Annotated in this window: 176 protein-coding genes (1 of these 176 cut by a window edge); 56 read left to right on the forward strand and 120 right to left on the reverse strand. The window is 41.4% G+C overall.

The window, feature by feature from the left end; translation table 11 throughout:
• Positions 1-137 precede the first annotated feature (137 nt).
• The 6 genes from AC1D0K_RS02585 to AC1D0K_RS02610 form a co-directional block, all read right to left on the reverse strand.
• Positions 138-1226: a SusE domain-containing protein gene (locus tag AC1D0K_RS02585; RefSeq protein ID WP_295720114.1), complete on the reverse strand. Its 1089-nt coding sequence runs from the start codon at positions 1224-1226 to the stop codon at positions 138-140.
• Between the two features lie 10 nt (positions 1227-1236).
• Complete coding sequence (locus tag AC1D0K_RS02590) at positions 1237-2718, reverse strand: RagB/SusD family nutrient uptake outer membrane protein (protein ID WP_477393069.1); 1482 nt, start codon at positions 2716-2718, stop codon at positions 1237-1239.
• 7 nt (positions 2719-2725) lie between these two features.
• Positions 2726-5686: a SusC/RagA family TonB-linked outer membrane protein gene (locus AC1D0K_RS02595; RefSeq protein WP_477393071.1), complete on the reverse strand. Its 2961-nt coding sequence runs from the start codon at positions 5684-5686 to the stop codon at positions 2726-2728.
• Between the two features lie 534 nt (positions 5687-6220).
• Entirely contained in the window at positions 6221-7849 is a 1629-nt protein-coding gene (locus AC1D0K_RS02600) for a DUF6377 domain-containing protein (RefSeq protein WP_477393073.1), read from the reverse strand.
• A gap of 212 nt (positions 7850-8061) precedes the next feature.
• Complete coding sequence (locus AC1D0K_RS02605; RefSeq protein ID WP_477393081.1) at positions 8062-8346, reverse strand: carbamoyltransferase N-terminal domain-containing protein; 285 nt, start codon at positions 8344-8346, stop codon at positions 8062-8064.
• A 2-nt stretch (positions 8347-8348) separates the two neighbouring features.
• Positions 8349-10742, reverse strand: a complete 2394-nt coding sequence (locus AC1D0K_RS02610; protein ID WP_477393075.1) for a PAS domain S-box protein — start codon at positions 10740-10742, stop codon at positions 8349-8351.
• Positions 10743-11222: 480 nt separating this feature from the next.
• Here AC1D0K_RS02610 and AC1D0K_RS02615 point away from each other — a divergent pair, with 480 nt between their 5' ends.
• A complete protein-coding gene (locus AC1D0K_RS02615) occupies positions 11223-12428 on the forward strand; it encodes a GAF domain-containing sensor histidine kinase (RefSeq protein ID WP_477393077.1) in 1206 nt (401 codons plus the stop codon).
• 223 nt (positions 12429-12651) lie between these two features.
• Here AC1D0K_RS02615 and AC1D0K_RS02620 read toward each other — a convergent pair whose 3' ends face one another.
• The 8 genes from AC1D0K_RS02620 to AC1D0K_RS02655 form a co-directional block, all read right to left on the reverse strand.
• Positions 12652-12951, reverse strand: coding sequence for a hypothetical protein (locus AC1D0K_RS02620; RefSeq protein ID WP_477393079.1), 300 nt, complete (start codon positions 12949-12951; stop codon positions 12652-12654).
• Between the two features lie 123 nt (positions 12952-13074).
• Entirely contained in the window at positions 13075-15651 is a 2577-nt protein-coding gene (locus AC1D0K_RS02625; protein WP_477442438.1) for a M1 family metallopeptidase, read from the reverse strand.
• Positions 15652-15657: 6 nt separating this feature from the next.
• On the reverse strand, positions 15658-16839 hold the full coding sequence (locus AC1D0K_RS02630) for an NRAMP family divalent metal transporter (RefSeq protein WP_477399603.1): 1182 nt from the start codon (positions 16837-16839) through the stop codon (positions 15658-15660).
• Complete coding sequence (locus tag AC1D0K_RS02635; protein WP_477399602.1) at positions 16840-17601, reverse strand: LamB/YcsF family protein; 762 nt, start codon at positions 17599-17601, stop codon at positions 16840-16842.
• Between the two features lie 9 nt (positions 17602-17610).
• A complete protein-coding gene (locus AC1D0K_RS02640) occupies positions 17611-18603 on the reverse strand; it encodes a 5-oxoprolinase subunit C family protein (RefSeq protein ID WP_477399600.1) in 993 nt (330 codons plus the stop codon).
• A 1-nt stretch (position 18604) separates the two neighbouring features.
• Positions 18605-19321: a 5-oxoprolinase subunit PxpB gene (gene pxpB / locus AC1D0K_RS02645; RefSeq protein ID WP_477442440.1), complete on the reverse strand. Its 717-nt coding sequence runs from the start codon at positions 19319-19321 to the stop codon at positions 18605-18607.
• Between the two features lie 344 nt (positions 19322-19665).
• A complete protein-coding gene (locus AC1D0K_RS02650) occupies positions 19666-22386 on the reverse strand; it encodes a TonB-dependent receptor (RefSeq protein WP_477398343.1) in 2721 nt (906 codons plus the stop codon).
• A gap of 40 nt (positions 22387-22426) precedes the next feature.
• Positions 22427-23338 carry an SAM hydrolase/SAM-dependent halogenase family protein gene (locus AC1D0K_RS02655; protein WP_477398345.1) on the reverse strand — a complete coding sequence of 304 codons (912 nt, stop codon included), beginning with the start codon at positions 23336-23338 and terminating at the stop codon, positions 22427-22429.
• A gap of 608 nt (positions 23339-23946) precedes the next feature.
• Here AC1D0K_RS02655 and AC1D0K_RS02660 point away from each other — a divergent pair.
• From AC1D0K_RS02660 to AC1D0K_RS02690, 7 genes are all read left to right on the forward strand, one after another.
• Positions 23947-24549, forward strand: coding sequence for an RNA polymerase sigma factor (locus AC1D0K_RS02660; protein ID WP_477398347.1), 603 nt, complete (start codon positions 23947-23949; stop codon positions 24547-24549).
• 78 nt (positions 24550-24627) lie between these two features.
• Entirely contained in the window at positions 24628-25587 is a 960-nt protein-coding gene (locus tag AC1D0K_RS02665; protein ID WP_477442442.1) for a FecR family protein, read from the forward strand.
• Positions 25588-25719: 132 nt separating this feature from the next.
• The gene (locus AC1D0K_RS02670) at positions 25720-29223 is read left to right on the forward strand and encodes a TonB-dependent receptor (RefSeq protein WP_477442445.1); all 3504 of its coding nucleotides are present in this window, start codon (positions 25720-25722) and stop codon (positions 29221-29223) included.
• 13 nt (positions 29224-29236) lie between these two features.
• On the forward strand, positions 29237-30907 hold the full coding sequence (locus AC1D0K_RS02675; protein WP_477398353.1) for a RagB/SusD family nutrient uptake outer membrane protein: 1671 nt from the start codon (positions 29237-29239) through the stop codon (positions 30905-30907).
• 34 nt (positions 30908-30941) lie between these two features.
• A complete protein-coding gene (locus AC1D0K_RS02680; protein ID WP_477398359.1) occupies positions 30942-30998 on the forward strand; it encodes a hypothetical protein in 57 nt (18 codons plus the stop codon).
• Positions 30999-31427: 429 nt separating this feature from the next.
• Positions 31428-31928, forward strand: a complete 501-nt coding sequence (locus AC1D0K_RS02685; protein ID WP_477398355.1) for a class I SAM-dependent methyltransferase — start codon at positions 31428-31430, stop codon at positions 31926-31928.
• A gap of 143 nt (positions 31929-32071) precedes the next feature.
• The gene (locus tag AC1D0K_RS02690) at positions 32072-33871 is read left to right on the forward strand and encodes an alpha-L-fucosidase (protein ID WP_477442447.1); all 1800 of its coding nucleotides are present in this window, start codon (positions 32072-32074) and stop codon (positions 33869-33871) included.
• Between the two features lie 117 nt (positions 33872-33988).
• Here the strand turns inward: AC1D0K_RS02690 and AC1D0K_RS02695 are convergent, their stop codons facing one another.
• Positions 33989-35185 carry a PQQ-dependent sugar dehydrogenase gene (locus AC1D0K_RS02695; protein WP_477397574.1) on the reverse strand — a complete coding sequence of 399 codons (1197 nt, stop codon included), beginning with the start codon at positions 35183-35185 and terminating at the stop codon, positions 33989-33991.
• A 205-nt stretch (positions 35186-35390) separates the two neighbouring features.
• Between AC1D0K_RS02695 and AC1D0K_RS02700 the strand changes: the two genes are divergently transcribed.
• Positions 35391-35525, forward strand: a complete 135-nt coding sequence (locus AC1D0K_RS02700) for a hypothetical protein (RefSeq protein ID WP_477397576.1) — start codon at positions 35391-35393, stop codon at positions 35523-35525.
• 120 nt (positions 35526-35645) lie between these two features.
• Here AC1D0K_RS02700 and AC1D0K_RS02705 read toward each other — a convergent pair whose 3' ends face one another.
• The 11 genes from AC1D0K_RS02705 to AC1D0K_RS02755 form a co-directional block, all read right to left on the reverse strand.
• Complete coding sequence (locus tag AC1D0K_RS02705; protein WP_477397578.1) at positions 35646-36254, reverse strand: hypothetical protein; 609 nt, start codon at positions 36252-36254, stop codon at positions 35646-35648.
• Positions 36251-38407 (reverse strand): xanthine dehydrogenase family protein molybdopterin-binding subunit, encoded by a 2157-nt coding sequence (locus AC1D0K_RS02710; protein WP_477397580.1) that lies wholly within the window; start codon positions 38405-38407, stop codon positions 36251-36253. Before AC1D0K_RS02710 ends, AC1D0K_RS02705 begins: the two co-directional genes overlap by 4 nt.
• Positions 38404-38874 (reverse strand): (2Fe-2S)-binding protein, encoded by a 471-nt coding sequence (locus AC1D0K_RS02715; protein WP_477397582.1) that lies wholly within the window; start codon positions 38872-38874, stop codon positions 38404-38406. Before AC1D0K_RS02715 ends, AC1D0K_RS02710 begins: the two co-directional genes overlap by 4 nt.
• Before the next feature lie 211 nt (positions 38875-39085).
• Entirely contained in the window at positions 39086-40249 is a 1164-nt protein-coding gene (locus AC1D0K_RS02720; protein ID WP_477397584.1) for a sialidase family protein, read from the reverse strand.
• A gap of 3 nt (positions 40250-40252) precedes the next feature.
• On the reverse strand, positions 40253-41431 hold the full coding sequence (locus tag AC1D0K_RS02725) for an AGE family epimerase/isomerase (protein WP_477397586.1): 1179 nt from the start codon (positions 41429-41431) through the stop codon (positions 40253-40255).
• 10 nt (positions 41432-41441) lie between these two features.
• Positions 41442-43550: a GDSL-type esterase/lipase family protein gene (locus tag AC1D0K_RS02730; protein WP_477397588.1), complete on the reverse strand. Its 2109-nt coding sequence runs from the start codon at positions 43548-43550 to the stop codon at positions 41442-41444.
• 27 nt (positions 43551-43577) lie between these two features.
• Positions 43578-44819, reverse strand: coding sequence for an MFS transporter (locus AC1D0K_RS02735; RefSeq protein ID WP_477442453.1), 1242 nt, complete (start codon positions 44817-44819; stop codon positions 43578-43580).
• A complete protein-coding gene (locus AC1D0K_RS02740; RefSeq protein ID WP_477442455.1) occupies positions 44816-46009 on the reverse strand; it encodes a galactose oxidase in 1194 nt (397 codons plus the stop codon). The genes AC1D0K_RS02735 and AC1D0K_RS02740 overlap by 4 nt, the downstream gene beginning before the upstream one ends.
• A 2-nt stretch (positions 46010-46011) precedes the next feature.
• Entirely contained in the window at positions 46012-46950 is a 939-nt protein-coding gene (locus AC1D0K_RS02745) for a dihydrodipicolinate synthase family protein (RefSeq protein ID WP_477397594.1), read from the reverse strand.
• A 63-nt stretch (positions 46951-47013) separates the two neighbouring features.
• Positions 47014-48558, reverse strand: coding sequence for a SusD family outer membrane lipoprotein NanU (gene nanU / locus AC1D0K_RS02750; RefSeq protein WP_477397596.1), 1545 nt, complete (start codon positions 48556-48558; stop codon positions 47014-47016).
• An 18-nt stretch (positions 48559-48576) separates the two neighbouring features.
• Entirely contained in the window at positions 48577-51876 is a 3300-nt protein-coding gene (locus AC1D0K_RS02755) for a SusC/RagA family TonB-linked outer membrane protein (RefSeq protein ID WP_477442457.1), read from the reverse strand.
• 176 nt (positions 51877-52052) lie between these two features.
• Between AC1D0K_RS02755 and AC1D0K_RS02760 the strand changes: the two genes are divergently transcribed.
• Together AC1D0K_RS02760 and AC1D0K_RS02765 are read left to right on the forward strand one after the other, a co-directional pair.
• On the forward strand, positions 52053-52760 hold the full coding sequence (locus AC1D0K_RS02760) for a FadR/GntR family transcriptional regulator (protein WP_477398067.1): 708 nt from the start codon (positions 52053-52055) through the stop codon (positions 52758-52760).
• Between the two features lie 458 nt (positions 52761-53218).
• Positions 53219-54085 (forward strand): hypothetical protein, encoded by an 867-nt coding sequence (locus AC1D0K_RS02765; protein WP_477398069.1) that lies wholly within the window; start codon positions 53219-53221, stop codon positions 54083-54085.
• Between the two features lies 1 nt (position 54086).
• Here the strand turns inward: AC1D0K_RS02765 and AC1D0K_RS02770 are convergent, their stop codons facing one another.
• The 4 genes from AC1D0K_RS02770 to AC1D0K_RS02785 form a co-directional block, all read right to left on the reverse strand.
• Positions 54087-54947, reverse strand: coding sequence for a polysaccharide deacetylase family protein (locus AC1D0K_RS02770; protein ID WP_477398071.1), 861 nt, complete (start codon positions 54945-54947; stop codon positions 54087-54089).
• A gap of 234 nt (positions 54948-55181) precedes the next feature.
• Positions 55182-55988 carry a phytanoyl-CoA dioxygenase family protein gene (locus AC1D0K_RS02775; RefSeq protein ID WP_477398073.1) on the reverse strand — a complete coding sequence of 269 codons (807 nt, stop codon included), beginning with the start codon at positions 55986-55988 and terminating at the stop codon, positions 55182-55184.
• A 24-nt stretch (positions 55989-56012) separates the two neighbouring features.
• On the reverse strand, positions 56013-57089 hold the full coding sequence (locus tag AC1D0K_RS02780; protein ID WP_477398075.1) for a GNAT family N-acetyltransferase: 1077 nt from the start codon (positions 57087-57089) through the stop codon (positions 56013-56015).
• Between the two features lie 225 nt (positions 57090-57314).
• Positions 57315-58172, reverse strand: a complete 858-nt coding sequence (locus tag AC1D0K_RS02785) for a glycosyltransferase (protein ID WP_477443307.1) — start codon at positions 58170-58172, stop codon at positions 57315-57317.
• A gap of 373 nt (positions 58173-58545) precedes the next feature.
• Here AC1D0K_RS02785 and AC1D0K_RS02790 point away from each other — a divergent pair, with 373 nt between their 5' ends.
• The gene (locus tag AC1D0K_RS02790; protein ID WP_477443309.1) at positions 58546-59670 is read left to right on the forward strand and encodes a zinc-dependent alcohol dehydrogenase family protein; all 1125 of its coding nucleotides are present in this window, start codon (positions 58546-58548) and stop codon (positions 59668-59670) included.
• Between the two features lie 101 nt (positions 59671-59771).
• Here the strand turns inward: AC1D0K_RS02790 and AC1D0K_RS02795 are convergent, their stop codons facing one another.
• The 14 genes from AC1D0K_RS02795 to AC1D0K_RS02860 form a co-directional block, all read right to left on the reverse strand.
• The gene (locus AC1D0K_RS02795) at positions 59772-60821 is read right to left on the reverse strand and encodes a response regulator (protein WP_477398081.1); all 1050 of its coding nucleotides are present in this window, start codon (positions 60819-60821) and stop codon (positions 59772-59774) included.
• A 235-nt stretch (positions 60822-61056) separates the two neighbouring features.
• Complete coding sequence (locus tag AC1D0K_RS02800; RefSeq protein WP_477398083.1) at positions 61057-62031, reverse strand: hypothetical protein; 975 nt, start codon at positions 62029-62031, stop codon at positions 61057-61059.
• A gap of 3 nt (positions 62032-62034) precedes the next feature.
• Positions 62035-63288, reverse strand: a complete 1254-nt coding sequence (locus AC1D0K_RS02805) for an MBOAT family O-acyltransferase (RefSeq protein ID WP_477398085.1) — start codon at positions 63286-63288, stop codon at positions 62035-62037.
• 521 nt (positions 63289-63809) lie between these two features.
• Positions 63810-64247 carry a helix-turn-helix domain-containing protein gene (locus tag AC1D0K_RS02810; RefSeq protein ID WP_295713882.1) on the reverse strand — a complete coding sequence of 146 codons (438 nt, stop codon included), beginning with the start codon at positions 64245-64247 and terminating at the stop codon, positions 63810-63812.
• 375 nt (positions 64248-64622) lie between these two features.
• A complete protein-coding gene (locus AC1D0K_RS02815) occupies positions 64623-65006 on the reverse strand; it encodes a response regulator (protein WP_295713880.1) in 384 nt (127 codons plus the stop codon).
• A gap of 57 nt (positions 65007-65063) precedes the next feature.
• A complete protein-coding gene (locus AC1D0K_RS02820; RefSeq protein WP_477398088.1) occupies positions 65064-66572 on the reverse strand; it encodes a PAS domain-containing protein in 1509 nt (502 codons plus the stop codon).
• A gap of 168 nt (positions 66573-66740) precedes the next feature.
• Positions 66741-68459 (reverse strand): polysaccharide biosynthesis protein, encoded by a 1719-nt coding sequence (locus AC1D0K_RS02825; protein ID WP_295713875.1) that lies wholly within the window; start codon positions 68457-68459, stop codon positions 66741-66743.
• A 265-nt stretch (positions 68460-68724) separates the two neighbouring features.
• The gene (locus AC1D0K_RS02830) at positions 68725-69750 is read right to left on the reverse strand and encodes a GNAT family N-acetyltransferase (RefSeq protein ID WP_477398025.1); all 1026 of its coding nucleotides are present in this window, start codon (positions 69748-69750) and stop codon (positions 68725-68727) included.
• 26 nt (positions 69751-69776) lie between these two features.
• Positions 69777-70283 (reverse strand): GNAT family N-acetyltransferase, encoded by a 507-nt coding sequence (locus tag AC1D0K_RS02835; protein WP_295713868.1) that lies wholly within the window; start codon positions 70281-70283, stop codon positions 69777-69779.
• Positions 70280-71251, reverse strand: coding sequence for a hypothetical protein (locus tag AC1D0K_RS02840; RefSeq protein ID WP_477398023.1), 972 nt, complete (start codon positions 71249-71251; stop codon positions 70280-70282). Before AC1D0K_RS02840 ends, AC1D0K_RS02835 begins: the two co-directional genes overlap by 4 nt.
• A 37-nt stretch (positions 71252-71288) precedes the next feature.
• Positions 71289-72092, reverse strand: coding sequence for a phytanoyl-CoA dioxygenase family protein (locus AC1D0K_RS02845; protein ID WP_295713863.1), 804 nt, complete (start codon positions 72090-72092; stop codon positions 71289-71291).
• Between the two features lie 32 nt (positions 72093-72124).
• Positions 72125-73264, reverse strand: coding sequence for a glycosyltransferase family 4 protein (locus AC1D0K_RS02850; protein WP_477398021.1), 1140 nt, complete (start codon positions 73262-73264; stop codon positions 72125-72127).
• 267 nt (positions 73265-73531) lie between these two features.
• A complete protein-coding gene (locus AC1D0K_RS02855) occupies positions 73532-74986 on the reverse strand; it encodes a pectate lyase family protein (RefSeq protein WP_477443034.1) in 1455 nt (484 codons plus the stop codon).
• Between the two features lie 205 nt (positions 74987-75191).
• On the reverse strand, positions 75192-76277 hold the full coding sequence (locus AC1D0K_RS02860; RefSeq protein ID WP_477398017.1) for an NAD-dependent epimerase: 1086 nt from the start codon (positions 76275-76277) through the stop codon (positions 75192-75194).
• A gap of 4 nt (positions 76278-76281) precedes the next feature.
• On the opposite strand from AC1D0K_RS02860, the gene AC1D0K_RS02865 reads away from it, so the two are divergent.
• Positions 76282-76479: a hypothetical protein gene (locus AC1D0K_RS02865; protein WP_477398015.1), complete on the forward strand. Its 198-nt coding sequence runs from the start codon at positions 76282-76284 to the stop codon at positions 76477-76479.
• 25 nt (positions 76480-76504) lie between these two features.
• Here AC1D0K_RS02865 and AC1D0K_RS02870 read toward each other — a convergent pair whose 3' ends face one another.
• From AC1D0K_RS02870 to glmS, 19 genes are all read right to left on the reverse strand, one after another.
• Positions 76505-76987, reverse strand: a complete 483-nt coding sequence (locus AC1D0K_RS02870) for a hypothetical protein (protein ID WP_295713847.1) — start codon at positions 76985-76987, stop codon at positions 76505-76507.
• A 60-nt stretch (positions 76988-77047) separates the two neighbouring features.
• Positions 77048-78118 (reverse strand): glycosyltransferase, encoded by a 1071-nt coding sequence (locus AC1D0K_RS02875; protein ID WP_477398013.1) that lies wholly within the window; start codon positions 78116-78118, stop codon positions 77048-77050.
• Positions 78119-79033, reverse strand: a complete 915-nt coding sequence (locus AC1D0K_RS02880; RefSeq protein WP_295713841.1) for a glucosamine inositolphosphorylceramide transferase family protein — start codon at positions 79031-79033, stop codon at positions 78119-78121. It lies immediately after the preceding gene.
• Positions 79030-79737, reverse strand: coding sequence for a hypothetical protein (locus tag AC1D0K_RS02885; RefSeq protein ID WP_477398011.1), 708 nt, complete (start codon positions 79735-79737; stop codon positions 79030-79032). The genes AC1D0K_RS02880 and AC1D0K_RS02885 overlap by 4 nt, the downstream gene beginning before the upstream one ends.
• A gap of 30 nt (positions 79738-79767) precedes the next feature.
• A complete protein-coding gene (gene asnB, locus AC1D0K_RS02890) occupies positions 79768-81609 on the reverse strand; it encodes an asparagine synthase (glutamine-hydrolyzing) (protein ID WP_477398009.1) in 1842 nt (613 codons plus the stop codon).
• Positions 81610-81642: 33 nt separating this feature from the next.
• Positions 81643-82704 (reverse strand): glycosyltransferase, encoded by a 1062-nt coding sequence (locus tag AC1D0K_RS02895; protein WP_477443038.1) that lies wholly within the window; start codon positions 82702-82704, stop codon positions 81643-81645.
• A 29-nt stretch (positions 82705-82733) separates the two neighbouring features.
• On the reverse strand, positions 82734-83744 hold the full coding sequence (locus tag AC1D0K_RS02900) for an O-antigen ligase family protein (protein ID WP_477398899.1): 1011 nt from the start codon (positions 83742-83744) through the stop codon (positions 82734-82736).
• 230 nt (positions 83745-83974) lie between these two features.
• Positions 83975-84568: a sugar transferase gene (locus tag AC1D0K_RS02905; protein WP_477398901.1), complete on the reverse strand. Its 594-nt coding sequence runs from the start codon at positions 84566-84568 to the stop codon at positions 83975-83977.
• A gap of 31 nt (positions 84569-84599) precedes the next feature.
• Positions 84600-85844, reverse strand: coding sequence for a DegT/DnrJ/EryC1/StrS family aminotransferase (locus AC1D0K_RS02910; RefSeq protein WP_295713825.1), 1245 nt, complete (start codon positions 85842-85844; stop codon positions 84600-84602).
• Positions 85845-85924: 80 nt separating this feature from the next.
• Entirely contained in the window at positions 85925-86686 is a 762-nt protein-coding gene (locus AC1D0K_RS02915) for a DUF2334 domain-containing protein (RefSeq protein ID WP_477443042.1), read from the reverse strand.
• Positions 86687-86696: 10 nt separating this feature from the next.
• The gene (locus tag AC1D0K_RS02920; RefSeq protein WP_477398905.1) at positions 86697-87869 is read right to left on the reverse strand and encodes a glycosyltransferase; all 1173 of its coding nucleotides are present in this window, start codon (positions 87867-87869) and stop codon (positions 86697-86699) included.
• A gap of 28 nt (positions 87870-87897) precedes the next feature.
• Positions 87898-88755 carry a glycosyltransferase family 2 protein gene (locus AC1D0K_RS02925; protein ID WP_477398907.1) on the reverse strand — a complete coding sequence of 286 codons (858 nt, stop codon included), beginning with the start codon at positions 88753-88755 and terminating at the stop codon, positions 87898-87900.
• On the reverse strand, positions 88752-89921 hold the full coding sequence (locus AC1D0K_RS02930; RefSeq protein WP_295713817.1) for a DegT/DnrJ/EryC1/StrS family aminotransferase: 1170 nt from the start codon (positions 89919-89921) through the stop codon (positions 88752-88754). The genes AC1D0K_RS02925 and AC1D0K_RS02930 overlap by 4 nt, the downstream gene beginning before the upstream one ends.
• Complete coding sequence (locus tag AC1D0K_RS02935; RefSeq protein ID WP_477398910.1) at positions 89918-91357, reverse strand: lipopolysaccharide biosynthesis protein; 1440 nt, start codon at positions 91355-91357, stop codon at positions 89918-89920. Before AC1D0K_RS02935 ends, AC1D0K_RS02930 begins: the two co-directional genes overlap by 4 nt.
• 7 nt (positions 91358-91364) lie before the next feature.
• On the reverse strand, positions 91365-92663 hold the full coding sequence (locus AC1D0K_RS02940) for a nucleotide sugar dehydrogenase (RefSeq protein WP_477436898.1): 1299 nt from the start codon (positions 92661-92663) through the stop codon (positions 91365-91367).
• Entirely contained in the window at positions 92653-93216 is a 564-nt protein-coding gene (locus tag AC1D0K_RS02945) for a UpxY family transcription antiterminator (RefSeq protein ID WP_477399472.1), read from the reverse strand. Before AC1D0K_RS02945 ends, AC1D0K_RS02940 begins: the two co-directional genes overlap by 11 nt.
• 400 nt (positions 93217-93616) lie before the next feature.
• Positions 93617-95950 (reverse strand): GumC family protein, encoded by a 2334-nt coding sequence (locus tag AC1D0K_RS02950; RefSeq protein ID WP_477462991.1) that lies wholly within the window; start codon positions 95948-95950, stop codon positions 93617-93619.
• 18 nt (positions 95951-95968) lie between these two features.
• A complete protein-coding gene (locus AC1D0K_RS02955; protein ID WP_295713801.1) occupies positions 95969-96715 on the reverse strand; it encodes a polysaccharide biosynthesis/export family protein in 747 nt (248 codons plus the stop codon).
• Positions 96716-97344: 629 nt separating this feature from the next.
• Positions 97345-99183: a glutamine--fructose-6-phosphate transaminase (isomerizing) gene (glmS, locus tag AC1D0K_RS02960; RefSeq protein ID WP_477443563.1), complete on the reverse strand. Its 1839-nt coding sequence runs from the start codon at positions 99181-99183 to the stop codon at positions 97345-97347.
• A 407-nt stretch (positions 99184-99590) separates the two neighbouring features.
• Here glmS and AC1D0K_RS02965 point away from each other — a divergent pair, with 407 nt between their 5' ends.
• Positions 99591-102983 (forward strand): DEAD/DEAH box helicase, encoded by a 3393-nt coding sequence (locus AC1D0K_RS02965; protein WP_477462992.1) that lies wholly within the window; start codon positions 99591-99593, stop codon positions 102981-102983.
• Positions 102984-103008: 25 nt separating this feature from the next.
• Here the strand turns inward: AC1D0K_RS02965 and AC1D0K_RS02970 are convergent, their stop codons facing one another.
• The 3 genes from AC1D0K_RS02970 to AC1D0K_RS02980 form a co-directional block, all read right to left on the reverse strand.
• Positions 103009-108342: an Ig-like domain-containing protein gene (locus AC1D0K_RS02970; RefSeq protein ID WP_477442382.1), complete on the reverse strand. Its 5334-nt coding sequence runs from the start codon at positions 108340-108342 to the stop codon at positions 103009-103011.
• Between the two features lie 290 nt (positions 108343-108632).
• Positions 108633-109526, reverse strand: a complete 894-nt coding sequence (locus AC1D0K_RS02975; protein ID WP_477442380.1) for a glycoside hydrolase family 16 protein — start codon at positions 109524-109526, stop codon at positions 108633-108635.
• Between the two features lie 110 nt (positions 109527-109636).
• A complete protein-coding gene (locus AC1D0K_RS02980) occupies positions 109637-110500 on the reverse strand; it encodes a LysR family transcriptional regulator (protein ID WP_477397484.1) in 864 nt (287 codons plus the stop codon).
• 88 nt (positions 110501-110588) lie between these two features.
• Between AC1D0K_RS02980 and AC1D0K_RS02985 the strand changes: the two genes are divergently transcribed.
• A complete protein-coding gene (locus tag AC1D0K_RS02985; RefSeq protein WP_477397486.1) occupies positions 110589-111557 on the forward strand; it encodes an alpha/beta fold hydrolase in 969 nt (322 codons plus the stop codon).
• 73 nt (positions 111558-111630) lie between these two features.
• On the opposite strand, the gene AC1D0K_RS02990 is transcribed toward AC1D0K_RS02985, so the two are convergent.
• From AC1D0K_RS02990 to AC1D0K_RS03020, 7 genes are all read right to left on the reverse strand, one after another.
• Entirely contained in the window at positions 111631-112962 is a 1332-nt protein-coding gene (locus tag AC1D0K_RS02990) for a TldD/PmbA family protein (RefSeq protein WP_477397488.1), read from the reverse strand.
• Positions 112963-112969: 7 nt separating this feature from the next.
• A complete protein-coding gene (locus AC1D0K_RS02995; protein ID WP_477397490.1) occupies positions 112970-114607 on the reverse strand; it encodes a TldD/PmbA family protein in 1638 nt (545 codons plus the stop codon).
• Positions 114608-114636: 29 nt separating this feature from the next.
• Complete coding sequence (locus tag AC1D0K_RS03000) at positions 114637-116427, reverse strand: hypothetical protein (protein WP_477397492.1); 1791 nt, start codon at positions 116425-116427, stop codon at positions 114637-114639.
• A gap of 6 nt (positions 116428-116433) precedes the next feature.
• Positions 116434-118560, reverse strand: coding sequence for a hypothetical protein (locus tag AC1D0K_RS03005; protein ID WP_477397494.1), 2127 nt, complete (start codon positions 118558-118560; stop codon positions 116434-116436).
• Positions 118553-120073 (reverse strand): BatA domain-containing protein, encoded by a 1521-nt coding sequence (locus tag AC1D0K_RS03010; RefSeq protein WP_477397496.1) that lies wholly within the window; start codon positions 120071-120073, stop codon positions 118553-118555. The genes AC1D0K_RS03005 and AC1D0K_RS03010 overlap by 8 nt, the downstream gene beginning before the upstream one ends.
• 45 nt (positions 120074-120118) lie before the next feature.
• Positions 120119-120994 carry a DUF58 domain-containing protein gene (locus AC1D0K_RS03015; protein WP_477442378.1) on the reverse strand — a complete coding sequence of 292 codons (876 nt, stop codon included), beginning with the start codon at positions 120992-120994 and terminating at the stop codon, positions 120119-120121.
• 203 nt (positions 120995-121197) lie between these two features.
• Entirely contained in the window at positions 121198-122193 is a 996-nt protein-coding gene (locus AC1D0K_RS03020) for an AAA family ATPase (protein ID WP_477436913.1), read from the reverse strand.
• A gap of 163 nt (positions 122194-122356) precedes the next feature.
• Here AC1D0K_RS03020 and AC1D0K_RS03025 point away from each other — a divergent pair, with 163 nt between their 5' ends.
• From AC1D0K_RS03025 to AC1D0K_RS03040, 4 genes are all read left to right on the forward strand, one after another.
• The gene (locus AC1D0K_RS03025; RefSeq protein WP_477442376.1) at positions 122357-122983 is read left to right on the forward strand and encodes a DUF4159 domain-containing protein; all 627 of its coding nucleotides are present in this window, start codon (positions 122357-122359) and stop codon (positions 122981-122983) included.
• Positions 122984-123046: 63 nt separating this feature from the next.
• Positions 123047-123673, forward strand: a complete 627-nt coding sequence (locus AC1D0K_RS03030; RefSeq protein ID WP_477397657.1) for an RDD family protein — start codon at positions 123047-123049, stop codon at positions 123671-123673.
• A 110-nt stretch (positions 123674-123783) separates the two neighbouring features.
• Complete coding sequence (locus AC1D0K_RS03035) at positions 123784-125418, forward strand: TldD/PmbA family protein (RefSeq protein WP_477397655.1); 1635 nt, start codon at positions 123784-123786, stop codon at positions 125416-125418.
• A 5-nt stretch (positions 125419-125423) separates the two neighbouring features.
• Complete coding sequence (locus AC1D0K_RS03040; protein ID WP_477397652.1) at positions 125424-126761, forward strand: TldD/PmbA family protein; 1338 nt, start codon at positions 125424-125426, stop codon at positions 126759-126761.
• Between the two features lie 70 nt (positions 126762-126831).
• On the opposite strand, the gene AC1D0K_RS03045 is transcribed toward AC1D0K_RS03040, so the two are convergent.
• Positions 126832-128523, reverse strand: a complete 1692-nt coding sequence (locus AC1D0K_RS03045; RefSeq protein WP_477397650.1) for a sodium:solute symporter family transporter — start codon at positions 128521-128523, stop codon at positions 126832-126834.
• Between the two features lie 274 nt (positions 128524-128797).
• Positions 128798-129679, reverse strand: coding sequence for an inositol oxygenase family protein (locus AC1D0K_RS03050; RefSeq protein WP_477397648.1), 882 nt, complete (start codon positions 129677-129679; stop codon positions 128798-128800).
• Between the two features lie 171 nt (positions 129680-129850).
• On the opposite strand from AC1D0K_RS03050, the gene AC1D0K_RS03055 reads away from it, so the two are divergent.
• Complete coding sequence (locus AC1D0K_RS03055; RefSeq protein ID WP_477397646.1) at positions 129851-130882, forward strand: LacI family DNA-binding transcriptional regulator; 1032 nt, start codon at positions 129851-129853, stop codon at positions 130880-130882.
• Positions 130883-130979: 97 nt separating this feature from the next.
• Here AC1D0K_RS03055 and AC1D0K_RS03060 read toward each other — a convergent pair whose 3' ends face one another.
• Together AC1D0K_RS03060 and AC1D0K_RS03065 are read right to left on the reverse strand one after the other, a co-directional pair.
• Positions 130980-133274, reverse strand: a complete 2295-nt coding sequence (locus tag AC1D0K_RS03060; protein ID WP_477397643.1) for a GH92 family glycosyl hydrolase — start codon at positions 133272-133274, stop codon at positions 130980-130982.
• Positions 133275-133496: 222 nt separating this feature from the next.
• On the reverse strand, positions 133497-134555 hold the full coding sequence (locus tag AC1D0K_RS03065; protein ID WP_477397641.1) for a proline iminopeptidase-family hydrolase: 1059 nt from the start codon (positions 134553-134555) through the stop codon (positions 133497-133499).
• Positions 134556-134716: 161 nt separating this feature from the next.
• Between AC1D0K_RS03065 and AC1D0K_RS03070 the strand changes: the two genes are divergently transcribed.
• From AC1D0K_RS03070 to AC1D0K_RS03105, 8 genes are all read left to right on the forward strand, one after another.
• Positions 134717-135199: a VOC family protein gene (locus AC1D0K_RS03070; RefSeq protein WP_477442372.1), complete on the forward strand. Its 483-nt coding sequence runs from the start codon at positions 134717-134719 to the stop codon at positions 135197-135199.
• 152 nt (positions 135200-135351) lie between these two features.
• On the forward strand, positions 135352-137226 hold the full coding sequence (locus AC1D0K_RS03075) for a CocE/NonD family hydrolase (protein ID WP_477397636.1): 1875 nt from the start codon (positions 135352-135354) through the stop codon (positions 137224-137226).
• A gap of 262 nt (positions 137227-137488) precedes the next feature.
• Positions 137489-138277 carry an ABC transporter ATP-binding protein gene (locus AC1D0K_RS03080; RefSeq protein WP_477397634.1) on the forward strand — a complete coding sequence of 263 codons (789 nt, stop codon included), beginning with the start codon at positions 137489-137491 and terminating at the stop codon, positions 138275-138277.
• A gap of 7 nt (positions 138278-138284) precedes the next feature.
• Positions 138285-139181 (forward strand): hypothetical protein, encoded by an 897-nt coding sequence (locus tag AC1D0K_RS03085; RefSeq protein ID WP_477397632.1) that lies wholly within the window; start codon positions 138285-138287, stop codon positions 139179-139181.
• A gap of 23 nt (positions 139182-139204) precedes the next feature.
• Entirely contained in the window at positions 139205-139576 is a 372-nt protein-coding gene (locus tag AC1D0K_RS03090; RefSeq protein WP_477397630.1) for a GntR family transcriptional regulator, read from the forward strand.
• 13 nt (positions 139577-139589) lie between these two features.
• Positions 139590-140366 (forward strand): hypothetical protein, encoded by a 777-nt coding sequence (locus tag AC1D0K_RS03095; protein WP_477397628.1) that lies wholly within the window; start codon positions 139590-139592, stop codon positions 140364-140366.
• 1001 nt (positions 140367-141367) lie between these two features.
• The gene (locus tag AC1D0K_RS03100; RefSeq protein WP_477399663.1) at positions 141368-141874 is read left to right on the forward strand and encodes an RICIN domain-containing protein; all 507 of its coding nucleotides are present in this window, start codon (positions 141368-141370) and stop codon (positions 141872-141874) included.
• A 251-nt stretch (positions 141875-142125) separates the two neighbouring features.
• Positions 142126-143103, forward strand: a complete 978-nt coding sequence (locus AC1D0K_RS03105; RefSeq protein ID WP_295713700.1) for a GlxA family transcriptional regulator — start codon at positions 142126-142128, stop codon at positions 143101-143103.
• 129 nt (positions 143104-143232) lie between these two features.
• On the opposite strand, the gene AC1D0K_RS03110 is transcribed toward AC1D0K_RS03105, so the two are convergent.
• The 11 genes from AC1D0K_RS03110 to AC1D0K_RS03160 all read right to left on the reverse strand — a co-directional run bounded on the left by AC1D0K_RS03110 (position 143233) and on the right by AC1D0K_RS03160 (position 161581).
• Positions 143233-144831, reverse strand: a complete 1599-nt coding sequence (locus AC1D0K_RS03110; RefSeq protein ID WP_477399659.1) for a glycoside hydrolase family 43 protein — start codon at positions 144829-144831, stop codon at positions 143233-143235.
• 14 nt (positions 144832-144845) lie between these two features.
• Complete coding sequence (locus AC1D0K_RS03115) at positions 144846-145667, reverse strand: glycoside hydrolase family 3 C-terminal domain-containing protein (protein WP_477463001.1); 822 nt, start codon at positions 145665-145667, stop codon at positions 144846-144848.
• On the reverse strand, positions 145550-147115 hold the full coding sequence (locus AC1D0K_RS03120; protein ID WP_477462993.1) for a glycoside hydrolase family 3 protein: 1566 nt from the start codon (positions 147113-147115) through the stop codon (positions 145550-145552). The genes AC1D0K_RS03115 and AC1D0K_RS03120 overlap by 118 nt, the downstream gene beginning before the upstream one ends.
• 81 nt (positions 147116-147196) lie before the next feature.
• Entirely contained in the window at positions 147197-150175 is a 2979-nt protein-coding gene (locus tag AC1D0K_RS03125) for a discoidin domain-containing protein (RefSeq protein ID WP_477462994.1), read from the reverse strand.
• Positions 150176-150266: 91 nt separating this feature from the next.
• Positions 150267-151496 carry a DUF4998 domain-containing protein gene (locus AC1D0K_RS03130; RefSeq protein WP_477399361.1) on the reverse strand — a complete coding sequence of 410 codons (1230 nt, stop codon included), beginning with the start codon at positions 151494-151496 and terminating at the stop codon, positions 150267-150269.
• Between the two features lie 19 nt (positions 151497-151515).
• Entirely contained in the window at positions 151516-152751 is a 1236-nt protein-coding gene (locus AC1D0K_RS03135) for a DUF4959 domain-containing protein (RefSeq protein ID WP_477399359.1), read from the reverse strand.
• 47 nt (positions 152752-152798) lie between these two features.
• Positions 152799-154715 (reverse strand): RagB/SusD family nutrient uptake outer membrane protein, encoded by a 1917-nt coding sequence (locus AC1D0K_RS03140; RefSeq protein ID WP_477441767.1) that lies wholly within the window; start codon positions 154713-154715, stop codon positions 152799-152801.
• A 13-nt stretch (positions 154716-154728) separates the two neighbouring features.
• Entirely contained in the window at positions 154729-158229 is a 3501-nt protein-coding gene (locus tag AC1D0K_RS03145) for a TonB-dependent receptor (RefSeq protein ID WP_477462995.1), read from the reverse strand.
• Between the two features lie 162 nt (positions 158230-158391).
• Entirely contained in the window at positions 158392-159585 is a 1194-nt protein-coding gene (locus tag AC1D0K_RS03150) for a FecR family protein (protein ID WP_477441771.1), read from the reverse strand.
• A gap of 97 nt (positions 159586-159682) precedes the next feature.
• Positions 159683-160273 (reverse strand): sigma-70 family RNA polymerase sigma factor, encoded by a 591-nt coding sequence (locus tag AC1D0K_RS03155; RefSeq protein ID WP_477399377.1) that lies wholly within the window; start codon positions 160271-160273, stop codon positions 159683-159685.
• Positions 160274-160588: 315 nt separating this feature from the next.
• A complete protein-coding gene (locus AC1D0K_RS03160) occupies positions 160589-161581 on the reverse strand; it encodes a helix-turn-helix transcriptional regulator (RefSeq protein ID WP_477399375.1) in 993 nt (330 codons plus the stop codon).
• Between the two features lie 95 nt (positions 161582-161676).
• Between AC1D0K_RS03160 and AC1D0K_RS03165 the strand changes: the two genes are divergently transcribed.
• The 13 genes from AC1D0K_RS03165 to AC1D0K_RS03225 all read left to right on the forward strand — a co-directional run bounded on the left by AC1D0K_RS03165 (position 161677) and on the right by AC1D0K_RS03225 (position 178664).
• On the forward strand, positions 161677-163776 hold the full coding sequence (locus AC1D0K_RS03165) for a TonB-dependent receptor plug domain-containing protein (protein ID WP_477399373.1): 2100 nt from the start codon (positions 161677-161679) through the stop codon (positions 163774-163776).
• 36 nt (positions 163777-163812) lie between these two features.
• Complete coding sequence (locus tag AC1D0K_RS03170) at positions 163813-164421, forward strand: HmuY family protein (RefSeq protein ID WP_477399371.1); 609 nt, start codon at positions 163813-163815, stop codon at positions 164419-164421.
• 59 nt (positions 164422-164480) lie between these two features.
• Complete coding sequence (locus AC1D0K_RS03175) at positions 164481-165320, forward strand: heme/hemin ABC transporter substrate-binding protein (RefSeq protein WP_477441773.1); 840 nt, start codon at positions 164481-164483, stop codon at positions 165318-165320.
• A 2-nt stretch (positions 165321-165322) separates the two neighbouring features.
• On the forward strand, positions 165323-166369 hold the full coding sequence (locus tag AC1D0K_RS03180; protein WP_477395091.1) for a FecCD family ABC transporter permease: 1047 nt from the start codon (positions 165323-165325) through the stop codon (positions 166367-166369).
• Entirely contained in the window at positions 166366-167148 is a 783-nt protein-coding gene (locus AC1D0K_RS03185; protein ID WP_477395093.1) for a heme ABC transporter ATP-binding protein, read from the forward strand. Before AC1D0K_RS03180 ends, AC1D0K_RS03185 begins: the two co-directional genes overlap by 4 nt.
• A gap of 18 nt (positions 167149-167166) precedes the next feature.
• On the forward strand, positions 167167-168198 hold the full coding sequence (locus AC1D0K_RS03190) for a hemin-degrading factor (RefSeq protein ID WP_477395095.1): 1032 nt from the start codon (positions 167167-167169) through the stop codon (positions 168196-168198).
• Between the two features lie 75 nt (positions 168199-168273).
• Positions 168274-168594 (forward strand): DUF6686 family protein, encoded by a 321-nt coding sequence (locus AC1D0K_RS03195; protein ID WP_477395097.1) that lies wholly within the window; start codon positions 168274-168276, stop codon positions 168592-168594.
• Between the two features lie 141 nt (positions 168595-168735).
• Entirely contained in the window at positions 168736-170229 is a 1494-nt protein-coding gene (locus AC1D0K_RS03200; protein WP_477441777.1) for a hypothetical protein, read from the forward strand.
• Positions 170230-170272: 43 nt separating this feature from the next.
• Complete coding sequence (locus AC1D0K_RS03205) at positions 170273-171559, forward strand: aminotransferase class V-fold PLP-dependent enzyme (RefSeq protein ID WP_477395101.1); 1287 nt, start codon at positions 170273-170275, stop codon at positions 171557-171559.
• Between the two features lie 411 nt (positions 171560-171970).
• Complete coding sequence (locus AC1D0K_RS03210; protein WP_477462996.1) at positions 171971-174904, forward strand: TonB-dependent receptor; 2934 nt, start codon at positions 171971-171973, stop codon at positions 174902-174904.
• A 41-nt stretch (positions 174905-174945) separates the two neighbouring features.
• On the forward strand, positions 174946-176388 hold the full coding sequence (locus AC1D0K_RS03215; protein ID WP_477441781.1) for a hypothetical protein: 1443 nt from the start codon (positions 174946-174948) through the stop codon (positions 176386-176388).
• A 23-nt stretch (positions 176389-176411) separates the two neighbouring features.
• Entirely contained in the window at positions 176412-177437 is a 1026-nt protein-coding gene (locus AC1D0K_RS03220; RefSeq protein WP_477395105.1) for a hypothetical protein, read from the forward strand.
• Positions 177438-177449: 12 nt separating this feature from the next.
• On the forward strand, positions 177450-178664 hold the full coding sequence (locus AC1D0K_RS03225; RefSeq protein ID WP_477395107.1) for a metallophosphoesterase family protein: 1215 nt from the start codon (positions 177450-177452) through the stop codon (positions 178662-178664).
• Between the two features lie 30 nt (positions 178665-178694).
• Here the strand turns inward: AC1D0K_RS03225 and AC1D0K_RS03230 are convergent, their stop codons facing one another.
• Entirely contained in the window at positions 178695-178880 is a 186-nt protein-coding gene (locus tag AC1D0K_RS03230) for a hypothetical protein (protein ID WP_477462997.1), read from the reverse strand.
• Positions 178881-179086: 206 nt separating this feature from the next.
• Between AC1D0K_RS03230 and AC1D0K_RS03235 the strand changes: the two genes are divergently transcribed.
• The gene (locus AC1D0K_RS03235) at positions 179087-181762 is read left to right on the forward strand and encodes a DUF7133 domain-containing protein (protein ID WP_477395111.1); all 2676 of its coding nucleotides are present in this window, start codon (positions 179087-179089) and stop codon (positions 181760-181762) included.
• A gap of 138 nt (positions 181763-181900) precedes the next feature.
• Here AC1D0K_RS03235 and AC1D0K_RS03240 read toward each other — a convergent pair whose 3' ends face one another.
• The 15 genes from AC1D0K_RS03240 to AC1D0K_RS03310 all read right to left on the reverse strand — a co-directional run bounded on the left by AC1D0K_RS03240 (position 181901) and on the right by AC1D0K_RS03310 (position 199297).
• The gene (locus AC1D0K_RS03240; RefSeq protein ID WP_477395113.1) at positions 181901-182695 is read right to left on the reverse strand and encodes a DJ-1/PfpI family protein; all 795 of its coding nucleotides are present in this window, start codon (positions 182693-182695) and stop codon (positions 181901-181903) included.
• An 81-nt stretch (positions 182696-182776) separates the two neighbouring features.
• A complete protein-coding gene (locus AC1D0K_RS03245) occupies positions 182777-183712 on the reverse strand; it encodes a GlxA family transcriptional regulator (RefSeq protein ID WP_477395115.1) in 936 nt (311 codons plus the stop codon).
• 175 nt (positions 183713-183887) lie between these two features.
• Positions 183888-185297, reverse strand: coding sequence for a serine hydrolase (locus AC1D0K_RS03250; protein ID WP_477395117.1), 1410 nt, complete (start codon positions 185295-185297; stop codon positions 183888-183890).
• Positions 185298-185481: 184 nt separating this feature from the next.
• Positions 185482-186726 carry a sulfite dehydrogenase gene (soxC, locus tag AC1D0K_RS03255; protein ID WP_477395119.1) on the reverse strand — a complete coding sequence of 415 codons (1245 nt, stop codon included), beginning with the start codon at positions 186724-186726 and terminating at the stop codon, positions 185482-185484.
• Between the two features lie 8 nt (positions 186727-186734).
• Positions 186735-187352, reverse strand: coding sequence for a c-type cytochrome (locus tag AC1D0K_RS03260; protein WP_477395121.1), 618 nt, complete (start codon positions 187350-187352; stop codon positions 186735-186737).
• A 12-nt stretch (positions 187353-187364) separates the two neighbouring features.
• A complete protein-coding gene (locus AC1D0K_RS03265) occupies positions 187365-188621 on the reverse strand; it encodes a YeiH family protein (protein WP_477395123.1) in 1257 nt (418 codons plus the stop codon).
• Positions 188622-188738: 117 nt separating this feature from the next.
• Positions 188739-190352: a hypothetical protein gene (locus AC1D0K_RS03270; protein WP_477395125.1), complete on the reverse strand. Its 1614-nt coding sequence runs from the start codon at positions 190350-190352 to the stop codon at positions 188739-188741.
• Between the two features lie 27 nt (positions 190353-190379).
• Complete coding sequence (locus AC1D0K_RS03275; RefSeq protein ID WP_477395127.1) at positions 190380-191741, reverse strand: DoxX family protein; 1362 nt, start codon at positions 191739-191741, stop codon at positions 190380-190382.
• Positions 191742-191873: 132 nt separating this feature from the next.
• Positions 191874-193229 carry a RagB/SusD family nutrient uptake outer membrane protein gene (locus AC1D0K_RS03280; RefSeq protein ID WP_477441785.1) on the reverse strand — a complete coding sequence of 452 codons (1356 nt, stop codon included), beginning with the start codon at positions 193227-193229 and terminating at the stop codon, positions 191874-191876.
• Positions 193230-193243: 14 nt separating this feature from the next.
• Positions 193244-196378 carry a SusC/RagA family TonB-linked outer membrane protein gene (locus AC1D0K_RS03285; RefSeq protein WP_477395131.1) on the reverse strand — a complete coding sequence of 1045 codons (3135 nt, stop codon included), beginning with the start codon at positions 196376-196378 and terminating at the stop codon, positions 193244-193246.
• Between the two features lie 535 nt (positions 196379-196913).
• A complete protein-coding gene (locus tag AC1D0K_RS03290; RefSeq protein ID WP_477395133.1) occupies positions 196914-197492 on the reverse strand; it encodes a YdeI/OmpD-associated family protein in 579 nt (192 codons plus the stop codon).
• Positions 197493-197532: 40 nt separating this feature from the next.
• On the reverse strand, positions 197533-198090 hold the full coding sequence (locus AC1D0K_RS03295; RefSeq protein ID WP_477395135.1) for a DUF4256 domain-containing protein: 558 nt from the start codon (positions 198088-198090) through the stop codon (positions 197533-197535).
• 13 nt (positions 198091-198103) lie between these two features.
• Positions 198104-198493, reverse strand: a complete 390-nt coding sequence (locus AC1D0K_RS03300; RefSeq protein ID WP_477395137.1) for a DoxX family protein — start codon at positions 198491-198493, stop codon at positions 198104-198106.
• A gap of 6 nt (positions 198494-198499) precedes the next feature.
• On the reverse strand, positions 198500-198967 hold the full coding sequence (locus AC1D0K_RS03305; protein WP_477395139.1) for an SRPBCC domain-containing protein: 468 nt from the start codon (positions 198965-198967) through the stop codon (positions 198500-198502).
• Positions 198968-198973: 6 nt separating this feature from the next.
• Positions 198974-199297, reverse strand: coding sequence for an ArsR/SmtB family transcription factor (locus tag AC1D0K_RS03310; protein WP_477441787.1), 324 nt, complete (start codon positions 199295-199297; stop codon positions 198974-198976).
• Between the two features lie 283 nt (positions 199298-199580).
• Between AC1D0K_RS03310 and AC1D0K_RS03315 the strand changes: the two genes are divergently transcribed.
• Positions 199581-200270 (forward strand): ABC transporter ATP-binding protein, encoded by a 690-nt coding sequence (locus tag AC1D0K_RS03315; protein ID WP_477441789.1) that lies wholly within the window; start codon positions 199581-199583, stop codon positions 200268-200270.
• A 120-nt stretch (positions 200271-200390) separates the two neighbouring features.
• Here the strand turns inward: AC1D0K_RS03315 and AC1D0K_RS03320 are convergent, their stop codons facing one another.
• Both AC1D0K_RS03320 and AC1D0K_RS03325 read right to left on the reverse strand, forming a co-directional pair.
• Entirely contained in the window at positions 200391-200783 is a 393-nt protein-coding gene (locus AC1D0K_RS03320; RefSeq protein WP_477395326.1) for a DUF1801 domain-containing protein, read from the reverse strand.
• A gap of 50 nt (positions 200784-200833) precedes the next feature.
• Positions 200834-201235: a DUF5655 domain-containing protein gene (locus tag AC1D0K_RS03325; protein ID WP_477395328.1), complete on the reverse strand. Its 402-nt coding sequence runs from the start codon at positions 201233-201235 to the stop codon at positions 200834-200836.
• 82 nt (positions 201236-201317) lie between these two features.
• Between AC1D0K_RS03325 and AC1D0K_RS03330 the strand changes: the two genes are divergently transcribed.
• Positions 201318-201818 (forward strand): VOC family protein, encoded by a 501-nt coding sequence (locus tag AC1D0K_RS03330; protein WP_477395330.1) that lies wholly within the window; start codon positions 201318-201320, stop codon positions 201816-201818.
• Positions 201819-202182: 364 nt separating this feature from the next.
• Here the strand turns inward: AC1D0K_RS03330 and AC1D0K_RS03335 are convergent, their stop codons facing one another.
• Genes AC1D0K_RS03335 through AC1D0K_RS03345 form a run of 3 tightly spaced genes read right to left on the reverse strand, consistent with a single transcriptional unit; the run spans position 202183 to position 204512 of the window.
• Positions 202183-203610: a HesA/MoeB/ThiF family protein gene (locus AC1D0K_RS03335; protein ID WP_477395332.1), complete on the reverse strand. Its 1428-nt coding sequence runs from the start codon at positions 203608-203610 to the stop codon at positions 202183-202185.
• On the reverse strand, positions 203607-203957 hold the full coding sequence (locus AC1D0K_RS03340; RefSeq protein ID WP_477395334.1) for a hypothetical protein: 351 nt from the start codon (positions 203955-203957) through the stop codon (positions 203607-203609). The genes AC1D0K_RS03335 and AC1D0K_RS03340 overlap by 4 nt, the downstream gene beginning before the upstream one ends.
• A gap of 3 nt (positions 203958-203960) precedes the next feature.
• Positions 203961-204512, reverse strand: coding sequence for a multiubiquitin domain-containing protein (locus AC1D0K_RS03345; RefSeq protein ID WP_477395336.1), 552 nt, complete (start codon positions 204510-204512; stop codon positions 203961-203963).
• Positions 204513-204666: 154 nt separating this feature from the next.
• Here AC1D0K_RS03345 and istA point away from each other — a divergent pair, with 154 nt between their 5' ends.
• Entirely contained in the window at positions 204667-206199 is a 1533-nt protein-coding gene (istA, locus tag AC1D0K_RS03350; RefSeq protein ID WP_477395338.1) for an IS21 family transposase, read from the forward strand.
• A gap of 20 nt (positions 206200-206219) precedes the next feature.
• Positions 206220-206966 (forward strand): IS21-like element helper ATPase IstB, encoded by a 747-nt coding sequence (gene istB, locus AC1D0K_RS03355; RefSeq protein ID WP_008507945.1) that lies wholly within the window; start codon positions 206220-206222, stop codon positions 206964-206966.
• Between the two features lie 574 nt (positions 206967-207540).
• Here the strand turns inward: istB and AC1D0K_RS03360 are convergent.
• Both AC1D0K_RS03360 and AC1D0K_RS03365 read right to left on the reverse strand, forming a co-directional pair.
• Positions 207541-208860 carry a site-specific integrase gene (locus AC1D0K_RS03360; RefSeq protein ID WP_477395340.1) on the reverse strand — a complete coding sequence of 440 codons (1320 nt, stop codon included), beginning with the start codon at positions 208858-208860 and terminating at the stop codon, positions 207541-207543.
• Between the two features lie 757 nt (positions 208861-209617).
• A complete protein-coding gene (locus tag AC1D0K_RS03365; RefSeq protein ID WP_477395342.1) occupies positions 209618-210022 on the reverse strand; it encodes a nuclear transport factor 2 family protein in 405 nt (134 codons plus the stop codon).
• A gap of 531 nt (positions 210023-210553) precedes the next feature.
• On the opposite strand from AC1D0K_RS03365, the gene AC1D0K_RS03370 reads away from it, so the two are divergent.
• Positions 210554-210871 (forward strand): hypothetical protein, encoded by a 318-nt coding sequence (locus AC1D0K_RS03370; protein WP_477395344.1) that lies wholly within the window; start codon positions 210554-210556, stop codon positions 210869-210871.
• A gap of 7 nt (positions 210872-210878) precedes the next feature.
• On the opposite strand, the gene AC1D0K_RS03375 is transcribed toward AC1D0K_RS03370, so the two are convergent.
• Entirely contained in the window at positions 210879-211571 is a 693-nt protein-coding gene (locus tag AC1D0K_RS03375) for an alpha/beta fold hydrolase (protein WP_477395346.1), read from the reverse strand.
• Between the two features lie 240 nt (positions 211572-211811).
• Here AC1D0K_RS03375 and AC1D0K_RS03380 point away from each other — a divergent pair, with 240 nt between their 5' ends.
• The 3 genes from AC1D0K_RS03380 to AC1D0K_RS03390 are packed head-to-tail and all read left to right on the forward strand — an operon-like array spanning position 211812 to position 214476.
• Positions 211812-212951: an alkene reductase gene (locus tag AC1D0K_RS03380; RefSeq protein ID WP_477395348.1), complete on the forward strand. Its 1140-nt coding sequence runs from the start codon at positions 211812-211814 to the stop codon at positions 212949-212951.
• Between the two features lie 13 nt (positions 212952-212964).
• Positions 212965-213345 (forward strand): hypothetical protein, encoded by a 381-nt coding sequence (locus tag AC1D0K_RS03385; RefSeq protein WP_477395350.1) that lies wholly within the window; start codon positions 212965-212967, stop codon positions 213343-213345.
• A 9-nt stretch (positions 213346-213354) separates the two neighbouring features.
• Positions 213355-214476, forward strand: coding sequence for an alkene reductase (locus AC1D0K_RS03390; protein ID WP_477395352.1), 1122 nt, complete (start codon positions 213355-213357; stop codon positions 214474-214476).
• A gap of 74 nt (positions 214477-214550) precedes the next feature.
• Here AC1D0K_RS03390 and AC1D0K_RS03395 read toward each other — a convergent pair whose 3' ends face one another.
• Positions 214551-215981 carry an aminotransferase-like domain-containing protein gene (locus AC1D0K_RS03395; RefSeq protein WP_477395354.1) on the reverse strand — a complete coding sequence of 477 codons (1431 nt, stop codon included), beginning with the start codon at positions 215979-215981 and terminating at the stop codon, positions 214551-214553.
• Between the two features lie 245 nt (positions 215982-216226).
• Here AC1D0K_RS03395 and AC1D0K_RS03400 point away from each other — a divergent pair, with 245 nt between their 5' ends.
• On the forward strand, positions 216227-217369 hold the full coding sequence (locus AC1D0K_RS03400; protein WP_477395356.1) for an alkene reductase: 1143 nt from the start codon (positions 216227-216229) through the stop codon (positions 217367-217369).
• A gap of 78 nt (positions 217370-217447) precedes the next feature.
• On the opposite strand, the gene AC1D0K_RS03405 is transcribed toward AC1D0K_RS03400, so the two are convergent.
• From AC1D0K_RS03405 to AC1D0K_RS03435, 7 genes are all read right to left on the reverse strand, one after another.
• On the reverse strand, positions 217448-217867 hold the full coding sequence (locus AC1D0K_RS03405; protein ID WP_477395358.1) for a hypothetical protein: 420 nt from the start codon (positions 217865-217867) through the stop codon (positions 217448-217450).
• A gap of 6 nt (positions 217868-217873) precedes the next feature.
• Positions 217874-218233 (reverse strand): EthD domain-containing protein, encoded by a 360-nt coding sequence (locus tag AC1D0K_RS03410; protein ID WP_477395360.1) that lies wholly within the window; start codon positions 218231-218233, stop codon positions 217874-217876.
• Between the two features lie 10 nt (positions 218234-218243).
• On the reverse strand, positions 218244-219029 hold the full coding sequence (locus AC1D0K_RS03415) for an alpha/beta hydrolase (protein WP_477395362.1): 786 nt from the start codon (positions 219027-219029) through the stop codon (positions 218244-218246).
• A gap of 232 nt (positions 219030-219261) precedes the next feature.
• Positions 219262-220458 (reverse strand): MFS transporter, encoded by a 1197-nt coding sequence (locus AC1D0K_RS03420; RefSeq protein ID WP_477395364.1) that lies wholly within the window; start codon positions 220456-220458, stop codon positions 219262-219264.
• Positions 220459-220468: 10 nt separating this feature from the next.
• Entirely contained in the window at positions 220469-221209 is a 741-nt protein-coding gene (locus AC1D0K_RS03425; RefSeq protein ID WP_477441795.1) for an SDR family oxidoreductase, read from the reverse strand.
• A gap of 108 nt (positions 221210-221317) precedes the next feature.
• Positions 221318-222088, reverse strand: coding sequence for an MBL fold metallo-hydrolase (locus tag AC1D0K_RS03430; protein ID WP_477395368.1), 771 nt, complete (start codon positions 222086-222088; stop codon positions 221318-221320).
• Between the two features lie 5 nt (positions 222089-222093).
• Positions 222094-222813, reverse strand: coding sequence for a hypothetical protein (locus AC1D0K_RS03435; protein ID WP_477395370.1), 720 nt, complete (start codon positions 222811-222813; stop codon positions 222094-222096).
• 445 nt (positions 222814-223258) lie between these two features.
• Here AC1D0K_RS03435 and AC1D0K_RS03440 point away from each other — a divergent pair, with 445 nt between their 5' ends.
• The 5 genes from AC1D0K_RS03440 to AC1D0K_RS03460 form a co-directional block, all read left to right on the forward strand.
• Positions 223259-223783 (forward strand): YceI family protein, encoded by a 525-nt coding sequence (locus AC1D0K_RS03440; RefSeq protein WP_477395372.1) that lies wholly within the window; start codon positions 223259-223261, stop codon positions 223781-223783.
• A 33-nt stretch (positions 223784-223816) separates the two neighbouring features.
• Entirely contained in the window at positions 223817-225943 is a 2127-nt protein-coding gene (locus AC1D0K_RS03445) for a sigma-54 interaction domain-containing protein (protein WP_477395374.1), read from the forward strand.
• A gap of 226 nt (positions 225944-226169) precedes the next feature.
• Entirely contained in the window at positions 226170-228419 is a 2250-nt protein-coding gene (locus AC1D0K_RS03450) for a tetratricopeptide repeat-containing sensor histidine kinase (protein ID WP_477395376.1), read from the forward strand.
• 11 nt (positions 228420-228430) lie between these two features.
• On the forward strand, positions 228431-230395 hold the full coding sequence (locus AC1D0K_RS03455) for a sigma 54-interacting transcriptional regulator (RefSeq protein WP_477395378.1): 1965 nt from the start codon (positions 228431-228433) through the stop codon (positions 230393-230395).
• Between the two features lie 151 nt (positions 230396-230546).
• Positions 230547-230686: the 5' portion of a histidine kinase dimerization/phosphoacceptor domain -containing protein gene (locus tag AC1D0K_RS03460; protein ID WP_477441799.1), read on the forward strand. 2428 nt of this gene lie beyond the right edge of the window; only the first 140 of its 2568 coding nucleotides appear in the window; its start codon is at positions 230547-230549; the stop codon falls past the right edge of the window.

Genomic DNA, 230686 nt, shown 5'->3' on the forward strand with positions numbered 1-230686 from the left:
TTGCAGGTAAAAAACAGGAGTGCCAACCATGTATGGCACCCTGTAATCAACTAAGCACCTATGTAATTCTCAATAACATAGTCAAATTATTAAAAATGGATATTCATAAGGCGGCGCTTTCGTGCCGCCTTATTTGATTAGTTTTTCTTTAACTTAAAATTGTAGTTGTTAGGATCATGCAGATCTAACGTAATGGTATAATTACCGTTTGACGGCACTGTTAAGTTATTTAATGATCCGTTGTAGGGTAGTGCAGGATTATCAGCATATTGTAGTTTGCCATCTGCGGTTACACCAAAATCAATTGCCCACTGATTATTAGCCCTGAATTTGAATGAACCACTGGCAAGCATATCTGCTGTTACTGTCCAAACTTTTTTGGTGGCATCGTAGGTCATTTGGGTATCCTTATCCCAGCTACCAGGTGTAGCATCGCCAATAATGCCCCAGGTAACCAGGGTATATGACCATTTTAAGGCGGATGGGTTGGCAACCAGTTCATAAACACCCGGACCTGGCAATACCAAATCGCCCTTGGTTCCATCGGTACTTAGTAAACCTGTACCGCCATCGCCATAGTTAATGTGGTCCCAGTCTGGTGCGCTGGTAAACTTAAAGTGATAGCTGCCACCGGCGGGTTCATAAATGTAACCTTCATAAATGTTGGGTACCGATGCCGCAACCGTGCCCGCTGTACCCGGCGACCAGCCCTGATAATCGCCAGGCAGGTATAATACCGGGTAATTATTGCTTGGCGGCAGGATTATTTTATACGGACTTACGGTAAGCGTTATAGCTTTGGTGTAAGCGTTCCTGTCCTGGTAAGCCTGTATCCTGAAAACCATTTTACCTACCTCATTTGGAGTGACACCCAGGGCAAGGGCCAAGGTGTTTAACTCGCTGCCTTTATAGGTTTTGGTTAATACATCATTACCAATTAATACCGATGTGGCATTTTGCCAGGCGTTAGCACCCACGGTGTCGGTTGGCAAATCAGCCTGCAGCGTATAGGTTACATGCGATTTGTACGGATACACCACCGCCGGCCAGGTAAATGTGATCACCGATTGATCATCTGTAGCCGGTGTAAGCGTAGCCGTTGTGGTTGACGCGGTTACAGTACCCGTAAAAGCAACAGGCTTTAGCGTGGTAAGCTCGGCCTGCTTATGGCAGGCAACGGCCATAAAGGCCATTGCTACTAATGTTAAATTGATTATTTTTTTCATAACTCAATAATTAATAACCTGTGTTTTGTTTCAAACTGGTGTTTGCGTTAAGCGCGGCAGTTGGGATAGGAAATAATTTCCTATAGGCAGGTGTTGTTTGTACAAAACCATGTGCCAGTAAAAACTTATCAAACCTGATCATATCCTGCCTGCGGTGGCCTTCCATGTTCAATTCAAATCCTCTTTCATCGTAAATATTATCGAGGGTGGGCGAGCCGATATCGCTAAGGCCGGCTCTTTCCCTAACCTGGTTAAGGAAGGGGGCGGCTGCAGCCGCGTTTCCTAACCGAAGGTTACACTCGGCCTGCATTAGCAATACATCCGCGTACCTGTACACCGGGAAATCATTTGATTCGCCGCTGCCGTCTGATGGTTTTACCGGGAAGAATTTAACGTCCCTGATACCTTCATTAGGCCCTGCCCCCGGATCAATTAATGATGATACCTCTTTGGTATAAGTAGTACCACCGGCCTGTGCGCCAACCAGGAATTGTTTCTTCCTTATATCGGTATTATCAAACTTATCGTAATACTCTGATGGGATGATGGTACCATTCCAGCCGGCAAAACCAATCAGCGCGGTACCATTCGGACTATTTAAACTCCTGATGGCGTAGATATTACCGCTGATCACATTTTGCGTAATAAACAAAGCGAAAATGGTTTCATCGTTAGGGCATACATCGCCAAAAAGGTCATAGTAAGTATTGCCCAGCGCGCTGCCTGTACTTGCGCTTGCCGGGTGTAAGGTAAAACCGCCGGATGCTACTTTGTTACAAGCTGCAAGCGCATCTGCCCAATGGGCGGTACCGGTATACACTTCGGCATTTAAGTAAACTTTGGCCAATACCGTGTATCCGGCCCATTTATTAAACCTGCCATAGTAAGCGCCGCCTCTTGTTTCAGATAAAAGGTCTACATTGGCTTTAAGCTCACTTACTATAAAATTGTAAATGGTGGCTCTTTTTTCCTGCGGAATCTTGGAGATATCGGTGTTGTTATCTGTGTAAAAAGGCACATCACCAAAATCATCTATCAGCAGATAATAAAGCCAGGCGCGGGTAACTTTAGCCTCAGCTATTTTTGCCGGATCTGCTTTTGCCGCGGTAAGCTCAGATATTGCTAAGTTGGCGGTGTAAATGGTGGAGTAGGCCCAGTTCCAGGTATTGTTAATGATACCAAGACTTGGCAATGCGGTGCGGGTATATAACTGTGCAAAATCAAGCTGCCAGTCGCCGGTATTACGGTGAGGTATTACCTGCTCATCAGATGAGAAGCAGTTAAGGTCATACCAGCAGTTATCCCTGCCGGCATAATTAGAACCCCATGAGCCGGTAACTTTTGCATATACGCTTGCCAACGCCACATCTGCACCAGCCGGTGTTGAGTAAAATTGGTTAGCAGCATATTTGTCATATACGTTTTCATTAACCTTGGTGCAGCTTTGAGCAGCAAGGCCAATAATAAAAATACTGAATAATATTTTTTTCATGATCTGATTATTTTAAAACAACGTTTAAGCCTATTGAAAAGGTCCTGGTACGGGGGTAAGTTCCGTAGTCGGCACCTGATGAGCTTCCGCCGCTTGTATCCAACTCGGGGTCAATACCTTTGTATTTGGTAATGATGGCCAGATTTTGGCCGGTTAAGGATAAACGCAGCGCGCTGATGTATTTAACTTTGGTGAGGTTAAACCTGTATCCTAAAGAGAGGTTTTCCCATCTTAAGTATGATCCGCTCTCCAACCAAAGGTCAGATCCGTATTGGGATGATTGTATGCCCAGTGGCACGGCGCTTGAAAGCACATTTGATTTCCCCAGGTTTTCTAATAAACTTAGCTCCTGGCGCAGGCCATTGTAAATTTTATTACCGCCAGATCCGCGCCAAACCATCGATGCATCAAAGTTTTTGTAGGTAAAGCTTGAGGTAAAAGCATAAGTGTATTTTGGTAATGCCTGGCCTTCTTCAATCCTGTCTTTACTTTGTGATCCCTGGTCAATAGTGCCGTTTTTATCCTGGTCAACAACGGTTTCGGCGCTGTTGGCATCTTTGCCCAGGTGTTTTAAAATAAGGAAGGTACCTACCGGTTTGCCTACAACAAGGTACGCGTTACCGCCGCCGCCCCATCCAACATAATTGGTTGGTATATCATAGCCTTCAATTTTGCCGCCAAGTTTGGTAACCTTGCTTTGCATTAGTGAGCCATTAGCTGCAAGTGTTAAAGTGGTGTTTTGATTTTTAATAACCATGTAGCTTAAAGAAAGCTCCAGACCGCGCGAGCGTAAAGTACCCACGTTGGCCAGTATATTGGTGGTTAAAAACGGACCTTCAAGTGGTACGGTGTAGTTAAACAACAGGTTTTCTGTATTGGCGTTGTACACATCAACAGTACCGTTAAAACGGGTATCATGTGATGAAAAATCTAAACCGATATCTGTTTGCTTTCGTGTTTCCCACCTTAAGTTTGGATTTGAATTTTGGGTAGCAGCGTAATTTGGTATGGTTGAACCGCCAAAGAATACAGAGCCAGCCTGGCCAACCAAAGCGATAGAGTTTTGAGGCCCTATCCCCTGCTGGTTACCGGTAACACCGTAGCCTACACGTAATTTTAAGCTGCTTAAAACGTTTTGATCCTTCATGAAACCTTCCTGGTCAATGCGCCATGCTATTGCTGCAGATGGAAAATTTGCCCATTTGTTGTTAGCCCCAAATACAGTTGAACCATCGCGCCTGAAACTGGCGGTTAACAGGTATTTATTATCGTAGGAGTAGTGGATCTGGCCGATGTAGGATACCAGCCTCCTGTCGTTTTTGTAGGACGAAATATCGCCCTGCAAAACTTTTGAAATATCACCCAGTTGTAAAGCATTGTAGCTGGCTAGGTCATTGATAAAGCCCCTGCCCTGCGCAAAGCTGCCATTATAGGTTTGTGCCTGCCACTCATAAATAGCCAACGCGTCGAAATGACTTAAACCAAATTCATGTTTGTAGTTTAAGCTGATATCCATAAGTTTTTCATCAACGTGACTATTGCTGATATTGCCGATACCTTTGTTATCAATTGCCGTTGCAATGGTTGACGCCGCCGGTGCGTAATAGCCGGTGTTGGTATCAGATTTGCGCCAGCTGCCAAACCATCCCGCCGATAAACCTTTGTAAATATCCAGGTCGGCCCTTAAGCTGCCAAACAGGTTATTAGTGTTCACATTGTTTTTAACAGTTTGTGAAACGGCATAAGGATTAATGTATTGAAATACGTTGGGGTCGGCATAGTACGATCCATTGGTATTAAATACCGGATCCGTTGGCCTTGATACATAGGTATTGCTGATGAGGTTTGAATTGAATGCCGCACGACCAATACCTATTGGACTATAAACAGCGTCATTAATGCCGCTATTTACATTCATGGTAAGGGTAAGCTTATCATCCAAAGCCTTTTGGGTTGCCGTTATCCTGCCTATATATTTTTTATAGTTTGAGTTGATAACAATACCTGTTTGGTTAATAGCACTTACAGAGGCACGGTAATTAAAACCATTGGCGCCACCGCCAAAAGCCAGGGAATGGTTTTGTGTAACCCCGTTCCTGGTAAGTAAGTTAAACCAATCGGTGTTTGAGCCATGATTGGCCGATACGTCAACACCCTGCTTTTCGGCTTGTGCTGTCCACTCGGCGGCATTTAATTCAGAGAGTTTTTTGGCGATCACATCCATCGAGGTGTTATCCGTGTACTCTACACTGCTTTTGCCTGAGCTTCCTTTTTTGGTGGTAATAACAATTACACCCGGTGCACCACGTGAACCGTAAATGGCTGTCGCCGATGCATCTTTCAATATATCCACTGCAGCAATTTCACTTGGCGGCACCTGGTTTAACAGGTCCATATTACCCTGTATACCATCAACTACCACCAGTGGATCGTTACCGCCCTGTAATGACGTTATGCCACGGATACGCACGGTCGGTGCAACACCAGGCTCGCTGCCTATCTGCGTAACGCTTACACCTGCAGCTTTACCTGTAAGTTGCTGTAAAGGATTGGTTACAGATCCCGGATTAAGATCTTTACTGCCGATGTTTGATACAGAACCTGTAAGATCGGATTTCCTGACCGTTCCGTAGCCCACTACAACCACCTCTGTTAATGATTTCGAATTAGGAATTAACTTAATAACAGGGTTTTCATTGGCCTTCATCACGCGTTCCAGCAGGTCGTATCCCACAAATGAGATTTGAACGGTTACTGTGACCTGGCTGCCCGACAGGGTAAAGGAACCGTTTATATCGGTAACGGTAGCCTCATCTGTTCCTTTAACATGAACAGTAGCGCCTGGTAACGGCTGATTAAGCTCATCAACCACCTTACCTTTGAAAGTGCTTTTTTGAGCAAATACAGCTATTGCAGAAATTAAAAGCAGCACGGTCAGGCCGTACTTGAATAAGTAAACTTTTTTCATTTAATTATTGGTTTTAAATTGGTTTGTTAGCACTTGCCTTGGTTGGCAAATCAGGATCAAATAAAAGGAGGCAATTTTGGCAAAACAATAGCGCGATAGTTCAATATAGAAAATACAAAAGAAATACCCTTTATATATAATTGATTATCAGACATTTAATTACAAACCAATATAGAGCCAATATAGATTTAAAAAGAGTCGATATTGGGCTAAAACAAGGCACGGGCGCACTTTACCAACTTTGTGATCACATGTAAATATGCTTTGGGCGCTGAAGTATGGAAAATGTTGTACAATATAAAATAGGTCGCCGGAGCAATCGGCTCTCTATGCTGGCAAATACTCACCAGCCTATCCCCACTTTGCAGGTGTAATATCTCATTCCAGCTTCGCTGTAAAGAAGGATTGAAAAGTTTTTAGTTTTGATTAGCTATAGTTGAAACATCTCTTTTCAACTAAGTTAAAGAGTGGATAAGCGAAGCGTAGAACGGGCGAGCCTTTATCTTGGTTAGTCTGCGTTATTTCCTACCCAAATTACACCGCCTCTATCGCCATAATATGATCTTCAAATTCATCATTGGCGATGAACGATTTGTTTTTGATGCGATTTTTGTAGGAGTAAATGGTATTCACCGAGTAGCCCAGCAGCTTGGCTATTCTGTCGGTATCGTGGATGCCCATCCTGATGAGGGCAAAAATACGGTGCTCGGTACTGAGCAACTGTCCCTCGGCCACTGCAATTTTTTCGCCTGTATGAAACAGGACATCAAACCGGCTAATAAAATCAGGGAAAAGCGAAATGAAAACTTTATCGAAAGTATGAAACAATTGGTGGCGCTCGTTTTCCAGATTCAGGCTTTTAATGGCAGCCTGCGCGTCTTCATAACGTTTGCTGCTTAGCTTTTTATCCAGCGATTTCTGGAAGCTTTCAAGTTTATCAATATAAATGGAGTTGATGTTGAAGTAATAGCCTATGTATTCGTTCTTGATCTTGTTGGCGGTACTTAAATTGCGATTCAGAGCCTCCAGCGCTACATTGCTTTCCTGCAAGGATACATTGGCTTCCTTGATCAGATCATCGGCAATGCGTAATTTTTTGAGCTGACGAAAAATGATCACCGCAAATACCACCACAAAAAGCACCAGTACGGTAATGATGGACGAGTATATAAACAACGACCGTTTTTGCTGCTCTACCGTACTAATGCGCTGCGCCTCAATAATGGGCAAAATACTACTAATGGCTACCTGCCTGTGCCTGGCCCCGTAAAAGGTTGCATCGTCCATGGCCTGCTTAATGTAGATGAAAGCATTGTTGAGATCGCCCTTTTTGTACAGGAAATCGGCGAGTTTATATATGGCTACGGTTTCTTTAGTGGCCGATTGAATATCAGCAATAGCTGCCTGGATGAGTAATTGGGTTGATTGATCCTGCTTGCCCTGCACCTCGCAGATATAGCTGAGCGAGCACGCGCTGACAGCAAATTGGTTAGGTGTTAAATTTTTAAGCTGCAATAAGGCGTTGTAGTACTTTACGCCAGCATCATTGTTGGATGTTCGCAGCGCCTGCAATCCTTTTAAAGCCAAATAATTGTAAGTGTCCGGAACAGCGTATGAAAGCGCCGAATCAATACAGGCGATTCCTTTTGGATTGTAGGTTGCAGAGTAATCAACGTTCCGGTCAAAATCCGACAGATCGAAATAGCTTCGGGCCATAAGAAAATAGCATTCCACCTTGTCATTTGCAGAAAGGTATTGCAGGTTGATATTGTTAAGCGTTTCCAGAGTTTCTTTAAACATGCCCGATGAAATGAGCGTAAAACCCAGTTCCATTTTAGCAGAGGCCATTCGGCCCGGATCGTTAAGCAGGGCGGCGGTTGCCTGGAGTTTTTTAGCGTAGTTATAGGCCGAATCGTAGCTGAAGTTTTTGTATTCGTTATACAACTGCTGGTAAATATTATACTTTTTATTGATGTTGCCGGCCTGGCCTACCTGTTTTTTAAGTTCATCAATGCGGTCCGTTTTTTGCTTTACATACCGGTCTTTATCAGCCAGTACGGTATTGAGTTTATTTAACAACGAATCGGTAGCCGCCGTTTGCGCATACCCATCCAGGTTTATCAACAGTAGCCATGAAAATAAAAGATATAACCTGAGCCTCATTTAAGTTTAAGGGAATAATTGGACACGTAGGTCCAAAGATATATAAACATATCAAAATATGGTGTAAACCAACCAAGGTTAAAACTCGCCCGCCGGTTCCAGTTTATCGGAGCGGGGCCCTTCCCTTCACCCCTATTTCGTCGGGCCTGAAAGAAGGGTTAAGAGGGGGAGATTACAACCATTGAAGTTGTATTGCTGAAAGCAACCTGACATTAATTGAGGTAGTTATACGAGACTATAGAAGCCAAAAGAAAAAGAATATAACCCCGGCTATAGCGCATGTTGAGGCTAAAGGAGCGGTCATCTTTCAAATCCACGAGGTGTTTGAAAATCACATCGGAATACAATGGTTCGCCAGATGGCGCCAGGCCCATCACTTTATATTCACCACAATTGACTTTGAAGTCAAGATAGTAGGTAAAGGCATAATGTAGCAAGCCTATAGAATGCGGAAAATTAATCTCCTTTACCTGTCCGATCCGGTTGTTGGTGCCGATAGCTACCGAAGTGCCAGAGGCAGGCTAAAATAAAATGTGGAACCTTTGCCGGGCTCGCTTTCCGCCCAGATCTTGCCCTGGTGCCGTTCGATGATTTCCGCGCTCAAGTATAAACCTATTCCAAAACCTGAGATATTATTATTGTTGTTAACCCTGTAATAACGTTCAAAAAGCCGGGGCATGTCCCGTTTATCAATGCCCATACCTTCATCGCTTACGCTTACCCGGAAAAAACCATCCACCTGTACGCCGGCAATCTGAATAGAGGTACCATTCCTGGAATATTTAACAGCATTACTGATAAAGTTATTGATCACCTGCCCGATTTTATCACGGTCGGCATTAACCATCGTTGATTCCACCGGGTAAAATATAAATTCATGACCTATATAAAGAGGCTTCGTTTCTTCGGCCATTTCTTTAATTAAATCCGCCATATCAAACTGTTGCTTTTCGATATAGATCTTGCCTGATTCTAGCCTGGATACATTTAAAAAGCCATTGATCATAGTCGTCATTCGCTTAACCTGTTTTAAAGACTGTTCCAGTGCGCCGTTGGCAAGGCTATCTTCTGCCTTTTTGGCCTTGAGCTGCAGCATCTGAAGATAACCGTTAAGTGAAGTAAGCGGTGTTTTTAACTCGTGGCTAACCATCCCAATGAAATCACTTTTGCGCTGATCTTCTTCTTTAATGCGCTGAATATCTATAGTTGAGCCAACCCACATCGTAATCTCGCCATTTTCGTTCAATATCGGTGAAGCGATATTCAGGTGCCAGCGGTAATTTCCGTTCATATCTTTGAAGCGCATTTCGCTTTCCAGCGCCACACCTTTAGCGGCGGCCTCACCCAGCTGTGCCTGAAAACCTGGTATCTCGTCAGGGTGCATCATTGCTTGATACCCAAAATCGCGCAGGTCCTCGAAACTCATACCGGCATAGTCAAGCCATTGTTTATTAAAAAAGGTAACTTCTCCACTGGGAAGCGCGTTGCTGATCTTGGCAGGCACTAAGTCGGCCAGGTAACGAAAATGTTTTTCGCTTGCTTCAATCTTTTGCGCCGCCAGCTGTTGTTCTGTAATATCCATGACCACTCCCGTAAACGCGGAAAAGGTTCCGGACAGATCAACTTTAAGGTTACCGACGGCGCGAAGCCATCGCAGCCGATTGTCATGTAGACCTACCACGGGGTAGGTAACATCATAGTCGCCATTATTATAGATTGCATTCTCCAATTTTGAGGCGACAACACTGCGGTATTCATCGGTGATTTGCGCCAAGGCCTGTTCTATAGTAAGGTTTTCATCCGGATAATAACCAAACAGTTCTTTAAGCCGGGCATCGGTGACGAACTGCCGCGTTTCGGAATGGATAAACCAGGTGCCGAAATTCGCTGCGTCGAGCGCTAAGCGCAGCGCCACCTGGCTTTCTTCGAACTTTTGCCTGGCTTCCTGTAACTGCTCGTTCACCAGCGCCAATTCATTGTTAGTGGCAGTTAGCTCTTCGTTGGAAGCAGCTTGTTCTTCATTAACCGCTACTATTTCTTCGTTAATGGCTTGTAACTCTTCGGAGGCCTGTCCAAGCATTTCTTCTGATCGCTTACGTTCCGTAACATCCCGCGTTGTCCCGGCTACGGCTTCTACCTCGCCCTGCGCATTAAGTACCGGGGTTAATATATAATCGTAAACACGGCGGCCAAGTACCGCGTGAGGGAACGACACCTCACCACGAACAGATTTTTTGGTAGCCCGGACCTGGTCTATTTCCCGTTCGTGCATTTGGGCATGCCAGGGCTCATAACCATTTTCCAGCAGGCTTTTACCAATTGAGTTTTCCCAGGATTTACCCCACATATCTAATAAAGCACTATTCGCATAAGTAAAGCGGTAATCCAAACCGAATACATACATAAGGTCAGGTGTATTGGAAGTAATAGTCTCAAAGGTCCTTCTTTGTTGTTCAGACCGCTCCCGTGTTACCGCTAATGCCTCCTCCGCCTTTTTGCGCTCCGTGATGTCGCTGGCTACACCAAACCATTCGATGATCTCACCTTTTTTGTCAAGGATGGGTACGGCACGCGAAAAAGTCCAACCTGGTGTGCCGTCTGCCCTAATAACCCGGTGTTCCAGTTCGAATATTTTTTTGCCTGCTATTGAAGCGTTAATAGCAGCGTTGACCATGCCCAGATCGTCCGGGTAGATATTCCGGGATTTCCAATCCGTTACCGGCTCATGGGCGTCTTTTAGAAAGCCTCTACCATCCAACTCATGCATCACGGCCCAATCCGGGCTTAGGGTGTAAATGACATCGGAAGTTGCGGTAACCAATGCCCGCAGGCGCTCTTCACTAGCGGCAACGGCCTGTTCTCTTTGTTTATTTTTATCTGATGGTTCGGGCATAATCTAGTTCAAAATGGAAAATAAATTTAAGAACGGAAAAAAACAACAATTTGTTTTGAGCGGCCAGAAATGGAACTGACGTTAAATTATAGCAAAAAATTAAATTTATTTAGAAATCAGATTTGTGATTAAAATAATTAATTAAACCAGATTAATAGAGAAGCAACTAAAACTGCCCTTTAAATCGGGCTGTTGTAACTAAATCATGTGTTCCGGAAACAATAATCACCGGGATGTATCGGCTTTTAACGTTTTTATTTACCTCACTGAAAATCAACCATCCATACATACCAACCAGTTTAACATCAATAAGAATGAGATGAGGTTTAAAATTATTTATGATTAGTATTTCTTTGTCCGTAGATATAATGCCTTTATTATTACATAGTTTAATACGATGCCGGCTATTAGCAGCCTTGTTACCTGATGGTGACTGTTAAGGATTTATTAAAGCATATATTTGTTTTGTTTACACCAACGATGGCTATAAAAACATTACCTCTTCCCGAGAATGAAACTGAAAGGTTAATTGCTTTACAATCCTATCACATCATGGATAGTGGTGAAGAAAAAGATTTTGATGCCATTGCTTCCATAGCGTCAGCGATTTGCCACACACCTATTTCCCTTATTACCTTTATTGATGAAAAACGGCAGTGGTTTAAATCGCATATCGGTACTGACCTTTCAGAAAATTTCAGAGATTTATCTTTTTGTACCTACACCATCGCCTCCCAGGAAGATATACTGATTGTTCCCGACGCCTCGTTTGATGAGCGTTTTGCTACCAATCCTGTAGTATCTGAAGCCAAAGTTACCTTCTACGCAGGCGTTCCTTTAATAAATGAGGATGGATTTGCGTTAGGCACCCTTTGTGTGCTGGATCAAGAAACGCATAATTTCAGTGAGGCGCAAATTGATGCGTTAAAAGCGCTGGCTAAACAGGTTGTGGATAAAATTGAGCTGCGCAGAAAAGTTACGACGCTTGAAAAAATGAACCAGGAATTAATGAATGCAAATGTGTTGATACAAAAGTTTGCGTCAATGGCTGCCCACGACATTAAAAATCCGTTGAGCAGTATCAAACTAACTTCACAAGCTTTACGAGGTCGCCAGGAAATAATACAAAATGATGGCTGCCTGCGATTAGTGAATATGAATATCTCGGCTACAGATAACCTGCTTACTTTGGTTGATGAGATGATGGCCTATTCTAAAAACCCGGCTTTACTATTGAAAAAAAAGCGGGAGTTTGAGTTAAAAGCTTTGGTGAACAGGTTGTTAAGCCTATTGGTTGTTCCGGATAATGTACAGATCGATTTGCCTATAGCTACGCATAAGGTATACTTTTCTATTATCGCCTTTGAGCAAATCCTGATCAACTTATTAAGTAATGCTATTCGCTATAATGACAAAAATAAATGTGTGATCAAAGTCCGATTCGCTGAAACTGATGAATTTTACCAGTTGGAAGTAGAAGACAATGGATCGGGTATTCCCGAAGAATATTTGGAAAAAATATTTACCAATAATTTCACATTAAAAACTAAGGATCGTTTTAATAATTCTGGTTCAGGTATTGGATTATCAACCGTTAAAGACCTGCTTTATCTTTTAAATAGTACAATTACCGTTAGTTCTACTTACCGTGAAGGCTCAACGTTTACCGTTCGCTTAAAAAAATAGTACCGTCGTCTCAAATTTAAATCCATAATTACAGCATCCCGATAAAACCTGGTAACAAAAACCTTTATCTATGTTTTCCTGATTGTCTCCACTTTACGTTTTCCCTTTCTGAAGCAGTGGGTATCATTTTGGCTTGCAGCACAAAGGCCTGCCTGTTTGCTTTCTTGCAGGCTGTACCATCCGCCATCGCTTTTTTCAGCATCTACCCGGTAAACGCCCCCTGTCAAAGAAATTGTAACACTAATTGCTCCCATTCCGCTTTCAAAGACAGGTCTGGGCGAATTTTCCCTGCTCTGCGATACCAGTAATCAGCGTTTCCTATGTCACCTTCTTTCCGGTGCAGGTAAGCATGAACCCACGCCGATGCCGGATCATTCAACTGATCAACCAGTTCATGCGCTTTACGCCAATCACCTTTACCATCATACCAGAGACTTTTCAACTGCGCAGACAACTCACCAATAGGATGTTCTAAATTTAATGACGCGTTAAATTCCGTTAAAGTTTTCGCTGTTTCTTCCATTTGATTAAAGATAAATAGTAAAACAGTATACATGTATTAAGCTATAAAAATATTTTTACCCCATCCCGGTGTTCCTGAAATTTGCGATTTGATGTCGCCCAGCCTCAAATTCTTTAAATTCGATCAGCGTTTTAGCATTTGTTGCGCCCGCTGCAGGTTATCAATAGCCTGCAGTATTTTAGCTTTTAACTTAGGGTTATAATTGGGATGCTGTTTCAGAAAATCGCCGACAATCTGATAAGCCTCATTAGTTTGGTAGCTGCCAAAGACCGCGCCCAGCCACGATTGCGGAAAAAACACGTCGCCAGTCCGCTGAATTTCTTCAACCAGTTCCAGGCTTTTGCGGAGGTATTTTATAGATGTTTTTTGCCTTAACGGGTGATTTAGATAGCTCAGCGCGGTTGTTACCCAGGCTTCTTTTGCCCTATTTTTACGATCCGCAAGGCTGTTAAAAAAACCGTCGCGCTCCTGCTCACTAAGGGACAGGGCGGACATCAGGAAAGTAAGCCTGTTTTTGCGTTCAGCGTTACTTACCCTGGCTTGCTGCTGTTTCAATACCGAAGTAACTGTATCGCTTTTCAGGGCAATGGAAAGCGCCATAGCGGTATAATCATCTTCGGCCAGTTTAATGCCGGCCGGAGGCTTTTGGGTTAACCATATCTGGTAGATTCGGCTTTTAGCTTCAGAACTTAAATAAACGTTTTGGTAAGCGCCAAACAGTATCTTTTTATTGTTTGGCGCTTTCTGTTGCTCCATAGAGGTCCATAAAGCTTGTTCAACAGTCATGCTTAAAGCTGTCCGCTTCTCGGGCAAAGTAAACGTCCAGTAAACGCTGGTAACATAGCCGGTAAGCAGGCGCAGGTTCATCTCATTTTTTTCGATGCCGATGCCGTGCAGGTAAAGTTTTAATAATTCAACCGGTTTAAAAACACGACCGGCCAGCATATTCTCATACGCGTTAATATAAGCCGATGCCCGCTGCAAGGGGCTTTCCAAATTAAAACAGCTACTGGTCATGGCCCTGTCTGTTGGGAACAGACCATAGCCCACCCCATCGGAATTAAATAAGATGAACGAGGGCTTTGCCAAACCTGCAGCTGCGTTCAGTACAATTTGCCGCGCATTCATGTTTACCGGGATGGTTTTGCTATGATCAGGATAAACCAGTGTGATATTAAAAACCTGTGGCCATATGCGTTGCGCCCCTACTTCAGGATGTTGGCTGATGATTAAACTCCTGATTTTATTCCCGCTATAATTCACTTTAAAATCAAACACCGGCCGGCCTGGCTGGTTTACCCAAACGTTGTTCCAGGTATACAGGTTAGTAGTGCTGTATTTGCTCAGGATGGCGATCAGTTCAGGCCAGGTAGCATTACCATAGGCGTATTTTTTCAGGTATTCGCGTATACCTTTCTGGAAATTATCTTTCCCCATCAGGCTTTCCAGCTGGCGCATCATAATGGGTGCTTTATGATAGATAATATTGCCATAAAGCGAACCCGCGTCCTGTAAATTATCCAGTTGCTGCCGTATTGGATTAGCCCCCGGGGTCCGGTCAACCCCATAGGCTGCCGGATAATGATCCTGCAAAAATTTTAGATTAAACGTTTCGGTCCCCATAAGTTTTTCGGTCACCTTATCGGCCATAAAGTTGGCAAACACTTCCTTCATCCAAACATCGTTGAACCATTCCATGGTCACCAGATCGCCAAACCACATATGCGCTGTTTCGTGCGAGATCAAATTAGACCGCGCGATGAGTTGATCTTTGGTAGCGCCTTCATCTAAAAACAAGCTGGATGCCTTATATTGTACCTCGCCCGGATGTTCCATTCCGCCAAACTGAAAATCGGGTATGGCCACAAAGCCTATCTTTTGAAATGGATAAGGTATCCCCGTCCAGTTTTCCAAAAAGCTAATGGCATCCTGATGAGCTGTGAATATGGAATCAGAATTTAATTTAATTTTGGCGGAATCAGTTTCACGATGCAGGAATTCGGCTTCACAGTTCCCTATCATCTGCCTGACGTCGGCGTATTTTCCGGCAGTGAAAGAGAACAGATAGGTGGGTAGGTTATCCGTAGTACTAAAAAAATACTTTACCTGGTTATCATGTTCTTCGGGTGCCGGCTCGGTTTGCTTTATGCCATTTGCCAGCACCTGCCAATCTTTAGGCACACTAAGTGTCAGTAAGAACTGAGCCTTTAAGCTGGGCTGATCGAAGCAAGGGAATATGGTACGGGCACGGTCGGGTACGGAAAGACTATATAAATAATCGTCGTTGCGATTCAGCGAGGCATCACCTGCACTAAACGTAATCATAATCATGTTTTCCCCAATACGCAGGTATTTTTTATCAATAATGATATGCTCCTTTTCCACGATAATCGGAATGGTGGTATGATCTATCAACTGGATCAGTTTAACATTGCCCGCATCCTGCTTAAAGTCAATTTGCAGCGGCTGATCTACGGATTTCAGTATAAATTGGATCCCGATGTCGCCGGTAACCCGCTCATTTCGTGCAGCCGGTACTTTTAAGCTGATGCGATAAAGAATATCGCTTATTACCGAATGCCTGTACTGCGCCAATTGGTAGGAAACCCCGGCCTCCACAGGCACAGGTTTAACTTTTTGCTGGGCCATTGCAACGGCATTTATAATCAACAGGAATAATATCAGTTTAGTTAATCTCATATTTTATTAATGTCCTAACATTTGTGTAATGGCGCCTATGCTCATCCAGGTCATGGTGCCAACAACCAGCACGCCTAAAATAGTAAGCCATAAAGGTTGTTTGTATGATGCTATGATCTTTGACCGGTGAGCGGCAATTAGCATCACGCCCAAAGCAATGGGCAATATAAATCCATTAATGGCTCCAACTATGAGTAGTATTTTCACGGGTTTGCCTATCGCCAGAAAAATACAGCAGGATACGATAATGAAGGCTATAATGATTTTGCGGTTCCATTTTAAAATCAATGGGCTAAAACTTCTGATAAACGAAACTGAAGTATAAGCCGAGCCCACGACGGAAGATATCCCCGCAGCCCAGATGATCACCCCGAAAAGCTTATAACCAACCTGGCCGGCGGCGAGTTGAAATATAGAGGCCGCCGGATTAGCCGGATCAAGCTTGCCTCCGGCAGTAATTACACCCAAAGCAGCGATAAACAACAACAACCGCATAAGCGACGCTAACCCGATAGCGCTTAAGGCACCCCGATTAACTGCAGGCAGGTTTTGCTGACCGGTTATTCCGGCATCCAGTAAACGGTGTGCCCCGGCAAAAGTAATGTAGCCGCCCACAGTGCCGCCAACAATGGTGAGCACCGCAGTAAAGCTAAATTGGGAAGGATTTACCGCTCGGGCTGTTGCTTCAGCCAATGGTGGGTTACTGATATAGGCAACATATAGCGCCAATGCAATTTTCAGGCAGCCCATGCATTTGGCAAACAAGTCCATGGCCTTGCCTGATTCTTTATAGATAAATATGCCAATGGCCACAATAGCGCTCATAACGGCACCCTGCCCAACGCTTACACCAAACAAAGCATTAAGGCCCAACCCGGCCCCGGCAATATTACCGATATTGAAGGCCATACCACCCAAAAACACCAGGAACGAAATAAAATATCCCAGACCGGGCAAAAGCTGATTAGCAATATCCTGCGCAGGCTTATCAGCTACCGTAATAATACGCCAGATATTTAACTGGGCAATAGCATCCAGCACCACCGAAAGCAATATCACAAAGCCAAAGCTGGCACCTAACTGCGCGGTAAATACAGCGGTTTGTGTTAAAAAACCAGGACCTATAGCTGAAGATGCCATCAGGAAAGCGGCACCTATTAAAACGCTCCAATTGTGCTGCTTTTTCATTTACTGCACCGGAGCTTTAATGCTTACGCCCTCGGCTTTCAGTTTTTCACTGATTTTTTTGGCAAATTCAACCGCATGCGCACCATCGCCGTGCAGGCAGAGCGTTTCGGCCCTTAAGCTGATGCTTTTTTTATTGGTTGATATAACTTGTTGTTGTTTCACCATCATCAGCACCTGGCTGATAGATTGCTGTTCATCGGTAATCAGCGCGTTGCTTTGGATGCGTGGGGTGAGTGAGCCATCGTCCTGGTAAGTGCGATCTGCAAACACTTCCGATGCCGTAGTCAAACCTATTTTTTTTGCCCAGGTAATCATTTCGCTGTTAGCCAGTCCGTATAATATCAATGAGGAATCAAAATCATGCACCGCCTCAGCAATAGCTTTAGCTAAATTAATATCCTTAGCGGCCATATTATATAACGCGCCGTGTGCTTTTACGTGGTGAAGTTTCCCGTAAGCGGCTTTAACAAAGCCCGACAAGGCACCGATCTGGTACAAGGTCATCTGGTAGGCTTCGCTTGCTGAGATCTTCATTTCCCGCCTGCCGAAGCCCTGCAAATCGGGCAGGCCCGGATGCGCGCCAATGGCCACCCCCTTTTTTATCGCCATGCCAACCGTATGCTGCATTACTTCCGGGTCGCCGGCATGGAAACCGCAGGCTATATTAGCTGATGTGATATAATCCATCAGGGTATCATCATTTGGCATGGGGTAGTTGCCAAGGGCCTCCCCCATATCACAGTTCAGGTCTATGCTTTGCATGATATCAATTTATAAATATTTGCTTTGTACAGCTGTGGTTAGCTGATGTAATTGTTGTTCACGTTCAATATACAGCACTTCTGCTTCACGCCGACTAATTTCTTTAAAATAAATGGTGTCGCCCGGTTTTAGCTGGGCGCATAGAGGCATATCCACAGCTACTACCTGTGCTATCCGAGGATATCCCCCGGTTGTCTGGCAATCTGCCATTAAAAGCACCATGCTGCCACTGCCGGTAACTTGTATGGTGCCCGGCGTTACTGATGTACTTAGTAATTCATCATTTTTAAAGCGATGTAGTGCCGCGCCTTCCAAATGGTACCCCATTCTGTTACTTTGCCGGCCAATAATATATGGTGCCGACAAAAAAACGGCGACACTCCGGTCATCAAACCAGCCAAATTCGTTTCCAGGTACCACCTTGATCGTTTTACGGTTTGCTGGTAAAAAACTTTGCGGGGAAATGCTCCATTTGGGATAATTGACCTGATCGCTTCTAAGGCTTTTTAATATTTTTTGTGTGCTGATGGATAGTTTCTCATCGTTTTGTAAGACATCTCCTTTTTGAAGCACCCGGCCATCCAAACCGCCAAAACCAGCGGTCAGGAAAGTGCTTTTGCTACCCAAAATTTCCGGCACATCCCAGCCGCCGGCGACTGCCAAATAGGTACGGATGCCGCATGGATTATTTATTAATTTGATGGTTGTTCCCGATGGAATGAAAAGAGGACGCCCGGCCGGTAATTCCTGTTCGCCTGCTATTAATATCGCTCCATCGCCTGCATAAGCAATCAACAGATCGGTTCCAGCAATAAATTCCACATCGGCATAAGTAAATTCGATGACAGCGGCATCATCTCCGTTACCCACAACCTTGTTGGCAATACGTGCCGACAGCGTATCCATTACTCCCGATACAGGCACCGCCTGCGATAGGTATTGGTAACGCCCCCTATCCTGTATAGTGCTCATGAAGCCGGGCTTTAATATTCGTATCTGCATATTAACCGGCTGTTAATTCCTTAAATTCTTCCGCATCGATAGCCTTAAAGATCACCGTATCGCCGGGCTTTAATAATGACGGCTGCCCGCGATTCTGATCAAACAATCTAAGCGGCGTTCGCCCGATGATCTGCCAGCCGCCCGGTGTTTCCAATGGATAGACACCTGTTTGCTGCCCTGCGATACCGACTGCTCCGGCTGGTACAGACTTTCGTGGCGTTGCTTTGCGTGGTGTGGCCAATCGTTCATCCATCCCGCCTAAATAAGCAAAACCAGGTACAAAACCTATCATATAAACTTTGTAGATGGCTGCGCTGTGTAACCTGACTACCTCCGCTGTGCTGATCCGATGCAGACAGGCTACCTCTTCTAAATCAGGGCCAAAGTCGCCTCCATAACACACCTGGATAGTAACAATATCCCCCTCAACTGGCTTATCCATTTTCTTTCGACTATTCAGATCAGTGAGGTAAGCCGATACTTTTTCAAAGCAGTCTGCGCCCGGTAAATCAGATTTTATCACTAAAACAGGATCGTAAAAAACCGTGAGGGTGGCATACGCTGGCACCGTTGTACGGAAACCGGGGAATGGCCGCCCGTAAAGCAAATTGTTTAAACTATTAACCGCGTTCAACAAATTACCGGCAATTTGTTGCCCAAACTCAACAGTAACGGCTGTTTCGCTTAAATAATAGATTTTAAAGGCTCCGTCAGGCATGAACATATTTAAGTGTAAAACAACCCGGTTTTATTTGGATAAATCTCGACAATACCATTTACAGTTGCAATCATATGCCATTATTCAATAAATTTTATGGAAAATAGTTAATCGTTTGTTTTAATATTCGGATTGAACGCAACACGTGACTAAAAGTTAGTGATTTTTTCAATTGTCGAACGGCCCATCTGTAAAAGTATCGGCCGATGTAGCCAATATCATCTGCTGCAAATAAACCCTGCCGGCGCGGTGAAGAATATTAAAGCTATTATTTATATTTTTTTTTGAGATCCACTTGGTATTATTTGATTCCAGTCACTATACAGCTCAGTTTAAAAAAAATGTTACTTACCTGCAGGAATAATAAGTGTTAACCGGCCAAAAAAGAATGCGCCTAAAGTTCCCATTTGTACCGGCGCATATTTAAATACGCCAAAATAACTGTTATCATAAACCTGTTTATCCGGATAGATATTAAACAGGTTATTTGCGCCGATAGTTAGCGTAACCGGGTTAATAACATAGCTAAAAGAAATATCAGTAACTACCTTACCTTTACACTGCTGCTCTTCCCCAAATGGAAAATCATTACGGTCAACCGCCCCAAAATATACATTGCGCAGGAACACACTAAACTTTTTATAGCTATAAGCTAACGATAAATTGGTTTTGGTATGTGGTGTGCCTTTAACTATAAGAGTGCTGTCATTTGGTGAAAAGAAGATCCGTTCCTGCCCTTTTAACTGGCTGGGTACATGAATACCTGTTATTTTATTGGTGTTGATATTAAAGCCTAATGAGGCATTAAACCTACTGCTACCGCTGTGAATGGTGTAATCGGCCACTACATCGATGCCTTGGGTACGGGTATCCACCGCGTTACTGAAAAACCGGGCAGAGCTTGCACCAAGCGGGTTAATAATATCCTGTATAGCCTGTACCGCGTTTCCATCCGGATCGAACCCGAAACTGCCTGTCAGCACTATCCTGTCTTTAATGTTGATCAGGTAACTATCGGCAGAGATGTTCAGGTTTTTTACTGGTTGGGTTGTAAACCCAAAGCTGTAATTAAGTGATTTTTCCTGCTTTAATTTGGGGATACCCAGTGCTTTGGCCACTGCGCTGTTATTGGTAAAAAAGCCGGATGCGCCTAAAGTATTATCGGGCAGAATATCTGTACTTACGTAGCTAAAGTATTGCTGCTGTAACGATGGTGCCCTGAAACCATTACTTATGGCGCCGCGCAAATTAAAACCACTTACTACCTTATACCGCGTTGCAAATTTGCCGCTCAGCGCCGATCCAAAATCACTGTAATGCTCAAAACGTGTGGCACCGCTGATAAGCCATTTGGATGTTACATCCAGTTCTGCATCTACATAAACGCCGGTATTGTTACGGGCTTTATTAACGGCGTTCTGCGGCGAAAAGCCGGGAAACGACTGTGAGCCGCCGGCCAGTCCCAAAGGGTTTGAAACCGTACCATCCGCGGCAGTTACCAATGCGTAATTTTTCCATGATGCTTCCTCGCCGGCACGGATCTGGTATTTATCTACCCTAAACTCGGCACCGAAGGCCAGGTTTAACCCCTGTAATACATCAAATTTACGGCTGATATCAAAGTTGGTTGTATTTTGTAAAAACTCGTGGCCGCCAGCTTTAAAGCTGGTTGGCGACTTATCTTCAAGCGACGCATTTACGGTATTATTTATAAAATAATCAAACCTGTTATCGCCAAGAGTATTGCTCAGGTCGGCTTTCCAACTGCCCAGCGTATGTTTAAAACCAAAAGCTATTGATCTGTCGCTGATGTGAGATGTAGTGTTAGGCTGGTAACCATCAGGAAAAATACTGTATACATTCACTGTATAATCACTCGGCAAACGGCGGAAACCGTAACCCTCGCCCTGCCGGTAGCTATACCCGCCAAATGCATAAAACTCACCTTTCCCATCGCTGAACGGCAGGCTGAGATTAATGAACGATCCTAAATTTTTGATCTTTGCATCGCCTATTTGAAAATTAAATTTATCGCGGCTCAATCCTTTTTGTTTCAGCATATCATCATCGTATTTGCGTGAAGCTGCAGGATCATTGGTAAAATCGTAAGCGAAAAAGTTATTAAGCGCCGACTGATCAAAAATAATAAGGTTGTTGTTCTGCGCGCGGGTTGTGCGGTCGCGAATGTAGCCTTCGCCGGTAATATTGATGTACCCCCCGTTTTTGCCTAAAGCAGTGCCGTAATTGAGGTTAAGCTGCCCCAATCCCCCATCGCTTTTTGAGCTTACACCACCCGTGGCCGAAGCAAACAGGGCGCCGGTATTTTTTTTGAGCACGATGTTTACCACACCCGCAATAGCGTCAGAACCATATTGAGCCGAAGCGCCATCGCGCAATACCTCGATCCGTTCAATTGCCGAAGCCGGGATCGCGTTTAGATCAGTACCAACAGAACCGTTGCCGATAGTTCCCTGGTTGTTTACAAGTGATGTGGTATGCCTGCGTTTACCGTTGATAAGCACCAGCAATTGGTCGGGCCCCAGGCCGCGGATGCTTGCCGGGTCAATATGTTCGGTGCCGTCAGATGATGACTGCCTGTTGGAGTTAAATGACGGTGACGCGTATTGCAGCAGTTGGTTCAGATCGTTTTGGGGCGTTTGCCGTTGAAGTTTGGCAATATCAAATACATCAACCGGAGCGGTTGTATTTAAGCGTGTGCGGCCCGCGCTCCGGGTGCCCACCAGCACAACCTCGTTCAGCACGTTACCAGATGATGGCTGCAAAGTAATGTCAAATTTGGATGAGCCTGTTATGGTTTGGATATAGGCTTCGTAACCTAACATAGTAACCTTAATGGCTTTATCGGTATTGGCAGCTGAAAAGCGGAAGGATCCGTCTGAACTACTGGCTGTACCCCTGCCTGATGGTTGCGCAATAATAGTTGCGCCATGAACAGGTTTACCGGCGTTATCGGCAATGTGGCCGGCAATTACTTTATCCTGTGCATTGGCAAACATATTGATGAACAGGAAGAACAAAATAGCAGGAGTAAATTTTGTTTTCATGATGATAAAATCAGGAGCAGTAAATAAACTATTTTACATTTTATTTTTTCGATGCCAGCGACACCTCTACACTCCAGTCGTTGCCGCTGCTTATTTTGTGTACATCTGCGAAACTCGCCTGGTTAAGCGCAAATGAAAGCTGCAGCAAGCTATTCAGGTAACTTAAGGGTTTGCCCTGTGCAACGGCGCCAAAGGTTTGACTGTATGGTGCATCGCCCTCATAGGCTTTTTTGCCGCTGTGGTAAATAATAACATGCAAAGCATCGCCGTATGCGGGGTTAAGCTGTTTAACCAAATCATCGCCAATGTTTGTCCAGATGTTCCCGTATTGGATATCAAGAATAGCGATAGTGCCTTTCAGCTTTCCTCCCTCAAACGCAGCCTTTTGATAAGGGATATTGACTACCTGTTTTGGCAGTACAGATCCAACTTGCTCAAAGCTGATCACCCCGGCAGCTAAACGGGCAGCCGTGTAAGCGTACACATCCCGGCCGTGAAAAGTATAAGATTTACCAGAATCCTTGCGGCGGTTAACGGCCTCGTCTATCTCCCTGATCTCCGCTATTCCAAAAGTCTCGGCTACCAGCGTGAGCGTGCCGTTATCAGGGGTAACTATAAACTGGCCTGTATTGATTTTCAACACTACCGATTTACGGGCTGTACCAACTCCGGGGTCAACAACCGAAACGAACACAGTACCCGCCGGCCAGTAGTTTATTGTTTGGAACAGCCGGTAGGATGCCTCCCAAATATTGTAGGCTGGTATTTCATGAGTAAGGTCATACAATTTCAGATCGGGCGATACGCCGTTGGCTACGCCTTTCATGGCCGAAACGGCACCATCCTTTAGTCCGAAATCCGATTGGAAAACAACGATTTTATTTTGTGCCACAGCGATACAACTGAGTGCCAACAAAAAAATAACACTAAAAAATTTAAATATATGTTTCATAATAAGGTATTTAACTAAACTAGAAACTACTTTTACCTGGCCATCTGGCTAATCACTTGCTGGGTCTTACTGTTTTCTTCGGGCACCCGATGTTTATCCTGATCCAGGTGCTGTAAGGCGCAAATGAACAGACGCTGATAATTCCTTCCCCTTTGAATTTTGCCGCCACTTCTTCAGAAGGCTTTTCAATATCAAAAAATACAAAATTAGCCTGTGAGTAGGTCATTTCATTAAATTATCAATTCAAAAGTTTCACCGTATCTGCACCTCGCTCCTATGGCGGCCATCTTATCCGGCCCATTACTACTCTACTGTTCAGTAAACGGGTAATAGAAGCTTAGATATAAGGTAATTATAGAGCAAATTAATAATCAATATGCAGTAAAGATAAATAATCTATAATAACTATAGATGTTGTAGCGTGTGATTTATGGTATAACTTGTCATTTTTTAACGCCGACTAATTAAATCCATCATCGCTATAGACAAGGTGTAATCCATCCTGACCGTTATCTTTAAAATAGGCAACTAATTCAGCTACATTGTTAATAAAAGCATAACACAAGGAAGTCGCTAAAACGATATTCGCCATTTATTTTTGCTGCCGCATGGCAAACTTCGAAGAGATTACAAATGATATTGATTTGGTTGCCGCCATGCAAACCAACGACCAGCATGCTTTCCGGCAGATTTATGACCGGCACTGGAAATCATTATACCTGCGGGCAGCCAAAAATGTGGGCGAAGATGAAGCCAAAGACCTGGTGCAGGAAGTAATGGTATCGCTGTGGAAAAGGAGACACCGAATCAGTGTTATAAAGGAAGAGGATTTAAGCAAGTATCTTTTTACCGCGCTAAAATACAGAACCATTAGTTTTTACACCTATGCATCCGCTCAAATAAAAAAAGCAGAATCACTGGACATCGCTTTTGAAGCGGCCCCGGATACGCTGATGGAAAATAAGGAATTAGGCAAACTCCTGGATACGGCCATTAACAATATGCCCGAGAAGATGCAGCTGATCTTCAGGATGAGCAGAGAGGATGACATGCCCATTGCTACAATTGCTGCACAACTCGACCTGTCTGAACAAACGGTTAAAAACCAGATCACCCAGGCACTCAAAAGGCTTCGGTCGGCTGTTCTCGATCACCAGACAGGTGATTGGATACTTCCCGTTGTTTTTTTGCTTTACACCTCCCACAAGTAGAAAACTTAATACAAACTTAACACATCGCGTATAGTACCAAAAGCTGTTTGCTTAGATAATAGGTCAAAAGCACAGCTTATGGACATCCTTAAAATAAGGGAAATATTTAAACGCTACTTAGCAAACAAAACCTCGCCGGCCGAAAATAATAAGATAGATGCCTGGTACAATAAACTGGATGAAGAATTACCGGTTGCCCTGGACAGAGAAAAGGAGCAGCAAATTAAAGAGGACATCTGGCTATCCATCATGCCTCAACTTAACAATAATGGCGCTGCTGTTAAAAGTATAAACTACCAATGGTTAAAAATCGCGGCTACCATGCTGCTGATAAGTTCCGCAGGCTTTCTTTTCTGGAAACATAGTCAACCCGAAAAAAAATCAACTTTAGCAATAACGGGCTATAGTACCATCAGCACCCAAACGGGCCAACGCAAACGGGTTAATTTGCCCGACGGTACTGTTATTACTTTAAATAGCAGTTCCTCTATCCGCATAGCCAATAGCTTTAAATCAACAAGAAATGTAATTATTGAAGACGGCGAAGCTTTTTTTGATGTAAAACACGACATTAATCACCCCTTTATCATCAAAAGCGGGCCCTTAACCACCCAGGTATTGGGTACTGCTTTTAATATACGTGCCTATAGCGCGCTTAATAAATTATCGGTTGGCGTTACTCAGGGTAAAGTGGGTGTAATGCTTAAAAATAAAGCAACGCAATACCTGGTCAATAATCAGCAGTTGGTGTTCGATAAAAAACAGGCACGCCTTACGATGTCATCGCTCGATCAACAAACTTTAACATGGCAGCAAGGCAACATGGTATTAAACGATGCCAGCTTTGCCGAGATGGCCATTTTAATGGAGAAGAATTACGGGCTGCATATTTCAACCAATGAAAAACGCGTGTTCTTAAACCACTTCACTGCCACACTCAGCACTTCTATGCCGGCGCTCAAAGCCCTTGAAGTTATTACAGCCATACATCATTTAAAAATTAAACAAAGGAGGGACACCATAGAAATTTTCCGATAAAACAAAGAGAGACGGTTGCTGCAAACAACCATCTCCTTTAAAAGCCGGATCACCGGCAATGCTTCAAATCTTTCACAATCAAAAGCCATACAATGTATGAAATTAAATTTTAATCAAGTTATCATTAAAGCAATGAGATTTACTTTTGTGTTACTTACGGTAATCACAACTGCTTCCCTCCTGCTTCCGGCGCATGCCAGCAGCGGGCAGATCCTCGAAAAAAGGGTTTCTGTCGATATCAGGAATGCGTCCATGGAAGCTGCCATCCATGAACTACAGGAGCAAAGCAGCATCAACTTCGCCTACGACCGCCAGCTCATCAGCAGGTATACGGGCGTCAGCCTCAATTTCAGGAACGAAACCCTGGAAAATGTGCTTAAAAAGCTACTTACCCCACGCTCGCTTGGGTTTAAAGAGGTAAACGGCATTGTGGTGATCAACATGCTCAGCAGTACCGGGATCAAACAACAACAGCCAGGCAAACTTAGCGGCAGGATCACCGACGAAAAAGGCCTGTACCTACCCGGCGCTACGATCAGGATCTTGGAGCTGAACAAAGGGATTCAAAGTGACGACAACGGAAATTATCTGCTACAAGCTCCCGCGGGTGATTATTCCGTGGAAATAAGTTACATCTCCTATCAAAGCAGGCGATTTGAACATGTAATCATCAAAGCCAGCGAAACAACCGCCCTGGATGCCCAACTGTTACCGGCTGCAAACGGATTGAATGAAGTGGTTGTTGTTGGTTACGGCACGCAAAAAAAGGTGAACCTGACCGGAGCGGTTAGCCAGGTAGATTCTAAAGTGTTTGACGACCGACCAGTAGCGGGTATCGCTCAGGCCTTACAGGGTGCTATCCCAAACCTTAACATCACTTTTGGCGATGGTCACCCCGGCAGCCAGGGAAAATTCAACGTGCGTGGTTATGCCTCTATTACCAACGTAAGTGGTTCACCGCTGGTATTGATCGATGGCGTGCCGGGCGACGTGAACATGATCAACCCGCATGATGTGGAAACGGTATCTGTTTTAAAAGATGCGGCCTCATCTGCCATATACGGCGCAAGGGCAGCTTTCGGGGTGATTCTCATCACCACCAAAAAAGCAAAAAACGGAAAAGTATCCATCAATTTCGGAAGTAATTTCAGCCTGCAACAGGTGGCTACCAAAACCGATTTTATAACCGATGGTTACACCCAGATGAAACTGGTTGACGAAGCATTTTCCCGCAATGTTGGTAACAGTTACAGCGGTTATACAGCCGATGATTATGCCCAGCTTAAACTAAGGCAAACCGACAAATCCCTGCCATCAGTTGTAATACAGAACCGGAACGGGCAGAACCAGTATGTATATTACGGCAATACAGACTGGTGGCATTTCCTGTTCAGGAACACCACACCAGCTATGGAGCATCATTTAAGTATCACCGGAGGCAATGATAAGGTAGATTTTTTACTATCGGGCAGATATTACCAGCAAAAAGGCATCTACCAGTCTGACCTGCGGGAAGATGTTTATAATGCTTATAATTTCAGGGCCAAGGTCAATGCGCACCTGTCTAAATGGCTGACCGCCTTTTCCAATACGCAGTTTGCCGCCAACGATTATGTTTGGCCTGCCAATGGCTACAACTCCAATAACCCTGGTTTATATAATCATGCCATGGCCGCTTATGTTCCGCAAAATCCAGACGGGACTTTCACATACCGCACCAACCTAAATAACTATGGTGCAAATGAATATGCCGACTTACAGAATGGCAAGAGCCTTGGCGGTACCAAAAGTTACGACATCACCAACGCCCTTGGCTTTAACGCGCAGATCACCAGGGGACTGGTATTAAATGGCGTTTACTCCTTCCAGCTGAGCCCCTACTCCGATTTTCAGCGTAAAACACTAATCCCATGGTCAATTAACCCGGGAGTGATCAACTATGAAGGTTATGACCAGTTAAAAGAAAGTACGCAGCTGAACCAGCATCATTCCGTAAATATTTACGCAACCTACGAGCAAAAAATAAAAGATCATAACTTTAAGATCACAGGGGGATACAATTATGAATTGCAGAAGTACAAATCAAACAGCACCCAACGCCAGAACCTCCTGTCAGAAGACCTGAACCAGATAGACCTGGGCACAGGAGCACAGCAGGCCGGCGGCAATGCCAGCGAATGGGCCTTACTGGGTTATTTCGGCAGAATCAATTATGACTATAAAAGCAAATACCTGCTGGAAGTTAATGGCAGATATGATGGCACCTCGCGATTTCCAACCAAAAGCCGTTTTGGTTTCTTTCCTTCAGTATCAGCAGGATGGCGCGTTAGTGAAGAAGATTTCTTCAAAGTGCTTAAACCCGCCGTATCCGAGTTTAAGTTCCGGGCCTCCTACGGTTCATTAGGTAACCAGGATGTAGGCACAGGCAACAGTAACCTGTACCCTTATATCCCGGTTATTACCTCTGCCCTTTCCAAATGGATTGTGAATGGCACCCAGCAACAAACCTTAAGCTCGCCAAAACCGGTTGTGCCTGATTTCACCTGGGAAAAATCGACTTCCCTTAACCTGGGTACAGATATGGCTTTCTTCAATAACCGGCTGCAAACATCATTTGACTGGTATGACCGCAAAACCACCAATATGCTGATCAATGGTAAAACATTACCATCGGTATTCGGCGCAGATTCGCCAAAGCAAAACGCCGGCGACCTGGATACCAAAGGCTGGGATATCACCATCAACTGGAAGGACAATGGAACCATCATGAATAAACCCTTTGGTTATAACTTTGGGATCGTATTATCGGATTATAAAGCGAAGATCACCAGGTTTGACAACCCCAACGGTTTGCTTAACAACTTTTATGTAGGGCAACAGCTCGGCGAAATGTGGGGCTACAGTATTGATGGCTTTTTTAAATCAGACGAGGAAGCTAAAAACTGGAAGATTAACCAGGATTATGTTGACGGCCAGCGTACCGGTTCGCCCGGAGAATGGGCGCAATTGCATGCGGGCGATCTAAAATTTAAGGATACCAATGGCGACGGCGTGATCAACGATGGCAAGAATACAGTGGCCGACCATGGCGACTTGAAAAAGATCGGCAATTCATTGCCCCGCTATTCTTTTGGCATCAATGCCGGTTTCAACTATGGCAATTTCGATCTTTCGCTATTTTTCCAGGGAATAGGCAAACAAAACTGGTATCCTAATACAGAAGCAGGTATGTTCTGGGGTACCTTAGGCAGACCATATTCGTCTTTTATACCTAAAGATTACGAGAGCAAATTATGGACACCACAAAACCCTAACTCATATTTCCCTTTAAACAGGGGTTACGCGGCATATTCAGGGGGCGAGCTATATTACAACAACGACAAGTACCTGCAGAACCTGGCCTATATCAAATTAAAGAACGCGACACTGGGCTATAACCTGTCTTCTCACATCATTAAAAAGTGGAAAATTGAGCGCATGCGTTTTTTCTTCACCGGCCAAAACCTGTTCACCCTAACCAAACTCAAATCCAAATATATCGACCCGGAAGCGATCACACCTGATGCCTCGGATATTGGCGCCAGGGGGTATCCTTTCATGAAGACCTACACCCTGGGATTAGATGTCACCTTTTAACAAAGAAACACACATGAAAAAGATCTTATACATGGCTTTCGCGGGCATGCTCCTGCTGTCTGCCTGCTCCAAATCACTTGACCGGGAACCGCTTTCCCAGATATCTCCGGACAAAAGCTTCAACTCAGAAAACGAGCTTCGGCTTTACGTACTATCATTTTATGATAAAATGCTGCCTTATTCTGATTACGAGGATAACGGTTTTACCAGTCTGTACGGAGAAAACAGCGACAACATAGTATTAAACTCGCTTGACCAGAAAGTTACCGGCAATCGCCTGGTACCCGTTTCAGGTGGCGGTTGGACCTGGGATAACCTGCGTAATGTTAACTATTTCCTCCAGAATTACAGCCGTGGAGGACTTAGCCCAACCATTACTGATAAATATGTAGCTGTAGCCAAATTTTTCCGGGCATATTTTTATGCCAATATGGTATCCCACTTTGGCGATGTGCCCTGGTATTCTAAACCTATCGATGCTACAGACAATACGGCGCTAACCAAAGCCCGGGATCCCCGTACTTTGGTAATGGACTCTGTACTGAATGATATAGATTTTGCCATAGCACATTTACCGGTAACACAATCGCCCGTTGAGGTGAGTAAGTGGACAGCACTGGCCCTTAAATCAAGGTTAGGTTTATTTGAAGGCACATTCCGCAAGTACCACACGGAGTTTAAACTTCCCGACGCCGAAAAATTCCTGAAAGCCTCTGCCGATGCAGCGGCGCAAGTGATAGACCAGGGTCCTTACACCGTTTACAGCAGTTCAGCCGATAAGGCTTACACCGATCTATTCAGCGCTTTGAATGTAAATACCACTGAAGTGATCCTGGCAAGGCCTTACAGCGCCAGCCTGCAGCTAACGCACAACGTTAATTATTACACGGTTTCACCATCATTTGGTAAGCCAGGACTGGAAAAACGCCTGGTAAATAGCTATCTTATGAAAGATGGGTCCCGATTTACAGACAAAGCAGGATATGCAACCATGCAGTTTGCTGAAGAAACCAAAGACAGGGATCCCCGGTTGGCCCAAACCATACGCACACCCGGATATAAGCGTGTTGATGGCACCAATGTACTTGCCCCTTCCTATTCAGGTACAGTAACCGGATACCAGCTCACCAAATTTGTAACAGCCGCGGCGAACGACGCCAATGGCAAATCGCCAAATCCGCTGCCCATTTTCAGATATGCCGAAGTGTTGTTAAACTATGCCGAAGCGAAAGCGGAACTGGGAACTTTAACACAGGCTGATCTGGATAAATCGGTTAAGAAACTAAGGGATCGTGTAGGTATGCCCGGAATGATTATGGCCACATCAAACATCTCCCCTGATCCTTATTTAGCTTCACAATATAACAATGTAACCGGCTCAAATAAGGGGGTGATACTGGAGATTCGGCGTGAACGTCGTATTGAACTGGTGATGGAAGGATTTAGGTATAACGACCTGATGAGATGGAAAGAAGGACACCTGCTTACCGATCAGTTTAAGGGCGCCTATTTTCCAGGAGCTGGCAGTTATGATCTTGACAGGGATGGCAAAACAGATCTGGTCATTTACACCGGCGATCAGCCCAATATTCCTAACGCGCAGTTCTTAAAACTGGGAACCGATGTTTCCCTCGAGAACGGAACAGCCGGGGGCAACATTGTGATTAACCCCAGCACCCCCTAAAAAATTTAATGAAGCCAGGGATTATTTATTTCCCCTGCCCACCCAGGACCTGTTGCTTAATCCAAACTTAAAGCAAAACCCTAACTGGTAATAAACTTAAATACAGCTGTGCCGCAAGCCGGCGCAGCTGTAATTAATCCATCTTATTTGCGTTGGTGGTGCTTTACAAACGTGCTGCTATTCACAAATCGCCGTTTATTCTTTTTTCCGAACATGCGACAGCCGTCATTTATAAATTTTTTATAAGCCTGAGAAACTTCCTGTAACAGTAATAGCAAACGGTTATTCCGCCATGGGTAAACTGGCATCAATCAACACTTCCCCTTTAAAACTTTAACCAATATAGCTATGTTTACCCGATATGCCAGCCCTTGTCCAACTCATTTCCCAATACATCGCCCTATTAGAATTTGTGGATGAACAGGATTGTGGAAAAGACAGCAAACCGTCAAAATTATTGGAGCGCAAAGATAGTATCCCTGGCTAAGTGCTTATTTTTGATAAGGAGAATTTTAAAAGCATGAAACAAACCGACGCTATAGCGCTGATCAGTAAAGGATTTACGGCCGGTTCAGCGCAACGCTGGGCTGATTTGGGCTGCGGCGGAGGAACGTTTACCGGGGCGCTTTTTCACCTTTTGCCGGCGGCAAGTGAGATCTGGGCTATTGACCGGCAAATCCAGCACCTGGATATTCCGGTGAATTTTACCATGGCCAATTTTGAAACGGATGACCTGAAATTAGCCGGTCTCGATGGCATATTGATGGCCAATTCGCTCCATTATATACGGGACAAGAAAAAACTAATTGCTAAGCTCGGGGCTTATTTTTCAGGATCTCCGGCTTTTCTGATTGTTGAATACGATACGGACAGCGCCAATCCCTGGGTACCCTATCCCCTTTCCTTCCCAAGTCTTGACACCTTGTTTACAGCACTGGGCTACAACCAGATCACCAAACTGGCCGAGCGCCCATCTGCCTATAACCGCGCAAAGATCTACGCCGCGCTTATTCAGCGATGAGCGTTTTGATATGCCTGCTGATCCCAGCAGTGCCAATCCCGCTGAATTAAATGATAATTTTGCGAAGTTTTAAACTATAAGTGATTCGTATTTTTATAAACCATTATAAACGTCTTAATTGTCAAATACCTATACATCAAGAAATGATGAAACGTACGCTGCTTTCTTTATTGCTATGCTTTACTATATATGCCGTTCAGGCTCAATCTACATTAGATGAACAGGATAAGGTCAAATGGTTTACCAATGCCCGTTTCGGCATGTTTATTCACTGGGGCTTATACAGCGCGGCTGAAGGCATATGGAAAGGTGAACGTTTGAGAAACGGTAATAATTATGCAGAATGGATCCGCTATCGCAACCGCATCTCCGAAACAGAATATGTCCGATTAGCCAAACGGTTTGATTGGGATAAAATAGACCCTGAACAATGGGTGCTGCTGGCTAAAAAAGCAGGCATGAAATATATCCTCATTACCGCGAAACATCATGACGGGATCGCTATCTGGAATTCTAAGGTAAGCGCCAACAACTTGAGTAAACTCAGTGGTACAGACAGGGATGTGCTGAAGGAGCTGGCCGCGGCCTGTAAAAAGCATGGTATGAAGCTGGGCTTTTATTATTCGCACTGGCTCGATTGGGAACATCCGGATGGCTGGGATCACAACCAGGAAATAACCGGACGTATTACAGATGAGCAATATAATAAATACTGGCAGGGCAAAGTTTTGCCGCAACTACGCGAACTACTCACCAACTATGGGGACATTGCCATGATCTGGTTTGATATGTGGGTTGATTATAAATCAACGATTGTAAAAAAAGAGCAGCTGGACCAGGTGATCAGCCTGATCCATGAATTACAACCAGCTTGCCTGATCAATTCAAGGCTGGGTTTACCGGCAAATTATCCGGGCATTGATTTCGAAACGATGGGCGATAACCAGCTGGGAGCGGTTTACACTAGTCACCCCTGGGAAACATCGGGAACCATCGCCAATTCATGGGGGTATAATGCCCTGGAGAACGAGTACAAATCCACCAGCCAGTTACTGCAATCGCTTATAGGTAATGTCAGTCTCAACGGGGGATTCACTTTAAATATCGGCCCGCGGGCCGATGGCTCGGTTCCCTATGAAGACCAGACTAGGTTGGATGAAATGGGTGCCTGGCTTGACAAAAACGGGGAATCTGTTTACGGGTGTACAGGTCTTGGCTTACGGCCTGATCAGCACGACTGGGGACGGATCACGACAAAAACACTGGATCATAAACAGATCGTTTACCTTCAGGTATACAACTGGCCCCTTGACAAGATACTACGTTTAACCGGAATTTTATCCAAGCCTGAAAAAGCCGAACTGATCACCGATGCCGGCAAGGTGAACTTAAATTTTGTTCAAACAGGCCCGTACACCCATATCCAGTTGCCGAACGCTGCAGGGGACCATCTCGTGTCCGTCATCGCATTAACATATCCGCAGCCGGTAGAACTTGATGAAAAAGTAGCAGCTGAATCCACATTCGGCGGGATGGCTTTAACCGGATCTAATACTTCGGAAAAAATGTCATCGTATAAAAATGTGCCTTTTGACGGTTTGCGCCCCTCCCACCTGTTTATAGATAAAACCGGCGTATTGACCTGGCGGGTATACATACCAGGGCCGGGAACCTATAACGCAGATCTATCCTACCACCATAATTCGAAAACCGCTATGCAGGTAAAAATCAGTGTAGGCGATCAACAACGCTTACAATCATTGAAACCAACCGGAAAAGTAGTTGTTGAGCCGCATGAAAGTTATACCGATGAATTTGTAAATAACCAGATCGGCGAGTTCGTTTTTCCTAAAGAAGGCTTTTATGACATCACTTTAACGGCGCATCCAAAGGAACAAGAAAAATTATTATTAAACAGGATTTGGCTCAGTAAGAAACCCTGAGACAGTATTTTTTGGCCTCCCCACTAGGGGAATATCCTTTGCTTAAATATTATTAAAAAGAAAGCAACGGGCCTGCATCTTATGCAGGCCCATATGCGGTTCAAAAATTTAATATAATCACTTAGCTATCTTGTATAATTTACCGCCATCGGTGGCGGCGTAAATAGCACCGTCTTTACCGGTAGCTATACAGCGCCAGCGTTCGTTTTTATCCGCCAGCAAACGCTCTTCGCCCACGACTTTGTTATTTTTGATAACCAGGCGAATGATGTGCTGTCCGCTCAAAGCGCCTACGAAAAGGTTATTTTTCCATTCTGCAATATTGCCTGTATAAAACATCATGCAGCCAGGGGAAATAACCGGGTCCCAATAGTAAACCGGCTGTATCGTGCCTGGTTTTTGTTGTATCCCTTCATAAACCTTTTCTCCACTGTATTCGATACCATAAGTAACAAAGGGCCAGCCATAGTTACCGCCGGGCTTGATCAGATTGATCTCATCACCGCCACGTGGGCCAAATTCGGCCTCCCAAAGGCCGCCGGTAACAGGGTTAATGGAAAGGCCGTCCGGGTTACGGAAGCCATAGGCATATATTTCGGGTTTGGCACCCGCTTTGCCAGCAAACGGATTATCGGCAACAGGTTTTCCCTCTTTGGTGATATGGATGATCTTACCGGTGCTCGCTCCCAGGTCTTGTGCTTTTACGCGAATATCGTCCGATTGCCGGTCGCCCGAGCTGACGAAAATATTACCTTGCTGATCAAAAATCAAACGCGAACCAAACTGACCGGCGCCCTGATAACGCGGATAAGCTTCCCAGATCACTTTTACATTTTCCAGCCTGGTTTCATCAGCCGATAGTTTGCCCTTGGCCACTGCCAATGTAGAGCCTTTGCCGGGTTGAGCATAGGTCCAGTACAACATGCGGTTTTTGGCAAAATCAGGATCAATATTAACATCAAGCAATCCACCCTGGCCGGCATACTGTACCTCAGGGAAACCGGTGATGGTTTTAGCAATTTTTCCGTCAGTTGTTAGTATTTGCATAGTTCCCGGCTTACTGCTGATGAGTAAACGGCCGTCTGGTAAAACGTGCATACCCCAGGGACTTTTCAGCTCGGTGCTGATAACGTTAACCGTATAGGGCGTTTTAGTTTTAACGCTGCCCATACGCGTTTGCCCGGAAAAGGCTGGTTTATACAGGCTATTGGCCTTATTTTTTTCCACCGGTTCGCCGGTCTGTGCCATACCAACTGTACTGAATGATAACAAGACGATACCTGAGATCAACACTTTATTAACTTTTAAAAACATCCTATCGATTTTGGGTTAGTGTGAGGCAAGTTACACTGTTACGGGCTATAAGTTGAAATGCAACACGTTTTTTACGGTATAGCCAGGGCAATGCTCCAGGTCAGCCAAAATCCCCCTGGTATTTTACCGTCACAGCTCATCATTTCCCATTGCTCGAGATTTTCTTAAGCCACACAAAAAAAAGAAATTATAGAAATTTGGAGCTATGCAAATAGCCGTTCTTGACGATTACCAGAACATAGCCTTAACCATGCCCCGCTGGCCGGCCCGCGCAGAACGCGCGCAGCTGACCGCTTTTAATGACCATATCAATGATTTAGCCGCGCTGGTGGCCCTTTGAAACACCGTGCATCACGCGTGAACGCAGCCCATTAAACCGCGAAATATTAACCGCGCTGCCAAACCTGAAGCTGAACATCTCGACCGGTCAACGCAACGCTTAACCAGGGACAAGCCCAAATTACCTGGCAGGTGCGTATGCTCCTTTGGCTATCCATAATTTCACCTGCGCGCTAAAAGCTGTATGGCTAAGCGGCGGTAAAGTTCTGCCGGCGCCAGGATTCCAGGCCCAGGATACCAAATCATCCGAGGCCATATGATCAATTAACTGTTGTTTGCTTCTTCCGCCATTTTGTTTGGGATCCAGCAGTTGCAGGGCCAGTTGCCTCGGCGTTTTTCCCTGGAAAACCATCCGCATATTTGCGGGCGGTAAACTCCATTTTGGATTTCCAGGAGGTGTATGTATACCCGGAGCATTTTCGGCCTGATGACAGTTGCTGCATTTCATCGCATATAAGCCCCTACCATCCGGACCGCGTTTTACCCCCATAGTATGAAGGTGATTGTCATCACCCTGCAAAGGCACATCACCGTTGGGATGACAATTCATACAGCGCGCGCTCTTTAGCACTTTATAAACAGACATAAAAGCCTTAACAGACCCTATGCTATCCTTAGGTAAAGTAGCCAAGGTGTTATGATCAACAGGTGCTCCCTTAAATGACATTATAGTAATACCAATTGTTGCCAATAGCAATACTATGAGAATAAATGGCTTTTTGCTGCTCATGAGATGTGTTTTAAAGGAGTGTTCATGATGGGTAAATTATAAATGCGCTTACCGGTTGCCGCGAAGATGGCATTGGCAATAGCAGGTGCGGTTGGCGGTACTGCACATTCGCCCGCGCCCCCCATTTTCTCATTGCTATCAACGATGTAGACATCAATTTCAGGCGTCTCATTCATACGGGCAATACGGTAATCGTAGAAATTACTTTGCTGCAACTGTCCTTTTTCAATGGTCAATTCACCATACAGCGCCATTGTAAGGCCAAAAATAATACCGCTTTCCATTTGGGCTTTTACCCCATCGGGATTAACAGCAAGCCCACAATCTATTGCGCAGGTTACTTTATGCACCCTTGGCTTCCCGTTATCAATGCTTATTTCTGCCACCTGCGCCACATAGCTGCCGAAGGCTTCGTGTACAGCAATCCCTTTATACCGGCCTTCCGGCAATTTCTTATTCCATTCGGCTTTTTCTGCAGCCAGGTTTAAAGCCGCCAGATGACGTGGTGATTTTTGCAGCAATTTGCGGCGGTAAGCTACCGGATCCTGCCCTGCTGTATGAGCCAGTTCATCAACCATGGTTTCCATAACATAGGCAGTATGGGTATGGCCAACCGAGCGGAACCATAATACCGGGACAACTTCTTTAGCGGTGTGTAAGCCAACAAAATGATCAGGTACGGTTTCAAAATAGGGCGAATCAGCAATCCCCTCTACCGATGTAGAATCGACCCCATCTTTGGATTCAAACGGAGTACCAGCCATAATAGACTGACCAACAATATTATGCCGCCACGCAATGGGCATACCAGATACGTCTAAACCTGTGTTGATGCGGTGTACGAACATTGGGCGATAATAACCGCCTTTCATGTCATCTTCACGCGTCCAAACCATTTTCACAAACTTACCGCTCGCTTTGGCTATATGTACGGCTTCCGAAACAAAATCAGACGTAATGGTAGCCCGGCGACCAAAACCTCCACCAAGGAACACTACATTCATGGTTATTTGCTCGGGCTTCATGCCTAATATTCTGGCGGCGGCCGCCAGATCAATACCAGGCAGCTGTGTGCCGGTCCATATCTCGCATTTATCATTACTTATTTTCACCGTGCAATTCAAGGGTTCCATAGGCGCATGTGCAAGATAAGGGAAAACGTATTCGGCCTTTAGTAATTTAGCCGCTTTAGCCAAACCTTGATCAACGTTACCCTTTTGCGCGGCCTTTAAACCATCGGTATGGGCGAGTTTCTGATAGGCATCAACTTGTGTTTTGGTGCTTAAGTTGGCACCTACTCCATCATCCCATATTATTTTTAAAGCTTTTCGGCCCTGGTTAGCGGCCCAAAAATGATCGGCAATCACTGCAATGCCCGTAGGAATTTCAACCACCTCTTTAACACCAGGAACGGCTTTTGCCCCGGAAGCATCAAACGATTTCACCTTGCCACCAAATACAGGCGCATGGGCTACAACAGCGGTAAGCATGCCCGGAAACTGTATATCCATTCCAAACTTAGCCTGCCCGTTTGTTTTAACCGAAGCATCGAGACGTTTAACTCCTTTACCAATCAATTTCCACTGCGCTGGCGGCCTCAGGGTAACATTTTGAGGTACCGGTAATGTTGACGCTTCAGTTGCCAGTTCGCCATAACTTAATTTTTTACCACCTGCAATTACATAACCATTTTTAGTAGTACAGTTTTCAATTGCCACCCCGGTACGTTTTGCAGCGGCCTGGGTTAACATAACGCGCGCAGTTGCTCCAGCCTTCCGGTATCGGTCAAACTCCGACCAGGTGCTGCTGGATCCTCCGGTAATCTGGATGCCATATACGGTGTGGTTATAATCTTTATCAACACCGCTATGCATCACTTTAATGTTGTCCCAGTCGGCATCCAATTCTTCTGCCAGGATCATTGGCAGCGTTGTCCAGATGCCCTGCCCCATTTCAACGTGGCTTAGTATCACCGTGATGCTATTGTCGGCGCCTATACGTAAAAAGGCGTTGGGTGCAAAAGCGGTTGTAGCATCCTGTATCAGCAAACGATTGGCCTGTGGAATAGTAAAGGATATCAATAATCCACCGCTTAATAAGGCACCCGCTTTCAGGAAATTACGACGGCTGATCGCTGTTTGTTGATCGCTCATGATTTGCCCCCTTCCTTTTGCATTTCTGCAGCTTTATGTATAGCCTGCCTGATTCGCGGGTAAGTACCGCAGCGACAAATATTGCCAGACATGGCATCATCAATATCCTGATCAGTAGGATTAGGATTTTCGCGGAGCAGCACAGCGGCTGACATCAATTGCCCGGATTGGCAATAACCGCATTGCGGCACATCAAACTCAACCCATGCTTTTTGCAAAGGATGATCGTTATTGAGTGATAAACCTTCAATCGTGACTATATTTTGACCTTGGGCCCGGCTAACTTTCGTGACGCAGGATCGTATCGCCTCGCCATTTAAATGAACCGTGCATGCGCCGCATTGTGCAACGCCGCAGCCAAATTTAGTGCCTGTGAGGCCTAACAGATCTCTGAGTACCCACAATAGCGGCATATCGGGACTGGCGTCTACCTGATACGATTTATCATTAACTTTTAATGCGATCATAAGCGGTAAAATAATTGAGGATCAACGGTATATACTAAGTTAAGAAAACTTTTTTGGCTTAACCAAAATTAAAGTATGTAAACCCAATACAAACAACAGTTTAATACGTTCGGGTGCTGCTCCGGCTAAGAAGCCAAATCAAAAGCCTCAAATCTTTCGACTTGAGGCTTTTGATTTGTGTGTAAACACTATGCTCGTCTATCGGTCAGAGCTACAAGCTATGGGTCGTGAAAACGATGTGTTTATATTCGTCCTTTTCGTATAATATGCCAATATGCTTTTTATCAACCGCTACCAGGTCAGAGTAAGCGCTAAAAGCTCCTTTATAACCTATCGGAGATTTTGCGATGACAACATTATACTTCCATGTTTTACCTTCGTCAAAGCTGATGCGAAGGGTAAGATTATCACGGTGCAAAGTATCGGCATCATTACAAACAGCAAGGATAGCTTTGCTCCCTCTTTTACCTAAATTTAAAATGCTGCCCTGGCAAATGGGGTCTGGAAGGTGAGCATCAAAATAAGTGGTATCCCAGGACTGGCCGCCGTTATTACTTATGGCGATGATGCGCTGCTTTACATTGCCAAGTTGGTTGCGAATGTTCATCATCAGTTTATTACCAGCCAGTTCAACAGCCATATTTTCATTGGCGCCAGGGATATTTACCTCTTCGCTTAACTTAAAGGTTTTGCCATGATCATCTGTATAATATCCAAAGGCGCGGCCATCGGCATAATGCTTTTGCGGTTCACCTGCCGAGTGGTTAGCTGCTATGTAAATCCGTCCTTTATATTTTCCGTCCATCAGTTGGATGGCGTGGCCTGGTGTATTGGCATAACTCCGCCAGTCTTCTTTAAAGTTATAGGCGCTATTTACCTGTGGCTGCTTAGGCTTGTGTACCTGCAATGTAATGTTTACCGGGGCCGACCATGTTAAACCATTATCGGTTGAGGTTTTATACCATACCTCCCGCAAGCCCATCCCCTTGCGCACGTTACTTTCGGTTGCGTTTCCTGTATTGTAAAATAAAAACAGCCTCCCTTTGGGATAAGCCGCATCCGTAAGGTCACACACCGGCGCTGCATTACCCGTTTGCAGGGTATCGTTAGATGCCACAACCTGCAAGGCACTCCAATTCTTTCCTCCATCGCTACTTCGTTTCAGTACAATCTGAATGTTGCCAAAATCGTCGTCTCCGTTCACCCTGCCTTCTGCAAAGGCAAGCAAATCACCGTTGGGAGCTTTGGTAATAGCCGGAATCCGGAAAGACCCGTACCCTTCGGAGCCTGAATTAAAAACGTTTACCTCATTTTGCTGTGCCCATAATGAAACACAAAAAAGATTTATAACAATGTAAATGGTCAATACTTTCATAATTTATATTATTTGTTTTAATAACTGCATACAATACCATTCCTGCCTGGGCAAATGAAATGGACCCTTAAACAAATTACCTTTGGCTGATTGTGCTACAGTACCATCGCGATGCAGATAACCAAACCATTCGCCGTTTACCGGGTCATGAAATTTACTATAGGCGTAATCGTGCACCAGTTTGTGCCACCGGGCGTATTTTTCATTACCGGTAAGTGTATAAGCCAGCAGGGTGGCAATAATCACCTCATTATGCGGCCACCAGAATTTCATATCCTGCCAGTACTCCTGTACCGGCTTATCGTATACATCCCGATAATATAAAATACCACCATGTTCCTTATCCCATCCGCGTTCCCACATATAATCAAGCATGGTGCAACCCAATTCAATTAAGTGAGCATCATTATTACGGTATTTGGCTTCGTGTAAAATAAACCAGGCCCCCTCAATAGCATGACCGGGATTAAGCGTACGCCCATCAATGTGGTCAATAATGCTTCCATCCGGCGACACCTGCTCCATTACACATTTAATATCGTGCTTCACAAAATCTGTTTCAATTTCCCTTATCCATTTGGTGATATATTCATCGCAACGCTCATCACCAATGGTTTCCCGCAGTTGCTGGGAGGTATTCATCATGATCATGGGCACGCCGATGCCCTTGGCCGGCCGGATTGATGTAAATTTAGGGGAAAGCAACCCCGGTACGGTTGCATATTCAATGCATTTACCAAACAGGTCTCGGGCCCTTTGGGCAATAGTTTCATCACCGGATGCTTTGGCATAGGCAGCCATAGCAATCACCGCGAATGTCTCGGAAAAATAATACCGCCGTTTGCGTATCGGGCTGCCATCGCGGGTTACATGGAAAAACATCTGCCCATCAGTGTCAAAGCAATGATCGGTTAAGAAATCGATACCGCTTTTTGCACCATCCAGCCATTCCTGCCGGGGCTCTACAGTATTGTAAAGCGTTGCCAGTAACCATGCCGCCCGGCCCTGTATCCATACGGCCTTGTCATCATCAATTAAGCTACCATCCTGGTCGCGCATAAGCAGGTAGCCGCCGTATTGTTCATCAACAGAACGGGGGAACCAGAATGGAACTGTATCCTGCAGCAATTGCCGCTCATAAAATATTTTTAACTTATTTAGTTCGATATTGGAATAACTCATTTTTATAGATTTAATAAAACAAATTCTCCTTTTCATGCCAATGCATGGTAAAGGTTGGAGCAGGCAACCCCGCTTCATTAATTAAGTTTGCTCTTGTAAAAGGCTGCATGGCATAATTAATAGCTTTGATCTTTTCGCCGGCGGGCACAGTTATGTAGACCTTGTTACCTTTAATAATTGCAGGTGCGGCAATGCTACGTCCTTTATTAGTAATGATTTCAAAACCAATCAATGATTTGTTGTTTGCCCTTTTTAATTCCTGTGCAAAAGCAAAGGCCAGTACGATTGCATTACCCCTTAACAAGGCGTTTTTTGGCTCCGGCCCGTTGGCTTTAACTTGCTTATGATAAGTATAGCGCCCGGCCAGCAGAGCCAGCCTTTCCCCTATTTCTTTTTTCCGGGTTGGATGAACGTTCAGCGAATCGCCGAGATCAAAGCTTACGGCCATTGCTGTGTTGGGTACCTGTTGTTGCAGTTTACGCTGTGCATCCCTGAATGCAGGCCACGATGGCCGGTTAATACCCGATAACTGTACTGTATAAAAAGGTAAATTATACCCCCATTTTTGGCGCCAGCTGCTAACCAGTGTTTTAAAGAGATGGCTGTACAGCCCGATGTTATGTGTATTACTTTCGCCCTGGTACCAAACAACACCTTTTACCGGGAAACGGGTGAGGGGATCGATAGCGGCTTCATAGTTATAGCAAGGCTCATAAGTGTGGCGCTGCTTTAAATTGGTAGAATTTTTTAAATTGATGGCCGCCCTGTCCCTGCAAAACTGCATTTCATAGTCTGAAGTTCGCCAATTATTCAGCATATCAACCAATTGATCATCATGTTCCATCGTATACCGGTCTATCCATGATTCTGTTGGAGAACCGCCAACTGCCACCTCAATTAAGCCGATAGGTACACCTACGTCCCAGGATATTTTTTGACCGAAATAGTAGGCCACCGCCGAAAAACCAGCGGTCGAACTGCTGTCACAAGTTTTCCAGGAACCTGAAAAAAAAGTCAGTCCATTAGCTTTAGCTAAACTAACCGAATCCCAGGCGCCCAGATCAGATTCGGCCTGCAAATTGAGCTTGTATAAATGTAGTTTTCTGTTTGCAACAGCGTTTTTTATAGCTGTATCGCCACCTGCAGACCTGCTTAACGGGAAATACATGTTTGATTGCCCAGCACATAGCCATACATCGCCTAATAAAATATTACTGATGGTAATAATGGTGTCTTTGCCAGATATTTTCATTTTAAAAGGGCCACCAGCCTTTGCCGCCGGAAGCACCACTTTCCAATCCCCATTTTCATCAGCCTTCGACTTGAAAACTTTCCCTTTAAATCGCACTTCAATCGCATCGCCGGCATTAGCTTTTCCATAAACCGGGATAGGCCTGTCACGCTGTAATATCATTTGATTAGTAAACACTGCAGGTAATTTTAAGCCTCCATAATTCCCGGTAAGCCTGCTATAAACTGTTTGGGCTAATATCAATGCCCCTTCTTTATCCGGGTGAAGATTATCTGCAAAAAGGTTGGGTCGGTTATAAAGCGGCTCATGAAAATCAATTAGCCCGGTGTTGTTTGCCGCGGCAATAAGCGGGATCAGATTTTGAATTTGCCAGTACCAATCCCTTGTGCCCGATTTAAACCTGGGATGTCCGCTGAAGATGGGCGTTAGCTTGCATATAAATACCTTTACCCGCGGGTTTGCCTTTCTGATGGTGTCAATGAGCCACGCATAATCAGCTTCAAAGTTCTGTTTAAAATCGGGCCAGTCTCGTGGGTCGGTATCGTTAAGACCAAGGTGAATAATAGCTATATCTGGTTTTGAAGCTATTAAATTTGCAAACTCGGGTGTTTTAAAATAGGGATTGTGCCCATTTTTCAATAAAGTACTCCCGCTGTGCCCAAAGTTTAAAACACTATAATGAGCACCCAATAATTTTTGCAATTGAGCCGGGTAACTCTCCTGTGCAGGTTTAGCCAGGCCATAACCATACGTAACCGAATTGCCAATACAAGCTACTTTAATAGCCTCACTTTGGCCATACAGCGGTTTTATCGTACTTAATAAACTAAGCAGTAGTAATATCAAATACTTGTTCTTAAATTTCATCTGCTAATTTTTATGGGTGGAATGAAATCAGGCATCTGCATATTCATCATGTACCGGTCGAAGAAAATACAACTGCACCATGAGTGCAACCAGTACAACGGCTGCCAGCATGGCAAAATCGTTCCCCAGGTTTCCGGCATCTGATGATTTGCCTAAGCTATCCGTTATAAATGCGCCAAAAAAAACACCGGTCATATTCATGATGCCGTAGGCGGTAGCCCGGTATTTTGCCGAAACAAACTGGCACAGGATAGGCATGTTATTGGCATCAAACATGCCAAATCCCAGTCCGAAACAGATACCGGCTCCCAAAACATATATGAGCGACTGTCCGAAACCCATTAGTAACAATGCGGGAATCGTGAGCGCCAGGCCAATGGCGCTTGTAAACACCCTGCCCTTTTTATTAACCCGCGCCCATCTGTCAGATAATAGCCCGCCGATGATCACCCCGATAAAAGAGGATGCAGCAATGGTTATAGTAGATAACGGCCCTGCGGTTGACATGGGGATATGCAAATTTTGGGCAAAGAGCGTGGGCAGCCAATTTTTTGTGGCCCAGCCCGGCAAACTTGAAACCGCAAAGTAAAATAGGATTACCCAAAAGGCCCTGTTACTCAATAAACCGGCAAGCCCCTTAAATAGGTTGACGCCTGGCTTGCCTGGCCGAACTACCGTCAGCGCCACATCGGGTGTTTTATCTTTCTCTTTTAAAAAGAGGATAAGAATTAATGAATACACCATGCCCACAACACCAAACGATTGGAAGGTTGCCTGCCATGAAAAAGCCGCGGCAGCCGTTGCGCCAAAGCCGCCCAATGCCTGCCCCACATACAAACCCGTCATATGTACCCCTATGGCAAGGGACCTTGACCTGGCGGAATGAAAATCGGCGATAAGAGATAACCCTGCCGGAATGTATAAGGCTTCGCTGATGCCCATGACAGCCCTCAGGATATAAAGCTGGTTAAATGTGGTGGCATACCCCATGGCAAATGTTACCCCAGACCATACAAATAAACTAAAAACGATGAGCCATTTCCGGTTTAACCTATCAGCAATGATCCCCGAAACAGGGCTCATCAGCCCGTAGATCCACAGGAATACAGCCATCAGGTATCCAAAGTTGGTGGCAGACCTTAATTCGGCAATATCTATTTCCATGGCCGGTTTCATAACCGATAACATTTGCCTGTCCATGTAGTTAAGCAAGGCCACTACCCATAACAGGCCAACCAGGATCCAGGGATAATTTTTTCCTTTTTTCATTTGCTATTAAATTTCCCCATGCTGATTGCCGCTGTACGAATGCCCGGCTTGATCTCGCCTCCCGGGATAAATATTTCATTATTCCACTTTACAGCGGTAGTGGTTACCTGGCCGTAAAAAGGCAAATCACCAACTTTTTCCCAGTAGTAATTAACTGTATTAAACTGGTAAACATCCTTACTGAAACCCGGGTGATTATTCAACAACACTAATTTCTGATCCTGCAATTGTTGTTTTTCTTCCTCGGTTGCAGCTTTGGCGATAAGCGAGTTGTACGTTTCTATCTGGTGAAAAATTGTTCCTTTATCTCCGCCTATCAACAGTATATCGTGCGTACCACTGGCTACCGCGGTTGCTGCCGAAATATTAGTCAGGTGTTTGCCATCACTTACATTGCCCAGCCTGATCCATTTGTTAAACAATGGATCATAGCAAAAAGTGTAGCCATGCAAAGCGCTTATGCCAGATGTAGTACTGCTTCGGCCGCCGATAACGTAAACACAAGGATATTTTCCGTTGGATTGAGTAACCGCTACCGAATGTGACATGGCAACCGGTAAGGCAGCCAATGCCTTCCACTTTGGATTTCTATCAGCCAGATTAAGGGTAAAGCATTTTGCAGATGGCTTGCCCCCACTCTCGCCGCCAATTAAATAAATCACCCGGCCAATGCTGCTCATACAGGCATTAGCTACGGGTACGGGCAACGATGGAAGATTCGTAAAAACGATGTCCTGTTTTTTCAGATCCCATGTCATCATAAAAACCTTTGAACTTTCCGGTGCTTCTTCCGTTTCGCCGCCCGCGCATACTACGCCACCGGCAATTGTTGTACTTGCGCCATAAGCTGTTTTTTGCAACAGGTGGTTTGTTTGGGGCTTAAGCCAGGTAAAAGCATCGCCTTTAGCTTTTTGTAATACATAAACATCATCATAGTGAAGCTTCTTGCCACCTTGCCACGGCATAGCGCCATCAGCAAAGTTTGAGCCCCCCGCTACAATTAAAACGCCATGGCTTGTTCCGGTGAAAACACCGGCAAGTCCTCGCTGCATATCCATACCAGGCGCTGCGGGTATTTGTGTGGGTATCGACCACACTATTTTTTCTGAACTTTTATCCTGGGCCATGAGATGGTCTGGCATTAACGCAATACTGCTTGTCATTAAAAGTAGATAGAGTATGAATTTCATCTTTAAAGGTTTGCAGCGGGCGCGATAGATTTAAAATCATCAAAACCCAGTTCAGAAACGTCTAATTTAAAGTTTTCAAACTGTTCTGCAGTCATATTGGAAACAGGTAACCTAAATTCACCACAATCAAGCCCAACTAATTTCATATAAGCTTTTCCGGTGGCAATTCCTCCGTATTTTCCCAGCAAGCGAATCATATCTATTGATTTTTGCTGTAGTTGCTGCGCCCTGCTTAATTCATTGTTATCAAAAGCAGCAATAAGCTCATGATATAATGGAGCCGCGTAATTAAATGTGCTGCCGACCGCACCTTTAGTACCCAGCGCCAGTGCCGAAAGCATGTTTTCATCGCGTCCCCAAAGCATATCATATTTGCCGTTTTTAAAGCTGATACAACTTTGGAAATCCATAAAATCTTCGTGAGTATATTTAACGCCTGCCAGGTTATCTATTTTACCATCCAGAGCCTTCAGCAATTCAAACATAGAGAAATGGCCGCCAGTCAGTACTGGTATATGGTAATAGTAAAATGGCATGCCGGGTACGGCCGATGCAACCGCTATACAAGTTTCTGCCAGCGTATGAATATTTGCCGGTTTAAAATAAAACGGAGAGGTTAAGGATACCGCGTACAAACCCAATGCCTGTGCATGCGTGGCCAGGTCAATACAATCGGCCAGGCACGTTCCGCCCAAGAAAGCCATTACCTTAAAATCGGGATCATGATTAGATGCCTTAGCCCAAGCCTTAGCTACCTGTTTCTTTTCGTTTAAAGTTAGTGATACGCCCTCGCCGGTTGAACCGTTGATGAAAGCACCGGTAACGCCGTTGTATTTTAAAAATGCGTAATAAGCGGGTATAATATCCAGGTCGAGCTCCCCCCTATCATTTAAAGGTGAAAAAGGCGCGCTGATCAACCCTTGTAGATGTTCAATTTTCATATTTGTGTTATATAAAGAATATTAACCGGGAGATTGCGCTCCCGGTTAAAGAATAATTATTGGTTAAAAAGATGAGTAGCCAGGGGTTTGCACCAACAGCCTGTTATTGGTAAGTGTAGTACGATCCACCGGCCATAACAGTGCGTAGGCTTGTGATGATAGTAGTGTAGTATGCTCATACACGTAGCTATCGCCCGCCCGGCGCAGGTCATACCAACGCTTGCCTTCAAACACAAATTCAAAGAAACGCTCCTGTAAAATGGCTTCTTTCGGATTGGTATCCAGCGTTTGGTTAGGAAACCCATGTACAGCCGCATTATAATTAGCGCCAAATGCCCTCGCCCTTACCTGGTTAAGCTCCGTTGCCGGCGATTCGCCCAATACTGCTTTGGCCTCCGCCAGCATCAGGAGTAAATCAGCATAACGATAGATCGGGTAATCGTTGGTGATCAATCTTGAACCCGCATTTTGCTCACCCTGGTATTTATCTGTAAAACAACCGGCAATTTTGAATGTGCCATTGGCTAATTTTTGGTAAGCCGGCTGTATGCTGGCCAGCTTCCGGCTATCTTTATCGTCAAATGATCTGAATGCAGCTATCCTTACCGGTGCCCTGAGCAAACCACCCCAATTATCAATAGTTGGCGAAAACTGGCGATTGGCAAGGGAATCATAAAAATTAGCAATCAGTCCGCTTTGCGGTACAAAACTACTTTGCACAAAGGCCATGGTTGCTTCATTAAACTGGTAATGGCTCACAAATATCATTTCGTTATTGCCTTTGGTAGTTGTAGCAAATACATCGCTGTATTTAGGCAGCAATTGTAACGCCGGCACATTAGTTTGAATATCGGTTAAGGCAGCTTTAGCAGTAGTTGCATCTGTTGAACCTCCGGCGCGGTTTGCTGTCCATAAATAAACATCGGCTTTGAGCATCAACGTAGCTGATTTTGACCAGTAAGATTTTAAATTTTTGAAAGAGTAATCCGTTCCAAAACTGGCAACCGACTTATCAATATCCGCTTTAATGAGGTTCATCACATCAGCTGCCGGTGATGCAGCTTTGGCCAGGTTGGATATATCCAGCGTAGCGCCAGATGTCGGTTCGGTTTGAATGATTACCGCGCCCCAGCTGCGGTATAACTGGTAGTAGTAAAATGCGCGCATACCATAGGCTATACCGAGATAATAGTTTTTGTTGGCTGCTGTTACTACAGCCGTACTGTTTAACTTACTGATCAGCAGGTTAAGCTGGTTTATATTGTTATAAAAACCGCCAAAACTACTTACACCAGGGTTATCCAGGTTTAGGTTTTGAGTCCATAAGCGCTCCAATCCCTGGGTAGCCTCACCGGTAAATGCCCCATTGGTACCGGGGTCTGTTGCAAAAATATCTGCCCGCATTTCGCCCAGGATCTGGAAAGCGGCGTTGTTTGATCTGAACTGGGTATGCACACCAGCCACAAAGGAATCGAACTGATCGGCAGTTTTCCAGAAGTTGCCATCTGTAACGCTACTTACCGGAGAAAGGTCGAGCTGTTTCCGGCAGGAACTTGCTAATACCAGGATAAACAATCCTGATAAAATGATGAATGAATATTTTTTCATATCAAATATTTTTAAAAATTAGAATGAGGCTTGTACACCTACTACAAATGATTTGGGTGTTGGATAAGTACCCTGGTAAATACCGGTTAATGAACCGTTGGATACCGGAGCTTCTGGTGTAGGGCCGCTGAATTTCTTTATATAGAACAGATTCCCGCCACTGGCATATAACCGCACTTTAGATAGGAAATGTGTTTTATCAAGCACTGATTTAGAGAAATCATAGGATAATGTTATTTCTCTGCAGGCCAAATAATTGCCACTTTCATACAAATTGGAGTTATTGCCATTTAGCACCGCACCGGCGTTATTGCCTCTTGTATAGTTTTGTTTAGATCCCACAACCTGATCGGCATAATAAACTTTAGGTATGCTGGTATTGGTATTGGTTGGCGACCATGCCTGTTTTTGCAGATCGATGTAGTTAAAAGTACCCTGGTAGTTACCCAAAGTGCGGGCCATAAGATCGTTATAAATGGTATTACCTAAGGTGTATTCAAACCTGGAGTACAAAGAGAATGCCTTGTAGGCTACGTTTACATTGAAGCCGCCGGTCCACTTAGGATAGATATTGCCCAAATAAACCTGGTCGCGCGAATCAATGGTGTCGTTTTTGTCTACATCCTGCCAGTTCACATCACCAGGGGTAATATGGCCGCCCTTTCCGGCTGCCAGGCCTGGCCCGGTGATACCTGCAACATTATCAACCCTTGAACCTGCCGTAGCAGCTACATCTGCGGCATCTTTAAATATGGAAACTTGTTTGTATCCATAGATCTGCCCTAAGGACTGCCCTTCCTGGATACCACCTACCCAAATAACTTTACCCGATTTTGGATCATAAACCTGTAAACCGCCCTGTCTGTTATTCACATTGCCGTTGTAAGGCAATTTTAGTACTTTGTTTTTTACATAGGATGCTGTAGCACCAATATCAATTCTTAATCCACTTGGATTATTAAGCACATTGGCCTTTACTGTAAATTCGTAACCCTTGTTTTGCAATGTACCAAGGTTAGTTTGAATGCTGGAAAAACCGGTATAACTTGGTAAAGGCAAACTGGTTAACAGGTCGCTGGTGATGCGGTTATAATAGTCAAACAGAAAGCTTATTCTATCTTTAAAAAAGCCCAGGTCGGCGCCAATATCTGTTGTGCGGCTTTTTTCCCATCTTAAGTTAGCGTTGGTTAAACCTGTATTCAGGAAACTGCCCTGCCCGTTATATAAAGTTTGAGCAGCGTATATCCCCTGCACATCATAATTACCTAAACCTGCTATATTACCATTCGAACCGTAACTGGCACGTGGTTTTAAAGTAGAGAATACTTTATTTAGTCCCCATTTTTCAAAGAAACCCTCTTTGGTAACATTCCAACCTGCAGATACGCCGGGAAAATAACCTACCCTTTTATTAGAAGCAAGTTGCGATACACCATCTTCCCTTAATACAAAGGTCAGCAGGTACTTATCGTCATAAGCATAATTTAAACGGGTAAATGTAGAAATGATACGATTTTCGGCCTGGGAACTGGTGTTGCCACCCACAGCGAATAAAGTTGACGCGTTTGCTGTGGATATGTTATCAGTTGGCGCGTTTGTACCGTCTACCTGTATAATTAAAGCTTTTTGATCATAATACTCGGCACCAATCATAGCGCTCAAATCATGCTTGCCAAATGATTTGGTATAATTAAGGATTGCATTATAAGTTTGCTGAAATGTACGTGAATAGCCTGCAATTGATTCCCGGCTGGTATTGTTATATGCCGGCGGATTGGCAAACAATGTGGCGTATGTTTGTGTAGCCTGCTGGAAAGATTGGTTGATCTGTTGATTTAAATAACCGCTGCCCGATACTTTTAAAAATAAACCAGACATGATATCCCATTTTACGGACGCGTTTGCGGTGATCCGGTCTACCTCGTTGCTGCGTTTTAATTTACCCAGCCAGTATAGTGGATTGCCATCGCTGATACTATTGCCAGGGTTTGGCAGCGTTTTGGCAGCATCCAGCCATGGATTGAAAGTTGGCCATAAAGCCAAAGTCCGGTACAGGGAATTTACATCGCCGGCAGGTGCACCTAATTGCGACGAGGTGGAAAGTGTTACTCCTGTAAATACTTCCACATTGGGTTTCACTTTGTATGAACCATTAAAATCGCCGGAATAACGGTTATAATTTGACCCAACGATCACGCCATCTTCGTTATAATAATCCAGGCTAGCGAAATACTTGCCCTTGTCATTACCGCCAATAGCGCTCAGGTAATGATCCTGTGTGCGTGTATTCCTGAACAACAGGTTTTGCACCTCTTTACTGTGATCTTTATAAATGATCTTGCTGCCCGGATTAGCCGGATCATCCAGATCCTGCCATCCCTGCGATAGAAGACCAACATTTGCCGGTGTTTCCGCTTTAATATCAAATGAAGCCAGGTTTGCCGCATCGGTTAACAAGCCATATCCACGGGTTGCGTTGATCTGCGCAAGGCTCCTGCCAGAATTGACGTTGCCAAGGCGGTTATAGTAAATATAATCGCCGGCATTCATGTAAGAATAACCTTCCCTTTGCCGGTTAAACCCTTCTGTAAATTTGTAGGTTACCTGCGCTACACCCGATTTTCCTTGTTTTGTAGTGATCAGGATTACACCATTATTGGCTCTAGCGCCGTATATAGCAGTAGAGGCAGCGTCTTTTAAAAGATCGATGGAGGCAATATCATCAGCCGGGATATCATTAAAGGCCCGGATGATTCCATCAACCACTACCAGTGGCGCTCCGGGGCTGTTGATAGATGCACCGCCCCTTAATACGATCAGGGGAGTTGCGCCGGGCGCACCGCTACTGTTTACTACCTGCAAGCCGGATACAGTACCCTGCAACGCGCTGCCGATATTGGCCCGGGGAGCAGAGGCCAGCACCTTACTATCTAAAGTGGCAATAGCACTGGTAACACTTTTACGCGATTGGGTACCATACCCTACTACAACAACTTCGTTAAGCGCTTTGTTATCCGGTTTAAGCACCACATTAATAACCGTTTGCTCGCCAACCTTAATCTCTCGGGTGGTATACCCCAAAAAACTGAACACCAATACATCATTTTCCGATGCCTCAATGGAGTACGAGCCATTAGCCGTAGTTGGGCCGCCTTTGGTTGTTCCTTTGATAATAACACTTACGCCCGGCAAAGCGCCATGGTCGTCGTCAGCGATGACCTGCCCGCTGATCTTCTTGGTTTGGGCTTGTACAAACGTAAAAAGCAATAGGCCAATTACGGTAAACAAAGCCCGGTGAAGGGTAAAATTTCTGTTCATTTGAATTTGGTTAGTTTTGTATTATGTCATACATAATACAATTATAGAAATTTTTATTTTAGATTCACAAAATAATTCGGGATATATTTTTTTATTGATTACCTGTGTGTTAGGAATACACTTAAGGATTGTTGATAATTATTGACAGCTATTTGTAAGTTTGCAGAAGGAGAAATATGAAGACTAACGGCCTTATTCAGAACATTAAAAATGTAGATACCAGTTCGCTGGTAGACCGGGTTGAAAAAAACCTGATCGAGCTTTTTATTGAAAAAAACTTTAAAGTGGGCGATGCCATACCCAAAGAGCTGGAATTGTCGGCCGCACTGGGAGTAAGCCGTACTGTGATCAGGGAAGCCCTGCTCCGACTAAGGTTAATGGGACTGATTGATTCGAGGAAGAAACGAGGCGCGGTGCTTACCAGCCCCGACCTGGTGTCCATACTGGAGAAAAGTATGAATCCACAAATACTGGACACCGTTACCCTCAAAGAGATATTTGAAATGCGCCTGGCCCTGGAGATTGGGATGGCTGATTTTATTATAGAGCGCATAACACCAGAGGACATTGCCGAATTACGTTCGATTGTTGCAATTGAACCTACTCAATCACAGGCTGCCATATTTGATGTAGAGCAGGAAATCAAATTTCACGGAAAGCTATATGATATCACCGGCAATGAAACCCTGCGCAAATTTCAGAAATTGCTGCTCCCGGTATTTAATTATGTGCACCAAAGCGGCTTGCTGAAGAAGCCTGTTAAACCCAGGAAATTTGTTTCACATGCGGGGCTGATAGACCTGATAGAAAAGGGATCTGCTGAGATGCTCCGGAATGGAATGCGTAACCATTTGGAAAACCATTTTGCACGGCTATTTGAATAATTTATGCCCTCAATTTTAACAATTAAGCAGGATACAGATTCTTAAAACAACTAATTCATTATCCGGGCAAAGTCACACACCTTCTGTACATTGGCTATGTGTGAATTATTAATTTTCCCGCAAACTCTCTTGGGCAATATAATATAATACATCCCCCTTGAATTCTAAATGCCCATATTTGCTGAACGCTCGTTTAATTTTTTTTTATTTTGCGGAGTTTATCTAATTATATTTGCGATATATTAAAAAAATATGTTAGCAGATAGTGATACGGATAAGCGTAAGATAATTGTATTTATTATCATTGTTATCTTGTGTGTTATTGTTTTACTAATTATAGGTAGCCTAACCTATGAATATGATAAGATCCTTAGTCCAAGTGCAACTGGTGATAAAAATTGGGATGGAAATTAGAACTGTTATCCTTACTGATTATAACTTTTATAGCTAATGAATTTATGATCAGAGAGATATTTGCAGATTATTCTCAAAAGAAAACAAGTTGGTTTAAGCTAAAATTAATAGGACAGTACAAAAATCTGCAATTTTTAAAAAGAGCCATCAAGTGGAAATTCCACATAGCCTTCAACCCAATAATTATTGATGATAATAAATTAATTAAAAACTCAATCCCTGTTTTAATTAATAATCATAACCGCCTGTTTTCGTTACAAGCACAAATTAACTGGCTTAACTCTTTAAATGATAATTTGTCAATTATTGTTGTCGACAATAAATCAAATTATATCCCATTGATAGAATATTATAAGAGTTTAGCACAGGTTAAAAATTGCCAGGTAATTTACCTGAATCATAACTCCTGGCTCAGAGGAATAAATTATATAGCAAAACAGCTAACTGAGTTCCCTAAGCTTATCATAACAGACGCCGACCTAATCCCATACCGGGATACTCCCAATGATACAATTAAACATCTTTCAGCATTATTAGATAAATATCCGGGTTATAATCATATAGGACTTTCGCTGGAGATCAATGACATTCCTGATTATTACCCTTTGAAGACCAACGTAATTAAACATGAATCGCAATTTTGGCCCCCTATGGCTAAAGCGTTAGATGCTGATGTGGTGGTTGCTGCTGTTCACTCCACTTTTGCAATGTACCGTAACAGTTCTGCTTTTAGTTTGAGGGACCCCGCCTTAAGAACACAGCGGCCATATACAATGAAACACGTAGATTGGTATATAAATCCCGATAATATATCAAAAGAGTACCTACATTATGTAAGATACTGCCAGCCGATAGCGTCCTGGTCGCAGGAACTTAAAGCAACAGTAAACATCTTACCAAACCAAAAGTAAACTACAACGCCTTAAATTCAATTTGTAAACTGACGAGTTTGTTTATTATGTTTTTAAACTCAGCGCTTGTTTCAATATGATCATGAAGTAATATAATTTCATCTGAATCATGATTTCCAAGCCACCTTTTTCTGTTGCCGTATGCCTTTAAATAGTCTTTGGGCTTTTTACTTTCTACTCTTTCTATAACATTTTCAATAGTTTCAAGTCCCTTAATATTTTGCTTAATTATTGCCCATTCCATGATATCGAATGTCCAAAGAAGGTCAATATCGTTATTGAATCTTTTACTGTTTAAATAAGAATAATTAACATTTTCAAATTTGGGTTTAGTATAACCTATCTCTTTTAAAAAGTCTTGTATATAGTTTGCCCTTTTCAAATCAGGCAGAGGAAACATTTTAAAATTTTGCCCAAATTTTCCGTCTCCCTTGTCACCATAGGGAAATCTGAACCATTTTTCATGATAAGTGTATCCTGCATTTAGATAAAGTGCTGTTATAATTTCATCTGTTTTAGCAATTTCATCACAGGCTTCTTTTAATGAAATTGAAGAAAAATGAGGATGACTATAGGAATGATTTTGAATTTTAAAGCCCATCTTTATTGCTTTAATTACCGCATCTGTCTCTATCTCCAAATTTTTTCCTATACAAAAAAACACTGCCGGAATTTGCAGCGCATTTAAATAATCACAATGCTCCAAAAATTTAGATGACGGTGAGTCATCAATAGTGAGGTAAGATGTTTTCAAGAAAAACTGACAATTTAGAATTAATAAAACTAATAATATTTTACCATTAATTACCACACTAAATCCAAAAACGCAAGCCAATAGGCCCTGAAGTACAGATGAAATCATTCCATTTGTATTTTCAATTAATCCATATTCACTATTTTAAAGTTGCAGTTCATTTTTTATAAATAAAAAAAGGGTGACTGTAAATTGTTTTTTTTTACAATTCACAGTCACCCCTCAAAAAAAATAACACAAAAAAAGGCTGCTCATGATATATGATGCAGCCTCGTTCGTTAATATAGCAACAATGTTTAGGAAACCTTAATCCAATATCTGTTTCAATTATTTTAAATTGAATTAACCCTGGTTGGGCTGGTACATTCTTTTTTCAACTGGTTGATAATATTCATTCAGGTTTTCTGGTATCCTGGAATTATAACCCAAAACTTGCCTTAAATGTTCATTCAACCCCTCGCCGAAACTATAACCTAAAGCTCTGGGGTAATCAAGTTGTTGTTTAAAGAATGGGCGGGTAAAGGCCATGGTCAGAGTTCGTCTTTTTTCATCGGTATTGTTTTTTCCCGCTGCGTGCCACAGATTGGAGTCAAACAAAATAATACTGCCTTTTTTTGCTACCGCCCGGTCTGCATTATTGTAAAAATAATCGCTATCTGGTTTTTCTTCGTGTTTATGTGAGCCTGAGAGAAAATAGGTCGCGCCGTTTTCTATAGTAAAATGATCCAAAATAATCATCATTTGGATCATTATTTTAAAATCTCCGGTAAAACTTCGGATATCTCTGTGGATATTTTGAACGTAAGGCTTGTCATCTCTCAAATTAATAACCGCGCCTAATGAGTTTAAGATATAATTTCCCTTTAAAAAGTGCTTTATTTCATTTTCGCAGTACCTTTGTTCAAGAAACTTTAGTGTAAAAATATCTTTTTCTACAAGGTGGTGAAGTGTACCGTTCATATTTGCACCTATGCCATTGGCAATTTGAATTTCGCGTCTTACATCGTATGCCTTCACTAACGAAGTGGTAATTTCATCAATAAAATCAGTTTTCAGTGCATCCTCATAAACAATCCAGCCGTAATCAGTCATTACCTGATCAAAGATGGCAGGGTCATTAGCTTCCGAATAAGTGAATTTATTTTTCATAATTTTAAATTTATTAAGGTGAATTTAAACATTGGTGGTTACTATATTTGAAATTTGTGCTTGTGTTTTTCTTTTAGGCTGACGATATGAGGGGAAATAATTGGGTTCCACATTTGCATCCACATCTGCCTTTAAAACAAGTTCATTATAAGCAACATGATCATTGATGTAGCACCAAATTTGATCCTTTACTTGTAAATCTGTGAAATATCTTTTAAACATAAAAAGAGAATCTTCCTTGCCGCCTACCCCACCTCCAAGATGAAAGATTTTTTTGCCAAGCCTTCTCCCAATCATACTTATCTCATCGGTTAAAAGTTTGCTGGGCGATTCTTTCAGGTAATCTGGAGATGTTGCTGACAGGTGGTTTCTAATAATACTGCCTGATAGTAAAATCAATGCACCGCAGATAAGTACCGGTCCGTCGTAAATAAGAATAAGTTTGTTATCAAACCCCTCCATACTAAGAAGATTGGCGAAATATTGTTCATCAAAATAGTAATTGGGTGAGGCATTTACCCTATCCATGTTTTTGTAGTACATGTCAATGAAGCTTTTTATACCTTCGAGGGTGTTTAGCTCCTTGATCAGATAACCTTTTTCACGCATTTTTCTTATTTGGCGCGAAAGTCGTTTATCATATCTGCTTCTTTGATCCTCTACAGCCATAGAAAGATCCATATATAGTGTTGTTCCATTTTCTTTCAATCCGCCAATACTTCCCAATATATTATGCTGATTAAGAAAAGGATGCAATCGGGAAAATATACAAACTGAATTTTCCTCTTTCATGAAGCTTACAAAAGCTTTTTTAAAGCGCGTAGTTACTAAAGCCGATATATCCAATAGGTTTATATTGGATATAGGCCCGCAATAACCATAAACGGAGGTCATATCAAAAAATGCAGAATTTTCTATTTTTCGTTTGATCACCGGCAATGCAATGAACAAATCATTTTCTTCGTACACAAATAGTACTGGTTCTCCTTCTTTATTTAAAGAATGATAGTACCAGGTATGAAAAACCTCATGTATTAGTGATCTATCGATATAAGTATTCCATTCTTTGTTATTTCGAATCGAAAAATATTTGTAAGACATAAGTTATTTTAATTAGGGTTATTAATGATGATATAGAACGGCTAGATTGTTTATAAGACAGCTTGGACAGGCGATGGATACCCAACAAGATTCATTGAAAAGCTTATGGGCATTTGCGATAAAAAAGGTAATTCCCATTAAAATATTAAAAAAACAATGGAGATAAAAGCAACTGCCTACGCCCCGATTGTCATTTATTGTTGAAATAAAATTTACAAAGGGAGTTTAAAGCAGGTACTTTACAGTATCAAAAGCTTTGCGAATCCTATGTCGCTTCAATTCAAATAATATGTATCTTTTTACATAAAGCAACAAAAGCGTTAGCCTCTCAATTCGGCGGTATTGAAAATGCTTAATGATAAGGTTAAAATCGCTTATCACCATTTCCATACGTGCCTCAACTTTAATCATACTCCAGATGCCCCCGGAATGGTTACGATAACAGCTCATCACCTCGGGCATTACATAAATTTTACCACCAGTATTAAATGTGGCAAAAATTTTTAAAAATTTATCCGCCGCATAACATTTTAAATACCAGGGCTTTTGAAACAATTGGTGTACAGCCATGCTATTATGGTATACAACTGTAGCTGTCTTGGTTTCTTCCTGCCGGCCGGCCAGCAAGTCGGAATATGTATGCACTAATGGCAGTGGATTGGGATCAACATACAAGGTGTTATCGTCATTGTCAATTACCCGCGTATAATGACAACACATAACATAATCGGGGTTTTGCTCTAAAAAATCAACTTGTTTTTGCAATTTGTGAGGATTTGTCCAATAATCGTCGCCATCGCAAAGTGCAATATATTTTCCTTTGCACATGGCAACCGTATCGATCATGTTATAGTGAGGGCCTATGTTTTTTTCCGGAGTAATTACCTTTACTATAGACGGATATTTTTCAATATATTTTTTCAGTACCTCCAATGTACCGTCGGTAGAGCAATCATTGCCGATAACAATTTCAAATTTGAAATTTGTTATCTGCATTAAAAAACTCTCCATGGTTTGAGCAATAAATTGTTCCTGGTTGTAAGTTGTACAGCAGATACTGACCATCAAATCCTGCTTTACCATAATTTTTTACTTGTTTTAACAGTTTCAACATTCATTTTCATCAACATATTTTAAAACTAAAGCCCACCAATTAGTCATATTTAGCAAGCCAATAATTCAAATTTATCTAATTGGTGTACGATAGAAAAGCGACTTGAAAAATTGTCATAAAATTGTAAGTTGCCTTTAGATACGTTTACAATAAGTGTAGATATTTTCACATTTAGTGTGAAGTAAATTATTGATTCCAAACATTATCCGCCTTATACAGTTCTAAGTTTGTGTTTTTTCATTAAAATGTATATCATGTATTATAATGATTCCCGTCATTTCCTGCCTGGCATTATCAATCCATCTTTGTATTAATGATCAATAAAACTATTAAATCACTATCATGGAAACTTTAATGCAACAAAAAACTGAAAAAGAGACTTTAGATGAATCAGCCAATCTTAATATAAAAACAATGAAGGCTTTGGTTTATCATGGGCCAGGAAAAAAGGCCTGGGAAGAAAAACCTAAACCACAGATAAAAGTAGCCACAGATGTAATTGTAAAAATTCTTAAAACCACCATTTGCGGTACCGACCTCCATATCATGAAAGGTGATGTTCCCGAGGTTGAAGATGGCAGAATAATAGGGCACGAAGGTGTAGGCATTATAGAAGAAACCGGGAGTGCCGTAAGTAATTTTAAACCTGGTGACCATGTACTTATATCTTGTATTACATCATGTGGAAAATGCAGTTATTGTAAAAAAGGTATGTATTCTCACTGTGAAGACGGCGGATGGATTCTTGGCCACCTTATTGACGGTACCCAAGCAGAATATGTAAGGATACCTCATGCCGACAATAGTTTATATCCCATTCCTGCAGGGGCAGATGAGGAAGCACTGGTAATGCTAAGCGACATTTTACCCACCGGTTTTGAATGCGGAGTGTTGAACGGACAAGTTAAACCAGGTGATACCATTGCTATTGTTGGTTCTGGGCCTATTGGTTTAGCTGCTCTTTTAACTGCTCAGTTTTTTTCACCTGCAGAAATTATAATGATCGACCCTGACGACAACAGGCTGAATGTTGCCAAGGGCTTTGGAGCAACACATATAATGAATAACAGTACAGAAGATGTTGTCAAAAAAATAATGGACCTTACTTCGGGCAGAGGAGTTGATACAGCAATTGAGGCTGTTGGCATTCCTGCAACTTTTGAATTATGTGAGGCCATCATTGGACCGGGCGGGCATATCGCCAACGTAGGTGTTCATGGCAAAAGCGTAAATCTTCATCTTGAAACACTTTGGTCAAAAAACATAACAATTACAACCCGGCTTGTAGATACAACTTCAACGCCCATGTTATTAAAAACTGTTAATGCCAACAAATTGCAACCCAGTAAATTAATAACCCATCATTTTAGACTGGACCAAGTTTTAGAGGCTTATGACACTTTTGAGCATGCAGCTAAAGAGAAGGCACTCAAAGTGATTATGACAAATACAAACGATGTTGAATAGCCATTTTAAAGGCATCAATCAATAATACATGAAGGCAAATGAGCTATAAAGGCTGGTTTGCCTTTTTTTATATTTAGTATGAACTAAACATCCGCAAAAACTCAATCTTTCATTTTCTCCAGCCGGGCATGATCTATTATCCGTATGTGGGTACCAATACGTTCTATCAAGCCCTCAGATTTAAAGTCTGTAAGTATCCTGCTCACTGTTTCTGCAGCCATACCAGCCATGCCGGCCAGTTCTTCACGTGATATTTTAAACAGAAGTGGGTTTGACAATGGTGTATTTAACCTTAAAAGTACCTGTGATAAACGTTTGCGAACCGAATTGTAGGCCATCAATAATAACTGATTATCCTTCTCCCGAATATTACTGGCCATCATCCGGATAAATTGCTGATTAATATTCTGATAGCGATTGATCATATCAATCACCATTTCCCGGGGTAACACACATACTGTAGAATCACTAACGGCCTCTGCTGTTTCTGAATAATTTTCTGCCGATAGTAGGGAATATAAACCAATGTAATCCTCTGGTTTAAACAAACCCAGTAACAGTTCCCGCCCGTTATCGGCTATTTTAAAAGTTTTAATACATCCTTCAAGCAAAAGATATAAACCAGAAGACTCATCACCCTCATAATAAAGTATCTGCTTCCTTTTAATCTGCTTAACTTTCCAGCCGGCGATTACGGTTTTCAAATCCACTTTTTCGTTTCTATTTCCAGCAGTCAGTTTTTCCAGGCTAATTAAGGATTTTATATAATATTGTTCAAGTACTTCCTTTTTATAAAACCGACTTTCCAAAGCATGGAGTAATTCCATTTCGCCAAACGGCTTAATCAGGAAATCATCGGTACCCATTTCCATCCCTTTTCTAAAATCTGTTCGTTCAGTTTTGGCTGTAAGGAATATAAAGGGAATACGGGCCGTTTCGGGTTGCTTACGCAGCTGGCTTAATACTCCATAGCCATCCATTTCGGGCATCACTGTATCGCAAAGAATAAGATCGGGTTTTCTGACCTGGGCAATATCTACACCTTTGCTGCCATTTGCAGCCTGTAATACAATATAACCATTAAGCTCCAGTATTTCGGCTGTATCCTCTCGGATATCATTACTGTCATCAATAACGAGAATTGTTTTCATGTTCTATTGTATGTAAGCGTAGATGTAATTTCTTCAAGTGGGGCTACTTATCACCAATTGTAAATGACCATGAATCATACCGAACTATAAAAAGTTGGCAGAAATAGTACACTCAATTTAAAGTGGCACAAAAAGCACCATCCAAAAAAAGCTGTTACTTAATTAACGTAAATGACGGCCATAAATATTAGTGATTGTGACTTTGTAGTTAAAAGGTTTATTCTTAGTTTTTACGCTAATTACTATTGTTTACAACGGGTTTAAAATACATTTTCTTCGGCAGCGTCATATTTATCAATACCTGCTTTTTGCCGGGTTCTAAAATTCCTGAACTGATCATCTTATTCACATAGTCGGAAAATTTTGAAGCTCCTTTAAAATTCAAATGTCCAAGATCAGCAAATTCATCATCCTTTAAAGGAAAGTTATTAAAATCTAAAAAATCAACATCCTGAAAATAGGTTTTCTTAATAGCCATAAAAACTTTTTCATTTTTCATGTACTCGTAACCAACATGTTGAGGACTTCTGACCAGGAAGACTTTTTTGTTTTTTTGACGGCAATAATCAACTATCTTTCTAAGATAGTTGAGATTGGTTATTGACAAAACAGTGCGTCCTGATGCGGTATCTCTGACGATTGGTAATCCTTTATTTTTTAATTCCAGTGGCTTAGGATTGTTGATTTTTAAGTAACCACCAATACTACCACTGAAACTATAATTTAAAGTAACTACTCTAAATATATTCTGCCTTGCTAAAATGGAAACACAATTAATAAAATCCTTTGGATTTTTATTAAATAGCAGTTCTAAATCTGCAGGATCCATAAAAGACGCATACTGCGGAAACATGTTCGACATATATTTATATCCCCAGGTCCATTCGTCCATTTTCTCATCAATTTGATTATTGGAAAATTCAATCAAAATAGTTTCAACCTGGTTGTTTTGAGAAATTACTTTTTTTACTTTTTGATACGTATAGAAGTAAGGCTCTGCAGAGTGTGAAAGGTTTTTAAATCCTGATATTAATGAATCGTTAAAAGCACACTCAGAGTGTGAATGTCCAAACAATACAATTTTATAACCCTTATCAATATTAAATTTCGAAAATTTGTTAACCAAAAAATCCGGTATCAATATTATACAGGCTAATAGTAACATACTTGTTAATATAAACACCATTGTTTTATTTAAAAAGCTTCCCATTTTTTAAAATTGAAAGTAAATAAATTGTTGTTCCTTACCTGCAAACAAGAAGGCAATTAAAACCAGCGCATAATAAAATGCAAGCCGGTAATTTCTACTTTTAAGCTTGGTTAAAGTTTCAATTGCATACTGGTTTTCTCTCCCGTTCCATTCAATCACAATGAAAAACACAATTAAGGCAATGGTCTCTAATAACTGCGGCCGGTTAACATCAAAACTTGGTATAGAAAAAAGTGATCTGGAGAATATTCTGCCTAAATAGTTAAATGCGTGGGTAACGTTGTTAGCTCTGAAAAAGATCCAGGCAAAAACAACCATACAAAAAGTTAATAGTATATGCAGAAATTCGCTGAGCGTTGGCAGGCTTTTTCCTTTAGCAACTATTTCAAGATTATTTCTGTTGGTTTTAAAGATAATTGATGGCATAATAAATAACGCATTTAAAAAGCCCCAGATTATAAAGGTCCAGTTTGCACCATGCCAAAAACCGCTTACCAGAAAAATTATAAAGGTATTTCTTACTTTAAGCCAGGTTCCGCCTTTACTGCCACCGAGCGGAACGTATAAATAATCCCTAAACCAGGTTGATAGTGATATATGCCATCTTCTCCAAAATTCAGCAACACCCCTTGAAAAATATGGAAATGCAAAATTTCTTAATAATTCTATCCCAAATAACCTTGCAACCCCTAATGCAATATCTGAGTAGCCCGAAAAATCACAATAAATTTGAAAGGTAAAAAATATTGCTCCCAAAACTAATGTGCTTCCGGAATATGAAGCTGAATTAGCGAATATTGTATTTGCGAATTCGGCGCATTGATCTGCAATTACAATTTTTTTGAATAAGCCCCATAATATTTGCCTTAACCCATTAGCAGCATTATGATAATTAAACACTCTTGCCTTTTTTATCTGGGGCAAAAGATGGGTTGCTCTTTCAATAGGCCCGGCAACTAATAAGGGAAAAAAGCTTACAAATAAAGAATAATCAATAAAGTTTCTTTCGGCCTTGATCCTTCTTTTATAGATATCAATAACATATGATAGTCCATGAAAAGTATAAAAAGATATTCCAACTGGCAGGATAACCTTCAATGTCCATGGATTGACGTTTAGCCCGAAGTTTGAAAACATTTGCGTAAATGACCCGGCAAAAAAATTATAGTATTTAAACACTCCAAGGAAGCCCAGGTTGATCAAAATACTAAGCCACAACCAAAAACTTCTTGATTTTGGGTTTTCCGACTCCGTCATCTTTAATCCTGTAAAATAATCTAATAGCGTTGAGAAAACCAGAAGGAAAAGAAAACGCCAGTCCCAGCATGCATAAAAGAAATAACTTGCACAAAGCAATAAAAAATTTTGAAGCTGTAGGTTCCTGTTAAATATCAACCAATATAAAATAAACACAACCGGCAAAAAAATTGCAAAACTAACCGAATTAAAAAGCATCTTGGAGTTTTTTTTAATGTGATTGGGGCATCAGAACAATGCCACTTTAATAAGAAAGAGTTAATTTATATTTTCAACCTTAGCTCAGGTCATTGTTTATGGCTTCCTGTCAATATCAACATTAACAGGAAGTGTTTTTGCTGCAAATTTCAAATAGATGACTGGGCACCAAAAGTTTGTAGCATTAAAAACGGAAGTGGTATTTACCGAAAATATAGTTGACCGGTACAGAAACTTAACCTGCCAATAAATTGGCAAGATTAAATGACTTTAAAAATGGAATTTGTATTAATTAATCAAAATTGCTATCAGTTTACTTAAATCTATACAATTATATTTTTCCCCTCGTGACTTAAAACTTCATTGAATTTTTCAAGCAGCTTTATGTACTTGTCCATCCAATAGTAAGTTGCATCACGGGGCTGATCTTTTATGTTTAACGCATCAAACGAACGATCAGCGTTGACAGAATTAATTCTTTTGGCGAAAGCTTCGGGAAACTCTTTGGAAAAATCATGCCCAATCACAAAGCCGATTTGGCAAATTATATCCAGGTTCAATTTTTTCGTTTCAAACCAATTATATAAGGTTCTACGACTTACATTCAGCTTTCTCGCAATTTCGCTTATACCCATATGATCTCGTCGCACAATGCGTTCCACAATTTGGCCGTAATGTAAGTCAATGCATTCAGATGTTCCAACAGTACAACTGTCATTATCTAAATAACTATTAATCGGGTAATCCATTTTGCTGTACATACATTCACTGATTTAGGTTGAAAAAATAATTTTTAAAGGACGATTTACATTTGTTGTTTTTATTCTAAAATAGGATGGTGCTGTATTTCTTTACTACGAATAACGTTAGGGGGATAGTTATTCAAAAAATTTCAATTTAGGTTATCTCAATTAAAAATGTGTTAAATGCCTGGTCTTTTACCTGTTAAAGCTTATAACATTATTGTCGCTTGTGATTAGTATAAATTTAGAGATAGTAGAAGCACTAATCAACCTATTGACGGTCATTTTTTGCCTGTAGAAGACATTGATCAATAAGTATTTAACGTATAAAAGCAGAAGCTCCCCATCGTTATTTTAACTATAAGTTTACCAAAATCATCATCGATACTATAATTATTTACCTATAGCAGTGGTTGTGTGGAAATAATTTGCCACAAAGTTTAAAAGGCAGCGATCTTTATAGCCCGAACTTTTAAAGTTTTTAACATTTATTACAGTTGCGCCCTGCTTTTCGGCCACTCCGGACTTGGCGGTAAATTGAATAAAAGGGATTTTATTTATGTATAACCAGCTGAACATGGTTTTATAAATATCATAGCCATTCATACCCGACATTATAATTTCACAAATCACAAGATCAGGTAATTGCGCCTTTAAATGCTTTAGTGCGCTCATACCATTATCTGTTATTGAAACATGATAACCTTCGGCAATTAAAAGCCTGGCAATGTTCTCTCTAATTTTATGATTATCTTCAATTAGGAGTATATTATTCATAATAAAACTAATTTTAACTCGCTTAATTGGGGCGCTCTTGTAAATGTTAAGCAAACTTTATGTTGCAGCGTGTTTTGTTTGGTGAGTGATATCAATAAAGATACCTGACAGCTTTTCACATATCCCATTATTAAATTCCGGATAGCAAACAGCTCTAACCCTTATTGAATTTTTTTTGGCTGTAATCATTTCAAATTCACCATCAAATGATTTTCCATTTTCAAGTGCATCTTTTAATCCCAATCCGGCCAATTCCCGGTCGGCACCTTCTTTATAAAATCCCATAGCTGTTTTCAGGTCTGGGCTAAAATCTTCAGGTACTTCAAGCATTTCTTTCAATACCTTGCTCCAAATAGTGGTATTTTTAACAAAATTCCTGCTCCAAGCCCCAATACGGGCAATTTTTTGCGTTTTATTAAGTATTTCTAAAATTTGACTGCTGTCTGCTTCCTTAAGCTTAAAAGGAGTAATATTTTCAGTCAATATTAAAAAACCACCAATTTCTAATCTGTTCTTATACCAAGGTCTCAGATCCCAATGCATCCAGGCTAATGATCCATCCTGGTTTTCTATTATAGCATCATCAAAATGACTTTCTCCTTTCAAGCATGTGAGCAATAAATCATGAAATTGAGATTTAATTTGAGGAAGAACCCGGTAAAGGTTTACCCCTATGATTTCTTTACCTTGCAAATCATAATCTTCTACCCATTTTAACGATGCCGCAATAAATGCCATATTCTTATCAAACATGGCAATGGCAACCGGAGCTTGCTCTACAAAAGTTATATGATTTTCCTGGTTTTCTGAGTGTATTTTACTAATGAGCTCTTTCGCTAATTTTTCATTTAAATATTTTTGATAACAGGAAGAAAAATTAGACGGATTTGAGAAATTTAGCATTAAAGCCATCTGACTTTTATTGCAACGCTTTTCATTAAGGCACTTTTCAGCAAACTCCATCTGAAGATTCCGGTAATAAGAAAAAATAGTGCTATTATATTTTTCCTTAAAGTCTCTTTTAAGCTTTGACTCCGAAATAAAGTGCTTTTTTGATAGCGTTGCTATACTTGGAAACTCAGTAAAAATACATGACTTTAAGGTTTGTACTACTTGCTCTAAAATTTGATCATTTGAGAACAAAAAAACCTTCTCGGTTTTTAAATCATCCTGATCATTCATTAAAGTTTTCATATCAATAGGGCTTATATCGGCAACATGCACAAAAAAGCCATCTACCTCACCATCTATAAAATTGGGGGTATAAGTTGCCCTTGTGTTTTTAATTTCTCCGGATGGAGTAGTTAAAAGCCTATCAAAAACCTGTAATTCCCCTCTTAAAACTGCATTTGTTTGTTTAAGATTCCTTTGATACAACAACGCTCCTAACTCCCATAAATACATCTTGTCGATCATTTCATCGGGAGTTTTTTCAAACCACTTTGAATAGGCATTATTTGCAAACCGGCAAATTAGATTCTTATCCCAATAAGCCAGCATGGCATTGGTATGGTCAATAACATTAAAAACTATATTTATAAAGTTTGAATTGGTATTAAAAGCCATTTAATCCCCTTGTTAAGCGTAACTTTTTAACAAATCATAAAAAAATCCTCAATAAAAAGAATTTAATTTCATGGATCACAATTCCTTAAAAGTGCAAATAAATAATTAATTATCCTCGAACGAAACTGACTATTAAAAATATGATTTGAATCATATTTGAAATGTTAACTAAATGTGATAATCATTAATTAACTTAACATCAAGTTTTTCATATTGGGAGTTATTACTAATGAAATCGGGTAAAATCGTTTTCATTTTAGTTACCATTACATCAATATTATTTTGAAGGTTAAGCTCCATCAGTTCCTTAATTACCCTGTTAGTATCTGCATAATTATTGGGTATCGTTTTTGAAATTTTTATATCCTTATTATAGGTAGGTATTACTTCTTCCTCCACATTAAGTAACTCTTCATATAGTTTTTCACCTGGCCTTAAACCTGTATAAATAATTTCAATGTCTTTACCGGGTACCAAGCCTACCAATTTAATCATATTGGCGGCCAAATCTGCTATTTTAACTGGATCTCCCATATCAAATAAAAATATTTCTCCTCCGCTACCCATAACTGCCGCTTCAAGCACGAGTTGCACAGCTTCGGGTATTGTCATAAAATATCTTGTAATATCGGGATGTGTAACCGTAATTGGTCCCCCTTTTTCAATTTGCGCCTTAAACCGGGGTATTACAGACCCGTTTGACCCTAACACATTGCCAAAACGTGTTGTAATAAATTTAGTTTGATTAGCAGATTCACTTATTGGATCGGTACAAAAGAAATGGTTTTCAAAAAGCACATTATTTAAAGATTGAATATACATTTCAGCAATGCGTTTGGAAGCACCCATAATATTTGTGGGCCTAACTGCTTTATCTGTGGAAATCATCACAAATTTTTCGACACCGAACTCAACCGAAATATCTGCCAGATTTTTTGTACCCCAAATATTGGTTAAAACTGCCTCTGTTGGGTTATTTTCCATCATAGGCACGTGCTTATATGCAGCCGCATGAAAAACAATTTGAGGTTTATATAAATCAAATAAAGTTTTTATTCTGCTTGCATTTTGTATATCAGCAATAAATATTCTTATTTTATCGGCATAATTACCATCCTCTATTTCTAACTGAATGTCATGTAGAGGGGTCTCCGCCTGGTCGCACAGCACCACATATTCCGGATTGTAACTTAATATTTGACGTACAAGCTCTGAACCAATTGAGCCTGCGGCACCTGTTATCAAAACCCTTTTATTTTGAATATCAGCCAACACATGTTTATTGCAAAGGTTGATGGGTTTCCGCTCCAGAAGATCTTCTATTTTTAAATCTTTAAACTGCCTTAAATTTGGCTCGCCATTTATCCATTGATCAGAAGGCGGAACAGTTATCACTTTTATACCAAGCTCAACACATTTTTCAACGGCCATTCTTTTGCCATCAATTTTTATATCTTCGGATGTTATGAGCATCGTTTTTATAGAAAATTTATTTTTTAATTTCTCTATTGCCTTTATTGGATACACGCGTTTTTGTTCAATGCATTTGTAAACCTTATCAGACCCGGTATCTACAAAACCCTGTACGTTTATCATAAAACCTTTTTGGGCTTCAAGCGCATTTTTTATTAAGATAGATGGTGTTCCTGAACCATAGATTAAAACATTCTCTTTGGTGATTTTGTACCCAGGCTCATCAAAATATTTAAAAACATCCTTAATTATTATACGCATACCCATCAATATTGATGAGGATATAAAAAAGTTAATTAGTAAAATATCCCCAAGGCCTTTAAGGCTAATTTTAAGATAGGATGCAAATAAAATATGATAAAGAACCAGGAACGCCGCATTACTAACTAAAACAGCAAGGAGTATACGTAACATATCCCGGGTATTTGAATGCCTGATAATATGCGTATGTATCCGCATGAACAGAAATATCAATATAGCATTGCTACAATAAAATGCGATATAGTAAATATTGCCTTGCCTAAAATCAAGTTTATCTTTCAGGTAAAAAGATAAGCACAGAGACGACAAAACGATCAAAAGGTCAGTTAACAGAATTAACCATCTTGAATGGAATTTGTCCTGAAATAATAAATTTCTAATGTAAATCATATCCAATACTTATTTAAGAACATTAAAATTATGCATACCTGTATAGTGGAAAAAAATCTATCTCAACGTTTTCCTGAATACCTTTTTCATCCAGTAAAATTTGATAAATTGTAGGGTTAGCTACAAAACGCCAGCTTTTAAAATCAATATGCTGATTTGAAAAGGCAGATTTCCACTCAAAGAGTTTATCATGTTTATAACCAAGGCCACCTCCAAGGTTATAATACCTCATTCCTTCTATCCTGCCAATTTTGGTAATTTCATCAACCAAGAATTTTGTTGGACTTTGGTTCAAATATTCTGCACGTGTGCCAACTAAATGAGCCTGGATAATACCGTTGGTGAAGGTTATAATTGTACTTGACATCACTGTTTCGCCATCATAAACCATCAGGATACGGGCATCGTATTCGCTGGTGTTACATAGGTTTGAAAAGTATCTGTCATTAAACAAATATTTGTCGTTCGCCCCTACCCGCTTCATGCTTTCTGTATAAATTTCAACAAAGGTTGCTAATGCTGCCGGCCCCTTTTCTTCCTCAACCCTAAACCCTTTTTTCCAGGCGTGCTTTATGGCATCCATTGCGCTTTGTTTATATCTGTTGCGTTGATCTTCAATACTTTCGGAGAGATCAATAATCACCGTTTTGCCATTTTCATGCACCCCCCCAAACTTATTAAGCAGGGGTTGCTGATTGTAGAAAGGGTGCATTCGTGTAAATACAGATACATAGTTTTCCTCGGATAGGAAAGAAAGAAATGCTTTTTTAAAATTCTCCATAAAAAAATCGTCAAGCTGATCTATTTTATGGTTTGAAAGAGGTCCCGAAAAGCCGTAAACACAACTCAGGTCAAAGTATTCAGATCCAGGTATGGCTCGCTTAATTAATGGGAAAGCGATATAATTAGCGAATTCCTGGTAAACAAATAAAATAGGACTGCCATCTGTTTCCAGCGAATGATAATGCCACGTGTGATAAAAATCATATTCTGCCGCATTACGGACGTAGAAAGTCCACTCCCTCTTATCGTGGATAGAAAATATTCTTGTCATAATTCTGTATTAAGGTTACTTATGAATTATAATTTCAAATTTTCAAGGGTTACGAATTTACTTTTTGTAATGCTCATACAAATAAGATCATTTTGTTTACCAGTAATATCAAAACCAGCTTTTTCATAAACTGACAATGCTGAAATGTTTGCCGGATGAACCTTTAAATAAATAATATCCAACTCCTTAACTAAAAAGCCATAGCGTAGCATTTGAACAGTTGCCTGGTAGCCTATGCCTTTACCCCAGTAAAGCTTATTACCAATAAAAAGGTGTAGCTCCGCATCATGTTCAGTAATATCCAATAATTGAACATTACCTATGTATGTATTAAGCTCCTTAACACAAATTGCAAATCTTGCCTGGTTTGTTTTGTTTAACTGGGTTCTCAGCCATTCGGTTTCTACCTCGGCACTTATGTAATTTACAGGCTTGTAGCCTGTATATACCCATATTAAAGGGTCGTTTCGCCATACATGTGATACCTGTGCATCTTCTATAACGAGGGGGCGTATGTATACTGAAATCGTCATAAAAAAAGGCGTAAAATATTTAACATATAAAACATATCCTGAAGATTATATCGTTGATCTATTGGTAAAGGGACTAAACAGCGGGCAAGGTGATTTTCAAACATTCCTTTTTTCGTCCACTTAAAAACGTTTGGCCAATATGTGGCAACAAATATTTTCTTTTGAATTAAGTGAACTTTTAAATGGCTGTCATCATTTAAAAAAGGGTAAACCAGTGGGGCACAATTCTCTGGGACATCAAATTTCAACAGGTTATACTCCTGGAGATGTTTATGTAAAAAGTGAAAATTTCGCTCCCTGATTTTGGCGCATTCATCATAATCAATACTTGAAAGAATTTTTTGTGTTAACATTGACATTGCTCTAATCTCATTATTTTCCAGATCCATATTATTTTCTTTATAATCCGTATAAGCGGCCTCTATGCCAAAATCAATACTTTTAATAAGGTGCGAAAAACGATGGCTTGAGCTATCCACTGGTAATTTTTTAGGGAGTTTTCTTTTTATTTGAAGGTAGGCTCCGTCAGAAACACCGAAAAATTTTCGGCAAGAATAAAAAGTATCCACTCCTGGCATCGGCTCAGAAAAAAAAGCCTGAGAATTATCTACTATCAGATTGGTAACCTTGTAACTGAGTTCTATTATTTTTTCTTGTTTAAGTCCAAAATAATTAGTGTACAAAAAACAGGCGTCTGGTTCAATCTCAAAATTTATTTCCGGATCAAGATGCTTATCAATTGAATAAAACTGATGTTTAATGCCCAGTTTTGTGATAGGTTCAAGTAAAGATTCACAGGTAAAATAGGGTATATATATTTTGGTGTATCCTTTTTGTCTCAGGATGTACTCCAAAGCGTTACGCCCGGTATTAAGGTGAATAAGATTTGGATAATACTCATTTCCATGGGGGAGTTCAAGCTCTAAATATCCACCAATGGATTTTAAAGCAGCTTTATTTTTTTGCATAACTGTAAATTACTTGGCGGATTAATTAAGACTTAGGTTAACCCTGATCGCATTGGTACATTCTTAAGTTTGGCGGCTGATAAAATTCATTCAAATTTTCGGGTGTGCGCGAGTTGTATCCGATAACCTGACGCAACTGCGAGTTGAGGTGAGATACAAAATCATAACCTAAAAATCTTGGATAATCCATCTGCTGTTTTAAAAATGGACGGGTAAATCCTATCGTTAACCCCCGGCGCGGTTCAAGGGTAGTATTTTCGCCCGCCGCATGCCAAATATTTGAATCAAACAAAATGATACTCCCCTTAGGTACAATGGCTCTATCGGCACTGTTAAAAAAGTATGTCGCATTGGGCCGTATTGCAGATTTATGCGAACCAGACAGAAAATAAGTTGCGCCATTCAATAAATTAAAATCATCAAGCGTTACAATCATCTGCAACAGCAACTTTGTGTCATTCATAAATGTCCGCATATCGCGATGCATGTTGCTTAGGTACGGATGTTCATGCTTAGCGTGTATAACCGCATTTAACCCATTTAATATATAATTACCACCTAAAAATTGAGAAATCTCTTCATTACAATACATGCTTTGAAGAAATGGAAGGCTAAAATTATTTCTTTCCAGTAAATGATGAAGTGTACCATCCATATTGGCACTTATGCCATTTCTTTCCTGGATAGCTCTTCTTTTTATATATGCATCAGTTAAATCGAGATTTATTGTGTTTACAAAATCAAGATTTATTGCATTTTCATATACAACCCACCCATATTCTCGAATAGCGTTAATAAAATCATTGATGTTTCTTGAACCATAATTAAATCTATTTTCCATAACTTTTGATTATATTATTTATTCATTTTTAGTTACTTCAGTTTCATTATGCTTAGCATGTTATCATTAATCAAGTTTACATCGAATTTCTTTTTTGCAAATGCCAGCCCATTTAAACCGTAGTTATAAATAGCATCGCTATCCTTTATATAAAACTCCATTTTTGACATAAGCTCCGGTATGTTTTTTATAGGGATCAAAAACCCGTTTTGGGGTGATTCAGGATTAACAGTTTCCCTGCAGCCTACAGAATCACTGGTAATAATAGCCCTGCCCATTGCCATGCTTTCAAGTAAACACCGGGGTACGCCCTCGCCATAATATGATGGCAATACTACAACAGAGGCATCTTTTATATGGGGCCTTACATCGTCAACTTCTCCCAGGTATTGCAAGTTGTCGCCATTTTTTATCTTAAGGTATAAATCAGGACTAATTGCATCTATATTATCAGCATAAGATCCAATCAGTTTAAATTGTATATCGGGATACTTTAGGCGGATCAACCGTGCGGCTTCAAAATATTCATAAATACCTTTGGCGTTTATTAACCGTGATATCATTATAAAGCTAATATTCCTGGTATCTGGCGGAGTATATTGGTAATGCTCAAGATCTACGCCAGAACCATTAACTACAAAAGCCTGGTGTTGATCACTTAATATTTTATATGAAAGCAGTGTTTGATAATCGTCTTTGTTTTGAAATATGATATGTAAACGCTTGTTTTTAATGAGGCTAAACCTGAGCATTAAACGTGTAATACGGCTTACAAATGATTTTTTATTTTCCGGCGAAAAGTTATAGCCCAAACCGGATAGCATAGGAGCTATACATTTAATGCGATGAATTTTTGCAAGCACGGTTCCATATATAACAGGCTTAAATGTGTACGGGAAAAAAACATCTGGTTTTATCTTTTTCATCAATTTATAAAGCATTATTAAATACTTTATGTCAGCAAGAATTGAAACGTTGCTCCCTGATAATTGATTTTCGTGAATAGTTACTTTAAGTAGCGTAAGCTTTTCACGTATGGCTTTAGGTAAAACAGGTGTAAAAACATGTACTGTATGTTGCTTAACCATTTCTTCAATCAACTTGCCCCTGAAATCAATTAATGATTTAGCAGAATCGCACGCGATTAATATTATTTGCCCTGTTTTAAGCATATAAAAACAATAATAATGTTTAGGTATAGAAAGCCGTATAAGGGCTGTTAATAGTAACTGTTGGCAATATTTTTAGGCGGACCGATCAAGGACTGATTGGCCGGGCAATTGGATATTAAATTGGAAAGGCTTTAGGTAAAGCCTTTTTTGGGGGCAGCTATAATAGTATCTGGACTATTATAGATAAAAAAGTAATCGGATAATAAACCCAAACCACCGAAAGGTGGTCTGGGTTTTAATCTTTATTATAAAATGTTTAATTATTAATTAGTTACTTAGTATTGCTCCTGAACCTTTTTGAACTACGGTTGGAACGTTAGCAGCTGCATCAAGTACTGATGAATATGAATAAGCCGGTACCCATGAAGATAATGAAGTAGTTATATCATTAGAACCACAACCTGAATAAATGTTAGTACTAACACCACTGAAGAATCCTGGAGGGTCACCTGCCAGATTGGTGCTGATTGGTTTAGCACAGCCTTGGAAATACTCGTTATCTGTACGTACAGTTCCGTTTGCTCTTGCACCTAAACTGTAACCTGCATTATTTAAGTGATAGTTGTTGAATACGTGAACACTTCCATAGTTCATATCAGGCTCTCTTTCACCTACGTTATACCAAAAATTATGGTGTAATGTAACATGCAAATGGCCGATATCTGATTCATGACCTGCAATACCACCACTTATTAAGAACGATAAGTTAGTATCGTGAAACTTGCTCCATGATACTGTTACATAATCTGACGCCCTTGTAATAGCGATATCTTTACCCCAATAAGCCCAGCCATGGTTACGATCAGTTGAGAAATCACAGTGGTCAACCCAAACGTGTGTGGTTGAAAACTTTATCATAAGCGCAGCATCAGTAACATAATTTTTGAAAGTTATGTTTTGAACAATGATGTTGTTTACAGTGAACATGTAAAGCGATATACCAGTAATTGTTGCACCCGGTTTACCAATAAGTGATTTATTAGATGAAACATAAACCGGATCATCACCAGAGCCAGAGATAGTTCCGCTAACATAAATAATTTTTGGACTGTCACCAGCAACTGCCGATTTCAACTCAGATAAATTTGTTACAGTAACAACTGTACCTCCTGTACCCCCTGTTGTTGTTCCACTAACCATTGCATAACCCATTAAAGCTGTAGTTATACCTGTTTTAGTTGGTGAGCCTGCTGTAGGTGCACTTGGAGTTGTTGGAGCTGTTGGAGTTGTTGGAGCTGTTGGCGCTGTTGAACCCGCAGCAGAGCCATCCATTGTAAATGTGTACTTTCTGCCGTTAGTTGCCGGATTGGTGTTGTCCGATGCCGAAAATATCAAAGTAGTACCCCAATGACTAAAACGTCCTTTTCCAGAATCACGAATATCCTGGTGTACTGAATGCGGAGGTTTCAATTCAACACCGTTCTCAAATAACCGCATTGTAGATGCAGAAGGTGCTGTGTTTGAATCACCCGACTGGGTAAGCGGATAACTGATCTTATAGGCATATCCACCATCCGATCTTAATCCAGTTAAGTCAACTGCGAAATTAGTTGCGGTTGCTGCTGCAGAAATTGAAGATGCACCCGAGGTTGATGAAAGGGTACTGTCCTGAATATTTCCAGAGCCATCATTACTTTTTTTACAACTACCTAAAAAGATAATTGCCGTTAAAAACATGCTGATTACAGCCACTTTTCCGAAGATTTTTGTTGTTCTTTTCATTCAATTTTTAATTTTGGCTTTTCAAACGGTAGTGTATTTGAAAAATTACAATTAAAAATTTTGCTGAAAGGTGTGGACTTAATGGATAAAAGGACTAAAAACCGGGTCTAATACAACTTAAAGGGGTAAAACAGTGTGAAATTAAGGTGTAAAGAAAGTGTAAAACTTGCACACTTCATGACATTAAAATGACAAAACTTTTTCTTCACTCCAACAATATGGCTTCGTTCGAGGTGCTTTTCACCTTGTAAAAAGACTTATACCAGGCAATAAAACGTGCAACTCCTGTCGGTACAGAAACTTTGGGTTTATAATTCAACACTTTATCAAGATTGGAAACATCTGCGCAAGTTTCTGCTACATCCCCCTCCTGCATTGGTCTGAATATTTTTATAGCTTTCTTATGAACACGTTTCTCAATTTCACTCACAAAATCAAGTAAGTTTACCGGCGCTCCCCTGCCTATATTAAATATCCTAAATGGTGCATTTGACGTGGCCGGGTCAGGGTTGGTAGCTTCCCATTCAGGATTATTTTCTGCAGGCTGATCTATTACGTGAACAATACCATCAACAATGTCATCTATATAGGTGAAATCGCGTTTCATATTCCCATTGTTAAAAACCTCAATAGGATTGCCTTCCAATATTGCTTTGGTAAAAATAAATAACGCCATATCTGGCCTGCCCCATGGACCATAAACGGTAAAAAAGCGTAAGCCAGTAGTGCGCAAGTTAAATAAGTGGCTATAGGTATGCGCCATCATTTCATTTGCTTTTTTTGATGCTGCATATAATGAAACGGGATGATCAGCAATATCGTGTTCATTGAAAGGCATTTTTTTGTTTAATCCATAAACGCTTGAAGAGCTTGCATAAACCAAATGGTTAATTTTGAAGTGCCTGCAGCATTCTAAAACATTAAGGAACCCCTTTATATTTGAATCAATGTAAACATCAGGATTAGTTAAACTATATCGTACACCCGCCTGGGCAGCCAGGTTACATACTGCATCGAATTTGTTTTTTTCAAATGTATCTTCCAACTGGTCTTTATCTAACAGATCCAATTTTATAAAGGTATAATTGGGATACTTTTTGCTTTCAACCGGTTTTCCATACTCTAAAGTATTTACCTGGATGCCTGTATTGGCTAAGCGGGCGTATTTTAACCTTACATCATAATAATCATTTAAATTGTCAATACCAACAACGGTATCTCCTCTTTCAAGCAATTGTTTGGCCAAATGATAGCCAATAAAACCAGCGGTGCCGGTGATTAAGATTTTCATAAATATGGGTTTTAAATTTAAAGAAGGCTTTACAGAAATAGAGGCTTTAGTCTGGCTTAAATTTGAAAGCTATTCGCGGGCAAAAGAATTATGCCGGGAATCTGTGCCAGAAAGCAAAAATCAGTTATTCACTTTCTGGCGGGCAGTTGTTGAGATTCCTGAAAATTATAATAATCAATACTTATTATTCAGGAATCTATAAGGATAAAACACTAACTATTAACGTGTTATTTTAATTTGTAAGCATACTTTCGGCCATTTGAAAGTGGATTTGTATTATCAGAGCTTGAGAACAATAACGTGTTACCCCAATGGCTAAATTGGCCCAGGCCAAATGCACGAATGTCATGATGAACCGAATGGGCTGGCCCCAGTTCAACACCGTTTTCAAAAAGCCTAAGGGTTGAAGCAGTGGGACTTCCGTTCGAATCTCCAATTACAGGAAGATCATATCCTACTTTATAGGCAAAGCCACTATCAGACCTCAATCCAATTAAACTTATAGCTATTAATGATCGATCATGTCCAGTAGTATCATGAGTTGTTGTTGTATCATGAACCGTGATTAACGAGTCATGCGTAATTTTTACGGTATCGCGCACCACTTGCGGATTTTGTATATTTTTTTTACAATTATTTAGCAGGGTAATGGCAAATATTAACGTGCCGAATAATACTACTTTTGCGAGTAATTTAATTTTCAGGTTCATGACATTTAATTTAAATAGTGAATAATGATCACTTAAAGAATAAGTGATGTTTGAGGTTTATTAGACTAAAGCTTTTAATATAGAATTTACAAAAATCTCCGGAGTTCGATTCTCAATATAATGCCCGATTAACTTTTTGTTATCAGTATTTGATTTTAGTGCTTTACTGATAGCAAGTAATAATGCATCTACATTATTTACATCGGCTTTAAAAATGCCCGGAATATCTTCAATCCCCCCGGCACATTTTGTACAAACAACAACAGGATTAAGGCTCATCATTTGCAATAAGACATTGGGGAAGCCCTCTTTTAAAGAGGATACGACACATACTTTTGCATGTTTAAAATACGGCATTGGATTGTCAGTCCAACCTTTTAAAATTACTCTATGCTGTAACCCATAAGTTTTAATAAGCTTTTCCAAAGAGTTCTTCTCTGGTCCTTCGCCAAAAATCAATAATTTCAAATCCGGAAAATGCGATTCAATTTCCTTAAAGGCACTTATCAAATTATAAAATCCTTTTTCGGGAATTAAACGACCAGCGGCGCAAATATAATTAGTACCGGCATCTGCATCATCCAATGGCAAATCAGCTTTCCGGATGTTTTGATCCACATCAACCGGATTTTTCTGAACAATCACTTTTTGACCATCAACAAAAGGCGCGTTTTTCAAAAAAATATCACGCATCATGTTTGTTTGGCAAACAACTAAATTTGCTGCAGGATAGCCCAGGCGATATGCCACTTGATAACTCCATTTTTTGAAACCTTTATATCTTATAAAAACAGAAGTACACTCTCTGACTATTAGTCTTGATTTTATGAACCCCATCCGCTTTAAAAACCCGAGGTAAGCATTTAAATATGGATGAGAACTGATAATAATATATCCGGATTTATACGGTTTTAATAATTTTAAAAGCCCGATAAAACCAATTAGCATGCTTTTATCAGTCACATATTTAGAATCAACTCCGTCAGGGATTTTCAATCCCCCCTGAATTGATTTTTTTAGAAAAATCAAAGGTGAATTACTTGCATGTGCCCCCATCAGCAATATGCTTTCTGCACCATTAGCTTTGTCAGACATGGAAACAAAAACTAACCTGGTTTTTAGATCGGGCATTTAATTATGCTTATTAAGGTTTCTAAATTTTCTAATTACCTTTTTTACAGGCCCTAAAACGCTAAACACCTTACGTTTACCATCAACAATAAGTAGGTCGCCTGCAAAATTTATGGTGTGTAAGCCCTGATCATATGGTAACTGGGGCAATAGCTCAAAAGCGGTATTATATTTAAAATCAGTTTCGGTAATAGTTGTGATTTCGTTAATCATAACCGATCCGCCGTAACGTATTTCGGGATTTTGACTTGGCATGTACAATTTTTTGCCAACAATGAATAAGCGCCCCGCAGATCTGCTCACATTTGAAGCAACATTAATAGGATTTAAGGCATGTGCCTTAAATGAATCTTCCAAAGTATCTGAATAAAACACATACAGTTCTCCTTGCTTGCCAGATACGCTGGTAAATAACCAATATTTATTTTGAAAGTAGATGATTGAGCTATCTACAAAGGCCTGGCCTTCCAGTATAACTTTTATCTTCTTAAATTTTGACGGGTTCTCTACATCAATTTGATATAGGGCTACCTGTTTAGCCGACCCTGTTTCAGGAATACAATACAAACTGTCATCGGCAGTAAACAAGTATGGGTATGATAGGTGTATTGAATCTTTCATGATGCCTTTAACCTTCTTTTTATTCCTAAAATGCAAAGTATCCATCATCATGATTACTCCTTTGCCTTTCCAAAAATTAAGTTCTTCATAATATAAATGCATATGGCCATTTATATTTACCGCAAAAGGATCAGCTGCATAATCAGCAGCACCTTCTCTTAACCAGTTAATCTTCCCGTTTAGCCTTTGTGTGAGTATAAGATTTTCGGGGGTTTGTGAAATGTAGCCAATATTCCATTTATCGTAAGAAAACAGTTTATTTCTAATTGAATCTAATATCCCTAATAATTTCATGCTTTTAATAATCTTGTGAAAAACATCAGAACAAGCCCCAACACTGGTAAATAATCACTTTCCTGTACCAGATTACCACCAAAACTATCTTTGAATTGATTTATTCTCTTCAAAGCCTCGTCTGCGGTACCATGGGCGTATCCCCCCATATCATAAACTTCAAAACCATGCTGTTTAAAAAAACACATATCCTTAAAATGTAATAACCGATTTGCTCTGCCGATCACCGCTTTCAGCTGGTTGTCTTTTTCGGTTCTGAAAAGCGACGCCGAGTGCAATAATCTAATCCTTTTTAAGGTATCATCGCGTAAGTAAGCATGCATAACAATATCCTGATCCTGGTAGATAGCCTTTGTTATAACAAGACACGATTGAAACTTATAGAATTCACGGGTGAGCGTTGGTAGATTTTTGGTTACTGCAAACAAATTGTAGAAATCAATGAAACGTTTTATTTCAGTTTCGGGGGCCGTTGTAACTCCATCTTTTATTGCTCTGCGTATTTCGTAGTTGGTGTTTTGGTCAAAACCGGCCTCAAAAACAGCCTGAGGAGCTCCAATGTCAATTGTTTTTGTAAAAAAGGGTTCCCTACGATACCCTGGAACATTGTTGTGGCAAGCACTTTGTTTATAATAGCTAAAGAGGCATTTCCATTTGGAGGGCTTGTCGGCAAACCATACAACATTGTAAGGTACTAAACGCATAGCCCTACTTTTAATTTGAATCATAAAGTATTAAACAGTTTGATATGTAAGGACCGGGTTATTTTTTTGATTCTTTAACCATTGCGTAAACACTAATAATTTCCATATTTGAGGGAAGCGGTTCCACTTACCATCCATATGTTCATTTATCATCATTAATGCCTTTGTTGCATCAACGCCGGGAATGTTTTTTAATTCGCTTAATGATAATTGATCAAGAACATAATCTTTTAATTCATTTCTAAACCAAAACTGCAGCGGTATTGTAAAGCCAGATTTTGGCCTGGCGAAAAATTTAGCTGGAACATACTGGTATAGTATATCCTTTAAAATCCTTTTTTGTGATTTATATTGAAACTTATAGCTGTCTGGCAGATTCTGAGCAAAAGTAACCACCCGGTGATCCATAAGCGGCGCCCTGGCCTCTACTGCAAATGCCATAGAGGCACGATCTACTTTGGTATTAATATCGCCATTTAGGTATGTTTTAATATCAAAAGTTGACATTTTTTGTAATATACTCGTTGATTTTGATGACCAGATATCCATAAAAGGCACATCTAAGCCCGCATTTGGTTGTTTAAGCCATGAATACTCAAGGCCACCAAGCATTAATCCATACAGTGTGCTTATTTGGGAATTACAGAGCCCTAACGCGATAAGTTGGTGTCGATAATTTGGTGAAACTCTTAAAATTGTCGCTATTGCCTTTCTTAGTGGCAATGGATAATTAAACAAGTAATTTACAAGGTTTAACCACTTATATCTGCCGTAACCCATAAAGCTTTCATCCCCACCATCACCGCTCAAAGCTACAGTAACATATTTTTTTGTGTATTTACTCAACAACAAAGTTGGTATAGCGCTTGAGTCGGCAAATGGTTCATCATAATATGTTCCAAAATCTTCAATCAAATCCATCCCCTCTTTTGCGTTACATTCTATTATGTGGTGATCTGTTTTAAGGTGTTTAGCTATATTGGCTGAAAATACGCTTTCATCAAAACCTTTCTGGTTAAATTTTATGCAAAAGGTTTTTACGTTTTCGTTATTTTGAGCTGCAAGGGCTGTAACAAGTGAAGAATCAACGCCCCCTGAAAGAAAGACCCCCAAATTCACATCTGCATGCATCCTGATATCTACCGCATTTGTTAACAATAATTCGAGTTCTGTTTTAGCTTCAGAATATGTTCCCTCATATTTGTTTGTATAGGCAAGATCAAGATCCCAGTATTTTGTTGTTTGAAATTTCCCAGTATCACTATTGAAAGTGAATGTATAACCGGCCTCAAGTTTTTTGATCTCTTTCCAGGCCGATTTGGGTTCTGGTACATATCCCCATATAAAATATTCATTTATTGCCCCTTCATCAAGGTTTACATTTCGGCCGATATTTATTTGTGCTGGCTGACTGGCAAATTCAAAATCGAGGCCGTTATGGATATAATAAAAAGGTTTTTTTCCAAGCCTGTCTCTTGCTCCAAAAAATTGCCGGTTTTTGGTATTATAAATTGCAAAGGCAAACATGCCATTAAAGTGATAAACACAACGTTCGCCGTATTCAAGATATGCTGCTGCAAGTACCTCTGTATCTGAATCTGTATTAAACGAATAACCTAAGGTGATCAGCTTCGCTTTTATTTCTTTGTAATTATATATTTCTCCGTTAAATACAACCACCAGGTGTTTATAGGCGAATGGCTGATCTGAGCGATGATCCAAATCAACAATCGCAAGGCGATTATGGCCTAAGATGACAGATCCGACGCGTTCAAAACCTGAATAATCAGGACCGCGAAACTGTACTCTTGTTAATTTTGCCCATATTGCTTCGTCGGGATAATTAACTGTTGATCCATATATTCCGCACATAAAATGAAAGTTTTATAGAAGTTAATATTTGTGTTATCTTAATAGAAGCGTTTCATATGCCTGCCCTATTTTATCCAATGCAAACCGGTTTATTATATCGGCTTTAATTTTATCATGCTCCCATGTTTGATTGCATGCACGGATAATTTGTCTTTTTAACTTAACTACATCATTTTGTTCGGCAACAAAACCATTAAAACCTTCCTTAATTAATTCATCAACACCGCCAACTCTAAAGGTTACTACCGGTACTCCAACAGATAGTGATTCAAGTACAACATTTGGAAATCCTTCGGTAAACGAACTCAAAACCAGTAAATCATGTTGAGATATTTTTAAAGCAACATTATTTATATTGCCGGTAAAAAACACTCTGCTTTCCAAATCATTGGTGCTTACTTGTGCCTTCAGAATATTCATCAGCGGGCCATCACCAATAATTGTTAAAACATAATTTTGAGGTAATGATTTTATAACGTCCAACAATCTAAACAACCCCTTTTCCCTTGAAAGACGACTAACAACAACTAATCGTTTTAAACCAGATATACTTCGATGATCTTTTAAAATACAGGATTGATTAACCGGGTTATGAATAACTATTAACTTACCCAGGCTAATGGAATACAGTTTGGCAATTGACTGGCGCATTTCTTCTGACTGGCAGACAATAAAATCAAACTTGAAAAATAAGAATTTGCTAAAAAAATTAAAGAACCGAGCCTTAAAACCATAAAACTCTCTCATTTGCTTAGGGTTATTAGATGCCCTTGCTATTAAATGGGGTAGCTTTATAAAACAAGCTATCATTGCTATTAATATATTAATATGATCTGTTGTTGAAAAAACAGCATAGGGTTTTTCAACTTTAAAAAGGTTATATAGCTTAAAAAATGACCTGGAGGCTCTTATTGTTTTAAGATCAATAAACCTAACACCATCTATATCCGTTGAATAGCAACGATTACTACCATTTAAAAAAACGACAGATACGTCATACTCTTCTTTGTTAAAATATTGTGAAAGCAGCCAATAAACGCGCTCGGATCCACCAGCTCCAAGGGAGCCAACAATCAGAAATAACTTCTTTTTCATAATAACAAAATGATAAGGTTAAAGTATTCTTAAGGTCTTGATTCTATAATATCTATGGTATCTTTTTGAGGTTGATAGATATTATTATATTGAAGTATAGCGAAATACAGAAATATTGTAGGCCCATCAACACTCATCAGCCATCCATTATGTGATAGCGCATTAAGCGAAACCGCGATAAAGGCGAAAAACAGGGCCAAATACAAAGCATTGTTTTTATAACGGATATTTTTTATTGTTTGAAAAAACAGCCGGGCTATCCTGTAATAGATAGCGCCTAATAATCCAAGTCCTAAAAACGGCCCCAGGTATGTTATAAACATTAAATATGCATTATGTGAAGATAACCCGAAAGTGAATAATGGGTTTCTATAAGTTACATCATCCCAAGTTTTTCCGTAAAATATAAGGCCAAAGGGATAATCAGCAAAGATTTTAAGATTTTCGGCAGCAAGATTTGCCCGGTTATATTCGTTAGCTTCTTTAGCCTGATTTTTGGATAGGATATTGTTCTTCTCATCCATATTTCCTTTTAACACATAAGTGTAAACCGCAAAACCGATGGCTATAGTGAATACAACAAGAAGCACTGCTTTATAACGGTAATAAATAAATAGAAATATTACAACAGCTCCGCCAAAACTTACAAATGCAGACCGATTCATGCCCAGGTATATGCAAATAAGGCAAGCACCAAGCACAAGTGCTTTTAGTATTATATTTTGTTTGAATGTGCATGCCGCAACAAAAACAAAAACAGTAAAAGCAGCAACCTGGTATCCAAAAGTAAACTGGGTTATTGACAACCCCGATGGTGCTTGCTTAACTTGTTCATCGAGCATTCTACTTCTTAAAGGGTCAATTATGGACGAATAGCTATGATCTAAAACCATAATTACCATGGAGAGCATCAACAGGGCAAAAAAAATATACACTGATACATTAAAACGCTGTTTACTTAAGCCAATGAAATAATTAAAATATATAGCGCATGTTCCTATGGTTACGAAAACCGCAAAAAAAGCTTTGTAATCTCCCATTCCAACTATAAAATATAAGAATAGAGATATGGCGAATACTACCATTTCATAGTAGTAAGTGAATTTTTGTACTGGTTTTTGCAGAAAAAAAATCAATAACAAACAAAATATAAGGGGTGCAGGTATCCTTAATAAATCTGTCATAAAAATGCCAAAGGCAAGCGTATACAGGTAGAATACAATAACACCAGTAACAAAAAACTTTTTAAGTAGCATAAACAGTTATGGCTTTATTTAAACAGTTTCTTGAATGTGTAGAAAATTATTTTTGCGTCCATCCAAAAATTACGATTATCTATATATTCCAGGTTTTGACTGATTTTAGAAGGTATTATTTTATTAATATAGAGTTCTTCCGGGTTGATAGAATTTGCAAGTAATTCATTTTCATTGAAGTACTTAATAGAAGCCCAGTCGGTTATTCCAGGTTTAATGCTCAATACTCTAAGCTGATTTTCTGTATATAATTGTACATACTTTTGCACTTCAGGCCGTGGCCCCACAAAACTCATATCGCCAATAAGCACATTAAACAATTGAGGCAATTCATCAAGTTTGTATTTCCTGAGCCAATATCCAACCGGGGTAATCCTGTAATCATTGTAGCCAATTGTTAATAGCCCCATCCTATCGGAATTGACGTACATGGTTCTGAATTTATAAAGTTTAAATTCAGTTCCATTTTTCCCCACCCTGTTTTGCAAATAGATAACGCCTCCTTTTGAGTTAAGCGAAATAATAATTGCTATTACCAAAAACAAAGGCGTCAGCAGCAATATTATTACAATTGCAAAAACCACATCAAAAAATCTTTTTAAGATCATTTTATTTTTGTGAAACTTTTAAAATCCAACGTTACATTTCAATAGTTATCGACTCCTTTGAATATGCCAATTGCTTATTAACAGCGCCTACTACTGTTTCTATAATAAAATCTACCTCACTATTATTCAATTGCGGATAGATGGGCAGTGAAATTTCGTGGGCATATTGCAAATAAGCAGAGGGGTAATCGTTAATCTGGTAGCCTAAACTTTTAAATAGTGTTAGCATTGGTAAGGGTATAAAATGAACATTAACTGCCACACCTTTACTTGTAATATCATCAATGATCTTGTCTCGTTGAACCTCTGATATACCCCTAATTCTTAATGCAAACACATGATATGATGATTCGCGAGCCTCATCTATTAGTGGGGGAGCTATAAACCAACTCATTTTTTTAAAGCCTTTACAATACTTTAACGCAATAAGTTTTCGGAGTGGAAGAAGTTCAGGTAAATACTTCCTGATTTGTGCTAATCCAATTGCCGCGCAGATATCAGGCATGTTAATTTTTAATCCCTGGAAAAGGATATCGTATTTCCATCCGCCACCAATTGATTTGGCAAAAGCATCTTTTGTTTGTCCGTTTAAAGTGTACATTTTTAAATAGCGATACTCTGCAGCTACATCAAAATTTGGAGGCAGGTTTAAACATATACACCCGCCTTCTGCTGTTGTTATATTTTTAACCGCATGGAAAGAAAATATGGCTATGTCGCTTTTTTTTGCAGCCGCAACACCATTTATTGTTGCGCCCAGCGAGTGAGCTGCATCTGCAATTAAAAGTATCCTGCCCAAGGCTCTTTGTTTCTCAGAGTTGGCTATAAACAGATCGTTAATTTCGGGCCGGCAGATAACCTCATTCAGTTGTTCATAATCACAAGGCCATCCGGCAAAATCAACAGCAATAATTGCTTTTGTTTTGGAAGTTATAGCATTGAGCACTGCCTGGGGCGATATGCAAAAATCGTCATCAACATCAACAATAACCGGTACTGCACCACAATGCAATACACACATGGCCGTAGCGCAGTAAGTATAGGCTGGTATTATTACCTCATCCCCTTCCTTTATTCCAAACCATTTTAGCATCAGTATAGCTCCAGATGTCCACGAATTAACACATATGGCTGCATCTGATGATGTAAATTGTACCATTTCATTTTCAAGCGCTACAACCTTTGGCCCGGTAGTAAGCCATTTTGAATTAAGCGTATCAACAACTTCATTAATTACAGATTGATCAATATAAGGTGGAGAAAATGGAATTTTCATTGTGTTATGTTAAATAAATAAAAAATTGAATTGGATTATTTAAATGAATGTAAACGGGGCAGCTAAAGATTCAAAAATGGTTAGGCCGGTATTTTTTCAAAGAAGGATATGATATCATTAATAAAATCGCGCCCGAGGCGTTTGTAAATGCAATATTTTTCCATGAGGTTGTCTTTCCATGTGAAATTGCCAAACGATAAATCATCGAGAGAGACAAAATTTTCATGATAAATAGCTAAAAAGATTTCGAGCTCATGAAAAGTTTTATTACTACAAGTTTCCGGATGATAATTAAAAGTCCATGTGTTTTTAGTTTTAGGTTCAACCTCCGACAACTGTACTGGGATCCAATTGAAACCAAATCTTATATAAGGAGATTTTAACAACCCATCGCTTATGATTTTTATATCGGTATATTTATTTAGGGCCAAAAGCGTATTACGATCAAATGTATGCGCAGGAGCAATAAACAATGATGAGTGAATACCTTCTCTTTTAAAAATGGCGGCAGCGGCTTTTATTTTTTCTTCCTGGATATGAAATGGCAACCCGGCAAATTCTGATCTTTTGTTGATCTTAAGTAATCCCGAATTATGGTTTACATAGCAATGGTCAAATCCGTGCATACCTATTATATAGCCTTTCTTTTGAAGATCACGAACCAGTTGCCAGTAATTAGGGTTTATATCACCACAGTTTTTTAATTTAGGATCCTGATTATCCGGGATCACAGCGATTATGGGTTTAATATTATACTTGTCGAACAAGTTAAAGAAACGCTCCCATTTTGCTAAATCATTTGTTGGACACAAATCATCTAAACGAATTAAATACTGTAGCATATTAATAAAATTAATGTAAGTTAATGTCGATCAGAACTTTAGGTATATACACAGGCGGATCATCTATATTACTCATAACCAAATTCTCCCAATCTTTAAATATTTTTTCAGGATTATTGGTGTTGATAATATTTCTTGCCTCTATACCAAGGCTATTTTTTAATAATGAATTGTTAACTAAATCCTTGATAGCTGCTGTTAAGCCGAAAATTGATTCCTTTTGTACTAAAATACCGTTTACATCATTTGTAATAATTTCTGAAGGCCCAAAATCACAATCAAAAGCAATACATGGGCATCCAAAACTCATTGCCTCCACCAATGCATTGGGGTACCCCTCGTTTCTTGATGGTAAAACAAATATTTCTGCCTGGCTGTAATAATCCTGCAGGTTGGTTTTTGAACCTGGCAGTATAACTTTTTCAGTCAACTCCATATTATGAATCTGGCAAACAAGGTTAACCCTTTCCTCTCCTTCTCCAATTATAAGTAAGTCTACATCATCTAAATTTGCATTGCTATAAGCTGTAATCAGCATATCAAAGCCTTTAACACGTGTTAACCGGCCCACTGCTAAAATAAATCTTCTATTATGTACACTGTTGGTTGAACCCGACTTAAATGCGGTAACAGCATTTGTAATTCTGTGTATATTGGTAAGTTTTTTAAATGATTTATTTTCAAGTAAACAATCTTCAACTCCTTTGGCGCTAACTACAACAGCTGCAGCCTTTTTATAAATACTTGCTGCCAAGTGCTTATGAAAATAACTGAATTGGTTTACACTGCGGCTTGGCGACGTTCTCTCAGAAACGATATAGGGTGTACGTGTAAAGTTACACGCAATGCCAGTCCAGATATTTGCCGAAGTAATAAATGATATAACGCAAACGGGTTTCTCTTTCCGAAGCAATGTTACCAATCTATAAAAAGTTTTTCCTATGTATAAAACCCTGTACCCCAACCAGTTTTTATGGCGTTTTAATATAAACACCACTTTTACGCCAGCATCAATTGCATAAGCCGGTATATCGTCATTTAAAGAAATAATTACAGATTGAAAATTTAATTGATTAAAATGGTTAGCCAGGGATATTAATACCCTTTCGGCCCCCCCGCCCATTAATGAGGGTATTACAAAGAATAGCCGGGGCTTTTCGTGCAAAGCTGAGTTTTTTTTCATAACTGTTTTGTAGCTTTTAATTATAGGCTTAAAGCAAATATTTAACAGTTTGATATGCTTTGCGTACTTGCATATTACGCAACTCAAATAATAAATATCTTCTTATATAAAGCAGCAACAATTTTTTTCTTTGAAATGCAGGGTATGTAAAATATTTAATAATCAGGTTAAAATCACTTATCATTCTTTCCGTTCTTACCTTTGTATTGATCATACTCCATATTCCACCTTCGTGATTCCGATAACAGCTCATTATCTCAGGCATAACATAAATTTTTTGGCCTGTAAGATGGGTAGCATAGAGTTTAAAAATTTTATCCCCGGCATAACAATTAAAAAACCACGGGTTTAAGAATAATTTATATAGATCAGGTAAGTTTCGATATAAAACGGTAGCGGTTTTTGTTTCCTCTTGCTTACCGGCCAGTAGATCATAGTAAGTATGTATTAAAGGTATTGGTTTAGGATTTTCATAAAGCGTTTTATTGAGGGCATTTACAACCCGCGTATAATGGCAGCATATTATATAATCAAGGTTGTTTTCTAAAAAAGAAACTTGTTTTTGCAATTTATAGTTATCGGTCCAATAATCATCACCCTCACAAAGCGCTATATATTTTCCTTTACATAATTTAGTACAATTAATTAAATTATAATGAATACCCAAATTTTGGGGAGACGAAACAATTTTTATTTTATCAGGGTATTTAGCAGAAAACAGCTTAACAATTTCAAGGGTGTTATCGGTAGAACAGTCATTACCTACTATAATTTCAAACTTAAAGTTTGTTTGTTGTAGCATGAAACTGTTTAGGGCCTGGGAAATAAACTTTTCATGGTTATAAGTGATGCAGCAAATGCTGACCATTATTTCAGCATCATTCATATAGTGCCATTTTTTTCGTTGATCTCCAATTCAATTTTATCGGCTATTGCACTCCCAAAGTGATTTTTTTTGTGCTGACCTTTATCGTCAAAATTCTGAACCCTAAGCAGTAACCGGCAAATAAGATCAAGATCTGGCAATGTTAACGTATGATATAAAGGAAGGCATACAATCCTGGAAGCAATAGAGTCACAAACAGGCATTTCCACCTTGTTTACATATGGTAAGCTTGATAGTGATGGATAAAAATACCGGCGGCAATATATTTGTGCCAACTCCAGCTTGGCTTTACTTTCATTCATCAAATCCTCGGTGTTAAAAAGCACAGGAAAATATGCATAGTTGTAATCTTGTTTATTTTCCAACTTCTGAAATTTCACGTCGAGGTTACTCAAACGCAGCATATATTGTTCTGATAAATACTTCCTCTTTTTTAGTATTTCATCAGCATGGCGCAGGTTACACAGCCCCATAGCAGCATGAAATTCACAATTTTTAGCATTTATGCCTGCTTCAGAAAAACTATCTACCCCAGAATAGCCAAAATTGCGCATCAACGCCATTTTCCTTAGAAGCTCCGGATCCTGTGTAAATACAGCTCCCCCTTCTATCGTGTGAAATAATTTGGTTGAATGAAAGCTGGTGGTACTAATATCTCCGTATTCAAACACCGACCTATTGTTGTAAAAAGTACCAAAACAATGAGCGGCATCATAAATAACCTTTAATCCATACTTATCGGCAATTTTTTGTATGGCCGTAATATCGCAGGGGTTTCCAAAAACATGTGTTGCCAGTATAGCCGAGGTTTTTGGCGTAATAGCTGCTTCTATTTTAGCCGGATCAATATTAAACGTTTCAGGATCTATATCTGTAAATACAGGTGTACACCCTTGCCATACTATACTACTTGTTGTTGCCACAAATGAAAAGGGCGTGGTGATAATTTCACCGCTTAAATTAAGCGCCCTAATAGCCAATTGTAAGGCTACCGTTCCGTTTGAAACAAATAATAAATGATTAACTCCTAAGTATTCTTTTAATTTTAGTTCAAGCGTATTTACCAAAGGGCCATTATTTGTAAGCCATTGTCTTTCCCAAATACTCTTAACATAATTATCGAATTCAGTTTCTGCAGGCAGAAAAGGTTTGGTTACAGGTATCATTTTTTTAGGATTAATTGGTTAAAATCTTTAATTGCAGACAGCTTTACTAAAAGGCCGGCGCCATAATAAACTCCAAAATAAAATATGCTTATTATGCCAATTTGCATAAACGCGGGGGTATAAAGATTAATTAATAGGATATTAAGCAGGTAGCAACTAACACCTATGGTGCTTGATATTGCCAGGATAGGAAATATATCTTCAATTTGCTCCCTTACCGGATATGAAATTAACCGGCCACTGTACATTGAGTTGATATAGTACGCTACGAAATTGAAGAACAACTGAAAATATAACAAACCATATATCCCAAATGGGATAAATATTAGAATACCTATTACACTTATCGCCTTTTTTATAACTTCTAATTTTAAAAACAATGAGGCTTTACCCATTACTTTTAAAATATTTAAGTTGTATGAATGCAGCGGATACATTATTCCACAAATACATAAGATTTGAAAATAGGGAACCGCAGGTAACCACTTATCAGTAAGCAAAATATGAAACAACGGTTGAGCTATTACACAAAGAAAAGTTAAAGCCGGAGCATTCCAGAAAATAACTTGTTGCATTAACTTCTTATAAACATTTTTTAACTGTACCGGATCATGAGCTATCTCGGCAAACATTGGATACGTAACCTTATTAATGGCTGCCGATATATTGCTTATAGGCAATTGACTAATGCTATCAGCGCGGGAATAAAAACCAAGCTGTGCTGCAGAGAAATATTTTCCGATGATAATTAAATAAAGGTTTTGATATATGGTATCTATAAGCCCAGACACCGTCATTTTGTAACCAAAATTAATATGCTTTTTAAAAATCTCCTTATCAAATATCAAACCAGGTCGCCAGGATGAATAAACCCAGTGAAAAGCCGTTGATAAAAATGAGTTGCATAATCCCATCCATACCAGGGCCCATACACCATATCCTAGTTTTGCAAGCACAATACCCAAAATTCCACCTCCAATAGCTGCAGGTACCTGGATATTAGTTTGAAGTTTAAACTTCATATCCTTTATTAGTAAAGTGCTTTGTACTCCAAAAAATGCGTTTATAATTAAAATAAGACCATAAACGCGCACAACTGCCTTTAATATTGGTTGATTATAAAAATCTGAGATCAACGGAGCAAACAAAAAAAGTAACGCATATAACAGGGTACTACCGGCCAGGTTAAAATAAAATACCGTTGAGAAATCCCTATGATCTGCATTTGGCGTGCGGATTAACGAAGCCGTTAAGCCACTATCCAGCAAGGAGTTTCCTATTGCTATAAAAATAGACAGCATGGCAATCAAACCAAATTGTGATGGCTCCAGGATACGCGCAAGGAAGATAGATATACCAAACCCCACTACCTTTGAGCTAATTTGTTGCGACAAAGACCACAATATGCCCGAAACAGCTCTTTCTTTATAATTCATATGGTTTTTACAAGCGGGCGTTTACAATGTTATCAGGTAAAAATGCTTTCAAATCATAAAGCACCGTATGTGGTTTACAAAGATCTTTAAGGTTCATCTCTTTAAATTCATCATGTGCAACGGCAAGTAAAATTCCGTCATAGGTCCTTTCTTTGGATTCTCCGTTTTCACATATTACGCCATATGCGCGTTTCGCTTGTTCGGCGTTAGCCCACGGATCATGGATGTGCACCTTCACTTTATACTCTTCCAGGCGCCGAACAATGTCTATTACACGTGTATTCCTAACATCCGGGCAATTTTCCTTGAAGGTAAAACCAAGCACCAATACTTCAGCATTGATCAAAGATGTACCCCTGCAGGTTATTTGCTTTATAAACTGATCTGCAACATATGCCCCCATGGAATCATTTATACGACGACCTGCCAAAATAATTTCCGGATGATAGCCTGCCTCCTGTGCCTTTTGTGCCAGGTAATAAGGGTCAACACCGATGCAATGCCCCCCAACAAGTCCTGGCCTAAAATTTAAAAAGTTCCATTTTGTACCAGCGGCCTCCAATACCTTATGCGTATCAATTCCGAGCCTATTAAATATCATCGCAAGCTCATTTACGAATGCAATATTGATATCCCGCTGTGCATTTTCTATAACTTTTGCCGCCTCAGCAACTTTTATTGAATCTGCTTTAAATGTACCGGCTGTTATTACAGATTTATAAAGCGCATCTACAATATCTGCAGTCTCAGGTGTTGATCCCGAGGTTATTTTACGAATATTGGCAACAGTGTGGTATTTATCTCCAGGGTTGATCCTTTCAGGCGAATAACCGGCAAAAAAGTCAACATTAAACCGGAGGTTAGAGGTTTTTTCCAATACAGGCATGCATTCATCCTCCGTAACTCCAGGATAAACAGTTGATTCATAAACAACTATATCTCCCTTTTTTAATACTTTACCAATTAACAGGCTGGCATTTATTAAGGGGCTTAAATCCGGTCGATTATTTTTATCAACTGGGGTAGGAACTGTTACGATATACACAGAGCAGGCTCTTAACTTTTCAATCTCATCGGTAAAATATAAACCCACCGGAGTTGTACAAACCGGCGTAGTTACTGCCTGCAATTGCTCTTCACTAATTTCAAGCGTGTGATCAACGCCTTGCCGAAGTTGATTGATTCGGTTTATATTAATATCGAACCCAAATACTTTGTATTTTTTTGCAAATTCAACAGCCAATGGCAAGCCCACATAGCCAAGGCCTATAATTCCGATTTTAGGTTTAGAATGTTCAATTTTCATGATTATTGTTTAAGTCTTGAATTGTTAAATTTTGAAGGGCCACACGCGTTACCAATGCACAATTGATAGTGTCAAATACCATTAGCACATTTTTGCCTTGTATTTGAATTACCTTACCCAGCTGATTTGTAAGTGCCCCATTTTTTATTTTCACGGTATCGCCTACTGCTACACCCTGCAGGTTCACAATTTCTAAATCTTTATAATTGGCCAGGTTAATTTTTATTTCTTCAATAATGCTGTTCCTAACAACAGCAGGTTTGCCCATGTAATAAACATAACCCATAACACCCAATGTGTAAAGAACATTGGCTTGGTCATATAAATCAACATTAACAAATATGTAAGAGTTAAATAGAGGAAGGCTTACCTCCTTTTTTCGATCGGCCCATTGATTTACCACCTCCCTTAGCGGGCAATAAGATTCAATACCCCGTTGCTTTAAAAGTTTGTCAACCTTTTTTTCCCATCTGGGTCTTGTATATATAACAAGCCATTTCTTTTCATGCAAGTTTAACATGGGATTTTTGATTAAATTTAATTGAGGTTCCATAAAAAGTGTTTTAGCTGACTATTTTATATGATCATTTTATGGCTTCGCCATCTCACTTACATAATGTAATTGGGGAGTATTTACTTACTTCTTTTAAAAGAAGCTTAAAAAGGAGGTAATGAATGAAAATGTATTTACAAACAGTACTTTATAACACAACAACACTGGTAATCTGGTGCCTATATAAGCATATATGGCTTCGCCACTCCACTTACATGGCTTTTATTCTTAAAAAAACTTATTTTATTTTGTAACAGAAGGTATTCTCTTGACAGTTTATGGCTTCGCCATCTCACTTACATAGCGCTTTATTGAAGTACAAACCATCAAATAGTATCACACCGAATAACACATTCACACCTGTGCTATTAAGCTTGCACAATTAAAAATTATTATATACCTAAGAACCATACACAGGTGCATATCCATAACCGCCATAAGTATATGCTGCGCGGTTCTCTCTTTTTGCATCGTTAAATACAACCATTAGGTTTTTTAATTTCTCGTTATCATAAATATCCCTCAGGATATCTAATTGCTCTGTACTTGTATAATTGTAACGTACAATGAAAATGCTCAAATCTGCATATTTAGCCAGGCCGAAGGCATCAGAAACCGCGCCTACGGGTGATGTATCAATGATGATATAATCAAATTGAGTATTACACCAGTTAAAAAGTAAATCAACGCGATGATCCAATAGTAACTCAGCCGGATTTTTTGGCATTCTTCCGCATCCTAAGACAAATAAATTTCCTGACTCGCCATACGGCTGTATACAATCCAATAATGAATCGGTATCTCCCTCAAGAAAATCTGTGATACCCATTTTTTGTTCAATTCCAACTGATTTAAGCAAATCTGGTTTGCGCAAATCAAACTCCATGATTAACACTTTTTTATTCATTAGCGAAAGGGTCAGTGCTAAGTTGATACTAAAGAAAGTTTTACCCTCTCCTTTCATACATGAGGTAACCAGGATGTTTTTTTGCGGTAGTCCCTGGTTCAAAATCCCTAAGTTGCTACGGATATATCTAAACAATTCTGAAATAACTGTTGTGCTCCCTTTATGTATAGCCACCGGGCTTTGAAGTTGATCGTTATGACACAGTTCCCCTAATACTCTTACCCCTTTTATGTTTAATAAATTGGATGTATTTCTGACTTTTGAGTTTAGTTTTTGCGACATGAAAATTGAGAAACCCGGAACCAACAGCCCAACAATGCTACCAATCAAATACATCAGTTGTTGCTTAGGAAATTCTGGAATTGGGTCATATGCCGGCTTATCAATTATTTGCGCTGATGGAATTGTTGCAGACAGAGATAAGGCTGTCTCTTCTCTTTTCTGTAATAAGTATTGGTATAGGTTAGTTTTCACGCTTTGTTCTCTGCCCCGTTGCAAAAGACCTCTTTCAAGTGTTGGCACTGAACGTATCTTAGAGTCATACTCCGCCGAATTTTGTTTAAGGAGTTTATGCCCAATTACAAAGCCTTTTTTAATGTTACTTAAGTTCTCCTTTATATTTTCACGCAGGCTTGCTATCTGACTGCTTAAATTTTGAATTAAAGGGTTGCTGAGGTTTGCACTGTTCAACATCCTGTTTCTTTCAATCTGAAGATCGTTAAAACGGCTTACCAATGTGTTTAAAACCGGATCCTTAAGCCCCATTGTACTTGGTATAGCGTTGTATTGGTTACCAGGTTGGTTTAAATAGGATTCTATAGATTTTACAATACCTAATTCCGTGCTTGACTCTTCAAGCAATTGAGTATACTCCGCAGACTTTGTTAAATTAACTTGTGTGCCTGCGCCTATCTCAGAAGCGCCATTTTGTTGTTTATAAGCCTCTATATCTCCTTCCGTAGAAGACAGATCTTGTTCCATTGTCTTAAGCCTTTTATCAATGAACACGATGGTATTAACAGCTATAATATTTTTTTTCTGTACGTTTTCGGCATTGTACGTGTTAATCATATTAGTTAAAATATCAATGCCTCTTTGTGGCACCGCATCAACAATACTTAATATCACGGTATTTGACTCTTTGATAACAGGGTTTACTTGCAATAAACCTGCACTGTAGGCAGCTGCCAATTTTCTTATATTTTTAAACTTGATAGATACAATCGGCTCGCCTGTAAAATTAGCCGGCCCTTTATCTACTTTAAATACATAATCAGCATGTTGAATCATCTGGCCATATCTGTATATCCAGCTCATTTTACCTTCTGTAAGTAAAAATGTTGTATGTGAATATGTTTGAAGCTGAAGCTTTTTCAGATATGCATTTTTACTTATTTTATTTACTGTCACAATAAATGGCAGTTCATCGCCATACAATTCATCCGTTTTATACCCACTCTCATCAAAATAAGCAACTTCCAGGTTTAGCTTTTTAAATACGCTATATATTAAATCCTTTGAGCGCAAAACCTCCATTTCATTATCCACGGTTTTAGTTTCCTGGAACATATTAAGGTCGCTAAAAGCAGTAGCCTTAAGCAGACTCCCGTCGCCTTTCTTATCATCTGGAATTTGAAGGGTGCTGGTGATCTTGTACAAAGGTGTAACATAATTTAAATACAACCACACGGCTAATAAACTGATCAACAAACCTGCAACAAGCCAATACCAGCGTTTTATATAAGGCATGGCATTATCCATAAAGCTATTACCAGGTAAGGATTGTTTTAAAGTAAAATTCGCGTCCATGTTAACGATCTTTAACATTATGAAACAGTTATATATTTATCTTTTTAAAAGTACTGCAGCCAAAACCGCAAGCGCAGAAATAGAGGCTATAACAACAGGCAATAACCGCGTATTTTGACTATATTCTACGGCTTTTGATCTATCTGGCTCTACATAAACTATATCATTTTGCTTTAGGTTGAAATAGGGTGAATTCATTGACTCCAGCTTATTAAGATTTAGCCTTGTCATTGATTTATTGCCCCCCTCATTACGTATAATCAAAACATTTTCTCTTTTACCGTACACGGTCATGTCTCCGGCAAGCCCCAGGGCCTCTAATAAGTTTACCTTTTCATCGCTTATAATAAAGGTTGATGGTTTATTAACTTCCCCAATCACAGTTACTTTAAAATTGATAAGCCTTACATCTACAACCGGACTTTTAACGTGTTTTTTTAATTCCAGGGCTATTGCAGTTTGTGCTTCTTCAACGTTCATCCCTTCAATTTTAAACTCCCCTATAAGTGGTAATTGAATAGCGCCATCTGTATTTACTTTATATCCTACCTCTTTGCCCAGTTGAGCATTAGGCATTGAGAAAAGTTTATTAGATTCTTCGCTTAGGCTGTTTACTGATACACTTACAATATCATTTTTATGTATCCGAACTTCTTGTTGTGCTTGTGAATTATTAACAACTGTTGCGTTTGCCATGTTACTAAAATATACGAGATCGCGTCTTGCTGCGCAGCTTGTAATTAACATTAACGGTATTACACAAATAGCTAAAATTACTTTCATGATTATCGGTTTAAAGGAAACAGATTATATTTTCGACCTGTTTTATGAATCAAATTTATCTATTTGAACTCCAATTGAATACCGTTTTTTCCGATTGAAATTAAATTGTAAAATGGTTGTATTCACTTCACATAAAGTGTAAAGTTGCCTATAACATGATTTACAAACCCTGTAAAACAGGGTGTGAAAAGTGGTAATAAAGTTCAAAAAACTTTGATAAAAGTTCAGAAATTGTGATCTCGGTAACTTTTTTTTTAGGCGAAATTGTGATTTGTATTATCTTTTTTTTAGGCAAAATTGTGATTTGCGTTATCTTTTTTTCAAGAAAAATTGCGCTACGATTTTGATATATCAAATACCGAAAAAACGTAAAATACACGCCACAGGTTAGTAAACTTGAATCTTATTAAGTTTTTAAATAAACACAGATGCTGAATGACTGATTCAGATAGAAGATATTTTTAGCAGCAGAATATGTAGATGAATTAGGAAAAATGAAATACCATAATGTAATTCACAAAAAAAGCAGGCTTACGCCTGCTAATCTTATTTATTATATATGAACTATTGGTTTGCTACAGTAATTTATTATAAGCTGTAATTGCCGTAAAATGGGTTATAATTTCATTTTACTCAACAGTTACTGATTTTGCAAGATTACGTGGCTGATCAACATTACAACCCCGCATCACAGCTATGTGATACGCCAGTAATTGCAAAGGTATTGTAGCTAAAAGCGGCAAAAAGGCTTCGTCAGCATCTGGTATCTCTATGCAATAATCTGCCATTTCCCTTACTTTGGTATCACCCTGCGTCACTATAGCTATCACTATTCCCTTCCTGGCTTTCACCTCCTGTATATTACTTATAACCTTATCATAAGAAGAATTTTTAGTGGCTATAAATACAACCGGCATCGCTTCGTCAATTAAAGCAATTGGACCATGCTTCATTTCTGCCGCCGGATACCCCTCAGCATGAATATATGAAATCTCCTTCAATTTCAATGCGCCTTCCAAAGCTACAGGAAACCCGCTCCCACGGCCCAAAAACAGGCAGTTACTGGCGTTTTTAATTTTAGATGCAATGCTTTTTATCAAATCATTATCAGCTAAAAGGGTTTGAACCTTTTCTGGGATGGTTTCAAGCTCAGTTAACAACCGCGTTAATTTAGATGACGTAATAGTCCCTTTTTGCTGCGCGATATATAAGGCTAACAATGTTAAAACGGTAACCTGTGCAGTAAAGGCTTTTGTTGAGGCCACACCAATTTCCGGACCAGCATGGGTGTAAACGCCCGCATGTGTAATTCTTGGAATTGAAGCCCCGACAACATTGCAGATACCCAAAATTGTTGCTCCCCTTTCTTTGGCAATTTCTATCGCAGCCATTGTATCCGCCGTTTCGCCAGATTGCGATATGGCAATTACTATATCATTCTCACTAATAATTGGATTTCGATACCTGAACTCTGACGCGTATTCAACCTCTACAGAAACCCGCCCATACTCTTCAATTAAATATTCGCCTGCTAAACCGGCATGCCAGGACGTACCGCAGGCTATTATTATTATCCGTTCAACATTTTTAAGTTTATCAGCATATTCTTTTACGCCGCCTAACTCAACCTTTCCAATTTCAGGAATGATACGTCCGCGCATACAATCTTTTATTGAACGAGGCTGTTCAAATATCTCTTTTAACATAAAATGCTCAAAACCACCTTTTTCAAGTGATTCAAGTTTCATTTCCAGTTCTTGTATAAGCGGGGTTTGAATTACATTATCCAATCGTTTAACTAAAAGGCCATCGCGCTTCACCAATGCTATTTCATTGTCTTTTAAATAGATAACATTTTTGGTGTATTCAATTATAGGTGTTGCATCTGAGGCAATAAAATATTCACCCTCACCAACCCCGATAACCAGGGGACTTCCTTTTCGGGCAGCAATTAATTGACCCGGATTTTCCCTATCTAATATAACTATTGCATATGCGCCAATCACCGTATTTAAGGCCAAACGCACTGCCTCCAATAAATCTGTTTGCTCAATATTTTGTATTTCTTCTACCAAATGTATTAAAACCTCGGTATCTGTTTCGCTTTTGAACTTATGCCAGCGGTTTATTAATTCTTCTTTCAGTGTTGAGTAATTTTCAATAATGCCATTGTGAATAATGTGCAGGCGATTATCATTTGAAGCGTGTGGATGCGAATTGAGGTCAGATGGTATACCATGTGTTGCCCATCGGGTATGGCCGATGGCGATATACCCGCTTGTATCCTGGTTTTCAGCATGGTCTTCAAGATAGGATACTTTACCTACTTTTTTATAAACGTTAAAACCCTCATGGTTGATAATCGCAATCCCTGCGCTATCATACCCACGGTACTCTAATCGTTTAAGGCCTTTTATTACAATTGGCCATGCGTCTCTAAATCCGATATAACCTACAATTCCACACATAATTTTGGATTTTAATGATAGATAATCAATAAACATTTATTTACTAAACAAATTTATTTAATTGACTACCAATACACTAGGCGATATTTCGATTGAAGCCCAAATTGTAAATGGCTTCGTTTTTTTACACAAAAACATGTAAAATAGTTCAATCTCCATTTACATATTTTGTATAGTATCTTACTCAAAAGCCTTTTTTTACTGAGATATCAAGCATCTGTAAATGAAGAAACGGCGTGTGATTTCTGCCCATTTTTTGGTCTTTAATACCGGAGGATTAATTAGCGGTGGTACCTTTAGCTATTGCATAATATCGCATCTGCATTAAATTGTCAATAAATCTTTTTCTGCTTCGCAAGTCTCCTCATTTCTTAAGATATTTACCTGCTATAGCACCAGGAAAATTAGTGAATACAGAAACTGCTCACGAGGAAGACGATTTTGAGGGACACACCTATATTATAGATGATATATCTTTTGCAGCTATTACCGAAACCGCAATACTCCAAAGATCGGGCATGGGGATTGACAATCACCCTTCCTCCTATAAACACGTCATTCCTCACTTAATAGAAGTAAATCAGGGCACATTTGGCCATGAATATGATGCCGCTAATTTCCCCACAATAACCGTAATCCAACAAAACAACCAGGTGTTACTTACCTGCGGATGCAATGCAAATCATCATAAATTATGTGAATACCAAGCCATGGCACTCACAGCAATCATCAAAAAAAATGATTTCCGCATCTTTTATGATGAACATTTAAGATACGATAAACTAAGAAAGGTAGCCCATGATTACGGCCTGGAAAACGAAGCTGATCTCGATGCTTTTTTCCAGCTGACCTACGAGGATAAAAAAACAGAGATCCGCCCGAAATTACCTTCACTTATTCCTGTCACCAAAGAAAGTTTAGACGCATATAGTCAAATGGTACTTGCGCCTGCCATTTCACCTCTTGAGCAATCCGCAGATGATACCGACCGAGCCATTTGTGTTGTTTTAAAACAGCATAAATATTATAAGTACCTTTTTATTGAGCTTTATAAAGCACAAACAACTAAAGACGGTAAAATAAAAAATCCTTTAACACTCATAAATCCTTTAGATCATATTTGGGAAACGGAGGATCATGAACAGCTAAAGTTTTTTACCGGGGTTAATAAATTCCAAAACCACATCAACAGTAAAAGGTCAGTGGCTGATATACAGGCATTGCGGGCCATTGTTAAAAATCCGCTCAAGTATAATTTTTACTGTCACAATAGCGAGGTATCTGATAACATTACGGCTTCTTCTGTAATCCCTGTAAAAGTGGGTGTGCTTCCTCATGATATTAATCTTAATATTAAACCTCAAGGGCCATTTTACGAATTTTCCGGTCAACTTGAAATCAATGGAATTTCACATCAATTAAAGGACCTAAACATTAAGTTTAATTATTTTATTTTAGTTAATGACACCCTTTACCTTGCCGATAACGTGCAGTTATTAGGTATCATTGACCTGATGCGGAAACGTCCGGAAAACCTGCTTATCCATCACTCTAAATACAAAGAATTTAAAACTCATCTGCTAACCAAGCTTGAGGATACGATAAGTATTGCCTACCAGCATGTTAAACCGGCTACTGCCGTTCAGTTAAAACAACAAGGATTTACCAATGAAACTGAGCAGATCATTTACCTCTCTGATTTTGGAAGCCATGTAATGATTATTCCCGTAATGCGCTATGGTGAGGCCGAAATACCTGTGCGGACAAAGCGTACAATCCACGGGGTTGATCATAAAGGTAATGAGTTTATTGTTGAGCGGGATAACGAAGCAGAAATTGAGTTGACCGCCCTGCTTATCAAACAACATCCCTACTTTGCCGAACAGCTGGATAATGACCTGCATTATTTTTATCTGCATAAAAGGCATTTTTTACAGGAAGAATGGTTTTTAAATGTATTTGAAGATTGGAAAAAGCATCATATTACCGTTTTAGGGTTTAATGAACTGGAAGGGAATAAACTAAACCCTAATAAAGTAAATATCACCATAAGGGTGCTAAGTGGCATCAATTGGTTCAATACCGAAATAGGTGTTAGGTTTGGCAATAAGAAAACTACCTTAAAGCGTGTACAGAAAGCGGTGCGTAATAAAAGCAAATATGTGCAACTGGATGATGGAACATTGGGCATTTTACCTTTAGAATGGATGGAAAAGTTCGCTCAATATTTTAATGCAGGCGAGATAACGGACGAAAATATATTAAGCATCCATAAAATAAACTATACAGCCATTGCCGAATTATTTGATCAGCAGGTTATGGATGAGGAAGTTAAGGCAGAACTAAGAACATACCGCGAAAAACTATTAAATTTTGAAACGATAGCCGATACTGAAGTTCCACCAGACTTGCACGCTACCCTTCGCCCCTATCAAAAACATGGATTAAACTGGCTTAACTTTTTAGATGATTTTAATTTTGGCGGATGCCTGGCTGATGATATGGGTCTGGGCAAAACCATGCAGATCATCGCTTTTATACTTTTGCAGCGTAAAAAGGCAAATCATAATACTAACCTGCTGGTAGTACCTACTTCGCTTATTTTTAACTGGCAGGCCGAAGTACAGAAATTTGCACCGTCTATAAGAGTTCATACCATTTATGGAGCAGACAGGATCAAAAGCATAGATGATTTTTCCCGATATGAAATCATATTAACTTCATACGGAACATTGCTTGCTGACATTGGCTTTTTGAAAAATTATCAGTTTAATTATGTATTCCTTGATGAATCGCAACAGATCAAAAATCCCGATTCGCAACGTTATAAAGCTGCCCGCTTATTAAAATCGCGAAACAGGATTACCATCACCGGCACCCCTATAGAAAACAACACCTTTGATATTTACGGGCAGCTTTCTTTTGCCTGCCCCGGCCTTTTGGGAACCAAGCAATACTTTAAAGATATTTATGCTGTACCCATTGATAAATTTAAAAGCCACAAACGGGCGACAGAACTTCAAAACAAAATAAAGCCTTTTGTTTTAAGACGAACAAAGCAACAAGTAGCTGCCGAATTGCCCGAAAAAACCGAAATGGTATTGTATTGCGAAATGCGGGAACAACAACGCAAAATTTACGACGCCTACGAAAAGGAATTCCGTGAATTTATATCGGCAACAACCAGTGATGAATTAAGGAAAACGCCAATGAACGTGCTCAAGGGATTAACAAAATTACGGCAGCTTTGTGATTCGCCGTTGTTAATCACCGGTGAAAAGCCGCCAGGTAATGAATCTGCGAAAATTGATATGCTGATGGAGCAGATAGAAAGCAAATTGCCACAGCATAAAATACTGGTATTCTCGCAATTTGTTTCGATGCTTGAATTAATCAAAAAAGAATTAATAACCCGGCAAATTGGCTTTAGCTGGCTTACCGGCAGCACCCGCAACCGCGAAGCCGCAGTAACCGAATTTCAAAATAATCCGGCAGTAGGCGTATTTCTTATCAGCATGAAGGCTGGCGGAACCGGTTTAAATTTAACCGAAGCCGATTATGTTTACATTGTTGACCCATGGTGGAATCCAGCAGTTGAAAACCAGGCCATTGATCGTTCGCACCGTATAGGGCAAAACAAACATGTGGTTGCAATAAGGATGATTTGTCCGGACACTGTTGAGGAAAAGATTATGCAGATGCAGGAATTTAAAAAGAATTTGGCAGATAACCTGGTAAATACCGATTCCTCTTTCCTGCAATCACTTTCAAAAACAGATCTGTTGAAAATATTAGGTTAAATCGAAACTCCGCTTTCTTTCTGGCTTACCTCAAAATAGTTACATACCCTGTAAATTTTTGGCCGCCGTTTACTTTGGTATCTACAATAAAGTAATATACACCGACCGGTACAGGTTGCCCATTAGATTTTCCATCCCAAGGGACGCCATAGCCCTTTGAATGAAATAGTTGAGTGCCGTATCGGTTATATACATCAACAGTTGAATTTTCAAAAGCTATCAGGCCAGCTATCTCCCAGGTATCGTTTTTCCCATCTCCGTTAGGAGAAAAAGCATTGTTCACAAATAATTGTGGTGATACTATGATATGTGTAGTATCAGCGGTTGTACATCCCAAAGCATCTGTTACCACAAGTGTGTAGGTGCGATCTATATCCCCCGTTATAACCGGATTTTTAACATTAACATCACTGATATTAATATTAGGACTCCATAAATAGGTAACTGTTTCATCACTTACATTTACATTTGGATGCAGTGTAATAGTTTTATCCTTTAAAACATACCGTACATGTTCTGTAGTTAATGCCGGCGGACCAAAAAACGTTATTTTTACAAAATCAGATGGTGTAAAACATTGACCAGAATTATTAACGTTGAATGTTAATACAACAGATCCATTTTTTTTATCATTGTCACCTGGTAAATAAACAGCATTAGGTTGATTTCCAGATTCAAATCTACCATCGCCTGAGGATGTTGTCCAGAAGCCGCTTGCGCCAGGTACAAGTATTTTACCAGCCAAAGGTATACGGGTATCCTGCGAACAAACATCTATATTAGGAGGGCCTGCATCGGCACCAGGTTCCTGTCCATATGTAATAACCAGGCTTGAGGAGCTTATTGTACAATCATCTTTACTTGTTGATGATAAGGTTATAATAACTGAGCCTGCTGCTTTCTCTTCTTGTGTTGGTATATATTGCACATTATCAACCTGGGTAGCGAATGGCAAAAACTTGCCCTTAGGATTGCTGGATGTCCATACACCAGTTGTTGTACCGCCTGTTACCGAGCCGGTAAGTGCAATGGATGTTACTGCAGTACAAACAAGACGAGGCCCATCAGCCTTTGCTACCGGTGGCTGGTTTACCTGTACAGTAACAGGGCTGGCATCGCTTGTACAACCGCCTACCGTAACAAATAAATTATACGTTCCGGCAGTTGCCTCTGACGCGGGAATATTGGGATTTTGAGATGTTGATGAAAATCCGTTCGGCCCTGTCCACATATAGGAAGCCCCGTTTATTGGAGGAGTATTTAATTGTATTGTACTTCCCACACAAATAGGAGAATTGCTGTTGGCAATAGGAACATCCGGCTTTGGATTTATAATTACAGTGTGCGTAAAAGGTAACCCGGTGCACCCATAAGCAGTTGGTGTTATAATATAAGTAACCCTAATAGCTGTGTTGGTTGTGTTAGTTAAAGCTTCATCTATCAAAGGCCCAGTATTAGTAGCTGCTGGGTTGCTTATGCCTGCTACAGCCTTTCGCTGCCATTCAAATGTTGCCGTTGGCACATTTGATGTTATAGTATATCCCTGAGGAGTATTACTGCAGCTTGACGATAACGCATCACTTGTTATATTAATCTGCGGGTAAACAGTTACCACCCGGTTAAATGGTATTCCGTCACAATCGTTTGTTTTATAATTAATAATATAGGTAGCATCCAGTGGGGCGTTAGTTGTATTAAATAAAACCTCCCGTATGGTTTCTGCTGCCTGGCCAGACACTGCCACATTACTTATCCCAGGTATCGCAGCCCTGCTCCAGCTAAATCTTGTTGTAGGAGTATTGAATTTTATAACATAATTATCGGTAGTGCCATAACAAACATCATCTTGTGCCGAACTGGTAACAGTTGGTGTTGGATAAACAGTTACCACATAATTCACAGGAGTTCCTATACAATCGCCATTAATTGGGGTTATCGCATAAGTTACATTTATTAAATTAGGTGTGGTGTTAATTAATGTTTCCGTAATAGCATTAGATGTTTGAGCGGATACCGCAGGATTACTGATACCTGGCACCGCTGCACGCTCCCATTGGAACGTGGCTGATGGAAGATCTGCGGTAATAATATAGTTTAATGGATTGCTGCTGCAAACAAAATCAAATAATGAACTGGTTATATTGGGTACTTGATTAACCTGTACAACTACCTTTTTCATAGCACTTACACACTGCCCAATCACACTCTGTACTGTGTAAAACGTAGTAGTGGTTAGTGGTGTGGTTTGTAAAGTATTACCAACAGCTACCGGCTGTCCGGTTTCATTAAACCACTGGTATGTACCGGGCGAACCACTGGCAATAATTTGCGCTGTACCGCCGCTGCAAATAGTAACAATATCTGATGCTAAAACAGGCGTTGGTGGTATATCATAAACTGTTACAGTTACAGGAGTTCGTGGGCTGGTTAATCCATTAAATGTTGTTTCTACATAATAAGTAGTGGTTGCCGTAAGCACCGGGGTTTGGAAATTAGGATCTGAACGAAGACTACTCCCACCTGTAGCATCCTTATACCAGTTATATGTGCCACCAGGTGCAGTTGCTTTTAAAATGGTGGTAGTTCCTGCGCAAATCCCGGCTGGCTTCACGGTTGGCGCCGGGGGCATATTATTAAATACAATAGTTACTAAAGCGGATTTGCGCTGGCAAGGACCTGGCGGGTTATTTGATAAAAAGGTCAACTGCACATTGCTCTCTCCTAATGCCGGAGTATATACGGCATGTGGATCATTCACATCGGAGAAACTACCTGCTCCACCTGACCATGTTCCGGTAGCCCCGCTTATAATTCCCTCTAATGTAACCGGGGTATTTATCGGAACATTCCTATTGGCCCCCGCACTTATTCTAACTGGTTCATCAATAGTTATAGGTGATGATGAAAATACCCCGGCAAAATTACCACTTGGTGGTATGGTGCTTGTTATCGAATAGGTTCCGGATTTACTATTTGCAAGATCTATTTCGCCTGTGTTTTTATTTGCAAAAACCAAGCCGACCGGAGTAGCAGTAAAAACACCTGCACTTGCGCCCGGCAGAAAGCTTGGCAAAGGATTTACACCATCTCTGCAAATCGGAGTATTATATGTAAAATCTGTCTTGGGCATATCAGAAATAGTAATACTACTGGTGTAGGCACCCGAGCAGGCACCACTACTGGTAAGTGTAACACTATAGGTGCCTGGTGCACTTGCACTAATATTAATTTGACCGGTACTATTATTTAAAAAAACTATACCAGCAGGCGCAGCACTAAAAACATCATCCGTCGTAGGATTAAGAATGGAAGGTGTGGGGTTTGCTCCTGTGGTTGCTACGGTGCCTGAGGGATATTGAAACCTTGTGCTGGTAACGTCCATAATTACATTTATAGCTTTGCGCGTGCTGCTACATGTACCCGATACATTTTCAACATAATATGTTGTATTATTATATAATAAGGGGGTTGTATATGCGTTTCCTGTGTAAATTGAAGAGCCGCCTGTTGGTACATCATACCATTTAATGGTTTGTCCTGCAGGAACACTTGCTGAAAGATTTGCTTTATTACCCGGACAAATTGTGACATCGGAACCCACAATTGGCTCGTTTGGCAAAGGGCTAACAATTACATTAGCAATAGCCCGTTGGCTTGTGCAACCATTTACAGTAACTTGTACATAATAACTGGTATTGGCTGTTAGCGCCGGTGTGTTAAATATGCTACCGGCATTCACCAGATTTCCACCTGCATCATACCACATGTAGTCTCCATTTGCGCCTGTTGCTGTTAGTGTTGCTGAATTACCGGCGCAAGTAGTTGCATCATGCGTTAAAGGTGTAGGTATTTGTCCAAAAACAGGAATTTCAACAACCGTTCTGGGACTTGTACATCCTCCAATCGTTGTTTGAACATAATAAGTAGTTGTATTAGTTAATGGCGGTGTAGTAAACTTGCCATTTTCGGTAGTTGGCAATGCATTATTATCTGTAGCAGTTTTAAACCATTGGTAAATACCACCAGGGGACGTAACTGTTAGTTCTGCGGATGATCCATAACAGGTAATTGGCGGGGTCAACACAGATGGAGCCAAAACCGGGGGCGATACAATAACGTTTACTGGACTCAGGGCACTGCTGCATCCGGCATTAATTGTCATTACATAATAAGTAACATCATGAGTTAATACAGGTGTATCATAAGTGTTTCCCTGTTTCAAAAAATGCTTCCCACCTGCATCCGCATACCATTGATAGATAACGGTTGTTGCACCCACATTGAGGTGTGCACTGCTATTATAACATGCATTCACAGTTTGTTGTGCCGGCGCCGCCGGCATGGGGTTTACAGTTACCGTAACAGGAACCCGGGAACTTTCACAGTTATTTAAAGAAGTTTGTACATAAAAAGTTGTATTAGCGGTAAGCGGCTGTGTTGTATAATCCGGGCTTGATATCAATGGTGTTCCTCCAGAAGGAGTATTATACCATTCAACAACACCAGCAGGTGTAGTAGCATGTAAAGTAATTACAGATCCGGCACATATTGCAAGATTATTACCTGTAACCGCAGGTACCGTTGGTGCGGCAGTTACCGTAGCGGTTACTGCCGTACGCTGACTAACACAGCCGTTTACATCCGCCTCCACATAATAAGTCACCGTATTTGTTAATGCGGCAATTGATAACGTTGGCCCTGTATTTATTGCATTTGTTGAACTGATTGAAGTGTACCACCTAAAATTATCACCTCCGCTTACAGATAATGTAACAGGAGTTCCGTAGCATGCCTGAGCATTCTGAGTTACAGGTCTGCTTGCAATATTGATGACAACTGAAGTTCTTAAACTTGTACACCCTCCAACTGTTGCTTCCACATAAAATACTGTCCCCCCCCTAATAGGATCTGTATCATAAGTTGGCCCGCTATGAAACGAGTTGCCGCCCGTAGGCTGGGTATACCATTGATAGGAATCTGCGGGCGTAGTTACTTCAAGATGCGCACTATTTCCCTGGCAAACGATACCGCCACCTTTAACACCTGGCGCGCTTGGCGTTGGTGTTACATTAATGGTGATATCGTTATGAGCAACACATCCCGAAACTTTATCAGTAATTGTTATTGTATACTTACCTGCTTTATTAACATGTATAGGATTAATCGATTCACCTGTGCTCCAGGCATAGTTATACGAACCAGATCCTCCAGTAGGTACAGCAGTTAATGCAAGGGTATTGCCAGCACAAATTGCCGGCTCAGAAGATGAAATACTTACATTTAACGTACATGACTGACTATAACCTCGCAGCGGAATTGATAACAAATAAAAAATAAATATAAGTAAGCGGCTCTTCATTAACCTTAGTATCTTTTTAGTTTTTAGCTTTTTTGATATCAGGTCAAGGTGTACTTTACTCAAAAAAAAGAGTATATAATTTTACAACCATTGACACGTTGTCTTAAACATCGTTGTAAAATAATCAGGTACCCCTTCTACGTAAAAATACGATTTTGGTTTGTTGATATTCATTAATTTTGCTTTAATTAATTGACATTCAGCCATATTATTTCAATAATTAATTGATAAAAAAAAAACCGGCTATTTTTAACCGGTTTTTTAATCAATTACTTATTAAGCAAAGCTTATTAATGATTTTTAGTGACCTTAATCCAATCAACCAACATTTTTGCCTTATTTGCTTTAATAAGGTTGACTGTAGAAGCGGGCATTCCGTTATAAGGTTCAGTTACACCATTTATTTTTGCCGGGTAAGCACCACCTAAGGCGTAATTTAGGATAAGATATTTTTCATTGTCAAAGGCCCATTTACCATAATGTTCAGCCATATGCCGGTTTACTCTGAACATCAACTTTCCATCATATTTAAAATCAAGGTTATCGGGTGTCCAATCAACAGCATAAACATGCCAATGCGTAACATCATTTTTAATATCAAAATATTGCCTGTTTACGAAAGGTGTTTCACCACTATATCCCGGCCCGTGTACGGCCGCGCTAACCCAATCCTTCTCACCTACATATTCCATTATATCTATTTCGCCGGTTTGGGGCCACATACCATTGCCCAGTATCCACCACGCAGGCCAAAGTCCCGAACCATCTGTCAACTTAATTCTTGCTTCAGCCGTGCCGTACATAAAATCAAATTTATTGCGCGTATTTATCCTGCCCGATAAAAAATCGAAATTCTGTCCATCCTTAGTTTTAAAACCAGGCACCGATTGCGGACGCAACACTAAAGCTCCGTTTTTAGCACCTTCCGCTGCGGCTCCGCTGACTAAAAATATGGTAGAAGTGGTATCTACATATGCCTGTAACTCATTGTTAACATGCATCCCGGTTACCTCAACATTCCATTTGTTACGATCAAGTTTATTGCCAGTGAAATCGTCAAAAAAGATAACTCCATTCCCTGTTTTTATAGTTTTCGATTTTTTTTGAGCCAAACACACCTGCGATAGTGCAAAAGTGAGACAAAGGAAAAGCATGAAACAATACTTGCATTTTTGATAATTCATATATAATCGTGATTAAAGATAACAGTAGGTATTCAGTTGTTTTTATTTGTTTTTTTAATGAGATCAATATATCACAAATTTCATCCAACTCATAAAATAATACGCCTTAATTAGTTGGTACAATACATTTCAATGAACGCTTTTAACGCCCTTGATTGAGGTATATTTTTCCTGAACGCCAATACAGTTGTCATGGTTCCAAGTTCCTTATTTATGGCAAACGTAGTTAATTTTCTGCCGGCGTAATATTGGTCAATAAGCTCGGCTGGTAAAATGCTGATGCCGAGATCCGCTTCAACAAAGTTGATGATACCTTCAAGTGAGTTTACCACGATACTTTTATAATTAATAATCCCTTTTGCGCTAAGCCATGATTCGAGCCGGGCTCTAAAAATGCAGCCCTGATCAAACACAATTATTTTAAGCGGATGATTTGCGAGAATATCTTCAAGTTTAAATCGCCGGGCGGATGCAAGGATAACCAGTTGTTCTTCCTTAATGTGGATCTGCTCCAGTTCCGGCGAGTTGATAGGGCCTGATACAAAGGCTGCATCAAGCTTATAATTAATCACATCGCTGATGAGGCCGTGGCGCATTTCTGATTTAAACTCCATTTCCACATCGGGATAAGCATTTGAAAACTTGTTTAAAATATCGGGCACCTTAAGGGCCATGGTAGTTTCAATGCAACCAATTTTAAGCTGCCCGGTAATTTGGTTGGCTTTCATGATATCCTTTTTAGCTTCATCAACCAGGTGGCTGATTTGCTTGCAGTAATGCATTAAGGTTTCACCGGCACTTGTGAGTGTAACCTTACGGGAAGAACGTGTAAAAAGATCTGCGCCAAATTCTTCCTCAAGGTTTTTAATACGGGCAGTAACATTTGATTGAACGGTAAACATGGCTTCTGCAGCTTTTGTAAAGCTCCCATTAAAAGCAACAGCCTCAAATATTTTCAGGTCGTGTGTATTCATAAATCATTAATTATGATTAATCCCATCTTTATTAATCGTTTTAAATAATCAAATATCAGTATTAGTTTTGATGAAGCAAATAAAATACATGAAAACACTCCACATGTCGTTAATAATGTTGACTTTAAGTATAAGTTCACTTAACAGCCAGCTCTCGGCCCAAACCAAAAACTCAAAAAAACAAAACATGGAAACCAATTCAGTTTATTACCGCAACATTAAAGTGAAAGGCTTGAACATTTTTTATAGAGAAGCCGGATCCAAAGAGGCCCCAACCATACTTTTACTACATGGGTATCCTACATCATCGCACATGTTCAGGAACCTGATTCCCATTTTAAGCAAGCAATACCATGTTATAGCTCCGGATTTGCCGGGCTTTGGTTATTCTGATGCACCAGCTCACGATCAGTTTGAATACACTTTTGATAACCTGGCTAACACCATGCAATCATTTATTGATGTATTAGGACTTAAGCGCTTTGCTATTTATGTATTTGATTACGGTGCCCCAACCGGCTATAGGCTGGCATTGGCAAATCCCGAAAAAATTACCGGCATTATATCTCAAAACGGTAATGCATATGAAGAGGGTTTAAGCACCGGATGGAACCCGATACAAAAGTATTGGCAAAATCCAACACAGGAAAACAGGGATGCACTTAAAGAATTTGTATCAAAAGAAGCAACATGGTATCAATATCATGAAGGGGTAGCTGACCCATCATTAATAGCTCCCGAATCTTATACCTTAGATCAGCACTTTTTAGATCGGCCGGGAAATATCGATATTCAATTAGATCTCTTACTGAACTATCGCACCAACGTGGCTTTGTATCCAAAATTCCAGGCATATTTCAGGGAATATAAACCAAAGTTGCTGGCTGTTTGGGGAAACAAAGATCCATTTTTCCTGCCAGCGGGCGCAGATGCTTATAAACGCGATGATCCAAATGCTACAGTTAAGTTTTACAATACTGGTCACTTCGCACTTGAAACCAATGTTGCCGAAATTGGAAATGATATTTTGAACTTCTTAGCGGAGCTGCCAAAGTAAACTAAATAAAGGGAGTATAAAAAAAAGGGGGATATTATCTAATGATACATCCCCCTTTTTAGTTTACTATCAACTAAACCGCGTCAGATAGCGAGCTGAATGTAAAGTCTCTGATCTTCATCGGTGGTACCAGGTAACTCCTGTAACTTTCCACACTGATGCTACGTTCTTGTTTACCCAGTGCTTCCAGGTTATTAAGCATAATAACCGGGCTTTCATTAAAGCGGAAGTTTTTTACCGGGAACTTGATCTTACCATTTTCGATATAGAATGTACCATCACGCGTAAGCCCTGTTAACAGTAACGATTGCGGATCAACCATACGGATATACCAAAGTCGGGAAACCAATATCCCTCTTTCGGTGCTTTTTATCAGATCCTCAATACTGGCATCGCCGCCATCCATAATGATATTTCCGGGGCCGGGCATTGGTTTTACACCTTTTTTATCAGCCCAATAGCGCGAATAACTCAAATTTTTCACCACGCCTTTGTCTATCCACATCGTCTTTTCACGTGGCAGTCCGTCACCGCTCCATGTTGATGACGGCAGTTCGGGATTAAATGGATCCGAATAAATGTTCACTTTGGAGTCTACAAGTTGTTCACCCAAACGGGTACCTCCACCCTTCTTACTTAAAAAACTGCGCCCTTCTTCTGCACTACGTGCGTCAAAGCGGAACATGTTCTCCAGCATGTAAGTAGCCGCAACAGGTTCCAGTATTACTGTATATTTTCCTGGTTCAATAGCTTTTGCACCTGATGAGCTCTGGCATTTACCAGCGGCCACCTTGGTAGCAGTAAAAGTATCCAGCTTTTTTACATCAGTGAAGCCTTTTGCAGCATAGCCAGAAGCTGTACCAGCCTCATTACGTGTAGTTACAGAAAAAGTAACATCATTACCTTTATTGTAGGCAAATAATCCTTTTGAATTCATCATCGCATTAAAGCTTGTTGAATTTTCAAGGAAACCAGCGGCAGTTAGCTTAGCTTCTTTAGTAACTAATAAGCTTTTGGCCACCAATTCTGCGCGGCTATCAGGTGTCATGCCAGCGGTATTTGCATTGTATGTAATAGAATCGGGGAAATCATGAGGACCCAACATCGGCATATACTCCGGGTTAGCCGGGGCCAACTGCGCAAGTTCTTCTGAACGGCGCACTACCCTTTCCAGGGCGGCATCGTCAAACTCATCAATGGTTGTAGTACCTGCTTTTTTTCCAAAAACAGAGGTTACAGCAAGTCCGATAGTGCTAATATCACCAGCTGTAGATACAGCGTTTAATGCATACCGGATGTTACCGCCTTCGCTTCCGTTAAGGGTTACTTCGCATTCTTCGGCTTTTGAATAGGCAAGCACTTTCTTTAATAAAGCCTGTGCTTCTTCTTTATTTAATATTGGCATAATTCAATTATCCGATCTTTCTTTTAGTATTAATTACATTAACTCCCTTAAACAGCGCTGTTGAAGCGCCATGTGATACCGCGCTTGATTGTGCAGGCTGCCCTTTACCATCATTAAAAGCACCGCCTAAACTGTAATCGCGTTCATCGCAAACCTGCGCACATGAATTCCAAAACTCCTGTGTATTGGCCTGGTAAGCTACATCATTAAGCATACCTGCTATTTTCCCCTCTTTGATCTCATAAAATAGCTGACCACCAAACTGGAAATTATAGCGCTGCTGATCTATCGAGAAAGAACCATCGCCAATAATGTAAACACCTTTTTCTACATTTTTGATCATGTCATCAACACTTAAAGGCGTTTTCCCCGGCTGCAGGGAAACATTTGGCATACGCTGAAATTGTACATCCTGCCAACTTTGCGAGTAGCAACATCCCTGCGATTCGTTTAAACCAATGATATGCGCCTGATCACGGATAGCCTGGTAATTAACCAAAACACCATCTTTAATGATATCCCATTTTTTACATTTTACCCCTTCATCATCATAACCTACCGCACCTAATGAGCCTACCTGGGTTTTATCGCCCACAATATTTACGGCCTTACTGCCAAAGTTAAACTTGCCAGATTTCCATTTATCCAACGTAAGGAAACTGGTACCGGCAAAATTAGCCTCGTAGCCCAAAACGCGGTCAAGCTCGGTTGGGTGACCAACGGATTCGTGAATAGTTAACCACAAATGTGATGGATCAAGAACCAGATCGTATTTACCTGGCTCAACAGACTTTGCTTTTAACTTTTCGCCGGCCTGTTTGGTCGCAAACTTCATATCCTCAATCATATCATAGCGCTTTTTGTAACGGGTAGTTACACCCAAAACTTTTTCGCTTTCCAAAGGATCAAGATACTCATAACCCATTCCAACAGGTGAGCTTAATGATCGGCGGGTTTCAAATGATCCCGCTGTAGGATCTATTTTAGTTACCGTAAAACTTGGATAAAGCCGGTGAACATCCTGATCGATATATGAACCATCTGTTGAAGCAAAATACTTTTGCTCATTAACTGCAAACATGATGGAATTTACAAAGTTGACTCCACCTGCCATAGCTACTCCATTTGCGTTTAACAATAAATCTACCTTTTCTTTAATAGGTACTTCAAACGCGTTTTTTGTTAAAGGTGTTTTCCAGTTAACCTCGCCATAACCTTTTTGAGGGGCAAGCTGTACTGGCGCTCCGCCAATTTTAGCATTAGCCTTGGCTACCGCCACAGCTTTTAAAGCGGTTTTGGCCATACCCTCTTTGGTTACATCATTGGTTGCCGCAAAACCCCAACATCCATTAGCGATAACACGGATACCTATCCCGTATGATTCGGTATTGGCTATATTGAGCACCTTATTTTCGCGGGTAACCACAAACTGGTTAAGATAGCGACCAATGCGCACATCGGCATATGATGCACCGTTTGATTTAGCTGTGTTTAAAGCCACATCGGCAAGTTCTTTTTTGATTTTTACATCAACGCCTTCCAGCGCCTGCAAAGGATCAATCGTTTTACCAAGCGCGTTCATGCCGGGCAACATCATTGCGCCGGCCCCCATGCCTGTTAAATAAATAAAGTCACGTCTTCTCAAAGTATATTCCTCCTTTTAGTATTTAATAGCTATAAAAATTTAGCCTCGACCCACAAATACACAAAGGCTATCAAAAGCAAAACATAAAAATATATTTTACTTACAGCAATCGTGATTTTTTCGTGTATCTGTTTCGTTACATTTAAACTAATTGCATTTTTAGCAGTGTAGGCTTTCGTATCCGCCAGCTTCTTCAATGTGCGGATATTTTTCCAGTCATTATCTTTGTATATATAAAACCAGTTTACAAGCCCGTTTGCTTGTTTTACCGACTGCCAACCGGGCGCCTGCGGCCTATAACTAACACGCCATTCAAAAGGCATGAGGCTATTTTGTAACGAGGCTAGGTCAGCCTCGCCAATTTTTATTGATGAAGGATTTGTAGCGGTTTCCAATTGTAGCTGAACCGGATTTGATAACGATGGTATGGCCGACAATATACTCCAATGTTCGGCCACCAGTGTAGCCCGTGCAGCCTTAGTAATCAACAACGACCATAAGTTGGCATAGTCGTTTTTATTGCCATTCAGCACCCAGCTAAAGGTATTATTTAAAGGTGTAAATACTAACTTTCCGGCACCCGCTAATGTACTGCCTGCTAAAACATGCCCATGCTCATCGCTTACCAATGATTGGGTATTATTTTGATTGTTAATGTACACCAAGCCCGCATTTAACTTGGCAGACTTTACTATTTTACCTTGCAATAGAAGTGACACCGGTATGAGATCTTTTCCCGCCAATCTATCAGAAGGAAAATCGCGTTGCAGCCATGAGTTTGAATGTTGAGTACTATCGGCCCTAATAACTACACCTAAACCTTTTTGGGTTACCGCCTGCTGTAATACAGCGGCATCTGCCCCATTAAGCGTTTTTAGCATCGCTAAATCCCCAATTAAAACATCAAACTGGCCAAGCAACGAAGCAGAAAGATGATCAAGTGAAAATTGCTGCATGTTAATAAACTCTCTGTTGAATTTATCTCTGCTAATGGCGGAGCGAACAGCAATGGAATAGCCTTTTTCAGATAACCAGTTCTTTAGAAACCTAATTTCAAAATCGGGCGATGCGGTTAATATCAATACTTTTAAAGGTTTTACCGGCTCTATTTGTACGGGAATAGTTTCCCTTTCAATAGTATCCGTTCCTGCAATAGCCAGTAAGCTATATATGTTATTTCCTGCGCTTTTAGGTATAGTACTCAGGTTAAATGAGCTCAACGTATCTGTGCCAATACTAATTGAGTCCAAATCAGTACTTAATCCCTTCAGTATAAGTTTTATTTTTTTTGCAGATGAATTTTTAAAACTCCCCTGGATGTTTAATTCTTCACCAATCTTTAGTTTTTCATTCCAGCTAATGGCGGTAATTCCATCATTAACCGGCACCTGATTTAAACTGGATATAACAGGTAAATGGTTTAATTGCTGCAGATCTTCCGCATTTAAACCATCGCCTAAAATCCGTAACCGACTTATTTTAAAATCATTTACTAAATCATCTACATTATTTAACAATACCGCTTTATGGATAGTCTTTTTTATATCGTTGTTTAGGGTAAACAGCTTTTCTGCATTATATCGGTTCAAGCTATCTGTGTTGAATCCCTCTGTTAACAACACGGCTTCGTTATTATCCTGTTTGGCAATATCAGCTTGATAAGTTAAGGGCAATGCAATACAGGCCATTGCAACAACCACTACAATAACCGCGATAATACGCTGAAATAAACGTGCTTTATTAAGGCGGGTATATTCCTTCCATACCACAAAAAACGCCAGTAAAATGCAAATAATGATAACGCCAGTATTCCAGTTCATTTGCAGCTATCGGTTTAAACGGTTAAGGTTTTTATAATACTCCTGCGATAAGCCCATATCTATAGAACTTTGATTGGATGCAGGCGCTTTTTGCGCGGGTGATAAGGTTTTTTGAATTGCCCTTTCAACTAATGCTATATCATACAATTTAACACTCGCCTGCTTTGCTAATATCCTGCGCATGGCACTTAAGGCTGATAAATAAATGCCCGGTTGTGCCGACGCCTTTAAGCTAATTTGTTGGTTTGCAAGCGCCAACACGTGTTCATCTAATTCATTTAATTGTGGCTTAACTTTTAGCTGCTCCAGTACTGTCACTGCTTTTTTGAGGTTTTCAAATTGATCTGTTCCCGGTTTAATATCCTCTTTATATGCTGGTTCAGTAATTTTCGACAAATCGCCGCTTAAGCGTTTCTCCAGTTTCAATGGAGGGGGATTATAGGAAGTTTTAGCCACATACATTCTTGATTTTTGCTGAAGGTCTTTTAGCAGGCGCAATGCTTTGTATTCAAATGGCAAAGCATCCTGTGGTTTGTACAGCCTCAATTGCAGCTCGGCCTTCCACATTTCAGTTAGGGTTGCTTTCAACTGTTTTTTCAATTCAGGATCAAAAAACTGGGCGTCCTCTGCATTATCGTGCTTATCGGTGTATTTATCCAATATTACGGCCGCGTTTCCGTAGTTATTGATATCGCCAACAGGATCGTTCTTTTCATCAGCCGGATTGATATCCGATTCAGATTCCTCTCCCAAAAACTTACCATAACGCAAACGAAGTAATTTCTGGTCAACCCCAAGATCATTGCTCCTGTTATTGAATTTTTCTGTGCTAACACTGTCCTTGTCTTTTAATAGCTTTTCTGTATCGAGGATGATCTGCCGCTCACTCCTGAAAAACTCAGGTTTTTGATTTACCCCGCTAAGCATGCCATCCATGCTTAATAGTTGCGCTGTATCCTGTATAGATACCGTATAAACATCCGTTCTGCTTTGCTGCTGACGGGTATCGGTTGCCTGAATATAAAAATAAAGCTCATCACCTGGCTCCATATCCAACGCTTGAAGATTGACCAATTTTTGCAGATTATACTGCGATTGATGACCACTGAATGACGTAGAAAAATCAAGCTTATATTCTTTAAACTTAACCGCTTCACCGCTGCCTTTAGCTACAGTGGCAAAAATAAGGGCATTGCCTACACCATAATCATCGTTGATGGCGGCATCAATACTTATCTTCCTGGCCTCTCCGGCATCTATGTAGGTGTATTGTTTTGGCGATTTAATATGAATTACCGGCGGCTGATCAGTTATTACCTGCACCTGGTACAGATCAGAAAGTTTACCATCCACATTTACCTGGTAAAATCCAGCTTTGTTGATTTGCTTTTGGGTTTGCCATTGGTTTTTCCCCGTGCTTAAGTTTTTTAAAGTAATTATTTCTTTATCATTGAATAGCAGCAAAACCTGCTTTACAGCAATATTGGTAGTTATTTTCCAGGTTACGGTTGAACCGTCTTCTACATTTAAGGTGAATTTATCCTGCTCACGTTTGGTTTTACCTGTATAAGCCGGTGGATTGACAGTTACATTCACGGCCGAGATTTCGGGCAATATAATTTCAGGAACTTTGGACTTTTCTGAAGATATGGCAAGGTGATTGGCAACAGAAATCAATGAATGGTGCTTTCTTGCCAGCCAATTTATACCTAAAGCGACGATTAGTAAGAGTAAAGCCAGTTTAATCCGCTTTAAAAATGAAGGATGTGATTGTGGTACTTGCCGCAGGTGAACTTCTACTTTTGCAAGTTGTAATCTTTCGAGCAGGTTTAGCTCATCGCCCGATTTTAAGACCAGGCTACTGCTTTCTTCCAGTTCTGGGTAATGCTGATCAAGAAAGTTAGAAATAACTCCATCTCTTACCATCCACGATTTCCGCACGAATAACAGAATCAACATGCTTAAAACAAATAAAAGCAATACCCAAAGTTCGGAAGCTCGAAATACATCGGTTACCAGAGCGCTTACGATGACAGAAAAAGCAACAGCAAAAAGTACATCAGCAATTAACTGACTGCCGATGTACCATTTGCGAATTGCACCAATTTTATATCTGCCTGTGCGCTTATCCATTTACTGGTAGTAGTTTGTTTTTGTGGGCCATCCATCTTTCAATTAAAAATAGCAAGATTAATGTTAGCCAGAGATAATGCGATAGATCTGTTTGTACGTTTTTCTTCTCTGAACTGGAATTTTGAGCAGACCAAATAATATTTGGTAGTAATTGCCGACGATCTAAAACCCTACGATCATTTATATTAACTATTTTATAATCAGAGTTATATACAACTAACTTCATCAATAACTTTGCGAAGTTATCACCCCAAACCATGTCATTCCATACAGGATTAAAGCGGGAATAAAAGTGATACGCCAACACGCTCCCATTTTTATTTATACTTAAAACCGGGTTGCCATATCCATCAACCCAAATGGATTGCCTATTTAAAGCACCGTTTTTAATCAGCTTATATAATGCAGGCTTTCCGTTTTGGCCGGCCAATGCAATAGGATCATTTGTTTTTATCCAGGACGTAGTATTGCTTACCTTGCCCGGCTCATAACTTAATATACGGACAGTTTTCTGCAGACTGTTCTTATCAATGGCCTTTTCTGACAACCAAAAAAGCCAGTCATTCCCCATTGGTAATTTTCCAGAGTCATTAAATTGTTTAATAACAATTTTACGCAGCGTAAAACTGCTTATTGCCAACAGTGCCGATTTTAAATAAGCAATATCAGCAGCATTCTTATCGCTATAAATAGCTATCCTTAAAACGGAGGTATCAATAGCAACAGGAAGCTGCGTGCTGTTTTTTAAACTTATAAGTGGATCACCTTTTTTTACATTCACCATAAAAGGCGAGTTGGAGTCCCCCGCTGATTTAATCATGTAATTTGTAAAATAAATTCCCGACGGCTTACTGCTACCTTTAACAACTTTAATTGAATTATCATTGGTAAACCACGCGCCTTCAATCCAGGTGCTTGTTGAATCTGCCGGGGTGTAGGTTTGCCAGTGCAGGTTGAGCGATACAGATGGTTTATTACCGTTAAAATATCTTACCTGATTTGGTGTAAACAAGTATACAGGAACAGTGGCAGGCAGTTGATTATTTAAGTGAGCTACTAAATTCCAGTAGTTTGTTACTTTAAATGTATCTCTTAAAACTTTATTAATGAGAATCTTATTTAAATTAACCTTTTCAAAACCTTTATTTAAATAATGAAACTCATAGCCAGCTTTGATTAACGAATCAATAGATGTTTTATACTTACCATAACTTTCATTTATATTCTCTTTGGGAATAAGTATCCAGCCTTTTGCTTTGCCTGATGAAAGATATTGCCGCCAAACCGGTGCCGCTAACAGAAGAGCAAGTATGGCTAATAAGAGGCATCGCACCAGGAATAGAGGAATATCATTCAGCTTAAAACTGCGGCTGCTTTTTTGGGCAGCAGCGGTTATAAGTGCTATGCTTCCAACTTTTAAAGTTTTGCCAGGTTTTATATTCCACAGGTGAATAATTACCGGGATGCTTATCGCGGCAATACCAAACAACCATAAGGGATTTAAAAACTGCATTTGTATAATATTTTATAGCGATGGGTTTGAAAGCCGTTTTACGGTTTAAAATTTACTTTTATTCCTTTGAACCAAAAAATCACGCAGGGCTTCATCTAAGGGTTGCGCTGTGCTTATCATCCGGTAATAAATATGCTTTCCTAACAATTGCATCCTGATATTTTCTAAATGGGCACTTAACTTTTCTTTGTATTGGGCAGCTTGCTCTGCGTTTACTTCTACGGTTTGCCCGGTCTCAAGGTCTTCCAGTGTTGAATAGCTTTTAAAATCAAAGTCGAGCTCATTTTTCCCCATCAGGTGAAAAACAACAACTTCGTGTTTCAGCGCGGATAATGAATCCAATAATCTACTGATCTCATCCCCTGCCTGGTACATATCAGTAACAAAAACCAGTAACTCTTTGCGGCCATCGCCCGCGAACAATTCTTTATAATGCACAGGTTGCGTAAAGGTACCTGCCGGCTTTACCTCCTGCAAGTGATATAACAGGCGTTGCAAGTGTTGCGGATCGGGTTTGGAAGCCAAAGAAAATAAACTGCCATCCCGAAAAACGTATAAGCCAACAGAATCCCCCTGCAAATTTGATAACCATGCTAATGATGCAATAAGGAAACGCGCATAGTCTATCTTTTTAATCCCGTTGTCATCATGGTTCATGGACGCACTTGCATCTACCAGGAATCTTACAGAAATACTGGTTTCTATTTCTGATTCCCGGATGTAATACCTGTCACTTCGGGCAAACATCCGCCAGTCAAGCCAGCGCAAATCATCACCAGGCTGGTAACTGCGATACTGGCTAAATTCCAGACCGGGGCCTTTAACTTTACTTTTATTAAAGCCATTCATAAAGCCATCAATAACCGTTTTCGCCAGTAATGGCAAATCCTTAATGGTCATTAATACTTTCGGATCAAGCATTTTGATTTTGGATTTGGGATGTTCGATTTGGGATTTATTTTGTCTGAATAATTATTATCAAGCTTAGGTCGTTGCGTCGTACCTATGAGTGACAAGTTGTAGAATCCCAGACTTACGAAGTTTTAAAAACTTCGTAAGTCTTTCGCCGCTTGTCATTTCCACCTTTAGAGTTTTCCGAATTTAAAAACTCCCAATAACGTATCTTAAAGCGCCTTCGGCCTGACTATCGCCCTTATCAACTCCGCAGTTACTTTATCTGATGTTATATCCTCTGCTTCGGCCTTAAAGTTCATCAATATCCGGTGCCTTAAAACAGCTGGCGCCATAGCATGAATATCTTCCATTAAAACAGCGTATCTTCCTTTTAATAATGCACGTGCCTTTGCGGTTAATATCAGCGCCTGCCCTGCCCGTGGGCCTGCTCCCCAACGAACCCATTCTTTTATATAGTTCACGCTGGTAGTATCGGGGCGTGTGGCACGGATCATCTGGCTTACATATTTTACAAGATCTTCGCTTATCGTTACCTGCCTAACCAGGGCCTGTGCCTGTATAATTTCTTCAGCGGTGATAACAGCTTTAACATCCGCTTTTTTTGTACCGGTTGTTCTGTTCAATACTTCAAATTCCTCCTGCTCGGTTGGGTATCCAATTTTTATCAGCAATAAAAATCGATCTAACTGGGCTTCTGGCAAGGGATAAGTACCGGCCTGCTCAATAGGGTTTTGGGTTGCAAGAATAAAAAAAGGTTTATCCAGCGGATAAGTTTGCCCGCCATACGTTACTTCAAACTCCTGCATTGCTTCCAGCAAAGCCGCCTGTGTTTTTGGTGGCGTGCGGTTTATCTCATCAGCCAATATAATATTGGCAAATAAAGGTCCTTTGTTAAATTTAAAGAAACGTTTACCAGTAGCGTGATCTTCCTCCAATATTTCTGTACCGATGATATCGGTTGGCATCAGATCGGGCGTAAACTGAATGCGCCTAAACGCTAAGTGCAGCGCCTGCGACATGGTTTTAACAATGAGTGTTTTGGCCAGGCCAGGTACACCCTCTAATAAACAATGCCCTCCGGCTAAAAATGCTACGAGCAGCTCATCCAATATGGCATCCTGCCCTACAATTACCTTTTGTATTTCGCTTTTTAATTGCGGTAACTTGGCAAGCAGAGCTTTTATCTTAATTTCGGTCAGTTCCAAATTCAATACGTATTTAAAGTACCGTCACAATATATTACCCTTTTAAGTAATTACCATTATTTTTTATTAAAAATCAAATAAAGTATCTAAAACTTTACAAGCTAAGCAAACAAAAGTGATTTCAGCATAAAATATTGTACTACTTTTAAGTTTTTTAAACAAGATGGCATTCAGCGGAAAATTTACGTTTACCAGGTTAAGTTACCATTCGGGCGATTGGGATACCGATCAGCGTATGCCATCAAACCTGCTTAACTCTTTGCTGGAATATACTACCGTACCCATCGAACAGCAGGAAAAGGTAATCCCTTTAAGCAGCGATGACATATTTCAGTATCCGTTTTGCTATTTGAGCGGGCATAAACTGGTACAATTTGACACCCGGGAACGGGCCAACTTTAAAAAATATGCCGAGAACGGTGGTTTTATTTTTGTAGATGATTGCAACCATGATATAGATGGGTTGTTTGCTAAATCATTCGAAGCGCAAATGGGATCTCTGTTTGGCTCCACAGCACTTAAAAAGATTCCCAATAACCATAAAATATATCATTCCTTTTTCTCCTTTGATAAAGGACCGCCAACCACCAGTTTTGAATTAAATGGCTGGGGCGACGACCTGGTTCATGATTACCTGAAAGCAATAGAAATTAATGGTCGTATTGCGGTTTTGTACAGCAGTAAAGATTATGGCTGTGAATGGGATTACGATTTCAGGAATAAACGTTTCCTGGCCGAAGATAATACCAAGTTTGGTGTAAATATTATTATGTACGCCTTAAATTATTAGCACCTATAGCTTGCCTTTAATTTGTATTTTCATTAATTTCCCAAAACCTAACCAGGCAGATTGATGATCAATGAATACTACTTATTAAAGCAGGGTGAAAAAGAAGGTCCGTATACCCATATCGAAATAATGGATATGGAAATTGAGGCCTATCAACTTATACTTTCGCCTTTGGCAGATGATTGGCAGAGCGCAATTGATATGCCCGAATTTGAAGAATATTTTAAATCATTAGGGATATTTTTACCTGATAAACGCAACGTAGCTAATTTTGGCTGGCGCTTACTTGCATACATCATTGATTACGTGATATTGATTTTACTCGCTGCCATAATAGGCGGTTTAGTTGGCGTATTAGAAAGCCTTACATCCATATACATCAATTCAGATAATGAAAACGAGATTTGGATAACCAGGTTGATAGGTGTAATAATGTTTATGCTATACCATAGTGCGTTTGAATCAACAAAAATTCAGGGAAGCATTGGCAAAGCACTATGTAAATTAATAGTGGTGGATATCAATGGCCGACGCATTAAATTTGGCAGGGCTTTGGTTCGTAACCTTAGTAAAATTTTATCCGGTTTATTTTTTGGTTTTGGATTTTTCAATATTTTATGGAGTACGCTAAAACAAGGCTGGCATGATGAATTGGCAAAGACTTATATTGTAAGAAAGATCAATTATTAATTTGCAAGGCAGTTTTTTAATGGCTTTCGTACAAAAAAATCAATTAATCTTAACTAACACTTAATATCCAAACTTCACTCTTTATATTTAGGAACTAATACTGACTGACATTGAAAAGAAAAGATTTCCTTTACCTCACCGGAATGGGCATTAGCGCATCCATGCTTAGCAGGATCCCCGTTTTCGGTTCGCCCGTGTTACCCGGCCATGATATGAGCCCGGTAGATGTGGCCTTAAAAAAACGAATGGCCGATGTGGCTTTAAATGCAGCCCGGTCTAAAGGCGCAACTTATACCGATGTGCGTATAGGTCGTTACCTTAACCAGTTTGTGGTTACCCGCGAAAACAAAGTGGAAAATATTGTCGACACCCAATCATACGGTATGGGGATCCGCGTTATTGCAAACGGTTGCTGGGGATTTGCGGCTACAGACAAGCTGGATAATGATAGCATAGCCAAAGCTACCGAGTTGGCCGTATCTATAGCCAAAGAAAATGCCCGCATCCAAACCGACCCGGTACAATTGGTGGCGCAAAAAGGCCATGGTGAAGTAACCTGGAAAACGCCGATTGAAAGAAACGCGTTTGAGGTGCCGATGAAAGAAAAAACAGACCTTTTGCTTTCTGTTAATGACGCCGCTATGAAAGGTGGCGCCAATTATGTAAATTCCATACTATTTTTGGTTAACGAACAAAAATACTTCGCTTCTACAGATGGTTCATACATCGATCAGGATATCCATAGGATCTGGCCGACATTCGCGGTTACTAAAATAGATTCTAAATCTGGTAAGTTTGAAACCCGCCAATCACTGAGTGCCCCGCGTGGTATGGGTTATGAATACATGATCCCCCGCGAAAGCGACAAGATAAAAGGTGTAACCACCCTTTACCGTGATCGTTATGATATGATTGAGGATGCACGGGCTGCAGCTACACAGGCCGAACAAAAATTAAAGGCAAAATCTGTTGAAGCTGGTAAGTATGATCTTGTGCTCGACCCAAGTCACCTATGGTTAACTATCCATGAATCAGTTGGTCACCCTACCGAGCTTGACCGCGTTTTGGGCTATGAGGCCAACTTTGCCGGTACAAGCTTCCTTACCCTGGATAAATGGCAATCTGGTAAGTTTAATTTTGGCAGCAAAAATGTAAACATCGTTGCCGATAAAACCCAGCCCGGGTCATTGGGTGCAGTTGGTTATGATGATGAAGGTGTTGAGGCCAAAAAATGGGATGTGATTAAAGATGGTGTGCTGGTTAATTACCAGGCCATTCGCGATCAGGCGCATATCATTGGGCTTAAAGAATCGCAGGGATGCTGCTACTCGCAAAGCTGGCAGGATGTACAGTTCCAGCGTATGGCAAACATCTCCTTACAGCCGGGCAAAACTCCAATGGGTTTAAACGACATGATCAAAAATGTAGAGAAAGGCATTTATATAATAGGCGATAGTTCCTTCTCTATCGATCAGCAGCGTTACAATTTCCAGTTCAGCGGTCAGCTTTATTACGAGATCAAGAATGGTAAAATTGTAGGTATGCTGAATGATGTGGCTTACCAATCAAACACACAGGAGTTTTGGAATTCATGCGCGGCAGTTTGCGATCAGCATGATTACCGTTTAGGCGGCTCATTCTTTGATGGAAAAGGGCAGCCTATGCAGGCCAGCGCCGTATCTCATGGCTCATCAACAGCCCTGTTTAAAGGAGTTAACGTTATTAATACAGCAAGAAAAATTTAAATACTATGGCCATATTAAGTGAAGATGAATGCCGCGCAATATTAAAAAAAGCGCTTAGCTACTCTAAAGCCAATGAATGTGAAATTAATTTTGGAGGATCAGACTCCGGCAATATAAGATATGCCCGTAATACCGTTTCAACTAGCGGTGCCCTTAGTCAAACCAATATGGTTATTTCTTCGGCATTTGGTAAAAAACTGGGCGTAGTTACCACCAATGAATATGATGATGCTTCTGTTGAAAAAGCTGTACGCCTATCAGAGGAGCTGGCACAGCTGGCGCCGGAAAACCCCGAGTTTGTTTCCTTTTTAGGTCCGCAAACTTACGCGCCGCGTTCAAAAACATTCGTGCCCGAAACTGCCGCGGTTACCCCTGCTCAACGTACAGATATGGTTGATCAGAGTCTTAAAATAGCAAAAGACAATAAACTCATAGCTGCAGGTTTTTTACAGAATAGCGCAGGTTTTAGTTCCATGATGAATTCACATGGGCTATTTGCATACAATACATCTACTGATATCAATTTCTCGGTAACCTTGCGTTCTGAGGATGGTACGGGATCTGGCTATTCAACTAAAGGATATAATGATGTAAGTAAACTGGATACGTTGGCGTCCACCAAGATAGCAGCTCAAAAAGCAGCCGGTTCAAAAGGCGCAAAAGCAATTGAACCCGGCAAATATACAGTGATACTGGAACCTGCCGCAGGTATAGTGTTGCTTGAACAGCTGTATGGAGGCCTGGATGCCCGTAGCGCCGATGAAGGCCGTAGCTTTTTAAGCAAGCCGGGAGGCAAAACCAAACTTGGCGAAAAAATGGTTGATGAAAGGGTGAATATCTATTCTGATCCCTCTCACCCTGATTTGCCAACAAGCAGTTGGACAGGCGATGGCAGGCCGCAGGAGAAGATCACGTGGATAGAGAAGGGTGTGGTTAAAAATCTAAATTACTCTCGCTACTGGGCTCAAAAACAAGGCGTAAAAGCAACACCTTATCCTGATAGTATTATTATGGATGGAGGTAATGCCACATTAGAGGAATTGATAAAAGGAACCGAAAAAGGGATCCTGGTTACCCGGTTATGGTACATCCGCCCGGTTGATCCGCAAACACTGCTATTTACCGGACTTACCCGTGATGGTACTTTTTATATCGAGAACGGACAGATTAAATTCCCGATAAAAAACCTCAGGTTTAATGAAAGCCCGGTTATCATGTTAAATAACCTGGATGCTTTAGGCAAACCTGAGCGTACTGTGAGCGGAGAATCGTCACAAAATGCGTTGATACCGCCAATGAGAATCCGTGATTTTACTTTTACCTCACTTTCGGATGCGGTTTAAATAATTATTCCATTTTATACAACAAAGCCCGGTCTTTACTCAAGAACCGGGCTTTGTTGTATAAGAACTATTACCAAAATCTTACATAAATAGCTGATAGAAAAAGGAGTATAACAGCAATAAGAATTATTGATGAGGCCTTCAGCTTAAACATTCCTTTATCTACATATATCGCTTTGGCATTGATTAGTGGTCCGGCTAAACTCATTGTAACCATCACAATAAAAGTGATCAGAAACGACCAGCTGAGTGATATGAAAAATGGTATTTCAAATTGGCCGGAAGCATTTGGAAATGCTGAGTAAAGCCAGGTCTCCGGTCCAAAAACTTTAACCGCAAACTGGTTAAAAAACACAGACGCTGCAAAGCCGGTTAATATACCAACGATAGCGGCTTCACCTGTGGTACGTTTCCAGAACATACCTAAAAGAAAAGTAGCTAAAACCCCAGGACTAACAAAGCTTGAATATTTTTGAACAAATGTATATCCTCCTTCACCACTGATACCCAGCATATCGTTCCAGGTAAAGGCTACAGCTATTACTAAACTGCAAACTATGGCAATCCGGCCAACCCACACCATATTACGCTCGGTGGCTTTCGTGCTCATATAGTTTTTATAAACATCCAGCGTAAAAATGGTAGCAATACTATTCACCTTACCAGCAATAGATGCTACAATGGCAGCTGTTAATACTGCTAATGACAAGCCCTTTAATCCCGAAGGTAAGAAGGATAGTATGGCCGAATAAGCGCCATCTTTGCTACCGTTGATCAGCATAGGTAAATGGCCATGTTTGTACAAAACAAAAGCTACTATACCTGGTAACATTACAATAACCGGCATCAGTATCTTTAATAAACTTGCAAACAGGATACCGGTACGGGCAGTATGTAAATTTGCGCCCAGTGCACGCTGTGTGATGTATTGATTACATCCCCAGTAATTAAGATTACTGATCCATTGTCCACCGGCGTACATGGCAAAACCGGGTAAAATCAAATATTTACTTATGGTTTCTACAGATGAGCCGTGAGCAGGTTTCTTAAATATGAGGTGGAAGTGGTCGGGAGAATCTTTTAAAATTAACTTTAAACCAGTTAACGCATTCTGACCGAACCCGAACTTGTCGCTTACTATAGTTAGTGACAGATAAGTAATGGCAAGCCCACCGATGATGAGCACAGCAACCTGCACTACATCAGTATAACCAACCACCTGCATGCCACCCAAAGCGATGATAACACCGAATATAGCCAGGCCGATCATGATTTGATGAAGATATTCCCCGCCCAATAAACTGTTGATTGCTAATGCGCCGAGATATAATATAGCGGTAAGGTTAACAAAAACATATAAGAACAACCAAAATATCGACATTACCAATGCTACGCCACTGTTATACCTTGTTTTTAGGAATTGCGGCATGGTGTATATTTTATTTTTTATGTACACAGGCATAAAAAATACTGCGACGATGATTAGCGCGGCTGCTCCTACCCATTCATAAACAGCTACTGCTATGCCGGCGAAAAAGCCGTCGCCACTCATTCCGATAAATTGCTCGGCAGATATATTGGATGCGATGATGGATGCACCAATTGCCCACCAGGTTAGCGTGCCTTCGGCCAGGAAAAAACTGTGTGAACTGGAATTGGTTTCCGTTTGTTTACGACGATAAACCATGTATCCGTAAACTGATACCAATAAAAAATACACAAAAAAGACGATAAGATCGCCTATAGAAATATGATTCAGCATGTTTGTTTTTGTAACAGGGATTAGGTTATGCCCGGTTCATTTTTCAAATCTATAAAATAAAACGGATTGGCAAGGTTTTACATCACATTAAATGTCAACAACACAGCTTTAAGCATTTCGTAAATTGAAACATTTAAAGCCACCGGATTATCTAAATAAATAATCCATACAAGGTGCATAAAGTATTATTTACAAATACTTTATGCACTTTATTTATTGTTATAATAATGCAGATTATATAAACAAGGGTATCTATTTACAACTAATGCTTCTGTTAAAACTTGAGGGTTGACGGTAGATATTTAGCCACCAGATCTTCATAATAAGGACGCAGTTCTGACCAATTTGGTGGTACCGGGCTCTTAGAATATAGATCATAAGGGTTAAACTGTGCTACTGCCTTAAACAATTGATGATCATGAGCGGTCATCAGGTGACTATAGGCATTTTCCCGGTGTTGCGGGTAAAAGGAATGATAACGCAACATGTACAAAGCCTGCTCTGGCAGGTAAGGCTTCATCATGTGGTAAATATATTCATCGTGTCCCCAGGTCATGTGTACGTTATCTAAACCGCAATTTGGTTCGTAAATTCCATATTTGGTATTATACCGGGGATCGTGATGGTCTTTATTATCTTTAAAGTATTCAGAAAATACAATCTTATCAGAGAAGGCGCAGCCTACCGGGTAACTATCGCCTACAACAGCCCATTGGGGCTCCCCAAACAGGCACAGCACTTTACCCAAATCATGAAACAAACCGGTTAACACCATCCAGTCTGGCCGGCCATCGGCACGGATAGCTTCTGAAGTTTGAAGCAGGTGCTGTAACTGGTCAAGATCGGTATCTGGATCTGAGTCATCAACCAGTTGATTCAGAAAATCAAAGGCATCCCAAACAGACATTTCTTTTTTATCGAATTTTAAATACTGCTCCTTTTTCCGTAACACAAAATCATAGGTTTGATTAATATGCTGAAGGCGATAAAATTCTCTTACGGTATCCTTTAAATTAGCTTCGTAATTACGGTAGGCTTCGGTATCCCGCCCGGCGGCAATGGCTTCGGCATCGGGGTAGCGATCTAAAATATCATCTTCCCATTCATCTATTGAACTTAAAGGGCCTTGGTTGGGGGTTTCATTTAGCTTGCTCATAATGTTATAATTTAAAAGGAAATGCAATTGGTAAACAATCGTTTGCGGCTGTGTTATCCAAATTTCTTTATTTTAAACATTACATTTATTAAAAACGGTTAATTTATTTGCTTAAACGTTTAACTAAATTAGCAGTGTTTTCTTTTTTAATTTAATATACCTTTAACACCCATGGCCAGCGAAATCAAAAGCGATAAAGTAAATATGAAGGCACTCGCCAAAGTGTTAAACGTATCTATCGCTACGGTATCAAAAGCCTTGAGGGATAGCCATGACATTGGCCCCGAAACCAAATTGAGGGTAATAGAGGAAGCCCGTAAATTAAACTACGTACCCAATCCTTATGCCAGCAGTCTGCGTAAAAAGGCCAGCAATACTATCGCTATCATCATCCCCGAAATTGCCGATAGTTTTTTTAGCCAGGCAATTAACGGCATTGAAAGTGTTGTAGCCATAAAAAAATACCACACCTTAATTTATCTAACCCATGATAGTTATGAGCGCGAAGCTTATATGTTTGGTGAACTTGCCAGCGGGCGGGTTGATGGCGTAATTATGTCTGTTGCCAGCAATACAGAGGATACTAAACATATTAAAACATTACAGGACAGCGGTATTCCGATTGTATTTTTCGACAGAGTTTTTGACGATATTAAATCCGTTAAAATCACCACCGACGATTTTAACAGCGCCTATACGGCCACAAACCACTTGTTAGACGCCGGGTGTAAAAACATATCGCTGATCACCATAAAAGGATATCCATCCATCCTATCAGCCAGGGAAGAAGGATACCAACAGGCATTGGCAGAAAAGGGAATTCACCCCAGGGAATCGAGTGTGGTTACCTGCTCCAATAAATATAACAACGAAAATGTAGAGGTGATTAAGGAACATCTAGCCAAGGTGAAACCCGATGGTATAATAGCCACCGTTGAGCATTTGGCTACCTCAACCTACCTGGCATGTGATGAAATGAAGCTAAACATTCCAAAAGATGTAAAAGTAGCTTGCTTTACCAACCAGATCACCGCTCCTATTTTGAACCCTCCACTTACTACTATTTTGCAACCAGCCTATAATATGGGTAAACAAGCTGCCCAACTGTTATTTGATCACCTATCCGGCAGGTATGTGGAGACAAATAAAGAAATAGTTTTGCCCTCAAAATTGGTGGTAAGGGCATCAACCGCTTTTAATTAGTGAATTGGCGAGTTAGTGAATTAGCGATTGAGAACTTTGCCTAAAATCAATCTGCAGATTATTCACTAACTCGCCAATTCACTAAATCACTAATTATTTAATCCTTCTGCGGCACACTTGTCATTTTAAAGGCCAAGGTACCTCCATGACTAATCTGCTCATGAGATATCATATGATTTTTGATGGGTTGACCATCAAACGTAACTTCCTTTACATATTTGTTTTGTGTTGACAGATCTGTGGCTTTAATAACCAATTTATTGCCATTTTGCAGCGTTAAAGCAATGTAAGGGAATTGCGGCGCGCCAATACTATAATATCCTGATGCGGGTGTAACGGGATAAAAACCCATGGTGCTAAATATATACCAAGCCGACGTTTGTCCGCAATCGTCGTTTCCGTTGATGCCTACCGGGGCATTCCTGTAATTTTGCCATGAAGTATTTTGTCTTACCAACTCCTGTGTTTTCCATGGCATCCCACAGTAGTTAAACAGGTATATATAATGATGACCTGGTTCGTTATCAGCACGGTAATGGCCATCATTAAAGTTATGTGTTAATTTATCAGCAAACGGTTTTTCGCCGCCCATCAGGGCAATCATACCCGGTACATCGTGCATAGCACCAAAAGTATAAGTCCATTTGGTACCTTCAGTAAAGCCGCTATCCGGCTTGGCCGACCATTGTCCGTTTGAGTTACGTGGAGCCATAAAACCGGTGGAATTATTATATACATTCTTGTAATTGCCGCTCCAGGTTATCAATTGATTATAATCTTCTGTTTTTCCTAAAGCTTTGGCCAATTGAGCCACACAATAATCATCAATACCGTATTCAATAGTGCGCGAAACTGATTCCCTCACCTTATCCACCGGAATAAAACCTAATTTATGGTAATAAGTAAGCCCTCCCCTTGCTTCAAAGCTGGTCCACAGGTCGCGGTCGCCCCATTTCTTTTGAGTGTCGCCATCCGGGGCTTCAAAAGCATCTTTATGCAAAGCTTCATAAGCTAATTTGGTGCTATAGCCACGGAAACCTTTCACATATGCATCTGCCACTACAGCGTCGGCATGTGTGCCAATCATGATATTGGTATAAGTTGGGTTTGGCCACATGGGCATCCAGCCGCCTTCCTGGTACATTTGTAATAGTGATTTCACCATGCCATTGACACGCTCGGGCTGAGTTAATATAAGCAACGGGTGCAACGCCCGGAAAGTATCCCAAAGAGAATAATCGTTATAAGAAACGCCGTTATGTACCTTGTCATCAAAAGCACTGTAATACCTGCCATACTCAGAAAATTGCCTTGGAAATAAAAGTGTATGATAAAGCGCGGTGTAAAAAATAGTCTTTTGCTCGTTTGTGATCCCGTTAACCTGTAATACTTTAAGCTGCTCTTGCCAGTTATCACGGGTATCCTTAACTACTTTATCAAAATCCCAATCAGGAATTTCCTTTTTTAGATTGGCGCGTGCCTGATCAATACTGATGAAAGAAGTAGCCACAACAGCTTTTATTACGGTATTGGTAATAGTTTTAAAGGAAATAAAAGCACCCATCCGGGTTCCAAATTGCTCTTTACTGCCTTTTTTTATGGTGCTTTCATCCCAGGTACCATATTTTCGGATCTGTTTATCAAATTTAATAATAAAGTAACCTTTAAAGTTTTTAAGCTCGGGCCCAATTTGTGAAGATTGCCTGTCGGGGTTATAGCCGGTTATTTCGTTATTAATGGTATCTACATGCACATAGCCTTTTAATTTTTTGAGTCTTGGCGCATAATCATTTGCCCAATCTTTAAGTTCGGGATTAAGATTAATGCCCTGAATTATGAGGTGAGCCTTTTCGGCAGCAGGAAATGTAAAACGGAACATACCACAAGTATTGGCACCCGCAATTTCGGCTTTGATCCTGGTGTTGCCATCTGCTTTTAACCTTACCGAATAGTAATACGGTTTTGTTACCTCGTCTTTATGATCATATGATAATTTGCGCTCTTTAGGCAAAACACGCAGATTGCCTATTTGGGGCATAATGGACACATAGCCATAATCGCCCATCCAAACGGTAGGCTGATGCGTTGCCAATAAACCAATTACCGATTTATCTTCATATTGGTAGCACATGCGGCCCATTTTACTTTCGCCGGTTTGTGCCACAAAATTAGTCATTGCAAAAGGTACATTTACGCACGGCATTGTGCCGCCGCCATCCAAACCCTTTGCAAAGCCGGTGATAGCTGTACCAATTAATGGATTAACAAAATCCACCTCGTCCTTATGTATTTTTGAGGCTACTTGCTGTGCATTAGCCGCTTCAAAAAGCATTGTAAAGAGCATTAACAGGAGCGCACTTCGTTTTAATTTCATGTAGAATGTAGATATCATATCAATAGAATGTGGTTTACACCTATTTAGGTTTCAAGACAAATCTCTAATTTTTATTTCCATAAACACCCTATTTTCAAATAAAGTTTGGAAGAGATTGACTTTATCATGGACCGTATATAAAATATTAAACCGGGCTGGTGCATAATTGCGCACCAATCCGGTTTAATATTCTATCTTAGTTAACATTAAGCTTTTGTTTGTGTAGGTTATTATCCAACCCTACATTTTAACTTTCTTTTCACCGGCGTCTACTCCTTTTATAAACTTAATTAGTCCTTTCATATAAGTTTGCTGATCGTCATACAAACTCATGTGGCTGCCATTTACGCAGTACAGGTAACTCCCATTTTGAACTCTATTGGCTATCATTTCCATATGTTTAGGATCCATGGTATCATACTGACCTCCAATGCTCAGCATGGGAACAGCAATCTTAGGCAAATCGGCCACACGATCCCAGTTTACCAATTTACCGGCAACACCAAATTCACTTGGCCCCTGCATGGTTACATATAACGATTCGTTCAATTTACCTAAGGAGCGATTCACCGGCTCGGGCCATTGATCAAGAGGGATACGACAAATGTGTTTGGCATAAAAATTTGGCATCAGCAATTGCATATATTCAGGATTTTTAAAATCACCCTTAGCTTCAATTGCTCTTATACGTGCTAAAACTTTTGGATCGAACTGTTTAGCCAGTACATCATTGGCATATTTACCATAATCGGGGATGCTCATCATCATATTTGATATAATGAGGCCCTTTAAATGCTGCTGGTACTTTTGGGCGTACTCCATGGCCAGGATGCCACCCCATGAATGACCGAGCAGATAAAAGTTACTACTATCCAGTTTTAAAGCCTGGCGCACCTGTTCTACCTCTTCCACATAGCGGGGCAAACTCCACATGGATGTATCCTTAGGATTATCAGAGTTACCGCAACCCAACTGATCATAATAGACCAATTCAATACCTTCGGCTGGTAAAAAGCTTTCCATACATTCAAAATACTCATGTGTGGCACCGGGGCCGCCGTTTAACAACAGCAGTTTAATTTTAGGATTATTACCTATTTTTTTTGTCCATACATGAAATTTACCTTTTGGGGTATTGATAGTTACAACCTGCACTCCACCTGTTTTTACACCAACTGTAGTGTCCTGAAAATAATTACTTAAGCTGTTATCGTTTTTTGAGGCACTTCCCGGTCCTTTGCAGGCACACAGGCAGGTAAAAGCGATTAGCATAAAGGCTTTAAAATAACTTCTCATCATACTTGGTTTGATTAGGAAATAAAGCTAATAATTAAATTTCGACTTAAAAACTTGTTTGCATGAATGCCGCATATCGCCCCCCAAATTGTCTCATACACACCGTATCAGTTTGATGTTCATACAGGTATATTTGTATAAATCAATGATAAACAATAGCTATTATGGAAATTAAACAGAAGATCACCCCGTTTTTATGGTTCGACTACCAGGCAGAAGAGGCCATAAATTTTTACACCTCCATATTTAAAGATTCGGAAGTAGGAAACATTGCCCGTTATGGCAATGCCGGCCCCGGTGAAAAAGGAAAAGTACTAACAGGTACATTCACATTGGCCGGCCAACAATTCATGGCCCTAAACGGCGGCCCAATGTTTAAATTCAACGAAGCCATATCGCTGTTTGTTGACTGCAAAGACCAGGATGAAGTAGATTATTTTTGGGATAAATTATCAGAAGGTGGCGAAAAATCAAGGTGCGGCTGGCTAAAAGATAAATTTGGCCTGTCATGGCAGGTAGTGCCCAGCGCGTTAGGTGAACTATTATATAATACCGATCCTCAAACATCGGGAAGAGTGATGCAAGCCATGATGAAAATGGATAAGATAATTATTCAGGATTTAAGGGACGCCGCAGAGGGCAAATAGTTTTGGTAATAACCTCGTGATGAAATTAAGCCACCCGAAACATATGCGGGTGGCTTTTTTAACAATTTTATCGTGTTCTTGTAACAATAAGGTAACATTTAGCCAAAATTCTGTCAATTTGTTAAATTGCGGGTAAATTAACTGACTGACTTATGAAACAAATGCTACTTCTTTTAGGGCTTTCTATGTGTTTTTCCTTCGCCCGGGCACAATCATCATCTGAAGATTCTACTTACATCAGGCAAAACTATACCAAAGTGGAAAAGTATATTACCATGCGCGATGGTAAAAAACTTTTCACTTCCATTTACACTCCAAAAGATCAATCTAAAAAATATCCTATCATGATGACGCGTACACCCTACACCGTTGCGCCATATGGCGAAAACGAGTACAGGCGCACTTTAGGTCAAAACATGCTGTTTGCCAGATCAGGCTTTATTTTTGTTTACCAGGATGTGCGCGGAAAGTGGATGAGCGAGGGCGATTACGTAGATGTGCGCCCGATTAACGATAAAAAGAAAAAAAAGACTGATATTGACGAAAGCAGCGATACCTATGATACGATAGACTGGCTGGTAAAAAATGTGCCTAACAACAATGGCAAGGTAGGTATCGAAGGTATTTCTTATCCAGGCTTTTATTCAACCGCCTCATTGCCCAATGCGCACCCGGCATTAAAGGCGGTATCGCCCCAGGCGCCGGTAACAGATTGGTTTCTTGGCGATGATTTTCACCATAATGGCGCATTCATGATGATGGATGCATTTAACTTTTACACCGGCTTTGGCGTACCACGCCCCAAACCAATTACCCCAAAACAGTTTAAAAGCAATATTAAACCCGTATTTAAAGACAATTACAAGTTTTACCTGGAGATGGGCGCTTTGCCAAACTTCAAAAAACATTATATGGGCGACTCTATCAAATTCTGGAACGACCTAATGGCGCATCCAAATTATGATGAATTTTGGAAGGCCATGAACATCCGCCCACATTTAAAGAACATTACACCAGCCACCATGACTGTCGGCGGTTTTTTTGATGCCGAAGATTGCTTTGGTGCTTTACATGTTTATGATGCCTTAGAAAAACAAAACCCGCAAAGCCACAAAAACATGCTGGTTATGGGGCCATGGTTCCATGGCGGCTGGGAAAGTAAAGACGGGACTCTTTTTGCCGACCAAAACTTTGGATCAAACACCAGCCAGTGGTTTAGAGAAAATGTAGAATTACCTTTCTTTAATTACTACCTAAAGGATGAAGGTACTATGGATCTACCCGAAGCCACTATATTTATTACAGGTAGCAATCAATGGAAAAAATTTGACACCTGGCCACCAAAAAATACAACAGAAAAAACGCTATACTTTCAAGCCGATGGCAAACTATCGTTCAGCGCTCCGGCTACAACCGATAGCTTTGATGAATATGTGAGCGACCCGAATGCCCCGGTTCCTTACCAGGATGGTATTCAAAAAGGCCGTACAAGAGAGTACATGCTGGATGATCAACGCTTTGCCGGCCGTCGTCCTGATGTTAAAGTTTACCAAACAGATACACTTACCGAAGATATGACCCTTACCGGCCCGGTAATGGCCGATCTGTTTGCATCAACCACAGGAACCGATGCCGATTATGTGGTAAAACTAATTGACGTTTTTCCGGATACTTACCCTAACCCTATACCCAACCCTAAAAATGTAACCCTTGCAGGCTACCAAATGCTAATCCGGGGTGAAGTTTTCAGAGGCCGTTTCCGCAACTCGTTTGAGAAACCCGAGGCTTTTGTACCCGGTAAGGTAACCGAAGTGAAATACGCGTTGCCTGATGTTGGCCACACTTTCAGGAAAGGGCACAGGATCATGATCCAGGTACAAAACTCATGGTTTCCGCTTGTTGACCGTAACCCCCAGAAGTTTGTTGATATATACCAGGCCACAGATGCTGATTTTCAAAAAGCAACCAACCGTATTTACCATGATGCTCAAAATAAATCATCAGTAAAAATTACAGTGCTTGAGTAATTGATTATAACCCCAGTAGTAAAAAGGGTTAGTGAAAATATCTTCACTAACCCTTTTCTATTATAGCTGCTATCGTCCTTTACTCTCCCTGCCATCCCCGCCCCCTTTCCACTTATTTTTAACCCGATAATAATTCCAGTAAATATTTGGAATTATAAAAAATAGCTTTTATAATTGCAGTGTACTAATATAGTAGTACACTAAAACACAAACCATCATGATTAATATTAAAAACCTAACCTTTGGGTACCGTCCAAAACAGATGGTACTAGAAAATTTAAACCTGCAGATTAAGCCGGGCCACATTTATGGTTTGCTTGGTCGCAACGGAGCAGGCAAATCAAGCTTATTGCATAATATATGCGGATTACTTTTCCCTGTTAGCGGCACATGCCAGGTATCCGGCGAAATACCTGCAGGTAGAGATCCTAAATTTTTGCAACAGGTTTACTTACTGCCCGAGGAGATTTACCTCCCAAACGTATCCATCAAAAGCTACCTCGATATTTACGCGCCATTTTATCCGGCATTTGACCGGGATATGTTTTACCGCTTTTTATCAGAGTTTGATATCCCGAAGGAACACAAACTTCAGGATATGAGCTATGGTCAAAAAAAGAAGGTGATGATAAGCTTTGCATTGGCAACACAGGCAAAAGTGCTACTGATGGATGAGCCAACAAACGGGCTGGATATCCCATCAAAAAAGCAATTTAGAAAGATCATCGCCGGCGTTATTAAAGATGACCAGCTGATCATCATCAGCACACACCAGGTAAAAGATCTGGATAGCTTAATTGATTATGTATTGATACTGGAAGATAAACAGATCATCCTTAATCAACCTGTCGAAAACATCACCGAAAAGCTGGCTTTTAAACAAGTGATCAACCTCGATGAGGTTGCCTCTCCTATTTACAATGAAGGCGCTTTAAAAGGCTATGCGGTTGTTGCTATCAATCATAAAAAGGAGAACTCAAGGCTGGATATGGAAATGTTTTTCAATGCAGTACTTAGCGAGAAACAACTGGTGCTTTCACAATTTAATTAATACAAACATGCAATTTTCAATACACAGGATATGGTTACTGATCCGTAAACAATGGGCGGAGAACCAACAATTATATATTTTAGGTACACTGGCTACAGCAGGCATTATGGGAGGCATCATTGTATTTGATTTGTCTTCGCCCCAGGGCTTAGAAAAACATACACAGCAATTTATTTTATTTGTAGGTTCAATAGCCGCAGGCGGTGTATTTACATCTACCATCTTAAGCCAGTTTAACGAAAAAGTAAAAGGCATCCAGGCGTTAACGCTACCGGCATCGGCCCTGGAAAAACTCACTGTTGCTGTAGTTTATTGTATGGTAGTATTTCCCATTGTTTACTTTGTGACGGTTTATCCATTGATAATGATTGGGCATTACATTGATAATAGCATTGCCCATCACACTAATGCATTGTATAATCTGGAATGGGACGATGACGCTTATGACCTTTTTGTTACTTATTTTATGCTGCAAACCGTGGCGCTTTTGGGCTCGGTATTGTTTAAACGTTATGTGTTTATAAAATCGCTGATTATGGTGATAGTGGTATTTTTTGGTTTGCGCATTATAAACCCAATAGTAGCAAAGTGTATAATAGATACTGATGTTAAGGCAGGATTTGATGTCAAGGTGCGTGAAACCGTTTACGATGAGGCTAATAAACCTATATATAAGGGAACAGTAAAGGCACATTACATTCAGCCCAACATTGATGCTTATCCCTACGCAGATATGGTAGTACATTATGGCGGTTACAACAAATATGTAAAGGGGGCCAGCTATTCAACTTCTCAAACAAAGTTGCATCATCAATATAATACCGTGTTTTTGATATTGCTTTACCTGGGAATGCCCTTTTTATGGATAATTACCTGGCTCAGGCTCAAAGAAAAAGAATTGTAAACCTATAACGGTTAAATAAACTCATGGATTTCAATAACACACAAGCCATATACCTGCAAATAGCAGATTATGTGTGCGACAAAATACAATTAAAAGTATGGAAGGAGGATGAAAAGATCCCCTCTGTACGTGAGCTTGCCGTTATGCTGGAGGTAAACCCCAATACTGTAATGCGTTCATACGAATATTTGCAGCACCAGGAAATAATTTATACTAAACGTGGCATGGGTTATTTTGCGCAAGCTAATGCTGCAAAAAGCATTTTAAAAACAAGGCAGCAACAATTTATGAACGAGGAGTTGCCCTTGCTATTTAAAAAAATGCAATTACTCAGCATTCCGGTTACCGATTTGCAGAATAGGTATGAACAATTTATAAATCAGAAAAACAACTAAACCTTTTTTACATATGAAAACAAGCACCAAATTACTCATCATATTTTTTTCTTGTATCCCAATATCATTAGTGGCTTACAATGTTTTGCTAAGAAACGAATTTAAAAGAGGCGATTTTACCCGCGACTATTACCTTGACGAATCCAACACGCTGGCAAGACAAAAAATGGCGCCGTTTAAACATATTGTAATTACTGGCTTTGGGGGGACCATACAACGCAGAAGCATTACCTACTGGAGACCAAGATTATCTATTGGCAATTTTATTAATATCGGGAGTGCAGATCATCAGCCTGGTAACTATGTAAACGTTATTAAACAGTACAAGGAGAATGTGAAGGCGACGGTGAAAAACGATACGCTTTTTATTTCCTTTGAAATAATGACTAAACACAGTAATCTTGGCGATTTTAACGATTATGCACCAAGTGGCAATTTGATAGAGATAGAAGGCGATCATGTACTATCTGTAAACGCAAATTCTGCAGATGTAATGATTAGGGATAAGCCATCAAACATTGATTCCCTGAATTTTATTGTTACAGGAGGAGGCCACTATGATATCAATAATTTAGATGTTAACAAACTAAGCCTGGCGGCGAAAGACAGTTCTTATTTTGCCATTTACAAAAATAATAAAATTAAGAGCCTCAACTATTCGCTACTTGACAAAAGCCGCCTCAGCCTGGAGGAGCATCCGGTGCAGCAATTTTATGCCGGCACAGTTGACGGCACAGCTACAATGGAGATAACCGATAAAGCGACCTATTTACAAAAACAGCTACGTTAAAAATTTACCTAAACCTATAAACAAAAAAAGACGGGTAGCCCAAGTGCTATCCATCTTTTGTTTACAACTGAATGTAATACCCTAATTATTTTGCAACTTTTTTAGCCGGAATTAAAGGCAAAATTATAATTGCCAAAAATGCCGCAACTTCTAATACGATTAACATAGTTTTAATTTTTTAAGTGATTGTTGAATTATTGATGGTTACCTGATACCTTATTATTTCGCAACTTTTTTAGCTGGAATTAAAGGTAAAATGATAACTGCTAAAAATGCTGCAACTTCTAATACGATTAACATAGTTTTAATTTTTTAAGTGATTTTATATTTTTAATAGCTTGCGGAAGCACTATTATTTACCCCATAATCCCCTTATTTTAATGGGTTTAAGTGATAAACATTTTCGGTTTCCTGAACGTAATTCGACTAAAAATATGCCACAAAAAATGCGGAGATATTACCTCTCAAAAGGCTGAAAATTAAATTCGTCAAAAAAAATGTTTCACAAAAATTGTTGCTGGTTTTGAAAAAATTAGCGGTGCTTTTTTTTTATAAAAAAAAATAAAGTCCATTTTTATGAGGTAAAAATTCAGATCCTAAAAAACTTACAAATTAATGATACAAAAACCTGACATAATGAAAAATCAAGGCTTTAATACCCAAAAAATAAAAAAATAGTGACTTAAAAGCTCTTTTTAGATAAAAATAAAGCTGAAATAAGAATTGTAACAGAAAAACAAGCCCTGAATTAAGCAATTTTAATACCCTTAGCCTTTTGTAATTTTTTTTTGTCAATTTGTCACCCCGCATGACACACAGTAAATAAACTGACAAAAAAATCACCATAAAACATGACAAAATACATGACACCCCTTGCTTTACTCAATAAAATCCCCTTAAACAGTTAATAGTGAGCATGCCAAAAACTATATTGCGCTCAATTACGAAACAATTAAAATAAACTAACCGTTTGAATAAAAACTAACCTCATTTAACTACCTATGAAAAAATCACTTCAGTTATTAATTGTGTTTATGCTTCCCTCACTCCTTGCGTTTTCGCAGGACATTAAAGGAAACTACGCTATTAAAAATGTACAAACCGGGATGCTTTTACGTGTAAAAGATGCAGCATCAGCCAACGGCACGCCATTGGTTATGTATTATCCCGAAAACTGGAAGTGCATGACCTGGAGTTTTAAAAATATAGGAGCAAATACTTACCAATTGCAAAACCTGCTAACCAACAAAACCTTTCAACCTGCGAGCCAGCAAATTAATGCTGATATTCCGTTCGACGAGCAGCCATTTGTAAAGGGATCGCCCAATCAGCAATATGAATTTATCGGGGTAAAAAAAGACACCTATCTTATTAAATTAAAAGGCACCGAACTTTACGTTACTCCTGCCGATATTAAAGGGAAGGCAAACTCAGCCATTATATTGGCCGCTAAAAGGCCTACACCCGAACAGACATGGTACATCTACGAACAGGCACCTACTATGTAAATACCTCGAAAATTGTGAATTGACTTGTTGTTAATACGTTTACTTATGATGACACAATTGTCGTTATGAATAATATCACGAGCAATAAAACAAATCAAGGTATGACATCATGGAACGGACATTAATAGCACTGATATTGAAATAATTGCAAATTAAATTTTTATAAAAACGAGGAAAGATGTTAATTATAAATAAGATTGGAGTTAATAATAAATCTTGTTTACAATAGCTCTTTATTTTATTTTTGATATATGAAGCATATATCCATCTTAGTACCCAAAGGTGCCATTTTAGGAAGCCTTGAAGGTTCGCGACAGTTATTTACACAAGTAAACCAATTTTTCCTGGCAATGGGCAAAGATCCTATTTTTAAGGTTGAATTGGTTGGCCTGGAAAAAGAAACACCTGTTAGCGGTGGCTGCTTTACAGCCAATGCCGATGTTTTATTTGGAGACGTAAAGGAAACCAACCTCATCATCATCCCTGCTCTTGATGGAGAAATAACTGCGGCAATTGAAAATAACAAAGCCTTTATTCCATGGATAATTGAGCAATATAACAATGGCGCCGAGGTGGCCAGCCTGTGCATGGGGGCATTCCTATTGGCTTCAACCGGCTTATTGAAGGGCAAAAGGTGCGCTACTCATTGGATGGCCGCTAATCAATTCAGAACAATGTTCCCGGATGTTAACCTGGTTACTGAAAAGATAATTACCGACGAACAAGGCATTTATTCCAGTGGTGGGGCCTTCTCCTATCTCAATCTTATTTTATACCTGATAGAGAAATTTGCCGGTAGAGACATGGCTATTTTGAGCTCCAAAGTTTTCGCCATTGAAATGGAACGTACCAGCCAGTCATCATTTATAATTTTCCAGGGACAAAAAGATCATGCGGATGATCCCATAAAAAAGGCACAGGAATTTATTGAAAAGAATTACCAGGAAAAAATAAGTGTAGAACAACTGGCATCCATGTTTGCTTTAGGGAGAAGAAACCTGGAACGCCGCTTTAAAAAAGCCACAGCCAATACTGTTGCTGAATATATTCAGCGGGTAAAGATCGAAGCAGCAAAAGTAAGCCTGGAAACATCCCGCGATAATGTGAACGAAGTGATGTATAATGTGGGTTATACTGATAATAAAGCTTTTCGTACCACATTTAAACGAATAACGGGCCTCTCGCCTATTGATTACAGAAATAAATACCAGCGTGAGTATTTGAACTGATACAACCTTATTACAGGAGTTTCCAGATCCCTAACTTTCCTTAAAAGTTAGAGACCTGGAAACAATCCAATTTGTTGAGCTAAACATGGTTGCTTTGTTCAGTAGCCTATTGACGTACAATGCTGTACATTACAGCCCTCCATTGGGGCCATCGTATTCATAATGAAACCAATCAAACTTCGCATCACCTAAATCCTGAACCATGTTGTAAGAAAACAATCCAGGCCTTACCGCTTTCCAATAATTGTAATCAGACAAACTGCATTCATCGCCTAACCGGGTAAAAACTTTACCATCTGTACTGTATTGCAAAAATGTGTGCTTTGTATATAAATCAATAATCACCCGTAAATAAACATGGTTTTGTTTAATAATTGCGCCCATAGTTATTTTCCCATTATTATCTGCGTAAATATTCACAGTACTATCTGTTTTCATCAAACCTATCTCCTGTATATTTCCTCCTAATAAACATAGCCCAGCCTTTTGACCAACAGCCATCTCGTCTAATTTCAGCAGGGTAGTTATCTTGCCTGATTTACCCATTAGCTTTTGGGTAAGCGTATTTTTAGCATGCTTGTTATCACCCGCTTTCATTGCCAAAAGCGATAGAAAACCCTTAGGGTGGTTAACCGACCATTTGTTGTTAACCGGATTATGATTCCACTGCCATTGCAGCCCCAGTTTATTGCTATTGAATTCATCGGACGTTTGTGGGGCACTTATTATTGCTTGCTTACCAGTATTGGGTTTGGGATATATGCTTACTGGTTCACCTACACCGTTTTTGTTATTGTCTATACCCATTAAAGGCCAATCGTCAACCCATTTAACCGGTTCAAGGTGACAAACCCTGCCTAAGGCACCCAAACCCTGGAAGTGTATAAACCATGACTCGCCCGATCTTAATTCTATCAGGCCTCCCTGATGCGGGCCATTTATCCCGGTTTTGCCCTGCTCCAATACAATCTTTCTTTCATATGGACCATAGATGTTTTTTGACCGCAAAGCGGTTTCGTACCCGGTGCCCACACCTCCCTCAGGAATAATAATATAATAATAACCGCTTCGCTTGTAAATCTTGGTACCTTCTGATGTTGGGCCTTCATAAACAGTTTTACCCTCATCAAGCAACTGTTTGCCATCGGCGGTCATTTTATGCATAATAATCGGGCCGGCGCCCAGCTTGCTATGCCCAAGGTAAGCCTGTCCATCGCTATCCCAAAACGGGCAGGGATCTTCCCACCCACCTGTTCTTTTGACTTCGTGCAAAGGAGCCCATTTACCCGCTGGATCTGTAGCGGTACTCATGTACAAGCCTTCGTCTGGCGTACAGAAATAAACATAAAACTTACCCTCATGGTAGCGGATTGATGGCGCCCAGCTGCCGCTGCCGTATTTATCCATCGTGTTATACTTATCATCAATATCCAGCCTATCGTAAACCCGACCTACAATAGTCCAGTTCACCAGGTCTTTTGACATTAAAACTGGCATCCCCATAAAATGAAAATCTGAACAAACCATGTAAAAGTTATCGCCAACCCTGATCACATCTGGGTCGGAGTAGTCGGCATTAAGTATCGGGTTTTTAAAAGTACCGTTTAACTGATCGCCCCAGGCGCCAGCCTTTGCCGATTTTTTTTGGGCACAGGTAGTTAGCCCGTTAAACAGCAGGATTAAAAAAGTTAAGGCTGTAATTAAATATAGTTTTAAGGAAATCAACATCAGGTTATTTTTGATTATTTTACAGTGATGGTTTTATGAAAGTATATGTTATCTGCAGCACTACCCACCTGGATATCAAATTCGCCAGGCTCAACCACGTATTGCATTTTATCATTATATAAGCCTAATTCTGAAACAGGAACTTCAAGCGTTATTTTTGTCCGCTTGCCGGCTTTGATGAGTTCTTTTTTGAATGCCTTAAGTTGTTGCACTGGGGTAGCAACAGAACTCACCTTATCCCTCACATAAAGCTGCACAACTTCTTTACCATGCCGAACGCCCGTATTTTCAATTTCCACATCAACTTTAATCGTACCTGTCGGGCTAAAAACGGAATCTTTTAAGCTACAACTCTGGTATTTGAATGTAGTGTAGCTTAAACCATAGCCGAAATCCCAAAGCGGGTCTGGTTTATCAAAAATATAATGCCCTTTCGGCTCTTCAGGGCTACCGGGACGATCAAAAGGTTCATTCCGGTCAGTTATGAAGTGATTATAATAACTGGGGCTGTTGCCTGTACTACGGGGAAATGAAACATTTAACCGCCCCGAAGGATTTATTGAACCTGTAAGAATATCTGCCAGTGTTCTGCCTTGTTTTTCGCCACCATACCATTGAACAAGCACCGCATCGGCATTATCTTTTACCCAGGGCATGGCCAATGGCTTGCCCGCAATAAATACCACAACCATAGGTTTACCAGTGGCCTTAATTGCTTTTAATAAATCTTCCTGGACACCCGGTAGTTCAAGTGAGGAAAGATCAAACCCTTCCCCCGCTGTGGAATTTTGAGGACTGCGCCCCAGGAATGTACTACGCGTACCAATGGCAACAATAACCAAATCACTCGCTTCGGCTGCTTTAACAGCCTCAGGAATACCAGCCTTGTTTTGCAATCACAGCCTTCCGCATGGCGTAATACAATTTTATCTCCAATAACCTCTTTAAGGCCCTGCAATAAGCTAACCCCTTCTTTAGTGTCCCGATTTGTCCATGCGTAATCTCCAAATACAGTTTGATCAATATTGGGGCCAACCACTGCAATCGATTGTAATTTTGATAAATTTAAAGGGAGAATATTGTTGTTATTTTTAAGTAAAACAGCGCTTTCATCGGCCACTTCTTTACTTAGCGCTATATGATCCGCGTTGCGTACTACTTTACCCACTTTAGCCGGATCGCCATATGGGTTATCAAACAGGCCGAGCGTAAATTTAGCGGCTAGCACCCTGCGTACGGCCTGGTCAATAAATTTCAGATCGAGCTTACCGTTCCCAACCATTTTTTCCAGTGTTCCGTAAGCACCATCGACATCAAGGTCTACACCAGCTATTAAAGACATCTTCGCGGCGTCTTCCTGTGTATCCACTGCATGGTGAAAGGTTTGCAAGCGGTCAACTGAACCCCAGTCCGAATATACATAGCCTTTAAAGCCCAATTCGGCACGTAAAATATCAGTCATGTAGTAATGTGACCCTGATAGTGCCACCCCATCATATGAACTGTAGCACGACATTAAGGACCACGGATTAGTTTCGGCAATCACCCTTTTAAAAGGGTACATATATAAACTTCTCAATTCGCGTTCGCCGCCGCTCACATTAGCACAATTCAGCCCGCCCGAAGGAGAGCCGTGGGCCATAAAGTGCTTAGGGGTACAAGTGATATTATATTTTTGGTAGCCATTAACAAAAGCTACACCCATTTGGGCTATAAGGTAAGGATCCTCTCCAAAAGTTTCCTCTACCCTGCCCCAGCGGAGCTCACGGGCAATATCAAGTACAGGAGATAGAATTTGATGTATCCCTATCACCTTTGCCTCCTCGCCTGCGGCAGCTGTCATCCTGCCAATCAACGCTGGATTAAACGTGCTGCCCTGTGCCAAAGCCTGCGGAAACAAAGTGCAATTGTTTTGCAGTATCCCTTCAATCCCCTCGGCAGCGGTGAGGATAGGGATACCCAACCGTGTTTTTGTAAGCATATAAGCTTGCAGTTTCTGATACATCTCTGCACAATCCGTCGCGCTCATGTTCATTTCATGAGTACACCCATAACTTTCACCTTTAAAAATATTGTCAATCTCATCAGATTTACCCGAAGCCCTGTTTTGCAACTGCGCTATCTTTTCCTTTAAGGTCATCCTTTTCAACAAATCTTCCACACGATCTTTAATGGCCGCATTTTTTTCCTTGTATAGGGGCTTGTCGGGATCTTTATTCACAGCACCAAAAGATGCTGTTGTTATCAAAACAATGGATGTAAAACCCCAAAAAAACTTCTTCATACTATCTATATTATAAATCAACATTTAGAAAGATGTACGATGAGGCTAATTGCCCCATCGTATATCAATTAGTTAAAATACTTAGCGGTTTATATTGTTATTATAAGGATCGGCGGTAAGCTTAATACTATCATCGCCCAAAACATCGGCGTCAAATTCAATTTTCACAGTTTTGGTTTCGCCCGGCATCAGGCTGAAATAATTATCATTCGCAATAGCCGGTAATATCTGCTCCCCGTTTGACGCCCTTAGGGCTTGCACCCTAACCCCAAATGCTACTGCCTTTGATGATGCAGGGTTGGTAACCTGGGCCGTAATGAAGCATTTGCCATCGGCCTTAACCGTTTTATAGGTAACCTTTAAATCCACTTTAGGTAGCGTGTTTAAAGCAGTATAATCCTTGCGCTTATTTCCTCTCCAGTAAAAGTTATCTGATACCAGTTTGCCTGCTTTGTCCGTTAGTTTTAGCTTGATGAAATGTACACCCGATAACCCTTCGCTGGCTACATCGCCCTGGTAAACTTCAAAATTGTAAAGCGAATACCCCCAGTAAGTAGCCCTTTCTACCCCCTGCATTCTTACATACCTCGCGGTTACCTCCGGGAACATGATCTTTTGCTCTCCCTGTCGTCCATCATCGGTGCTGTATACATCACGCCAGTGGTTGCCATCAGTGGATACCTGGATTTTGAATGCTTTGGCATAGGCATCTTCCCAGGTAAGACCAACACCGTTCACTACTTCATCCTTACCCAAATCGATAGTGATCCACTCGCCATCCCTGTATTCGCTGGCCCAGCGGGTGCTGATGTTGCCATCATTAACCGCTCCGGCATCACCATTGGTTGATGATGAAGCATACACTTTTTTTCCTTTAGCCAGATCGGCTTTATAGGGATTAAATTTGATATCAAAAACTTCTCCGGCACTATTAGCCGGTGCATCTGCTGTTTTTGAAATACTATATTGTTTAACGAGTTGTCCATCCAGGTTGTATACATCTGCCGTAGCGGTTAAACCTTCCACATCGGCACGGGTAGTATTGATGATCTTGATGGCGTTGGTTACCGGGTTCCACTGGATGTGCAATGGCTCACAGGCCTTTTTAGCTCCCCAGAAAGCACCGGTAAGGTCAAAGTAATAATCATAAGTTTGCCATACCATTGATGGGTATGCCGATTGACTCATCCAGGTCATCAGTCCCGAAGCATCCTCGCCCATAGCATCCTGCCAGCCCTCAAACATGGCTTTATTAGTTTCGATGTTTACAAACTGGGCCTTGCGGCAATAATCTTCAATACCCTTTGGCGCGCCATAGCTGTTTACGCTTTCATCATACTGATCCGGACCGGCATTAAAAGCCAGCGGGCCGAAAAAGTGCTGATTCCACATTTCATTGCGTGGCCACCATTTATCCTTCGGCATAAATTTTTTAAAGCTGTCAAAGTTGGTAAAAACGGCGGTACCCAGTTCGGTACGTAAGCCCCAGCCTTTATTGCCACCGAGCCCAGTTGGGTAAGCTGTGAAATAATACCGTGGATCTTTACTTGCCCAGGGACCGCTGCCTGTCAGGTTTTCGGCGTGCGAATTGGGCTGGTAGTAGCGGTCGCCGCCGTCAAACGTGGCCAGATCTTCCTTAAGCCAATTACTTAGCGGGGCTTCGGGCCAGGCTTCATTTTCTGCACACCATACAGCGATGGCCGGATGATTGCGGAAACGTTTTATTTTCTCAATGGCATTGGCATTAAACACATTGATGTCGGCCGGCAGGTTTGGATTGGCGTTCAGCCAAAAATCATCCCATACCATGATACCGTATTTATCGCAGGCATCGTAAAACTCTTCGTCTGTAACAGAACCTATCCAGTTACGGATCATGTTAAAATTCATTTCTTTGTGCAGCCTCACCCGGGTATCATACGCAGCGCCACGGCAGCGCAGCATATACTCTGACATGCCCCAGTCGCCACCTTTAATAAATACTTTAACACCATTAATGGCCAGGTGCAATACGTGGCCCAGGGTATCATAACTATATCTTTTTATCCCGAATTTGATGTTCTGCAGATCAGAAACCTCATCGCCGACTGATACGCTCAGTTTGCAATTGTATAGGTTAGGCTCACCATAGCCGTTTGGCCACCACAGTTTAGGACTGTTGATCATCAGTTGCTCAAAATCGCGTTTGTTCAACTTAACATCTGTGGTTCCATGGGCATCAATATATACCTTTTTTGAAAATTCAATATTGCCGGGCGTAATCACACCTTTGATGATTGCAGCCTGTGAGGTAGCCGCATTGTTGTTAACCTCTAAAGCGATTGACAAGTCGGCCCGGGCATTGGTTGGTAACTTGGCCTGGATCCATGGGTCTTTGATTGTTACGTCACCTGTATTGCTCAGGTAAACATTATCAGTGATCCCGGAATTTAGTCCGGGGACGTAAGGCATCCAATCCCAGCCCGCGCTTGAAACATAGTTGGGACTACCCACATTTGCCAATGGTTGTTTTGGCAGATAAACTAATACCGCCAGCACATTTTTTTCATTGCCTTTTACCAACCCGCTGATGTCATACTGCCCGCGTTGCATAAAACCGTCAAGGCTGCCAATCAGTGTTCCGTTCAGGTAAATATCCGCCTTGCGGTTTACGCCTTTAAAATTTAGCCAGATATTTTTTTTAGAATAAGTAGCCGGTATTTTAAATTCGGTACGGTACCAAAAGTTGCGGTCGTATTTAGCTTTATCAACTTTGTAAATATTGTCGCCAAAATTGGGGTCTTTCTCTAACCCGGCAGCTACATATGAAGCAAAGGTAGTTCCCGGCACTATGGCCGGAACCCAGTTATCGGTATTATAACCAACTGATTTTATTTTGTCTTCATCACCCGCAGCATCGGCCTGGGGTTTTACTTTCCATAACCGGTCTTTTGAACTATTAAGATAAACAATATTGGATTGGGCAATTAGTTTTTGGCAACTCCCTATAACCATCAATATGATGGCTACGAGTTTTGAATAATACTGGTAAGATTTAATCATAGTTAGGGTTTGTTTCATAAGAAACTTGAAACTGATATTCATTATATAACCCTTCAATACTGTTACATACTGAAGGATTATGAATACAAATAGATATTAAGCTGATATATTATAAAATGCGCAAGGCTACTCCGGTAAACTGCATATAAGTATATGAGCCGGTTGTTATAACCCAGCCTATGCAAATGGTAGTTTTTTGCGTAATTGTAAATGAAAGCGTGTGTTTGCCGCCTAAGTTGTTTTGATTTCCGTTAAATATGGCAAGCACGTTGGCGTTACCTTTTAATTTATCAATATCAGGCAATGTTGATCCCAAAGCAACCATTTCGTTCGCGTCTATAGTACCGCCATAGCCCGCAGTTGAAAAATCAAGTTCATAACTTCCCGGCAGTATGGTGAAACTTTGATAAACTTTGCCGTTAACAACAGGATCGCCACTATAATCTTTAGCTTCAACGTGTACAACGCCGCCATAGTCGCTGGACCATCCACCACCGTTACCGTTGTTGGTTTGATTTACAACGTTAGGCGTCCACTGCCAGTCTTTGGGTGTTCCCCATTTGTTACGACCGTTATCGCCCCTAATAAAAGGATAACCCGGATTTTTAATGTAAGCGCTTGATACATCCCCGTAAAGTCTTACAAATGGATAAGTACCGGCATTGGCTACCGTAAATGTATCTATTGCGCCTTTAAGCGGAAAGTAACTTGACTGGTACGTAATATCGGTTCCAAACTTAAAATCGTTCAGTGTTATGGTATTGCTATCCGGCTTTAATATCACCGTGTTAGTCTTCCCGGCATTGCTAATATATTTGATAACTGTTTTCAAATTGATAGAATCCGGTGCATTGAATTTTAGCTTAACAGAGCCAGCTAAAGGATTTACAAGAAAAGGGGTATCAGCATTATATCCCCTGTTAAAAATCCCGCTGAGGTAAATAGGCCCGTACACCCTTACCCCATTTATACTGGTAGATATGGAAACATGGCCTTCGCTATCTATAGAATACACGTTGAAATTATAAGTACCCTCCTTTAAATTAGAAACCAGTGTTTTAACGGTATCTAAAGGATCATGGCTTGTTGCCGAAACTGTAAGTGAATCCTGCTTATTGTTCCAATAAACTACATATTTGGCAATTTTAGGATCGGGGCTGGGGTTCCATAACAGCATGGTACGTAAATTTCCGGCCCGGTATTTTGTATTGGCAATTACCCCGGGATAATGGATTTCACCATCTTTTATAAGGGCTTTATAATTCTCATTCTTTTTTGAGCACCCCGATATGATTACCGGTAAAAGCAACCATATTATATTTTTAAAACTGATCTTCATGTCTATTCTGGTTTAAAAATTACTGTGGAATTCCATAAAAAGATAATTCCTGCATATAGGTATATTCAAGGCCAAACCAGGTTTCGTCTACAACAACCCGGATGTATTTCACACTTGGAGCGCTGAAGGGCACATCAAAACTTACTCCCTTGTCAATAAATGCCTGGTCAGCATCGTTAGTTTGCCCTTGTGGAAGACCTGATGGCGGATCAGGGAAGCGATAAGTGCCTAAAACAGTCCAATCGCCTATTACCGCGCCGGGTTTATTGCCTTTAACTGTTTCTGCATCCTGGGGATTATCCTTATTTGAGCCCCATATGGTGAAAACTTTGGCGTTTGCGTAACCGTAACCTCTTGTCCACATTACAAAGTGGCTCAGTTTATAGGTTCGCCCTACCCCAAAAGTGCCTTGCGACCTTTTGTAAGTGGCGCCTACAGTAGTTTGCCATGGCGAAGAGCCCGGACCTTCTTTTATTAAGCCATCCCATAAATATGGCAGTATGCCACCGTAGCCAATGTAACCATCACTAAACATGGGGTAGGTAAAAAACTTTTTCTTATCCAGCAGTTCTTCATATAATGGCGTAAGGGTAACTATTGAAGTATCAGAAACATTGCCAAACTGATCTGTTACGTACACGCCAAATTTTGTTGGATTTGTAGAATATCCCCTTACCGCATAGTTAATAGTATCCGAAAATGTAAAGTGCTGATCGCTGATCACAAATTTGTTATCTACCGGGTCTATAGTCACCAAGTTAATCCCTACCGATCTTTTGTCGCGATTAAAGGCCTGGATATTGATACCTCCAAAATCTGCTGCAAGCTTCAATGATTTACGGATTGACTGATAATATGGCGTATCCGGATGAACGGTGACAGTAACAGGATCTGATTGTATGTTGGCCCGGGTTACCGCATGCAATGTAACCGTATATTCCTTACTGAATTGAAAACCGTCTACCCTGATGGTATCCAGGAAAAAACTTGATTTGGTTTGCCTGGCCACCTTACCGTTAATCTTATAATCGGCAACTACATATAACAGGTTATCATTAGCCGGCAAAGCATAAGTTAAAACCGCTCCGCCTTTAAAATTCTTCACCTTAACATTGGTAACAATGCCGGGCTTTGTCTTATCTGTTGTTCCGGGAACTTTATAGTTATCGCTCTTTTTACACGAAACCAAACATGTTGCCGAAAGCATAAGCACACAACAAAAAATGTATATATGCTTTATATTAATATCGCTCATGATTTTCTTTTTAATGATTTATACTATTTGAAAACATACACCCGGCTCTACCAGAAAGGATTTTGCACCAGGTTATCATTTACCACAAGAGCAGTACTTGAAATTGGCCACAGGTAATCCCTGGTATTAAAAACAGGTATTTCCACATTGCGGGCACGATAATAATTGATCGCCTGATCTTCCTGTATGCTCCAGCCTCTTAACGGCGCGCTTAAAACAGATTGAAGCTCTTTCCACCGGCGTAAGTCCCAGCCGCTCTGTCCTTCAAAACAAAGCTCTATTCTTCTTTCCTGGTGAATAATTGCTCTTAAGCCTTCTTTAGATGCAGGTTTTGAGGGAGTTTTAGAATAATTTGCCCATGAGCTAACTACACCATCTAAACCCGCCCGTGCACGTACCTGGTCAACATATGATATGGCTTCTGATGTAGGTCCGTTTACTTCATTCAATGCTTCTGCATATAACAGGTACAAGCCTCCCATACGCATTACAGGCATTGAATAGGTTACCCAGTTAAAACCATCATCATACACCGTAAGATAATTGGCGAGCTTTTTGGGCCAGTAGCCTGTAATATTTGTTTTTTGCGGGTTCTTGGGCCCAGCAACTGCGGTTATCCCCCTGGCTGGTACAAAACGGGCTTGTTTGGCATCTAAAACACCATCGCCAAACCAAATGCCGCCATCAAAGCCTATGCTGCCATAAAATCTTGGCTCACGATCAAAATGGGCTTTTATAGTTTGATATCCTTGTTTTATATAAAAGAAATTGGCCGCATCGCCTGTTCTTAACTGGTTACGGTTGGCATAATCCCAGGTTTTATCTTCATCAATGGGAACTCCCTTGTTGGTGTAAAAGAGTTCGGTTGTAGAAATTGGCACAGCAAAATAAGCCGGATTTTGCCCCTCATTTTGATTAGCCTTTTGTGTTAACCTGGGGATACAATATTCCTGCCCATGCCAGTCGTTACTTAGGGCATAAATTAGTTCGGGGTTCGTATCCCATTTCTCCGTGAGCGCATTCTGAAAGGTCAATACCCTTTTTAAAGAATCCGGGAGATTGGTAACTCCGCCCGCAGGTATAAAGTTGGTATTCAAATGCAGGCCGGCTGCCTGGCAATCGGCTATAGCTGTTTTACAGGCATCAAGTGCCTTTTGCCATTTTGTGGCATCATAAGCGGCCGGGAACAATGCCTTGCCACTTTTATCCTTAAAGTTAGCATAATCGGGATTGCCATTAAAAAGTGGACTGGCAGCAGTCATCAATACCTCGGCTTTAATGGCTTCAGCCGCCGGTTTGGTTATCCTTCCAAGTTCTTTCGCCGGGTTTTCAATCGTCAAAGGAAGATCGGGAATGGCCTGATCAAATAGTGCAATTATATAATTCACCACCTCATCAACAGACTGACGCTTGTACTTAACCTGGGCAGTTGACGCTTCAACAGGCAAATTCACATCAATAAGCGGAATGGGGCCATACAGCCTGAAAAGGCTATAATTGTAATAAGCTTTGAGGAATTTTGTTTCCGCAATCCATCTTTTCTTTTCTGCCGCAGTAAGGTCCAAAGGCTTATCAATGTTCTCCAGCATGGTGTTACATTTCCTGATAGCCTGAAATAGTGCTGTACCATTGCCAGAGCCATCCCAGAAATTCAACCCGGGGTTGCCTACGTTTTGCGTACCGGTTATTAAGGTATAACCAGTGATATCAATCGGGTTGCTTGGCAGGTTAAGCGGAAAAATAATTTCGGAAGATGTGGTATTACCAGGGCTTCTGTTCAAATCATTAAGTTGCTGCTGCAATGCCGAATAACAGGTAAAAAGATAATTTTCGGCCTCATTTCTGCTTCTGAAAGCGTAATCAATTGTACCCACATTCGGCGGCACCACATCAAGGTATTTTTTACAGGAAGTGCCTGATAACATCAATACTAAAAGGCAGAAATATCTATAATTAAATTTCATAATCATGTTCATTTTATAAATTAACATTTACACCAATATTGTATACTTTTTGTATCGGATAGTTAAAACCGTTACCACCAAGTTCGGGGTCCCATAGTTTAAATGAGCTCCATGTAATGAGGTTTAAACCGTTGAAGTAAACCCTTAAGCTTTTTATACCCAATGCTTTTGATACTGATGCAGGTAAAGAAAAGCCCACTTCTGCCGATTTAAGCCGCATAAAAGACCCATCGCGCAGCCACCACGTACTGGCCTGCAGGTTATTTTCAATGTCGCTCCTGGTTGTTCCTAACCTTGGGTATGTTGCATACAGGTTCTGGTTACCTTCTGACCAATGATCATCCGCAAATTGTTTTACCAATTGCGTATTACCGTATACATAGGCTTCCTGGCTTGGCACAAACGGACTAACCTGGTTGGGGTCTATAAAAAATGATACCCTTGCCTGTCCCTGGAAAAAAGCGGATAAGTCAAAGTTTTTATATTGTACAGATAGTCCGTAACCATATACAATTTCTGGAACCTGAGGATAACCAAGAAAGGTTTGATCGCGGTTGTCAATAATACCATCGCCGTTAAGATCATGGTATTTGATATCACCACCTCTTGGAGCTTTGCCGCCGGCTGAAAATATTTGCGTAGGCGAACTTTGCGCCTCAGCATCATCCACAAACAACCTATCGGCAATAAGCCCATATCCTTCGCGGATAGGCTGCCCTACAAAATGCCTGTATGCTTCAGGATAGTTTGGCTCTTCGTAATAAGTATACTTGTCTGTTGCAAGGGTTAAATTGCCCCGACCGGATATCGTCCATGATTTGTTAATATTTTGCTTATAATCCATGGATAGGTCAATACCCTTTGAATTGGCTTTACCTAAGTTGGCATATATAGGCGCTTCCAAACCAGAAGTTGTTGGGATATAAGATCGCTGCTGCAGTATGTTATACCTGTTGTAGTTATAAAACTCGGCCGTAATATTTAAATTTTTAAACATGGTTAACTCCAATGCAATGTTGGCCTGTTTGGATGTTTCCCATGTTACATTAGGATCGGGGTAGTTGTTGATGCTTACACCACCGTGCGCGTAGGCCGCGTTTGTTCCAAAAACCGCATACCCGCCGGCATCAAGGTTTACGTCAGAAGCATAGAAGAAACGACGATCGCTAATGGCATCATTACCCACCAGGCCATAGCTTGCCCGTATTTTCATCCTATCAAAAAAGTTCCTGAATGGCTCAAAGAATTTTTCTTCGGATACCAGCCAGCCCGCACCAATGGTTGGGAAAAAACCATACCTGTGTTCGGCAGAAAACCGCTCCGAACCGTTGTAACCAAAGTTAAACTCAAGGAAATATTTGCTCAGGTAATTATAACCTGCCCTACCGGCAAGCCCAAGATTACGATGAGGGAGCGCATTGATAAGACTGCCCGCATTGGAGTATACGGTTTGTTGTCGTGTCCAAACCAGGGTTGCCGAAATATTGTGGCTATCCAATTGCTTGCTATAATCCAAATTTCCCTGCAAATACACCTGGTTGCTTATTACCGGCGTTCCGCCATAATATTGGAGGTATTCAAGAGCATCACCCGGTTTGGGGTTAAGCCAGTTTAAAGTATAGGTATCATGACTTTTATCGTAACTGGCTATGTTATAGTAAAATGGTTTGTACAGATAACTGGCATCAAAGTATGAATACCGGTTGGTACTGAATATACCATGAAAGTTTAACCCACTGGTAATAAAGTTCAGATTTTGGTTTAATTCTATTTGCGCCAATACCCTTGATTCCGAGGATGTTTTATGCCCCCTCAGCAGCTCGGCATAAGGGTTGGTAGCCGGTACGCCAATATCGGTTGGTTTACCAAATAAAATGTGCTGGGTTCCCCTGTTAGCCGAATCGGCGGGATAGTAGGCGGCAAAATCAACCGGACTTACATGTAACGCCAGCTTGTAAACATCCGAACTGAATGAACCGCTGGTGGTTTGAGGTCCTGAGTATTCACTAAAAGTTCCGGAAAAGCGAAGAATAGCCTCCGTTGTTTTGGTAAGATTGAGGTTTACATTTGAACGCAGCTGGTAATTTTGAAACTTAACGTTGTTATCATTATTATTTGCCAAATCCTGCTTTAAGTTCCCATGATCAAGGTTGTATGATCCGCCAACATAATAGCGGGCAAACGGGGTGCCTCCACTTACACTCAAATTTCCTCTTTGCGTCGATGTCCGGGGCTTTACTAATAAGTTTAACCAATCAACCGCAGGATAAACGTATTGGTTATAACCAGGGGTTTTGTTTATGGTATTTTGCGTGTTGATGATCTTATCCTGGTTAAAACGTACAGGCAATAAAGGATCTCTGGATAGCGTGGCCTCATTATACAAATTCATGTAAGTAATAGGATCGGCAATCTGCAGTGATTGGGTATTTTGAGATATGGAATTTTCTACGCGGAAGCTAATGAGCGGTGCCCCTATTTTACCTTGCTTGGTGCTAACCAATATAACACCATTTGCTCCCCTGGCGCCATATAATGCTGTCGCGCTTGCATCTTTCAATATAGAAAAGCTTGCAATATCATCAACCTGCAAACGTGCAAGGTCATTGGTAGTAAGCTCGATATTATCGATCAGAATAAGCGGATCAACCTTATAACCGAAAGTAGTAACACCACGGATAAAGAAAGTGGAATTATCCTGCCCCGGCTGGCCATTCCCCTGGAATGCGATAATACCTGCGGCCTGCCCGGCCAACGCATTAGTTAAATTGCTCGCCGGTATCTTTAGTTCGCCCGGCTTTACCGATGTAACAGAGCCTACTATGGCTTCTTTTCTCTCTTTTTTACCGTAAGCGGTAATCACTACTTCCTCGGCTTGTTTTACATCTTCAACTAAAACAATATTAAACAGCTTATTATCGGGACTGATAGTGAAAGTCTGTGAAACAAAGCCTACAAATGATACCCTGATAGTGGCACCATTCTTTACATCTAAAATGAACTTACCATTATTATCAGTAACCGTACCAACTTTAAGATTGTCTACCACGGAAATACTCACCCCAGGCAAGGTTGCCCCTTTATTATCCCTTACTGTTCCGGTAATGGTAATATCTGCCATTATAGAAGTTATAGGGTCATTGGTGTTATTTACTGATGCATTTTTAATAATTACCGATTTACCTTCAATGGTATAGGTAAGTTGTTGGTTGGTTAAGCAAATTTTAAGTGCATCTTCAAGTGATGTGTTTTGAAAATCCACATCTAACTTATGTGCATTTTTAATGCTTTTTGGCGACCAGAAAATATTGTATCCTGTTTGTTTGTTAATTTCTGTGAACACCTTTTTTAAAGAGACATCATTTTCCTTATAAGTGATTTTTTGAGAAAAAACCGCCGCGCTTGCTTGCATAAAGGCAAGAAAGAGGATAAATGTGGTAATCTTCATGATGAACAGAAATTTCTTGGCGTAGCCCGAAGGCGTACAAATGTTTGTAGTAAAATTTTTATACATTTGTTAAGGCTGTTTTAAGTAAGAAATGTTATGACAATTGCATTCCGGTTTAAACAAAGCCATTGAGCAGGGGCATCGCGAGTGCTCCTGTTCTGCTTTATAAACCTTTTTTTGATCTTACATTAAGGGGGAATATTTGTATTTCTCATATTTAAATTGGGTTTAATTGGTTGGTTTATTATTCTTAATTGAGGGGGATGGTCTTGACTTGCTTATTTTAATGGTTGAACCTTCAATGCTGAAATGAGCATCACCGGTTTGTTCCATTATTTTAAGAAGCGTTGAAATATTGGCAAAACGGGTGGTTACCGCGCCAAAGGTTTCGTTCTTTAAACTTTCGTCCTGATAAATAACCTTTACATCATACCATCGGGCAATACTTTTCATCACATTTTCCAGTCGTTCGTCATCAAAGTTGAAATAGCCATTCTTCCAGGCGATAACTTCTTCTGTATTTACTTTAGAGATTTTAAAGTCGTTGGTTAATGTGGCCTGCTGGCCGGGAACAAGCAGAGTGCTTTTACTACCGGCAGTTACACGAACCTTACCCTGTAACAGGCTGGTTTTTGTGCTTGCCTCATCGGCATAGGCGTTGATATTAAAATGCGTTCCTAAATCCTCTACCTCCTGCATTTCAGTTTGTACTTTAAAAGGAGATTTTTGATCATGAACAACTTCAAAATACGCCTCCCCTTTTAATTCAACCCGGCGCTCCTTTGCCGCAGCAAAGCTTAACGGAAATTTAATTGAGGAAAATGCGTTGAGCCATACTTTTGATCCATCGGGCAAAATCACCTGGTATTGCCCACCTTTCGGGGTTTCAATGGTGTTATAGGCTATCGTGGCATTATTTGTCTGATCAGAATCTACATTAGATTTTACGGGCTCTTTAATCGTATAAATAAGCTGGCCATTTGCCGCCTGTGTTACCCTGATACCGCTTTGACTGGCAATTTTTCCATTACCGGCATCGTTTAAAGATATTTTTGAACCATCGGCTAAGGTTAATATTGCCTTATTGCCGCCAGGAGAAACATCATTTGTTTTCGATAAAGCGTTATTGTCACTTCCTCCTTTGCCAGAAAACCTTGAGATTAAAACTCCTGTCGCGCCGAGCAATATCAAAATAGCCGCCGCTGCCAGCCATGTTCTGTTTCTTTTATTTCTGCCGGCCGGTTTAAGTTGACTATTAAGACGTGCGCGCATAAAATCGCCCACACTATCTTCGCTTTCGGGGAATTCGGCATCCTGATATGCCTTTTGGCGATACCAATTTAACAATTCTTCTTTCTCAGCTTCTGAGGCAGTATTATCCCTGAATTTCTTGATTAAGCTGTAAATATGTTCCTGGTCCAATTGGTTATTGTGTTAGTATATACATGTACCATAAGGCATGGGGTTACCCTATATGGTTCAATAAAAAAAAATAAAAAAAATTATGAAGCTGAATAATTTACCTGAACAGCATGTAAATGGTATGGAGTGCGATTAAAATGCTGAGGCCGTAATTTTTTAGTTCACCTCTGATGATCTTTAATGCGCGGGTAAGAGTTGCTTCCACTCCCTTTTCGGTAATATTTATTTTATCGGCTATTTCGTTGTTTTTTAAACCCATTTCCCGGCTATAACGAAATACCAGGCGGCATTTTTCTGGCATTTCTTCTACAATTCCGTCAATATATTCCTGAAGAAAACGGGCATCTAACTTTTCTTCATCATCAATTAACTCATTAAATTGATAGTTCTGTTTTGCCAGCTCTAAACGCCTACTTTCCCTTTGCTGATGTTTATATACACTAAATTTAACAGCAGTAGCCAAAAAAGCCGGCAGGTTTAAAACATCAACCAAATGACGCCGCTCCCAAAGCGAAATAAAAACTTCATGAACAATATCTTTGGCTACTGTCTTATCGTTACTATGGTTCCAGGCTATTAAGAGCATTTTCTTCCAATACCTGTTATAAATCTCATTAACAGCTGTATGGTTATCTTTTTTGAGTAGATTGACTAATTCCGGATCGGTATAGCTACTTAAGTTCAACATCTATTTTATCCCGCCTTAAAATCAGTTGCAAAGCATAAACCTCAGGTGCCTGAGATCACCTGAAAAAGACGAGACTTTAGAATGGCATAAAAACAATTGCTTAAAAGTTTTGAATTTGCCCCTAAGTAAATCTTCTTTCATTTTTTAATTGGTTATTGACTGAAACGCGGCAGGACGCTTTCAACTTAAATTATAAGCACACAAATATGCAATTTATTTTTATTGTAAAAACATATCATCAGGAAGATTTAAGTTGATTGAGTCTATTTTGCAAAAAATCACAATCGATTGGGAGGTTACAATAATCATCGCTATTCAAAATATCCCGATCGAAAAAAACATAATCACCGTTAGTTTTTTAATTCCACTGGGCAAATAACCAAACTTTTTCTTGAATGCCTTTGTAAAATGATGCGCATTTTTATATCCCACTTCATAAGCAACCTCACGTACAGATCTGCCACCGGTTAAAAGCATTTTAGCTTTTTCCATCCGCAAATCATATAAATAGCCAAAAACAGTTGTTCCTAAAACTTCCCTGAAGCCTTTTTTCAATTTAAAATCATTCAGGCCTACTTTATGCGCCAGTTCTATCAATGAGCATGGATTTAGTAAGTTTTTCTCTACTATCATTTTTGCCTGGTGGATCCGCTCCAGGTCATGTTCCTTTAAAAACAAATTTGATGATTGCATAGAAAGGGTTTCAAGCTGGTCCAGCTCCAGGAAAAGAAGCTCCAGCGCTTTTGCTTCAAAATAAATATGATGATTTCCTTTTTTATGGATACAATACATCATACTCTGAATGATATCGCTCATTTGAGGTGTTGTTGGCCTGCATGACTGAAGTAGGATAAGTCGTTGGCTGGCAATTTCCGAGACTTCAGAGAGTTGCGCAATTACATCAGACACGATTCGTTTTAAACTTCCCTCCAAAAAACAAATACAAACGAACTTGAAATTATCCTGAACACCTACCGTGAATTTTGAATAACCCGAAGAAAAAATGCTGTGGTGTTGCCCCTCTTCAAAGATAAAACGGTCGTCTGCTACAGGCAGCGACCTACCGGATAAAGTAAAGTTCATCATCAGGCATAACGAATTGATCTCTACTGTAACTACAAGATCTTCTTTACAGCTGATATCAATATCAAAAATCATGATATCCGTTAATACTACGGGTTGTACCTTCAAATCGCCCCAATTGGCTGAATAGTTAAATATCGATTCCTGATGTGTACCTAAATCCCAAAGATCACTTAGGGTATAATTATATGTGCCTGCTAAGGGCGAAGTAATCCTGATCATCATTAATCCGTATCGCGTTTATTATAATCCCGTTGGCGTTATCATGCTATTTATAAATCGTCCAAATTTGCATCATTATTTTTAATTAGTCTAAATAAATGCAAATAAAATATATCCTTTACGTTTTAGCTATACCATTTACTTTCAATATGGCCGATGCGCAAAGGCGGGATACATTAAAAAAGGACACTGTAAATATTAAGCAGTTGAAAGAAGTAGTAGTTACCGGCACACGCACGCCCAAAAGCCTGCAACAGGTGCCTATACCTATAACACGGATTACTGCGGATGAAATAAAGAAAAAAGGTTTGGTACGATTAAATGAAGTTTTAGCAGAACAAACCGGCATGACCATTTTAGATGACCCGCACGGACAAGGCATACAAATACAGGGTTTTGATCCGGCCTATACAATGATCTTAATAGACGGATTACCTTTAATTGGCCGCAATACAGGTATCCTGGAGCTTTCCAGAATCACCACTAATAATATTGACCGGATAGAAATTGTAAAAGGCCCTACATCTTCCCTGTATGGCAGCGAAGCGATGGCTGGTGTTGTGAATATCATAACTGCCGATCCGGCTAAAGGCATTTCGGGAGGAGTAGCCACGCGGTATGGCACCAACAACACGGCTGACCTCACGTTAAATTCGGCCTACAAGAATGATCGGTTTTACATTTCGGGTTTTGCTAACCGATACAGCAGTGGTGGCTATACGTTACAATCTTCGTCTGGCCTGCCTACGGTTTCCCCTTTTGCTGGTTATACGCTGAATGGTAAATCATCTTATAAAATAGACGACAAAACGACGATCAAACTTTCGGTAAGATATTATACCAATGATCAGGATAGCAGATACCTGGTAGATAACCGTTATGCCGGGGGTACAGGTACCGAAAAAGACTTTAATATAGCACCTGTTATCACCCATCGCTTTACGGATAAGCTGCTTTCCACCTTGCAGCTCTACCGGTCTACTTATAAAACCAATTCGGATGTAAGGTATGAGAATGATAAATCGGTATATGACCAAACCTTTTTTAACCAGGCCTTTAACCGTGCCGAATTGCAGAACGATTACGCGGTAAAGGATAACCTGAAACTAACCGCCGGGGCAGGCGGCCAGTATGAAACGGTTGAAGCTACACGATACACCAAATTACAATCATTCACTTCCGGCTATGGCTATTTCCAGGCCGACTGGCTGCCGGTAAAAAAACTGGATATTATTGCCGGTGGCAGGTATGATGTGCATAGCGTTTACAAATCACAGTTTAGCCCCAAGCTGGCGGCAAGCTATGCGCTTAGTTCAAAGTTCACTGTATTGGGATCGGCAGGAAAAGGCTATAAGGCGCCCGACTTTCGCCAACTTTATTTAAACTTTACCAATGCCGAAGTTGGTTACAGTGTTTTTGGTTACGAAGAAGCAAGTGCGGGTATACAGCGCTTACAGCAGGCGGGGCAGATTGAAACCATATTGATAGATCCCGCTACGCTGAAAAGTTTAAATGCCGAAAGTTCCACCGCTTTTAATTTAGGTTACCGCTACAAACCTACAAGTAAACTCTACTGGACAGCCAATCTTTTCCGCAACAATATTACAAACCTGATTGAAACAGCGGCTATCGCTATCAAAACCAATGGGCAATCTGTATTTTCCTACTTCAACCTGAATAAGGTTTACACGCAAGGCGTAGAAACCGACCTGAGTTACCAGTTATTTAAATCCCTGCAAGTAGCAGCTGGCTTTCAATACCTGGAAGCTTACGATCAGGATGTATTGGACCAGATTGCCGCCGGCAAGGTCTTTACAAAAGATCCGGAAACCAACCTCACTAAGGTTATTAAAAGAAGCGACTACGGAGGCCTGCTTAGCCGGTCCAAATACACCTATAATATCCAGGTAAACTACCAGGAAGATAAAACCGGCATCAACGCTTCCATAAGGGCGATCTATCGCGGCCGGTATGGTTATAAGGATACCGACGGAAACGGCATCGTAAATCGCAATGATGAATATACCAAAGGATACGTATTGGTTAACGCATCCCTATCCAAACCCTTCCTCAAAGATGCCTTTAGGGTGCAGCTTACGGCGCAAAACCTGCTGAACTATAAAGATGCCCAGGTTATCCTTAACCTGCCGGGCAGGCTTATCTACGCTGGCATAACCTATAATTTCAATAAAAAATAACACACAAATTAAATAATAATTCAAACAATAGAACACATGAACAAATTCACAACTTTATCATTGGCATTAAGCAGCGCTATCATTTTACTGGCATCATCTTGCAGTAAAAACAGCGATGATCCCACTCCCGCAGTAAGTAAGCTCACCACAAAAACCGTTGCCGATCTTGATGGCTCAACAGCCGCTGCTTATTACAGCCTTTCAACCGGCGCGCAAATTACCGGCGCCGATACAGCGTCAACCAAATGGGATATAAAATTTAAAGGAACGAGCATATTTATAAACGGTGGCACATCCGGTACAGGAACCACACAAGCCCAAATAGTGAGCAGCACTTTTGAAACCTTAACTACAGCGCCAACAGCCAATTACAAATCGGATGCTTCAGGTACGCCTGCCATATCAGGATGGTATACCTACACAGCCACCACCGAGCCACAGCATGCTATACTTACCGTTCCGGGTAAAATAATAGTGCTAAAAACATCAGCGGGTAACTATGCTAAGGTTGAAATAATAAGTTACTATAAGGGTAACCCCAATACAACAACTGCCACGTTTGCTGACCTGGCAACCAGGCCGGCATCACGCTTTTATACCTTCCGTTTTGCGTATCAAGGCGATGGCACTACAAGTTTTAAATAGTTTTTTAGTTGGTTAATGAATGCTCCCCCGAAAGGGGGACTGTTTTTAAATTTTTGAAGATGAAAAAAATAATCATAGTAATGATGCTGGCAGTGTTTGTCACCGGCACAAAAGCCAGTGAACATGTACCTGATAATCAAAAGATCATATCCCTTAATGGTACGGTTAGTGAAATTTTAGCGGGCTTAGGTTTAGAGCATAATATTATTGGCACCGATGTAACAAGTAACTACCCCGAAAGCTTAAAAAGCAAACCCAAGGTAGGCCACAACCGCAATATCTCTGCTGAAGGCATTATTGCCCTGCAGCCTGATGTGGTGACCGGTTTAACTACCGAAATAAAACCAGAATTGGCCGCTCAGTTAAAAACCGCGGGCATCAAACTGGTTTTATTTACCCAGGAGTTTTCGGCAGATGGCACCCGTAAATTAATTAAAGATGTTGCCGCTTCATTTGGAGGGCAGCAGCAAGCCGCGGGCATGATCAAAAAACTGGATACCGACCTGGCCGCAGCAAACAAAGTGAATAAAACAGCTACTAAACCCAAAATACTGTTCATCTACGCCCGGGGAACCGGTACCATGATGGTTGCCGGGGATAATACACCTTTAACCAAGATCATTCAATTAGCAGGCGGACAAAATGCTGTAACCGGGTTCAATGATTATAAACCATTAACATCCGAAGCCCTTGTAGCCGCCAACCCGGATGTGATATTATTATTTAGCAGCGGTATGGAAAGTTTAGGTGGCGCAGCTGGTTTAGTCAATGTACAAGGCGTAAGCCAAACCAATGCAGGCAAAAACAAAAAATTCATCACCATGGATGGTGAGCTGCTGACCGGTTTTGGTCCGCGATTGGGGCAGGCTGTGGCACAATTATCACAAAAACTAAAATAAAAGTGCTTAAAAACCATCAACTGATCCTAACCGGGTTAACCCTTTTTTTGATAGCCGTGATCATTGCTTCGGTTTGCATAGGTGCGGTATATATCAGTCTGCCACAATTCTGGTCTATCCTTAGTTACCATTTCGGCCTAAGTAAGGAAGTTTTATTCAGCTCGCAGCAAACAGCTGTATTGTTCAGCCTGCGGTTACCAAGGGTATTACTGGGCGTAATCATTGGCGCCGCGCTGGCAATTTCAGGTGCATCCTTACAGGGTTTGTTTCGTAACCCGCTGGCCGAGCCGGGGTTGATTGGCATATCATCTGGTGCAACTTTGTTTGCCGCATTGATGATTGTTTTTGGCGGTCACCTGCTCAGTACCATTGGCAGTATTTACGGCTATTATGCATTGGCCGTTGCTGCATTTATAGGGGCTTTTGTTACCACCCTCACGGTTTACCGCATGGCCATGCACCAGGGAAAAACGGTGATAACCGCTTTACTTTTAACCGGGATAGCTATCAATGCGCTCGCTTTCGCTTTTACGGGGCTCCTCACCTACCTTTCAACAGATGAACAGTTGCGTAACATTACCTTCTGGAGCCTGGGCAGTTTAGGCGGCGCCAGTTGGGTATCATTCAGTAGTGTACTGCCATTTATTGCTATCCCGCTCGTTGGTTTACCTTTTATGGCCAAATCGTTGAATGCTATTGCCTTGGGTGAGGTACAGGCAGGGCATATGGGTATCCGTGTTAACCGTACAAAAAGAACAGTAATCATCCTGGCTACAATGGCTGTCGGTGCTTCGGTGGCCGTGGCGGGTATCATCAGCTTTATTGGCTTGGTGATTCCTCATATCCTGCGGATGGCTTTTGGGTCTGATAACCGTTTGGTGTTGCCAGGATCGGCCCTGTTAGGAGCCGCAGCCTTAACACTGGCTGATTTAATATCCCGTACTATTGTATCGCCCGCCGAACTACCTATAGGAATTGTTACCGCCCTTGGCGGTTCGCCTGTATTTATTTATATGATCTTTTCACAGCTTAAAAAACAGCAATTATGATAAGCGTACAAAATATTTCGTATTCGGCGGGGAAAAAGCAGATACTCAATAACGTTAGTTTTGAGGTAACATCCGGAGAAATGCTGGCCGTGATCGGTGCCAACGGCGCAGGAAAAAGCACATTACTAAAACTGCTTTGCAGGGAAATCTACGCAGCTTCTGGTAGCATCAGCTTAAATGATAGGGATCTTGTTTTGTATTCCATCAAAGAAATGGCGCAACTCCGGTCGGTACTAACCCAGCATAATACAGTAAGCGTAATGTTTACGGTTAAGGAATTGGTGCTGATGGGGCGTTACCCTCACTTTGAAAATCATCCATCAACAAATGATATCGAAGTGGTAAACAAAGTGATGAATGAAACCGGTATAACACATTTAGCAGGGCGAGATTATAATACCTTATCAGGCGGAGAGCAGCAGCGGGTACATCTGGCAAGGGTTATCGCCCAGATCTACGACCGGCCAAACGCCTTCCTCTTTTTGGATGAGCCTACCAACGGGCTCGATTTGTTATACCAGCAGCAAATATTGCAACTGGCACGCAACATGGCCGACAGGGGGTATACGGTGATCAGCATTTTGCATGATATCAACTTTGCATCCCGTTATGCCGATCAGATCCTAATCCTTAAAAACGGAGAAACAGTAGCTTTCGGGCCACCTCTGGAGGTGATCAATTGCGACAACATTCACCAGGCGTTCAACATTAAAGTAAAGTTAATGGATTACGAAGGCTTTAAATGCCCGCTGGTTATCCCAAGCGGCATATTGATTTAATTTAATAAACAGATAAAAATGGAAAATATAACAGCATCAATAAAAGAACAATGGGCAGCCTTGAAATTACAAGATCCCAAATTGCGCATCCGCGATGCCGCCAAACAATTAGCCGTAACTGAAGCTGAGCTGGTGAATACCGGCGTAGGTGAACACAACACACTGCTTAATACCGACTTTAAAGAATTAGTGAAGGAAACCGCGTCACTGGGGTATGTAATGGCACTTACCCGTAATGATTACTGCGTACATGAGCGTAAAGGCGTTTACAAAAAAGTGGGGTTTAACGGTCATGTGGGTTTAGTGGTTACTCCTGACATCGACCTGCGCCTGTTTATGACGCACTGGCATTTTGGTTTCGCGGTGAATGAAAACGACAGGCTGAGCCTGCAGTTTTTTGATGACGATGGCAGCGCCGTACATAAAATTTATTTAACAGATCAAAGTGACATCGAAGCTTATCACCAATTGGTTGCAAAATATGCGGCTGAAGAGCAGTATCAACAGCTGGCAATTCAACCCAGCCTGGAAACTCCCGCTGAAAAACCCGACAACGAGGTAGATATCAAAACTTTTAAAGATGCCTGGATAGCATTACAGGATACGCATGATTTTCATGGATTATTAAAAAACTATGGCCTAACCCGTACCCAGGCTTTAAGGCTGGCGCCAGATGGTTATGCGCAGCAAATCAGTTTAAATTCCCTGAAACAAATTTTAACCAAAGCTGCTGAAACAGCATTACAGATCATGGTTTTTACCGGGAGTGCAGGCTGCATACAGATCCATACCGGCCCAATAACAAAACTGGTGCAAACCGGACCATGGTTTAATGTGCTTGATCCTGAATTTAATATGCACTTGCGCGAGGACGGCATAGCGGCCATATGGCTGGTTAAAAAGCCAACTGTTGACGGGCTTGTACATAGCCTGGAGGTTTATGATGGTGACGGCAATACCATTGTGCAGTTTTTTGGAAAACGCAAACCTGGAATACCCGAAAATGAAGGATGGAGAACTATTTTAAATGAATTAGCGAACGCAATTTAAAAGAACAAGCCCTGTTTACCCGCGATAGCTATGTAATGGTTATCGTGGGTAAGACAGGCACAAAAAGAATCTACCATGTGCCAGACTCAAATTCTAAGTCATAAAGGGGCATCTGTGATCAGTCACTGCCCTGATTGTCAAATGATCAACATTTGGAACAACAACCTGATGTTGTATTTTACCCCACAGCAGTTTAATAGTTTTAGTGACTTTATTACTAACCTAATTTTCAGTGACCGCTCTTTCCCCTTTCCCGATGGAGAAGAAAGAGTGATACTTTGCACCCCCAACCGGGACATTAACTTTGTTTTTACGTTACAAGAATACAGGGAGTTATCCGAAGCAATGGAAGAAGCAGTTTACCTGCGGGAAGTTTATCACTTGCTAAACCAGTAAACTTATCCGCTCAGTACCGAATATTAAACGGATATATAACAAAGACTAATCCCGCGGTGGGTTTATACACAGTCCCCCGCAGCCTTTAGCGTCAGATTTGATGCAATTTTTCTATCTTGTCGCTCTATATTAAAATAGCTCATGATCAGATTTATGTTGACGGCGGGTATACTTTTCAGTATCCCTTTTTTTCTGAAAGCACAAAATAAAAGCACCACATTACCTGCTCAACTTGATTATCATCTCAGCTGGGACGGTAAATCACCAATCCTGAAAGTAAGCCTTGAATATAGCCCAGCAACCAAAGACAGTACCGTATTTATTTATGGCGACCTTAATTTTGGCGGACAAAAGGAAATTTTTAAGGTACTGCAAAACATAGATACTAAAGACAAAGTAAAGATTACCCCCCTCGAAAGAAAAATAACAGTATACCATACCGGGGCTGGGCCAAAGAAAATAAGCTATACCATTAACGGGCAACTGGTTGGCAACCCCAAACGGGCAACGGTTGATGAACTGTTTAGGCCGCTGATTACCCCCGACATATTGTACCTGGTTCCTCAATTTTTCATGATTAACCCGGTGGGGCATTCCGCTGTTACCGCAAGTGTTCAATGGGATTCATTTCCGGCCGGTTTACCCTACTTTATCTCAACCGCAGCCGGAACTAACCCTTCCTTAAAACAAAGCATCCCTGTAAATAAAGAACAGGATGTGCTGATCCTAATGGGTGCCGGGTTGGTAATTAATACTTATAAAGTACATGGCATCCCCTATTATTCCATTACCTCAAAAAGGGATACCATCAATAACATAAAGGCCGAGCTTGAGCCTTTTTTTGCGCATTATTTCCCCGGTCTGCGGGATTTCTGGAAAGATGACCAGGCACCTTATTATTACATCAGCATATTACCCTTACTATCAATTGATAAACCCTGGGCTACCGGATATAGCCAGAAACATGGATTTGTGATGAGATACTCCGGAAAATTTGACGACAACAAAAAACGGGTACTGGCACATGAAACTTCCCATTCGTGGATTGGAAATAACATGCAGATTGGGAATGATGAGTTTGATAACCAGTGGTTCGGCGAAGGGTTTAATGATTATGTTATGCTGATTAACCTGGTAAAATCGGGCATACAGGATAAAACTGCCTTCCTTGACTACGTAAATAAAGATAACTTACTGGCTCATTATAGCAGCAGTGTTAAAAACGCGCCCAACGATTCCATCGCCGCTAAGTTTTGGGTGGATAAAAACTATCAAACCCTGCCTTATAAAAGAGGATTCATTTATGCCTTTTACTTTGACAACCAGATTCGCCTTGCTTCTGGCGGAAAGCTATCGATCAGGGATTTACTGCTCACCTTGTATCAAAGAAACCAACAAATACACGCGGCAAACCCCACTGCTAATTTAACACTGGATGATTATATTGCAGCAGCAGCAAAGTTCATCCCCGAAAAACAGGTGAGGGACGAAATAGAAACGAATATGATACAGGGCAAAACGCTGGATTTTAAAACCATTAAACTGATTGATGGCTTTAAAATTGATTACCGGGATAGTATACCTGTATTAGAAATCAGCGAAACGACTAATATAAAAGAGATTTATACAAGGTAGTTTTTCAAGGCCAATAAAAACGACCGGACTTTACTTGATAAACATGATGAAGAACAAAGACATTTCTGATAAACCAGGTTATAGCCTATCGCGCCGAAACCTGCTTTCTTTTTTGGGCGTGCTCCCCTTTGCACCCCGCATGTTAACCCACATGAGTGAAAGCCAGTATAGTGCGCAGAAAGTCTTATTAAATGAGAATACGCTTCCCTCCAAAAAGCTATTTGCCATTAAAGGAACATTTTTAAACGCTGCCTACACGCATCCCATGAGCATCGGCAGTGCCGAAAGTATAAAAAGCTATCTGAATTTGAGGTTGGCTAATGGAAAGGCAGCAGATACCATTGACGAAGATCGAAATACGGCGCGCACTTTGTTTGCCCGCCTGATTAATGCCGATGCCGATGAAATTTCATGGGTTTCCAGTACCATGGCTGGCGAAAACCTGGTTGTAAATGGCCTGGGCTTGCCGGGAACAGGTGCCCGGATAGTTACTGATGCTTATCATTTTGATGGCTCCTTATACATGTACAACGAACTGGCCAAACGGGGTGCTGATGTTAAAATCGTTATTCCTAAAAACAACAAAATAGATTTGGCCGATATGGACGCGGCCATAAAACCAGGCACAAAACTGGTAGCCATTTCGCTGGTATCAATGATCAATGGTTTTCAGCACGATTTAAAGGCCCTTTGCAACATAGCCCATGCCAGGGGAGCGTTGGTTTACGCCGATATTATACAAGCCGCAGGTGCGGTGCCTATAGATGTGCATGACAGTGGAGTTGATTTTTGTGCCTGCGCTACCTATAAATGGCTGATGGGCGATTTTGGTGCCGGTTTTTTATATGTACGAAAAGACAGGCTTCCGTTAATAAAACGCAGCCAATTTGGTTATCGCCAGTTAAAAGACATGAAGTCACACATTTTTCCTTATGATAGCGCCGGAAACAGCCCCTTTGAATTTATCCAGGGCGAAAAGACCCGAAACTATTTTGAAGTGGGAACCCTGGGCAACGCCGCTGTGCCCGCGCTCATTTTTTCTTTAAATTACCTGCTCCATACAGGTGTGGATAAGATACAAAACTACCGCCAGCCCATGATTGATAAACTTCAGCAGGAGCTGGCCAGGCTGGGCTATCAACCCATGACGCCCCGCGAGTCTACTTCGCCAATTGTGAGTTTCGCCCTGGAAGGCGCTGAAAAAAAGCTTCATCAAAAACTGGCAACTGCCGGTATTAACATACAACTTTATGAAAACCGGTTCCGCATATCGCCATCGGTTTACAATACCATGAGTGATATTGACCACCTTATCAACGTTCTTTCCTGATTACGAAAGGGCCAAGAATATGCGGATCTCAATAATATCATCGCTGTTTTCAATGTAATTATCCCCGAGAGCCCTGGCTTAGCACGGATGATTACCAGGCATAACCCGTTCCCCTGTTTTTCACAATTTCCCTTGCTATTAATAGCCGCCAGATCTTTACTTTTTTTTAAAATCCGATTCAACATCAACCGCGTTGTTTTGGGAATAAAATAGTTCTACCTCCTGCCATATTATGGTTGAGCTCCATTAAATAAAGGTTAAGTAATTGTAAAAATCAAGGCATGTAAATGTTATTTTAAAGTGGGTTTGTTACCCGCAGGATAACATTGTATTAAGAAATTGTATTGGACATAAAAATTCAGGATTTAAACAGATTTGAGGTGGCTTATTTGCGCAAAACTGAATATTTGAATGGAACAAGTCCTTACTTTTTTACCTCTTCTTTCTTCCCTTTTATCATCTTCATCAGCGGCCAAAAAGCTGTTTCTCGGTATCGCATTACTTATTGGCTTTAGCACTGTAAAAGCACAATCTATTAAAGGCAGCGTTACCGATGCCAAAACCGGTGAGGCGCTTATTGGGGCTACCGTCCATATTGAAAAGGATAATTTTAAACTTAACTCAACAGTAAAGCTCGATGGTGCCTACCTGTTTAAAAATGTAACCGCCGGTACCTATAAGCTACATGTAAGTTATGTGGGATACAAAACAACTAAGGAATATACAATAGAAGCTTCGGAAACACGCCCTGCCGTGTTGAATATAGCAATGGTTGATAATGCCAACGGAATTAACGAGGTGACAATCACAGAGCACGCCAGCAGGGAAACAGATAGATCTGCAAGAAGCGATGAAAAGAACGCCGTTACCACCATGAATGTGGTTTCTGCGCATTCAATTGCCATTTCGCCCGATGTGTTGGTTGCAAATGTACTTAGCCGGGTATCGGGTGTTTCTGTAGATAGAGGCAATAGCGGCGACGCACAGCACGTGATCATCCGCGGTATGGATAAACAATATAATACCGTGCTAATAAATGGGATAAAAATACCAAGCCCTGATAATAAGAACAGGTATGTGCCATTGGATATTTTCCCTGCCGATCTGATTGAGAAAATTGAAGTTTCTAAAACACTTACACCAAACATGGAAGGTGATGCATCGGGCGGGGTTGTAAACCTGATCATGAAAAGTGCACCCGACAAACTGAGGATTGACGGTTATGTAGGAACGGGGTACAGCCAATTATTTTTTGACAGGGGCTTCAGCAGCTTTAACTCAAGCACTGTTAGCAGAAAGGCCCCCGGCGAAAAATTACCTCCTCTGGGACTGGCTTCGATAAGTGATTTCCCATACCAGAATCTAATAACCAAAACACAGAATCCGCCTCCAAACACTGATGTGAGCTTAACAATAGGCAACCGCTTTTTAAACAACAAGTTAGGCCTTTTACTATCGGGTACTTTTCAAAACAGGTATGAAGGCAATAACACTTTTGTAGTAGTACAAGAAAGTACTGTAGGACCAGCTCCGGATATCAATTCGCAAAACCAGGAAACTAATTTTCAAAGCTCATACAACCGCCAGTATTCTGCACATATTGACAGGTTGGGAACCGTAGCTTCAATTGATTATAAGTTTGACCCAAATAATACGATCAGTTTATTTGGCACCTATTTACAGTTAGATGATCATCGGGTACGTAATACTCAGAACTTTGTTTATGGCGGTTACTCTTACCAGGGGTATCATTATACCAATGGAATTGATAATTTGATAGAAACACGCACCGATCTGCAGCGGATATATAATTTTACTTTAAAAGGCAAACACAACATCAGTAAGTCATTTAACCTGGATTGGATACTTGCCGATTCAAAGGCATCACACCAGGTACCTGATATTGCAGAATTTAAAACTTCATATAACACCAGCCCGGGCCCGGGTGGTACTAATGCACCTACACCGGGTAATCCAGGAAGCTCTACCTATGTGGCGCCAACTATTGTTAACGGCCCAACACTGTTAGGCGATGAATCAAGAGTATGGACACATAATACTGATAAAGATATTTCCGGGTATTTAAACCTGAATTATGACGCCAGCATTTTCGGGCACAAAGCTACCTTGTCTGCCGGCGGAATGTTAAGGCATAAAACCAGGGATAATTTTGAAGACAGTTACAATTTAAACCACGGTTCTGACCCGGGATCACCCACCTCAGATGAGGTATTCGTTTCTATTCCCGCGTCAACCTTTCAGTTCAACTCTCCTGAGTATGCCCGTGGCAGTTCCTTTAGTTCAGCCGGTGTATATAGTTTCACAGAAAACATTCATGCGGAATATGGCATGGTTAAATACTTTATTAACAACAAATTCGATGTAACATTTGGTTTAAGGGCCGAACATACAGATCAAAGTTATTTATCAAGCCTTCCTGCAACCTTCCCAGGAAAATCGGGAAGCATTACTTATGATGATTTCCTGCCCAGCATCAATGCTAAATACGCATTGACCGATAACCAGGCAGTAAGAGCTTCTTATTTCAGGTCGGTTCTGCGCCCTGCATTTGCAGACTTGATCCCTTATCCAGATCAAACTCCCGATCAACCTTACGCAACATTAGGGAACCCATATTTACAGCATACTACCATTGATAACTATGATTTACGATATGAGTTTTTCCCGGCCGCTTTTGACGAGTTTATGGTTGGCGGATTCTATAAAAACCTAATGAATCCGATTGAAACAGTGCTTGGGCCAGGCCCATCAGGAGCCAGTTTATACCTGGAGCCGCAAAACCTGGGCAACGCCAGTAATTTCGGAGCTGAGTTTTTAGTGAAAAAGTTTTTTGGAGATGTAGGATTATCAGCCAATTACACTTACACCCAATCTAAAATTACCACCTCAAAAATTATTGATGTTCAAAACGTAGGCATAACCCACCGCGATCAAACCAGGCCTTTACAGGACCAGGCCGCACACATTGGCAATGTTTCCTTATTATATAAAAACTCCAGGAATGGTATCGACGCCCAGTTAGCCTTGGCATATACCGGTGAAAGAATTGCTTATGTATCGGGATACTACAATTTGGATACATGGGAGAAAGCCTCGACTTCGCTTGATTTCTCGGCTCAGAAAACTATCGGAAACCATTTTATAGTTTTTGTAAAGGTTAATAACATCTTAAATACCCCTTACGAGCTATACATCAAACAAAATAATACCAACAACTATACAGGCATACTTAAATACCCTCACCAGGAAAGCGCTAATCATACCACTGTAGAGTATGACCGATACTATTCACGGTATAACCTGGGCTGCAGGTTTAAATTTTAAAACCCAAAAACAAAATCAAATAAAATAACAATTAATTAATCATGAAAAAGCTAAAACTAATTTCTTTAGGCTTATCCCTTTTTGCGCTTGCAGCTTGCAGCAAAAAAGGCGACAAGGCAGTTATCTCAATACCCCTGGTACAAATTGGGAAACCCATCCCAAATACTGGTACCCTACCTGCAGGTACTTATAAAGGTACCATGCTTACAAACCAAACTTATACCATAGGCGGAGATATTACAATTAACGCCGGAGATACACTATTGATTCAAAAAGGTGTAAAACTAAATATGACAAATGGTGCCAACATTATTAATAATGGTACTTTCATCAGCCTGGGAACAAGTGATGCGCCTATAACCATCACCGATCCTCGTCGTTCCAAATTAACAGGAGCATCAACAGTAGCTACCGATTCTGCTTATGTAGGTGGTTGGGGTGGTATTTACAGCAGCAGTACTGCCAAGCTGGTTGTTTTGAAATGGACACACCTTGACTTTGGCGGCGCAGCTTTAAAAGCGCTTCCTTTTCCTAATGGTAACTCATTAAAAGCCGGCGCTCAGTATATTTTATATTTCCAGAACCCTACCGGCGTATTTATTATGGAGGATTCATGGATGTATGGCTCACCTGATGATGCAACCCGTTTTTATGGTGGTTACTATAACATCATGAGAAACACGATGGAAAAATGTGGCAGCACAGGTGGTGATGGTTTTAATGCTAAAGGCAGCTCGATGGGTAACATGGCTTATAACCTTATTATAGGTGGTGCAACCAACGGTACAAAAACTGCAAGCGACGGTACAACAGCCGGTGAGTGCCAGTTTACCATGTACAATAATACCTATGTGAATGATGGTTTTAGAAACAGTGGAGTTTATGGAGCACGAAGCGGCTCTGTTGAAATTGAAAACAACTCAAGAGCGTTGGTATACAATAACCTGATTGTAGACTGTAATTTTGGCGTACGTATTGCAGGCGGTCCGGGTGGTGCTAAAGTTTACCTGGCTGATACAACATCTAACCCATCAAGCGTAATCCCTAAAACAGCTTATGGTTACAATTTTTATTATGCCGACAACGCAGCTATGGCTGGCCAGTTTGTACCAACCAGTGTTGCACAGCCAGTAGTTACACATCCTCAGGCTACTGACATTCCTAATATGGCCGCATTCTTAGGCGCATCATATACTTTCGGGTTTGTTTATAATGGCAGTTCATTGGTAGGTAAAAACAATCCTATGTTTGTGAACTACCCATTGCCTGCCGCCAACAATTTCTGGATCACGCAAGCATCTGTTGATAGCTATAACTTCCATTTACAGGGTGGTTCTCCAGCAATTGGCAAAGGAACAACTACGGCTTTTGTGCCTATTACAGCAGGTATCCCTATTGATCCAACGTTTGGCTCAAGCGGCATTACACTTCCGGGTAAAGATATGGGTTGCTACCAGGTTGACGGAACGGGCAATCACCACTAATTTTTAATAATTATAGTCACCATATGATTTTTAATTTAACAGCTACCTTTAACAGAAGCATCAGTGCTTCTGTTAAAGGTAGCTTGTTTTGCTTTTTAGCATTTGCTATACTTTCCTGCAATAAATCTGGCAATAAGGTTTTACCTGCTAAAGATACAACCGTTACCGTAATCACTAAGCCTGTTGTTTTCCAGAAAACAACCTACGATCCTGCTGCGCTGGATACTACTAAATTGTTTAATCGAATACCGGTTACAAATAATCTTGCCCGCAAAGATCTGTTTGAAATTTCAGGCATAGCTGCCAGCAAGGTCAACCCGGGGATATTATATATTCATAATGATAGCGGTAACTCCAACCAGGTTTACCTTACTGATGCCAGCGGGGCAAATAAGGGAACACTTACATTAACACCAGTTAATAACCGCGATTGGGAAGATATTGCTGTTGGGCCAGGCCCCATTGCAGGTAAAAGCTATATTTATGTAGCCAATATAGGCGACAACGATGCTAAATACAGTTCGGTCTTTATCTATCGTTTCCCGGAACCTGATCTGACAGAGAAGACTACGCCTTTTGTTGCAGACATTACTTCAGTGGATATCATCGAACTAAAATATCCCGATGGCCCGCACAATGCGGAAACACTGATGATTGATCCCTTAAACAGGGATATTTTTATTGCCAGCAAGCAGAGCAATATATCTTTTGTATATACCGCAGCTTATCCGCAAAGTACAACATCAGCTACCATAATGAGCCCGGTAGTTCAACTGTATTTTAACAAAGCCACCAGCGGTGATATATCGCCCGATGGGTCGGAGATTTTACTCAGGAGTAATGAGTTAATCTGGTATTGGAAATTACCTGCCGGAACCAGCATAGCGGCAGGTTTAAAAACTCAGCCACAGATAGCACCCTATGCCAACAATGAACCACAAGGCGAAGGTGTAGGGTTTGCGGCTGATGGTACGGGGTATTATACTGATACTGAAATTAAAGACCACCCCGGTCATTTAGCAACAATTTCCTTTTATAAAAGAAAATAATTTGATTTGAATATGCGTCTTGCACTTCTAATACGCCAGCCTAAAATATCAGTCATTATCATCAATTTTTTGCTGACGGTTCTCATTGGTACATTTTATATACAAAAAGGTTACTGCCAGGGCAAATCACCTGCGGTTATCAACATGGTTTTTACTTCAGATGCGCATTATGGCATCACCCGAAAAAATTTCAGAGGTGATACCAATGTGACCGGTCACCAGGTTAATGCAGCAATGATCCGCGAGATAAATAGTATGCCCAATTTGGTACTGCCAGCAGATGGTGGCGTTGGAGGCGGAAACAAAGTGACCGCCGTTGATTATCTTATCCAAACCGGGGACATTGCTAACCGGATGGAAATTCCGATTCAAAGTGCTGCCACATCATGGACTCAATTTGAAACTGATTATATACAGAACGTAAAGTTAACCGGGCATAATGGGCAACCTGCTAAACTGCTCCTGGCGCCTGGCAACCATGATATCTCCAATGCCATCGGGTTTGCCAAGCCTATGAAGCCGTTAACAGATCCTACATCCATGGTTGAAATTTATAACCTGATGCTGAAGCCTAAAATCCCTTTGACCAATGCGACCTATAATTACGCTGCAGATAAAATTAATTATGCCTTTAATTTGAAAGGGATACACATGATGTTTATCACCCTATGGCCAGATTCTGCCGAGCGGATATGGATGCAGAAAGATCTGGATACAGTTAATTCAAAAACTCCTGTAATTATTTTTACTCATGATCAGCCAACCTCCGAGTCAAAGCATTTTACCAATCCATTGCCGCCTTATAATATGACGGCACTTAATGAGTTTCAAAATCTTGTTGCTGAACATTATAAAGAAGGCCAGGTTGCGGAAAAGGGAAGCGGGGCGACCGATATAGAACAGCGGGGGTTTGTACGTTTTTTAAAAGCACATCCAAACATCAAAGCCTATTTTCATGGCAACAGCAACTGGAACGAATTTTATGTTTACCAGGGACCTGATAAGGATGTTAAGTTGAATACATTCAGGGTGGATTCGCCTATGAAAGGAGATTTATCATCCAAAGACGAAAAAAGGCTTTCATTTCAGCTCATCAGCATGGATACTGAAAAACAGTTACTCACCGTGCGTGAATGTTTATGGAACACTAAACCAAATATTAAATCTCAAAAGCCTGCTTTTGGTGAAAGTGTAACAGTTTCTTTAAAAGTTGATGAAGCCAATTAAAAGGCGATGTAATCAAAAAATATACTTTCATTAAATTTTGGCAGCAGTGCATGTGAAAATGCCTGCTGCTTTAAGCGTTGCACACAGGCAAACTTCACCAGTTTCATCACCTCCCCCACCCATTCCGCCGCCGGCGTATATTTCCCTACCTCTTGTACAATAGGCTGCTGCCTGTTTACGATCCAGGCCTCCCGCAATATCCATTCCTGCAAACATTAGTAACGTTATGCTTTTGGTACAGAGCCACCATTAACCGTTTTCAGGGGATCGATTTAGCATTATTTAAGATGGAGAGGCGAGGCGGCGTTACTTATTGACAGAAAATAATTAACTAAATTAAAATAAATGCAACTATCATTAAACGAAACACATAGATTTATCTTTTTGAACGCCATAATTATTCATAACCATTTAAAACACCTATGTTAAAAGTTTCCTTTACCTTTCTTTTTGTTGTCGCCTTTTTAGGTATGTTCAAATACTTTACAGGCACCGATTTTCAAAAAAGTCAACCTCAAACTACTCATTCTTCGCTAAATCAAAAAACCGCTTTAAGTAACCGGCTACCAGATTCATCGCGATGGCCGGCTGGTTTAACGGTTACTACATTTGCAGGCCCCGATCTTACACCAAGTCCTGCCTGCCTTGCGGTAGCACCTACAGGTGAGGTATTTGTTGGTGTAGATATGATAGGCTCATTGGGCAAAACTCCCGGAAAAGGAAAAATACTCAAACTTGTAGACAGCGACAATGACGGTAAGATAGATAAGCATACAGAATTTGCCGAAGTTGATGATCCCCGGGGTATCCTCGTTTCAGGCGATCAGGTTTTTGTGATGCATACCGTTTTTTCAAAAGAAACAGGTAAAGCTGCCGGGATGAACCTGGAAGTTTTTGAAGATAAGGACCAGAACGGTATTGCCGACGGTCCCGCCAAATTGCTTATTGAACATATAAGCAATGCGCACATGCTGGCAGAAAGAGGCACAGACCATGCTACCAACGGAATACGTATGGGCATTGACGGTTGGATATATATTGCTGTTGGCGATTTTGGTTTTCATGACGCCACAGACCGAAGCGGCAAAAAACTAACCATGTTGGGTGGTGGTATCGTTAGGGTAAGGCCTGACGGAACCGAGATGGAGATTTACACACACGGAACCCGGAATATTTATGATGTGGCCATTGATCCTTATATGAATGTTTTTACAAGGGACAATACCAACGATGGTGGCGGATGGAACATTCGTTTTTCTCACCATATACAATCAGCCGAATATGGATATCCCCTATTGTTCCAGCACTTTACAGATGAGATTTTACCTGCCTTAGTAGATTTAGGAGGAGGATCAGGCACAGGCTCTTTGTTTATGGACGAACCCACCTGGCCCGAAAAATATAACCATGTACCGATGACGGCAGACTGGGGAAGAAGTGAACTTTATATTAACCGGGTGACACCAGATGGCGCCAGCTTTCAGCAAAAAGAAGAAGAATTTATTCAATTGCCTCAAATTACCGATTTGGACGTAGATGGATCCGGACGCCTCTATCTTTCTGCATGGGATGGTGCCGGCTACTCCGGCGATCCCGCCAAAGGCTATGTTGTAAGGGCAGTACCAAGCAACTGGACTTATAAGGCTTTCCCTAATCTTAAAGCTGCTTCAACAAGTGATTTGGCGGCTTACCTTAAATCAGCAAGTGCTGTAACCAGGTTAAGTGCATCTCAGGAATTGATCACCCGACCTGCAGGCGAAGCCGGCAAGCTGTCGCTTGCCATTGCAACTGATGCTACTCTGCCATTATATGCCCGGGTAGCAGGTATTTATACCTACGCCCAGGCAACCCGCGAAAAAGGGATACCCGCGTTGGTACAACTTTCGGAAGATAAAGATTTAAGGGAATTTGCCTTACGGGCAATCGCAGACAGGAAACCAGGTATTCAGAACGCCCCTATTGAGCCATTTTTAGCTGGTTTAAAAGATCCTTCCGAGCGAGTTCATGTAGCAGCTATTGTAGGCCTGGGTCGCCTTGGCAGAATCGCTGCAGCACAGTCCTTATTAACAACAAACGTTCCGGCCAGTTTTGTAGCACCGGGCAAAAATGAGGAAGGTCCACATGCCAAACCTAATTCGGCAATTATACCGGCGCATCTGGCAGTAAGGGCCCTGGTAGGTATGTATGCGGTTAATGAGTGTGTCAACGCCATCGGAACAGAGCATTCAACCCTGGCGCTTTGGGCTTTAAGATATATGTATGATACCAAAGCTGTTGATGGCTTAATTGCGTCTTATTCAAAAGTTAAGGATGTAAAAATTAAAAACCAAATACTGGTAACCATATCCAGGCTTTACAAAAAAGAAGCTGATTATGATGCTTCATGGTGGTGGGGCACAAGGCCGGATTCGCACGGGCCTATTTACAAAGGGGTTACCTGGAGTGGCTCTGCCCGCATTGAGAAATTCTTAAAAACCGAATGGACAAAATCAACACCGAAGGGAAAACAAGTTTTTGCCGATTTAAATGCCCGCCATCAAATGGGTATTACCATATTTGGCGGCGAGGAAAAAAGTGCAGCCACCAAAGAAGTTAAGATAGACCTTGCTAAGATCACTAATAAAAAAGGGCAGATTGGAAAATCATCTATTGAGGATGTGATGCTGATGATCGCAAAAATAAAAGGCGACCCTTTAAAGGGAAAGGTTCTTTTTGCCCGCCAGGGTTGCATTGCCTGCCATAGCCTTAGCAGAGGTGAAAAATTGAAAGGCCCGTTCATGGGGCAAATCGGTTCTATCATGACACGGCAACAAATTGCAGAGTCGGTTCTTAAACCAAGTGCATCAATTTCCCAGGGGTTTGCCACGGTTATGATATCCGCAAAAGGAAACAAAAGTTATATGGGCTTCATTACAGAGGAATCGGCCCAAAAGATAGTAATGAGAAATATTACCGGTGACGTTTTTACGATCAAGACTGCTGACATACTTAGTCGTAAAGAATTGAAAACATCTATGATGCCTGTTGGTCTTGCCAATGCGTTGTCATACGATGAATTTGCCTCCCTCATCACTTTTCTGTCCCAGCAAAAAAACTAAGTACTGTGTTAGTAAGACATCAGAAAAAAAGTCTTCTTAGAGCAATCTAAGGAGACTTTTTTGTTCGATAATATTGTAATTCTCAAGCTTCCGGATAAGATGCCACCCGGCTTTAATCCCCCGCATCTGGCAAAAAAATCATTTTACTGCGACTGTTTGAGGCGCTAATACCAGGCCTTGTTCCGGCACCCATTTGTCGTACTCCATGTATTTTGCGGCCTGCTTAGCAGCTTCCCGCCCTCGGATCTTTTCAACCAGGTGCAGCGCGCCGTCGATCCCTGCAGAGATGCCCGCCGTTGTGATCACGCGGCCGTTATCAACAAAACGCACATTGCTCAGCACTTTCGCTTTGGGCACCGCTTTTTTCAGGTTATCGATGCTTTCATGGAAAGTAGTCACCGTCAGCCCGTCAAGCAAACCGGCCTTGCCCATGATAAAGGCACCGGTACAAACTGAAAAATAATATTTCGGCTTTTGCTGTTGCAGCCAACTGATCACTGCCGGGTCATTGCTGGCCACGCCAGAATTGCCGCCAAAAAAAGCTACGATATCCGCCGTCGGCGCATCGGCAATGCTGTAGTCGGGTGTTACGGTCAGGATACCCTGGGATTTGATTGGAGTTTTGGTTTTGGAAACGATGGAAACGTCAAAACCGGCATAGGAGAACACTTCCAGCGGCCCTGCGAAATCGAGCACCTCTACACCATCCTGCAGGTAGAACAACACTTTATAGGTTTGATGCTCCGCCTTTTTTTGGTGATCTGCTACGTTTTCCTGCACCAACTCCATCCCGCAATATGGGCATTTACCCGGTTTGCTGTAAGCAGTTTCATCACAGTCTCCACAGGGCGGGCAGTAATAGGCGGTTTTGGGTTGGGCGAAAGCTCCTGCTGTTAACAGCAGTAAGCATATGTTCAATAAAAATACTTTCATGGCTCTTTTTTTTACCAAAGCTACCACTCGCAAAAGCAGAAATGAGGACAATAAAGACCGGAATTAAGCCAAGTTGAGCAACTACCGTTCGTTTAGTAATTCCCGCAGCCTGCTGGTGCTCTTCAGCCCAACGTGTAAAGCAGCGGACTGGTAGGTATGCCCATCCCCGAGCAGCACAGCCGCACGTTCGGTGCGCAGCCGGTCCTGGTATTCGCCAATTGTTATACCCGTGGTTTTCCGGAACAGGCGCGTCAGGTTTCTCGGGCTCATGCTCACCAGCTCTGCCAGTGTTTCAACCGGCTGCTTTTTATCCAGCTGTTGTGCCAACCGGTCCTGTACCCGGTGCACCCGCTCCTCCATGTGGTTGCGATATTGAGTAAACACGCTCAGTTGCGGGTCGGCCTCACCCCTTCTAAAATAGACGACTACTTCCTTCGCTACCTGGGCCGCGAAAGCCGCCCCCCAAAGTACCTCTGTTAAATACAGGGCCAGGTCGATTCCGGAAGCCACACCTGCGCTCGTATAAATCCCGGCTTCTGCAACGAACAACCTGTTACTTAATAAATTGACTTGCGGAAACCGTGATTTAAACCGATCCGCATATTTCCAGTGCGTGGTGCAGGAAAGTCCATCCAACAAGCCAGATTCAGCCACAAGGAAAGCACCCGTACAAACAGAGCAGATCAGTACGCCCCGCGCGTGCATCGCCTTTAGCCAGTACTGGAATGCTCTCGACGAATCCATAAAACCCATGTCCAAGAGCAAGGCCGAATCCAACCCGGGAATAAACACCAGATCGCCTGCTCCCAGTTCCAGTTCGTTGTAAGGTATCAGCTGGTGAAAAGCCAGTGCACAACTGCTTTCCTCGCTTGTATGCCCCGAAAAAATCGCACTGTAAAGCGCCCTAACAGGCGCGCCGTAACAGGCCGCCTCGTAAAATATATGGGCCGGGCCGGTAATATCCAATAGGTGCACCTTCGGCGGAATCATGAAAACAGCGGTGATCTTATCAGGCATATTACAAATCTGGTTATGAATTTCTAAATTTAGGTATTAGACCAACGCCCACGAAAACAATTGTTTGTTTTGAATTTTATTCAACACGTTTCTATCCAGACATGTCAGTCCTTGGAAATTATTTCTAAGGCCCCTTTGCATATCCTGCAGGATGATAAGCTAACGAACTTCAAGTTTATTTTCCACTCAGCTTCTTCAAATGCTCTGCAGCATAATCGTTTTTGGGGTTGAGTTCCAGGCAGCGTTTAAAATTTTGGATCGCGAGGGCTACATTGCCGGCGCTTTCGTAACCCTCGGCCATGCTGTCGAAAGCGTTGGCGCTTTCCGGGTGTAAGGCTGTGTTCAGTTTAAATATGTCAATCGCATTGTTGTTGTCGTGCTGTTGCAGCAATATATAGCCGAATTCATTGAGGTCATGTTCCATTAGTGTGAAACCGGGATCTTTGCTCTGCAGGTCGGCCATGACGGCTGCGCCGTGTGCGAAACCCGTTTTTAGCAGTCTGGCACGGAATGCTTTCAGGACATAGGGCGAATCATAACCTTCGCCTATCCATTTGATAGACCAGGTAGTTTGCTTGCCCAGGAACAGGTCGACCACTTCCGGCGCAATGAAGAGGCCTTTATTGCTGTGCGTAAAGTACACCAGGCTTTCGTGCGTAGCCGGGAAGAGGATATAAAAGCATTTAAAACTGCCGTTATCACCCCAGTGCCAGGCGGCTTTGCCTTTTTCATTTTGCTGCAAGCCAACGCCGAGGCCCCAGGAGATATGACTATTGGCCTCTGTAGCTTCATTCCCAAACCAATTGGCTGGCGTTTGTGTGGACAGCATCATTTGCCAGGTTTCTTTTTTCAGCCCTTTTCCCGAGGCCAGCGACTGCAAGAAAATGGAATAATCATGCGCGTTGGTTAGCAGGCTGTAGGCCGCGTTTTGAACGGAATGCCTTTTGATCTCTTCCGGGCCGTTGCCGAATGCGGAGACAGTATCGAATTTGGTAATCCATTGGTAGCTGCTATGCGTCATCTGCAATGGGCCAAAAACCTCTGCCTGCGCCAATTGGTTTAGCGTTTTACCGGTGATCTTTTCCACCGTTTTTTGCAGGAACTGGTAACCCTCGCCCGAGTAGGAGAAGCAACTATCCGGTGGGAACAGTAATTTAGCCCCCGAAGAATCACCCCAGTTGGGCAGTCCGGTGGTATGGCGCAGCACCATCCTGGCCGTGATCTTTCCGTAAGCCGGATTGGTGCGATCAAACCTTTCATATGTACCTATATAAGTCAACAAGGGAGTATCCAGCTGAATCAGCCCGCGGTCGGCCAGGCGTAATACGGCATAGGCAAATACGCTTTTACTTAATGACGCAGCTTCGAAGATCGTATTAGAACTGACGTGCTGATTGGCTCCGTAGCCAATCATCCCGATATTATAGATTTCCGGTTTATCGTTTTTGGTATGGATCAACTGGATCCCGGGCACATTAACCGACCGAATTATTTCTGCAAGCTGTGCCGCTTTCTCCTGCTCCTGCGCGAACGCAGAGCAGCAAAGGAATAAGAGGAATAACTGAGTTGTGATGAACTTTTGCATACCAATGAGTTTAACGTGTGCCAGGCAGTATAAACAAGACGCAGGTCGATGGCAGATGTTACAAATTGAACCAAATACTCTTCCGCGGCCAATACCCGAACATCGGTGTGATGAGCGCTCCGGCATTTCCTTATTTTGAATTTAAAATAATTGGCACTTTATCCTCGATGGTATGGCTAGAATGTTACTTATAATTCTCCGGCTTAAACAGCACACTGCCATCCCGTTTAATTTGCCAGGAGGTTACAGGGTTCATGTGATAACCACCGAGATCAATGCCCCGGGCCGCAACCAATTGGCCGATAGTAGGCTGCACGTAGCCGGTTTCGTCAACAGCCCTGCTCAATATCTCTGTTTCATCGCCATTCCACTGCCATAGATGACGGAAATAGGTATGCGCTTTATCCAGCACGGGGTCCTGCAGCCTGGCTGCGTTCCATGTTTTACCGGCATCCGTACTGATATCCACCTGAACAATCTTACCCCGGCCCGTCCATGCTATACCTCGGATTTCAATCCATCCCCGCTCTACTTTCTGGGGATATGACGGAAAGGTTATGATTGACCGCGCATCCATCTCAAAGCTGAACATTCTGATCTTTCCCTTAACCGGGTAAGTATATTTTGATGTTTCTTCACGGGTAAAATAAGGCTGATCTGAAATCTCGATTCTCCGTAACCACTTTACGTTGGTATTACCCTCCCAGCCGGGAAGCAGCAGACGGGCAGGATACCCTTGCTCGGGCCGGATGGCTTCACCGTTTTGTCCATAGGCTATAAAAGCATCATCCATACCTTTTTTAAGAGGTATACTCCGTGTCATAACAGAGGCATCTCCGCCCTCGGCCAAAAACCAGGTAGCTTTTGGGTTCACTCCTACTTCCCTCAACAAGGTTGATAGCATTACCCCTGTCCATTCACTCTGGCTGGTAAGTCCCAAAATATCCTGGGGAGTCATAGCCTCTTTACCCGTACGGAAGTTGCCCGCGCATTCTAAAAAGCACGTGCGCGTAAATGACGGAAAGCGTTTAAGATCGTTCAGGCTGAACTTCATAGGCCGCTCAACCATGCCGTGAATCAGCAGTTCATATTTATCGGGTGCGATATTTGGAATCCCAGCGTGATGGCGCTCGAAATGCAGATCAGACGGTGTAATGGTGCTATAAAAGTCCTGCAGGGGGCTGCGTGACGAGATATCAGATGCCTTACGCACGGGACTTTCGAACGGCGACCGCTTACCCAGCTTACCGGGCGGGATGCCCAATTTTTTAGTTGGATTATCAACGGCCGGCACACCCACCTGTATATATTTTGCAAATGAGGATGTAACCGGTAAAATAGCCGCCGCCATGACGCCGCCCAGTAAGGTGCGGCGGCTTATCTTTTTTTCAATTATTTTCCCTGTAGGGCTATTCTTTGACTGTTCCATTTAAGTGCTTATTTAACTTCCAGACCGCCTTTGCGATCATCAACTATAAAAAGCTTTTTGGCGGGCATCTCAATTTGCCACAAATTTTGCGCGTTCAGCACTGTTTCGGGCCTGATTATCTTATTGGCACTCAGCAGAAAAGCAGTAAGGCTATAAACCTCATTATCGGTCAATGACCTAGGCTGCGTATAGGGCATAGTACGCCGCATATAATCAAACAACGTAGTTGCATAAGGCCAATAATTGCCGATGGTTTTGGGTTTACTGGCCGCTGTAGTATCACTCACCAAAGCCGGACCCATTAACTTAATTCCCGGTGTTTCCAGCCCCGTAGCACCATGACAGGCCGCGCATTTTACAACATAAATAGCTTTTCCCTGGGCTGCACTACCTGCCCCAGCCGGCAGCCCTTTACCATCCGGACGAACATCGATATCCAGTTTAACGATGTCCTGGGGACTTGCTGTACTGCCAAAACCAAAGCTCTTAGGCCATTTGTCGGTATCGGTTGTTGCACCGTATCCAGGGTTAAAATAACCCCGCTTTTCTGATGTCATCACCCCGATAATAATCAGACCCGTTATAACGGCAACATATTTTTTATTTAAATGAAGCTTTACATTCATCGTTTACATTGATTAAAACAATATAAATGCAATACCCAGCGTAATGAAAATATTAAAAGTTTGGGCAATAAGGAACGCGTAAAGTGGCTTCTTGCTATTCTCGTTAAACAGATCGGCAAAATTTGTTTCGAGGCCTATACTTGTAAATGCCAGTGCGAACCATAAGCCCTGCAGGTTTTTCAAACTATCCTTTACCGTTGCCGCGGCAGCCGGTGAAAGAAAGAACGAGAACAGCAGAGAGGCGCCGATAAAACCTAATACAAACTTTGGAAAACGCTCCCAGATTACTTTAAGCGTTGGTTTTGTGGCTTTATCTTCTCCCGCGGGGTGTTTAGTGTAGGTCCAGTAAATGGAGATAGCAAAAGCAGCCAGGCCAAGCAACACATTTTGTGAAAATTTCACAATGGTGCTGATCTTCAAAGCTACTTCGCCCACCAGCGAGCCCGAGGCCACCACTGCCCCGGTAGTGTCAATACTACCACCAAGCCACGCCCCGGTAACTTCCTGCGAAAAATGAAAATAATGGGCGATGATAGGCATAAAGATCATCATCGGGATAGCGGTGATCAATACCATCGAAATAACATAGGATAACTTTTTTGAGTCGCCCTTGATGGCTCCCGCTGTAGCAATAGCTGCCGATACACCGCAAATAGATACCGCGCTCGATATCATCATGGCTATCTCGTCATCCACCTTGAGTTTTTTGCACACCCAAAAAGCAAAATACCATACCGATGTAACCACCGCCAGGGCCTGTATCAACCCCAAAGAACCCGCCTTTAATATATCGCCGAATATGACGCTGGTACCCAACAGCACCAGGCCTATTTTAACAAACAGCTCGGTTGACAGGGATGCCTTAAGCCATTCTGGCAGTTTGATAAAATTACTGATCAGCAAACCTAAAACAAGACTGAATATAACGGCTTCGAGGTTTAAAGCTTTGGCCTGACTACTGCCGGCCAGTATTAAAGCTATAATGGTAATTATATATACCAGCGGGAAACCTAAAGCATAGTTTTTAATGGATTTGCCCGTAATGAGGGCACCGATACCGCCAATAATAATGACGAAGCCAAACTGAACAAGTACTTTAATTAAATTGGCCGAGCCGAGGACCTTCCCGGTTAGTTCGGCGCTGTCTTTCCAGGCAAAAGCAGGTACGGGTAAAAGCAGGCCCGCCAAAGACAGGATGATAATTAATGAGCCTAAAATAACTACTGCCCAGTCTTCGTGCAATGTTAGTTTAGTGGTGGTGGTTGACATAAGTTGAGAATTTTACTGTGTGATAATTGAGTGATAAATTTATTTATTATAATTTGGTTTTAACTATGGATTGCATCCTTGCGGGCTCATTGCCCAAATGAACTAACTAATGTTTCGTTAATATTTCCCTGCTACTAATTTACTATCTTCCAGTGCATAAGGACGATTAACGCGTTCCAGTACAATATAGACATCATTTTTCTTATCGTCCTTACCGGTCAGCACAATGTGCGATCCGCTGGCATCGACAGTATAACTCAATACCATATGAGCGCGTTTGCGTTTATCCTTCAGTTCCTGGGGTATACCGCGTTCGCGGCGTGTTGATTGCGCCGCAGGATCTATAGCGGTAACTTCATTGCGGATATTAGCCTTTGCTTCGGCCGGCATGAACGATTTTGCTGTTTTATCCCCGGCATTATTATCCCGGCCCCTGTTGCCGCGCCTGCCTTTGCCTTTGGTAGACTCGGGCAATTTATCCTGCAGGTAAAGCACCTTGTTCACGGTATCTGCATCGTAATAAAAAACCCTTTTGCCCCCAGCTACACCGGTTAACTCAAAAGTACGGTTAACATCACGCATGGGAGCTCCGCCGCCGTTAGATAGGTCGAGCCTTAATGGTTTGTGAACGTTAAAGGTTAACGACGACCATTTTTCAAACGTTACCCCCTGCCAGCGAACGGAATCTAAAGGCGAATAAGGGATGTCCTGCCCGTTCAGTTTAAACTCGCTTACATTGTAGTTACCGCGCAATTGCCTTAAACCGCTGGTTGCCGGTTGCTTATACGGATCATATTTAAAGTTCACATATTGTAAATAGAATAACCAAACCAGGAAAATACCTATGGTTGCCGTTTTTAAAACAATGCGGCTTATTTTAAGCCACTTTTTAGTGAATACCGGAATCAGCACCGGCGGTACAGTAAAGCGCTCTTTAACTAAAAGATTATAAACCGGCACCGCATCGTACCATATTAAAAATCCCGCAAATAGCACAAAGTACGAGGCATAAACGTGCACACCACCGTCATAGGCAAAGTTCACATAAGTGATATCGCCCAGCGCGCCTAAAAGCAATACAGCGCCAAATGTGGTGGTTTTGCGAAAAAACAGCATAGTGCCTGCTGCAAGTTCAACTACGCCGGCAAATACCTGGTACCAGGGCACAATACCTACAGAAAGCCAATAGATTTTTTGCGCAGTAAGATCGCCGAAATGAGCGTTGAGTACACCTAATGAAGGGTATGGCATTTGAACCGGGAACAGCTTTGTAAAACCGAACCCAATTATACCGATGCCCGCCCTGTAGCGTACTATTACGCGCAGCCAATAATACAGGTCGGGATATGCAGTCCTTTTACGGTCGATGGCCGTCCAGATGAGGCCGCCGACTATACCTATCCCCAATGCCTCAACCCAGTCGATATAGCCTAACAAATTATAAGCGGGGTTTTGAAACTTATAAATACTGGGCGAAAAGCGGGCTATATCATACAGGTCGCGGTAATGCAGGTGAAACCAGTTGATGGTGATTAAGTTATTCCACCATTCGCCTGTTACCGGGATACACATGATGATCAGGAAAATGAACGCGATACGAAAGCTCACCAATTGAGCTGTTGTCCATGCCTTGCCCGGCTGTCCATTTACGGCGGGTTCAGTTAGCGTTTTTTTATTCGTTGAGCTATCTTTAAGGTCAGCGGGTTCCTGGGTAATTGCTGTTGTTGCCATGATTAATATTTTTGAGAATTAACGCCATTAAAGTTTAAGTGCCTTGTTCCTGCCCTGTGTTGCTTCCTGCAAAAGGTATTTCTTGTTGATCCTATCCAACTGTACATATACAGAATCGCGGTTAGGGCTGATACCTGTAAGGATAATCTTACCGTTTTCCGGTTTGGTGTAATGCAGGGTGAACTGATCGGCGGCGTAATTGCTGTTCTTATTTTTGAGCCGTAACTCTTGTTTAACAGTATCTGCCACATAGCTGTAATAAGCCCTGCCGCTGGTGCCATTAACCTCGTAATTGCGCTGCTGATCGTTAACGCTTATTTCTTCGGTACCGGCAGTATCAACTTTATATTTTTTAAGCGAGCCAATGCTGATGGTTGCCCATTTTTCAAAAACAACATCGTTCCACCGGGTAGTATCAGTTTGTGAATAAGGCAACGGTTTGCTGTTTAACCTAAAATCGCTTACATTATACAAACCGGCAAATCCTGCGAGTCCTTTTGCCTGCGGATATTGATAAATATCATGATGGTAAGCGGCGTAAGTTTTGTATCCGTACAGTATGAAAAAAAAGAAGATGAACAGGCCTTTTAATACCAGCCGTGGGGTTTGCCATTGTTTACTTAAGGAGTAAGTTATGGTATTGGCTGGTGTTGGTTTACGCAAAGCTACAAGGTTATAAATACGCTGCGCATCATAAACCGTCAGAAACAATGCTATGCTGATGAGGTAGAGCGCATAGATTCCCTCGCCGCCATCATAAGCCAGATTTGAGATGAACACATTGCCCGTAAATACCAAAATAATCACCGCGCCAAATGTGGTTGTTTTGCGGAACAGCAATAGTACGCCAACCACGATCTCCACCAAACCCAAAAACGACTCGTAACCAGGTACAATACCAAGACTTAGTGAAAACAGTTTCCAGCGGTTAAAATCACCATAAGCGGTATTGAGGTTACTCAATGATGGCAGCGGCGATTGCAGCGGGAAAAATTTGATAAAGCCATAAGCAATAATGCCAATAGCCAGGCGATAACGCAATATTACCCGTAGCCAGTAATAAAGGTTGTTATAGTTTTCGCTATTTTTATCGCGAATACTCCATATAGCTGTACCAATTAAAGCTATAGCTGCTATCAATGCCCAATCGGCAAGGGTAGCTAATCCCCAGGTTCCGGGTGTGCTGCCGCCTGATATAAATTGCGGCGTGTAACGGCTAATGTAAAAAATGTCGCCGAAATGCAGGTTTGTCCATTGAATATGAAACAGGTTGCCAAAGTATTTCCAATCGAGCGGAAGCGCCTGCAGCAAAAAGTAAATGAAGAAGAAACGAAAAATGGTCTTTTCGTATTCCTTCCATTTGGTTTGGTTGGTGGTTAAAGTGCTCATTTTAATTTTATGTTTAATTGATTTAGAAGACGCCGGGGGCAGATTCGAACTGCCGTAAAAGGTTTTGCAGACCTCAACTTAGCCACTCAGTCACCCGACTTTTTTTGTCCTTTTAAAAATTCATTTCAACTATTAATAACCGGGATTTTGCGTAAGCGATGGGTCAACATTCAATTGATCTACCGGGATGGGCAATACATATTTTTTTGCATCAGCTACCCCCAATACGGTAGCGGCCCTACCGGTGCGTACCAGATCAAACCAACGGTGACCTTCAAAAGCAAACTCAATACGACGCTCATTTTCGATTGCTAACAGTACATCATTCTTAGAAACTGCCGTGGTGGCAGTTAAACCTGCCCTATCACGCACTGCATTCAAATCGGTGCGGGCATCATCCAGTTTACTTTGCTGGGCCCGGGCCTCTGCGCGGATGAGATTTAATTCGGCAATACGGATAATGTAAGCCGGATCGGTAGCCGGGCTGCGATAGTACAGGTTACCGTACCACAAACCGGCAGACGTTTTGGCCACCAATGCGCTGCGGTTACCACCAATGGTTGGATCATTAACCAAAGTGATAAAAGTATTATTGGGTGCCCACTGGCGTGTACCACTGTTTGCAGGTGGCTGCCATTGCCCACGGTGCCCATTGGTATAGGTTGTGCTGTAAGCAAGCTCAAAAACAGATTCTCTTGTGCCCACCACGTTATTGGCAAACCAGGAGCCGTATGGTTTTAGTAATGCATAGTTCTTAGTATCCGCAAGTACCAGTGTGGCATAATTTTCGGCATTGGCCCAATCTTTTTGATACAGGTAATACCTTGCCTTTAAAGCATAAACTGTTTCTTTATTGGCCCTTACGGGGTTTTGAGCTGTTGGTAATGGCAGTAAAGGTTCGGCGGTATTCAGATCGCTCAATACCTGCGCGTAGGTTTGTTCAACGGTACTGCGTTGTATCCCATTTTTATCCGATGCGGATAGTGTTGGAGCTGTAACTATTTGTACGCCGCCCCAGGTGCGGGCAAGGTCAAAGTAGCATAAAGCCCTGATGAAATAGGCCTCGCCCAAAAGCTGGCTCTTTTCTGCCGCAGTCAATGATCCATCGGTAACTCCGGGGAGTTTGGCAATTACATAATTGGCCCGGTTGATGGTAGCGTAAATAGCCAGCCAGATACCAGACACAGTTGCGTTATCTGCTTTTACATTGTGATCAATAAATTGCTGTACGATGAATTGTGAACCTGTCCATTGTACGTTATCACCTGACAGATAACCAACTGATACGAAGTTTACACCGTAATAATTGTCGGCAGACAGTGCCCGGTAAATGCCGCGAACAGCGGTTTCGGCCGACGCGCGGTCAAAAATGGTTTGCGTATCAGATACAGAATCCTTTGGCTGCACCTCCAGGAATTTTTTGCAGGAAGCCAGCACTACAAGGGCTAAAACAGGTATTATATATTTTATAGTTTTTAATATTTTCATGATCATGCGCCTCCTTATAAAGTAATGTTTACACCTAACTGAACCGTGCGCGGCTGTGGTGGCGTGCCAAGGTCAATGCCTTGCACATCCTGCCCGCCACCTACGTTTGTTTCCGGATCAGGACCGGTGTATTTGGTGAAAAGCAACAGGTTGGTACCCACCACGTAAAAGCGCAATGACTGTATGTCAATTTTTTGCGTAAGCGCTTTTGGTAGTGTATAACCGATGCTTAATGATTTAAGTCGGATGAATGATCCATCCTCTAAAAAACGGCTGTTTTGCTCAAGTGTGTAATTGTTGCCATAAGCGGTAAGGCGCGGTACATTGGTTATGTCGCCGGGTTTCTGCCACCTGTTAAGCTGGCTGGCAAAAATTACACGGTTGGCATCGCGGGTACCACCACCTTCGCCAAAAAAGCGATTGAGGTTAAGCACTTTGTTGCCCTGTTCAAAGCTGAATAAAAAACTGGCATCAAAGCCTTTGTAAGTGATGGTATTGCTTAGTCCACCAAAAAACTTCGGCAACGCGTTACCTACAATCTGGCGGTCGGCGGTATTGATAACACCATCTTTATTTACGTCTTGAAATATGGCATTACCCGTTTGCGGATCAACACCCGTTTGCTTGTACATCCAGAAGGAAAACATAGAATAACCTTGTTGCATCCGGATCCAATCGCGGCTGTATTGATTAATAGGTACAGGTAGCGATGTGATCTTATTAACGTTACCCGATATATTGAAGCTGCTTGACCATGTCAGGTCTTTGGTTTTAATATTGGTTGAGCTGATACTTACCTCGTATCCCTTGTTACTTATTTTACCAACGTTGCTGTAGTAGGTATTGTATCCGGTAATCTCGGGCACGGGCAATTGCAGTAGCAAATTGCTGGTTTGTTTAGAGTACAGGTCGACAGCTAAGTTGAGGCGGTTGTTCAACAAACCGAGATCAAAACCAACGTTTGCCTGGGCAGTACGCTCCCATTTCAGGTTAGGATTAGCTAACTGCTGAGGCGCGGTTCCTGCTTTATCGCCACCGGTTACGTTATCCGGGTAACCTGCCCCACCTGTCCATAAACCCTGGGCCGCAAAGTTATTGATGCCGGCCTGGTTACCGGTAACGCCATAGCTGGCGCGTAACTTCAGGTCGCTGATGGCGTTTACATCTTTTAAAAAGCTTTCTTCCTTAGCACGCCATGAAGCGCCCACAGATGGGAAGTAACCCCACCTGTTATTTACCCCAAATTTAGATGATCCATCGGCCCTGGCACTTACCTCCAGATAGTATTTACTGGCGTAGTTGTAGGAGATGCGTGAAAAGTAGGATGAAAGATTTCCCTTTGTCCACGTTTGATTAGCGGTGCGGGTTGAAGCCGATGAAATATCGGTATAAGCATTGTTAGGGAAACCTGACCCTTGCGCCGACGTAAGCTGTACGATATTACTTTGCAGTGTATTACCGGCTACCACGTCTAACGTATGTTTTTCGCCGAATAAATGATGATAAGTTAAGGTTTGCTCATTTATCCAGGCGCTGCTTTGAGTTATTGCTGATGTGGCCAGTCCATTGGTCGGCGAAGCACCTAACTGGGTTTTATCATTCCAGTATTCAGCCTCATTATAATTATTATAGTCCAGGCTCCAGCTTGTGCGGAATTTTAAGCCTTTCAGTATTTCAATATCAGCATATAAATTACCGATGTAGCGAAGGCTGGCTGTATGTACATTATAATTATTGAGCAATACCTGCAGGTTATCAAAACCAGCATACCTTGCCGGTGTACCATCGGCGTTTACCTCGGGCAAATATGTTGGTGTATGCAAGGCTGATTGCAGCAAACCACCTGCCGGGCCATCGCCAGACCGGGCCTGGTTACGGTATGAACGGGAAATACTGTTGCTTGTACCCACCTGCACGCGGTCGCTTATGCGCTGATCCAGGTTTACTTTAAAACCAAGGCGGCTAAAATCGATCGGTTTGATATCAGCCTCTTGTTTGGTATACCCGGCACCTATATAATATTTGGTATCCTTACTACCACCTTCTAATGAAAGGTCATAGGTAGCGAGATTGGCTGTGCGGAAGATCTCGCCTAAACGATCATAGGTTTGTTGATCTGAAGGTAAGCCCCTCGGTAAAGGCGTTCCGGTGGGATTATCGCCCAATGCACGGAAAGGCAGATTTTTATAAGTATTGATACCTGCCGTATTGCCCGCCGCGATAGCGTCTGCTTCTGAGTTGCGGTAAAACTCGTTTACAATTTCGGCGTGTTGTGGGCCTGTTGTGAGCTTCCAGAGCTTTCCTTTGGGCTCCCATGCCAAACCTTGCGAAACGTTAAAATTGATTTTAGGCCTGGAATTGTAATTTCCTCTTTTGGTTGTAACAATAACGACGCCATTGGCACCGCGGGAACCGTAAATGGCTGTTGCGCTGGCGTCTTTTAAAACTTCTATGTTTTCAATGTCATCGGAATTAAGATCTGCAATTGGCGATGTAGCGCGGCCTCCTGTACTAATAGTTTGCAAGCTAGTATTGTTCAAAAAAACACCATCTACAATATACAAAGGGTCATTACTTGCATTAATGGATGTGGTGCCGCGTACACGTATAAAAATACCATCGCCGGGAACGCCGGTATTTGAGTTGATCTGTACCCCGGCCGCCTTACCCTGCAGCTGCGCATCAAAACTGGCAACAGGGATCTGTTTTACTTCATCGGCTTTTATAGTAGATACCGAGCTGATGAGGTCTTTGCGGGTTTTGGTACCGTATCCTACTACAACCACATCATTTAGCTGTTGCGGAATAGGTTTAAGATAAATTTCGACGGGGCTGCCGTTTACTACGATTTCCTGCTGCTCAAAGCCGATAAAACGAATGACAAGCGTATAAGGAAATTTTTGACCTGTAATGAAATCAAAACGACCTTCGGCGTTTGTTGATACCGCGTGTGTTGTGCCTTTGATGGTTACTAATGCACCGGGCAACACATCTTTGGATGCTGCATCATAGACCCGGCCTTTTAAAATTGAGTTGATTGTTGCCGGTGGCTCCTGCTGCGCCGATAGCGTGAACGGTATTGAAAGAAATAATAAGAACAGGAATTTTGGTAAAAACGTTATATTTTTTTTACGGATAAATATTTCCATATTTAACGAGGTTTTAAGTAAATGATTAATGCTTTTGCTTAAGCTTAAATGAAGATCAGTGAGTGATTGGCGTTACGTAACTGATCTTTCATTGCCGAACCGGCAAGGCTTCCTTGCCGGTTTAATTTTTAGGAGTAGTATATTTTATTTCATAAGCGTTTATCACCTTAATTTTTAACTGTATAGCCCATAGCGATACAGGGCGGATATAAACCCGCCATCATCAATTTTATCAATTTGAAGTTATTGTTTATAACAACAACAAGCCTGTACTTTTAGAGAAGCAGGCATTCGTTGGTTGCATTTTGAGATTACTCTTTGTTTGGTAAAAGGAGTATTCATTACTTTGTTTGCTTGTTGTTATAGCGCAAACATAGAAATTAATTAATAAACTACAAAATCTATAGACTTTATATTTATTTTGTTACAAAAGGAGAATTATAAAGCCACTGATAGCTTGGTAACGCCGGACGGCACAGGTGGTCTGAAATAGATGATACAACAATCAAGAATATAAAAACGGAAGAGTTATTGTTCAATCATTTAATCCTTGTCCCTCAAGAATTTGTTGCATACATTTTTCCACCCTCGCCTGGCGGGTTTTGGATTGTTTAGGTGCGGCAAAATGCAACAAGTATGCTTTCTGCCGTCCCGGCGTTAATGCATTAAAAGCAGTTTTCAGTGCAGGCATCTCGTCTAATTTATTTTGCAATTCTTCGGCAACGGTAAATTCTGCAGTCTTTTTAAAATCCACTTTTAATCCGGCCCTCTCTACCTCAACGGCTTCATAGACATAAGCTTTCAAGGTGGGTAACGTCTCAACTATTTCCCCGACGTTGGTGAACCTGATTTGGCGCGCGGCTTGCACATTCTCTGTTTGTTGCACCAAAATACCATTGGCATCATTTAACAAGGCGCCTTTAAAAAACAAAATCGCGCAGTATTCTTTAAATGTGTGTATTAAAACGATGTTATCTCCTTGAAACGTATAACAGGGAACGCCCCACTTCAATTCTTCGGTGAGTCCACAATTGAGAATGATCATTCTCAATTGTTCCAGTTCCTGCTGCCATTTTTTGCCGTTATTGAAATAAAAATCAACCTTAGGATTCATGATGCGCCTGGTTATAGTTATTAAACTTTCTGTACAAAACTCAGACCCGTAGCGAGCCCCTCAATCCTCTGGCTGCGTAATACGATTCTGCTCCGTTGTGATAAAGAAAAACGGTGTCGTAGCGACGATCGCAAAAAACAGCCCCACCAAGTTTCCTGATATCGGCCGGGGTTTTTACCCAGCTGGATGTTTTCAAATCAAACTTACCAAGTTTTTGCAATTCCCGGTATTGTTCTTCTGTTAACAGCTCTATACCTATGGCAGCCGCTATATCAATAGCCGTATTTTCTGGCTTAAATTCTTTCCTTGCCTCATGCGCTTCACGGTCATAGCAAAGGCTTCTGCGACCCTTAGGGCTTTCGGCTGAACAGTCATAAAAAATATATTCGCCCGATTTTTTATCATGATCAACTACATCCGGCTCACCGCCAGTTTGTTCCATTTCATTAAGCGACCATAGTTTTTCAGAATTAGCTTCCAATTTAGCTTGTACGCTCGCCCATTCAAGCCCCTGGTGACGGCTCATATTTTTCTCAAAACGAGCTTTCAATACTTTGAGCAATTCTTCACTTTGTTCTGATGACAATTTAGGTTTCATACAGTTTATTTTATTAATTAACGGAAATGATCTTTCTATCTACTGGCCTGAAATACCATGACACCACTGTAAGGATCAGCAACAGCAGCGAGGGAAATATTTCTTTAACGTAATCACCCAAAGCGATATGCGAAAGTATCGCTCCAGACATGATAAAGAAAAAGCCTGCATAAGCCCATTCCTTTAACAAAGGCAATTTAGGAATAAGCACCGTTACAACGCCTAAAATTTTCCAAACACCTAAAATTGTTAAAAGATAAATAGGATAACCCAAATGTATAATGCTATTGGCCCCTCCTTGCCCCTCTTTCATTTTGAGCAATTGTACTGCAGCGGTGGATACCATTCCTAATGCAAGCCAGATGGTCGCAACCCAATAAATGATTTTATTTCGCTTTGTCATGGTATCTTATTTTAATTTGCTTACGATATCTTGCAGGCGGTTATGTGCCATATTGAGCCCCTGGGCAAATGGAAGCTGCAACATCTGGTCGCGGTGTGCCACGGATTTGTATACGATATGTATATTAATTTTGCTGGTATCCTCTGTAAGTTTTTCAAATTCTAAAAACTCCAGCTGAACGGGAAACGGCGTGTTCTCCATTTCAAATGTCCGTGTAATTTTCTGGTTCGGAACAAACTCGTGAATCACGCCGTTGGCCCTGAATACCACGTTTCCTTTTGCATCTGTTGTTTCAAATTGCCAGCCGCCGTGCTTTTTTCCTTCAAGTTTCAGCACTTTGGTTCCCATCCATTGTTCCACAATTTCGGGCTCTACATGAGCTTTAAAAAGTAATTCCAACGGCAAATCAAATTCCCTTGTAATTACCAGGTACTGTTTGCCATCTTCGGCGGCAATCTTCGTTTTTAATTCCATAATATGCTATTTTTTGGGTTGGTAGTTTTTCATTATGGTTTCCAGTTTGTTAAACCGGTCATCCCACATTTGGCGGAATGGCTCAATAAAGTCGGCTACATCTTTCATTTTTTTTGCATTGATGAGGTAGTAAATTTCTCTGCCGTTTTGTTTTTGTTCAAGTAACTCGCACTCGGTGAGTATTTGCAGGTGTTTGGAAACGGTTGGTCTGGCAGTGTCAAAGTTTGAGGCTATCGCTCCGGCAGTCATGGATTGTGCGGCAACCAACAGTAGTATAGCCCTTCTTGTTGGGTCGGCTATGGCTTGAAATACGTCTCGTCTTAAATTCATTGCGTAGCTATTTGACTACAAATATAAATGTAGCTATTTAACTACGCAATTTTTTTGCTTTTTTTTTGTTGGATATGTTGAATCAATTATTCCAAGGCTTAGATAGCAAGCATCGTCAAAGAGTATGTGTATTATCCCGTTTTTATTATCCACAAATAGTGATTTTGATATTATATTTCCATAAATTTATAGTAATCAACTATTTAGTTCGTCAATTTAAAAAAACAGAATACTGAATAGCGTTAGCTTTATAATGATTTTAACACTCTAAAATCTGAAGCATATGATAAAGATCTCTGATATCGAAAAATGCTACCATATCGATGAACAGGATATTGTTGCATTAAACAAACTGTCCATCGAGGTTGATGAAGGCGAATTTGTGGCGATCATGGGCCCATCTGGCTGCGGAAAATCAACCCTGCTGAATATCTTAGGGTTTCTTGACGATCCCGATAGCGGAAGCTATGTTTTCAACGGCGTTGAAGTAACTCATTTTAATGAGCGTAAACGCGCGGAACTGCGTAAGCAAAATGTCGGTTTTTTATTCCAGAATTTCAACTTGATCGATGATTTGACCATTTTTGAAAATGTAGAACTTCCGATGATCTACACCGGTTTACCAACTTCAGTGCGTGCAAAGCGGACCGAAGAAATATTGGATAAAATGCATATCGACCAGCGCCTCAAAACATATCCACGGCAACTATCTGGTGGGCAGCAGCAGCGCGTTGCTCTGGCAAGGGCGGTGGTGAACAGGCCTAAATTGATACTTGCAGACGAACCAACAGCAAATTTAGACCATGACAACGGCAAGGAAGTTATGGACTTACTGGACGAACTGAATAAAGACGGGGCAACTATCATAATGGTTACACATTCTGAAAACGATGCCAAATATAGTCACCGGGTTATCCGGTTGCCTGATATTCCTATATCGATAAAAAAACACAAAAAAGCGGACGATCAATGATTATCCGCTTCGTGCCCACACTTGGGCTCTCACCAGGGGCGAAAAAATTATCGCGCAAAAAATTGATTTTTCCCTGGGGATCCCCCCCCTTTAGCGCCTTACGAATGATACTTTCGTGATTTATTTTTTCTTGCGATTTTCGAGCATGGTGGCGATGCTGATAACGGAGCAATCAGCAATTAATGCAGTTAAGATTTTGGGCGGCAACGCCTCCTCATCCGTAAAATTGATACAACCTTTTTGCAATTTGGCGGCAGGTAACAAGGCGGCGTATTTGGCATGCAGGGACGGGTTCATATAAATCGGCAGACAATGCAACGACATATGGTTCTTAGTGCTGGCCAACCCATATTTCATATAAGAGCGCTCTTCATAAAGGATCATTTCCTTGCCCATCATTGGCTTTATAACCGGGACCACGGTCGGGTCATTCGCCAGTATTACTTCATGGAGCGTAGTTAAGATGGCCTGCCTCTCCGCAGGCGCACTGCTGATGTATTCGGTTACGGTCATGGATTTATTTTATCGGTTATTATTCATTGTTTTTTGTGGTGACTGGTTTTTTATAACAGCCGGTAGGATTCCCGAAGATAATTAAATAAAGCCGGCCGCAGATCATCCAGCATCGCGATCCGGATATGATTTTCAAATTTATTGCCCGAGGCTATACTTTTAAGAACGGGTTTTTCCGGGTGTGCCACGCTGGAATAAAACTTCAGGTCCAGCTCCTTTTTTAACGGCCGGATCACCAGGAAGGTTAACCGCCGGGTAAAGACGATGCAGTTCGGCGTGGTGCCGACGAGCACGCCGTCCCAATCCGCGACTTCTGCAAGCAGCCTATCAAACACCAACACCAGTTCCGGCGGCCGGCCCAGGAACAAACTATCCAGGCTGACCCGCGCGCAATAATGCCTTTGCTCCGGTTTGGGGAATTCCCGCTCACATTTAGGACAGATCCAACTCATAAGCTATGAAGTTAGGATTTAGATCCTCAAAAATAAAATCGCAATCACATATTACTTATCTTTAAAGCATAAACCAGATGTCATGAAAAAGTTTACACTTCTCGGCTTGCTTTGCTTTGCCTTTTTGCTGGGCTATGGGTTCAGCCGTTTTACCAATCCTGTCAATAAAGGCCCGCGGGTAACGGGTATAGGCGGTATCTTCTTTAAGGCTAAGGATCCTAAGGCGCTGAAGGCATGGTATGAAAAAAACCTGGGTATGCGCATGGTGCAAAGCGGCACAAACTTTGAATGGCACCAGGGCGTAGACAGCACGAAAAAAGGCTTCACCTTATGGGCCCCCTTTAAGGAGACGACCAAATATTTCCAGCCTTCTGAAAAGCAATTTATGATCAATTATCGCGTAGAGGGCTTAGCTCAGCTTTTAGTGAATCTGAAAGCAGCAGGCGTTTTACCGACAGATTCGGTTGAAAAAGCCAGCTACGGCAGCTTTGTCCACCTGATGGACCCAGAGGGCAATAAGATCGAGCTATGGGAACCCAATGATGTGGAATATGCAAAGCTGGGCACCATAACCACCAAATAAACCTCGCATTACAACAAGGCCAAGCCATCACCGGGGCTTTTTCATTTGTTCAATAGCCGCCCAGCCTTCCTGCGTGATCCATTCTTCATGGTGGTGATGCTCCATAGATTGGAGTATTGAGTTTAGAAACAAAAAGCCGCTTTCTGTATCAGAAAGCGGCTTTTTTACTTAGTGCGCCCACCTGGGCTATATACCTAACTCTATTATCAATTGATTTTCAGCGCCTTACGAGGTCAACAAAAGGCTTGGTAGCCGCTTTGGGTGTTCACCTCTCTGACTTCTACAAAAATACGGTTTTTAAGCTTATTTCGCAACTTTTGAAAACTTGGTCCCTGGTTCGAGCCCAACTACGGCTATGCCCAATTTATTTTGCTCTTAACGCGCGTGCTGCTTTAGCAACCTCATGTTCTCCGCATACTTCAATGCCTGAATGATCCGCTTTGCCAATGATAGTTTGAAAGAAGCAGTTTTCGTCGCATTTTGTGTTAACTACTGACATATTGCCTAACACAAAATGGTACATCTGATGCCCTACATCCGCTATCTCGCCGGGAGCCAATATCAAACTCAGCATCTGTAATACTTCCATTGAAGCAAGGTGACTGCCAAATACAAAAACATTTTCGTGGGCATTCAGCTGTGCGGCTCCCGGCATATCTTTCATATAGGAAGGATCATCAAGATAACCCTGTTTCTCTAACATGGCATTTTCTGATTTATACTGGCCAATACATTCCAGGCAAGTACGAAGGTTACCAACGGTGTGCGAACGCCAATCCGCACCAACCAACCGTGTGTTGGTCTTGTTGGACCTAACCAAAATCCCACCATCAATTACGGGTATTAAATACGCGTACGCTATAAAGTTAAGTACTTGCCTTGGCCATGGGCGATCAACACAACTAAACAACAGGTCGCAATTCAAAGCTTCTAAAAACCCTTCTTTTTCACAAACGCTGTATTCGCTGTTAATCACTTTGATAGATGGTGATGTCCCACTCTTTAGGATCGCCTTTTTTAATACATCAACTTTTGCTTCACCAATATCTGTGCTGAAAACGTTCGCGAGCCTGTCAAGGTTTTTTTCCTCTACAGCATCAAAATCAATAAGGGTGAAATTTGATACACCGGTGCGCGCTAATATTTCCGCTACAATGCTGCCAACGCTTCCTAAGCCCACTATACCTACCCGCAGGCGCGAAATATCCTCCTGCGCTTTTTCCCCCCAGGCGGATATCGTTCGCAATTGCTTATTTCTGTCAAAATTAGGCGGAAGCAGATTATCATTAAATGTGATCGTCAATTTTTGAGAAACTACGCGAACATTTTCGCACCACTGCCTATTAAAACTTCGTTTGATGAGGGGATCTTTTTCCCAAAATCGGGCGCTCCAGGCACCGTCAGTACCCGCCGTTAACCCTAATAGTGGTAAACCTGTCATACCCATCACAGCCGGAGCCATCCGTGTCTCAGCAACCACATCATCTTTGCTCATACCTTGCCAGCCGGGAACGGGGTGAGAATGTAGAAACGCAATTCCTTCCTTTCGTTCGGCTGCTATCTTTAAAACCCTTTCAAAATAGGCCGGCATAAAACCAACGTTTCCGTGAACCTCGCGCTCACCCTCTACCGGCAATATCACATAGGCCAGGACACCTGTGAAACGCCTGCTTCCTTTCGCTGGTATATAGGTTGCGAAACATAGGTCTTCATCGCCATCCTCCCGTAAGAGGTGCTCTATTAACTGATCGTGGGTTTCGCCCTTCATCACTACACTATAATTTTTCATCATACTTTTGCTAAAATGTTTTTGATATGAGCCAAATAGGTTTTTGCTTTTTTATCGGATCTGTTCCAATCAGGAAATGGCCTGCTCCAGTAACGCCATTCAGCGCCAAAACCGCTTGCATGGATATTAGTAGCTGGCTCTAACCATCCGCTTATTCCAGACGACCGAAAATTCGGTCCGGTCGGACAGTTCATGGGGTAGTCGCTTGGCACATCAAAACCCAACTGTATTTTTTTACCAATATTTCTTCCAACGGGTATCTCATACTCAAATTGGATCTTAACGGTATCGGGCTCCTGGATAGTAAATCCAAGAGCCGTCAACTCGTTAATAAAGTCTATCCTTGCCATACCTTATGATACCGGGGTTTCACCGTTAAAAGCGGAAATAAACTTTAAGCCTGGGCATTTCATCTTAATAGGCTCGTCGCCTTTACCCTTATAAGATTTTTGTTCTCCGTTCGGCATCAGCTCCACCAGATAATAATCCTTAACAGGTTTGATGTCGGCCAACTCAAGGATCTGATTAGGCGTAAGTTCTTTTTCCTCGGTGGTTTCGGGATCGGTATCGACAGTGTAATGAAACACCTCCGGAGGTTTAACGACGAAGTGTTCAACGCCATGCTCAGCCAGGTCAACCTTATCGTTTAAGCCAATACGCCTGAAATCACCGTTACGAAAGTGTTGGTACAGGGCGTGGCATTCCGGCGGTAACTCACCGGCTTTCTCCAACAATTGCAAACCAGTGACCAGATGGTGATCAAACACATAATAGTGTTCACCGATCTTTACCCTGTAACGTTTGCCAACAGGAGGTTTACGATTTTCACGTGCAAATACCTCAATGTCGATGATGATAATCTCGATTTCGGCACCTTGTGTGGAGATTATGATGAATGAGACCACACCATTTCGGCGCAAGCTGACCCACTGTTTCGGGGCAAACTGACCAGGGCATTTCGGGGCAAACTGACCCACCAAAACGCGTAGCAAATGCTGTAGAAGTAACCATCTTTTGAGGGCAAAAGACCTGTCTAAGATGGCCAATTTGACAATCAGCATGAGTAAGATTAGAAAGATTTTAAGGATGAACAGCCAGGGTCGCAGCACGCGATTTATAGCTGCCCAGATTGATTCATCCCGGAATACCGTAAGAAAGTACCTGGCCGTCCTTAAGAAGAGCGGCTTTACCTTTGAAGAAGTTAATAGCCTGAATGATAAGGAACTGGAAGACATTTTCGGCAAGACCAGGGAAAACAACCAGCCAAGCAGCCGCATGCAATCCATGCTACGCTGCTTTCCCCACGTCGATAAAGAGCTCAAAAAGACAGGGATGAACCGGCAGCTCCTGTGGGAAGCCTATATCAAAGAGTTCCCTGACGGCTACAAGTACACCCAGTTTTGCACGTATTACAACCAATGGAAGACCAGGGTCAACCCGACCATGCACATGGATCACAAGGCCGGGGACAAGCTATACGTCGATTTTGCGGGTGAAAAGATGAGCTATACGGACAAGGAAACCGGTGAAGTTATTGAAGTAGAAGTCTTTGTAGCAATCCTTGGGGCCAGCCAGCTCACCTATGTAGAGGCTGTTATGAGCCAGCAAAAGGAAGACTTTATTGCAGCCTGCGAGAATACCCTGCACTTCATCGGCGGCGTTCCTGCCGCCATTGTGCCGGATAACCTGAAGGCTGCCGTAACCAAAAGCAGTCGCTATGAACCTACCCTCAACGAAACATTTGAAGACTTTGCCGATCATTATGGCACTACCATACTACCAGCTCGGGCGTACCGCCCGCGCGACAAGGCATTGGTAGAAGGTGCCGTTAAGATCATTTATACCAAGGTATACGCCCCTTTAAACAAGCAGGTCTACCATTCTTTAACCGAACTCAATACGGCGATCTGGCAAGCCCTGGAAGTCCATAACAGCCAATTACTCAAAGGTCGCAATTACAGCAGGAAGTTACAGTTTGAAGAGATAGAACGTGGGACCCTGGCACCGCTGCCTGTATTGCGTTACCAGTTCAAAAAGCACTTCTATGCCAGGGTGATCAAGAACGGCCATGTCAATCTCGGCCCTGATAAACACTATTACAGTGTGCCTTACCGCTTCATCGGCAAGCGGGTTAAGCTATTATACTCCCGCACTATTGTAGAGATTTACTCCAATTATGAGCGTATCGCTTTGCACCCGCGCGAAAAGAACCCCTACGGGTATACGACCGACAAAGAACATATGGCCAGCGCTCACCGCTTTAAAAGTGACTGGACACCAGATATGTTCCTGAATTGGGCGGCCTCCATCCATGAAGATGTCAGGCTATATATTCATCAGATACTGGAGCGTAAACAACACCCCGAACAGGCTTACAAATCCTGCCTGGGGGTACTTGGCTTTGCAAAAAAGGCAGGGAACGACCGGTTAATAATGGCCTGTCAGCGAGGGCTCAGTTATGGCCTTTATAGCTATAAAACGATACAAACCATATTGGAAAACAAGATGGACAACTATGAGGAAAGCATATTTGCCGATGAGCTACCCATGCCTAACCATGATAATATCAGGGGAAAAGACTATTACAAATAACCATTTAAAACAACAATAACATGAACACAAGCACCTTAGACAAACTGCGGAAGATGAAGTTCTTCGGCATGTTCCATGCCTTTAAAAGCAGTATGGAAACCGGTAAAACAAACGATTACACGGCAGATGAACTGCTGGCCCACCTGGTAGATGCAGAATGGGACGACCGGCAGAACAGGCGTATCGAACGCACGATCCTATATGCCCGGTTCCGCTATAAAGCTTCAATTGAAGATGTTCACTATCATGCTGATCGAAGTATTGACCGCAACCAGATCATGCGCCTGGCGGATTGTACGTTTGTTGACCGCTTCGAGAACCTGCTGATCACCGGGAGTACCGGCATCGGTAAAAGCTATATTGCTTCTGCTGTGGGCTACCAGGCCTGTGTATTGGGCTACAGGGTATTGTACACCAGTACGCCCAAACTATTTGCCAAGCTCAAGATGGCCAAGGCGGACGGCTCCTATATGAAAGAGCTGGCTAAGATCGAACGACAACAACTGCTCATACTCGACGACTTTGGTATCCAGCCTTTTGATGCACAAAGCAGGGCGGCACTAATGGAGATCATTGAAGACAGGCACGGTAAGACCTCACTGATCATCACTTCGCAATTGCCGGTCAGTAAATGGTTTGAAGTGATCGGTGAAAAAACGGTTGCTGATGCGATCCTTGACCGGATCGTTCATGATGCACACCGCATCGAGCTAAAGGGAGAATCTATGAGAAGAAAACGTAGTGTTGAACCGGAAAACAGCCACTAATGAAATTACCTTTTAAATAACTATTTTTGTACGTGCTTTTATAGCATTTGCTGCAACCCAAAAGTCAGCTAACCCCTGGGTCAATTTGGCCCGAAATAGGGTGGTCAACATCTCCATAATATACATACAGAAGGGCAAAAAATACATACTTCACGCATATCTCGAACTTTATTAAATATTCTTCTTAGAGTAATTTCAAAGGTTTAGCAATGCCTTGAGTAAAAGTAAATATAAGGATTTTCTTTTGAGAGACTTTAATCATACCATAATGTCCAGGGCATTAACATATACAATTGAAATGCTCCTTGGTATTAAAAAATTCAAGGGACTGCATTGACATTGATGGCGGTGAAAAAAGCCGCAGTTAAAACATTGAATTTTTAAGGCAATTATTTTTTAGTTTGGACAAAATTAGAATCACTTTAAGTGCCTTAAATCTTCTTACTACATTTGCAGTAGTCAAAGTAAAAGACTTTGGTCGGACATGCAGAAATATATTAGTTAGAGAGAAAGTCGAATATTTCTCACAGCCCCTCTAACTAATTGAAAATTATATTTAGGAATTATGATTTTTTCAAGCTACGACTAAGCGCATTCCACTCCTATATTTTTCGTGGTCAACGTTAGTAACGTTTTCAGGTATTGTTGGACCTTGTTTTACTAAGGCAATTACCTGGCATTGCACATCATCGACAATACCCCAATCTTTAGCAAGATAGATATCAGTTGTGAAATGACCATTATCGACATGATTCAATGCTTCAGCAATATCGTCAACACTCATACGGCATTCATTTCTTGCTAATGTTCCAAATGTATGACGAGCCCAATACAAGGTAAGCTCATTGATGCCGGTAATTTCTCTCAGGCCTTTCATGCCTTTATACAGGGCATAATCTAAATAATCATACGCGCCATATCTTGAATTAAGTTTTCCCAGGTATTTCTCCAGCAAAACTTTTGCTTCATCTACAATTTTGATACTAATAAAGGCTTCATCTTGCCTTCTGCCTTGGGTTTTCGACCTATTGTACTCAAATCTCCCGTTTACGACGTTTAAATCTGAGGAATGATAAAAATCTACTGCATTTGTTCCGCATAGGTAGAACGATAGCATAAACATATCTCTTGCCAATTCTATGCGGCTGCCTTCGGGTACCTTGCAATCACGAATCGCAATGAACTGCTGAACATCAAAATTCCGCTTCTTAGTTGCAGGCGGACTGCCAACCTTGTACTTGGTAAATGGATAGTGTTTTATCCTGATAATCCCCAACTCATCATTATTGAATTTCCTTTTAGCTTCATTGAATAAAGTGCGCAGGTCACGCATATGAGCATGCAATCCGCCCTTTGAAAGGCCTTTTTCTGAAGTGGCGACCATTTTCCCCAATTGATTAATTCGGGTTAATTTACGGGGTGTTTTAAGAAATCGCTCATATTGAAATAGCATGTTGGAATGTATTTCATTGATGGAGATCTGTGGTCTGCCAAAATAATCGGTCAGGCTGTTTCTTACTTTCCGGAAAGTCCGTGAGTATGGTTCCCGATTATGTTCTTTGAGGAATTCGATATGAGAGTTCGCAAACTCGATGAGATCAATATCCTTATTACTATCTCTTAAATAGTCGCGCAACTCCTCACAGGTAAAAAAATCGAGTCTTGAATTGATCGCACTGATTAGGATGCGATAATCGTCCATGGCTTCATCCAGCCATCTGAGGACAATTTTGTCTTTGATATCAAAATCTTTGGTGATTTGTCTTTTAGAGACAAAATGCGGGGAATCGATAAATTTTCTTTCCCCTTTGTGATAGACAACGTACTTCACATTGAAAGTACCGTCGGCTTTTTCATGGTGCGAATAAATCTTTGCACTTACGGTGGTAGCCATAATTTACATAAATAATGACGTAAATCCCGTTACATATTTGTTACATGGGTACGTCAAGTTCAACAAAAAACTATGTAAATCCCGTAACAAATATGTAACAGCCACGGTGCCGCAGGTGATCCTAACCCGCATGTGTAAGACGAAAAAACCCGCTCTACGTATGTAAAAAGCGGGTTTTGTACTCTGTGCGCCCACCTGGGCTCGAACCAGGGACCAAAAGATTATGAGTCTATAGAAATGATAAATTTCGCAAATAATTGAAAATTAGAAACTTATGATAAAGATATAAATCAATAATCACTTTGACTATTAAGGCATTTGTAAAGCATATGTGGTATTTCGGCCATCTCCAGGCTCTTTTTTTAAAATGCCTTTTTCAATAAGATCTTGTATATCTCTTAGTGCAGTATCCTGAGATCTCTTTGTCATCTTAGCCCATTTCGTACTGGCTAGCTTTCCGTAAAATTCATCGAGCAACACATCGACCATACATTGCCGATGGCTATTTACTTCATTTTTGGCCGTTTTTAATGTGCATTTAATGCTGGGAATGGGCTATTTTGGTTCGAGCCCACTAAGCAACAGAGGCTAATGTATCGAATCAATATGCTCCTTTAAGTCCATTTTTTTCTTAAGACTTACTTATTCCGAAGTTTATAGATTTGAAGGGATCTGCTTTTTGCGTGTTGAACCATTTCAGCGTGGTTGGTTACAGGAAAAGCGTTTGATCGATGTCATGATAATAAATTGAAGATCTTTATACCAGACTAAACTGATCACCAAACATTGGATTGCCGCTAACTGATTCTGCTTTAGTTACTTCATTTTGAATAACGTCCCAATGTTCGACTAGCAAGCCGTTTTCAATTCTTAAAATATCTACAATTATCCATGGTTTAAGCTGCCCCACATTAGTATAACGGCCATGGATCATCACGTAATCCGCGTTAGCAACTACTAATCCGGGTTCGTACCTCATGTCAGCAGGCGCCGAAGCTATCAGATTTTTCAGGCCATTTCTTCCGGGAGGAATGTGAGCACTATGCTGAATATAATCCGGGGACCAATAACGTTCAAAGGCATTTGGATCACGTTTGTTAAAAGCGGCATCAAAAGCTTCAAGAGCTAACGATTTGTTTAATTCTTCAATTGTCTTTTCCATGGCATAAGGTGGGCAATCAAGATGCCAATATCATAGTCTATTGAATTTCAAATATATAGACATACAAGCCAAGAGAAAATGCTTTGATATATCGTTTTTTTACCAAAAGGTTCCTGACACAGATAAAAGTCGAACAACGCAAGTTACGCCCTGTTTTTGTCATCGCGTTATTTTATGCCGTTGCCAAATGCTATTTGAAGGAAGGTTTTGACAAATAACGCTGTTAATCAGCGATATATCACTGAGAAAAAATTAGATGTATTTATTATACACTGATTATCAATCCGTTGCGAAAAGGAATAAGTTTTGGAACAGCCAGCCAAATCACTAATTCAATTCATCATGGAAACTTTTATCTTTTTGATTACCAGGGCTATTTCAATTTGCTGCATTGTCACGTTGTTTTATAATGTAAGGCCTCAGCATCTCAGATCAAGCGAGGACAGCGATGGTTTGTTCTAATATTGTTCACCCGCTTCACCTTTTATACAGCATTTAATTTCCCAATATGATCACCTAAAAAATAGAGTAATGACAAACGCTTTTTTAACCAAAAAAATCATTGCCCTGCATGAACTGGGGTATGTGCAGGACTTTCAGTTTGCAGGAGATGATCTCCTTGTATGTATTCAAACTGATAAATACTATGACCTGGCCTCGGTGACACTCCGCTTGGAAGATCAGCAATATGATCACCTCAGTTATTCCTTCAAATACCTGCATATCATTGAAACTAGTAGCGGTGAAAAAGGGATCCTGTTAACCGACGGTATATTGACATTGAATAATCATAAAGAGTATGGCGACTGCCGGGAGACAAATCGCCATATCCGATATGCAATGGGCTGATCTGCAATTATGCTAAACTTGCAGCCGCTTCTAAAATAAAGGCAGCTACCTCGGTACCGTGTGAGGCCAAGGAGGCATGTCCGGCAGCAAGCGTTATTGTTTTACGCGCTTTCATCCTTTCGGCAAACATCGCTTCTGTTTCAGGGGGTATCATCTGGTCATTGGCCGATACCTGGTACCAGCTCGGCTTATGTTTCCAAGCCGGCGTGCCTGAAGGCCCTCCGAAAGCTGCCCCGTTGATCGGTTTCTGCGAAAGGGCCATTATAAGCGCATCCTCATCAGATACACCCGGGCAAAATACCTCATGGTAATGTTCCGGATCTACATAAAGAAACCCCTGGGCATCAGGTTTTACAAAAGCAATGCCCGCAGGCGCTTCACGCAGACCCAAAAGTCCGCCGGCAGATTCGCCCGCGTCAGGCGCGAAAGCCGCGATATAAACCAGGCCAACCACGCTTTCCTGGTTACCTGCACCGGTGATAACCGCACCGCCATAAGAATGTCCAACCAATAAGACCGGCCCATCCATAGCAGCTACCATATCGCCGGCCCGTTTCACATCATCTTCCAGTGTAGTTAGCGGCAATTGCACCGCTCTCACATTGTAGCCTTCGGCTACCAATAACGGAATAACCTTTTTCCAGTGGGAACCATCACCAAAGGCACCGTGTACCAGCACCACATTCAATTTTTTTTTCATAATGAAATCATTTAAGCTTTGCCGGACCGTCGCAATTTGCCAGCCGTATTACAAATAGTTTGAAATCAGGTATTTGTTAATCTTTGTTGCCTAAAAGGTCGTCTTATATCGTCATTTTACTGCCGGATTTTTAGTGAAAAATCAGATATGACAGTGAGGGAAATAGCGAAATAAAAAGGATAATTATTTGAGATTATTTGTATGTGACTGATAGATAAATATTTAGCCGTTGGCATTAAAGTGGCAACCCAGCTTGCAAAAGCAAACCAAATGGGAACTTCAAAAACAAATTCAATGCTGCTCTTCTCTCCCTTCCGCCTTGGGGATTTGCGGCTAAGCCATCGTGTTGTGCACCCGCCGCTTACCCGGCTCAGAGCTAACCCCGATGACAGTGTCAGCGACATCATGATTGAATATTATCGTCAAAGGGCATCTCCCGGTGGTTTCATGATTACAGAATCGGTGCATCCTTCTTATGATAGCCGCGGCTATTTTGGCGCGCCGGGTATCTATGAAGATGACCACGTTACCGGTTGGAAGAAACTGGCTGATGCTGTTCATGCAAAAGGCGCTTACATATTTATGCAGCTCTCGCACGATGGCAGGCAATCCCATGTCGACCTGAGCGGAGGAAAAGCGCCGATCGCTCCATCGGTTGTTCCATTTGAAGGCCTCTCATTCACGGCTAATGGCTGGGTGCCTGTTTCACCTCACCGGGCCCTTGATTCCGATGAGATCCCGGCACTGGTTGATCAGTTCCGTAAAGCGGCAGAGCGGGCGAAAGAGGCCGGTTTCGATGGCGTAGAACTACATAATGCCAACGGCTACCTGGCGGATACTTTCCTGCAGGACGGCACGAATAAACGTACAGATGCTTATGGGGGAACGATTGAAAAAAGGGCGGCATTGTCATTGTCTCTCGTGGAAGCCCTCGTATCTGTCTGGGGAGGAAGCAGGGTTGGTGTAAGGGTTTCTCCAAGTGGAAAATGGGGTTCTATATCTGACTCAAATCCCGAGGCTACGTTTGGCTATTACGCCCAGCAACTGAATAACTATGGATTGGCTTACCTCCACATTATAGAGCCAAGAGTGATGGGAACAGAAACCATAGAAGAAAGCATGCCGCCAGTTGCTTCTTCTTTTCTGCGTCAGGTATTTAAAGGCCCCATAATCGCTGCCGGTGGTTTTGACCGCCAGGGCGCGGAAGCCATCTTGCAAAAGGGGGACGCCGACCTGGTGGCCTTCGGGAGATATTTTACGTCAAATCCTGACCTGCCGGAACGCCTTATGCAAAACCTCCCGCTAAACCCTTATGTCCGCGAGGCTTTCTGGGGCGGAAACGAAACTGATTATATTGATTTTCCAGTCTATAATTTCTGATAATGAAAAACCCATGTCTACAAAACAAGTAAATCAGCAGAAGGAACCAGTGGAAGTTGAGATCATGGAAGACAACTTAAAAATGCAGGTCTGTAAGTTCAGGCGATCAGTGTGTTTAGCGGTAGGAGAAGTTTCAGCAGCACTGGCCAACCACGACCAATTAAAAGGTCAAAATGGGTTTGTTAATAGCCACCTGACAGAGGCACAAATCCCACAAAACAATCCCCAGGCTTTATTTAAAAATAGTCTGACAGCCTACCTGGAAATATTCACGTCAAAAAACGGTTCGCTAAAAAATGAATCTGCAATAGCAACTAAAGCAAAACAACTTATGACCGCTGCCTCGGGCTTGTACCGCTCATTTGGCGGCGGAGGGAATGAAACAATTAAATAAAGATCATATATGGAAAATCAATCAAAAAAAGTAACCCTGTTTACACCGCTTAAGCTGGGCAAGTTCGAGCTTGCGCACCGGATCGTACTGCCACCGCTTACGCGAATGCGTACGGTCAACGGGTTTATTCCCAACGATTGGATGGTGGAATATTATTCGCAGCGTGCGACCAAAGGAGGTTTTATGGTTACTGAAGGAACGGTGATCAATGAAACCGGCCATGGCTACTATGGTGCACCGGGCATCTATACCGATGAGCAGTTAGAAGGGTGGAAAAAGGTGACGGCGGCTGTTCACGAAAAAGGGGGCATTATCTTCAACCAGCTTTTTCATGTGGGACGCCAGTCCCACCGGAGCTTGCAGCCCAATGGCGCGGAGCCAATCGGGGCATCAGCGATTCCACATGAGGACCTCGTATTTACGCAGCAGGGATGGGTTCCGGCAGAGCCAAACCGTGCGCTGGAAACCGCCGAGGTAAAAGCGTTGGTTAAAGACTATCATCAGGCAGCGTTACGTGCAATGGAGGCCGGTTTCGACGGCGTTGAACTGCATGGGGCAAACGGCTACCTGATTGATCAGTTCCTGCAGGACGGTACAAACCACAGAACTGATGAGTATGGCGGCAGTATGGAAAACCGCGTGCGTTTGATGATGGAAGTTCTCGAAGCAATGGTTGATGTCTGGGGTAAAGAAGCCGTAGGCATAAGGCTGGGGCCAAGCGGTACATTTAATTCTATGTCAGACAGTGATCCTATAGCGTTGTTTGGTTATGCTGCAGAACGTTTGAACGAGCTTGACCTGGCTTATCTGCATATTATTGAACCAAGAATAAATGGTAATATCGAGATAGCTGATGGTTTAGAGCCTGTTGCATCTATGCATCTTCGTAAGATCTTTAAAAACAAGCTGATCGCTGCCGGGGGATTCGACCAGGCAAAAGCCGAAGACATCCTTGAAAAAGGATATGCTGATCTTGTTTCCTTTGGGAGACATTTTATTGCAAACCCTGACTTGGTTTTCCGGTTTAAGAACGGTATTCCGCTCACACCATACGACAGGGAAACATTTTATGGCGGAAATGAGAAAGGATATACAGACTACGCATTTTACGAAGCGTATGTCGAGGCATAAAGCCGAAGACAGTCTTTTATTACCATTGCAGCCTTTAAGGTGCAATGGTAATTTTTTTTCTGCAGGCTGCATGATCAATTTGCGTTTGACAACGCGTGAACCAATTTTCCCAGTGTTTTTAAGGCATCGGCTATTTTGTTGCCCCACAAAGGGCAGCAATTGATCCGGATGCAATTATTATAACGATCTGAAGCCGAGAAGATTTGGCCGGGGCAAAACCCGATACCATACTTCAGTGCTTCACGCTGTAGGACCAGCGCGTTTAAGTTTTCGGGTAGCTCTATCCATAAACTGTAGCCTCCTTTTGGGCAGCTGATTTTTACCGTATCCGGAAAATACTCCTGTATCGCATTCCTGTATTTTATAATTTGAATTTGCGCAAACTCGCGCAGCTTTTTAATATGAGTATGATAATTGCCGCTCTCTAAAAACCGGCCTATGGTATCCTGCAATAATCCATTGGTTGAAATATTGGCCGAGAACTTGAGCTTTTCAATTTCGGCATGATACCTGCCTCCGGCTACCCATCCAATTCTGAAACCGGGAACCAGTGATTTGGAAAACGAAGAGCAATAGAGCACGTTGTTATAACTGTCATAGGCTTTGGCAGGCAAGGGTCTTGATTTGGCAAAATTGAGCTCGCCCAGGGTATCATCTTCAATCATGGGGATGCCTTTTTCACCCAGCATATTTACCAGCTTTATCTTACTTTCTTCGGACATCGAGCAGCCATACGGATTTTGACAAACCGGCATAAACAAGCAAGCGGCAACCTTATTGGTAGCTAATGCGGTTTCCAATTCATCAAGGTTCAGGCCGGTAACTGGATCCATGCTAATGGCTAAAGCCTTTAGGCCTTTACTTTCCAGGCATTGCAGGAGGCCTGCGTATGTTGGCGATTCGACAGCAACAATATCCCCGGGTTTGGTCAATACATCAAGGCAAAGCCCAATGGCCTCTGTTGATCCGTTGGTTATCAGGATCTCTTCCTGTTTAACGCTTGTTTTCCATTCAAATGACTGTAAAGCTATCTGTTTCTGCAAGCGGGGATGGCCTTCTAAAAAGGAGTATTGAAAAATATTTTTTTCCTCCTTTACCGAAGCCTGCATGGCCTTGTTGAGTTTGGTAATCGGAAGATATTCATTGATGGGGGCAAGTGAAGAAAAATTGATCACGCTATGTTTAACCGTATTTTTTAACATGGCCGCAGCCATGCTGCTTACTTCAACAATCTCAGGTAGCGGAGCGAAATTGCTGGCCGCCGATCTGGCCAGCGGATTTTTGTTAAAAGAGTTGATGTAATAGCCCGAGCCCGGCCTTGAAATAACGGCCCCCTTTGCTTCCAGGATAGCATAAGCCTGGTTTACTGTGGTTAAACTAACCTTCAGTTCATCCTTCACCTTACGTACAGAGGGTAGCTTATCTCCCGGTTGCAGCTGAAGGCCGATAATGGTTTCTTCTAATTTACGAACTACCTGTTCATAGCGGAAAGCTTTGTGACTCATTAAAGATCTCTATAAATACTTAACAAAAATACGCCTTATAAATGGGAGGCTGGCCTGTTGAGGAAGGAATATTGCAATTGGTTAACAGATTTATAAACAAGGGTTAAATGGGCAACTGATATCCTTTTTTTGATGCCAACTGTACCTTTTTGTGTGTCCTGTTAAACCTGAACTTTGACCCGAGGATCAATCGAAATAACCCGGTTATTTCGATTGGTTAAAGTTTAAAATTTATTCATTTAAAAATGCAAACAAATAATAATACTGAAGCAGCTGTAAATAGTACAGACCTGTTTACACCTGTTCAATTAGGGCCATACCAGCTTACTCACCGTGTAGTTATGGCTCCTTTAACCCGCATGCGTACCGAGTCGGATTTTGTTCCTAACGATCTTTTAGTTGAGCATTATAGCCAGCGTACTACCCAGGGTGGGTATATCGTGGCCGAAGGTACGGTCATCTCTGAAACTGGTCATGGTTATTATGGTGCCCCTGGCATCTACACCGATGAACAGGTAGAAGGTTGGAAAAGAGTAACTACTGCGGTACATAACAAAGGCGGGATTATTTTTGATCAGCTTTTTCATGTTGGCCGTCAATCACACAGTAGCCTGCAGCCAAATGGCGATCAGCCGATAGGCGCATCCGCTATCGAATTTGAAGATTTTGTATTTACGCCCACCGGCTGGGTGCCGGCTGACCTGAACCGGGCGATGACCACGGAAGAAGTAAAGGCTATGGTAGAAGATTACCGGAAAGCTGCCATAAGAGCTAAAGAAGCGGGTTTTGACGGTGTAGAATTACATGGCGCAAATGGTTACCTGGTAGATCAGTTTCTTCAGGATGGATCTAATCAACGGACCGATAGCTATGGTGGTTCGATTGAAAACCGCGTACGTTTTATGCTGGAGATCGTTGAAGCACTCGTTGAGGTTTGGGGTGCCAATCGTGTCGCAGTACGTTTAGGGCCAAGCGGGACATTTGCTTCCATGTTTGACAGCGACCCTATCGCACTATTCAGCTATGCAGCAGAACAGCTTAACAAATTTGGGCTGGCTTACCTGCACCTTATTGAACCGCGCGTTAAGGGCTCTGTAGAAGAAATAGAAGACCTGGAACCTGTAGCAGCAATACACCTGCGGAAAATTTTCAAAGGCACCATCATTGCCGCCGGCGGTTTTGACGGCGAAAAAGCCAATGATATCCTTCAAAAGGGAAACGCTGACCTGGTAGCATTCGGAAGGCATTTTATTGCCAACCCCGATCTGGTTTTCCGTCTTAAAAACAACCTGCCGCTTAATGCTTATGACAGGGATACGTTTTATGGAGGCGATGCACCCGGGTATAACGATTACCCGTTTTATGAAGCAGAAAGAATATCTGCATAATATTGGAGTTGAAGATTCAAAGAAAGAAACACGGGTGATCCGTGTTTCTTTCTTAAATATACTTTGAAACCCGCTTTGTCAGGCATGCTTCATCGCCGCATTTCTTTCGATGAGTTCCATCAGTTTTTGAGGTTCATAATAAGCTACCCATAAAGAAATAGCTTTTCCTTCTTTGATCGACCAATGCTCTGAGATCCGGACTGAATAATCGGTTCCTTTAAGGCCAATGTCAATTGCAATTACCACCAATTCGTTTTCGCCTACGAGTGAAACGATCTTACAACGTTTAAAGTCGAGTACCGCAGTTACCTGGTGAAGCACGTTATTCAGGTAGGCATTTAAATCACTGGTGCCGCCCCAGGGCAGGTAATCAGGGGCAGAAACTTTGAATTCGGGATCGAAAATCTCTCCATATGCTCTGGCTTCACTGTCTGTGCCCCCTTCATAGAAACTACGGACTAAAGCCTTATTCTGGTCTGTTAATAGTTGATCTGTCATGATGTTTTATTGCTGATTTTTAAGATCGATAACTACATTTTCTGTGGCATATATCCAAAGAATATGCTCCCTGTCGATAAATTTGGCTTCATCCGGGGCTATGGTTTTCAGGTAGTTTTCTGTGCCAAAAACCTGGTTGATGTCCTCCATTTTCTCAAACCAGATTTCAGCAATGCCATCAAAAGGCGCAACCGGGAACTGTTCAAGAGATTCACCGGTACTATGCACCTGGATATATTTTTTAACATATTGTTTAACCTCCGGCTGACTTGAAAATAAGGGGCCGTGAATATTCCTCCAGTGTGCGCTGAATTCTTCGAGCGTAAGGTCTGACCTTCGCGGGACAAGTATGGATAGTTTGATCATGGCCCAATGCTTATTTTGCTGAACCTTTTGCCGCAGCTTCGATTACTGCCGATACCTCTTCAGGATGCGTCATGTAAGCCACATGGCTCGCTTTTATCTCAGTAACCTTTGCTTTAGCTCTTTTGGCCATAAAACGTTCGGCATCAGGCGGAATCATCCTGTCCTGGGTTGACACGATATACCAGCTCGGTTTATTGTGCCAGGCAGCTTTTGTCAGAACTGTTGTAAATGTAGGCAAGCCGGATGGAGTTTGTGCATGAGCCATAAAGTCTGCCTCCGCTGCGGGAAGATCCGGGCAAAAGTCCTTAGAAAACTTTGCTACGTCATACCATACTAATCCGTTTACCGGAGGAAGCACAATTCCTGATTCAGGATTTGGAGGGCCAGCCTTTAAAAGGCCAAGTAAAGACTCCCCTGCATCAGGAGCGAATGCTGATACATACACCAGGCCGGCGACGCTTGACGTGTCACCCGCCTCCGTGATGACTGCTCCGCCATAAGAGTGGCCAACGAGGATCACTGGCCCTGTCTGCCTGGCCAGCACGGCCTTAACAGCCGCAACATCGTCGGCAAAGGTAAGATTGGAGTTAGCTACGACATCTACGTGGTACCCTTTGGCAGTCAGTATTTTATAGATACCTGACCATCCCGAACCATCGGCCCAGGCACCGTGTACAAGTACAATGTTTTTAACCTGCGCTGAAGCACTTTCGCCGAAAAGTAATCCGGAGAAAAAGATAATGGCAATCGTCAGTAACGCCCTTACCTTTTCTTTTTTGAAGAATTCTGTTTTCATGATTGAATTTTTAAGTTTTATTAAATATTTATTCACTCATGAAAGACAAGAGTAATACCAAAACACAAGGATTTGATATTCAGTTATTTATGATTTAATTCCGAGAATAACCCGTTTTATTTCGTTATTCCACCAACTGATTATCTGTGAAGCTAGTCCGCCTGCACGTTCCTGGGACTGTCGGTAAGCGCATGTATTGGAACATGGTGTAGATTGTCTTGCAAAATGCAGACTAAACGGTTTGTTTCTTTGAAGCTTTGATAAAGCTCAGAAAAATCAGCAGCCACACCGATGCGAAAAACAGAAAAGTACCGCCCAGCCAGGTCGCATTTTTTATCGTAATCAGATTGACGGTCCCATAGCTGATTATCGAGGTTAATATAAAAAGGCCGCCACCGGTAATGCCACTTACTATTCCGCCGTATGAAGAAAATCTGCCTAGGCAATAGGCAAATACATTGTTAAATAGAAACCCTGAAAATAGGTGGATAAGCGCAGTAAACACGATTAGTACTATAAGACTATTATAAGCATAGCTGATGGCAACCATTAATAGTGAGAGCAAAAGCTGGATACTAATACCGCCGAGTAGTTTTCGATTCAGTGGTTTATTGATCAATGTCCTGGATATAATGCCGCCGGTCATCAGCGAAAGCCCGGAAACCAGTGAACAATATCCGGTGACAACAGGTTGCAGGTGAAAAACATGCTCGATGATAAACGGAGAAACCATTCCGTAAACCACGAGCATCGCGTAGCTGATCGAGATCATCAGTAAGCCAACCATGTAGTCGCGGGCCCTCAACGTTTCAGCATAAATATTCAATATGCTTTTTAACCTGAAAGGGTTCTTGTTCTGCAATGATTCACCGCCATAAAATATTTCCAGAACCAGTATAGCGGCTGTTGTAATTCCTAAAAACCAGAAATTACTTCTCCAGCCAAACCAGTATTCCAGGTAACCGCCGAGAAAAGGAGCAATGATAGGAGATGCTGCCCATACAATTGAAAATAGGCTTGTATAACTTTTTAATTTTGGTCCGGAATAGAGATCTATAAAATAAGCGCGTTTACCAACCACAATTAAGGCGACGGTCATCCCTTGGATCGCACGCATTAGGTATATCAGCTCAATCGAAGCAGTACAAGCTATGGCGAAGCTTGAAAGGGTAAATACAGCAAGTGAAATAAGCCCAAGGCGATAACGGCCAAAGCTATCCAGCAAACTGCCGACAAACAACTGGGCAAGTCCGGAAGTAACCATAAAGATTACCAATGTGAGCTGTACATTTGTTGATTTTACCCCCAGGCTATGCGCCATGGCTGGCAGCGAGGGGATATAAATATCCGTGGCAAAACCTGAAAGAGGAATAAGCGCAAATGCAAGCACTGTGCTTATTCCATGATGTTCTTTTTCAAATACTCTCACCCTGTACAGATTACCATGGCATTTCTTCACCCATATGGATCATTTTTCCGGTCGGTCCATCCTCTCCAAGCAATGCCAGGCCCACACTTGTCTTTGCACCATCCGTAATACTCATTGGCGCCTGGTCGTTGCCCCCCAGTTCTGTTTGAACCCACCCCGGATGTGCTGAATTGACTTTTATGCCAAGCGGAGCAAGTTCGTCAGCAAGCTGAATGGTGAACATATTCAGCGCGGCTTTTGCAGAATTGTAGGAAAGTACCCTGAATCCGGCAATGGGGCTTTCGGGTTGTGAATGGATCGTAAGCGAACCCAGGATACTGGATAGATTGACGATCCGGCCGGAAGTGCTCTTTTTAATCAGGGGTAATAATTCCCTGGTGAGATAAACTACACTGAAGAAGTTAGTTTCATAGATATGTTCAAATTCTTCTTTGGAGGTTTCCAGCGTTTTGCTTACGAAAAGTGACTCCTTTGGGGCCACACCTGCATTATTAATAAGAATATCCAGCCTCCCAAATTTTTCTGAAATATAGGCTGCCGCGGCTTTGCGCTCTTCCTCGTTGGTCACATCCAGCTGTATCCCGTAAGCATCAATACCCTGACCGATCAGTTCCCTTGCCGCGCGCTGCGCAACGTCCAGCTGGCGTGCAGTAATAATTACGGTTATTCCTTCTTCGCCAAGTTGTTTGGCTGTTTCAAACCCGATACCGCGATTTGAACCGGTTACCAGGGCTATTCTTTGATCTTTCATGAATTTGGTTTTAAAATGTGTCGTGAAAGCGGATTAAACAGTTTGTTTTTTTACCGCTTATTTACTATAAGATTATTTGGCTTGTTAGTTGCAAATGAGAAACAGGTACTAATAAAGTAATGTGGAAATTGCCGGTTCCAGGATTTTAAGACGGTTTGAAATACCAAGAGCAGCGAAAGAACCCGTTAAAAGATCTTCCCCTTCAGAGTAATGCGACCAGCCCTCATAATGGACAGGAATGATTATGGCATCAGGAAATGCCGCAGCGGTATCAACCACGTCGTTGCTGTCCATGGTCAGGCTGAATGGTGTGCGTGGTTTTGCCGCCCCTGCAAATACAATAACATATTTGGGTTTGAACTTTCCTGCAACTTCAGCAACGCCTTGGTAAAAAACACTATCTCCCGTCAGATATATACCCGACTCGCCATCACCGTTGATGGCGATCATAAAACCTGTAACATCTCCCGCAAGTTTTTCAACGTCTGCCGGACCATGCCTTGCCGGTGTTGCTGTAATGGCGATCTCATCGCCGGATGGCGCAGTGATACGTATTGTTTCCCATGGTAGCATACCTTTGACGGTGCCTCCAAGTCGTTGGGCAGCGGCCGGCGTAGACAGAACCAGTGGAACGATACTTAAGAGCTGACGCCCAGCCTTGTCTAAATTATCATCATGCTGATCGTGACTCAAGAGAACGAGGTCGATGACTCCAATGTCTTGAAGCGCTGGCCCTGACAGCTTTTTAATGATGTAATCAGGCCCGGCAGGAAAATCTCCGGGCGGGTCAAGTGTAGGGTCTGTTATGATCCGCAAACCACCAATCTCAAAAATGACGGTCGGGCCGCCAATGTAAGTTACATGAATAGCTGTTTTCATCTTTGTTAGCTTAATTTAAAATCCAAAATGTCAATTGATACCATAACAGGTTCAGCGCTATAACTGCCATCAGCGTTTCTCAGATAAATTCTCCGGGTCGTCGCTATTTTAATTCCATTAAACTCTTTATAATCCTTTACATAGTGTGAAGAGGGTACGGACTGCAGGATATCCGGCGCGTAATCATGCCGTCTTAATAAATGATCTTCACCGAAAAAAAATACCTGTACCTTGTTATGGGTTTGAATATAATCAGGGAAAGTAACTTCCAACCGGCGCCAGGTTTCGCCATCCTGTAGCCATGGTTCCAGTTCATTTAAAACAAAACCCGGAAGTTTGAAATTAAAAGGAGCCGTAAAGTATGTCCACCAGGCATAATTGCAAAAATAATACGGTTGAAAATCATTCCACTGACTTTCCAAATGTTCACCGTCAAACATGGATCGCGGATGCTTTACTTCGCGTATTTCACCATTTTCCCCGTTCTGAATGGTGAGTTTATCTGACGCCCATTTTGAAATTTGGTATGGGTCAAGTAAAGAATGGTAGCTGCTGCGCTGTTCACCTATGTTCGCCTCATAAAACCCGTCAGCCAGTAACCCGGATTTTCCTTTTATTTCCCAAATATGGCCACCTGTTTTCAAATGAACTTTCAGATGGTTAAATTTTTCCCATTGTGCCATTCCACCATGTGCATCAATTACCAGGTCGATCAATTCATTCATGATTTTTTATTTCCAACGGAATAGCCAATTATATGCCTATTTTTAAATAGCTGAATATCAAATAGTTGTTCCGGATTGAATTTTTCTTGCTGTCTTATTTCGTCATTTTACCGGGAGGGATGAGATGTTATTTTTTTTGACCCCTAACGATACGTGACTGATTGTTTTGGTGAATTCTCGAAATAAAACAAATAAATCCATATGGTTTCTTGTTAATAAATTGATTTCCAGGTATTTGTATTCTGGCAGTAAAGTGGCTTGGGAAATGAAAATATTAGTAATGTAACAGGAAACGTTTCGGTGTACTGGTCTTTGCTTTTTAATATGGAGAAGTGAATTTGGTAAAATAGCGATATATCACGCCAAAATTTCACAGCGCCCTTGTAATAATTTGATTATTAGTCTGATAGTATTGGTGTGAATATTGGAATAGGGGTTGAACATTATGAGAAAATTTATCTGGAATATCTCTGAACGACAATCTGTCCTCCATTTCAAAGCCAGCTACTTTACAATCGGGCATTTGTCGGGAAGCTTTAATAAGATTCGTGGACAAGTGATCGCAGGTGCACAGTTTGAAGAACCCGAAGTTGATCTGATTATCAGTGTATCTTCAGTGGAAACACTGGATGCTGAATTAAACAGAAAAATAAGGTCCGCAGACATATTGGATTCATTGGCATTTCCTGAAATGTCATTTACCTCAGTTGGTGGTTGCCGGGCCAGCAGCGGCGTGATCTGGGAATTAGAGGGGGATTTTAAAATTAGGCAGATCAGTTCGTCAATTAACCTGATTGTCAATTTTTCAACTGTAAAAATCAAAGGCAGAAGAACAACGGCATTATTTCATCTTTTTGGGGAAGTTGATTTAAAAAAAAGCGGCTTAAGCGTGTTATATAACAAGGGAATTATTGAAAGATTAGATGTAAGTGCGGAAATAGAACTAACAAAATCCGGAGAATCAACCTGAACAATAATGATGGGTTTTAAATTGTACATTTAGATGATGGAAAAGTATCTTGCCGAAATAGAAATGGATAACAGATATGCCGTTAGGCTGCTGAATCTTTCTGTCGCGGTATGGCCGCTAACTGTTATCAGAGAATTCTTTAAAACAGTGGCGGAAGAGATACAGGAAATGGTCGATTTTGAGGCTGCCGATCTATTCATTTTTGACGATGAGGCTTCAGCAAAGCATTCGGGGTATACCTTTAAAAACGGACTGATTTATGAATTTCTGAGCGTGACAGACCCGCTTTTTTTTTCCGCACAGGGAAGAGCATCGATTAGCAGTTTATTTCTCCCGGGCATATCAAGACAGATCAGCGGGTCTTATTGGATGAACAGAGTACCAGCGGCGTCTCTTTTCTTTAAAAAGGAAACGGAATATAAATTCACCTTTTATATCCCATTTTTTCGTCAAAGCGATTTGGCAGGTTTTTTCCAGTTCAGGACAGGTAACAGGGATGGATTCAGTAACGCTGAGCAGGAGATACTTGCGTTAACGGGAAAATTACTGACACCAAAATTGGAAAATTTGCTGAACGCTCATACGGCAACCGCACCAAAAGTTCATGAAGCAGGGCTTGATCAGTTGAAATTAGAGCTGTTCACTTTTAGCAATGAAATTGCCGCGATACGAAATAAAGAAGATTTTAACAGGCTTATTCAACAAAGAATTACCAATTTGTTTCCAGAGCTGGCCATATTGGTTTACAGGACCGGCAATGGAGGCAAATCCTACCAGCCCGTAGCAGCAAGCACAGGGACTGCCATGGAAGGCGGAGAAGAGCTACTGTTCGCAGGGGATTCGCTTGACCAGGATCTGCAAGCCCTAAACACCGTTTTTCGGTCGCTTAAAGAATTGGCAGGTAAACGTAGTTCTCCTAAGCTTTTTAATGAGTTGGTAAACCGGGGTTGGGTTAATGCCGTTTTAACGGTCATTGACAGTAAAAACCGAAATACCGGGCTACTGATCGTCCTTTTAAAAGAAACATTCCAGGCACCAGCTTATTTCGCCGAGGCGCTTCGTGAGATTGCCAGGCAGTTATCAATTGCCTTGAATAATGTGATAACGAGTGAAAAAATTGAAGAACAGTTTGACGAAATAAGAAAATACAAGCAACAGCTTGAAATTGAAAATAATTACCTACAGGAAGAAATTGCCACGGCTTTTAACTATAATGATATTGTTGGGTTGAGTCCGGTGATGCAAAAAGTATTTTATATGGTCTCCCAGGTGGCTGAAACACAAAGTTCTGTTTTAATTCTCGGAGAAACAGGTACAGGGAAAGAACTTATCGCACGGGCCCTTCATAACACCTCATCAAGGAAAAAGAAGATGATGGTAAAAGTGAACTGCGCGGCACTTCCGGCAAATCTGATAGAAAGCGAACTTTTCGGTCATGAGCGCGGTAGTTTTACCGGTGCCACAGAACGGCGCATAGGAAAATTTGAGCTCGCAAACAACAGTACACTGTTCCTTGATGAGATCGGCGAGTTACCGCCGGATCTTCAGGTCAAATTGCTGAGGGCATTACAGGAAAGGGAAATAGAACGTATCGGTGGAACCGCCGTCATAAAGGTTAATGTCAGGATCGTGGCGGCTACCAACCGTAACCTCCTGGAAGAGGTGCACGCCGGAAATTTCAGAAGTGATCTGTATTTCAGGCTAAACGTATTTCCGATATTATTACCTCCACTCAGAGACCGCAAAGAAGACATTCCATTACTTGCCAGCCATTTTTTAGAGAAACATATTAAAAAAGCAACGCGCCGGATCACTGGTTTTTCATCTAAAGTACTCAAGCAACTTGGTGCGTATGACTGGCCAGGCAATGTAAGAGAGCTGGAGCATTTGATCGAGCGATGCGTGTTGCTGACAAATGGACCGATTATCAACCAGATTCCGGTTTTGATGACTGGAATGGAAGATATGGGTGATGCTGTCCCGGATATTCGGATAAGGACAATTGATGAGATCGAACGGGAGCATATTATGATGGTGCTCAACAAATGTAGAAACAAGGTAGCGGGGATCGGCGGAGCTGCTGATGTTCTGCAAATACCGGCGTCGACTTTAAATTCCAAAATGCGACGCCTAAACATCAAACGTGCTTACAAGAATTAACAAATTTTTCTTTTCTGTTTTATATAACACCGCGTTTTGGGGAATTAGCGAAATAAAACAACTCCCTTAATTTCGCATTGCCAATATAATTGAAAATCAGCCACTTAATTTGTGGTATCTTTATAGCACTCAGTACAGGCCAGGTTAACTGGCTATTATCTATTTACAATTTCAGGTTGCTTTTTCATAAAAGGCAGAATTCAAGTTAAATAAATGGGAAAGCAGCATGTATAAGCAGCTAATTTTAATCAGTTTATTGATATTCAGTTCAACTGGTTTGAAAGCGCAGCGGGAACTTCCGCAAAAACCAAGCGAGCTATTTCCTTTAATTGAAAAAAGCAATCCGGATACAAATAGGATCAAGCTCCAATTGCAATTGGGAAGTTATTACCTTTTTAAATCTGGTGAATATAAAAATGACCTGGACAGCGCTTTAAATTTTTTTACCCAGGCCATGCAGTTAAGTGCCACGCTCCATTCTATAAAATGGCAAAATGCCGCTTTGACCCTTAAAGGAAATTGTTTCCTGGAAGGGAATGATATCAAATCTGGAAAGGCTTGCCTTATGCAGGTAATTAACTATTATCACAAAACCGGTCAAATGAAATTGGAAGCGGAGACCTGGGTCAGATTAGGTGACAATATCCCCGGGTTTCCAAATCTTTTAGATGACAAAGCATTTTGTTATACCCGTGCGCGAATTTTATTTAAAAAACTAAATGACAGGTTAAGTGATATTACTATGTTAAAAAACTTGGCGGATATGCATCTTAATCAGGGCAAAATTGACCTTGCCGAAAAGGAACTATTTGATGTACTAGGCCAGTTTAAGGCTATTCATTATCAAAAACTGCAATACACTTATGATTTACTTTCATCTGTATATAATTTAAAAGGGGAACTGCAAAGAAGATTGTATTATCAATTAGAGGCTATAAAATACGCCGAAGGTACTTTACCCCCTTCCGAAAGGGAATATTTTTACCTGAGAGCTGTAACGGTCTATGCCGACTTAGGAATGCACGATAAAGAAGAATTCTATTGCTACAAGGCACTAGGCGTTTCGAAAAAAGGTAAGGGCTCATATTTCGTAAATGAACTATCATGGTTGACCAAAGATTTAATATTAACAAATAGAAGCCAGGAAGCACTTCGCCTTTTAAAACAAAATTATAAACCGGGTGATATATTGAATCTGGATCAAAAAAGAGTTTTATTTAAGCTGTTCGGAAACTGCTACACAGCCCTCAAACAATATGACCTGGCTGAAAAATATTATGTGGCAATGCTAAATATAAACGAAGCCCTCGCCGACGAATCACAATACCAAACAATCGCTAATTTTTATATAATCACTCAACAGTTTACAAAAGCAGCCTTCTTTTTGAAAAAACTACAGGGTTTTCCAAAAGGCTTAATTGGCCCGTTAAACTTACGCGAAATTGAGTTGATGAGGTTCAAAGTTGATTCGGCTTCTGGAAACTACCTTTCAGCTATCGGGCACTTTCAAATATTTAAAAAAGTAAATGATTCCTTATTTAACGCTACAAAAAGCAAACAAATTTCAGAGCTTGGCATAAAATACGAAACTGCCCAGAAAGAAAAATCCATTACCTCTCTGAAAAGTCAAAGCCTGGTACAGCGCACCCAGCTACAAAAGGCAAACCTGCAAAGGAATATAACATTTATAGGAACCGCTATGCTGTTAATTATAGCAGGGCTGGCCTATAATGGTTACCGTAACAAACAGCGTGGTAACCTGAAATTAAAGGGGAAGCAATATGAGATCAACAAACAAAACCTTGCGCTGCAAAGCTTATTGGGTGAAAAAGACTGGCTTCTGCGTGAAATACACCATCGGGTTAAAAATAATCTGCAAACAACAATTAGCCTGCTGAACATGCAATCAGCCTATCTTTCTAATGACGAGGCATTGGCCGCGATCCGGAATAGCCAGCGGCGAATGCAGGCTATGTCGTTAATTCATCAGAAGCTATATCAGTCTGAGACTATGACCCATGTAAAGATGTCTGACTATGTAGCAGAATTGGTATCCTATTTAAAAGAAAGCTTCAAGGGGGCGAAGGAGATAAATTTCATCCAAAGAATTAAGCCAATAATGCTGGAAGTAACACAGGCTATACCTTTGGGCCTTATAATAAACGAAGCGGTAACTAATGCCATTAAATATGCATTTCCTCTAAGCCAAAAGGGCGATATTTCTATAATCTTAAAAAAAGATAATGAGTCAATAATCCATTTAGATATTGTTGACAATGGAGTGGGGATGCCAATCGGCTTTAATTCCTATGAGCAAAATAGTTCGCTGGGACTGAACCTTATCCGGGGCCTGGCAGACCAAATTAACGGCGCACTTACAATAGAAAATGATGAGGGGACTATTTTAAGTATTGCGTTTAAAGATAACGGCATTTTTAACAAGGAAGAATTTGACAGTATTACTCAGGAATACTAAACACTATTGATATGGACGGTAAGATTTTAATTGTAGAGGATGAATTTATTATAGCCAGCGATTTGCGTATGATATTGGAAGGGGCAGGTTATGAAATAGCCGGGATAGCAGCCTCTGTCGCAAAAGCACTGGAAATTATTGAATTAAAACGGCCTGCCTGGGTGTTCCTCGACATTTATTTATCGGGTAAACTAAACGGAATAGATTTGGCTAAGATGCTTGTAGAAATGAATATTCCGTTTATCTATGTTTCAGCTAACTCAAACCAAAGCGTTTTGCGCGAAGCGCGTATGACTAAGCCTTATGGGTTCCTGGTCAAGCCATTCCGGGAACAGGATGTACTGGTAACACTGGACGTAGCCAAGTACCGTCATGAAAATGATGTGGAAACACAGTTGCAAAGTGAAATGGTTCTCAAAGACCAGGTCATGAAAATTTTTGCAGAAACTATATCTTCCGATGAGGAGGTTGCCCGGATTGTCACTGCGCTGGAGTCCCATATCCCTTTTGATTTTTTCACGATCAGCTGGAAGGATAAATCGGGAAAGTTCTCCGAGGTACGTGCATTTCAAAAAAGCGGAGAGGGATCATTCCGGCTTCTTGATAAAAGCGATTTCTTTTTAGCGATAAAGAAAACTCCCGGAGAGTTGCCGGCTCTGACAAATTTTTCATCCCTGACCAACAAGGCGATTTACCTTACCGGCAATGCCTTCCTGGAGATTTGCAGGCAGAACAGTTTTGAACACCTACTCAGGCGAAACTTTGAGCTGAATTCAGCGCTCATTAAAACTTTCGAAATCTGCAGTTGGGGACAGCTTAACTTTGCGCTATATAGCCATAATGATAAAGGGTTTAATAAACAGCACGCTACACTACTGGATCGCCTGGACCTTTTACTTGTCAGAATTTCGGATCAGTTACCTGAAATAAAAAAACTTGGTACCGTAGAAACGCAATCAAATGTTCCGGAAACTGCCGGTGAAATAACTAACGATGGGCTAATTCCTGCGATCTTACCTATCGAGGTCGCCAGCAACGGTTTAGTCGGAAACGCCCGGGTGTTTACTAAAATCAAAGAACAGGTGAGCACGGTAGCTGCTTTTGACATATCGGTATTGATCCTCGGCGAAAGCGGTACAGGCAAAGAAAAAATTGCCCGCGCTATTCACGAATTGTCTGATCGCCGGGCTAAACCCATGATCAAAGTCAATTGTGCTGCAATCCCAGCTACACTTATAGAGGCAGAATTATTTGGTTATGAGAAGGGAGCATTTACGGGGGCCTTTGACCGCCGGATCGGGAAATTTGAACAGGCTAACGGGGGAACCATATTTCTGGACGAGATAGGCGATATCCCATTGGACCTGCAGGTTAAGCTTTTATGTGTCCTACAGGAAAGAGAGATTGTGAGATTAGGTAGCAACCAGGTTATTAAAGTGGACATCAGGATCATAGCGGCTACCAACTGTAACCTGGAAAAATCTATTGCCGCAGGTCGTTTCCGTCTTGATCTATACTACCGGCTCAATGTTTTTCCAATAACCATGCCACCGTTAAGGGAAAGGAAAGAAGACATTCCGGACCTGTCGCGGTATTTTATCTCCAATCTCACAACTAAAATGGGCAGACGCGCAAAGGATATTTCAACAGCAGCATTAAAATCATTAATGGCGTATGACTGGCCGGGAAATATTCGGGAACTGGAAAATATTATTGAACGTAGTTTGGTGCTGAACAGGGGCGACCTTATTGAAGAGGTGGAGTTACCTGAAAATCAGCTAAACGAAATGCCGGTACTACTTCCTGATGGCAAGATCAAAACAATCAGGGAACTCGAAAAGGAACACATTATGTCGACACTGGAATATTGCAACGGAAAAGTTTCCGGTGCCGGCGGTGCTGCTGAACTCCTTGATATCCCGCCTAATACACTATTCGCCAAGATAAAGAAACTGGGCATTTTAAAGGGTTTTTAATATTAGGATTGAGTTTCAGAAACTGATAAAGTCAAATAATCCATTGAGGTATTCTAACTACCCTTAAATAAATATTTGTTTTTTTGATAAAGCACCTGTTAATAGGTTTATTATAAAAAATAGAATATTCATAAACATTAATCAATTGGAAATGAAAATATTTGTATCAGGGTGCTCGCTGTTAATTTTATTTTTATTAAATGTCACGTCAATATTTGCACAAAATACAGCAGGGTCACTGGCTGTACTGCCAAATGATAACATTCCCATTGACAAGCTTTTCAGCCAACT

The sequence above is a fragment of the Mucilaginibacter sp. P1_A3 genome, assembly GCF_056406855.1.

What these genes read in the sequence shown, in the direction of transcription:
- AC1D0K_RS02585 (WP_295720114.1), bottom strand. Translation starts at nt 1,226, where the DNA reads ATGAAAAAAATAATCAATTTAACATTAGTAGCAATGGCCTTTATGGCC.
- AC1D0K_RS02590 (WP_477393069.1), bottom strand. Translation starts at nt 2,718, where the DNA reads ATGAAAAAAATATTATTCAGTATTTTTATTATTGGCCTTGCTGCTCAA.
- AC1D0K_RS02595 (WP_477393071.1), bottom strand. Translation starts at nt 5,686, where the DNA reads ATGAAAAAAGTTTACTTATTCAAGTACGGCCTGACCGTGCTGCTTTTA.
- AC1D0K_RS02600 (WP_477393073.1), bottom strand. Translation starts at nt 7,849, where the DNA reads ATGAGGCTCAGGTTATATCTTTTATTTTCATGGCTACTGTTGATAAAC.
- AC1D0K_RS02610 (WP_477393075.1), bottom strand. Translation starts at nt 10,742, where the DNA reads ATGCCCGAACCATCAGATAAAAATAAACAAAGAGAACAGGCCGTTGCC.
- AC1D0K_RS02615 (WP_477393077.1), top strand. Translation starts at nt 11,223, where the DNA reads ATGGCTATAAAAACATTACCTCTTCCCGAGAATGAAACTGAAAGGTTA.
- AC1D0K_RS02620 (WP_477393079.1), bottom strand. Translation starts at nt 12,951, where the DNA reads ATGGAAGAAACAGCGAAAACTTTAACGGAATTTAACGCGTCATTAAAT.
- AC1D0K_RS02625 (WP_477442438.1), bottom strand. Translation starts at nt 15,651, where the DNA reads ATGAGATTAACTAAACTGATATTATTCCTGTTGATTATAAATGCCGTT.
- AC1D0K_RS02630 (WP_477399603.1), bottom strand. Translation starts at nt 16,839, where the DNA reads ATGAAAAAGCAGCACAATTGGAGCGTTTTAATAGGTGCCGCTTTCCTG.
- AC1D0K_RS02635 (WP_477399602.1), bottom strand. Translation starts at nt 17,601, where the DNA reads ATGCAAAGCATAGACCTGAACTGTGATATGGGGGAGGCCCTTGGCAAC.
- AC1D0K_RS02640 (WP_477399600.1), bottom strand. Translation starts at nt 18,603, where the DNA reads ATGCAGATACGAATATTAAAGCCCGGCTTCATGAGCACTATACAGGAT.
- pxpB (WP_477442440.1), bottom strand. Translation starts at nt 19,321, where the DNA reads ATGCCTGACGGAGCCTTTAAAATCTATTATTTAAGCGAAACAGCCGTT.
- AC1D0K_RS02650 (WP_477398343.1), bottom strand. Translation starts at nt 22,386, where the DNA reads ATGAAAACAAAATTTACTCCTGCTATTTTGTTCTTCCTGTTCATCAAT.
- AC1D0K_RS02655 (WP_477398345.1), bottom strand. Translation starts at nt 23,338, where the DNA reads ATGAAACATATATTTAAATTTTTTAGTGTTATTTTTTTGTTGGCACTC.
- AC1D0K_RS02660 (WP_477398347.1), top strand. Translation starts at nt 23,947, where the DNA reads ATGGCAAACTTCGAAGAGATTACAAATGATATTGATTTGGTTGCCGCC.
- AC1D0K_RS02665 (WP_477442442.1), top strand. Translation starts at nt 24,628, where the DNA reads ATGGACATCCTTAAAATAAGGGAAATATTTAAACGCTACTTAGCAAAC.
- AC1D0K_RS02670 (WP_477442445.1), top strand. Translation starts at nt 25,720, where the DNA reads ATGAGATTTACTTTTGTGTTACTTACGGTAATCACAACTGCTTCCCTC.
- AC1D0K_RS02675 (WP_477398353.1), top strand. Translation starts at nt 29,237, where the DNA reads ATGAAAAAGATCTTATACATGGCTTTCGCGGGCATGCTCCTGCTGTCT.
- AC1D0K_RS02685 (WP_477398355.1), top strand. Translation starts at nt 31,428, where the DNA reads ATGAAACAAACCGACGCTATAGCGCTGATCAGTAAAGGATTTACGGCC.
- AC1D0K_RS02690 (WP_477442447.1), top strand. Translation starts at nt 32,072, where the DNA reads ATGATGAAACGTACGCTGCTTTCTTTATTGCTATGCTTTACTATATAT.
- AC1D0K_RS02695 (WP_477397574.1), bottom strand. Translation starts at nt 35,185, where the DNA reads ATGTTTTTAAAAGTTAATAAAGTGTTGATCTCAGGTATCGTCTTGTTA.
- AC1D0K_RS02700 (WP_477397576.1), top strand. Translation starts at nt 35,391, where the DNA reads ATGCAAATAGCCGTTCTTGACGATTACCAGAACATAGCCTTAACCATG.
- AC1D0K_RS02705 (WP_477397578.1), bottom strand. Translation starts at nt 36,254, where the DNA reads ATGAGCAGCAAAAAGCCATTTATTCTCATAGTATTGCTATTGGCAACA.
- AC1D0K_RS02710 (WP_477397580.1), bottom strand. Translation starts at nt 38,407, where the DNA reads ATGAGCGATCAACAAACAGCGATCAGCCGTCGTAATTTCCTGAAAGCG.
- AC1D0K_RS02715 (WP_477397582.1), bottom strand. Translation starts at nt 38,874, where the DNA reads ATGATCGCATTAAAAGTTAATGATAAATCGTATCAGGTAGACGCCAGT.
- AC1D0K_RS02720 (WP_477397584.1), bottom strand. Translation starts at nt 40,249, where the DNA reads ATGAAAGTATTGACCATTTACATTGTTATAAATCTTTTTTGTGTTTCA.
- AC1D0K_RS02725 (WP_477397586.1), bottom strand. Translation starts at nt 41,431, where the DNA reads ATGAGTTATTCCAATATCGAACTAAATAAGTTAAAAATATTTTATGAG.
- AC1D0K_RS02730 (WP_477397588.1), bottom strand. Translation starts at nt 43,550, where the DNA reads ATGAAATTTAAGAACAAGTATTTGATATTACTACTGCTTAGTTTATTA.
- AC1D0K_RS02735 (WP_477442453.1), bottom strand. Translation starts at nt 44,819, where the DNA reads ATGAAAAAAGGAAAAAATTATCCCTGGATCCTGGTTGGCCTGTTATGG.
- AC1D0K_RS02740 (WP_477442455.1), bottom strand. Translation starts at nt 46,009, where the DNA reads ATGAAATTCATACTCTATCTACTTTTAATGACAAGCAGTATTGCGTTA.
- AC1D0K_RS02745 (WP_477397594.1), bottom strand. Translation starts at nt 46,950, where the DNA reads ATGAAAATTGAACATCTACAAGGGTTGATCAGCGCGCCTTTTTCACCT.
- nanU (WP_477397596.1), bottom strand. Translation starts at nt 48,558, where the DNA reads ATGAAAAAATATTCATTCATCATTTTATCAGGATTGTTTATCCTGGTA.
- AC1D0K_RS02755 (WP_477442457.1), bottom strand. Translation starts at nt 51,876, where the DNA reads ATGAACAGAAATTTTACCCTTCACCGGGCTTTGTTTACCGTAATTGGC.
- AC1D0K_RS02760 (WP_477398067.1), top strand. Translation starts at nt 52,053, where the DNA reads ATGAAGACTAACGGCCTTATTCAGAACATTAAAAATGTAGATACCAGT.
- AC1D0K_RS02765 (WP_477398069.1), top strand. Translation starts at nt 53,219, where the DNA reads ATGATCAGAGAGATATTTGCAGATTATTCTCAAAAGAAAACAAGTTGG.
- AC1D0K_RS02770 (WP_477398071.1), bottom strand. Translation starts at nt 54,947, where the DNA reads ATGATTTCATCTGTACTTCAGGGCCTATTGGCTTGCGTTTTTGGATTT.
- AC1D0K_RS02775 (WP_477398073.1), bottom strand. Translation starts at nt 55,988, where the DNA reads ATGAAAAATAAATTCACTTATTCGGAAGCTAATGACCCTGCCATCTTT.
- AC1D0K_RS02780 (WP_477398075.1), bottom strand. Translation starts at nt 57,089, where the DNA reads ATGTCTTACAAATATTTTTCGATTCGAAATAACAAAGAATGGAATACT.
- AC1D0K_RS02785 (WP_477443307.1), bottom strand. Translation starts at nt 58,172, where the DNA reads ATGGTAAAGCAGGATTTGATGGTCAGTATCTGCTGTACAACTTACAAC.
- AC1D0K_RS02790 (WP_477443309.1), top strand. Translation starts at nt 58,546, where the DNA reads ATGGAAACTTTAATGCAACAAAAAACTGAAAAAGAGACTTTAGATGAA.
- AC1D0K_RS02795 (WP_477398081.1), bottom strand. Translation starts at nt 60,821, where the DNA reads ATGAAAACAATTCTCGTTATTGATGACAGTAATGATATCCGAGAGGAT.
- AC1D0K_RS02800 (WP_477398083.1), bottom strand. Translation starts at nt 62,031, where the DNA reads ATGGGAAGCTTTTTAAATAAAACAATGGTGTTTATATTAACAAGTATG.
- AC1D0K_RS02805 (WP_477398085.1), bottom strand. Translation starts at nt 63,288, where the DNA reads ATGACGGAGTCGGAAAACCCAAAATCAAGAAGTTTTTGGTTGTGGCTT.
- AC1D0K_RS02810 (WP_295713882.1), bottom strand. Translation starts at nt 64,247, where the DNA reads ATGTACAGCAAAATGGATTACCCGATTAATAGTTATTTAGATAATGAC.
- AC1D0K_RS02815 (WP_295713880.1), bottom strand. Translation starts at nt 65,006, where the DNA reads ATGAATAATATACTCCTAATTGAAGATAATCATAAAATTAGAGAGAAC.
- AC1D0K_RS02820 (WP_477398088.1), bottom strand. Translation starts at nt 66,572, where the DNA reads ATGGCTTTTAATACCAATTCAAACTTTATAAATATAGTTTTTAATGTT.
- AC1D0K_RS02825 (WP_295713875.1), bottom strand. Translation starts at nt 68,459, where the DNA reads ATGTTACGTATACTCCTTGCTGTTTTAGTTAGTAATGCGGCGTTCCTG.
- AC1D0K_RS02830 (WP_477398025.1), bottom strand. Translation starts at nt 69,750, where the DNA reads ATGACAAGAATATTTTCTATCCACGATAAGAGGGAGTGGACTTTCTAC.
- AC1D0K_RS02835 (WP_295713868.1), bottom strand. Translation starts at nt 70,283, where the DNA reads ATGACGATTTCAGTATACATACGCCCCCTCGTTATAGAAGATGCACAG.
- AC1D0K_RS02840 (WP_477398023.1), bottom strand. Translation starts at nt 71,251, where the DNA reads ATGCAAAAAAATAAAGCTGCTTTAAAATCCATTGGTGGATATTTAGAG.
- AC1D0K_RS02845 (WP_295713863.1), bottom strand. Translation starts at nt 72,092, where the DNA reads ATGGAAAATAGATTTAATTATGGTTCAAGAAACATCAATGATTTTATT.
- AC1D0K_RS02850 (WP_477398021.1), bottom strand. Translation starts at nt 73,264, where the DNA reads ATGCTTAAAACAGGGCAAATAATATTAATCGCGTGCGATTCTGCTAAA.
- AC1D0K_RS02855 (WP_477443034.1), bottom strand. Translation starts at nt 74,986, where the DNA reads ATGAAAAGAACAACAAAAATCTTCGGAAAAGTGGCTGTAATCAGCATG.
- AC1D0K_RS02860 (WP_477398017.1), bottom strand. Translation starts at nt 76,277, where the DNA reads ATGAAAATCTTAATCACCGGCACCGCTGGTTTTATTGGCTATCATTTG.
- AC1D0K_RS02865 (WP_477398015.1), top strand. Translation starts at nt 76,282, where the DNA reads ATGGGTTTTAAATTTAAAGAAGGCTTTACAGAAATAGAGGCTTTAGTC.
- AC1D0K_RS02870 (WP_295713847.1), bottom strand. Translation starts at nt 76,987, where the DNA reads ATGAACCTGAAAATTAAATTACTCGCAAAAGTAGTATTATTCGGCACG.
- AC1D0K_RS02875 (WP_477398013.1), bottom strand. Translation starts at nt 78,118, where the DNA reads ATGCCCGATCTAAAAACCAGGTTAGTTTTTGTTTCCATGTCTGACAAA.
- AC1D0K_RS02880 (WP_295713841.1), bottom strand. Translation starts at nt 79,033, where the DNA reads ATGAAATTATTAGGGATATTAGATTCAATTAGAAATAAACTGTTTTCT.
- AC1D0K_RS02885 (WP_477398011.1), bottom strand. Translation starts at nt 79,737, where the DNA reads ATGCGTTTAGTACCTTACAATGTTGTATGGTTTGCCGACAAGCCCTCC.
- asnB (WP_477398009.1), bottom strand. Translation starts at nt 81,609, where the DNA reads ATGTGCGGAATATATGGATCAACAGTTAATTATCCCGACGAAGCAATA.
- AC1D0K_RS02895 (WP_477443038.1), bottom strand. Translation starts at nt 82,704, where the DNA reads ATGAAAAAGAAGTTATTTCTGATTGTTGGCTCCCTTGGAGCTGGTGGA.
- AC1D0K_RS02900 (WP_477398899.1), bottom strand. Translation starts at nt 83,744, where the DNA reads ATGGGAGATTACAAAGCTTTTTTTGCGGTTTTCGTAACCATAGGAACA.
- AC1D0K_RS02905 (WP_477398901.1), bottom strand. Translation starts at nt 84,568, where the DNA reads ATGATCTTAAAAAGATTTTTTGATGTGGTTTTTGCAATTGTAATAATA.
- AC1D0K_RS02910 (WP_295713825.1), bottom strand. Translation starts at nt 85,844, where the DNA reads ATGAAAATTCCATTTTCTCCACCTTATATTGATCAATCTGTAATTAAT.
- AC1D0K_RS02915 (WP_477443042.1), bottom strand. Translation starts at nt 86,686, where the DNA reads ATGCTACAGTATTTAATTCGTTTAGATGATTTGTGTCCAACAAATGAT.
- AC1D0K_RS02920 (WP_477398905.1), bottom strand. Translation starts at nt 87,869, where the DNA reads ATGAAAAAAAACTCAGCTTTGCACGAAAAGCCCCGGCTATTCTTTGTA.
- AC1D0K_RS02925 (WP_477398907.1), bottom strand. Translation starts at nt 88,755, where the DNA reads ATGAATGATGCTGAAATAATGGTCAGCATTTGCTGCATCACTTATAAC.
- AC1D0K_RS02930 (WP_295713817.1), bottom strand. Translation starts at nt 89,921, where the DNA reads ATGATACCTGTAACCAAACCTTTTCTGCCTGCAGAAACTGAATTCGAT.
- AC1D0K_RS02935 (WP_477398910.1), bottom strand. Translation starts at nt 91,357, where the DNA reads ATGAATTATAAAGAAAGAGCTGTTTCGGGCATATTGTGGTCTTTGTCG.
- AC1D0K_RS02940 (WP_477436898.1), bottom strand. Translation starts at nt 92,663, where the DNA reads ATGAAAATTGAACATTCTAAACCTAAAATCGGAATTATAGGCCTTGGC.
- AC1D0K_RS02945 (WP_477399472.1), bottom strand. Translation starts at nt 93,216, where the DNA reads ATGGAACCTCAATTAAATTTAATCAAAAATCCCATGTTAAACTTGCAT.
- AC1D0K_RS02950 (WP_477462991.1), bottom strand. Translation starts at nt 95,950, where the DNA reads ATGTTAAAGATCGTTAACATGGACGCGAATTTTACTTTAAAACAATCC.
- AC1D0K_RS02955 (WP_295713801.1), bottom strand. Translation starts at nt 96,715, where the DNA reads ATGAAAGTAATTTTAGCTATTTGTGTAATACCGTTAATGTTAATTACA.
- glmS (WP_477443563.1), bottom strand. Translation starts at nt 99,183, where the DNA reads ATGTGTGGAATTGTAGGTTATATCGGATTTAGAGACGCATGGCCAATT.
- AC1D0K_RS02970 (WP_477442382.1), bottom strand. Translation starts at nt 108,342, where the DNA reads ATGAAGAGCCGCTTACTTATATTTATTTTTTATTTGTTATCAATTCCG.
- AC1D0K_RS02975 (WP_477442380.1), bottom strand. Translation starts at nt 109,526, where the DNA reads ATGAATTATCAAAAATGCAAGTATTGTTTCATGCTTTTCCTTTGTCTC.
- AC1D0K_RS02980 (WP_477397484.1), bottom strand. Translation starts at nt 110,500, where the DNA reads ATGAATACACACGACCTGAAAATATTTGAGGCTGTTGCTTTTAATGGG.
- AC1D0K_RS02985 (WP_477397486.1), top strand. Translation starts at nt 110,589, where the DNA reads ATGAAAACACTCCACATGTCGTTAATAATGTTGACTTTAAGTATAAGT.
- AC1D0K_RS02990 (WP_477397488.1), bottom strand. Translation starts at nt 112,962, where the DNA reads ATGCCAATATTAAATAAAGAAGAAGCACAGGCTTTATTAAAGAAAGTG.
- AC1D0K_RS03000 (WP_477397492.1), bottom strand. Translation starts at nt 116,427, where the DNA reads ATGAACTGGAATACTGGCGTTATCATTATTTGCATTTTACTGGCGTTT.
- AC1D0K_RS03005 (WP_477397494.1), bottom strand. Translation starts at nt 118,560, where the DNA reads ATGGATAAGCGCACAGGCAGATATAAAATTGGTGCAATTCGCAAATGG.
- AC1D0K_RS03010 (WP_477397496.1), bottom strand. Translation starts at nt 120,073, where the DNA reads ATGCAGTTTTTAAATCCCTTATGGTTGTTTGGTATTGCCGCGATAAGC.
- AC1D0K_RS03015 (WP_477442378.1), bottom strand. Translation starts at nt 120,994, where the DNA reads ATGCTTGATCCGAAAGTATTAATGACCATTAAGGATTTGCCATTACTG.
- AC1D0K_RS03025 (WP_477442376.1), top strand. Translation starts at nt 122,357, where the DNA reads ATGGCATTCAGCGGAAAATTTACGTTTACCAGGTTAAGTTACCATTCG.
- AC1D0K_RS03030 (WP_477397657.1), top strand. Translation starts at nt 123,047, where the DNA reads ATGATCAATGAATACTACTTATTAAAGCAGGGTGAAAAAGAAGGTCCG.
- AC1D0K_RS03040 (WP_477397652.1), top strand. Translation starts at nt 125,424, where the DNA reads ATGGCCATATTAAGTGAAGATGAATGCCGCGCAATATTAAAAAAAGCG.
- AC1D0K_RS03045 (WP_477397650.1), bottom strand. Translation starts at nt 128,523, where the DNA reads ATGCTGAATCATATTTCTATAGGCGATCTTATCGTCTTTTTTGTGTAT.
- AC1D0K_RS03050 (WP_477397648.1), bottom strand. Translation starts at nt 129,679, where the DNA reads ATGAGCAAGCTAAATGAAACCCCCAACCAAGGCCCTTTAAGTTCAATA.
- AC1D0K_RS03055 (WP_477397646.1), top strand. Translation starts at nt 129,851, where the DNA reads ATGGCCAGCGAAATCAAAAGCGATAAAGTAAATATGAAGGCACTCGCC.
- AC1D0K_RS03060 (WP_477397643.1), bottom strand. Translation starts at nt 133,274, where the DNA reads ATGATATCTACATTCTACATGAAATTAAAACGAAGTGCGCTCCTGTTA.
- AC1D0K_RS03065 (WP_477397641.1), bottom strand. Translation starts at nt 134,555, where the DNA reads ATGATGAGAAGTTATTTTAAAGCCTTTATGCTAATCGCTTTTACCTGC.
- AC1D0K_RS03070 (WP_477442372.1), top strand. Translation starts at nt 134,717, where the DNA reads ATGGAAATTAAACAGAAGATCACCCCGTTTTTATGGTTCGACTACCAG.
- AC1D0K_RS03075 (WP_477397636.1), top strand. Translation starts at nt 135,352, where the DNA reads ATGAAACAAATGCTACTTCTTTTAGGGCTTTCTATGTGTTTTTCCTTC.
- AC1D0K_RS03080 (WP_477397634.1), top strand. Translation starts at nt 137,489, where the DNA reads ATGGTACTAGAAAATTTAAACCTGCAGATTAAGCCGGGCCACATTTAT.
- AC1D0K_RS03085 (WP_477397632.1), top strand. Translation starts at nt 138,285, where the DNA reads ATGCAATTTTCAATACACAGGATATGGTTACTGATCCGTAAACAATGG.
- AC1D0K_RS03090 (WP_477397630.1), top strand. Translation starts at nt 139,205, where the DNA reads ATGGATTTCAATAACACACAAGCCATATACCTGCAAATAGCAGATTAT.
- AC1D0K_RS03095 (WP_477397628.1), top strand. Translation starts at nt 139,590, where the DNA reads ATGAAAACAAGCACCAAATTACTCATCATATTTTTTTCTTGTATCCCA.
- AC1D0K_RS03100 (WP_477399663.1), top strand. Translation starts at nt 141,368, where the DNA reads ATGAAAAAATCACTTCAGTTATTAATTGTGTTTATGCTTCCCTCACTC.
- AC1D0K_RS03105 (WP_295713700.1), top strand. Translation starts at nt 142,126, where the DNA reads ATGAAGCATATATCCATCTTAGTACCCAAAGGTGCCATTTTAGGAAGC.
- AC1D0K_RS03110 (WP_477399659.1), bottom strand. Translation starts at nt 144,831, where the DNA reads ATGTTGATTTCCTTAAAACTATATTTAATTACAGCCTTAACTTTTTTA.
- AC1D0K_RS03120 (WP_477462993.1), bottom strand. Translation starts at nt 147,115, where the DNA reads ATGAAGAAGTTTTTTTGGGGTTTTACATCCATTGTTTTGATAACAACA.
- AC1D0K_RS03125 (WP_477462994.1), bottom strand. Translation starts at nt 150,175, where the DNA reads ATGAAACAAACCCTAACTATGATTAAATCTTACCAGTATTATTCAAAA.
- AC1D0K_RS03130 (WP_477399361.1), bottom strand. Translation starts at nt 151,496, where the DNA reads ATGAAGATCAGTTTTAAAAATATAATATGGTTGCTTTTACCGGTAATC.
- AC1D0K_RS03135 (WP_477399359.1), bottom strand. Translation starts at nt 152,751, where the DNA reads ATGAGCGATATTAATATAAAGCATATATACATTTTTTGTTGTGTGCTT.
- AC1D0K_RS03140 (WP_477441767.1), bottom strand. Translation starts at nt 154,715, where the DNA reads ATGAAATTTAATTATAGATATTTCTGCCTTTTAGTATTGATGTTATCA.
- AC1D0K_RS03145 (WP_477462995.1), bottom strand. Translation starts at nt 158,229, where the DNA reads ATGTATAAAAATTTTACTACAAACATTTGTACGCCTTCGGGCTACGCC.
- AC1D0K_RS03155 (WP_477399377.1), bottom strand. Translation starts at nt 160,273, where the DNA reads ATGTTGAACTTAAGTAGCTATACCGATCCGGAATTAGTCAATCTACTC.
- AC1D0K_RS03160 (WP_477399375.1), bottom strand. Translation starts at nt 161,581, where the DNA reads ATGATGATCAGGATTACTTCGCCCTTAGCAGGCACATATAATTATACC.
- AC1D0K_RS03165 (WP_477399373.1), top strand. Translation starts at nt 161,677, where the DNA reads ATGCAAATAAAATATATCCTTTACGTTTTAGCTATACCATTTACTTTC.
- AC1D0K_RS03170 (WP_477399371.1), top strand. Translation starts at nt 163,813, where the DNA reads ATGAACAAATTCACAACTTTATCATTGGCATTAAGCAGCGCTATCATT.
- AC1D0K_RS03175 (WP_477441773.1), top strand. Translation starts at nt 164,481, where the DNA reads ATGAAAAAAATAATCATAGTAATGATGCTGGCAGTGTTTGTCACCGGC.
- AC1D0K_RS03185 (WP_477395093.1), top strand. Translation starts at nt 166,366, where the DNA reads ATGATAAGCGTACAAAATATTTCGTATTCGGCGGGGAAAAAGCAGATA.
- AC1D0K_RS03190 (WP_477395095.1), top strand. Translation starts at nt 167,167, where the DNA reads ATGGAAAATATAACAGCATCAATAAAAGAACAATGGGCAGCCTTGAAA.
- AC1D0K_RS03195 (WP_477395097.1), top strand. Translation starts at nt 168,274, where the DNA reads ATGTGCCAGACTCAAATTCTAAGTCATAAAGGGGCATCTGTGATCAGT.
- AC1D0K_RS03200 (WP_477441777.1), top strand. Translation starts at nt 168,736, where the DNA reads ATGATCAGATTTATGTTGACGGCGGGTATACTTTTCAGTATCCCTTTT.
- AC1D0K_RS03205 (WP_477395101.1), top strand. Translation starts at nt 170,273, where the DNA reads ATGATGAAGAACAAAGACATTTCTGATAAACCAGGTTATAGCCTATCG.
- AC1D0K_RS03210 (WP_477462996.1), top strand. Translation starts at nt 171,971, where the DNA reads ATGGAACAAGTCCTTACTTTTTTACCTCTTCTTTCTTCCCTTTTATCA.
- AC1D0K_RS03215 (WP_477441781.1), top strand. Translation starts at nt 174,946, where the DNA reads ATGAAAAAGCTAAAACTAATTTCTTTAGGCTTATCCCTTTTTGCGCTT.
- AC1D0K_RS03220 (WP_477395105.1), top strand. Translation starts at nt 176,412, where the DNA reads ATGATTTTTAATTTAACAGCTACCTTTAACAGAAGCATCAGTGCTTCT.
- AC1D0K_RS03225 (WP_477395107.1), top strand. Translation starts at nt 177,450, where the DNA reads ATGCGTCTTGCACTTCTAATACGCCAGCCTAAAATATCAGTCATTATC.
- AC1D0K_RS03230 (WP_477462997.1), bottom strand. Translation starts at nt 178,880, where the DNA reads ATGTTTGCAGGAATGGATATTGCGGGAGGCCTGGATCGTAAACAGGCA.
- AC1D0K_RS03235 (WP_477395111.1), top strand. Translation starts at nt 179,087, where the DNA reads ATGTTAAAAGTTTCCTTTACCTTTCTTTTTGTTGTCGCCTTTTTAGGT.
- AC1D0K_RS03240 (WP_477395113.1), bottom strand. Translation starts at nt 182,695, where the DNA reads ATGAAAGTATTTTTATTGAACATATGCTTACTGCTGTTAACAGCAGGA.
- AC1D0K_RS03245 (WP_477395115.1), bottom strand. Translation starts at nt 183,712, where the DNA reads ATGCCTGATAAGATCACCGCTGTTTTCATGATTCCGCCGAAGGTGCAC.
- AC1D0K_RS03250 (WP_477395117.1), bottom strand. Translation starts at nt 185,297, where the DNA reads ATGCAAAAGTTCATCACAACTCAGTTATTCCTCTTATTCCTTTGCTGC.
- soxC (WP_477395119.1), bottom strand. Translation starts at nt 186,726, where the DNA reads ATGGAACAGTCAAAGAATAGCCCTACAGGGAAAATAATTGAAAAAAAG.
- AC1D0K_RS03260 (WP_477395121.1), bottom strand. Translation starts at nt 187,352, where the DNA reads ATGAATGTAAAGCTTCATTTAAATAAAAAATATGTTGCCGTTATAACG.
- AC1D0K_RS03265 (WP_477395123.1), bottom strand. Translation starts at nt 188,621, where the DNA reads ATGTCAACCACCACCACTAAACTAACATTGCACGAAGACTGGGCAGTA.
- AC1D0K_RS03270 (WP_477395125.1), bottom strand. Translation starts at nt 190,352, where the DNA reads ATGGCAACAACAGCAATTACCCAGGAACCCGCTGACCTTAAAGATAGC.
- AC1D0K_RS03275 (WP_477395127.1), bottom strand. Translation starts at nt 191,741, where the DNA reads ATGAGCACTTTAACCACCAACCAAACCAAATGGAAGGAATACGAAAAG.
- AC1D0K_RS03280 (WP_477441785.1), bottom strand. Translation starts at nt 193,229, where the DNA reads ATGAAAATATTAAAAACTATAAAATATATAATACCTGTTTTAGCCCTT.
- AC1D0K_RS03285 (WP_477395131.1), bottom strand. Translation starts at nt 196,378, where the DNA reads ATGGAAATATTTATCCGTAAAAAAAATATAACGTTTTTACCAAAATTC.
- AC1D0K_RS03290 (WP_477395133.1), bottom strand. Translation starts at nt 197,492, where the DNA reads ATGAATCCTAAGGTTGATTTTTATTTCAATAACGGCAAAAAATGGCAG.
- AC1D0K_RS03295 (WP_477395135.1), bottom strand. Translation starts at nt 198,090, where the DNA reads ATGAAACCTAAATTGTCATCAGAACAAAGTGAAGAATTGCTCAAAGTA.
- AC1D0K_RS03300 (WP_477395137.1), bottom strand. Translation starts at nt 198,493, where the DNA reads ATGACAAAGCGAAATAAAATCATTTATTGGGTTGCGACCATCTGGCTT.
- AC1D0K_RS03305 (WP_477395139.1), bottom strand. Translation starts at nt 198,967, where the DNA reads ATGGAATTAAAAACGAAGATTGCCGCCGAAGATGGCAAACAGTACCTG.
- AC1D0K_RS03310 (WP_477441787.1), bottom strand. Translation starts at nt 199,297, where the DNA reads ATGAATTTAAGACGAGACGTATTTCAAGCCATAGCCGACCCAACAAGA.
- AC1D0K_RS03315 (WP_477441789.1), top strand. Translation starts at nt 199,581, where the DNA reads ATGATAAAGATCTCTGATATCGAAAAATGCTACCATATCGATGAACAG.
- AC1D0K_RS03320 (WP_477395326.1), bottom strand. Translation starts at nt 200,783, where the DNA reads ATGACCGTAACCGAATACATCAGCAGTGCGCCTGCGGAGAGGCAGGCC.
- AC1D0K_RS03325 (WP_477395328.1), bottom strand. Translation starts at nt 201,235, where the DNA reads ATGAGTTGGATCTGTCCTAAATGTGAGCGGGAATTCCCCAAACCGGAG.
- AC1D0K_RS03330 (WP_477395330.1), top strand. Translation starts at nt 201,318, where the DNA reads ATGAAAAAGTTTACACTTCTCGGCTTGCTTTGCTTTGCCTTTTTGCTG.
- AC1D0K_RS03335 (WP_477395332.1), bottom strand. Translation starts at nt 203,610, where the DNA reads ATGATGAAAAATTATAGTGTAGTGATGAAGGGCGAAACCCACGATCAG.
- AC1D0K_RS03340 (WP_477395334.1), bottom strand. Translation starts at nt 203,957, where the DNA reads ATGGCAAGGATAGACTTTATTAACGAGTTGACGGCTCTTGGATTTACT.
- istA (WP_477395338.1), top strand. Translation starts at nt 204,667, where the DNA reads ATGAGTAAGATTAGAAAGATTTTAAGGATGAACAGCCAGGGTCGCAGC.
- istB (WP_008507945.1), top strand. Translation starts at nt 206,220, where the DNA reads ATGAACACAAGCACCTTAGACAAACTGCGGAAGATGAAGTTCTTCGGC.
- AC1D0K_RS03360 (WP_477395340.1), bottom strand. Translation starts at nt 208,860, where the DNA reads ATGGCTACCACCGTAAGTGCAAAGATTTATTCGCACCATGAAAAAGCC.
- AC1D0K_RS03365 (WP_477395342.1), bottom strand. Translation starts at nt 210,022, where the DNA reads ATGGAAAAGACAATTGAAGAATTAAACAAATCGTTAGCTCTTGAAGCT.
- AC1D0K_RS03370 (WP_477395344.1), top strand. Translation starts at nt 210,554, where the DNA reads ATGACAAACGCTTTTTTAACCAAAAAAATCATTGCCCTGCATGAACTG.
- AC1D0K_RS03375 (WP_477395346.1), bottom strand. Translation starts at nt 211,571, where the DNA reads ATGAAAAAAAAATTGAATGTGGTGCTGGTACACGGTGCCTTTGGTGAT.
- AC1D0K_RS03385 (WP_477395350.1), top strand. Translation starts at nt 212,965, where the DNA reads ATGTCTACAAAACAAGTAAATCAGCAGAAGGAACCAGTGGAAGTTGAG.
- AC1D0K_RS03390 (WP_477395352.1), top strand. Translation starts at nt 213,355, where the DNA reads ATGGAAAATCAATCAAAAAAAGTAACCCTGTTTACACCGCTTAAGCTG.
- AC1D0K_RS03395 (WP_477395354.1), bottom strand. Translation starts at nt 215,981, where the DNA reads ATGAGTCACAAAGCTTTCCGCTATGAACAGGTAGTTCGTAAATTAGAA.
- AC1D0K_RS03400 (WP_477395356.1), top strand. Translation starts at nt 216,227, where the DNA reads ATGCAAACAAATAATAATACTGAAGCAGCTGTAAATAGTACAGACCTG.
- AC1D0K_RS03405 (WP_477395358.1), bottom strand. Translation starts at nt 217,867, where the DNA reads ATGACAGATCAACTATTAACAGACCAGAATAAGGCTTTAGTCCGTAGT.
- AC1D0K_RS03410 (WP_477395360.1), bottom strand. Translation starts at nt 218,233, where the DNA reads ATGATCAAACTATCCATACTTGTCCCGCGAAGGTCAGACCTTACGCTC.
- AC1D0K_RS03415 (WP_477395362.1), bottom strand. Translation starts at nt 219,029, where the DNA reads ATGAAAACAGAATTCTTCAAAAAAGAAAAGGTAAGGGCGTTACTGACG.
- AC1D0K_RS03425 (WP_477441795.1), bottom strand. Translation starts at nt 221,209, where the DNA reads ATGAAAGATCAAAGAATAGCCCTGGTAACCGGTTCAAATCGCGGTATC.
- AC1D0K_RS03430 (WP_477395368.1), bottom strand. Translation starts at nt 222,088, where the DNA reads ATGAAAACAGCTATTCATGTAACTTACATTGGCGGCCCGACCGTCATT.
- AC1D0K_RS03435 (WP_477395370.1), bottom strand. Translation starts at nt 222,813, where the DNA reads ATGAATGAATTGATCGACCTGGTAATTGATGCACATGGTGGAATGGCA.
- AC1D0K_RS03440 (WP_477395372.1), top strand. Translation starts at nt 223,259, where the DNA reads ATGAGAAAATTTATCTGGAATATCTCTGAACGACAATCTGTCCTCCAT.
- AC1D0K_RS03445 (WP_477395374.1), top strand. Translation starts at nt 223,817, where the DNA reads ATGATGGAAAAGTATCTTGCCGAAATAGAAATGGATAACAGATATGCC.
- AC1D0K_RS03450 (WP_477395376.1), top strand. Translation starts at nt 226,170, where the DNA reads ATGTATAAGCAGCTAATTTTAATCAGTTTATTGATATTCAGTTCAACT.
- AC1D0K_RS03455 (WP_477395378.1), top strand. Translation starts at nt 228,431, where the DNA reads ATGGACGGTAAGATTTTAATTGTAGAGGATGAATTTATTATAGCCAGC.